Origin of the sequence: Pararhizobium sp. IMCC21322 (genome assembly GCF_030758295.1) — a bacterium.
In the GTDB taxonomy this organism is placed as follows: Bacteria; Pseudomonadota; Alphaproteobacteria; order Rhizobiales.
The window spans coordinates 1,787,820-2,017,693 of sequence record NZ_CP132335.1; the positions used below are offsets into that span (position 1 = coordinate 1,787,820).

Here is a 229,874-nt window from a genome sequence, read left to right on the forward strand (position 1 = left end):
TTCTGCCAACCGTCTTTCATACTCAGCACGCACAAGTTTTTTGGTAATCTTGCCATAGCCGGATTTCGGCAATTCATCCCAGAACACAATGGATTTTGGCATCTTGTAGCTTGCGACTTTTCCAGTCAGCCAATTTCGCAAACCTTCGGCCTCGATTGTCTGGCCCTTGGCAGGCACACAAACTGCAATACCAATTTCTCCCCATTTGGGATCGGGATACCCAAAAATTGCCACCTCGGAAATTGCTGGATGCAGCAGAAATTTCTCTTCGGTCTCGCGTGGGTAAATATTTGAACCACCGGAGATATACATGTCGGATTTCCGGCCCGTCAGATAGAAGAATCCATCTGCATCCATGTGTCCCACATCACCGGTGCAAAACCAGCCATTGCGGAAGGCTTCGGCATTGGCATTCGGGTTGTCCCAATAGCCTGAAAATACGGCAGGTCCGATAATGCAGAACTCTCCCGTTTCGCTAGGTGCGACTTCGTGGCCGTTAGCGTCCTGAATCTGTATCTGCATACCGGTGCGGGCTGTGCCACATGTGCCTTCACGGCGCGCTTCGGTGCTGCCATCTTCATGCAGATCAGGGCGCAACACGGTAATTGCGCCGGTCACTTCACCAAGACCAAAATACTGAACCAGTACGGGGCCCAGTTTTTCCAGAGCCGCAATCTGATCGGTCCGGTACATTGGCGCGCCAGCATAAATGACATGCCGAAGCGAGCTGTGATCAACGCTGTCGACAGCGGGGTGCTCGACAAGCATTTTAACAATGGTCGGAACCGAGAACAGATTGCTGACACGCCAACGCTCGATCAACTGCCAGATTTCTTCTGCGTCAAATCCAATGGATGCGGGCAGGATGGTTGGCACACCGCGTGCCACTTGCATCAGCATATGCACGCCAGCGCCATGGGACATTGGGGCAACCGCAATCGAGGCGTCATTTTCAGTGGTTCCGGGCATCAGATCGCTGAGATGGTTGGTCACCACAAAAGCCATCTGGCCATGGGTCAGAACGGCGGCTTTCGGAAAGCCGGTCGTGCCCGATGTGTAAAACAGCCAACACGGATCATCATACTCGGCATCACATAGCGGCGTCGTGGCGTCCTGGTATTGGTCGACCAGCGCGTCATAGTCGGTCCCGAAACCGGATGCGCCGATTGATATCATGAATTCCAGATCATCAGCGCAATGGCTTGCGTGATCAGCAAACACGGATTGTATGATCATGCCCTTGGCGCCACTGGAGCGTACAATCCAGGACAGATCGTCCGGACTGCCGCGAAAATTGGCCGGCACCCAGATGGCACCAACACGCCAGCAGGCAAAGGCTGATTCAAACACCTGATTGCAATTATGCGACTGAACAACAATGCGGTCGCCCTTTTGCACGCCATGGATTTCCACCAAGGCGCGCGCCATGGCATTGACCCGCGCATTCAGTGCTGACCAGGACCACTCAGCATCGCCCCAAACGAGACCCGGCATGTCTGGAAAGCGCCTTGCAGACTGTTCCAGAAAGTGCGCCAGGTTCATGACCCGATTGGAATTGCGTTGCATAATTTGTGACCTTACTGCACGCGTTCAAGAATGGAGACGTAGTTTGATACCGCTGCACCGCCCATGTTAAAGACAGCACCAAGCTCGGCGTTCGGTATCTGCATGTCGCCAGCTTCACCCATTAACTGCATGGCGGCCATAACATGCATCGAAACGCCGGTTGCCCCAATTGGGTGACCCTTGGATTTCAACCCGCCGGATGGGTTCACCGGCAACTTTCCATCCTTCCGGGTCCAACCCTCACGCGCCGCTTTCCATCCTTCACCGCGTTTGGTCAGGCCCATCGCTTCATATTCAATCATCTCGGCAATTGTAAAACAGTCATGGGTTTCAACAAAGTCCAGTGCATCCAGATCAACACCGGATGATGTTTTGGCCTGTGTCCAGGCCCGATGCGCGCCCTCAAATGCGGTCATGTCACGCCGTGACAGAGGAAACACATCATTGCTGTTGGCCCGCGCGCGAAAGCTGATAGCCCGCGCCAGATCTTTAGCGGTTTCCCGGTCAGCAAGGACAATCGCGGCAGCACCATCCGATACCAGCGAGCAGTCCGTACGTCTGAGGGGAGGCGCCACCAACGGGTTCTTCTCGGACACCGTATTGCAGAAATCAAAGCCAAAATCCCGCTGCATATGGGCAAAGGGATTATGTACACCATTGGCATGGTTTTTGGCCGCAATCATCGCCATTTCGGCGCTTCGATCGCCGTTCTTCTGGAAATAGGATTGTGTTATCTGTGCAAAAATACCAGCGAAACCACCGCTAACCCCCGCCTCTTCTTTGCGATAGGACGCGCTGAGAAGAATATCGCCGACTTTTGCGTTTGAGGTGGCAGACATTTTTTCCGCCCCCACGACCAAGGCAATGCGTCCGCGTCCGCTGGCAATAAAGTCGGCAGCGGTATACAGCGCCGCCGAACCTGTGGCACAGGCGTTTTCTGTGCGAATGGCAGGCGTGTGCTCAAGGCCCGGCACAACAACACCAAGCAGGGCCGCTTCAAAACCCTGATCTGAAAACCCGTTATTGAGAACGCCAATTGAGGCGAAATCAACACTATCGGGCGTAACACCTGCATGGTCCAAAGCCGCCCCGCCAATTTCAGCCATAAGCGCTTCCACATCTGGGGCATCACTTTTGCCGAACCGGCTATGCGCCCATCCAACGATCACGGGATCTGAATTCATTCTATTCCTTTCAAGCCCGGTCCGCCCTAGCCCTGAGGCGTCATGGCTTCCCGCTGGCGGGCGCGTTCAAGCCCCAGTTTGCGTTCCCGATAGATAATGATCAACCCGGCAAGGATCACAAGCGCAACGCCGGCGAGTGTATTGGCAGTCAAAACTTCATCAAATATTGTGTAGCCCACAATGACAGCCAACAGGATCGAGATATATTCAAAAGGCGCAATGACAGATGTCTCAGCAAACCGATAGGACATGGTCAGCAATATTTGTCCAATCCCGCCCAGAATGCCCGCCATGATGAGCAAACCCAACTCGGGAAGTTCCGGGACAACCCAGCCAAAGGGCAGGGATACAAGGGAAAGCAGCGTAGCAGTGATGGAGAAGTAGAACACAATCGCAGCCGTGCTTTCTGTGTTGACCAGTTTGCGAATGAACACTTGAGCCAGAGCCATGAAAACGGCACTGATCAAGGTCAGGAACGCCCCGATGGTCTCCAGCTTGTCGGCAGATTCAACGCTGATGACAGTGAGGCGTGGCATCAGAATGACAACCACTCCTACCAGTCCGAGAACCACCGCTGACAGGCGAAACACCCGGACCTGTTCCCCCAAAAACATTGCCGCAAAAATAACGGTCAAAACAGGCGCAGCGTAGCCAATTGCGGTGACTTCGGGCAGCGGCAACAGCCCAAGCGCAGTGAAGCCCATGGCCATGGAAGCTGTCCCCACCAGTCCGCGCCAGACATGGCCCATCGGGTTGTTGGTTTTGAGGCCCTGTTTCAAATCATGCTGCCAGGCAAGCCAAACGAGAATGACCGGAATGGCAAACAGTGACCTGAAAAAGACGGCCTCGCCAGGTGGAATGTGATCGGCAACGGCTTTGATGCAGCTTGCCATGGCGACAAAGATTGTCACCGACATGAGTTTCAGTAAAATTCCGCGTAGTGGGTTCATGACTGGCCTGAATGGAAGGAGTTGTAAGAGTTCAGATATCTACCGCGAGTCGCATACAGCATGCAATCGGGGGCAGGTCCGCGCCTTACCTTTGTGATGTCTTCCAATCCGGATGCAGCCATGGTTCCGAATTGGATCGGCTCAGAGGATCACGGCCCAGAATATGGTCTGATGCCTTCTCACCCACCATGATGGAAGGGGCATTCAGATTGCCATTGGTAATCCGGGGGAAGATTGAGCTGTCAGCAACCCGCAATCCCTCCACGCCAATCACGCGGCAGGTTGGATCAACAACCGCCATGAGATCGTCCGTGCTGCCCATTTTGGCGGTTCCGCAAGGGTGATAGGCACTCTCGGCATGGTCACGAATAAACCCATCCAACTCATCATCGCTTTGAAGCGCGCTGCCCGGTTGAATTTCGTGTGACGTGTAGGGTTTGAACGCAGGTTGCGCGAAAATCTCGCGGGTCAGCCTGATACAGGTTCTGAAATCCTGCCAGTCACTGTCATCGCTCATATAGTTGAAGTTGATTTTCGGAGCCTCATCGGGATTGTTGGAACGCAGTGTAACCGCACCGCGAGACAAAGAACGCATTGGCCCGACATGGGCCTGGAACCCATGCCCTTCGGCCGCTGTCTGGCCGTCATAGCGTACAGCGATCGGCAGGAAGTGATACTGGATATCGGGGTAATCCACACCGGCTTTTGAGCGAATGAAGGCGGCAGATTCGAACTGGTTGGAAGCGCCCATGCCGGTGCGCGTAAACAACCACTGCGCACCAATCAGTGCCTTGCCCCAAAGGTTCCAGTATTTGTAAAGCGTGATGGGTTGGCTGGCCGCCATCTGGATATAAAGCTCCAGATGATCCTGCAGGTTTTGTCCAACGCCCGGACGATCCGCCACCACTGCGATCCCGTGTTCCGCCAAATGCTCTGCTGGACCGATGCCTGACAACATTAAAAGCTTTGGTGTGTTGATGGAGGAAGCGGCAAGGATGACTTCCCGGTTTGCCCGGACTGTTTCAACCTGATCACCGCGCTTGATTTCCACGCCAATGGCGCGGCCATCTTCAAACACCACGCGTTGCGCCAGGGCGCGGATGATTGAGCAATTGTCCCGCTTTAACGCCGGTTTGAGATAGGCATTGGCCGCCGACCAGCGCCGACCGCGCCACACGGTCTGCTCCATTGGGCCAAAACCCTCTTGCTGCTCGCCATTATAATCGTCGGTGAGCGGATACCCGGCCTGTTGACCGGCATCGACAAAGGCCTGAAACAACGGGTTTTTGCGCGGTCCTCTGGTAACATGCAATGGCCCGCGCGTGCCACGCCAGGAACGATCCCCGCCATGGCCGCCTTCATGCCAGTGCTCCATGCGCTTGTAATAGGGCAGCACGTCGGTATAGGCCCAGCCCTCGGCGCCGCTTTCGGCCCAATAATCAAAGTCCTTTGCATGGCCGCGCACATAGACCATGCCATTGATGGAGGATGACCCGCCAACGACCTTGCCGCGCGGCACGACAAGCTCCCGTCCGCCAAGATAGGGTTCGGGCTCCGATGTGTAGCCCCAATCATAGCGCGCCATATTCATAGGATAGGACAAGGCCGCTGGCATTTGAATAAATGGGCCAGCATCCGTGCCGCCATATTCGATGACAAGGACCGAATGCTTGCCGTTTTCCGACAGGCGGTAAGCCATGGCACAGCCTGCAGAACCGGCACCAACAATGACAAAATCAGCTTGCATCAGTAAGGTGCCTCTACTGGTCCCATGGCCACATAGACGGATTTCAACTGGGTGTAATGCTCAATCGCTGCCTTGGAATTCTCTCGTCCGACACCGGATTGCTTGACGCCGCCAAAGGGGGCTTCCACCGGTGCAAGATTGTAGGTGTTGATCCAGCAAGATCCGGCCTCAAGGTCAGCAATGACCCGATGAGCCCGTGTCAGATCCTTGGTGAAAACGCCGGCCGACAGGCCGAACTCGGTGTCATTGGCACGCGCAACAGCTTCGCTTTCTTCGCTGAAACTCAACACCGACATGACCGGCCCGAAAATCTCCTCACGGGCGATCCGCATATCATCTGTAACATCGGCAAACACGGTGGGTTCGATATAGAATCCGTTTTTGCCCATGGCACGCTTGCCGCCTGTTACCAATCTTGCACCCTCGGATTTGCCGATCTCGATGTAAGCCAGAACTTTGTCCATCTGCGCCTCGGTAACCATCGGCCCCATCTGCGTCTCTTCATCCATCGGATCGCCAAGCCGGATCGCATTGGTACGTGCTGCAAGCCGATCCAGAAATGCTGGAAGAATGCCATCCTGGACAAACACCCGCGTGCCATTGGAACAGACCTGACCGGAGGAGTAAAAATTGCCCAGCATCGCCCCGCCGACCGCATCTTCAATATCGGCATCATCAAACACAAGAAGGGGTGATTTGCCGCCAAGCTCCATGGTTACATGTTTCACACCGGCACCGGCTGCAGCGTAAACCTTTTTGCCTGTGGGGACCGATCCCGTGAGAGAGACTTTATCAACCCGCGGATCAGACACCAGTGCAGACCCGACATCGCCAAGACCCTGAACCACATTGTAAAGCCCGGCTGGCAGGCCTGCCTCCACCAGTATTTCAGCAATCTTTAGGGCGCAGAGCGGTGTGGTTTCAGACGGTTTGAACACCACAGCATTGCCACAGGCAAGCGCGGGCGCGCCCTTCCAGCAGGCAATCTGAGTGGGGTAATTCCAGGCGCCGATGCCAACACAAACACCAAGTGGCTCGCGAATGGTGTAGACAAAATCCTGCCCAAGCGGGATGTGCTCACCCGTAATGGAGGCTGCAAGCCCACCGAAATACTCCAGCGCATCGGCGCCCGATGTGGCATCGGCCACAAGTGTTTCCTGCAATGGCTTGCCGGTGTCCAATGTCTCCAGCGTGCTGAGGTCGCGATTGCGGTCCCGGATCATATCGGCGGCTTTGCGCAATATGCGCCCACGCTCTGTACCACTGGTCCGTGCCCAGGATTTCTGAGCGGTTTTTGCAGCGCTTAGCGCCTGATCAATGATGGAGGGCGTCGCCGAATACACCCGTCCGATCAGCTCTCCACTGGCCGGGTAAATGATATCAATCGGCGTTCCTGCCGTATCTTCCACATAGACACCATTGATGAAATGGCTGGCGGTCGGTTGTGCTTTCATCGCTCAAATCTTTGCGAGGTAAGTGTCAAAATCTGTTGGCTGGTCACTATGAAATCCCAACCGATGTAGTTTTCAAACCGAGTTGCAAGTGCAGATACTCAGCCACTGTTGCGATTGTATCCAGCCGGCTGGGCGCAATATCCTGCAGCGCTTTGCGAATGTAAAATCCGTCAATCATGGCTGCCAGTCCTTGTGCAATATGCTCTGCCCGGCTGGGATCGGTCAGCTGTAAAAGGCTGAATAGCAGGTTGGAATGCAGGCGTCGTGCATAGACCTGCAGCAGGCGCTGCGCGTGCTTTGATTTTTGTGCCTGAACATAAAAGGAAAGCCATGCTGCCACCACCTCGGGTGCAAAATTGCGCGGGTGGAAGCTGGCAGTGATGATGGCTTCCAGTCGATCCAGCGGATCTTTTACCAACGACAATTCATGGCGCACATGCTCGCCGAATATTTTCAGAATATGACGCATGGCAGCCAGCAAAATCTGATCTTTACCGCCGAGATAATGATGTGCCAGGCCACTTGAAACGCCTGCGCGTTTTGCAATGCGGCCAACTGTTACGTCGAGCGAACCGATTTCACCGATTTCCAGAATGGTGGCGTTGATCAGGGCCTGTCGGCGAATGGGCTCCATTCCGACCTTGGGCATTTCGGTCCTCGCTGGTGGCTCTTTTACGCTAAAAAGAGCGGGGGCTTGCTATGTTCAGGGAATATGTTTTTAATTGACTCGTCAATTAATAAAAACCGGAAACGTCATCGGAGCCTGAGCTCAGACCGGACTCTGCTCGTTCACCGGCTGATCATCAATCGAATAATTCTAGTCATAGGGACCGACCATGAGATTTTTCAAAACAACAGCAGCCAGCATTTTGGTGCTTGGCACGCTTTCAACAGCCGTACAGGCAAATTGCGACGCCGTGACCTTCTCCGATGTGGGTTGGACAGATATCACCGCCACAACAGCTGCCACGACCGTCCTGCTGGATGCTCTGGGCTACGAGACAGATGTGAAAGTCCTGTCTGTGCCGGTGACGTATACGTCCATGGCACGCGGCGACATTGATGTCTTCCTCGGCAATTGGATGCCAACCATGGAAGCCGACATTGCTCCTTACCGTGAAGCTAAAACCGTAGATACAGTTCGCGAAAACCTGGAAGGTGCAAAATACACGCTTGCCACCAACGCTGCAGGCGCAAAGCTTGGCATTACAGACTTTGCCAGCATCGCCAAGAATATGGAGGCTCTGGAAGGAAAGATCTACGGCATCGAGCCAGGCAATGACGGCAACCGGCTGATCCTTGAAATGATTGAAGCCGATGCGTTTGGCCTGAAGGACTTTGAAGTGGCTGAATCCTCCGAGCAGGGCATGCTGGCGCAGGTTGGCCGGGCAGACAAGCGTGACGAGCCTGTTGTGTTTCTTGGCTGGGAGCCACACCCGATGAATGCCAATTTCGACCTGACTTATCTGGCCGGCGGCGATGACCATTTTGGTCCGGATTTTGGCGGTGCCACAGTCTACACCAACACCCGCGCGGGCTATGTTGCAGAATGCCCGAATGTGGGCAAATTGCTCACTAATCTGAAATTCACGCTGGCCATGGAAAACGAAATCATGGGCGCAATCCTGAATGACAGCGAAGATCCGGAAGATGCAGCTTCCGCATGGCTGAAAGCCAATGCAGATGTGCTGGCCGGCTGGCTCGACGGCGTTACTACTCAAGATGGCGGCGATGCCATGGCCGCTGTGAAAGCAGAACTCGGCCTCTAAAGGCAACGGTCTGGGGCCTGGACCCCAAACAATATGGCCTCCCGATTCGATCAATGGATAGGGAGGCTTTTTCTGATAATTCTTATTGGCGGGCTTAAAGACCTATGGAATGGCTGACGGCAAACAAGATCCCGGTCGGCAAGACCGCCCGATCCGTATTCGACTGGTTGCAGGCCAATGGTGCCTGGTTCTTTGATGGGCTGGCCGTGGGCCTGGAAACCCTCATCGACGGCATTCTCTGGGTGCTGCAGACACCGCATCCGTTGATCATCATTGCCTTCTTTGTCGGATTGACCTGGTATCTCCAGCGTTCCTGGAAAACCTGTCTGCTCATTTTCCTGGGGTTTCTGTTTATTCTCAATCAGGACTACTGGGAAGAAACCACAGAAAGCCTGACGCTGGTTCTGTCCGCCTGTGTGGTCTGTATGGCTGTTGGCGTGCCAATTGGCATTGCGGCCGCACATAGGCCAAATCTTTATCGCTTCATGCGACCGGTTCTGGATTTGATGCAGACCCTGCCAACCTTTGTTTATCTCATTCCTGCAATTGTCTTTTTTGGCATCGGCATGGTGCCGGGTCTTATGGCCACGGTCATTTTTGTGTTGCCGGCGCCCATTCGCCTGACCCATTTGGGCGTCTCTTCAACCCCGCAACCCTTGCTGGAAGCCGCGGATGCCTTTGGTGCAACCGGCTGGCAGAAATTGGTAAAAGTGGAATTCCCTTATGCGGTGCCGCAAATCATGGCGGGCCTCAACCAGACGATCATGCTGTCGTTATCGATGGTCGTTATTGCAGCGCTTGTGGGCGCTGATGGTCTGGGCGTCCCGGTGGTTCGGGCGCTTAACCAGGTGAATGCTGCGCTCGGCTTCGAAAGTGGATTTGTCATTGTTATTGTCGCAATCATGCTGGACCGCATGCTGCGCGTGGAGCGCCGCAAATGAGCAATGCTGTTGAATTTGATGCGGTTTCCATTGTGTTCGGGTCCAACCCGAAAAGCGCTCTTCCATCCATGGATGAGGGAAAGACCCGAGCCGAAGTGCAGGAGCAGAGCCAGCAGGTTCTGGGCGTGCATGATTGTTCTCTGGACGTGAAAGCCGGTGAGATTCTTGTTTTGATGGGGCTCTCGGGTTCCGGCAAATCAACCTTGCTGCGCGCCGTCAATGGCCTCAATCCGGTGGTGCGCGGATCTGTTCGCGTCAATGATGGTGATCAAATGATCGACATCACCTCTGCCGATAGGAAGACACTGAGACGCATGCGGCTGTCCCATGTTGCCATGGTGTTTCAGCAGTTTGGTCTGCTGCCATGGCGCAGTGTGCGGGAAAATGTCGGGCTGGGCCTGGAACTCGGCGGCCTTGAAGTGGCGGAACGCAACAGCCGGGTAGATACGCAATTGACGTTGGTTGGCCTGTCTGATTGGGCAGAGCGCAAGGTTGGTGAACTGTCCGGAGGCATGCAGCAGCGTGTCGGCCTTGCCCGGGCATTTGTTACAGAAGCACCAATATTGTTGATGGATGAGCCATTCTCAGCGCTCGATCCCTTGATCCGCACACGCCTGCAGGATGAGTTGCTGGATCTGCAAAGCAGTTTGAAGCGCACGATCATCTTTGTCAGCCATGATTTGGATGAAGCCTTCAAGATTGGCGACCGCATTGCCATTATGGAAGGCGGGCGGATTATCCAGTGTGGCACGCCGCAAGAGATTTTTTCAGCACCGGCCAATGATTATGTGGCCGATTTTGTGGCCCATATGAACCCGCTAAACGTGCTGTGTGCAGAACATATTATGCACCCTGTTACAGGCAATGCACCAACGGTGACGGTCATCGGTCAGGAAACGATCCAGAACGTTATGGAACTGTTGAAGACCGGTGGCGATGCTGTCGGGGTGGAGAAAGACGGTGTGATCGTTGGCCAGATCACGCAGGAAAACATCCTGTCGGCGTTGCTGGATCCGCGTGGAGAAGTGGACAGATAGCAGCTTGGGGTCTAACCCGATTTCCCGTAATATTGCTATTCGCGGGATTTGTTTTGCGCAGCTTGCTCATTCATTGCGTCATGCCGCGCCTGCACATCGTCCGGCCAACGTGATTTAATGAAGGACAATACAGCCGTTATTTCGGCGTCGCTCAGAACGTCCCTGTAGATGGGCATAGCGCTTTCATAGCCCTCAAGCCCTGCAAATTCAGCCAGTCCGTATTTGGTAATTCCAAACAACACGTCATCGGTGTGATGCCACGTGTGCCCGGTTTCATCATGTGGTGGCGCGGGCAGAAGGCCGTCTTTGCCCGGACGGCGCCAATTCGGCTGGCCCTCAAGGTTTTCACCATGGCAGGACGCACAATTGGACGCATAGACTTCGCTGCCAAGTTGGACTGCTGCGGTATCTTCTGCGCTGGAAAGGGCGTTTTGGGAGGCAAACATAAATGTTCCGCCCCCCAAAACCAGTATTGAGGACCAACAAATTATATGTCCGGCTTTTGACACCGACATATTTATACCACCAGTATCTCTGCATTGGACCGCACGCGCTTGTACAAATCAATCACATCCTGATTGATCATGCGCACGCAGCCGCTGGAAACCGACTTGCCGATTGTCCAGTATTCCGGCGTGCCATGAACGCGGTACAACGTGTCTTTGTTGCCCTCAAATATATACAGCGCACGCGCACCGAGCGGATTGTTTAGACCTGGTTGCATTCCGCCATTATCTGCGCTGTATTTGCGCAGCTCAGGACGTCTTGCAATCATCTCGTCGGGCGGCGTCCATGTCGGCCATGGCCGCTTCCAGGCGACTCTTGCACGGCCAGACCATGCGAAACCGGCACGGCCAAGGCCAACCCCGTAGCGCATTGCCTTGCCACCTGGCTCGACCAGATAGAGGTAGTGCGAAGACGTATCGACAATGATCGTCCCGGGCTTTTCGTTGGTTCGATAGCTGACACTGCGACGCCTGAATTTGGATGGCACCTTGTCCAGATCAATTCCGGGAATTGGGAATTTCTCACTGGGCAGTGGCCCATACATCGACGCATAATTGCTGAACCTGCCTTCAGTATCGCCTGCGCTATCATCTGTGGCTGTTGTACAGCCCGAAACCGCAAGGCCCAGAATACTGGCGCTTCCCAGCACGAAAGCGCGCCGTGAGGGCGGGCGTGCCGTATTGTCATCAAAATTCATATTACAACTACCTTTGCGCCAATCCTGACGCGTTCATAAAGATCTTCCACGTGCGCATTTATCATGCGCACGCATCCACTGGATACGTTTCGTCCAATGGACCACGGCTCAGTTGTTCCATGTATCCGAAACAGCGTATCACGGCCATTACGGTGGAGATATAAGGCCCTTGCGCCAAGCGGGTTGTTGATACCGCCAGGCAAGCCACCTGCATATTTTTTGTAGCGACGAGGATCACGTCGGATCATATTCGCCGTTGGTGTCCAGCGCGGCCATTTGGCTTTACGACCAATAGTGGCTGAGCCGTTAAAGGCCAGACCCGCCTTACCAAGGCCAACCCCGTAACGTCGCGCACGTCCACGTCCGGTGACGAGATACAGGAAATGTTTGCGCTGGTCGACAACAATCGTGCCGACCGGATATCCTTTGAACCGCACAGTGCGTGGCTTGAATTTGGAGTCCAGTCGGAAGTTTTTCGGTTTGGCAGCCAGAGCGGGCAGCGGTGCTGTCGCAACAAGTGCCGAGATGCCGAGTAGGAGGTTCCGTCTTGTAAGCATGTCATGCCTCATGAATTGTCTAAGGAATAATGCATCTCATGCAGAAGCAAAGATGCGTGTTTAGCCAAGACAATCAGACAATCGGAGGTCGAAAAAGCGCGTGTCGAAAGGCTGCATTGAGACTGGTCGCCGGCTCATAAGAAGGAATGGTTCCGCCGAACAGGAATTCTGGATTAAAAGCCGCATTTGTGAATGAACAGTCAGAACTGCAGGGCGCGTTACTGTGGGATGTTTTAAGAGCATCGTCTTCGTCGCAGCATTTCTGTCTTGCGGTCACAATGGCACCGCTGCCTGCGACAATGGAGACATCCTGATTAGTATCCGCAACAGCATCCTGCGCGTCCTGAAAGGTTAAATTTGCAAATGCTGTCCCGCTGTCAGGCAACCCATGGGTGCCGACAAACAAAAGCAACAGCAGAAAACAAATCAATTTCCTCATGATTCTCTCATACCCAGAACCGGCCAAAAAATCCAGCCCGGTCTGATCACCATGCCGTGAGGTCAGTCGGAAGGGCTACGCGCTAATCTCAAACCACGTGTTCATTCCGGCAGCCGCATGTTCCAGCATGTGACAGTGCAACAGCCATTTGCCGGGATTGTCGGCAACGAAGGCAATTTTGGTGGTCTGTTCTGGTCCAATGAGAAATGTGTCGCGCCATGGCTGCCCTTCATCAACGTCACTTCCGCTGCGCTCCAGAATGCGGAAATGATGTCCGTGGATATGCATGGCATGAAGAAATGCAGTGTTGTTAACCGTGTTCAGAACAATTGTGTCATTTCGCTGAACCGAAAAAAAGGGCGCATCGGCCAGATTGGCGATGCCGTTGAAAGCCCAAACCTGTCCCGTGTCCCTGAAATCCATTCCTTCCAGCTTTTTGCCTTTGTAGGTGATGTCGCCGGTCTGCCCCATGGCACCGCCAGTCATATCCAGCGTGAAAACGCGTGCATTTTCGAGGTCGGGTTCTGGCAACTCGTTCGAGATCAGCGCAGGCATCGCCAGTTCAGACTTCCCCGGTGCAGGATTCGCCGAAGTGCTGTCCGACTTTTCCAAGATCTCGAAACTGGCAATCGAGAATGCCTGTCCACCTGAAACCTCGTCCAGTTGCATCGGAATTCCCGGTTTGGGAACCACCAGTAAATCGACCCGTTGCGCGGAGCCAAGCAGCAATGGCTGATAAGACAATTCTGTTGCAGTCGGCAGGCCTTGACCATCATAGGCAAGAATTTTCGCGCCGAGTTGCTTGGTATCCAGTTCCAGCACACGGGCATTGGATGTGTTGATCAACCGCAACCGGTAAGGCTCATTCGCGTTCAGTGTGTAGTTGGGCTGGCTCTGGCCATTGACGGTCAGCCAGTTGCCAAGACGCCCGCCATGACTCCAGTCCATTAATGAGCCAAGGCTGGCAGTGTCAAATTTGCCGGTCTCATCCAGGCGCCAGTCATCCAGAATTAATGTCCGGTCGTGCTCGGTGTCAAAATCAGTTGTATCGCCTTCGACAATCAGAGCGCCATAGAGGCCACGAGAAACCTGATTCCAGCTTCTGTTATGCGCGTGATACCAATAGGTTCCAGCATCCGGCACAATGAAATCATATTCAAAGGTAGCGCCGGGCTCCACGGCTTTCTGGGTCAGGCCGGAAACACCATCCATGTCATTGGCAATGCGGATGCCATGCCAATGGATCGATGTTGCTTCTTCAAGCTTGTTAACAAGCCGGACTTTGACCCGATCTCCGCGTTTGACCCTGATTTCCGGTCCCGGTGTGGAATCATTGTAGCTCCAAAGATCAGACTGGGGCGCATCCTCTGAATAGAGTTTTTGTTGAGAGGGGCCAGCAATTATTTCAAGGAATCCATCAGATGCCACCGATGCCTTGAAACTTGCTGGGAGCAGGGCGATGCCCAAACTCCCAGCGCTGGATTTGAGAAAAGTTCGTCTGTTGATGGACATGATATTTACTCCTGGTTCATCAGAAAGCTGGCAATTGCATTCAGATCATCCTGTGCAAGAAAGCGTGTTCCGTCCCGCACAACTTCGCCCATTGACCCGCCAAATGTATCTCCATCGGGCAAGACACCGGTACGCAAGGCATAAGCCAGGGACTTTTCTGTCCAGCCATTTTCCATAAGCGCGGTGGTGGTGATGGGTGGTGATTTCCCGCCACCGGGAAGCTTGTCGGCTCCATGTAATCTGAGTTCCGCCTGTCGTGCGCCTAATGTATTTCGCGGCGTGTGGCACGCGCCACAATGGGCAGGCCCTTCAACAATGAACTTCCCCCGGTTCCAGGCTTCACTTTGTTCTTTGATTTTCCGGGTTCCGGATTGGTCTAAAAACAAAGCGCGCCATAATTTCAAACCGTCGCGGAAATTGAACGGAAACACGACATTCTGATCTACCGAAGGCTGTTCCACAGGAGGCACTGTTTGAAACGCCGCCCACAGATCGGCAACATCCTGGTCGCTGAACTTGGCATAAAATGGATAGGGAAAAGCCGGGTAGTAAGGATTTCCCTCGGGGGACACACCCTGCCGCACAGCTTTTGCAAACGTCTCAAGGGTCCAGCCCCCGATGCCGTGTGTCTTGTCCGTCGTCAGATTGGGAGAATAAAATGTGCCAAAATCCGTTTCAAGCGCAACACCGCCTGCCAAAGGGGCACCTCCATTTTCAGAATCTGTATGGCATGCGATGCAACCGGACATGCGGGCGAGATAGGCACCCCGATCAGCGTTGCCGGTCAGACCGGTTAAGTTCCGCGTTTTGCCGATAGGCCAAGCGGTCAAAGCTGTCACCGCCGCCCCGGTTAACACCAGGGCGGTCAATGATAAAACAATCAATTTCCGCATATGTCAGTTCTTTTCGGAACGAAATTGTGTGTGGCAGGAAGCGCAGGTCTGCGCCAGCATATTGAACACACCATCAGTAGGCATTGATGCCAATTCGGCTGCGTCTGGCAGGGTGCCTGATTCAGTCGTCATTGAGCCGGCCATCATGGTGCCAGAAGACGTCATACCGCCAGAAGACGTCATGCTATCTGTGCCCATCATCCCGGAGGCTGGCGCACCTCCAGATGCCATAAGCCCATTGTCAGCTGACGCAGCCAGACCCACGGCCAAAGTCTCAAGCCTCATGGCCAGAACCTCAAATTCCTCCCAGTTCGCCCAGATTGTCGGACGCGCCTCGGAGGGTTTCATCAAACTGTCCTCGGGAAAAAGTTTTGTCATGCTGTTCCCGGCATGCTTTTGGATTTGCGCTGCATTCTTGCGCACCACCTCGGCATCATAGCTGACGTCTCCCCGCATGATTTCAGTCAGGGATTTTGTAGCCTTGCCCAGGGTGCTCATGGCATCCATGCGTTCCTTTACAACGCCTGTTGCGCCGTTATGTGCGTAAGCCGCTGCAGATATAACCAATGCAGCCGCAACCGCAGAAACGATAATCTTTGTTGTCATGTTGTCTTAGTCCTCTTTGTTCCAAAATGCTTGGCCCGGTCAGGCCGTTGTCGTCGTGCTTCTGGAAAAAGGGCGAGGAGGAGGAGGGTCCAGCATGGTCCAGACCCCGTATCTGGAATAGGATTGTCCCACAGGTATGGTTTGCTCAGTGACAAAACAGTGATGGCCAACCCATTCAATCAGCGCAAGTATGTTGGAGCCGCAATGCAGCGTGCTAGTGTCGGCGTCCTGTTGATTTTGAGTTAGTGAAAAATGACTGTGGTCACTGGTTTCATCCGGGGCCGCGCTTTGTGAATGCAAATGCAGGCCATCGGCAAAATCTTGCTCATGCAAAAAGAAACTTCCTGCCAGTATTAATGACAGGCTGCACATGAGCAGCAGAAAACGCTGCATGTCAGTTGATCCCGTTTGCGCGCTGCAGAGCACGCACATAGGTTGTTATTTTTCCAACATCGGTTTCGGTTACACCTTCAACGGGCGGCATATCACCAAAGCGCCAATGATGTGCCCTGACACCCAGCTTTGCTGCCCGCTGAAATGCGATATCTGCATGATGGGAAGGTTCGTACAGCACATGAACCAGCGGTGGGGCCATGCCGTCCCGCCCTGCTGCATCCGCTCCGTGGCATGCGGCGCAATTCCCGTCGAACAACACGCGTCCCGCTGTTTCTGCGCTGTTGAGCTGCGGAACTGTTACCTGTGCCAATGGCGCACCGGAGCCGGTATTGGCAGGCGGGGCGAGAAGCCACCAAGCGCCCAACGCGATTGCAACACTTCCGACCAGAGCAATGATGGTTTGTTTATTCAACTGCTTGTTCTCCCGGCCAGATCATCAATGATCGGGCACGATGGCCTGTCGTCACCATGGCAGTCTGTTGCCAGTGCCGACAATGTTGCTTTCAGCGATTCCAATTCTGCCAGTTTGCGGTCAATTTCACCGATCTTGTCAAGCGCCAAACGTTTGACATCGGAACTGGCACGTTCTTCGTCCTCGTATAGCGAGAGCAGCAATCGGCATTCTTCAATCGAAAAACCAAGGCTTCTGGAGCGCTGCAGAAACCGCAACCGGTGCAAGTCTGTTTCAGAGTAGTTGCGATATCCGTTTTCGGCGCGGATCGGCTTGAGGAGTGCAATTTCCTCATAGTAGCGGATAGTTTTTGCTGGCAATTGCGATGCCTGCGATGCTTCTCCGATATTCATATCAATCCACCTTTCGCCAATTAAGTGCAAACCCCAGGCAATGTCAAAGCTCTAGCCGACGCAAGCGCAGCGCGTTGGAAATCACCGATACCGATGACAGGCTCATCGCAGCTGCCGCCAGCATGGGAGACAGCAGGACGCCGGTCAAAGGATACAGAATGCCAGCGGCCACAGGCACGCCAAGACTGTTATAGGCAAAGGCAAAAAACAGGTTTTGCTTGATGTTGCGAATGGTTGAGACCGCCAAAATCCGGGCTTTGGCAATTCCGGCAAGATCTCCACCCAAAAGCGTGATGCCGGCACTTTCAATGGCAACATCTGTGCCCGTTCCCATGGCGATGCCGACATCCGCAGCCGCCAGGGCCGGGGCATCATTCACGCCATCGCCTGCCATAGCCACAATATGGCCTTTTGCCTGCAGATCCTTGACCAATTGCAGCTTGTCTTGCGGCAGAACGCCAGCCCGAACTTCGTCAATGCCAAGTTCGTTTGCCACCGCTGCTGCGGTGATTTCATTGTCGCCGGTGGCCATGATGATGGTCATGCCTGCCGCATGAAGCGCCTTGATCGCATCCTGCGTGCTCGGCTTTATTGTATCAGAAACCGCGATCAAACCGGCAAGGCGGTTGTCAACGAGCAGATACATGACGGTCTTGCCAGACTTGCGAAGGGCATCCGCCTGTTGCTCACCGAGGGCCGCATCTGCACCTGTTTCCTGAAGCATCGCTTTGTTTCCAAGAGTAACGTTCACGTCGCCTACCTTGCCGACAACACCTTTACCAGTAATTGCCTGAAAGTCCTGTGCCGTCTGTAGCGCGATATCCTTGCTTTTCGCCCCTTCGACAATGGCATCGGCCAAGGGATGTTCGGACCCTTTTTCCAATGACGCGGCGAAAGCCAGCAAAGTCGCTTCATCCCAATCTGCAAGCGGAACGACATCGGTCAGAACGGGTGTTCCATTTGTCAGTGTGCCAGTCTTGTCAACGATCACAGTGTCTACCTTGGCCAACCGCTCCAGAGCAGAGGCCTCCTTGACCAGGACACCGGCCTGGGCCCCACGTCCCGTTGCGGTCATGATCGACATGGGTGTTGCCAATCCCAAAGCGCAGGGACAGGCGATGATCAAAACGGATACGGCAGAAATGATGGCAAATACAAAGGCTGGTTCAGGACCCAGAATGATCCATGCAATAAAGGCCGCAACCGCAATCAGAACGACTGTCGGCACAAAGTAGGAAGACACCCTGTCAGCCAGTCCCTGAATAGGCGCCCGGGAGCGCTGTGCCGAGGAGACCATTTGCACGATCTTGGCCAGCATGGTCTCTTCGCCAACATGGCTGGCTTCAATAATCAGACTGCCATTCTTGTTCAGAGTTCCCCCGGTTACCTTGTCCGAGACATGTTTTTGCACCGGCAGTGGTTCGCCGGAAATCATGCTTTCATCAACTGCAGAAATGCCTTCCAGCACGATTCCATCTACAGGAATGCTGGAGCCAGGTGTTACACGCAGACGGTCACCTTGCAGAATGTTTGCCAGCGGAGCTTCATACTCAGATCCATCTGCATTGATTCGCCTTGCCGTTTTGGGCGCAAGATCCAGCAGGGCCTTTATGGCATCGCCAGTACGATCACGCGCACGCAATTCCAGAACCTGGCCAACAAAAATCAGGGCTATGATGACAACGGCTGCCTCAAAGTAAACCGGTGCATGCCCCGCGTCTGTGATTTCCTGCGGGAACAGGCCGGGCGCAAGGACAGCAACAAGACTGTAGAGATAGGCGGCACCGACCCCGAGCATGATCAGGGTCCACATGTTCAGATTCCAGGTGCGCACAGAGGTCCAGCCGCGCTGGAAAAACGGTTGCGCGGCCCAAAGGACAACCGGTGTTGCCAAGGCCAGTTCAAGCCAAAGGGCTGGTTTCTCGCCAATCCAGTCGCGGATCGGGAACCCCACCATCGGTCCCATGGTCAGGATCAACAACGGAATGGCAGCCGCAATGCTCACCCAGAGGCGACGGGTAAAATCTTCCAGTTCATGGTTCGGACCATCTGATACACCGTCCATGGGCTCCAGAGCCATGCCACAAATCGGGCAGGTGCCAGGTCCTTCCTGGATTATTTCCGGGTCCATTGGGCAGGTAAAGAGCGCGGTCTTTGGAGCCGCTTTCTGCTTCCGTTTGTGGTTGCCTGAAAGATAGAAAACAGGGTCTGCCTCAAACCGGTCTTTGCAGGATTGACTGCAAAAATGGTAGTCTGCGCCTGCATGAGCAAAGCTGGGCTTGCCGCTGTTCAGGGGCACCGTCATGCCGCAAACGGGATCAATTGCCTGATCCTGCGCTGATTCAGAATCATGTGATGCATGCCCGCAAGCTGCGCTGTGCTGATGGTCCATATTGTGTCCTGAAGGTGCTATAAATGCGTGTTATTTGCCTGGCAGCGGCCAGACATCTCTTCTTATATAAATCGATTTAGGGCTTCCAGTTACAGGAAGGTCAAGCGTTACCTGTCATTTGTTCTGAAATGTACCGGGTTATGCAGACCACAGAAATAGATCTTGTTATTTTTGATTGCGATGGTGTTCTCATAGACAGCGAGATCATCAGCTCGAAAATCCTGATCTCTCAACTGGCGGATGCTGGTGTATCGGTAGACTTTGAATATTTCCAGCGCTGGTTTCTCGGGCGCAGCTTTCCCAAAGTGACAGAATCGGTTCGCCAGACTTTTGATGTCGTCTTGCCGGCTGATTTTGAAGCCTCTTACAGACGCAGATTGCTTCAAGCCTTCAGAACCGAGTTGAAGGCGACTGTCGGTGTGGCCGAGATTGTTGACAATCTCTCCAGGCCTACTTGCGTCGCCACAAGCAGCACACCTGAAAGGCTGCGCAGATCATTGGAATTAACCGGATTGGCGCATTACTTCGGCAAGGATGTGTTTACCGCATCTGAGGTGAAAAGTGGCAAGCCGGCTCTGGATTTGTTTTTCATACAGCCGACCAAATGAATGTGGATCCGGAGAAGTGTCTGGTGATCGAAGACAGTCTGCCTGGCATGGAAGCAGGTGTTGCTGCCGGAATGCAAGTATGGCGTTTTACGGGGGCTAGCCATTTGCAGGGGCTTGCGCAGGATGACAATGACATGTTTCCTGAAGTGCCGGTTTTTGACAATTGGTCAAAATTCTTTGAAATGGCGCCAACATTAAAACAACAAAAACACAGTATCGGGGATATCAGTGTCCGCTAAATCCGACAACGAAACCAGCCGCCTTGACGAGGCTGCACGGGCAGGATGGTTGTACTATGTCGCCGGAAACACACAGGACGAGATTGCGCGCAAGCTGGGCGTTTCCAGACAATCTGCGCAGCGGCTGGTTTCACTGGCGGTCAGTGCGCGTCTCATAAAGGTTCGTGTTGATCATCCGATTGCAAAATGCATGGAGTTGGAGGGTGAGCTCACGGAGCGATTCAACCTTCTTGGATGTGAAGTTGTGCCTTCAGACCCTGATGCTCCTGCATCTATGGTTGGCATTGCCCAAGCTGGTGCTGCCGAAATGGAACGGCACTTGAAGTCCAATCATCCAAAAATCATTGCCATCGGAACCGGTCGTGCATTGCGTGCCTGTGTCGAGCAGTTGCCAGCCATGGATTGCCCCCAGCACCGAATCGTCTCGCTGCTTGGCAACATGATGTCTGACGGGTCGGCAACGGCCTATAATGTGATCATCCGCATGGCTGATCGGGTTAACGCCCGACATTTCCCGATGCCATTGCCGGTGTTTGTGAATTCGCATGAAGAAAAAGCTCTATTGCACAGTCAGGAGCCGGTTCACAACATACTGGAGCTTGCCCGTCAGTCTGACGTTACCTTTGTGGGTCTTGGGCAAATGAACGAGAATGCACAGCTTGTTCTGGACGGATTTGTCACCAAGGAGGAGGCCAAGGCGCTCCACCGTGTCGGTGTCGTCGGTGAGATCACAAGTTGGGTCTATGATAAGGATGGCAAACTCATTGATGGCCTTATCAATGACCGGGTGGCAAGTGCTCCACTTCTGCCAGATCAGGACCATCCCGTAATTGGCATTGCAGTCGGTGAAGCCAAGGTTGATGCGATCTGGGGTGCGTTGCGCGGACGGTTGATCAATTCATTGATTACCAATGAAGTTACCGCAGAAATGCTGCTCAACAAATAGCCCCGATCCTTTAGACATGTGGCATTTGTAGATACTGCGCGGCTTAAAAATGGGTGGCAAGCCAGCTTGCATATCTTGGGACGTAGATCCTTATCCCATGCAGCTTGATCAGAAGCAGTTGCTCGATAGGCTGCACATCGACCATTGCGACGAAATTCACGACTTATGAAAGCCTCTAGACCCATTTGCACGCTACCTCACAAATGCGCAACCAGTCGGGCGGTCTTGATCAATGAATACGCCAGAGATATCTACTCCGTCCTATTTGAGTCGATCTAGGTACAATCGTCCAAATGCAGCATCTCCATCAGAAGAAATGATTTTCACTGGCTGCCCAAGCTTTCCGGCCTGGTCGGCAAAGATAGCAGGCGCGCAAGGTGGAATAAGGACCTGTTAGCGGGTGGGCTTCATCAACGCCATCGCCGACAATGTCTGCCATGATCTCAACGGCAATTTCGCCGAGCAAAATGATTTTTTCATTGCCTCGTCCCTCCCTCAGCCTGAACTATTGTCGATTTGCGAGCAACATGCGACTGCACCTCAGCGCCAATCTTGCCTTTCTGATACGAAAAAAGTGGCTTGATCTGGATAGGAATAACTTAACTAATGTTAAAATTAATTTTGCACATGTAAAGTATTTATGCGATGTTGTATGCTAAATGTTATATGCCATAGGGGACGAACTAGGAATCTTTGGGAGGTGACGTGGCCGGCAATGCGATCAAAAACATGGTGGATTTCGCTGAAGCGAGCGGCATCTCAAGGCCCACCGTATCAAAGTACTTTAACGACGCGGAAAGCGTCCGCAAATCAACGCGCGATCGCATCGAAGCTGCCATGGAGCAGTTTGATTATCGTCCCAATTTTTTTGCAATCAATCACAATCGAAAATCAACAAAGACCATCGGGATCGTTGTGCCCTATCTCGCGGATCCGTTCTTTGCAGAGATCGTGCGCCTGTTGGAGCGCCGATGTATGGATGCGGGTTTCTGGCCGATTGTCTTCAGCGCGCACGGCCAAAAAGAACTAGAGAACAACGCGTTGGCTACTCTCCAGTCCTTGCGACCGTCAGGGGCGCTGATCGCTCCTCTTGGCCGTAGTTCTGATTTCAAAAGCGTGCAGCGTTTTTCGGAGGAGGTGCCAACCGTTGTCTTTGATAGTAACGTTAAAGTCGGACAAGCGTTTGTTGGCTCAAACAACATGCAAAGCATAGGATTGGTGGTTGATTATCTTTGTCGCACCGGTGAGCCTCCATGCTTCTTTGAGATGCCTCCTGTTAACCCGAACGCAAACAAGCGACGTGATGCGTATGTGCGATCGATGGAAGGGCTTGGTCTGGAGCCGAAAGTTGTTCAGGTTCTGGGCAGTGGCTGGGATTTCGAGAAAATTGGTCTCGAAGAGGGAAAGCGGTTGATTTCCGAACGCTCGTTACCGTCAGATACCATTCTGTGCAGTAATGACCGGCTGGCATTTGGTCTGATTGCCGCCGCCTATCAAAAAGGTTTGAGGGTAGGCGCCGGTGCCGGGTGCGCGCTTCGAATTGCCGGGGTGGATGACCATCCGCTTTCACAGTTCACTTGCCCGCCGCTAACAACGGTTTCTCAGGATTACGCTGCGATTTCCAATCATAGCGTTAGAATCCTTTTCGACTTGATAAACGGTAATGAGCATACAGGTGAGCGGCCAGAACTTCTACTCGAGGGCACGCTCGTAATGCGGCAGTCTGCTTGATCGGGTTTGCAAAATTTACAAGTGTAAAATTTTTATTGACTTTTGTTATTCGGGTGCCTTATAAAAGTAGTCGATCCACTAACCTTAGGGAGGAACTTTGGATGAAACTTAAAAACACACTATTAGCAGCTTCCGTACTCGCATCTGTTGCGGCGTTCGCCACCACAGCATCAGCAGGCAGCCACACATCAACAATCACAATCGCGACCGTGAATAACGGCGACATGATTACGATGCAGGGTCTGATGGGAGATTTTAACGCAAAGCACCCTGACATCACCGTCGAGTGGGTTACTCTGGAAGAAAACGTTCTTCGTCAGAACCTAACAACCGACATCTCTACTGGCGGCGGCGCTTACGACATTCTGACTATTGGCACCTACGAAGTTCCAATTTGGAGCAACAATGGCTGGCTCGTCTCGTTGAATGATCTGCCAGCGAGTTACAATGTTGACGACCTGATTCCTGCGATTCGTGGCGGTTTGTCAGTTGACGGCAACCTTTTTGCTGCACCGTTCTATGGCGAATCTTCTTTCACCATGTACCGCAAAGACTTGATGGAAAAAGCCGGTCTGGAAATGCCAGCAGAGCCAACATGGGACTTCATTCGTGAGGCGGCCATGAAAATGACCGACCGTGACAACGAAATCAACGGCATCTGCGCACGCGGCAAGGCCGGTTGGGGCGAGAACATGGCGCTTCTGACTGCCATGTCCAATTCTTTCGGCGCACGTTGGTTCGATGAAGAGTGGAATGCACAGTTCGACGGCGAAGCATGGGCCAACACCGTCAACTTCTACCTTGGCATGATGGAAGAATCCGGCCCAGCCGGTGCAGCCAACAACGGTTTTAACGAAAACCTCACGCTGTTCCAACAGGGCAAATGTGGTATCTGGATCGACGCAACTTCCGCTGGTCAGTTTGTTGTGAACGCTGACTCTACTGTTGCTGATCAGGTTGGCTTCACGCTGGCACCGGACACTGGTTTGGGAAAACGTGGCAACTGGCTTTGGGCTTGGTCTTTGGCGATCCCAACATCGTCCCAGAAGCAAGAAGCTGCCAAGACCTTCATCAACTGGGCAACTGGACCTGCATATTCAGCACTTGTAGCTGAAAGCAAAGGTTGGGTCGCTGTTCCTCCTGGCACACGTACATCGCTGTATGAGAACAGCAACTACCTTGATGCTGCGCCTTTCGCTGCTGCCACAATCGAGTCTATGGGCACAGCCGATCCGACCAACCCAACGGTTGATCCGGTTCCATACACAGGTATTCAGTTCGTAGCTATTCCTGAGTTCGCTGGAATCGCAACGCAGGTCGGTCAGGAAATCTCCAACGCTTTGGCTGGTAACCAGACTGGCGCTGAAGCATTGGCTAAAAGCCAGGAACTGACCGTTGAAGAAATGGAAGCGGCAGGCTACTAAGCCCACAACTTCTTCAGGCGGCGCTATCCGCGCCGCCTGTTTCTTACTTTTCCCCGAACTTGACTGCCAGCACTTTCGCGAGTTTTATTAGAATTCTAGCAAGGTTTCGGCCTCGTTTGGACTAATCTCAAGTCAGGAGCTTTTTCATGGCGACAGCACAATCGAAATCTGCAGCACGTTTTATGGTTGCACCAGCGGTCTTTGTCTTGCTGGTATGGATGTTGATCCCGCTTTGTATGACTCTTTACTTCTCGTTTGCGGACTACCGCCCTTTGCGCGGCGTGTTCGATGCGTGGATCGGTTTTGACAATTACGTCAGGTTCTTTAACTCCTCTTCATTTTTGAAAGCAGTTGGAACAACGCTGTGGATGGTCGGGGGCATTTTGCTGATCACCATAACCGGCGGCATCTTGATGGCCTTGCTTCTAGATCAGCCGATATTTGGGCAAGGGATTGTCCGCATCCTAGTCATCGCGCCATTCTTCGTCATGCCAACCGTGTCTGCGTTAGTTTGGAAGAACATGTTCTTCAACGTCGATAACGGGCTTTTTTCTTACGGATTTAAGTTCTTTGGGTTGCAACCTTATGACTTCCTCAGTCAATCGCCTCTTTTCTCGATTGTGATAATCGTAGCCTGGCAGTGGTTACCATTTGCGACGCTGATCTTACTGACAGCCATTCAATCGTTGGATAGCGAACAGTTGGAAGCCGCTGAGATGGACGGTGCACCTGCGCTGTCACGCTTTTGGTATATGATTTTGCCGCACCTCAGTCGTGCAATAACGGTCGTCATCTTGATACAGACAATCTTCCTATTGTCGATTTTTGCAGAAATTTTCGTGACTACCAACGGCGCATTCGGTACCCGCACATTGACCTATTTGGTCTACCAGCGCGTGCTGGAAAGTCAGAACATTGGTTTGGGCTCTGCCGGCGGTATCGTTGCAGTTATCCTTGCTAACATCATTGCGATTTTCCTAATGCGGATCGTCGGCAAGAACCTCGATAAGTGAGGGGAGGAAAATAGTATGGCCCGCGCGGTTACAAACCAGAAAAAGCTCATGTGGACAGCCCTAGCTTGGGCCTTTGGTCTCACGATGTTCTTTCCGATCATGTGGGCGTTCTTAACGTCATTCAAAACGGAAGCGACGGCTATTGCAGATCCGCCTGTTTGGTTCTTCTTTGACTGGACGCTCGAAAACTATGTCGATGTTCAGGCTCGTTCAAACTACCCCAAGGCACTGATGAATTCGATCATCATTGCCGTTGGCTCCACGTTATTGGGTATTTTGATTGCGGTTCCGGCCGCTTGGGCGATGGCATTCGTGCCGGGCAAGCGTACCAAAGACCTATTGCTTTGGATGCTGTCGACGAAAATGCTACCTGCTGTGGGTGTTCTTTACCCACTCGTGTTGCTTGCGAAGTACTTTGGCGTCATGGACAGCCGCGTCTTGTTGGTCGTGGTGCTGATGCTGATCAACCTGCCGATTATAGTCTGGATGCTCTACACATATTTTCGCGAAATTCCCGTAGATATCCTTGAAGCTGCGCGAATGGACGGCGCCAGCCTGAAATCAGAAATCTTGTATGTCCTGACTCCAATGGCGTTGCCTGGCATCGCTTCCACGATCCTCCTGAACATAATTTTGGCTTGGAACGAGGCATTCTGGACCATTATTTTGACCACCGTAAATGCGGCACCGCTGACGGCGTTTATCGCCAGTTTCTCCGCGCCAGAGGGTCTTTTCTACGCCAAACTTTCGGCTGCCTCGATGATGGCCATCGCTCCAATTCTGATCATGGGCTGGTTCAGCCAGAAACAACTCGTACGTGGCCTGACATTTGGCGCGGTTAAATAAGGTGATATCATGGGAAATATAAAGCTAACACAGGTCACCAAAAGCTTTGGCCCGACCCAAGTCATTCCACCTCTGGATTTGGAAATTAACGATGGCGAATTCGTAGTCTTCGTTGGTCCATCCGGTTGTGGTAAGTCGACACTACTTCGTTTGATTGCAGGCCTTGAAGATGTGACCAGCGGTAATATTGCCATCAACGGCAATGACGCGACCCGAATCCCACCAGCCAAACGTGAACTGGCAATGGTGTTTCAGTCATATGCGCTTTATCCGCACATGTCTGTGCGCAAAAATATCGCGTTCCCGCTGAAAATGGCAGGCCTTGATCCAGCAGAAATCGCAAGCAAAGTTGATGGGGCAGCAAAAGTTCTGAACCTTTCCGACTATATAGATCGTCGTCCTGGTCAATTGTCTGGTGGTCAGCGTCAGCGTGTGGCAATTGGCCGTGCGATTGTTCGTGAGCCAAAAGCCTTTTTGTTCGATGAGCCACTGTCCAATCTGGATGCGTCTTTGCGCGTGAACATGCGTCTGGAAATTACGGAACTGCATCAGAGCCTGAAAACCACAATGATCTATGTGACCCACGATCAGGTAGAAGCCATGACCATGGCCGACAAGATTGTGGTGCTTCAGGCTGGCAATATCGAACAAGTCGGTTCGCCTATGGAGCTTTATCATAATCCGGCAAATGTGTTTGTGGCCGGCTTCATCGGATCGCCAAAAATGAACATTATCTCGGGCCCTGAAGCCGAGAAAATGGGCGCGCATACTGTTGGATTCCGACCTGAGCATACCTTGATCTCGAAGGAGCAGGGCACTTGGAAAGGTAAAGTCGGAGTTTCCGAGCACCTTGGATCCGATACCTTCCTGCGTGTGCATGTCGATGGCATGGAAATGTTGACTGTTCGTGCCGAGGGCGATGTTGATTTGCATCATGGTGATGATGTTTATCTGACACCTGATATGGATCGCCTTCACCGCTTCGACAAAGACGGTTTAGCAGTCCGTTGATACGGCCCGGGAGCGGACGGTTTTTGTAACATGCGCAGCGCAGACATCAGCGGTGAATTTGCTGAATGCCGCGTGCAGGAAAAAAGCAAATATTGCGATTGTCGGTGTCGCCTTCAGAAGTATAAACAAAGTGCGGCATAGATTGGGTCTGCTGTGCAAGCCGGGCATCTGAAAGTGACGGCCATCGCTGGTACAGCGCGGATACTCCGTTCGCGAATATGAGAATTTGTCCCTTGGGGAGCAACGAAGACAAGTCGGCGAAAGCGTTCCATATGGGCGCATGGGAACCGCAGAGGACGTGGCAGGAATGGCAGTTTTTCTGGCATCACCTGGCAGTAATCATGCGGTTGCACAGACCCGCAACGCCGATGGTGGAAACTGGATGAGTTGATGAATTCGACAAAATTGAACGAGACTGCTCTGCAAAGCCTGCCAGACAATGTCGCTGTGCCCAATTATGATCGCAGTGCTCTGAAAGCGGGCATCCTTCATATTGGTGTGGGGAATTTCCATCGCGCGCATCAGGCCGTCTATCTGCATGAGCTGTTTTCGCTGGGCGAAGATCACGATTGGGCGTTGGTTGGTGCAGGCATAAAGCCCTACGATACAGCCATGCGCGAGCGATTGCAGCAGCAGGATTGGCTGACAACGGTGGTTGAACTGGATCCGGACGGCTTCACCGCCAAGGTGTCCGGTTCGATGATTGATTTTGTCGAGGTCGATCCTCAGGCTGTCATTGAAAGACTGGCATCTCCAGAGATTCGCATTGTCTCGCTGACAATCACCGAAGGCGGCTATTTTATGGATGACCGCACGGGTGGCTTTGACCACAAGCACCCGGACATTGTTCATGATGTGAAAAACCCTGACGCGCCGGAAACGGTCTTTGGTGTGATCATTGCAGCCATTCAAAAACGCCGCGCAGATGGCGTTGCGCCCTTCACAATTATGTCTTGTGACAATTTGCCGGAAAATGGCATCATTACACGCCAGGCCGTTCTTGGCCTTGCAATGGACATGTCACCGGATCTTGAAAAATGGATTGAGGATAATGTCTCCTTTCCCAACAGCATGGTTGATTGCATAACGCCGGCAACTTCGGATCGTGAGCGCGCCATGGTCGAAGAGCGCTTCGGCATTGTTGATGCAGTTCCTGTCGCCTGCGAACCATTTCGCCAATGGGTTATGGAAGACAAGTTTCCAGGTGGTCGACCTGCGCTGGAAAAAGTCGGCGTGGAATTTGTGTCCGAAGTTGCGCCCTATGAGTTGATGAAACTGCGCATCCTTAATGGCGGTCACGCCGCGATTGCCTATCCTGCAGCGTTGCTGGGCTATCATTTCGTCCATGAGGCAATGGCAGACCCGTTTGTTGACGGGTATCTGGCGAAGCTGGAAACATCGGAAATCATTCCCACTGTGCCATCTGTGCCGGGTGTGGATTTCCAGAAATATCTGAAAAAAGTCCGCGAACGTTTTTCAAATGCAGCTGTTGCAGATACCATTCCAAGGCTTTGCCTCGATGGTTCGAACCGGCAGCCCAAATTCATAATTCCGACAATTATGGACAGGCTGGCGGGCGGAGACAGTATCGGTGGTCTGGCGCTGGAAGTTGCCCTTTGGTGCCGCTATTGTGCTGGTACAGATGATGCTGGCAATGCAATTGAACTGTTCGATGAGAAGGCCGCACGTCTTACTGAACATGCATTGCGTGCAAAAGACAATCCCGCAGCATTCCTGGAAATGACAGATATTTTCGGTCAATTGGGCGAAAACGCAGAATTTGCAGAAGCGTTTTCTGCAGCTTTGACGTCAGTTTGGTCCAAGGGCACAAAAGCAACCCTGCAGGCCTATCTGGCCTGACAGGGGAGTGGCTTCAGGGGAGTAGTAAAAGGCTCGCTTACTTCTAGCTCAAAATGTAGCGCAGCATTTCAACAACCTGCTCGGGACGTTCCGCAACCGCAAGGGCTGCTGCATCGACTTCCTTCAACGCATGTTGATGATCTGATCCATGCAGCACGATCAATGACTTGCCAAGTGCTGCTGCATAGCCCGCATCAAAAGCGGCGTTCCATTGCTTGTATTTCTCGCCAAAACGCACAACAACCACATCTGCATCCTCAATGCCCTTGCGGGTACGCATGGCATTGAGTTTTGCGCCTTTGTGGTCATGCCAGAACTTCTGGTCTTCCGGACCCATGATCGCGACGCCACAATCATCTGAAGCCGCATGATCTGTCACCGGAGATGAAAACGATACATCCAAATCGGCAGCACCTGTCATGATTTCCTGGCGCCAATCTGTATGAATTTCACCGGATAAATAGACTTTAAGCTTCATGAGATCACATTTCCTGACTGAGTTTTTCTGATCGATCACAGTAGATCGCCAAGGATGCAGTTCTTCCCGGCAATCGAAGTTTGGCTGGCACTACCATGTTTGTCCCCTTTTTACAAAATGCCAGAAAGCCCAAGAGAAAGCCCAAGAGAAAGCCCAAGAGAAAGCGCACGAAAAACAACTAGGCAGTACAACTGGCCAGCGTGTTCGAAACGCCATTGAAAACCGCTTGCAACAGACGAAAAATCCGGCTATCAAAATTGTAACTTTATAACATTAACCTTAGGATCATCTATGGCTTCCGCTCGGTCTTTCACTCATGCATGCCTGCTAAGTGGCATTATCAGCTTTGGTTTTGCTCAGTCAGATGGCTATGCACAGGAACAGATTGTGCAGGTTTTGACGTCTATCAAGCCTGTCCATTCCCTTGTCTCAGGGGTCATGTCAGGTGTTGGAGAAGCGGAATTGCTACTGAATGGGGCATCCTCTCCGCACACCTACAGTCTGAAGCCATCACAGGCACGCAGCCTCCAGAGTGCAGACGTCATTTTCTGGATTGGTGAAGAACTGGAGGTATTTCTGGAAAAGCCTTTGGAAACTCTGGGGCAAAAGGCACGCATCGTAACTCTTGAAGACGTGCCCGGCCTGACCAGATTACCTTTTCGCGAAGGCGGCGCATTTGATGCCCATGAAGAGGATGAAGAGCATGAGGAACAGGAAATGCATGAGGCCCAAAGCGAACAGCACGAACATCAAGACGACGAAGAAGAGGCCCATAACTCGGACGAACATGATCACGGAGAACTGGATCCACATATCTGGTTGGACCCGGTGAATGCAGGATTGCTTGTTTCGCACATTGCCAGCGTGCTGTCTGAAATCGATTCCGCCAACGCTGCAGAATATAACGCCAATGCCGCAGCAATGCAGGAGCAATTGACGCAGTTAACCGGTGACGTAGAGGCGCTTCTGGAACCGGTCGCTGATCGTCCTTTTGTGGTGTTCCACGATGGCTATCACTATTTTGAAGACCGCTTTGGGCTCCAGGCAGCAGGCTCTCTCACCATCAATCCAGAAACAATGCCCGGAGCTGCAAGGTTGGCTGAGATCAAACAGAAACTGAATGATCTGGAAGCGGCCTGTATTTTCTCAGAGCCGCAATTTCAGTCCCGCATCATCGATGTCGCCCGTGAAGGCACCAGCGCAAAGGCAGGGCTTTTGGACCCGTTAGGCATGGACCTTCAAAAGGGGCCTGAGCTATATGATCAACTCATCAGGAATATGGCAGCCAGTTTCCACGATTGTCTTTCAGTTGGGTCCTGAGTTTCAGGCCCCCACACGCTCCCGACCATGAGGTTCTGACCAGTCCAGCAAAGGTCCAACCGGCACAATGCCGGTTGAATTCACACGCTTCTGACTTTGATAGTAATGCATTTTCGCGTGATCCAGATTGATGGTGCCCGCAATGCCGGGCCATTGATAAAGATCTCGCGTGTAGGCCCATAAATTTGGATAGTCGACCAGACGCGCCAGATTACATTTGAAATGGCCGACATAAATCGGATCGAACCTTGAAAGGGTCGGAAACAGTCGCCAGTCCGCTTCGCTTGGCGCATTGCCGACCAGAAAGCGGGACTGAGCCAACCGCTCTTCAAGCATGTCGAGGGTCTGAAAAAGCGGAAAAACAGCTTCTTCATAGGCATCTTGATTGGCAGCAAAACCAGCTTTGTAGACCCCGTTATTGATGGTGTCATAGATGATGTCATTGAGCTGATCGATGTCATCGCGTTTATGGTCCGGGTAAAAGTCTCCCGGTTTTGCACCCACTGTATCAAACGCTGAATTGAGCATCCTGATGATCTCGGAAGATTCATTGGACACGATGGTTTCGCGCTTCTTGTCCCACAGAACAGGGATTGTGACGCGGCCGGAAAAGACGGGATCGGCTTTTAGATAAAGTTTGTACAGCAGATCACTGCCATACAGCTTGTCACCAACAATGCCGTCCTCATCCGGCTCGAAAGTCCAACCGTTTTCGCCGTTTATCCAATGGACCATGGATGCATCGACAATATCCTCCAGTCCCTTCAGAGCACGGTAGATCAAGGTTCGGTGAGCCCAGGGGCAGGAATGGGACACATACAGATGATAGCGGCCAGGCTCGGCCTTGAACCCATCGCTCCCGGAAGGTCCCGCAGCGCCATCTGCTGTAATCCAATTGCGGAATTGGGAATCGGTTCGGACAAATTTACCGCCTGATGACTTCGTATCGTGCCATTGATCCCGCCATTCGCCGTCTACGAGGAGGCCCATAAAATTCTCCGAATTCACAATGCTTGTTGAAGCTTGCAGACCTCGCACATTCAGAAAATGAATACAATCTGAACACAATGTTCAGTAATTCTATTAGAATTACAATGTAGAGTGGCTTCATTGAAATCGGCCATTGTCAGGCTTTGCTTGGGCGAAATGGCAAATCAGACTTTTGGGAGAAAACATCATGGCATTAGCATTCTTGAAAAAAGTATCCATTGGGCTGCGCGGTATCAGCGCTGCTTCTGTTCTGGTCGCGGGCTTTGCCGGTGGCGCAGTGCTGCAATTCAGCACCGAGGCGGAAGCCGCTACGCAAACAATCAATTGCCCGGTCGACAAGGCGCGGCGTGAAGTCACGACCGCTTTGCCTGATGGCTGGTGGAGCACACCGTTTGTCACATCACTTCGAACCACAAAGATTGTCGAAATTGGCGGACGCAAAGCCTTGCAGTGCGATTACGGTTCGTCAGGCAAGATTCAGCGCTACGCACCAGATCGCTCAACATGTGAAGCACGTCCAGGCGGTTTCAGGTGCGAAACCCGCGCTGCGGCTGGCCCACGGACATTTTCAACTGGCGAAATCAACATTCCGCAAACCTATCTGGCCGATCTGGATCGTGGCCGTGTGGGAAGCGCCGGTGCGGATATCTGGTTCCAGGCAGAAACGCGTGACCTGCTGTATCTGGCACCGCGAAATGGCGCACAGATTGGTGTTGGAAATCGATCAAACCGTGGCTATCGCGGTTGCTCCAGAGCCCGCTATACCACTGAGCGGGTGTCTTTGAGGGATGTGCCGGTTGGGTCCTATGTCTGCGTCAAAACCAATAAGGGACGTATCAGCCAGTTCCGGGTGAACCGCATTTCAGGTGGATCACCAAAAACGGTTACCATCGGTTACACAACATTTGAATAATCATATTATTGACTGCAGAGACTGATTGAGTAAAAACCGCCAGGTGACCATGTCATCTGGCGGACCATTTTTTGAGGCGCATTCATGACCGATGTTAAAATTGTCGTACCAGCAGCCAATTGGTGTGGTGAAGGACCGCTCTGGTCAGCCAAAGACCAGGCGCTTTACTGGACAGATATCAACCGCTTTTTGCTGCAGCGCTATGATCCAGCTTCGGGCAGCGTTCGCCATTGGGTTTTTGATGAACCGGTCTGCGCCACCGGGTTGACGGATACGCCAGGAGTTCTTGTGCTGGCGCTCGGGTCCAGGTTGATTTTGTGGAATGAAGCGACGGACGAGCGAACAGACTTTGCCACACCAGAGACAAATCTGCCTGCCAGCCGTCTGAATGATGGTCGCCCCAGTCCTTTTGGTGATTTCTGGGTTGGCTCCATGCAGAACAATGTTGATGAAAACGGCCAGGGTCAGCCTGTGTCCGACCCTCATCTTGGAACCCTGTATCGCGTCCGCAGTGATGGCGGTGTAACCGTCCAGGATCGTGAGCTTGGCATTTCAAATACGCTATGCTGGTCGCCAGACGGCACGATTTTCTATTTCGGCGACACGCTGCAGAACACAATTTTTGCCTGGGATTACGATGTAACATCCGGGGAAATTTCCAACAAACGCCCCTTCTTTGTGGGCTTTGAGCGCGGCAGGCCGGATGGCTCGGCCATAGATTCTGAAGGCTATCTCTGGAACGCCCGCTATGATGGGTCCTGTATTGTGCGGGTCGCACCTGATGGCTCGGTCGACCGCGTCATCGACATGCCGGTTAGAAATTTGACCAGCTGTACCTTTGGCGGACCTGATTTGAAAATACTTTATGTCACAAGCGCAGCTCAGCCGGGCGAATTGCGCGCTGGCAGCGTGTTTTCAATCGACGTGGACGTTGCGGGGCAGCCGGAAAACGTGTTTTCCCTGAAAGGCTGACTTCAGCTAAAGCCGATCTCGCAATGCATACCACCCCATGCCAAGAGCAAGCGTTGCTGAGCGCAGCACACGCCCGCCGGGAAAGGGTGGTGTTGGCAAATCGGCATAAAGGTCCAGACGTTCCGATTGGCCCAGCGCTGCTTCAGCCAGTATCTGACCGGCCAATGGTGCAAGGGTCACGCCTTGGCCCGAAAACCCTGCCGCGGCAAAAACATTTTCTTTCAACATCTGCACAAATGGAACGCGGTGAACGGTAACGGCCAGAGTACCGCCCCAGGCGTAATCAATCTCCACATCTTTGAGTTGGGGGTAGATCATCGACAAGGGTTTTCGCACGAAGCCCTCAATGTCACTGGGGAAGTTGGGCGAGTAATTTTCGCCACCGCCAAACAACAGGCGTTTATCGGCGCTCATGCGCCAGTAATTCACAACAAAGCGGCTGTCTGAGGCGCATTCATCGCCGGGCAACGGAATTTCGGCTTCGGTCAATGGCCGCGTGGCCGCAATAAAGTTGTTGATCGGCATCACGCGGGCATCCACTTTTGGCACCAGACCGCCAACATATCCATTGCCGCAAATCAATATTTTGCCAGCGCGCACGGTGCCATCAGGTGTTCTCAGGGCCGGACGATCCCAATCCGTGACTTCCTGTACCGGTGTGTTTTCATAAATATCGGCGCCTTCCAGGAGCGCCGCTTCAGCCAGACCCAAAGCAAACTTCAGTGGATGCAGGTGACCGGCTGTCGGGTCGTAAATAGCACCATGATAAGCGTTCGTGCCGAGCCTGTGAGCGGTCTCTGCCTGATCAAGCCAGCTGACCGGATGGTCATAATGCGTGTTTAAAAGCGCAACCTGATCCCGGAATTCGGCGACAAATCGCTTTTTATGGACGGCGTGGATCAGACCGGGTTTCAGATCACAAGAGATTTTGTAGTGCTCAATCAGGCTGTGAACCAAGTGCTTGGCATCTTCGCCCATCTTGAAAAAACGTTGGGAGATAGCGCGATTATAGCGCTCTTCAAACCACTCAGGCTCTTGCCGCTGCCCTGAATGTATCTGCCCGCCATTGCGCCCGGAGGCCCCCCAGCCCACACGATTGGCTTCCAGAACGGCTACCTTCTTGCCAGCCTTTGCCAGGTGAAGCGCTGCACTGAGCCCGGTATAGCCACCCCCGATAATCGCAACATCAAGCGTGAGATCGCCTTTCAGAGACGGCCTCGTTTCAAGCAGGGGAGCGGTTGCCGTGTAATAGCTGTTCTGCGGATAGGGAGCACCGCCAGCATTGTTCATGCAGACAGATGTCCGGATTTGCGCAGCGAATGCGCTGTATCATCCAGCGTTTTTTCAACGAGTGCTATTAGCATATCAGCTTCGTCTTTGGTGATGGTCAGAGGCGGTGAAATAATCATGGAGTCCCGGACCGCGCGCATGATAAGGCCATTCTTGAAGGAATGATCGCGGCAGATCCCGCCAATTGTACCTTCATTTTCAAAGCGCTTGCGCGAGGGTTTTTCCGGCACAAGTTCCAGCGCGCCGACCAGCCCGACCATCCGGGCTTCGCCAACAAGCGGATGCTCACCAAGCGCCGCCCATTTGGCCTGCATATAGGGCCCGATATCATCGCGCACCCGTTCAACAATTCGTTCTGATTGAAGGATTTCAAGGTTTTTCAGTGCAGCGGCGCAAGCCGCCGGATGACCGGAATAGGTGAACCCGTGATAAAACTCTCCACCACCTGATGTGATGACATCGCCGACACTGTCATTGACCAGCACCCCGCCAATGGGCAGATAGCCTGACGACAGACCCTTTGCGATAGGCATCAGGTCTGGCTCAATGCCAAATGTTTCGCTGCCCCACCAGTTCCCTGTTCGGCCAAATCCACAAATAACTTCATCAGCAACCAGCAGAATATTATGGGCTTTGCAGATGCGGTTTATCTCTGGCCAGTACGTTTCCGGTGGGATAATGACACCACCAGCCCCCTGCATTGGCTCGGCGATGAAAGCGGCAATTTTATCAGCACCCACCAACTCGATTTCGATCTCCAGTGCCTTGGCACAGACAAGGCCAAACGCGTCGGGGCTGAGATCTTCGCCCTCATCGAACCAGTAGGGCTGGCGAATATGCCGAATACCCTCCGCCATACCACCCTGAGCATGCATGCCGCTCATGCCGCCAAGGCTGGCTCCGGCCAGTGTTGATCCGTGATAGCCATTCTTGCGCCCAATGATGATGTGTTTTTGCGGCTGGCCCATTGTGGTCCAGTAATGGCGCACCATGCGCAGCACGGTGTCATTGGCCTCAGACCCGGAGCCTGTGAAGAACACGCGGTTGAAACCATCCGGTGCAAGCTCGGCCAGCTTTTGCGCCAGCGCCACAACTGGCGGATGCGTGGTTTTGAAGAACGTATTGTAATAGGACAGTTGCAGCATCTGCTCATGTACAGCATCTGCAATTTCACGCCGACCATGGCCAATATTCACGCACCACAGGCCAGCCATCCCATCCATGATGCGGTTCCCGTCTGAGTCCCATAAAAACACGCCTTCGCCGCGCACGATGACCCGGCTTTTCTCCCGGTTAAGAGATTCATGATCGCTGAACGGGTGCAAATGATGCGCAGCGTCAGCTTCCTGCAGGTCTGTGGTCGGGAATTGATTTGAAATCCGGTTCATAAAGCTCACACATTCAACAGAAGAAATTCGCGTTCCCACGGGCTGATGACAGCCATGAAGGTCTCATACTCTTCCAGCTTGATGGCACAGAAGGTTGCAACAAAGCGTGCGCCCAAAATCTCGATGAGTTCAGGGCATTTTTCAAACCGGTCAACCGCTTCCAGCAACCCGCGCGGCACACCATAGGGCAGGCCTTCACCAGAGCCGGACAGGGGCGGTGGCGGGTCCATTTTCTTTTGAATGCCAATCAATCCGCAGGCAAGACTTGCGGCAATCGAAAGATACGGATTGGCATCAGAACACGGTATGCGGTTTTCCACCCGGCGGGATTGCGCTTCTGCCATCGGCACCCGCAGCCCGACAGTCCGGTTGTCGTAGTCCCAATTCACATTTACCGCGACTTCCGTATCGCGCGCCAGGCGGCGATAGGAATTCACATAGGGCGCAAGAATGCACATCACATTTGGCAGGAACGCATTCTGGCCGGCAATAAAGTTGTAAAACAGTTCGGTGGGCTCGCCATCCGTGCCGGAAAACGCATTTTGGCCCGACTCCAACCCAATTATGGACTGGTGAATATGCATGGAGGAGGCTGGCTCACCGGCAATTGGTTTGGCCATAAAAGTGGCATACATATTATGACGTAATGCGGCTTCACGAATTGTGCGCTTGAACAAAAACACCTGATCGGCCAGTCCCAGAGGATCGCCATGCCGCAGATTGATTTCCATCTGCCCGGCACCTTCTTCATGCACCAGAGTGTCAATCTCCAGGCCTTGAGCCTCGGAATAATCGTAGATGTCATCGAACAAATCATCGAATTCATTGACGGCAGAGATGGAATAAAGCTGCCGACCACTTTCTGACCTTCCAGACCGCCCAACCGGTGGCTCCAGAGGATCATCGGGGTCTGTATTCGGCTTCACCAGATAGAATTCAAGTTCAGGCGCAATAATGGGGCGCAGGCCTAAATCTGCATAAAGAGCCAAAACTTTCTTCAGCACATTTCTGGGGGAAATATCGACGGGGTCGCCATTTTTGTAGAACGCATCATGGATGATTTGCCCGGTTGGATCATTCGCCCACGGGACGACTGTCAGCGTCGACAAATCCGGTTTCAGCACCAGGTCGCTATCAACAGGGTCGTGCTGAAACGTCTCATTGTCCAAGGCGTAGTCGCCAGTGATTGTCTGGGTCAGAACCGAGCTTGGTATGTTCATGTCAGGCGTGTTGAAAAACTTCTCGGCAGGCATCAGCTTGCCTCTGGCAACGCCGGCCTGATCGCTGGTCATGCACTCAAGGTCTTCAATTTTACGTTCGGCCAGCCATTGTCTGGCGGCCTTCATATCAGGTACGCCCCGCAGCATATCCAATGTGCCGGTAGTGTCGGAGTCCGTCATAAATACCTGTGGGGTGCAGTGTGAGATTGCCAAACCGTATCACGGAGCGTAGTCACACATGAAGTGAATTATCCATAGAAGCCGCGCGCCAGACCCATATGTCAAATCCTTCCAAATCTGAACCAGAAATCTTTTTGGCCAACAATCCTGATATCGCGATCATCGAGTTTCTGATCTCTGATCTCAATGGTGTCCTGCGCGGTAAATGGGCGCCTGTTACGGCGCTGCAAAAGGCGTTTGATACGGGCATCAACTTTCCGCTTTCCGTCTTTGGCCTCGATGTCTGGGGACGGGAAGTTGAGGAAACAGGCCTTCACATCGACACCGGAGATCCCGATGGCTTGTGTTTTGCAGTTCCCGGAACATTGTGCAGAAATGCAGTCGCGCCCCAAAACACTGCCCAGGTCATCATGACAATGCGCGATGAGAATGGGCATCCTTTTGGCGGAGACCCACGACAGATCCTGTCGCAACAGGTCGCGGCATTGGCTGCCGAAGGATTGAGGGCCTGTGCCGCATTTGAGCTGGAATTCTTCCTGTTTGATCCTGAAAAGGTTGGGCCCGATGGCGCTCCGCACCCGGTTGAGCACGGCGTGGGTCCGGATCGTCAGAATATGTATTCTCTCAACTCGTTGGATCAGTATGCGCCAGTGTTCAACGCCATCAACACCATGGCTGCACTTCAGGGTGTTTCAGTAGACACGATTGTCTCTGAAGCCGCGCCCGGACAGTTTGAGGTGAATCTCAAACATTTGAGCGATGTCATGCGGGCCACAGATGAAGCGGTTCTGTTGAAGCGGATTGTTGCCGATTGCGCCAAGGCGCATGGCTTGAAATCCAGTTTTATGGCCAAACCCTTTGCTGATCAGGCTGGCAACGGAATGCACATCCATGTCAGCCTTCTGGATGAAGCTGGCAATAATGTCTTCGCTGGTGGGGCGGGGGAAGCACGTCTGCACCACGCCATCGCGGGCACTTTGGAAACCATGTCCGATTGCACGCTGGTTTTCATCAACACCGTTAATGGTTTTCGCCGCCTGCAACCAGGGTCTTATGCTCCGACAAGAGCTGTATGGGGGCGCAACAACCGCTCCGTCGCTGTTCGGGTGCCCGCGTCACCGCCCGCCGCAATGCGACTTGAACACCGCATCTCAGGGGCCGATGCAAACCCCTATCTTGTCATGACAGCTGTTTTGGCCGCCATGCGCCAGGGAATGAAGCATGGTGTGGAGCCAGCTGATCCGGTCGAGGAAAATGCTTACAACAGCACTGATGACCAATTGCCGGATAATCCGAAATCCGCATTGCAATTGTTTCGGGACAGCAGCTTTGCAAAAGAGGCCTTCACCCCGCTTGGTCACAAGATAATTTGTGCCTTAAAACAGGCGGAAATTGATGCCTTTGCAGCGGAAATCACGCCTCTTGAGCATAGTACTTACGGATAAAATCTGGCATCAGCATCACCATGGTTTTCGAAAAAAATCTTGAGGTAGACCGCATTCCCTCCTATCGTTTTGAATTAAATGTCAGATATCGCTTTGCTTTTAGCGATACTGGCTTCGCATCTGCTTGGGGAATTGTATGCACCGATCTAAATCAGCTTTGAAAATCAGCATATTCGGCCTGAGCCTTGCGCTTTCAACGAGTGCCGCATTTGCTCAGGAACGCAAGGTCAATATCTTCAACTGGTCCGACTACATTGATGAAAGCATCCTGACTGATTTCACGGCTGAAACCGGAATTGAAGTCACCTACGACGTTTTTGATTCAAATGAAGTGCTCGAAACCAAATTATTGGCGGGCGGCAGCGGCTATGATGTTGTCGTGCCAACGGGAACATTTCTGGAACGGCAAATTCAGGCTGGCGTGTTTCAGGAACTGGATCGCGCGAAGCTTCCTAATCTGACAAATATGTGGACTGACATTGAAAACCGTGTGGCCCAATATGATCCGGGCAACGCCTATTCCATCAACTATATGTGGGGCACCACCGGCATTGGCTACAATGTTGAAAAGATTGCCGAGCGTATGCCAGATGCACCACTCGATAGCTGGCGGATGATCTTTGATCCTGAAATCCTCTCAAAATTTCTGGATTGTGGGGTTCACATTCTGGATGCCCCAACCGAACTTGTGCCTGCCGCCCTGAATTATCTGGGGCTGGAACCGGATTCCAAGGATTCAGACCTGCTTGCGCAGGCGGAAGAGCTGTTACAGGGCATCCGTCCCTATGTTCAGAAATTCCACTCCTCGGAGTATATTAACGGCCTTGCCAATGGTGATATTTGTATTGCTGTGGGCTGGTCGGGTGATGTGCTGCAAGCGCGGGACAGAGCTGCAGAAGCCGACAATGGCGTTTCTGTTAAATACGTAATCCCGAAAGAGGGCGCCCAGATGTGGTTTGATCAGATGGCCATTCCGGCTGATGCAAAGAATGTTGAAGAAGCTCATGAGTTTCTCAACTATATGATGCGCCCGGAGGTCATCGCAAAGGCGTCAAACTATGCCTATTATGCCAATGGAAACCATGCATCAAAGCCTTTGCTGCTGGAGGACGTTTTTACCGACCCTGCGATTTATCCAAGCGCTGAGACTATGGCAAAACTGTTTACCGTGACGGCCGCGGCTCCCCGTCAGCAGCGGCTGCTGACACGGACCTGGACCAGGGTAAAGACCGGCCAGTAAAAAGACCTGCTATGCTGCAACGAAATACCCGGTTCCGGACAGCCGGGTATTTGACTCAAACGGATATGTGAAAGCGGCGAACACGATGGCGAAAACTCTGGGGCCTGTCCGATGTGATTTTGCGCCGTGGAATGATCCTGATGCTGTGCCCTATATCTCCTTCCAGAATGTAACAAAGCGCTTTGGTGATTTCACCGCAGTGGACGATCTGTCGCTTGATATCTATGAGCGCGAATTTTTTGCGCTGCTCGGCCCTTCCGGATGTGGGAAAACCACGATGATGCGGATGCTGGCCGGATTTGACGCACCCTCCAGCGGCAACATATCGCTGGATGGGGCGGACCTGACCGGGATTCCGCCCTATAAGCGCCCGGTTAACATGATGTTTCAGTCCTATGCGCTGTTTCCCCATATGAGCGTAGAGAAGAACATTGCGTTCGGTCTGAAGCAGGAGCGTATCGCCAGTTCAGATGTGAAGGTTCGCGTTGAGGAAATGCTGAGCCTCGTCAAACTCGAGGAATTTGCCAAACGCAAACCACATCAATTGTCAGGTGGGCAACGCCAGCGCGTTGCTTTGGCCAGGTCTCTGGCAAAACGCCCGAAAGTGTTGCTGTTGGATGAGCCAATGGGTGCGCTGGATAAGAAACTGCGTGAAGAAACCCAATTTGAATTGATGGATCTGCAGGAACGCCTTGGCATGACGTTTATGATTGTGACCCATGATCAGGAAGAAGCCATGACTGTGGCGGATCGCATTGCCGTCATGGATAAGGGGCGCATCATTCAGATCGCCACGCCCACCGAAATCTATGAACAACCATCCTCGCGTTATGTTGCTGACTTTATTGGCGACATCAACTTGATTGAGGGGCGGTTGACCGAGTTCTCGGAGGCCGGATTTACAGAAAATCTTGCAACCATGCGGTGCCCGGGCATCGGACCAAATACCGAAACGGGTCTTGAAATCCAGGTGCGGTGCGAGACCACGGGTGATCTGGCCGTGGGTGATCATGGTTGGTTTGCGATGCGTCCGGAAAAAATTCGCTTGTCCCATGATGTGCCAGAGGGAATTGATCCAGCCAATCCGGTCAACGCTGTCGAAGGAATCATCTACGACATCGCCTATCTGGGAGATGTGTCCGTATTTCATGTGAAGATCAATGACGACTTCATCATTCGGGCGACGCAGACCAATACCACAAGGTCGGTGGAACGGCCCTTGTCCTGGGAAGACCAAGTGTGGCTTTATTGGGGAGCGGATGCAGGCATCCTGCTGGCTTCATGAACAGTTTGAAGCGTTTTTTCAACGATAGGATCAGTAGCCGTTTTGTGCTCATCGGTGTGCCTTATTTCTGGCTGGTGATCCTGTTTCTAATCCCGTTCCTGATCGTCCTGAAAGTCTCTTTTTCAGAGCCGACAGTCTCTATACCGCCCTACAGCCCGAGGCTGGACATCAGCGGTGGTCTGTCTGCTCTTTGGCAGCAGGTCCAGCAGTTCAGCTTTGAGAACTATGTTTTCCTCATAGAAGAACCGCTGTTCTACCGTTCCTATCTGTCCAGTTTCACAATTGCTGCCATTGCAACTTTCATCACATTGTTGATCGGGTATCCTATGGCTTACGCCATGGCGCGTGCGCCGCGGTCCTGGCGCGCTATTTTGTTGATGTTGGTCATTTTGCCGTTCTGGACGTCTTTCCTGATCCGCGTTTACGCGTGGATCGGAATTCTGAAGAAAGAGGGTCTGCTCAATCAGGCATTGCTGGCCATTGGCGTTATTTCCGAGCCGTTGACGATCCTCAATACCAACGCTGCTGTCTATATCGGGATCGTGTATTCCTATCTGCCATTTCTGGTGTTGCCGCTTTATGCCTCGCTTGAGCGCATGGATGACAGCCTGCTGGAGGCCGCAGCCGATTTGGGCTGCACACCTTTGAAAGCATTCTGGACAATTACACTTCCAATATCGATTCCAGGTGTCATTGCCGGATGCTTTCTCGTCTTCATTCCCGCTATTGGGGAATTTGTCATTCCAGATCTTCTGGGCGGTTCCGAAACTCTGATGATCGGGCGCACCTTATGGGTCGAGTTTTTCAACAATCGCGATTGGCCGGTCGCAAGTGCAGTCGCGGTGATCCTGCTTCTTATTCTCGTGGTTCCAATTGCCCTGTTTCAAAATGCACAGGCGCGCGCTGAGGAGAAAGCCTCGTGAAGCGCTCCAGTTGGTTCAACATCACGTCTCTGGTCCTGGGGTTTTCATTTCTCTATCTGCCAATCCTGCTGCTTGTCATTTTCTCATTCAATGAATCGCGTCTGGTCACTGTCTGGGGAGGGTTTTCAACCAAATGGTATCGTGAGATGTGGCAGAATCAGGGATTGATTGACGCCGCCTGGGTCACACTGCGCGTTGGCCTGCTATCTGCAACTATTGCCACAGTGCTTGGCACAATGGCGGCATTGGCCTTGTCCCGGCATAAGCGTTTTGCAGGCCGGACCCTGTTTTCAGGAATGATTTATGCGCCGCTTGTGATGCCCGAAGTCATTACCGGCCTGTCACTGCTGCTGCTGTTTGTTGCCATAGATTTTGCGCGAGGTTTTTGGGCTGTCACACTGGCCCACATTACCTTTTCCATGTGTTTCGTCGCGGTTGTGGTGCAATCAAGACTGGTGACATTTGATCGCTCACTGGAGGAGGCAGCAAGTGACCTTGGCTGCCCGCCAGCTAAAACCTTTTTTGTCATTACACTGCCGGTTATAGCGCCTGCAATAATCGCCGGGTGGATGCTGGCCTTCACATTGTCTCTGGATGATCTGGTGATCGCAAGCTTTACATCCGGCCCGGGTGCCACAACGCTGCCGATGAAAATCTACAGTCAGGTTCGGCTTGGGGTGACACCGGAGATAAATGCCGTCTGCACAATCCTATTGGGGCTGGTAACCTCAGGGGTTCTGATTGCATCCTACCTGACGCGCAAAGAACAGCAGCGCACCCAGTTTAAATCGGCCACAGCGCAATAGAAGGCGTCTGATTGATAAAGTATCTGGTGAATTAAGGCATTTGGTGAGTTAAGGGAAATGGTACAGCTGGGTGGTCTCGAACCACCGACCTCCGGATCCACAATCCGGCGCTCTAACCAACTGAGCTACAGCTGCACATGCCCGACAACATCACAGTTGCAGGCGAGAAAGTCTTTAGGCCGACGTTAGCGGTATTTCAAGCAAAACTTTGAACGCAATATCCATTTGCTCCCGCAAAAGGGGGAATCCGGTGGATATGTGAAATGCTTTTCAGATTCTGGCCGTATGGTGTCTGGAAATGCAGACAAAGAAAAACCCGGACCTAAATCCGGGTTTCTCAGTGGATGCTTGGGAGTAAGTAAATTAAGCAGCTTTCATCACTTTTTCAGCAGCCTGTTTGGCTGGGCTGAAAGTCTCGGTCACAGCCTTGCCAGTCAACGAAGACAGGTCCTTGGACTGTGCGCTGAACATTTCGAACTGCTGACGGGCAAATGATGTCTGCAATTCAACAGCTTCGGATACTGATTTCACGCTGAACATGTCCTTGAAGAAATCATAGGCCGCATCGGTGTTGGCTTTGGCATTGTCCATGGCTCTGTGCTGAACTTCCAAAGCGGTTTCGCGCACGGTTTCCAGTGTTTCTTCGACAACGTCGATGGATTCTTCTGCAGCAGCCTTGACTTTCGCATAGCCATCTTTGGTCTGGGAAACAGCTTTTTCAGCCATGTCGCGAACCATTGTTGGAACTTCCATGTTGGCGCCGTCGAATTTCGACACATCAAACATGTCTGCGCCTGCAAATGGCATCTCAGGCACCTTGAAAGCTTCGAAGCCTGGCATTCCAGGGATGATAGGTGTTGTCGTTGCTTCAGTTTTCGCATCTACCGCAGGCTTGTTTGCAGCGCGGGTGCGGGTCGTTTTTGTTTTATTCGTGGTCATGTCAATAACTCCAGTTTTTGCCGTGTATCTCGTGGCCTGCAGCGTGAACATGATGTCTCGGCAAGCCGTTGCGTATCAGATATAATACATTTCTTGTGCATTGCAACAATTTTTTTGCAATGCACCATTTTCGTAAAGAATCAGGCTTTGAATTTGCTCTGAATATCTTTCACTGCATTGACAGCTTCTTCACCCATGGATTGAGCCTGTTTTGTCACCGACTCGATTTGGTCCTTGATGTATTTTGTCTGCAGTTCCAGCGCTTCCTGAGGATCTTTCGCTGTGACCAGTTTTTCGGCCTGGCTAAACGCCGCGCTCATGTGGTCTTCAGTCAGAGCCAAGGCTTTTTTGCCAGCTTCAGTAGTTTTGGATTGCAGGTCGCTGCCGGAGTTTTCCATCTTGCTGGCAGTATCCTGCATTGTTTCCATGTAAGTATTAAAAGCCTTGCGGGCTTGTTCCATGCCTTGTTCGGCAAAGGCACGCATCTGTTCACTCATGTCATAGTTCTTGCTCATCGTCACACCTTATGGGTTTGTGTTTGTCTATGTTGCAATGCAATATAATAATAATATTGTGCAGTGCAACATAAAAATTAAAAATTCTGGTTTTTCACTGTTTTTTTTGCGCCTGTGGAACCTGTGGATTGCTCTGAATTTAACCCTGTTCGCAATCAAAATGCCGTAATTGGCACAATAGATGGACCCATCAGTCACTTTGTATTAACAAAACCTTAATGGCGGTTTCACGTTTTGAGGAAGCTGATCAATGAATTTGGGCCGGTTTCCGGCGAGTGCTTAATGCAATAAGCGCCAGAAACATGCCCACGGAAGAATGGATTGCAATTGTCGAAACGTCGTGACAATCGAGCTTTTATGTCTTGGACGGCCTGCGAGCCGCTGAATGCGCTTGCATTGTCCGTGAAGCCAGCTCTGGTTCTGTCTCCCGACGGCGCGCAATTGCTTTGGGCCAATCCAGCTGGCGCAAAGCGTCTGGGCACCCAGGATTTGAAAACGCTGTTGAGCGAAGAGTTTCCGCAAAACTTCCCGCTGCGCAAACAAATCCGGCATTTGTTCAATTGGTTGCACAATGACAAACAGCAGATTCAACGTTTACGGCTTGGTCGCAGCGCATCGACGCCGCTGGAAATGGTCACTGTCAGCAAACTGAGAAATGTGGAAGGCGTCGCTGGTGTTCTGCTGCGCCCGGTTGCGGGGCCGACTGCACAGGACTTTCAACAGCGCGCGGACACGATGGCGGATTGGCTTGGATCTGGTCACCATTATGCGGCTCTGTTTTCCAATACGGGCGATGTAATTGCTTCATCCGGCGCTTTCCATGAATTGCGCCATGCAGCCACAGCATTGCAGTCCCTGCTGGAAGAGGCGGAAGACAGCGTGCTTCCTGTGTCTCAGCAGATAACAATTCAGTCAGGTACACGAAACCTTGTGACCGCGCTGAAACTGCCGATGGATGATGAAGAGGTTTTTCTGCTGCTGGTTGACGCAGATGAGGCGTCTTTTTCATTGTCGGACGACCATGCGCAACATGAGCGAGATACTAACGCGCAGGGTAATGGCGAGCAGGAAACTGACGAGAAAGCAGCTGACGTGAAAGTTGCTGACGAGAAAGCTGCCGGCCCTGCGGAAACAGGTCTGCAGTCCGTCAGGCAAAATCATGCAGGAAGATTGTCAGCCTCGGAAATCAAGGTGCCAAAACCGGCCAATGATACAAGGCCGCAGCAGATAAAAGCACCAGAGAAGACAGAAGTACCCGCGAAAGCTGCTGCATCTGCCGAGCCTGATTTAATGCGCTTCGTCTGGCGAATGGATGATGGTTTCAAGTTCACTTTCGTTTCCCCGGAATTTCAGACCCTTGTCGGGTTGCGCGGCGCCTTTGAAGGACGCACCTGGCAGGATTTGGCGGGCGATTATCAACTCGACCCAGATGGTGAGTTGCAAAGTGCCATCACGTCAAAAGATTCCTGGAGCGGGAAGCACATAATCTGGGCGTTGCCGAAGCGGAAAAAAATTGCCGGGATTGAGCTATCCGCAATGCCCGTCTTTGACGCCGAGAAGCGCTTTCAAGGCTATCGCGGTTTCGGAGCCTGCCAGTTGCAAGACCAGATAATTACGGTCGATGAGCCTCCGGTACAAGATAATTATGCAGCAATGCCTGATGAGTTTTCGTCCGATGGTATGGCTGCTGATGTGTTTGATGATGCTGAACCGGATGTCACCGTACCAAAAGCCTCTGTCGTTGACGCCGGCCGGCAAAATGAGCCGGATGAAGTTCCGGCAATTGTGGATACAAGGCCCTCCAGCACACAGGAATACACAAAAGGTCTGACCCCTGAAGAACGCAAGGCCTTTGAGGAAATCGGGAAATCCCTTGGAAAGCATGCAGTCACACAGCAAGCTCTCGCCAAACAGGATTTAGAAAAACAAACCGCTGAAGTTCCAGAGGCTGAAATTTCAGTCACGGAAACCCCAATTGCAGAAACCCCTGACTTAGAAACCCCTGACTTAGAAACCTCAGACTTGGAAACTGCAGGCGCAGAAGTTGCTAAAGCCGTGGCGTCGGAAGCTGGCACGGCTGATCAGGAGCAGGGTTCAGGAACCGAAAATTCTCTGCGCGCCATGTTGGACCGGATTGATACCGGTGTTCTTGTGGTCCGCGATGATCAGGTTCTGTTTGCAAATCGGTCTCTTGCAGAAATGGCCGGCTACGAGGATGCACAATCCTATTTGGCGGCAAATGTTGCAGCACCCATGGGCGGCTTCTCGCTGGACCGTGTTGGCGACGACGGAACAATGCAACTGACGGGCAAAGACGATGCCACCCATAAGGTTCGCGCCGCGATTGGCAAGATCGACTGGGATGGCCAGTCAGCCAGCCTGTTGACGGTCGACCCCGTCAACTACAATACACCCGTGCCCGCCTTGAGTTCACAAGTTGGAGACCGGGTGTGGAACGCAGATGAGCTTCTGGCCATTTTGAACACCGCCACGGAAGGTGTTCTGATGATTGATGTGGAAGGGAAAATCCTGGCCCTCAATCATGGTGCGGAAGCTCTGTTTGATGAAGATCAGACAAGTCTCATTGGCCGTGATCTCACAACCTTGCTCGCGCTGGAAAGTCATAAACCTGCCCGCGATTATCTGGCCGGAATCAAAGGCGCCGGCGTTGCCTCCATTCTCAATGATGGCCGCGAGGTTATTGGCCAGACCGCGAAGGGCGGTTATATGCCGCTGTTCATGACGATGGGCCAGGTTGGCGAAGAAAGTCCGGACGATGTGGCAGATATGCGTCTTTGCGTGGTGCTGCGGGACATCACCCAATGGAAGCGTGCCGAAGATGATCTGATTGCCGCCCGCCACAATGCTGAAAAAGCCAACACAGCGAAATCAGACTTTCTGGCAAAAATCAGCCATGAAATACGCACGCCGTTAAACGCCATTCTGGGCTTTTCGGAAGTTATGCTGGAAGAGCGTTTCGGCCCGATCGGCAATCCGCGCTACAAGGATTACATCAACGACATTCATACATCCGGTGCTCATGTCATCAATCTGGTGAATGACATGCTGGACATCTCCAAAATCGAGGCCGGGCAGCTGGACCTGACCTTTACGGCGGTTGATCTGGTGGCGGTTCTGAAAGAATGCGTTGCACTGATGCAGCCCCAGGCCAATGAAGGCCGTGTTATCATCCGCACAAGTTTTGCCGATGATCTGCCGCGCGTTGTGGCCGACGCCAAGACAATACGCCAGATCGCACTAAATCTCCTGTCGAATTCCATCAAATTCACGGCAGAAGGCGGGCAGGTGATTGTCTCTGCGGTGGTAGAAAAAGATGGCTCTTTGATTTTGCGCGTACGCGACACCGGTGTCGGTATGAGCGAGGCTGATCTGTCCAAGGCCATGGAGCCTTTTCGTCAGATCGAACAGAACAGCGAAAAAGACGGCATTGCGCGCAAAACCCTGTCCGGTGGCGGCACCGGCCTTGGCCTGCCGCTGACCAAAGCATTGGTCGAAGCCAACCGGGCACAATTCCTGATCGAAAGCACGCCGTCCAAGGGAACGTTGATCCGGGTCGTGTTTCCCAACACGCGGGTTTTGGCAGAGTAACAGGTCATTTGGTGGGGGGTGGCAGACCCTGGCATCTCCGCGCAAAAAAACCGCCCGGCACAAGGTCCGGGCGGCTAGTAAAGCCAGTTCGGGCAGTTATGCAGATGGCCATGGTAGAGATGGCGCATCAGCACATCATGAGGGGGCTCACTGCCCGTTCGGCTTTTACGTCAGGCGATCAACCAGTAGGTGTATCGCGCTGATCTGTGGATCTATAGGGTTCACAATCTGAGGTCATGGAGCGTTGCGCACTTATCTTCCGGCGCTGCCGTATTTCTTTTGCCAATGCCAGTTCCGAGGCCTGCCGTTCCTGCGCCAACGTGCGAAGCCGAGAAGTCGGGTCGTTCGAATAGGGCAGGGTGGCGGCCGCGTTAACATCGCAACGCGTTATACCAATGTCTCTCAGCATATGATCATCCAGCGTTACGAGCTGTGTCATTGTGCTGCGATAAGCCCAGAAATTCCAGACCGATGAGATGCGCTTCCCAACGGAAAGCACAGCCGCTTTCAGCATAGAGGCGCTCGTAGCGGCTGCTGGGCTGATAGACGTATCAAGACTGTTTCTAGGTATCGCAGACATGGCAATCTCCTGTGTTGGGCCATGTGGAAGTGAATCTATTTAAAGATGACTTGGTACACATGATCTTTTTCAATTGATAAGACCAGTGAATGTTTCTAATCTGATATATGAGAGTTATTGATGGATTAGATGAACATGGCCGCTTTGCTGGATTTGGATCAACTCAGGACGTTCGTTGCTATTGCCGAGTCAGGTAGTTTTACCCGTGCAGCAGACACAGTTTTCCGGACTCAGTCTGCCGTATCAATGCAGATGCGGCGTTTGGAGGAGCGTGTCGGCAAGCCGCTTTTTACCCGTGATGGCAGAAACAGCCGCCTGAGCGAAGAGGGTCTGAAACTGCTGGGCTATGCCCGCAAAATGTTGCGCTTGAATGATGAAACGCTGGCGGTGTTCGACGATTCCGCTCTGTCAGGCAATGTTCGTCTTGGAACACCGGACGATTACGCAGACCGGTTTTTGCCGGAAATTCTGGCACGCTTTGCCAGATCAAACCCACAGGTGGAAGTGGCTGTTGAATGCGCACCAACCCCGGTATTGACCAACCAATTGAAGTCAAACGAGTTGGATCTGGCAATCATCACCTATATTCCTGAGCAGCATCCAGCAGAGATGATCCGGCGTGAACCGCTTTATTGGGTCACATCCAGTCGTCACCATCAGCATGAAGAAGAAGTGCTGCCGTTGGCACTTGGCCGTCCAACCTGCGAATGGCGCGGTTCTGCCATTGCAGCTCTGGAACGCGGCGCAAGAGCCCACAGAGTGCTCTATTCCAGTTGGAACTCCACCGCTGTCGGTGCCACGGTTCTGGCCGGTCTTGCGGTATCAGTGCTGCCGGAATCCGCCATTCGGCCCGGCATGCGCATTCTGACCGAGGCAGAGGGATTCCCCGAATTGCCATCCTGCAATATCGGCTTGCTGCGCTCCTGGCACCATTGGACGCCATTGATGGATGCGCTCGCAGCCCACATTATCGAAAGCCTTGGCAACGTCACCGTCAAGGAAACGCTGCAAATCGCCAAACCGCTAACGGCTGCAGAGTAGCTTCAAGCCGGTTTTTTGCGGGCCGATAGCACGAGGCCATTTCCGACCAAAGCCAGGGCAACGCCAACAAGGCCAAGCAGTGTCCACTGATAGTTTTCAAACAAGGTCGACACCAGAAGCGCCACGATCGGGAACATGATTGTGGCGTAACCTGCGCGTGCCGAACCAATACGACCCAGCAGCGTCAAATAGCACCAGAAAGCAAATACGGTGCCGGTCAAAGATAACCACAACAGCGACAGGATGTAGCTTGCTGTTGGTTCGATGATGAACTCAGCGCCGCTGACAAAGGCGATCAAAGCGCTGAACACCGTGCCGTAGACCATGCCCCAGGCATTGCCGGACATGACGGAGATACCACTGCGCTGCATTTGGGCGGAAAACAGGTTTCCGATGCAAAAAGACACGGTCCCACCAAAGCACAGCAGCAGGCCAAAAAGCGTTCCTGGGTCTGCATCAGCCGCCATGATCTGCGGCCAGAACAGGGCCGCAACGCCGGAAACGCCCAAAACGGCTCCGAACACCACTCTGCGGGTCGGGATCTGGCCGTACAAAATCAGCGCAAATCCAATATTCACAATAGATGCCAGGGAAAACACCACTGATAGAAGCCCTGACGCGATCCATTGTGCGCCGTAATAAAACAGCGCGAAATTGGTGGAAAACAAAAAGATGCCGAGCAGCAGAAATCGCAGATGAGTTTTGGCCGAAAATTGCAGCGGCCTCTTCGTGACCATCACCAGTACCATCATGACGGCAGCAGCAATCATAAAACGCCATGTCAGCGACACATGGGGCGCAACGACACCAACCTGCATCTTGAGCGGAAACCAGCTGGTACCCCACAAAAGACAATGCTGGCGTAAAGGCCCAAATTCTGAAAGCCAAAACCCTGCTCGGACGAGATAGGCTGTGTTTTTTGTGCAATGCTCAAACGGATATTCCTGAGGATGAAGGCCGGATCATGCGCCCGCGTCTGCGCCTGGTCCAGTCAGGATTATTGACCGATACATCAATCCCATAAATGAAGAAGTGACCGGTTTCGGCCATTCTCATCCAGGCCTGATCACCCAAATGATAGGCGTTTCGAATCTCGGCAGTTTTTCCCATACAGAGTTGGAACTGCGACCGGTCACCGGCATCGGCAAATGGCCCCCAGACGGTTTCGCATTGTCCGGTCAATATGCGTCCTTTACGCCATAATGCTCAAGGCGTTGCTTGAGCGTTCCTGTATGCAGTTCCAGCAGATGATTATCATTATCGTAAAAATAGATGGATCGGCCTTCACCTTCTACCCGCGGGCGTGGGGGCCGTATCTCAAGGCCAAGCGCATTGATTTCGGCCAGACGATCATCAAAATCAGTGTCTTCAATTTTAAAGGCAATGTGATTGTAGCTGCGATCAGACAATGAATCGCCCTTCATCACGCCAATCCACACATCATCAACCAGAAAAAAACGTTCCTCTGACAAGGAAAATGTATTCTGACCGCTGGCATAGATGCATTTTGCCTTCAAAACCTGTTCCAGAATGATCTGCATACGATCCAAATCTTGGACGATGAAGGTAATGTGGCTGAGTGCTGACATAGGACCTCAATAGGCGAAATCATCAAATACCCGGTCGATATTTCCGCCCCATTCTCCGTGGTATTTCCCGAGCATGATTTCAGCGGGTGTTTTTCCCGAAGCAACGGTTTCGTCAATCGGTGTGAGATACTGGCCTTCATCAAACCCGGCACCATTCAACTGGCTGCGGCGTCTCAGACCCTGATGCGACAGCGTGACGACACGCTTGGCTACATCAAGCACTGTGCCACGCCGGAACGGTGTGTTCAGAGCCGTTTTTGGCACGGTGTCACGCATGGTCTGACGCTCTTCATCTGTCCAGTCAGCCAGATAATCTTCTGTCTCAGCCAGCGTGTCTTCGTCATAAAGCAGACCAACCCAGAAGGCTGGCAACGCGCAAATGCGCCGCCATGGGTTGCCATCAGCGCCGCGCATTTCCAGAAAGCTCTTTAGCCGTACATCAGGAAAGACGGTAGAGAGATGGTTTTTCCAGTCGCCCTGGGTAACAGTTTCCTTTTCTGCGCCAGCCGGGCGCTTGCCGCTCATGTATTCGCGGAATGTGATGCTGGTGGCGTCTATATAGTTCACGCCACGTTTGATGAAATACATAGGTATATCAAGAGCGTAATCGACATACTGTTCAAAGCCGAACCCCTGATCGAATGCAAATGGCATAAGGCCTGATCGGTTATTATCCACATCGCGCCAGATTTCGCCGCGATAGGACAGGAAACCGTTGGGCTTTTTATCCAGAAACGGCGAATTGGCAAACATGGCGGTCGCAACGGCCTGCAAAGATAATCCAACCCGAATTTTGCGAACCATGTCGGCTTCGCTTTCAAAATCCAGATTGACCTGAATGGTGCATGTACGATGCATCATATCAAGACCGTGCGTCCCCACCTTGGGCATGTAATTGCGCATGATGTTGTAGCGCGATTTCGGCATTTGCGGGGTGTCTTCCAAACTCCATTTCGGACTGGCACCCAGGCCCAAAAACCCGATCCCCAATGCATCAGAGATTTCCCGCACATGGGCCAGATGCCCATGAACTTCGCGGCAGGTCTGATGCAGTGTTTCCAGCGGAGCGCCGGAAAGCTCAAATTGCCCACCTGGCTCCAGCGAAATGGCACCGCCACCGACAGGATCGATCAGACCAATAATATGCTCATGGTCATAAATACCTTCCCAGTCGAGATTGGCCTTCATGCCATTCAAAAGGGCTTTTACACCGCGCTCACCCTCATAGGGTACGGGCGAATAATCCTCAGTATAGAAGCCGAATTTCTCGTGCTCCGTGCCAATGCGCCATGCCTCTTTCGGCTTGCAGCCTTCGCTCAGCGCTTCAATCAGCGCAGCGCGGCCCTCAAGGGGCGTATCGTCAGCAGTATCCCGGGCCATATACCGAATTCCTTATTGCCAAAGCGGCGCGACCATACTGCGCGATTGCAGACCATGGCAACCCTTTATCGGTAATCACCGATAAAAGCCTGAATGATAGCCATTGCAGCCACTGCGGCGGTATCGGCCCGCAGAATTCTGGGACCAAGTGAAAGCGCGTGAACAAAGGGTTTGCTAACAAGTAACTGGCGTTCTTCTTCGGTAAATCCTCCTTCAGGTCCAATCAGGATCGCCAGCGGTCGCCCCTCAAGAGATTGCAATGCCTTCAGGCCATCTGATCCTTCAACCAGTTCATCGCAAAAGATAAGCGCGCGATCAGGGTGTTCTGACGCCCAATTTTCCAGCAATGTCTCCAGGGTAACCAGTTCATCAAGCGTTGGAACAGATAAAATGCCGCACTGTTCCGCTGCTTCCACAAGATTGGCTGCCATCCGGTCGCTGTTGAGCTTCTGCACTTGCGTGTAGCGGGTGATAACCGGTTGCAGCTGACCTGCGCCCATTTCAACTGCCTTTTGAACCATGTAATCCAGCCTGGCCTGCTTCAGGGGCGCAAAACACAGCATCAGATCATATGGCTGGGGCTGAGGTCGAAGCTGGTCTCTTGGAACCAGCAGGCACGCCTTACGCCCGGTTGGCTGAATATTGGCCCGCCATTCACCGTCTCTGCCATTGAACAGAAGAACCGGGTCTCCGGCTTTCAGCCGCAAAACATTCAGCAGATAATTCGACTGGGCGCGATCAGCCTCAATCGCCACATCGGCCACAAGGTCCTCAGCCATATGCAGCCGTTTGGTCCGAAAATCGTAACGCTCGCCCATGGGTCTCTTTCTTGACGCGGTGGTAAATTGGGTGACACACACAGACAGGTCAGGTCAACTTTTTCGAATCGCGGTGCCAGACGCAGATGCAGACACATGCAGGGTAATCCATGAGCAAGACAGATAGTTTGCCCGGATCGGGTTCACAGGATAGCAATGTGGCGGAGTTTTCTGTCACGGAAATCTCTGCAGCTCTGAAGCGAACTGTTGAAGACACTTATGGCTATGTGCGTGTGCGCGGTGAGATTTCCGGCTATCGCGGCCCGCATTCTTCCGGCCATGCCTATTTCTCCATGAAAGATGACCGTGCGCGTCTGGAAGCTGTGATCTGGCGTGGCGTGTTCTCAAAACTGAAAATCCGTCCCGAAGAGGGTATGGAGTGCATCGCCACCGGCAAGCTGACCACATATCCTGGCTCGTCCAAATATCAGATTGTCATTGAGCGGATCGAACCGGCAGGCGTGGGCGCGCTGATGGCGCTTCTGGAAGAGCGCCGCAAAAAACTGGCTGCTGAAGGCCTGTTCGACAATGAGCGCAAGCAGCCCATTCCATTCCTGCCAAAAACCATCGGCGTTGTCACATCGCCTACTGGCGCTGTCATTCGCGATATTCTGCATCGGTTGCGGGACAGGTTTCCGACCCATGTTCTGGTCTGGCCTGTGCGTGTACAAGGCGAAACAAGCGGCCGGGAAGTGGCTGCGGCCATCAACGGCTTTAATCAGTTGGACGGGTCTGAAATAGCAAGACCCGATTTGTTGATCGTTGCGCGTGGTGGCGGCAGTCTGGAAGATCTCTGGGGGTTCAACGATGAGGCCGTTGTCAGGGCCGTTGCTGCCTCGACGATTCCGGTCATCTCCGCTGTTGGTCACGAAACCGACTGGACGCTGATTGACCACGTGGCCGATCAGCGCGCGCCAACGCCGACAGGGGCTGCAGAAATGGCGGTGCCAGTTCGGCATGATCTGGAAAACACGGTCGCCACACTGAATTTGCGCAATGTGCAGGCCATGCAACGAAGTTTGGATCAACAACGCAATGCACTGCGCAGTCTTGCGCGTGCCATGCCGGCGCTGGATAGCCTGTTCGGAATGCCACGCCAGAGGTTTGACACCGCCGCCCAACGCCTGACGGCAGCGCTCTCATCCAACACAGTTGCACACCGCACCCGGCTCATTAAGGCAGGCAGTCAGGTCAGCCCCCGTATGCTGGCCATTCATTTTGCCCGTGCCCGGGACCGCAAGACCCAGGCCACATTGCGTTTGGGAACCGTCATGGCTCGTATTGTCGAGCGCCGACGCGACAATTGGCGGCGTGTGGGTGCGCTGAAACCGGATATGCTTTCGCGTCAGATTACGCTCGGCAGAACCGCGCTTGGTGACCGCACCGCCAGAATGGATCGGGCCTTTGTCAGCAGCTTCAGAAGAGTGTCGCAAAAGCTGGATGGTCAGGCACAATTGCTGAAACTGGTTTCCTATCAAAGCGTTTTGCAGCGCGGATTTGCACTTGTACGCGATGGAGAGGGCCAGCCCATCAGGGCCGCGTCCCAGACCAGTATGCTGCAACACATTTCTCTGGAATTTGCAGATGGCCGGGTTGCAGCTGTGGTTCAGGACGGCGCGGCAGCACCACAGACGCCAAAGCCGAAGCCTAAAAAAGCAACGCCGACAAAACCACCCGGAAATCAGGGTAGTTTGTTTTAGGCTCTGTTCTTGTAAGCACAATAAAACGGTGGCCAGAAAGATGATGGATAAGCGGAACAGTTTTGCCTATCCGTAACAGCACTTTGCAACCCAACCGCAAGCTCAATCACACATGGTGTCAGACGTCTATTCCCAACCGTAGTTGAAACTCACACTGATGCGGTCATCATCTGCCATGTTGAGCGGGACTTCATGGCGCAACCAGCTTTCCCAAAGCAGCACATCGCCCACCTTTGGCGCGACGTAAATGAAGCTGCGCAATTCGTTGCGGGCCTTGGGCTTGCGGCCAGGCGCTGCCATCATCATCGGCAGGCGCGGGTCCTCGAATTTAATGGCACTGGCGCCATCAGGCATGGCAACATAGGTCGTGCCGCTGATAACGCTGTGGGGGTGGATATGCGAGGTGTGCACACCGCCCGTCGGCAAAATGTTGATCCACATTGAATCCAGCTTGATCTTCTTGTCGCCAAGGTCGAATTGCAAATCCTTGGCAAAGGCCGCCACATGCTTGTCCAGCGCTTTCACCAAATCCTTGAACGCTGGAAACCGCCATGGCAAATCGGCCAGCGAAGCGTAGCTGGTGTAGCCCGGAAAGTCGTTTTCCTCACACCAGTTTTGGCCTGCCTCATCATCCACGGCTATAGAAAGGCACGAGGCTTCCAGCTCAGCCGTATCCGGCGATTTGCCGAATTCAGACAGGGGCGCACGGTAAAGGCGGGTGACGAAAAGTGAATCAATTTTTGACATTGCTCACCATAACGTCGCACGCAAAGAAGGGCGAGCGACAATTGCCGCTCTCTGGAATTTGCAGATGGCGGCACCGCAAACGCTGAAGCGGAATTTAAAAAAAGTTGCGCCGACAAAATATCCCAAAAATCAGAGTGATTTATCCCTGACGCTCAACCCGTTATTTCCTTGAGAAATTCATGTCTGGTCCCATCAGTCGTTCCCTTGACCCAGTCCAGGCATATGCCAAAAGGCATGGATCAATGTCGCCTGTGGTTATTCTATGCTTGGCGCCAGGCGTGTTGAAGATAAGCGAGCCCGGAGAAAACACAGCAGAATTGTTTTCTGACCAGGATCCCGAGATCGAGATATAGCTTTCTTCGATTTCAGGATGATTGTGCTGGGGGTATGTCGTCGAGGGTGCAAATAGAACAAATCCGATGATCAGATTGTCAGCTTTCACAGGGCCGTTGGGACCAAGGACTTCGCAATAAGCGTATTTTTTGACCAATGACCTTGGAAGCTTCTGGTACCCGTACTCCCACACCAGATCTCCAAGAACCTTTCTGAGTGCGCGCGTAATCCCTTGCATTACGCCGCGTTCACCCAGATCCAGAGCGCGCGGTAAATGGGCTGTAACAGGTAAATTGACGGGAGGTTTCTTGATGATCAAGGGGTTTGACTTCACCTCATTTGATAATCTGTCGCGCACCCGCTTGCGATGACTGCGGATAATTGTACTGCCGCCCGACGAACCCATGCGATAAATCGCATCAAATTCTTGCAGCAAATACACCCAGTCTGGGTGATCTTGGAGGTGCGTAGCGTCTGCGCTGGATTCAATCTCGGCCATGGCATGAGCCCTCAATCAGGTGTTGTGACTATCTATGACCGCAAGATCATTTCGGTCCCCATCTTATTCCAGATGGGTCGGATTACCGATACCTGACAGCTCAGGAATGTCCCATGATAGACGCTGCTCTTCAACGCGCCACTCTTACCAACAGAGTTAAATCAACGCGTTGCCAATATCGGTTGCGCAGACATAACGGGCAGCTGGATCAGGTCGTCCGCGTTGCTCGTACCGTCATCACTCCGGCCACAAACAGGCAACTTGCGCCGATACGATTAAGTATCTTCATTGCCTTTGGTTTCCGGAACTGCTCTCGCATGCTGCTTGCAAAAAATAGCCAGAAGAGGCTGTTGATGGTTGCCACAACAAGAAAAGTTGCAATGAGAATTGCGAATTGCTGAAAGCTTGATCCGGTTGCGCTTACGAATTGAGGAACAAATGCCAGGTAGAAAGCTGGACCTTTGGGATTCAAAACACTGATCAGAAAGGACTGCCAAAATAGCGATTTTAATGGTTTTTGTTCAGCGCTTCCATCTGCAGTGGCTCCCTCGACAGGGGCGGTCCAGAGAGAATATGCCAGCCAGATGAGATACATCGCGCCCGCCAGTTTGAGCAGCGAAAACAGGTAGGCTGATGTCGCCAAAAGCGCCCCTGCACCGGCAAGGGACAAAGACATAGCGATAAATGCTCCGGCCACGACGCCGGGAATGGTTGCCAATCCAGATCGTTTTCCGTCCCGGATCGCGTAGTTAACAGTCAGAACGATGTTGGGACCGGGGATGAGGACGACAATCAAACTGGCTATCGTAAAGGCTATCCAGGTCTCGTAAGTCATTTGTGCACCCTGATCCATTGGCTCGTTGTTCTGAGAAGACCGCAAAAAAAGCAGTTTGAACAGACAGTTTTCAGCGCCTGCCCAATTGGCAGGCTTGGGCTCTAGCAGTCATCCTACGCTTTCGGTCAACAAGTGAGGTGATCTTCGACAAAACCCATTACACCGCCCAGCTACTCGGATTTATCGTCAACATGAGATTGTCTGATGCGGCGCACCACCAGCCACATGCCTGCCACCACAAAGGGCACAGAAATGGCGGTCAGGACAGCGCCGATATGGGGATAGCCAGACAGCGCCTGCAATGGCGCATCAATGCCTTTCAGCAGATAGGCAATCAGGCCGACTACATAATAGCTGATGGCGGCGATAGACAGGCCCTCAACGGTTTGTTGCAGTCGAAATTGTTGCTTGGCGCGTCGGTTCATGGAGGCCAGCAAATCGCGGTTCTGACGCTCCAGCCCAACATCCACCCGTGTCCGCAACAGATTTGCTGCGCGTGACAATTTACGTGACAGGTTCGCCTGTCGTTCTTCCAGAGCTCTGATGGTTTGCATGGCCGGTTGCATCCGGCGGATCAGAAAGGCTTCCAGGGTTGGATGATGCTCATAACTGACTTCTTCAATGGCGTAGAGGCGCAGTTGCACAATTTCATGATAGGCTTTGCTGGCCCCGAACCGAAACAGACATGCAGCGGCATTTGCTTCCAGATCAGCTGACAGTCCTGTGATCTCGTCAAGGAGTTGTTCACTGACACCCTGCATGTTGTCTTTCAGATCACTGGTCATCTGGGCCAGGCTATCTTCAATGCCACTGACAATGGGTCCGGTGCGCTGGGCCAGCGGCAATCCCAGTAAAGCCAGTGTTCGGTATGTTTCAATTTCCAGCAAACGTTGCACAAGCCCGCCGATGGCAATGTCGCTCGCACCCTGATTGAGAATGCTCATCCGTGTTGCGCCGTCATCTCCCTGCCGGAAATCCGTGGCGATGAGCGCCAAGCCCTGATGCACCTCGGAGACACAAAGCGAGCGTTTGTCATAAATGTCTTCAAAATTTACGTCGCTCGTGCTTGCCAGCACATCAATGCGTGTCATGGAGATAATCTGACCGAGGGAGCTTTTGGCCAGCTCAATGACCATCGCCAATCCATCATGCGAATTGCGCGCCGGGGCATCCCAGGTCAGGGACCCGAATTCGGAATGCTGCTCCCAGCGCAATTTGCCGCCAAAGCCATCCAGCACACAATAGCGTGCGTCATGAGCGGGCGGCTCTGCGCCGGCTTTGTTGGCATATTGGCAAATTGCCTCATGCAGCGCAGCGGCTTCCTCCAGTCCGGCCAGTAGCGACACATGGCGGACAGTCCGGGGGGATGCGATGGGCTCAAACGGGCGCGCATGCACCTCGTCCAGGACTCGTGCTCGCTCAGGATGGGTGGATATGATGTTCGACATGCTGGTTGCTCCGATTCGGGCGGCTGACCACATATCAACATCATTGGACGAAAAGGAAAGGTCTGGCTTGCAAAGCAATGTTGCCAAGTGACATGCAGCCTCGTTCCCACGTTTGTGCATGAGTGGGCAATTTTATTGACCACTGGTCAGGTGACGCGGTACAATCGAGACAACAAAACGGAGTCACATCAGTCCGGCATGATATTTACAGAAATCTCACACACCCGAACTGCCGACGAGGTGATTCATCAGATTGAAGAACTGGTGTTGCAAGGTGTGTTGAAGCCGGGAGACCGGATACCGGGCGAACGGGCTTTGTCAAAATCCCTGAATGTGTCACGGCCGGTCTTGCGCGATGCTCTGCAAAAGCTCGAAGCGCGCGGGTTGCTGCTAACGCGGCAGGGGGAGGGCAGCGTTGTGGCAGATGTTGTTGGCACTGTGTTTCAGGACCCCATTGTGGACCTCATTCGAAAACATCCCAAAGCAACCGCTGATTACGTTGAATTCCGCCGGCAGATTGAAGGCATCACAGCCGAAATGGCGGCCATTCGCGCAACTGACGCTGATCGCGAGCTTTTGACGCGGCTGATAAATACAATGGCAGAAACCCATGAGTTGCAGGATTTTTCTGCTGAAGCTGAGGTTGATACCGAATTTCATCAGGCAATCGGCGAATGCGCCCACAATATTGTGTTGCTGCATATGCTTCGCTCCTGCTACCGGTTATTGGAACAGGGTGTGTTCATCAACCGCAGTCGCCTGTACAGCCACAATGGCTCGCGCAACGCGCTGTTGGCGCAGCACAAGGCCATCTACGCCAGCATTATGGCGCGTGATCCGCAAGCTGCCCGCAAGGCAGCGGAAGCGCATATGGATTTTGTAGCTGAGGCGGCCAGAGAAGTGGAAACAATTGGCGAGCGGGAAGCAGTTTCCCGCCTGCGGCTTGAACAACACAGCACCCAGAACAAAGTGGAACGCGCTGCGAAAGCAGCCAAAGCAAAGTAGAATATGAGCGTATCAGACCAGAACTCTGCCCCGGAAACAATTACGATCGAAACGCCCAAAAACGTGGCTCTGTTTGTCACCTGCCTGGTTGATCTGTTTCGACCATCGGTTGGATTTGCCAGCGTCAAATTACTGGAAGACGCTGGTTGTACCATCTCTGTACCACCGGCCCAGACATGTTGCGGCCAACCGGCTTACAATTCGGGCGATAAGGCGGATACGCGCGACATTGCCATGCAGGTGATCAAATCATTTGAATCCTATGACGCTGTGGTTGCCCCGTCCGGTTCCTGCGCGGCCATGATCAAAGTACATTATCTGGAACTCTTTGAAGAAGGCTCCGACTGGCATCAGCGCGCCGGCAGGCTGGCCGATAAAACCTTTGAACTGACCAGCTTTCTGACCGACATTTTGGGCCGCAACCCGGTTACGGCGCATTTCGATGGCACTGTCACCTATCACGACAGTTGCTCAGGTTTGCGGGAATTGGGTGTTGAAAAGCAACCGAGACGGCTGCTGGAATCGGTCGACGGATTGACCGTGAAAGAGATGAAAGACAGCGATGTGTGCTGCGGGTTTGGTGGCACATTCTGCATCAAATATCCTGACATCTCCAACGCGATTGTTGAGAAGAAAACTAAAAATATCGATGATACATCCGCCGGAACCCTGCTGGCAGGCGATCTGGGCTGCCTGATGAATATGGCCGGTAAGCTGAAACGCGAAGGCAGCAATGTGGATGTGCGCCACGTGGCTGAGGTACTGGCGGGAATGACCGACGTGCCGCCCATTGGCAAAAGCAAAAATGATAAAAAGGGATAGAGACGATTATGCAGATCACATCCCCATATTTTAAGGAAAAATCCTCAGCCGCCCTGAAAGATGAGAATCTTCAGAAGGCCATGGGCAATGTCGAACGGGGTTTCATCGGCAAACGCGCCAAGGCGGCTGCCAACCTGCCGGAATTTGAGGCGCTGCGGGATCGCTCAAAAGAGATCAAGGACCACGTGCTGGATCATCTGGATCTTTATCTGGAAACCTATGAAGCAAAGGTTCAGGACACAGGTGGCCGCGTCCATTGGGCGGCCGGTGCTCAGGATGCCCGAAACATCATTCTCGACATCTGCAAACGCGCCAACGCCAAGACCGTGACCAAGGGGAAATCCATGATCGCGGAAGAAATCGCGATCAATGAACATCTGGAACGCAACGGCATAGAGCCAATTGAAACCGACCTTGGCGAATATATCATTCAGTTGCGCGGTGAGGCACCGAGCCACATCATCGCGCCAGCTGTACATGTGAACAAGGAGGAGGTTGAGGCGGATTTCAGGCGCACCCACAGGCACTTGCCGCCGGGGCGTAATCTGGAAGACCCGACAAGCCTTTTGTCCGAAGCGCGTTCCGTTCTGCGCGATAAATTCCTGGCAGCCGATGTGGGCATCACCGGAGCCAACTTTCTGGTTGCCGAAACCGGCACGTCAATCATTGTCACCAATGAAGGCAATGGCGATCTCACGCAGATATTGCCCCGCGTCCATATTGTGATCGCATCCATTGAGAAGATCGTTCCAACGCTGGAAGATGTCAGTCAGATTTTGCGCGTTCTGGCACGCTCTGCCACCGGGCAGGACATATCTGTCTATACGACGTTTTCAACCGGACCGCGCCGTGCAGAAGACCCTGACGGACCCGAAGAATATCATGTGGTGCTGCTTGATAATGGCCGTTCAGATATGCTTGGGACCGAGTTTCAGGACATGCTGCGCTGTATCAGATGCGGTGCCTGCATGAACCATTGTCCGGTCTATCACGCTGTTGGCGGCCATTCCTATGGCTGGGTCTATCCCGGCCCTATGGGAGCCGTTCTGACACCAACGCTGATTGGCGTTGAAATGGGCGGTCATCTGCCCAATGCGTCGACCTTTTGTGGGCGCTGTGAAAGTGTCTGCCCGATGCGCATACCCTTGCCGAAAATGATGCGGCATTGGCGGGAGAAGGAATTTGAGCGACACACGACACCAGATAGAATGCGGCGTGGTCTGAGTGTTTGGGCCTGGATGGCCAAACATCCAAAACTCTATCATGCCGGCTCGCGGCTGGCGATTAATCTGCTCGGCTTGATGGGGCGCCGCAAAGGTGCGTTCAAAAAACTGCCACTGGCTGGCGGTTGGACCGAGCATCGTGATTTACCTGCGCCGGAGGGGCAGACCTTCCAGCAGCAATGGGCTGCGCGGCATAGAAACTCCAAACTTGGACAGACCACCTAATGGATCAGGTAAAATGAACAGGCGTAGTGGAACCAGCAATCGTGCAACGCCCAATGGCCGCAGCATCATTTTGGCGAAGATTCGCAAGAATGTTAAAAACATCGACGATCCTGTTCGTGAGGCCAGGGTTGCAGACCGCCTGTCCAGAAGCCCGGTTGGATTGATACCTGCACGCGCGCGCAAACCGCACGCCAAGCAGGTTGATTTGTTTTGTGAGCAGGCCGTCAAGGTTCAGACCACCATCACCCGCATCAACAAGATTGAGGATTTGCCGACAGCGCTTGCAGAGTATTTGCGGGGCAGAAACCTTCCCAAGAAAGTACGCATGGGCCATGCGCCGCTTCTGGAGCAGGCTGGTTGGGACAAGCTTGCCGACCTTGAGATATCGAAAGGGCCATCAGACGGGGACGACCCGGTTGGCCTGTCTCATGCCTTCGCTGGTGTCGCCGAAACCGGAACCTTGATGCTGGAATCGGGAGCAGACAATCCGACCACACTCAATTTCCTGCCGGAAACCCACTGCGTTGTGGTCCGCGCTGCTGACATTTCAGGCGATTATGAAACGGCTTGGGCTACAATTCGTGAAAAGCACGGCAAGGGCAACATGCCGCGCACCGTAAACATGATCACCGGACCGTCTCGCTCCGGCGACATTGAACAGACTATGTTACTGGGTGCCCATGGTCCGCGCGCTTTGCAGATATTCGTTGTAAACGACTAAGCAGCATCAGCGATAAAAAAAGCCGCGACGACCGTTTTTTCAAGACGGTGCATTCGCGACTTTGAAGCGGTTGTTCAGGACTGTTCCTGTCTTACTCGGTTATATTACCTTCCAGATCGAACTGCGCCAGATAGGCGATCACGTTCTCCAGATCATCATCCTTTTTCAAACCTGCAAACGCCATCTTTGTTCCTTTGACGAACTTTCGCGGATTTGCCAGATAAATTGTCAGCGTTTCCACGTCCCAGGTCAATTCAGAGGCCTTCATGGCTTTGGAGTATTTATAGCCCTCAATTATCGCTACTTCACGTCCCACAATACCGTTGAGAACGGGTCCAACACGGTTTTTGGCGTTTGGACCGACAGCATGACAAGCCTTGCATTTCTTGAAAACTTTTTCGCCAGCGTCAACGTCACCTTCGGCCATTGCGCCAAGTGGCATCAGTGCGCTCATCAGCCCTGCGAGAATTATCTTATTCATATATTTCACCTCACTCACTCCAAATGTCCGGCCAGATAGACCGGAGTTATTCGCGCACCCAACTGATTTCTCGAATGTATTACCCTCCGCGTCAACCCCAATGGGTTTTTCCTCGCACGATACAGCTGAATTGTCGCATATACTTGGCTTTCCCAACTGGTAAAAAAAATTGACCAGTTGTGGATTCTCTGTCAAAATCAGGAAAAGCAAGGGAGAAAACCATGGGCACAATTGCAATACCTGAACCGGATAAGGGTATTCTCGCGCGTCGGCAGGAGATCATTCAAAGCCTTCGAAAACTGGTGCCCGGCGAGGGCGTCATCAGCGACGCCACCGAATTGGTTCCCTATGAAACCGATGCCTTTACCGCCTATCGCCGCGTCCCGCTGGCCGTGGTGCTGCCAGAAACAACTGAACAGGTTTCTGCTGTGCTGAAATATTGCAACAAGGCGGGCTTGCCGGTCATTCCCCGTGGTGCCGGAACATCTTTGGCAGGCGGTGCCATTCCGCAGGAAGATGCTGTTGTGATCGGCATTGCCAAAATGAGCCGCGTTCTTGACGTGAATTATAGCAACCGTTCGGCAAGAGTTCAGGCAGGCATCACAAATCTGAACGTTTCCGACCATGTCGGGCCGGACGGATTCTTCTATGCGCCTGATCCATCATCGCAACTGGCCTGCACGATTGCTGGAAATATCGGCATGAATTCAGGCGGCGCTCATTGTCTGAAATATGGCGTCACGACCAACAATCTGCTCGGCGTCAAGATGGTTATGCTGGACGGAACCGTTCTGGATATTGGCGGCGAACATCTGGATGCGCCCGGTTATGATTTGCTTGGCCTTGTATGCGGCTCGGAAGGTCAGATCGGCATCATCACCGAAGCTGTCGTTCGTATCTTGCCGAAGCCAGAAGGCGCGCAACCGGTTTTGTTCGGCTTTGAAACGGCCGAAAGTGCCGGGGCTTGCGTGGCCAGCATTATTGCTGCCGGTCTGGTGCCTGTTGCGATGGAATTCATGGACAAACTGGCCATCGAAATCTGCGAGGCTTTCGCAAAGGCCGGGTATCCGATGGATGTTGAAGCTCTGCTGATCATCGAGGTCGAAGGGTCTGATGCGGAAATGCGCGAGCAACTTGGCAAGATCATTGAAATAGCCAAACAGCACGGTGTGAAGACCATCAAGGAAAGTCAGTCAGCCATGGAGGCTGCCGCCATCTGGAAAGGCCGTAAATCGGCCTTCGGCGCGACAGGGCGGGTTGCTGATTACATCTGCATGGATGGCACCATTCCAACGGGACAACTGCCACATGTGCTCGCTCGCATGACCGAAATCATCGATCATTATGGCCTGCGTGTCGCGAATGTCTTCCATGCCGGAGATGGAAACCTGCATCCCTTGATCCTGTATGATGTCAATGATCCGGCAGAGCGCCAGAAAGCGGAAGATGCCGGCAATGATATTTTGACATTGTGCGTTGAGGTTGGCGGTTGCCTGACCGGTGAGCATGGCGTGGGCATTGAAAAGCGTGATTTGATGCGCGTTCAGTTCACCGAGGAGGATTTGCGTCAGCAAATGCTGGTGCGGGCGGTGTTTGATCCCGCGTGGCAGCTCAATCCCGCCAAGGTGTTCCCGTTGGATGGCCGTGTTTCAGGGCAGGCTGCATGAGCGATTTGAGACCAAACAATGAGACTGAACTTGTCAGCGTGGTCCAGCAGGCGCTGAGCGAAGCAACACCATTGCTTGTTCAGGGTAATGGAAGCAGATCAGGCTTGGGCCGAACGGTGCAGAGCGCCAAGACACTCAGTACATCCAATCTGTCAGGAATTACCTTGCTGGAGCCCGCCGAAATGGTGTTTTCGGCAAAGGCGGGAACACCGGTTTCTGTCGTGGAAGCGGCCCTTGCAGAACATGGTCAGGCCATGACCTTTGAACCCATGGATCATCGGCGGCTTTATGGCACGGACAGTGAGCCAACCATCGGCGCTGTTGCGGCAGGCAACATATCCGGCCCGCGCCGCATTATGGCCGGTGCTGCCAGAGACAGTCTGATCGGTGTGCGTTTGGTGAATGGCAAAGGTGAGTTGATCAAGAATGGCGGCCGGGTCATGAAGAATGTGACCGGACTTGATCTGGTCAAGCTTCTATCCGGTTCCTGGGGCACTTTGGGTGTTCTGAGCGAGGTCACCTTCAAGGTTCTGCCCAAACCCGCGAGCAGCGCCACACTGCAGTTCTCAAATCTTGCTGATGACAAAGCGCTTGCCGCTTTATGCGCGGCCATGAAATCTCAATTTGAGGCCACGGGTACAGCGCATCTGCCAGCTGGAATTGATGGTGAAAAGGCCAAAACGCTGATCCGGCTGGAAGGCTTTGAATCGCAATTGCGCTATCGTCTGGAACAGATGGCGAAACATCTGTCGGAGTTTGGCAAGGCCGAAGAAATCGCCGAAGCCGAAAGCGAAGTCTTGTGGAACAGCATTCGCGATTGCGGTCCGCTGGCAGAGCCATTCGGCCACGCGATCTGGAAAATTTCCGTAGCACCCACAAAGGGTGCCGCCTTTACGGCCCGTTTCACCAGCAAGCATGATGCAAAACACTATTTCGACTGGAGTGGTGGGCTGATCTGGTTGGCAATCGACCCCGAACAATATGCCGATGCCGGAGCGGCTGCATTGCGTGAATTGCTCGCTGAATATGGCGGCCATGCAACCTTGATGCGCGGGCCACCGGAATTGCGCAGTCGTATCGACGTATTTCATCCGCAGCCGGCTCCTGTCATGCGGATCACCGCTGAAATCAAAAACACGTTTGATCCGAAAAACATCTTCAATCCCGGCTTCATGTATTCCGGAGTATAGAGCAAGTATTATGATTGTTGAACCATTTGATGCTCCCTATCGGCCCACCGGCGTGGCAGGCGACGCAGCGCGATGCGGTGCATCGGGCAAGTTGGCTAACTCTGTCCGGTGGGCTGATAGGGAGCACCGAAGGCCGGGTTTGCGCGCCCGCCGGACATCGTTAAACCCCACTTATGGTCATAAAGACCACGGCGTGGAGTGTGCCTTGCCGACATACGCGCAAACCCGGTCAAATGATTTAACAATCACAATACTTGCTCTAAGGCTTAATCATGCAGACAAATTTCACTGAGGCACAGCTTCAGGATCCGCAAGTCGCTTCGTCGGAAAAGATTCTCCGCACTTGCGTGCATTGCGGTTTCTGCACAGCCACATGTCCGACCTATCAATTGCTGGGCGATGAGTTGGACAGTCCACGCGGGCGAATTTATCTGATCAAGGATATGCTGGAAAACGATCGTCCGGCAGATGACAAGGTGGTCAAGCACATTGATCGGTGCCTGTCTTGCCTGTCCTGTATGACGACCTGTCCCTCGGGCGTGAATTACATGCATCTGGTGGATCACGCCCGCTCTCACATTGAAAAGACCTATACGCGTTCCTGGCATCAGCGGCTGATGCGCACGGTACTTGCCAGTATTCTGCCATATCCCGGAAGGTTCCGGATGGCACTGGCCGGGGCCTTCTACGCCAAACCATTTGCCGGATTGTTGAAGAAAGCTGGCGGCCCCTTCAAGCAGATCGGTGCCATGCTTGAACTTGCGCCATCCCGCATTGAAGCGCGCAGCCAACTATCCGCTGGCGATGTGTTTACGCCTGCCAACAAACCGGCCAGACGCGTTGCTTTGCTGACCGGCTGCGCTCAGCCGGTCCTGAACCCTGGTATCAATGAAGCCACTGTCAGCCTGCTTAATCGCGCAGGCGTGGAAATCGTCTTGCCAAAGGGAGAGGGCTGCTGCGGGGCTTTGGTGCATCACATGGGCAAGGATGAGGCAAGCCATCATCAGGCAAAGGCCAATATCGACGCCTGGTGGCGCGAGCTTGAGGGCGACGGCCTGGATGCTATCATCATAACGGCATCAGGCTGCGGCACCACAATAAAAGACTATGGTCATATGCTGCGCGAAGACGCTGATTATGCTGATAAGGCTGCCAGAATTTCAGCATTGGCGAAGGATGTCACCGAGTATCTGTCGGAGATCGAGCTTGGCACGCCCCAGCGCGGGTTTGATCTGACAATCGCCTATCATTCTGCCTGTTCCATGCAACACGGGCAGCAAATCAAGACGCAACCCAAGAAGCTTCTGGAAAGTGCCGGTTTCAAGGTGATGGAAGTTCCTGAGGGGCATCTGTGTTGCGGGTCAGCTGGTGTTTACAACATTTTGCAGCCCGACATCGCGCGGCAATTGCGTGATCGGAAAATCGCCAATATCGAGCGCACCCGGCCTGATATCATTGCCACGGGCAATATTGGCTGCATGACACAGATCGGCAGTGGCACGGATCTGCCAATTTTGCATACTGCTGTTTTGTTGAATTGGGCCTATGGCGGAGAAATGCCGGAAAAACTGCATGAATTGGGCTTTGAAAACACGGCAATCGGGACGGCGAAAAGCCGGGTAAAGGTGCCTTTATTCGAGGCGACAGAATAAAGGCTCGAAACTTTTCAAACACTCTGCTAAACCCGCCAGCAATTGGAAAATAAACAGGAAGCAGCTGAGAGCTTTGTTATGATCGAAGGCAATCAACTAGAAAAAGTCATCAATGTCGGCGCAAGCGACGACGGTAATTTGTCCTACGTGACGCTGCAGGTCGCCGGTGCTGGAAATGTCCGCCTGGTGGTTCCCAAAGAACAGGCCTCCACTTTGCTGTCTGCCGTAATGACGGCCAAGTCGGCTGCGGAAAACAACCGCGCCATCGCATCAGGTGAGAAATCAGGTCAGCGGGCCTTCTCTCCAGCAGGTGCTTTGCCCGTCAAGACGTTTGCCGTGGGTGCAGCTACCAGGTCTGATGGTGAGCGGAGTCTTTTCATCCGCATTGAAATCCCGAATGGCGGTTATGTCGATTTTGGTTTTGATGAGGAACAGGCCCAACATCTGGCCCGCGGTGTGCGCCAGACGCTTGAGCGCCGATAAAGCTTACAGTTTATGTTATAAAAAAACCGGCAGTGCTGAAATGAAAGCACTGCCGGTTTTTGATTTAAGGGTCGGAATTCAGCCCTTAAAGATCACTTTCGCACCAAGTTTGACCCGGTTGTAAGGTCTTCCATATCCTTGTTCAGCATGCGAATGCAGCCCGACGATACAGTGTGACCAGGGGACCAGGGCTCATTGGTGCCACGAATTCGGTAAAGCGTGTCTTTGTTGCCCTGGAAAAGATACGGCGCACGTGCCCCCAGCAGGTTTTTTCGCTCCGCCCTTCATGACAGCCGGCAGGCGACGACCGTTTTTGCGTTCACGCGCAATCATGTCAGCAGGGCGACGCCATGTTGGCCATTCTGCCTTGCGCTTAATATTGACAATACCTGACAATCTGAAACCTTCACGTGCCACTCCAATACCGTACCGAATGGAGCGGCGGTTATATTTGCGCGCTGGTTTGGCTTGACGGGCCGGAAACACGTCGACCTTCATATAAGTCCGCCTTGAAGGATATAAGATTTCCGCGCATGCATGTGAATTGCGCTCTGTTGCATTTGCAGCGCAGAATTTATCACTGAAGAGCCTGATCCCACGCTAAACAAATGCGTTGGCTTGTTTGCGTTGAACCCTTGTCTTAACGCAGTGCATCTGGATTAAGTCCAAACCGGTATTGAAAGGACGCATGCATGACCCAAACTGTTCCCACAACTTTACCCGATGGTTTAATCGAAGGACCGGATGGCCAAATCCGGTGTTGGTGGCATGATAATAAGGAAGATTATCAACTCTATCACGATACGGAGTGGGGCTGGCCGGTTGATGAGGACAGACGCCTGTTTGAAAAAATCTGTCTGGAAGGGTTCCAGTCAGGACTGTCCTGGCTAACAATTTTGCGAAAACGCGAGAATTTCCGGGCAGGCTTCGCCAATTTTCAAATGGAAGAGGTCGCAAAATTTGGTGAGAAGGATGTCGCCCGGCTACTGCAGGATGTCGGCATTGTCCGCCATCAGGGCAAAATCCGCTCCACCATCAACAATGCCGCTCGCGCATTGGAACTGACGTCTGAATTTGGCTCATTGGCAGCTTATTTCTGGGGCTATGAACCAACACCGGATCAGCGCCCCAAAACGCTTGATCATGCCACCGCTCTCACCCTTGGCAAAACCGATATCTCAACCACCATTTCAAAAGATTTGAAAAAGCGGGGTTGGTCATTCGTCGGACCAACCACAGTTTATGCCTTTATGCAGGCCATGGGGCTGGTCAATGATCATCTGGAAGGCTGCGTTTGTCGGGCCACGGTGGAAACGGCGCGCGACGCTTTCAAACGACCAACTGGAAAGTAATCTGCATTTTATCACGGTGCATCCATACTTGCCGCAGTCCGGCCAATGGGTTACGACAACGCTCAAATTTCAAGCGAACCGATTGCGCATCCCATGAGCACGAAACAGAACCGGAAGGCCGTTAAGGTCAAGGCCCGTAAACCACGTGGTTTTGGAGATCGTGAGGTCCAGGAAATCCGTGCGGCCAATGCCATGATGGAGACTATTCGTGGCGTTTATGAACTCTACGGATTTGATCCGGTTGAAACGCCATTGTTCGAGTTTACCGATGCACTTGGCAAGTTTCTGCCCGACACGGATCGTCCCAACGCCGGCGTGTTTTCACTGCAGGATGATGATGAGCAATGGATGAGCCTGCGTTATGATCTGACAGCGCCACTGGCCCGTTTCGTCGCCGAAAACTATCAGGACCTGCCCAAACCCTATCGCAGCTACCGTGCCGGATGGGTGTTCCGTAACGAAAAGCCGGGTCCGGGTCGCTTCCGCCAATTCATGCAATTTGATGCTGATACAGTGGGAACTGCCTCTGTCGCTGCGGATGCTGAAATCTGCATGATGGCGGCGGACACACTAGCCAAACTCGGGCTTAAACAAGGTGGCGCAGAGCGTGACTTTGTCATCTATGTCAACAATCGCAAACTGCTTGATGGCGTCATGGAAAGCGCTGGTCTCACGGGTCCTGAACAGGCCGGAACGCGCTTGTCCGTATTGCGTGCTATCGACAAGCTCGACAAATTCCCCGCAGATGAAGTCAAGAAGCTTCTGGGAAAGGGGCGGATGGACGAAAGCGGCGACTTTACCAACGGCGCCGGTCTTGATGAGGGGCAGATTGATACCATCATGGGCTTTGTTGATTTTCGTACCCTGGAAAGCAGCGAAGCAGAGGCAAACACTGCGACACTGGAAGCCCTTAAAGCATCTGCATTCATGAGCAATGACAGTTTTGCCGCTGGCGTGGATGAACTGGAAACCATAGCAGCGCTGACGCAGGCTGCAGGCTATGACAGCAGCGCCATTGCCATAGCGCCCTACATCGTTCGGGGCCTGGAATACTATACAGGTCCGGTCTATGAGGCGTCGCTCACCTTTGAAGTTGAGAACGAGAAGGGCCAACCCGTACAGTTTGGATCGGTTGCCGGTGGTGGCCGCTATGATGGTCTGGTGGGACGCTTTCGCGGTGAAGCGGTGCCAGCCACAGGCTTTTCAATTGGCGTATCCCGATTGCTGACCGCCCTGCGGCAGAAGAAGCTTCTGTCACAGGGTGAGCAACTCGGACCGGTTGTGGTTCTGGTCATGGATCGCGATCAAATGGTGTCCTATCAGGCCATGACGCGCGAATTGCGCGATGCGGGCATTCGCGCTGAAATGTTTTTGGGCAATCCCAAGAATTTTGGCAAACAATTATCTTATGCGGACAAGCGCAATTCACCCGTCGCCATTATCGAAGGGTCCGATGAGCGCGCAGCTGGCGAGTTGCAGATCAAGGATCTGTTTCTTGGCAAGAAGCTGTCCGCAGACATTACAGACAATGAGCAGTGGCGGTCAGAAAACCCTGGCCAAACAACTGCCAAGCGAGCCGATCTTGTCGCAGCTGTCGCTGCGATCGTGGCAAAGTATCAGCAGGATTAAAGGCGCGTCTCATGTTGCGTGATGAAACAACCAATTCTGCAACCGGTCTGACATTGCAGGCCTTCGATGCGCTTTTTGAGCGCTATCAGTGCGAGCAGATTGAAACTGCTATCCTCCAGAATGCCGATCCCTTTCTGGAAACAGCGGGAGAAGATTTGCGCCGTCGCATGTTTACGACCGTCGGTGGGGCAGGGGAAGAACTGTGCCTGCGACCTGATTTTACCATCCCTGTCTGCTTGCATCATCTGCAATTCAGTACTGGTTTGCCGCGTCGTTATGGCTATCTGGGCCCCGTTTTCCGGCAACGCGAGCAAGGTCTCCATGAGTTTCTGCAGGCCGGTGTCGAGCATTTAGGACGCACGGAAACGCCATATGTGGCGGATGCGGATCTCATGGCGATTGCTGTTGACGCAGCATTGATGCCCGACCCGCAGGCCGTGCTGACACTCAAGCTGGGCGATCCGTCCCTGTTCCATCAATTGCTGATGTCGTTGGAAGTCCCCACAGGTTTGCGCAATCGGTTGATCCGGGCATTTGGCAGAGGCCTTGATGAAGCATCACTCAAGAAAATTCTGTCGCCCACTGAGGCCGAAGATATGGCCTTGCCAGCCGATTTGAAAAAACTGCTGCACGATCCCGAAGCGCTGGAGCAGGCCGTTGCGGATATGATGCTGGCGCAAGGGCTGTCTCTTCATGCAGGCCGCAATGCGCACGATATCGCGGAACGCTATCTGGAAATCTATGGACCTCAGGACATCGGATTGACTGAATCAGACAAGGCGCGGCTGATGAACGTATTGGTGGATTATCTACGTCTGAACGGCCCTGCGCTTGAAATGCCGTCCAGGCTGACTGATTTTGAAGGCCGACATGACGTCGCCTTTGGTGCAAATCTGGTGCAGTTTACCGACCGCCTGTCAGAGTTTTCTGCCAAGGCAGGTGCTTCCATTCCAGCAGATTTTACCTTTGCCTCAGACTTCGCCAGGCCCCTGGATTACTATACGGGCTTTGTATTTGAGCTGTTTGTGAATGGTGCATCCCGTCCAGTTGCAGCTGGGGGGCGGTATGATCGGCTGATGGAAATTCTGGGATCTGAAGACCCGGTTCCCGCTGTTGGTTTTTCATTATGGCTTGATCGCTTGCCGAATTGGGGTGCCAAAAATGGCTGATCTCACAATTGCAATTCCATCAAAGGGCAGGCTGAAGGAGCAATCCGAAGCGGTGTTCAAAAATGCCGGGTTTTCCATTAAAGCGCTTGGCTCTTCCCGTAGCTATTTTGGGCAGCTTGATGGGTTTTCTGATGGGCGCAGTGCGGATATTTCATTTCTGTCGGCAGGCGAGATTGCCCGCGAAACCATGCGCGGTGCCATTCATCTGGGTGTAACGGGTGAAGATCTGGTGCGCGAAACCCTGCGCAATGTGGATGACAAAATTGCGCTTCTGAAGCCGCTTGGTTTCGGACATGCCGACGTTGTCGTTGCCGTTCCCGAAAGCTGGATTGACGTCAATACGATGGAAGATCTGGATGATGTGGCGGCTGGGTACAGACGGAACTATGGCCGTCGTCTAAGGGTGGCAACCAAGTACTGGATGCTGACCCAAAGCTATTTCGCGAGCCATGGTCTGGGTGTTTACCGGATTGTCGAAAGTCTGGGTGCCACTGAGGGAGCGCCTGCTGCTGGTACCGCCGACATTGTTGTCGATATTACCAGCACGGGGTCAACGCTTGTGGCCAATCATCTTAAAATTTTGGCCGATGGCGTGGTTCTGAAATCGCAAGCCAACTTGATTGGATCAAGAACTGCGGCATGGACATCTGCAAGTCTGGAACTTGCGACAGATATTGTGCAGCGTATTGGGGGCGACCCGAAGGTGCTTGCGTCTGCGGTATCTCTCTAAAAGTCTTTTTTCTGAAGAGCATTTCTATATCTCCTGGCAGGACGGCTAGTCCGTCTCTGGGGTTCTGGAAACACCCAACCATTGGCCATTTTGTTATTGTTTTTGGCGGCCTTGTGGTCGGTGGTGTTTGTGAGCCGTTAAGCTCAGATCCCGTCGCCCTGCTTAGGGGGCGCGTTTAGGCGACGAGATCCTTGCCGCAACAAAGCGTATCTGTTGCGCTCTTCCAGCTATTATTTGCCGGAAAGATCTTTGGCCAGACCAGTGTAACCTGGGGTCATTGCATCGGGTGAGCTGTCATTGGCTGGGTTGTATACATTTGCAGAAGCTGCAGATGCGCCCAGTGCAATGGAGCCGAGGATCAGGATTGGTGCTGCGATTTTACGAAATGTCATTTTATTATTCCTTGTTCTTGCTTGACGTTTGTCAGGTGTTCCGGTTGCCGGTCATCTCATCTGTCAGGGAGGAGAACAGAGAGACAATCGACGTCCGGTAGAAGTATGTCTGGCTTATTTGCCGGACAGGTCTTTAGCCAGACCAGTGTAACCTGGGGTCATGGCATCGGGTGAGCTGTCATTGGCTGGGTTGTAAACATTTGCAGAAGCTGCAGATGCGCCCAGTGCAATGGAGCCGAGGATCAGGATTGGTGCTGCGATTTTACGAAAAGTCATGTTGTTTTTCCTTATTATTGATTTTCGGTTGTCGTCTTGTTTTGTTTGTTGCGAGTGGTGTTGGCCTCTCGATGAGTTGGATTTAAGGAAGAAGTTCAGAGATTTAAACAGCGACAATTTGTTCGCGAAACATGAACATTCACAGACGCGTGAGACCGGCAGAGCCAAACCGCAGAACTCTGCGGATCGCCAAAATCGACCTCACAGAAATACAGAAACACCTCACAACCCTGTGTATCGATGTGACAAAGCTGTGTTTGAAAAATTGGGGGAATTCAGCCTGGAAGGGCAAAGAACAGGCCGCGTTATGATGAAAATTGCTGTTTTTCGTCGGTTCAAACGAATGAGAATCGATCTAACTCAGCTGAAAGCCTTGCCAGATAGCCGATCCGCATTTTCATCCATGATCGCAAGCAGGTGATCTGCGACAATCCTGACCCTGTGAGAACCAGTCAAATCAGAATGCATGGCAAACCAGATCGGCTGATTGATACCCAGCTCTGCTTTCACAACGACAAGACCTGCTTCCAAGGCAAGGAAGTGTGGCAGAACCGCCAGGCCGAGACCTGATACTGCGGCGCTGAGTTGGGCCGACAATGTTGTCGTTGATATAGCGGCCATATCCCCCTTCAGAGTTTGGGCTACCCATTGTGCCGCTGAGATATGTGCCTGCTTCTCACTCCATCCAATGTAACGGTTTGATCGTGTGTCGCCTTTGGCAACATATGGGCGTTCTTCCAGATAGCCAGCAGATGCATATAATCCCATGCCCAATGTTCCGACACGTTTTATGGTGACATTGCCCCTGTCGGGCCGAACCATTCGGATTGCGATATCGGCCTCGCGCCGGTCCAGATTAACGGTGGCAACATCGGTGATCACATCAACCGACAAAGCAGGGTGACGGCGCAGCAACTCGCACAGTGCAGGGATGATGATCGGATTGGCCAGATTCTCCGCCGTCGCAACACGGACCTGTCCCACAGCGCCTGTGCTGTCCTGTGCTTCGACCAGAAGGCCGCGCATTGTGTCTTCCAAAGCCACTGCCTTTGGCAGCAGCATCTCGCCTTCATGAGTTAGCCGATAGCCGGTCTGATGGCGTGAGAACAGCGGCAGATCAAGAGCCGCTTCAAGACGTGCAATCCGGCGTGAGACTGTGGCGACGCCAAGGCCAAGCTCACGCGCCGCGATGGAAACCGCACCCGTGCGGGCTATAGCCAGAAATATGCGCGTATCGTCCCAATTGGGAGTGCTCATCGGGGCTTTCCGTTTTTGGAATAAACTCTTCCGATTTCTGCCATTTATTTTCCAAATACGGAAGCCTAACTTTTGTGTGGAACGTCACAGGAGACATTATGAAACACAGACAATTATTGTCAGGCCTCACGGTTTCCCCTCTCGGGCTTGGATGTATGGGGATGAGTGAGTTTTACGGCCCACACGAAGACGCTGAATCTCTCCGGGTTCTGCACCGTGCTAATGATTTGGGTCTCAATTTTTTAGATACCGCTGACACCTATGGCAGCGGCCATAATGAGGAACTTGTGGGGCGATTTTTGCACGAAAGTCAGGCGTCGATGGTGATCGCTTCCAAATTTGGCATCGTGAGGGAGCCCGGCAGCTATGAACGCCGGATCGACAACAGCGATGCCTATATAAAGCAAGCCTGCGAAGCATCACTCTCCCGGCTGGGTGTCGAATGCATTGATCTTTATTATGCGCATCGGTTGAATCCGGATCGCCCTGTTGAAGACACCATGGAAAGCCTGTCGCGTCTGGTAACTGAAGGGAAGGTGGGCCACATTGGTCTGTGTGAAGTAAGTGCAGATACTCTTAGACGCGCTCACGCCATACACCCCGTAGCGGCAATTCAGACGGAATATTCACTTTGGACCCGCCATGTGGAGGAAGAGATTTTGCCAACATGCCGCGAGCTTGGTGTAGGCTTTGTGCCGTATTCGCCATTGGGGCGCGGTTACCTGACCGGAACCTTGGCGGCAGACACAGATTTTGCGGAAGGTGATTTCCGGGTGAACCTGCCGCGCTTTCAGACAGAGAATATGAAGGCCAACCGCCCGATCATTGACACGCTTCATTCCATTGCAAAACAAAAAGACGCGACAGCTGCCCAGATCGCATTGGCGTGGTTGCTTGCCAAGGGCGAAGACATTGTCCCGATTCCAGGCACCAAGCGTATGAAGTACCTTGAGGAAAACACGGCTGCAGCCCAGATTGTTTTGACCCTGGATGACATTCAGGATCTCGATGCGGCTGGTGCGCCAGAGTTGGTTGTCGGTGAGCGATACACAGAAGAGGGCATGAAAGGTGTTGAGGTCTAGGCCTTCAACGCCATTGTTTGGGGTCTGGGGTCTGGGGTCTGGGATCTGGGATCTGGGATCTGGGATCTGGACTCAATTCAATCTCTCAATTGGGTTCAGATTCTGAAAGCGACTGGTAGATAGCAAAAGGGCGCAAGGTGTTGCCACCATGCGCCCCATTTTTTTACAAAGTTGTCGAATACAGGCGACCGTTTGTTAGTTTGAGTTAGCTGTACCCGTTTTGCCTGGCGTCTGTGCATCTGGAGCAGTTTCATTTGCAGCGTTGAATACGCCACTGGATTCTTTGCCGCCAGACGTATCGGTCTCTGCAGTTCCATTGTTCTCAACTGCCGAGCCGGTACAGCCTGGCGTCATTGCATCTGGAGCTGAATCGTTTGCGGAGTTGAACACACCAGAGCTTTCACAATTGCGCATCGTGTCACCAGTTTCGGCTGTGGCATTATTGGTGTCAGCTGTTCCGGTTTTTCCAGGCGTTTGCGCATCTGGAGAGCCATCATTGCTTGCGTTGAACGTACCTTCTGATTCAGTTTCAGTGTGGCTCGCAGAAAAAGCAACTGATCCACTCAGTGCCAGTACACCTGAAATGATTGCGGGCGCGATAAATTTTGAGATCGTCATTGTATTTTCCTTTTATAATAATACGGTAATTTTCGTTTGCTGTATGTTTCAGCATTTGAATTCACGGGAGAAAAATACAAAAGTTTCAAAAAATAAAATTTATTTAATTTAATAATTTTGGAAAATAAAAACTTAAAAATTTATTTAGAGGAATTATATATTTCGGCTATAATTATTTTTACTAAAACATTGTGGTGAGGTGGTCCGCGCATTATCGGCTTGGGGGAGGCAGTATCGGTCGCCTCTCCTGGGTCAGCCGTCGTGCGCCGGGGCTGGTGTCCAGCCGCTCCGCGTGCAGCAGGACAAAGCCTCCGGTCAACCTCTTTGGCAGCGTGAAAAATGCATGACAATTTTCGTTTTCATTCTGCTGTCGGGGAAACGGGCAGGCTTGGAAAAAGTTCCGGATTTTAGATGACAATCTGAACATGGTGTTCAATTGTGTTCTGTGCTGTGCGAAAGCGGGCAGACAATGATCGCTGCATCGTGTCGCAGCACCAAATAAATTCAACCTTGGCTGGCTGGATCCACTTGCGTAGCGCAAGCGACAAATATAGAATAGGTGGAAGCGTGCCGCTACGCTTGCCTTCTCGCAAATTGCCGCGCGGTTCAAACGTGACGACATAAAAGCGTGAAGACATATATGAGGAAATATCAAATGCGTAATATTTGCCTGGCATTACTGGCGACATTTGCGGTGTCTACTGCCCATGCAGACGAAAAACGCACCTGTCAGGAATTTGACATCGGCAGCACTGGCGAATTTCGTGAACAGCATCTGGTTGATGCTGACATGAGCGGGGCCAAGAGCGCGGGCGACAGGTTGGTTGGTCAGCGCGATCTTGTTGATGCAAGTGGAAACAAGATTGGTGTCCGCCACTATGTTGGCCTCATCAAAGAAGTCACAGCGGACGGCAAAGAATGGCGACGCACGACTGAACTGATAAATGTATTGCAGGACGGCGCCATCCACGGGACAAAAGAACTGATCAATGGCAAGTTCAAGACGACTGAGATCATTGGTGGGACCGGGGCCTATGTCGGCGTTACTGGCTCGGAAAAATCGTCTGTCAAAGACGGTTTGACGACCTATCATTTTAAGTTGAATTGTAACGAGCCAGATCCATCTTAAGAATCTGAAAAGACGAAATTGTGCAGTTAATCGACAACATCTCCAGGGACATACAAACATGAAATCCAGAAAGCTGGTCTTGCTGTCAGGTGCGGCCTCCATGGCGGCCATGTTTACCCAGTCGACAGCTCAGGCTGAGCAACCTTTTTATGTGTCTCTTGGTGCCGGGGTTAATATCCTGTCCGACATCGACCTGAATTCTGACGATTTTGATATTCCGCAGAACACCAGGCAGCTTGAATTTGATACTGGCGTTGCCGTCCTTGGGGCGGTTGGCTACAGGTTCTCGTCGTATTTCCGCGCAGAAGGGGAAGTCTCTTACAGGCGCAACGGATATGATGACGCAACGGTTCAGAACGAAGGTCCGGCAGGTATCAACGGCGATATCACAGCCTTCGGTGTAATGCTGAATGGCTGGGTGGATATTCCGACCGGGACTGTGATCACGCCTTACTTCGGCGGTGGCATCGGGGGTGCACATGTATCTCTGGACGCCGACTACGGCCCGTTAGATAGCGGATTTTTCAGCGAACAATACGATTTCAACGATTCCGATTTCGTATTCGCCTACCAATTTGGCGGCGGTGTTGCTATCGGCAACCCGGATGGCATCCAGATAACGCTGGACTACCGCTATTTCAACGCTGATGGCATGAATGTTGATTTTAGTGGCGTATCATCAGGTACCGCGCAATCAAGTGATTACGAGTCCCATAGCGGCACAATCGGTGTGCGGATTCCGTTTGGTTATAGCAGCCCGTAAGAATGCCGATCAGGCAAATTTGCAGATAAATTCTTCAAATTTCCCACTGGCGCCGCGCTCCAGCTTGTCACGATAGGAAAACCGGATACCGATTTTTTCCGGAAGGCGTGTCAGGATAATATTGCGAACTGTCTCTTCCTCCACAGCGGTCAAACTGCGTTCACAGACACATATGGCCTCCAGATCATTCGTGGAATGCTGAATGAATTGGGCCTGTTTGATGGGCGTAACCCGGCTGGCGCTTTTCAGACCAAAGGACGGCCAGAATTTAGCGCCATCTGAGGTCACCATCATGTTCCGGTGCCGTCCCATGATTCTGTCCAGAACCGGTGAACCACGGCCACAACGGCAAGAACTTCCCACAGTCGCCATATCGCCGATCTCATAGCGGATGAGTGGTTTTGCGTAATTGTGCAACGCGGTGATGACCACGCGGCCCGTTTCGCCGGGCGCGCAATGCTCATCCTGTTCATTGAGCACTTCGACATACAGCGCTTCAGATTGAATATGATGATGGTCGTAATCAGGGCATTGAATTGCGATCTCACCGACTTCGGCCGCTGAATACGTGTCAAACAGCTTCGCGCCAAAAGTTCTGCGCACGGTGGCGCGAATGTCCTCCGGCAGTGCTTCGCCTAATGTGAGCACATGTTTGATCGACGGTAATTTGATGCCGTTGTCTCGTATATGCTGGCACAGCGCGTCCAGATTACTGGGAAACGTCAGCAGGATTCTTGGTTTTTGCACCTGTAACCAACTGATCTGTTGATCGATGGGGGTGGCCACACTCAAACCGGCAACGGGCCCGCTTATGGTGGGAATGGTCAAATCATCCGCCCAGCAATCGCCTGAAAAACCGTTTGGATAGTTCGCATTACCTGAGGCATACCGACGAATGGCTGCAAGTTTACGGTCCAGCCGGTTTTGCGCCCATAGTCGAGACCGCAATGTCAATGCGCGGTGCCAGTTGGTGCTGAGACCTGTATGCAGGATTGAAATAGGCTGGGCGGTCGAGCCCGACGAGCTGGATTGGCTGACAGCGCCGTGCTCTTCGGGAAAGCTGGAAGCTGTCAGTCCATCTCCTGCATCCTGCAGCATGGACCGGGTCAAAACCGGAAGTGTCTTGAATCGTTCTGGTGTCAGAGGGTGCGCCAAGTCGAATCCAGAGAGGCTTTGCGCATAGAACGGCACTTTGTTGGCGGCGTGTTGCAGCAATGGCGTGATTTGCTGAAATTGAATGTTGTGGTGTTGTTCAGCGGTTCTCCATTGGCTTTGTTCCAGTTTCTCCTGAAATTGCCACGCCATTTGCGCGCCGTGAGATGGCAAAACGTTTCGTTTTGCCCACTTAAATCCCGGGGATGTATATCGCTTCAATGCAGGCATGGGCGGGTGTGTTCCGGATTTTAAATCTATATGCCTGTGTAACAAAAAAGGCGGCCAATTGGCCGCCTTTTTCAAATCTGTCTGGGTACTGGACTTTAGAAGTCCATTCCGCCCATGCCGCCCATGCCACCTGGCATGCCGCCTGGAGCGCCACCAGCGCCGTCTTTTGAAGGCTTGTCAGCGACCATGGCTTCTGTTGTGACCAGCAGGCCTGCAATAGACGCTGCGTCCTGAAGGGCAGTACGAACCACTTTAGTTGGATCGATGATGCCAGCCGCAATCAGATCAACATATTCTTCGGTCTGAGCATCGAAACCAAATGGATCTTTGCCTTCCAGAACTTTGTTGACGACAACTGAACCTTCAACACCGGAGTTTTCAGCAATCTGGCGGATCGGAGCCTGCAATGCGCGCAGAACGATCTTGATACCAGCCTGAATGTCAGGATTGTCGGAGGACAGTTCACCAACGGCAACAGTTGCACGCAGCAGCGCAGCGCCACCACCTGGCACGATGCCTTCTTCAACAGCAGCACGAGTTGCGTTCAGAGCATCGTCGACACGATCTTTGCGCTCTTTCACTTCAACTTCAGTTGCACCGCCAACGCGGATAACGGCAACGCCGCCAGCCAGTTTAGCAAGACGCTCCTGCAGTTTTTCGCGATCATAGTCAGAAGTTGTATCTTCGATCTGAGCTTTGATCTGTGCAACGCGTGCTTCAATGCCTTCTTTTTCACCGGCACCATCAACAACAGTTGTGTTCTCTTTGGTGATGGAAACGCGCTTTGCTGTGCCGAGCATTTCCATTTCGATGTTTTCCAGCTTGATGCCGAGATCTTCGGAGATCACTTCACCACCGGTCAGAATGGCAATATCTTCCAGCATGGCTTTACGACGGTCGCCAAAGCCAGGTGCCTTAACAGCCGCAACTTTCAAGCCACCGCGCAGCTTGTTGACCACGAGGGTCGCCAAGGCTTCGCCTTCAACGTCTTCAGCAATGATCAACAAAGGACGACCGGACTGAACAACTTTCTCCAGAATTGGGAGCATCGCCTGCAGGTTGGAGAGTTTTTTCTCATGCAGAAGAATGTACGGGTCTTCCAGCTCAGTGATCATCTTTTCGGAGTTGGTCACGAAGTAAGGAGACAGGTAACCGCGGTCAAACTGCATGCCTTCAACGGTTTCCAGCTCGAACTCAAGAGCTTTGGACTCTTCAACCGTGATGACGCCTTCATTGCCAACAGTCTGCATGGCTTCGGCAATTTTTTCGCCGACAATCTTGTCGCCATTGGCGGAGATCGTGCCGACCTGAGCAACTTCTTCAGAAGTGCTGATGGTCTTTGAACGGGCTTCAAGATCAGCAACGGCAGCAATAACCGCCATTTCGATTCCGCGCTTCAGATCCATCGGGTTCATGCCGGCGGCAACGTATTTGGCGCCTTCCTTGACGATGGCATGAGCCAGAACAGTTGCAGTTGTCGTGCCGTCGCCTGCAACATCGTTGGTTTTGGAGGCAACTTCACGCACCATCTGTGCGCCCATGTTTTCGAACTTGTCTTCCAGTTCGATTTCCTTGGCAACGGATACACCATCTTTGGTGATGCGCGGTGCGCCGAAAGATTTGTCGAGAATAACGTTCCGGCCTTTAGGGCCGAGTGTTACTCTTACAGCATTGGCAAGAACGTCGACGCCGCGCAGCATTTTATCGCGCGCGTCGCTGCCGAATTTTACTTCTTTAGCAGCCATGATTTTGAGATCCTTCTCTCAAGTCGTGAAAATCTAGAATGTGATTAAGGGCAGAGATGGCTTAGCCAACTACGCCCATAACGTCGGATTCTTTCATGATCAGCAGGTCTTCACCGTCAAGCTTGACTTCGGTGCCGGACCATTTGCCGAAAAGAACACGGTCGCCAGCTTTGACGTCCAAAGGTTGAACCTTGCCGGTTTCGTCACGTGCGCCTGCGCCCACTGCAACGATTTCGCCTTCTTGTGGCTTTTCTTTAGCGGTATCTGGAATAATGATACCACCGGCGGTCTTTTCCTCGGACTCTACGCGGCGAACTACCACACGGTCGTGGAGAGGACGGAATTTCATCGTCTTCTTTTCCTTCTGCTAGGCATCCGAAATGGATGCGAAACGTTGATCTAAAACTATGTTAGCACTCCTTTCAAGAGAGTGCTAACCGACTGCGGGGAGATAATGATTACAACGGCCTGTGTCAACAGCAGATCGCGAATTGTGTGCTGAATATCCGCCGAAATCATTCGGTTGTTTTAAAAACTGCGAAGATGGAAGATACGCGTCTAAGTGGGATGCGGCAGTTTCTTTCGTCCGGCGACAAGGCAAGCCAGGACAACAAGCGCGGCTCCGAACAATGTGCGACTTTCCGGGACTTCTCCAAAAAACAGATATCCGAACACAACCGCCCAGATCAGAGCGGTATATTCTATCGGCCCCAATCGCGAGGCCGTCTCACGCTTCAACGCCCATACGATCATCAAATGACCGGCTGTTCCCAAAAACCCGATTGCCATGAAGAGTACAAACAGACGCCCGTCAACCGCGACCCAACCGGTTTGGGGCAGAGGCAACAGACCAAATGGCAGGGCCAACAGAAGGGCAAAGCCGGATTGCAGCATAACCATTTCTTCCGGCGCGGTATGTGCGGTGTGCTTGCGTGACAGCACAATTGTCAGCGCATAGAACAGGCTTGCCAGTAAGGCACTGACCATGGGGATCAAAGCACCGCCCAACGGTTCCAGAAATGCATCGCCAAAAATAACCAGCACGCCACTGAACCCGAGCGCGATTGCAACCAGGGCGGAAGCGGCAATGGGTTCACTCAGGATCACTCTGGACAGCAAAACCATAAACAAGGGCGCTGTGAAGACAATCGTTACCGCGCGTGCCAGAGGAAGCTCGGACAGGGCGAAAAAGAAGCAGCTGGCAGTGAGAACAACAAACACCGCTCGTATAAAGCTGGTGGACAGCAACCGCCAGGAAGCAAGCCCTGCCAAACGTGTAGAAAGGGATGCTCTCGGCGTGCTGTAAACAAAGAAGATAAATGCAAAGACGACCCCGACACCGTAGCGCATGACCACGATTTGCCAGGTTTGCAGATCAAATGACGCTGTCTTGATACCAGCATCCAGCAGGGACAGGGCAAACAATGCGACCGTCATCGCTGCCAGCGGAGCCAGATCGTGTTTGCTGAGTGCAGTTTCGGACAAAGCGGGCCTATGATGGAGCGATTGGTGCGTTGCAGACAAACAGGTATTCCCAAGTCTGCCCGGCATCCCCCAGATACCGCACAACCGGCTGCTTGGCGAATCCCTGTTTTTCGTAAAATCTGTGGCCGCTCGCAAAACGCGTATCAGTCCAAAGTCGCAGGGATTTCAGATCGTGTGCGCCTGCCCATTTTAAAGCTTCAGCATACAGCTCTTGTGCTAGCCCTGTGCCGCGCGCGCTTTTCGCAACATACATTTTAAACAATTCAAATACGCCTGGTTTCAGAGCAGGAACAATCGCCAGACAGCCAATTAACGCAGTGCTGTTGCCTGGTGAGTCTGCCGCTCTGGCAACCCAGATTTCCCCGCCCAAATTTCGGAAATATGTGGACACGGCATCAAGCTCTCTAAATTCGTCCGCTACAAAGGGGCAATTCTCATATTCGCCATAGACCGTTGCAATGAGCATTGCCAGTCCGCTGCCAGATCCATCATCAGCTGTATCGATTACAAAATCCGTCATGCTGGACCCTAATTGCCTTGTTGCGGCATTGTCCCAAGAATGCCCTTGATGCTGAAGCCCTGCACAAATTGCGCAGCTTGTCCTGATGCCAGATCGCGCAGGGTAAAGGCGGCTTCATAATCTCCATCCAGCAGGGCAGGTGTTGTCAGGTTCATTTCAATGGAAAACTCGGCAACCCGGCCTGAAACTGTTTGGGAAACAGAGGCGAAGTCCTGCATGCTGGCCAACACGCGGCCATTGGCATGACGAATGTCCACATCAACAGCAAACGAAACGGACAGATTGTCGTCGCTTCCCTCATAGCTGAACCCAGCCAATAAAGCGCTGATTGTGAGGGCCTCGCCGGATCGCAGAATTGCGGTCTGCTGCGGCTCGCCATCGATTAATAATGTGGTCTCGACAATCTTGAACTGTTGCAGGCCCCACAACGCGTCTGCCGCCTCTTGCATACGCTCCATGGCCTCGGTCATGTTGCCCTGACGCGCAAGGGCTTCGGCTTCCCGCGCCAATTCAGACGGGCTTGCCGCCATCGCGGTTGAAGCAGACCCTATCGAGATCACCAGTAAGGCAATTCGCAAAACTTCTGAAAACGGCGCGTAAAAATTGCGGCAATACATGATCAGGACCCATTACAAAGCGCCAAAAGTGTCTCACAATCCGGCGGGCCTTATTATCGCATGCGGGCCTTATTATCGCATGAAAGATGATCTGCGACAAAATGATCAAATAAAAAATATTAAAGGCTTTGGCTCAACCAGGATTGGCGTTTTCGATAGATGGTAGACGGGCTTATTTCCAACGCCGCAGCCGCGCGGGAAATGTTGCCATCATAACGCGTGACAGCCGCTTCGATAATGGATTGTTCCTGTTGCCAGAATGGCAGACAATCATGTGCTTTGGAACGCCCTTCAAACGGATCTCTCACGCGTGCTTCCGCAATTGTGGTCTTGATACCTGCATCCAGAACTTCTGCCGCAACAGAGCTGGATCGCATGGAATTGGGCAACATATGCGCCTCAATAGCCTGACCGTCATTCATGACAATCGTGTGGCGAACCACATTCTGCAGTTCCCGCACATTTCCTGGCCAATGATAGTGCTTCAGACAGGCTTCAGATTGAGAAGAGAAATGTGTGAAGGCTCTTCCTTCTTCCCTGACGTAGGAATGTAGAAACCGATTGGCCAATACAAGAACATCTTCCTTGCGTACGCGCAAAGGTGGAACAAAAATTGGCAGAACATGCAGGCGGTAAAACAGATCTTCCCGGAACCGTCTGTCAGCGACAGCTTTGTAAGGATCACGATGGGTTGCGCAGATAATGCGGACATTCACCGACCGCATTTGAACATCGCCAATACGGCGCACGGTTCCGGTTTGCAGGAAGCGCAGCAGTTTTGCCTGTAGCGCCATATCCATATCGCCGATTTCATCGAGGAACAGCGTTCCCCCGTCAGCCTGTTCTGCGGCACCTGGATGATCGGCAACAGCGCCTGTAAAAGCGCCCTTGCAATGGCCGAACAACTCGCTCTCCATCAGGTCTTTTGGAATGGCGCTGCAATTCAGCGCCACAAAGGGTCTATCCCCGCGGCCGGACCGTGCATGAAGTGCCTCGGCACATACATCCTTCCCGGTTCCGCTTTCGCCTGTGATGAAGACAGGTGCTGCAGATGGAGCGACGCGATCAATTTGTTGATAGAGTTCCAGCATGGCGGCAGACCGCCCGCAAAAACCTTCAAAGGCCAGTTCATCGGTCTCGAGGGTCTTCGCCTTTGTTTCGATAGAGGAAACCGGCTTGGTGCTTTCCAACAAGGCGGCTTTTTTCTGTCTGGTTTTCAAACGTCGCTTGATATCTTTCTGATAGGAGGCAAGCGCCTCACCAATGCGTTTTTGCAGCGTTGATATGCCTACGGGTTTGATGAGAAAATCCCAGGCGCCTGCCCGCATCGCATCAATGGCCGATGAGAGGGCACCAAGGCCGGAAAGGCTGATCAGCTTTGCATGTGGCGCCGCCGTCGTGAGGGCTTCAACCCCCTGAATACCGCAAACGCTTTCCATATCAGCCAGAATGATCGCTGGACCATTTGCTGCAATCTGTTGATGGGCTTCCTCAAGATTACGCACAACTTCCAGGCTGGTGGTTTGATCCGCCGAGCTTTTAGCTGAACTGGATTGTCTGGAAATGAAATCATTAATCAGCGCGCCAATGGCGCGTTGCTGGGCCTCATCTCCTTCAATGAGAAGGATCGAGTAGGATAATTCGTGCTCGGCATGCTGCATCAAATATGTTCCAGGCCTACGCTGAACCGATGGTCGCTGTCCGCTGTACTGGGGCAAGACACCAGAGACGCGTGCAGTCCATCACTGCTGAAAGGTCGAGCTCCAATTTTCGTCTAACAGGGTAAATAAACCGTTTCCGAGCGACAATTGGATTGGATTTTTCCCTGAATGTTCTCCAAACGTTAGTTTTCCCGTCTGATCACCATGAAAATCTGACACGCTCCACTTGGAAAAAATGCCTTTGTCATTATTGTCGCTATATGGATCGAATCATCGCCACGCTGATATTCTGTTTTATGCTCGCAACCGCGATGGCTATTGCGGTGGGGGCGCGAACTATATTTGATTTGCCGTTGCTCGCCAGCATTCTGATCGCCGGATTTCTACTGTTGATATTCACATTGACGCAAGGGTTGGCAGTTCAGCGCAAGCACCATATGCGGCTGGAAACAGAAATAGATAATCTTGCTGAAGAAGTTACGACGGCCCGCAAAGGCTGGTCAGCCTGGAATTCACGTCTGAAAGTATGTGAGGAACGCGTTGATCTTCTGGCCGAGGATCTGGGAAAAGCGGAAGATTATGAAGCTCGTGCAGATATTGCCGAGTTGAGTGCCCTGATTAAAGACATTGTTGAGGCCATGGGCGATGTGGATATTCGCCTGCAAAATCATGGCCGGCTCCTGACATCTTTGCCAAGCCAACGACCTGCGGAGCCGCAAGTGATGAAGCCTGCAGCAGATCCTGACCAGTCTGCAGCCGATGCCATTGAGGATCGCAACGTCGATGCGACAAAGCTGTCAGCGCTGCGCCGTGCTTTGAATAGCAATGCTGTCACCTTCGACTATGAGCCTGTTGTTCGCATGCCACGGCGGCAAATCTGGTCTGGCTTTGCCAAGGTCAATGTTCAGGTTCCCGGAGAACGCGATCAGGCCGTATTGCGAAAAATTGCTGCCGAAAACGGTTTGCTGCCGTGTATTGATCTCTTGACCCTGTCTCAGGCAAGCAAGGGCTCCAGCATCAAGCTGGCTGATGGTCAGGCGGCGCCAGTCATCTGTCAGTTGAACCTGGAAAGCCTGCTTCCCAATCCATTCTCCGATGCTTTTGAAGAGGCACTGGAAACACAGCGAGACAACGCACACAATATCATCCTTGAGTTTCCAGACAGGGCGATAACAAGTCAATTGGCCGCCAATGCGCGAGACAGTGAAAGCACAGCCTTACGCGCCAGACTGCGCCGGTATGCGCGCTGGGGTTACAGCTACGCTTTGCACAAAAACGCCAGAGTTGGTCTGGCTGCGGATTATGGCATGCTTGCTGAACTGGGTTTTCGCTATGTCCGCATCTCGGCAAAGCCACTCATTACAGCATTGACTGCCATCGAGAATGGCGAAAAAACACCGTTTGATCTTCACCCTGCAGATTTGGCTGGGTTGACCGGTCGCTACGGCATGGAATTGATTGTCGGCGATCTGGAAAATGAAGCCATGGTGCTCGAAGCTTTGGAGCTCAACGCAGCTTTCGCAATGGGCTATGCTTTTGAAGTCAGCCCCGCCAGACGTGCATCCTGACAATTTTTTGAGTGAGAGATTATGCAGCTGTGGACCCTCGGAACAAGTCCGAGGGTCCACGAAGTCGGCAATCATAAAAGCCAATCAGCCCTTAATCTCTTCAGAGGCCTGAGCGACAGGCGGCTGCCCAACAACGACGGTCAGCAGTGGGCTTGAGAAGATACGTTTGGCAACGCGCATGGCATCTTCCAGTGAGACGGATTCAATCAACTCATTACGCTGATTGATGTAATCCGCGCCGCGGCCCTGGATTTGGAGGCCCACCAACTGACTGGCAATCTTGTCAGATGTGTCGAAGCGCAGTGCATAAGCACCTTTCAGATAATCTTTCGCAGCGCGCATTTCGGTCATTGTCGGTCCAGATTCTGCCATCCGTTTCAACTCGGCAACAATCACTTCGCGCGCCTCTTCCGCCCGGTCACTTCGCGATCCGACGCCAACAAAGAAAAAGCCGCGCTCGTCAAAGCTGGAAAGATAGCTGAAGACCGAATAGGCAAGGCCACGCTTTTCCCGCACTTCTTCATAGAGTCGGGATGTGAAGCTGCCGCCCCCCAGAATGTGATTCACAACATAGGCCGTGATGAAGTCAGGATCTTCGACCAAAATGCTGTTGCCACCCATCCGGATGGTGGTTTGCGGCTTGTCCAGCGGCACCACGATTGTTTCTTCCATAATCGGGGCAGGAGCCACGATTTCCGGCAGTGCTTCACCTTCAGGCAGAGCACCAAAGGTTGCGTCGATATAGGCGCTGGCACTTTGCGCATCAATATCGCCGACAACGGCCAGCTTCAGTCCATTTTGTTTGAAAATCTGACCGTGAAGCGCACGCAAATCATCCGGTGTAATACGGCCAACGGATTCAATTGTGCCGGAGCGTGGCGCGCCGTAGGGATGCGCAGGGAAGGCCGTTGCAAACCATGTTTCAGAGGCAATGCTGCCAGGATCCGTCAGATCACCGCGCAAACGCGCCTGAATACGGGAGACCATCCGCTCCACTGGTTCCTTGTCAAATCTGGGTTGTGACATGGCCTTTCCCAGAAGCTCGAAGGCAATGTCCTTGTTGGAAGACAGCGTACGCATGACGCCCGAGAACCGTTCGGCGCGAGAACTGAACGATAAGCGAACCGCAGCTTCTTCCAGTGTCGCCTGAAAGGTCTGGCTATCCATATCCGCAGCCCCTTCATCCAGCGTCGCTGACAGGAGTTCTGCCAGCCCTTCCTTGCTGGAAGGGTCCAGTACTGATCCACCTGTCAACGAGAAACTGACGGTAATCAGCGGGACTGTGTTGTCAGAAACCAGCCAGTAGTCCAGGCCGTTCGGGGTTGTGATTTCCTGAACCTCCACTGCCATTGTGGGCCTGACAAGAAAACTGGCCGCCAGAAGTGTGAAGGCGCCGATCAGAAGTGTTTTAACGACGAAAGGTCTTTTGAACATGGTCAAATCCAATTATCCAGAAATCAGGAAGGGTTTTCGTCATCTGCAGACAGCAGATAACCGGTGATGGAGCGGCCAGCATCGAGATATTGTTTTGCAGCGTTTTGAACATCATCTGTCGTTACCGACTGGAGCAATGCTGGCCAGTTCTGAATTTCTTCCAGTGTCTGGCCTGTGGTCAGACCAACGCCGATAATCCGGGCCAGGGACGCCTGATTGTCCTGCGCATAAACCGTGTCGGAAATCATGCGATTGCGCGCTTTGTCCAATTCATCCTGCTCAACACCACCGGTTTTGATGTTTTCGACAATGTCCTGAACTTTTTCGATCAGTTCCTCAAGCTTCTCTGAACCATTTGGCACTGCATAGACAGAGACACGGCCGCTATCGAGTTGCTGCCCCTGATACCAGCTGCCCGCCGCTGTTGCAGGTCCGCCATTGAGAACCAGTTCCCTGTAAAGGCGGCTGGTTGACCCTCCACCCAGAATCTCGGTCAGCAACGACAAAGCAGCTGCCTCCGGGCCCTCGGCGGTGCTGTAGGAAGGCGTCAGAAATGAGCGGCGCACAGAAGGCTGCTTTACCTGCTCATTCGCCAGCGTAACGGTGCGGGCTGTCTCCATAGGGGGTTCAACAGGGCGCAGCCGAGGCAACGCATCACCGTTGCGCGAAATTGTACCGTAAGTTGCCTTTGCAAGGTCAAACACGTCTTGTGGCACCACATCACCTGCTACAATCAGAATTGCATTCTCCGGCGTGTAGTGTTTTTCGTAAAATGCAAAGGCATCCTTGCGGTTCAACTGCTTTATCTCGTGTTCCCAGCCGATCACCGGGAAGCGATAGGGATGGTTCTTGTAGAATGAGGCATCAATGGCTTCACCCAGCCGCGAGGATGGATTGTTGCCAATGCGAGAACTTCTTTCTTCAAGAACCACCTCCCGCTCAGGAAGAACAACTTCATCAGTCAAAACAAGATTGCGCATTCGGTCTGCTTCCAACGCCATCATCTCAGCCAGATGTGTTGGGGCTACACGTTGGAAATAACCGGTATAGTCACTGGATGTGAACGCATTTTCCTGCCCTCCGATTTCCGCAATACGTTTGGAAAATGCCCCGTCAGGGTTTGCTTTCGTGCCCTTGAACAACAGATGCTCCAGAAAGTGGGCTATGCCGCTTTTGCCGGGCGTCTCATCTGCGGACCCAACCTTGTACCACAGCATATGCGTTACGACCGGTGCGCGATTGTCAGGAATGACGACAATCTGCAAGCCGTTCTTCAGCATGCTGGATTCAGCATTGGGAGCAATTTTAAACGTTTCAGCGAAGGAATTTGAAACAAAAGATGCAGCAAAGATTGCTACAACAAAGTATCGGGAAATCGGCCAAAGTTTCATGAAAATCACTCTTGTCAGAATTCAGTGTCCAGGTGCGGTCGATATACGGGCGTCAGATAGGGATGTCTGGCCCGACTACACAATTACATAGAGGAGGGCATGTCACTCGGCCACTTAACTTTATGTAAGTCGCACTCAGTTCCTGCACTTAACGCTGTGCAAAACCTTCGGTCCGAATCGTTGGTTTCATGGAAAAATCCTGTCCGAGCACATGCTCAATCTTGCCTCTCAATGTCTGAGCATTGAATGGTTTGAGGATGTAATCGTTAACGCCAGCCCTCTTGGCGGCAATAACACGCTCGGTTTTAGCTTCAGCGGTGATCATAATGAAGGGCGTTTGGGAGATACGGGGATGTTCGCGAACCTTTGTCAGCAACTCGTAGCCAGTCATCGGCACCATATTCCAATCGGAAATAACCAGGCCATATTGGCGATCTTCCATCAGTTTATACGCATCGTCACCATTGGCAGCGTCGTTGATGTCACCAAAACCAAGTTGCTTTAGAAGATTCCGGATAATTCTGACCATGGTCGCGTAATCATCGACGATGAGTACAGGCATAGTGAGGTCAAGCGCCATTTTCCATCTCTTCAGTTGGCAGGATATCTGAAAACGAAGATAGTTGGGTTTCTTGAAAGTTTGGTTAAAATGACTTTTCTTCTTGCCCGCTATAGGCCCGACGAAATTGTACAGCCAACAGGGGCAGATGCCATCTTGACCTTGAGCAGCCCGCACGGCAGTGTGCGCCAGCTTACAATATGCAACACGTTGTATGACCAAAGTAACGCCAGAAGAATCGTTATCGCCGGACCTCCCTTATGCCGCTGCCTGACATTGAGACTGATTTCGTTCTGCTGGATGGCGACGCTGAACTTCCTGCCCAATTGCGTGGCGCGATTGTGGTCATCGGGAATTTCGACGGACTACATGCAGGTCATCGTGTCATTTTACAGCATGCGCTGGATCTTGCTGCCGGCACGGTGCCGGTGCTTGCACTTACATTTGAGCCTCATCCAAGAAGCGTCTTTAAACCATCTGAGCCTGTGTTTCGCCTCAGCCCGATGCGGGAAAAAGCGTCCTTGTTGCAGGCTTGCGGGCTAAAGGGTGTTGTGAACTGGTCGTTCACCAAAGAATTCGCAAACCTCAGTGCCCAGACCTTTGTAGATGACGTTCTGATCAAATATCTGTCCGCTTCTCATGTGGTGGTTGGGTATGATTTTCATTTCGGCAAGGGGCGTGAAGGCAGTCCAGCTTTCCTGTTTGCCGCCGGCCAGGACGCTGGTTTTGGTGTTACAGTTGTGCCACAGGTGACATTGCCGGACGGTCTGGCTGTGTCTTCCAGCGCAATCAGAACCCATTTGGAAAATGCTGATGTGCGGTCTGCCAACAATGAGTTGGGATATCGCTGGTTTGTTCAGTCCAAAGTCATTCATGGCGAGAAACGCGGGCGGGATTTAGGCTATCCAACCGCCAATATGGTTTTGCCATCCTCTTGCAAATTGGCGCTTGGCATTTATGCAGTCAGTGTGCGCAGACAGGATGGAACGCTCTATCACAGCGTCGCCAGCTATGGCCGCCGACCGCAATTCGATAATGGAGCGCCGCTTCTGGAAGCATTTCTGTTTGATTTTTCAGGCGATCTTTATGGTGAAATGCTGATGGTCACATTTCACGAGTTTTTGCGTGGAGAGGCCAAGTTTGATGGTGTCGATGCATTAGTAGCGCAGATGGATAAGGACAGCGCCCAGGCCCGCGCGATCCTCAAAGACGCAACGCCGCTTTCTGCGTTGGATGCAAGGCTGTCTTTTTAGGTTTTGCGGGGGCAAGCCAACGTCTGCTGGTCTGTCGCGCCAGCTTTTGTGATGGCGGGCAATTCTCAGACATAGGGAACAGCTCAGAGAGGACGGAGTTTTGGTCGCAATACATTTCCTGAGGCTCCCCGAAAACTCGAAATTGTCCCTACGCAATCAGATTTGCGAAATGTTGAGCGACGCAATCTCCAAAAACAACATTGTGCACAACGAGCCTTTGCCATCATGTCGTGCACTTTCAAAACAGCTTGGTGTCTCCAGAAACACTGTCTTTGCCGCTTATGTCCGTCTGATCGATTCAGGCCTTATCCTGTCCAGAAACCGCAGCGGTTACTTCGTTAATCCCGAAACCGTAACGCGTGTGCGACAATCGGAAGGCGACAAAACGAAGGTTCACACACCTCTCAAGCTCGATCTGAAACTTGATGGCGCAGATATTTTGCCTTCCGAGTTGCGCAAGGTCGAGCATCCGGATGATTGGAATACCTACCCCTATCCTTTTATATACAATCAGATGGACCCTCGGCTGTTTCCGCTTCAGGAGTGGCGCGAATGCATGCGCCTTGCGCTGAATTCCAAAGGCCTTGCGGATTGGAGCGGCGATTCTGGCGGAGCAGACAGTGCAAACCTCGTCAAACAGGTTCAGCAAAGGCTGCTGACGTATCGTGGGCTGGACGCCGGAGAAGATGAAATCCTGATCACATCGGGCGCGCAAAACGCTATTTTCTGTCTTGCTACACTATTCGGGCGAAAAAACCGTGTGGTTGCCCTGGAAGACCCTTGCTATCCCGAGGCGCGCAATGCGTTCACCTTGGCCGGTTGCAAAATCGTCAATGTTCCGGTGGATGAATTCGGCATGAGGATTGAAGACATGCCCGATGATTGCGGGCTGGTCTACACAACGCCCAGCCACCAATTCCCGACAACGGTGACCATGTCGGAAGAGCGCCGCCTTCAATTGAGCCAGATGGCGGCTGAGAAAGGATTTGTCATTTGCGAAGATGACTATGAGGCCGAGATGAACTTCGTCACTGAGCGGGCGCTGCCCATTCGCTCATTGGACCGCTCCGGCAATGTTGTCTACATCGGCAGCCTTTCAAAATCGCTGGCTCCAGGATTGCGTCTTGGCTACATGGTGGCGCACCCGGATATCGTTAAGGAAGCAAAGGCTGTCCGCCGCGCCATGATGCGGCACCCGCCGACACTGCTGCAGGAAGCGATGGCTCTGTTTCTGGGGTTGGGCTATCAGGATGTGCATCTGCGCCGTTTGCATCGACGTTATAAAATTCGCTGGGAAGAGATGCGCCGCGCATTGCAGGCTCATCTGCCGGATTTGCATATTCAGGCATCGCAGGGCGGCACATGTTTCTGGATTGTCGGTCCGCCAACTCTGGATGTGAATCGTCTTGCTGAGCAACTCGAAAAGAAAGGCGTTCTGATTGACGTCGGCTCGGTGTTTTTTTCAGATCCGGAAAAGGGACGAGGCATGTTCCGGCTGGGTTTTGCAGCCATTCCCAAAAAAGCCATAGCGCCCGGTGTGCAGATCATATCCGAAGAGATCACTCAAATCCTGTCATAAGCTGCGTGGCAACCGGCACAGGGTGGATCTGTCTGTCCTTTTTTTTGAGATTAACTGTCCCTGTTTTCTCATTCCATTCAAACCTAGCGTGATGTCACCCAAGACAGGAATTCGCCAAACATCTGTGGCGAACGGGTTGGAGAGACGCCAAATGACAATACCGAAATGCCCCGTCGATTGGTCTACGCAGAAGATTATTGACAAGCGGAACCAATATTACGCTGCCTCTCAGCGCGCCTTTGTTCCGTATCAGAAGCCGCTGATCCTGAAACATGGCAAAGGCCAATATATTTGGGATGAACTGGGCAATAAACTGACTGATCTTCTGGGCATGAATCTGTGCATCAGTGTTGGCCATGCCCACCCGATGGTTGTTGATGCTGTTAAGGAACAGGTCGAAGAGCTCACCCATTGCACCACAATGTTCTATCATCCGGTGCCAGCGCATCTGGCAGAGGAAATTGCGGCGACCATGCCGGATGGGCATGACTGGGTCGTCCACTTCACAAATTCCGGAGCAGAAGCGATTGATCTGGCGTTGATGATGGCGAGAGCCAGCACCGGCAATCAGGATTTGATTGCCCTGCGCAATTCCTATCATGGCGCCACCTATGGCGCGCAGGGCGTGACCGGTGTGCAGAACTTCCGTCACAACATCGCGCAATTGCCCAATGTCAGCTTCGCTGCAGAACCCTGCCAGTATCGCGGCATTTTCGGCAAAGGCGTCCAACCTTATCTGGATGATCTTGACCGTACGATTTCCTTTGCCACCAGTGGCCAATTGGCCGGCATGGTGATCGAACCGGTGCAGGGCTATGGCGGCATTATTCCCATGCCACCTGGCTATATGAAGGGCGCTTTTGAACGCATACGTGCAGCCGGTGGAGTGTGTATTGCAGACGAGGTGCAGTCCGGATTTGGCAAGACAGGCGATGCCATGTGGGGTTTTGAATCCCATGACACAATTCCCGATATCGTTGTTATGGCAAAAGGCATGGGCAACGGCATTCCCATTGGAGCCGTGGTGGCGAAACGGGAGATTGCCGATGCCATGGGCGGTAAATTCCTGTTTCATACATACGGCGCGAACCCGGTGGCTTGTGCTGCCGCTCGTGCTGTGCTCAGAATTATCAAACAAGAAAACCTGATTGAGAACGCGAAAACCGTCGGCGCAAAACTTAATGAAGGTCTTCTTCAACTTAAAGAAGAGTTTGAAATCATTGGGGATGTGCGCGGACTCGGTTTTATGCAGGCCATCGAGCTGGTCCGGGACAGAACGACCAAAGAACCGGCTGTGGAAGAGACTGCATGGGTCTTTGAGAAAACGCGTGAACATGGTTTGATCGTATCAAAGTCCGGCAACTTCAAGAATGTTCTGAGGATGGTGCCGCCGCTTTGCCTGTCGATGAGCGACGTAGAGCCGGTGATTACGGCTCTGAGGCGATGCTTCAGCGAGTTTGAGCGGGACTATTCGTGAATTGAATTTGGGTCCGGAATGAAGACTGAGAGAATTGACAGAGGCAACCTGCCAATAACCGACCAAAGGTCGAAAACGAACTGAAACACGAAAGAGGGAATGTTATGATAAGACATCTTAAATCCGTAGTAGCAATGGTCTCCATTGCCATTACGACAATGCTTTTTGCAGCAAGTGGCGCTCAAGCGCAGTCGACAATGGACGCGGTAAAGGACCGGGGCACATTGCGTGTTGGTGTGATGCAGGCACCACCCTGGTTCTACAAAGACCCTGCCGGTGATGAATGGACTGGCGTTGGCGCATCCGTTGGCAAGGCCATGGCTGAAACACTCGGCGTTGAGTTTGAGCCGGTAGAAGTGACTTGGGCCACATCAATTGCCGCTCTTCAGGCTGGCAAGATTGATATTCAGTTTGTGCTTGACGCCACGCCAAAACGGGCTTTGGCGGTCGATTTCCCATCCCAGCCGCTGCTTTATTACGCGCTGGCAGTGTTGGCAGATGAAGACCTCACAATTTCCGCTTGGGAGGATCTCAACAAGGACGGCATGAAGCTTTCTGTGTCCAAGGGCACAACAATGGAAGTCTACATCAAGAAACATCTGCCTAATGCAGAAATCCTGAGCTTTCCTGGCAATGCTGAGGCACTTGCTGCCTTCCAGTCAGGCCGCGTGAACGCGGTCGTCCTGTTCCATCCACCGCTGATCACCATGCGGAAAAACGTTGGCCGCGGCCAGATTGTCATTCCAACCCCGATCCGTGCATCCGCATCTTCCGCTGGCGTACGCAGGGAAGATGACAAGACCTTCCGTGACTGGGTGAACACCACCATCAGCTACATGTACAACACTGGTGAAACACAACGCCTGTATGAGGATTTTCTTGTCTCCTTCGACGTTGACCCTTCTACAGTTCCAGCTATTCGCCAGGAAGACTGGTAATCCGTTGATATAAAACCTTGATCCGGGCGGGATATTGAGCCCCGCCCGGGCCTCTCATCTGATGCTGGGATAATCCGAAATGGGATATGAGTGGGACTTCGCGATTGTTTTTCGCGACTTTGATCTGCTGCTGCTTGGTCTGGTCAACACCTTGAAAGTCACAGGTTTTGCGCTGCTCTTCGGGGTGCCGCTCGGGCTGGTTCTGGCTCTTGCCCGGCTTTATGGCGTTGCGATCATTCGAGTTCCGGTTGGCTTTGTGATTGAGTTTTTGCGTTCCACACCGCCCATTGCTCAGCTGTTCTGGTTCTTTTTTGCCATGCCGCTGCTTTTGGACATAGAGATTGATCCATTCGAAGCGGCAGTCATTACATTTTCACTTCAGTCGTCGGCGTTCTTTGCGGAAGTCTTTCGCGGAGGAATTGCCTCGATTGACAGCGGCCAATGGGAAGCCTCCAAGGCACTTGGCATGGAACGCAATGCACAATTGCGCCGCATCATTCTGCCTCAGGCCATCAAACGCATGGTGCCGGCTTTCATGGAACGCGCCATCGAGGTCATGAAAACCACAACTCTTGTCGGCACAATTTCCTATGCAGACCTTCTGTATGAGGCCAACTCAATTGCCGAGGAGACCTATCGGTACCTCGAAGTTTTCACCGTTGCGGCAGGCATGTATTTCGTCGTGATTTTCATCTGCTCCATGGGCGTACGTCACCTTGAGCATTACCTTGGCCGCACCGGCGAAATTACAACAGGATAGGAGGGGCTGATGGAATATAGTTGGGATTTTGGCGCAGTCTGGACCTACCGGGCCCTGTTGTGGACTGGCTTGCAGAACACAATCATTCTGGCTGTGCTGTGTCTCGTGTTAGGGTTGTTTTTTGGCCTGTTCGTAGGCGCGGCACGTTACTCAACCAGACCCATCCTGAACTATCCGGCCACCGCTTTTGTCGAACTGTTCCGTAACACGCCCGTGCTCATTCAGATCATGTGGTTCTTCTTTGCTTTTCCCATCATTTCACCTTTTCAGGTCGATGCGTTTACGGCCGCCACGCTTGGCCTTGTTCTGAACACCACAGCTTTTTCATCGGAGATTTTTCGCGCCGGCATTCAGTCCATTGCGAAAGGGCAGTGGGAGGCCGCCAAGGCCCTAGGCATGACTTACATGCAGCAGATGAAACGTATCATTCTGCCACAGGCCATTCGGCGGATGGTGCCGGCTTTCATGAACCGCGCCGTCGAACTGGTGAAAATGACCTCTCTGGCGTCCGTGATCGCCTATGGCGAACTCATGCATCAGGCCAAATCAATCGCAGCGATCTCATTCAATCCCATCGAGATGTATACCGCCGTCGCGATTTTCTATTTCCTTCTCATTTTTCCATTCGCGATTTTAGTGCGCCGATTGGAAATCAAATTCCAGCCGGGGAACTGATGACTTGACCAACGTTCTTGAAATCAAAAAACTGTCCAAGTCTTTTGGCGATCTGAAGGTGCTGGATGATATTGATCTGACAGTATCAAAAGGCAGCACTGTGGTCATCATTGGTGCGTCCGGATCTGGCAAATCCACTTTGCTGCGCTGTGTCAATTTCATGGAAATTCCAAGTGCGGGCCAAATTGTGCTGCAGGGTGATCTGGTCGGCAGCGGAACCGGCGAAACCATGAGCTACAGCGATTCCGAACTGGCCAAAATGCGTGCGCGCGTTGGTATGGTGTTTCAGCATTTCAATCTGTTTCCTCATATGAATGTGAAGCAGAATGTCATGGAAGGGCCACGCACGGTGCTGAAATGTAATGCAGCGGAATGCGAGCGCCGCGCTGACAGATATCTGGAGAAAGTCGGTCTTGGCTGGAAGGCGGATGCTTATCCTTCTCATCTCTCCGGTGGCCAGCAGCAGCGTGTAGCCATCGCACGCGCACTGGCCATGGAACCGGAAGTCATGCTGTTCGATGAGGCGACCTCGGCGCTCGACCCGGAACTGGTGGGTGAGGTTTTGCAAACCATGAAAGAATTGGCGGATGATGGTATGACCATGCTGATTGTCACCCATGAGCTTGGGTTCGCCTACACGGTGGCCGACCGGGTTCTGTTTCTGTCCGAAGGAAAAATCCTGGAGCAGGGTGATCCCGAGGCCGTGCTGATCAACCCCAAAGAAGAAGCAACCAAGAATTTCCTGCGAGGTCACGGCTCGTTCCGACTACCTGAACCCAACCTTGATTGAACAATAGCATGAAGCCCGTAATCGTCATTGGTGGAGGCATCGTTGGCATATCAACGGCCATCTGGCTGCAACGCACCGGCAAAAGCGTTACGCTGATTGACCGTGGTAACGCCGAAGCCCAGGCCAGCTATGGCAATGCTGGCGTGCTTGCTTCTTCGTCCGTCATTCCGGTCACAACACCCGGCATTGCGCGCAAAATTCCGAAAATGCTTCTCGACCCGAAAGAGCCGCTTTTCGTTAAATTGTCCTATCTGCCAAGGCTGGCTCCCTGGGCGCTTCGCTATTTGTCGCACAGCAAGGCCAGCGAAGTGCGCCGCATTGCAACAGCCCTCCGACACATCATTGGCGACAGTCTTGAGGACCATTTGGCGCTGGCTGGCGGCACTATTGCCGAGACGCGTATTATCCCGACTGATTTTACCTTCATGTATGAAAATCAGAAGGCCTTTGAGAAGGACGGGTTCGGCTGGTCTGTCAAAAAGGAACTCGGCTTTGAATGGGACAGTCTGAATGAAGCCGAACGCCAGGCCTATGATCCTGTTTTTGCGGCGGACCTCACCTTTGCTGCCCGCCTTGGCAATCATGGCCGTATCAATGACCCGAGCGCCTATGTGGCTGATCTGACATCCCATTTCTCGGCGCAGGGCGGCACAGTGCTGAAGGGCGAAGTCGAGGATTTTATCCTGGAAAACGGTCAGGTCACCGGCGTGCGGGTTGGTGGAGCCCCGTTAGAAGCATCAGCGGTTGCAGTTACAGCCGGTGCCTGGTCGACCCGATTGACCAGCAAGCTTGGCATCAAAATTCCTATGGAAGCGGAAAGCGGATACCATCTGGAGTTTTGGGAGCCGAACAAAATGCCGCGCGCGCCAACGCTCATCCCAAGTGGCAAATTCATTGCAACGCCAATGGAGGGACGACTACGCGTTGCCGGAATGGTGGAGTTTGGCGGTCTTGAAAATCAGGCATCCAAAGCGCCGCTTGATCTGCTGCGCGAGAATGCAATACGCGCCATTCCAGGACTGACCTGGAAGGAAGAAACGCAATGGATGGGCCACAGACCCGCACCGACGGATTCGGTGCCGATTATCGATCAGGTTCCCGGCGCGCCGGGCGTTTTTCTGGGGTTCGGACATCAGCATGTCGGTCTGACCGGTGGCGCAAGAACCGGACAGCTTCTGTCTCAATTGATGTCAAATCAAAAACCCAATATCGACATGGCTCCCTACGCCTGTGACCGGTTCGCTTAAGGTTCCGAATTGCGATTGTCTCCGGCATAGCCGTGCGTCAGAAGAGACGCGTCTGACGATCCACACATTTTCCAGGGCCTGAACCCAATTGGATAACGCAGTCTTAGGGTGTTCGCGTCGCATTGCTGTTCCCGGTTAGCATGTGATTCACTTCATTTTGGTAGCCTGCGGTCCGAGAATTCTGATGACCCAGGACAATCCAGTATGCTGAGTTTATTGAGTTACATTGTTTATGAGCACAATCTGGTATTTTTGATACTGGCTGTGATGACCCTTGGTTTGGGGTCTGTCGTGACGATGAAATTATTTGCGCGGATGCGGCGTACCGAAAAGGATGTCAGGCAATTATGGCTGATCCTGGCAGGTCTTATTGGTGGCGGCACAATCTGGAGCACTCATTTCGTTGCCATGCTGGCTTATGAGAGCAATCTCATTTTAGGGTATGATCCGGTTCTTTCCATAATATCACTGCTTCTCGTCGTCGCCACGACAACACTCGGCTTTTATGTCGCCTCTCTAACTCAGCGGACATACCTTATTGAAATCGGCGGTTTGATTCTGGGGCTCGGTGTCGGCCTTATGCATTACTCCGGAATGGCAGCGATCCACTTGTCCGGTGTTTATCACTGGGACACGACAGTCGTTGTGTTCTCTATCCTGTTCGGCGGCGGGTTTGGTGTTGTCGCACTCAATCGAATTTCGCGTCCGGTGACCCGTTTTTGTCAGCAGGGCGGCACAGTGGCGTTTTGCCTCGCAGTGGCCCTGATGCATTTTACCGGAATGTCCGGGTTCACGCTCACACCTTTAAACATTGATCTGGAAGTCACCGAGCTGATTTCGGAAGAGATTCTGGGCACTGGTATTGTGATTGTGATGGCCTTGTTGTTTTTGACGACATTCATCACCAGCACGATCGATCTTAAAAACGCCGAAGCGACATCGGAACATTATAAGCATTTGGCTTTGCACGATCCGCTGACAGGCGTTGCCAACCGTCTTGGTTGTGAGCAGTATTTGACCAAGGTGCTCTCCAGAACGGGTGATTCAACAACCAATGTCGCGGTTCTTTCCGTAGATCTCGACCGCTTCAAGAACGTGAATGATGTTCACGGCCATGCTGCGGGCGATCATCTGCTGCGCACAATATGCCAGCGTGTCACCGACATATTGGGAGATGGCGAGGTGTTTGGCAGATTTGGAGGCGACGAATTCATTGCCGTGAAAAGTAAAGTCTTTACGGAACGTGATGCGTTGGAGTTTGGCCACAGGATACTGGATTCAATTCGCAAACCGGTTGTCTGGCAGGAGGCGATCTTTGAAATGACCGCCAGTATCGGATTCTCGTTGTTTCCGCGCGATGGCATTAAGCCCGTTGAACTGATGGAGAAAGCTGACCTGGCCATGTACAGGGCAAAGACGCGGGGCAGAAACTGTGCCGTTGGCTATGACGAGAAAATGGATACAGCTGTTAAAGAGCGGACTGCCTTGGCGATGGATCTTTCCAGTGCCATCGAAAACGACCAGTTGGAAGTCTATTATCAGCTTCAGAATAATGCGAGCACGCGCAATATCAGCGGCGTTGAAGCTCTGCTGCGCTGGCATCATCCACAACGAGGCATGGTGCCACCGGACATATTCATTCCGATAGCAGAAGAAACAGGTTTGATCACGGCTCTGGGCAACTGGGTTCTGCATCGGGCTTGTAAAGAGGCGTGTGAATGGTCGCTTCCTGTCAATGTTGCTGTGAACGTGGCACCGAAACAGATTTGTGATCCCGAATTCCCCGCAACAGTTCATGAAACGCTGCTAAAGACCGGCTTGTCGCCCGCACGGCTGGAACTGGAAATCACCGAGAGCGGAATTATCTCAGATACCGCACAAACGCTTCATATTATTCGCCAGTTGAAGAACCTCGGTGTGAAGATTGCCATGGATGACTATGGAACCGGCTATTCATCGCTGTCGACACTGCAAAACTTCCCTTTTGATAAAATCAAGATTGATCGGGAATTTGTGAAAGAAATTCACACCAACAAGCACTCCTCGGCAATCATTAGATCGACGGTTATTCTGGGAAACAGCCTGGATATCCCTGTCCTTGCTGAAGGCGTGGAGACAGAAGCTCACCTTAAATTCCTGCACGAACAGGGTTGTCAGCAGGTCCAGGGCTTTTTGTTCGGAAAGCCGATGCCGCATACAGACCTTCAAGCCATACTGGATTTGCAGAATGGACTGGAAAACGTGAGCGAGTTTCCAAAAGTCGAAGAAAAACGTGCGCTCAGAGCATCCTAGCCAGCCCCCAGCCGCGGATATGTGAGACATATGACCTTGTAGCAGAGCGTTCCGATTTAACTTTTATTCCAGGATGCTGACCCGCGCTTGATCGTATCGTACTGATTTAAAAGCATAACCCTCTTAGAATGCACCCCAACAGCATTAACGATGTCTGTACAAAATCCACAAAAATTGTTCTCAAATGTGTAAACGGATTTGAAGGGATATGCATGCATATTAGCATCCTAATAAGGGAACCTTGAGAAATGCGCGATAAAATCAAGAACCACAATCAGCTGGATTGGCGGGATCTCCGCAATCCAAACAATGTTCTACCCCATCGGGAAACGGACAAAGGCACTGTTGTTGTACCGCTTGTTCCCGCTGACAATACTGAAGGTGCCAATACGAGGCCGGCATCGTCCGAAATGCGCGGCGGGCCTGGCTTTCGTGTAAACACGCAGTTTGAAAGTGTTTCGGTCGCGCAGATCAAACAATTGCGGGAATTTGAAACGCCCGAGATTTCAGATGCGCTCAACCGCATGTTCACGATGGATCCGGCCATTCGTAATGTGGTGAATGAAGAAGCGCTCTACGGCCCGGCAATCACCGTGAAAGTCTTCCCCGGTGACAATCTGATGGTTCACAAGGCTTTGGACATTGTAAACCCTGGTGATGTTATCGTTGTGGATACAAGCGGTCTGCCCCGCAATGCCTGCGTTGGTGACATGATTGGCAACAAGGCCAAACATCTGGGTGTGGCCGGATTTGTGATTGACGGGCTGGTGCGAGACTTGTCCGGGCTACGCGAGATCGGCCTTCCGGTCTATGCAACCGGCATTACGGCCTTTGGCCCTCTGCATCGGGGACCTGGCGAATTGTGCCATTCCATTTCCTGCGGCGGCATTGTCGTGAATGCGGGCGATGCGATTTGCGCCGACTCCAGTGGCATTGTCGTGGTCAACAAGAACTTTGTGACAGACACGATCAGCCATCTGGAAGATCAGCGCAAGAGCCTTGAGGATTACACGGCCAATGTCAAAAAGGGTAAATTCTCCAACGAGTGGGTCGACAAGCAACTTAGCTTTGACGGCTGCCTGTTTGAATAATCCGGACGGGACTCGGTGTCAGATATCAAGCTTCAAAACGCAAAGGCAAATCCCATCGCGGCCAAAATCTGGTCGTGCTGGTATCGCTTGCGATTCTTCATGGATGTCCCATCCATATTGAGGCTTCTGCGTTACCGTAAACTGCGTCAGACATACTATGATGCGCTTTGGAGTGAAGCTGCAAAGAACATCGAAGCGGACATCGTTCTGAATTCCTTTGGAATGACCCGGATCAGCAAGGCTGGCTGGAGCACCTTTGTCCGGCAGCATGAAATGATGTTCGACAGTCCGCTGATGCTGAACCTGATGGGCAACAAGGCGTTGACCTATCAATTGCTAAGTGATTTGGGGGCACCGATTGTGCCACATCTCATCGTGTCCATGGCGCAGTTGGACAAGGCCAGAGGGTTTTTGGCCTCTCACAGCACGATCGTTGTAAAACCCGCCAGCGGCACCGGTGGCGGCCGAGGCGTGACAACGGGCGTTAAGACGGAAGGCCAACTGATGGCCGCCGCAAAGCTCGCCGCCCGATCTGACCGCAATCTGATTGTCGAAAAACAGGTTGAAGGGCAGTCATACCGGCTGTTGTTCCTTGATGGCCAGTTCATCGACGCCATTCGTCGCGATCTACCGGTCCTGATCGGTGACGGGCAATCGAACCTGCGCCAATTGATCAGGCAGGAAAACAAACGCCGTGAACATCAATTGCCCATGCGCGCACTAAGTCCGTTGGCAATCGATAAGGATATGAAAAACTGGATGATGGCCAATGATATGCGCCTCTCCGATGTGTCGCCGAATGGTGAAGCCATACAAATCAAGCGCGCGACCAATGAAAACGACAGCAGCGGCAATGTGAATGTTACCCAATTGGTCAATGAAGATATTGTTTTGCGTTGCGCAGAGCTGGTGCAGAATCTGGGCGTAAAATTCGCAGGCGTTGATCTGATATGCCAGGATATCGCTGGGTCATTCTCGTCAGAAAACTGCTATGTCGGAGAGGTCAACACCACTCCCGGTCTTCATCATCATTATCTCATCGCCAATCCAATTGACGGAAATCCTGTTGCAGAAATCGCGCTGGATTATCTGTATTCCCAAAAAATGGGCATCATGACTTCAGACAATCCGACCCACTCAGGTCTTTCCCCCGTGATCTCTGAAACGCAAAGCAAAACCCCGATCAGTGCAGAACAGGCAAATCAACGACCATCTGTTGCAAAGAGGGTTCTTGCTGATGAGCTCCACTGATCTGCAGGCGTCGTTCGAAAACTGGGATGTGTCTGCGCTGGACAAATCCACACCTGTGCTCATTCTGGGTGGCAGGGAAAATTCACTATCCCTTGTCAGACGATACGGCGCTGTCGGAATAAAAACACGCGTGTCTGGACCATCTGATTGCTGGGGCATGAATTCGCGTCACTGTCACCAGAAATTGCCCATTCCGAGGGGTGTTTCTGACGCTGAATACTGGCACGACCTTCTTCTATCAGGCGCCAACACAAATCTGCATGGCAGCCTGTTGATCGGTTGCAGCGATTTCGCTCTCGAGTTTCTGGCCAATAACAGAACAGCTCTGGAACAGAATTATGTGCTGGATCACGCCAATTCTGAAATACAATTGGCGCTTTTGGACAAGCGCGAAACGTTGAAACTGGCTCGATCTGCCGGAGTTGCCACTCCGCAGTTCTGGGATGTCGAAACCGAAGCAGATCTTGAAATCGTTCGCCAATCCGTCTCGTTTCCAGTCATGGTCAAGCCGGTTCTATCGCACGAATTCATCAAAGTGTTTGGCCGCAAACTGTTCATCATCGAAATGGAATTTGATGAACTGGCTGAGAAAGTCAGACTGTCCTGGGCCAAAAAGCTGGATGTCATGGTGATCGAGATGATCCCCGGGCCGGATTCACTGCTGAGCAGCTATTACACCTATATGGCTGACGATCATCAGCCATCTTTCGATTACACAAAATGCATCATCCGCAGATTTCCGCTCAATCGCGGACTGGCCTGTTACCACCAAAGCAAGTGGATGCCTGAAACGGCAGCAGTCGGTAAACAGTTATTCGAAGGGATTGGGTTTACCGGCTTCGGCAATGTCGAGTTTAAGCGCGACCCGCGCGACAACGTATTGAAGATCATTGAATGCAATGCACGCTTTACCTCCGCACAGGAGTTGATCGTGCGTGCCGGAGCGCCGATTGACTTCATCTATTATTGCAAGGCCACCGGGCAGCCAGCACCGACATTCAAGGACTACAATCAGAAGCTGACTTTCTGGTATGCGCTGCGGGATTTTCTGGCCTTTCTTGAAATGCAAAAGGCCGGGAAAATCACGGCAGGACAATGGATCAAAAGCCTGTTCCCTTTGAACCATATTTCACCGCTTCATAGCCTGTCCGATCCATATCCCAGTTTTGCAGCGCTCATTACGCGGGTTGAACAAACGATAAAGAGACTGCTGTGACCCGTGATCGTGTCACCGCCACTGATCTGGAAGCCTATGTTTTGCGCCTGTTTGCAGCCCTGTCCGTTGAGGAAAAGCAGGCCCGATCCGTAGCGGCCAACATGATCTGGAGCGAACTGGTGGGACGTGAGAATTTCGGTGTTCTGCGCATCCCTATCCATGTGAAGCGTTTGCGCGCTGGGGTGCTGAACCCGCAAAGCAACCCTCACTTCGAGCGCACCGGAACAAGTGCAGGCGTTTTGAATGCGGAAAATGGATTTGGCTATTATGCCGGAGACCTTGCAACACAACACGCCGTGGATCTGGCGCGGGAGACCGGCATTGGCATTGTCGGCGTAAAGCACAGCAATTTTTTTGGAACAGGTGCCTACTTCGCCGCTCAGGCCGCAGACAAGGGCATGCTCTCGCTGGTCATGAGCAACTCATTTCCCAAAGTGGTGGCTCATGGCGGCCTATCTGCCGTTCTTGGCACCAACCCTTTCGCCTTTGGAGCGCCACGCGAAAATGGCGATCATCTGCTCGTCGATTTTGCCACATCATCCTTGGCAGGCTCCACAGTGCGGGAGTATCTGTCCAAAGGTGAAGCTCTGCCGCAAGGACTCGCAATCAGGCCGGATGGTCAACCCGAAACGGATCCGGCAAAAATCGGTGAGGCGGCGCTGCTACCCTTTGGCGGTGCAAAGGGATACGGGCTGTCTTTGATGGTGGAAATCCTGTCCGGTATTCTGAGCGGCGCAGGGTTTTCCGACGGGGTTAAATCGACCTATAGCAACTTTGCAGACAACAGCGATAACGGCCACTGCGTGATTGTGATCGACGTGGAAAAATTCATGCCGCTGGCCGATTTCTTTGCGCGATTTGAAGCCTTTAGAGCGCTTCTGAAAGCGTCAAGTTCCGAAGCAGAAGTCCTGCTTCCTGGAGAAATTCGCTGGGCGAACTTCAAAGCCAATAGCGAAAACGGGTTGGATATTCCGCAAAAAATCCAAGCTGAACTGGCTGCCCTGTCCGCAGAATTCAACATACCGACACCCTGGTAGGCACGCGATGATGCCGAAACTTGCCAGTTTGCTTTCCACCCTGTTCGGCACGTCATTCTTCCTGACGGTGGCGCGGCTTGGTGGCGCGGGTACAGGCATCATTCTACAGATATTGATCGCAAGGTTTTATGGTGCTGATGTGCTGGGCACCTATTATGTGGCGTTGAGCCTTGGCGGTATCCTGTCAGTCTTTATCTCGATGGGATATCCGTGGATTGTCGCACCCATCCTTGCCGATCATGAAGCAGACAGTCATTCGACCAGCCTTAAGGCATTCCTTCAATTGGTTCGCAAGGATGCTTTGCTTCTGACAGGCCTGTTCAGCATCCCGATTGCGTTGCTGATATGGCTGTATCCGGAAATGGCCACTGACAAACGTTACGCATTGCTGATTGGTCTGGCCACGGCTCCCGTCTATCTGGTGATGCGGCTATGCGGCGGCATTGCAAACGCCATGAAGTTCTTTCAATTGGCCAATCTGCCGGAGCTGTTGTTCAGGCCGGTGCTGACGCTCTGTTTTGTGGCGGCAGCTTTGGCCTTTTCAGTGCCGATTGGCTCCGTTTCAATAGTCACGCTCAATTTTCTGATTGTCGTCGCCCTGACAGTCTGGATGGCATTGGCGTTACGCCAAAAGACCCGTTCTGAATTTGTCGGTGCTGCAGGCGATGCTCCTCTGTCCGGCCAGGAGACGTCAAAACTCAGACGGCTCGCTGTTCCGATGATCTTCTCCACCTTGTTCGTCAATATGTTCGCGGACATGGATATCTTGATGATCGGGCTGATCCTGCCGGTTGACGAAGCGGGTATCTTTGGCGTTGCCATGAAAATAGCGGCCTTGCTGGTCTTTGCTGTTCAGGTCACCCACCAGATCCTGTTGCGCGATGCCGCCAACGCACATCTGGCGGCAGATAGCCAGAAAATGCATCGGATCATTGGAAAGGCCAATGTCTTTGCAATTGTCTCCAGCATCGCATCACTGATTGGCCTGCTGCTCTTCGGGAAGTTTGTTCTGGGTCTCTTCGGCCCGGAGTTTCAGGCAGCCTATGTCTGCCTTCTCGGATTGATCATAGCCCAGATCATTCGAGCCTCAGCAGGCCCTGCAATTCAGATATTGATGATCACCAAAAACCAGCGCGCCGGTATACCGGTCTATATCTGCAGCACAGTCCTGCTCTTTGTCAGCAATCTGGTGCTGGTCCCGCTCTTCAAATATGAAGGCGCGGCAGCAGCGGTCATCATTACAACCCTCTTCTGGTCTGTCTGGCTGAACCATCTGGCAAAACAGAAAACCGGGTATCAGGTGTCCATTTTCGGCAAATCCAGACGGGTACACTAAATCCCGTCATCCACGCTGATGATAACATTTCCCTTTTTGCGACCGGTATCCACATAGGCATGCGCCTTTTGAATCTGGTCAAGCGGATAGCATCGGTCAATGACGGGGCTGAACTGGCCAGCCTCCACAAGCTCTGCGATAAACTTCAATTCTTCGGCCTTCTCCGGGGCATAACCCCCGATGCCTTTTTTGCCATCGGTTTTCGTTGCAAAAATCATCGACAAAAGCTGCGGTAAATCACCGGAAACCATCAGAAAGCGCCCACCTGTGCGCAAAGCTTTTTGCGCTGATTTATAGGTGAGGGTGCCAGTTGTATCGAGAATGATGTCGTAGGCATTTTCTTGCCAGGAAAAGTCTTCCTGTGTGTAATCAATGACGCTGTCGGCTCCTATGGATCGAACAAGATCCATATTACCGGCGCTGCAGACACCGCTGACATGTGCGCCAAAATACTTGGCGATTTGGACCGCAGCGGTTCCAACCCCGCCTGAGGCACCATTTATGAGCACTTTGTCACCACTTTGGATCCCGGCCTTATCCCGCAAAAAATTCAGAGCAGTGGCACCGCCAAAGGACAGACCGGCTGCTTCCTTGTAGCTTGAAGAAGCAGGCATCAAAGCAATGGCTGCACCCTCGGCAATGGTTGCATATTCCGCATAACCGCCGAATTTAGCGCCGGGATAGGCAAAAACATCATCGCCAATCTTAAACCGCGTGACGCTTTGTCCAACAGCAACAATTCGACCAGCATATTCAGTTCCAAGGATTTTGCGTCTTGGTGCGAAAGTCCCAAACACCAGACGACCGATCAGCCCGTATCCCCTTGGCAAGTCCAGGCTGCGTGCCTTCTGGTCGCCGGTGGTCACGCTTGTTGCGTATATCTTGATGAGCACCTCATTGTCTTTCGGCGTAGGTTTGGTCACCTGACTGAGCTTGAGCACGTCGGGTGCGCCATATTGTTTATAGATCACAGCTTTCATCGTTCAGCTCCAGATGAATAAGTTGATGTTAGAGCGCATGTATAAATATGCATGCGTGGAAGGTAAATTGACTAATTACGCCTAAATTATATGCATTTATGCATGGAATGGAATGGCATTAAATTCGACTGGAACCACGCAAAAGCGTTTCTCATCACGGCCGAAGAGGGCTCACTGTCAGCTGCAGCACGCGTGTTAGGGGCAGCTCAGCCAACCCTTGGCCGACAGGTCAACGCGCTTGAGGCTGAACTTGGCATCGTGCTTTTCCAAAGGGTGGGGCGAGGGCTGAACCTAACGGAGGCAGGATTGGAACTGCTGGATCATGTGCGGGCCATGGGCGAAGCAGCCAACCGGGTTTCTTTGACGGCCATTGGTCAATCGCAATCCATAGAAGGAATAGTCCGCATATCTGCAAGCGAGGTCTATGCGGCCTATTTGCTGCCACCCATCATTGCACGGTTGCGGCATGAGCAGCCGGGCATCGAGTTCGAGATTGTCGCTTCTCATTCCACCAGCGATCTGAGACGACGTGAAGCTGACATCGCAATCCGAAATTTCCGGCCGACCGAACCCGATCTGATTGCCAGGAAAATCAGGGATGTACCCGCGCGACTTTATGCAGCGCCTGACTATCTGGATCGGATCGGCAATCCAAAACTGCCATACGACCTTCGGAATGCCGAGTTCATCAACATCACCAGTGGTGATGTAATGATGCACGGCCTCAACAGAATGGGTCTTGACCTTACAAAGGCAAACTTTCCCATCATGACCGAGAATTATCTGGTGATGTGGGAATACGTAAAGCGGGGCTTGGGTATCGGCGTTCTGGACGCTCACATTGGCGATGCGGAACCAGCCGTGATGCGTGTGCTCCCGGACCTTGACCCCCTCACGTTTCCCATTTGGCTCGTCGCCCATCGGGAAATAAGTACCAGCCTCAGGATCAGAACAGTGTTTGATCTTCTGGCGTGCGAATTGGCGTTGCCATAAAATAAAGGATGGGACCGAAGCCCCATCCTTTTTCTGATCAGCTCACTGTTTAGCGTTCCAGAGCACCGATGCCGGAGAAGCGGAAAGCTTCTTTTTCCAGAGCGTCGATTTCTTCAACGCTCATTTGATCATGGGCAATCGTGATGCGCCCAAGAAAGACAAGTGGAAGCTCTGCCTCTCGACCTTCCAGATGGGCTTTGATGGCTTCCGCTGTCGCAGCACCTACATCATCGCCCATGCGCATGGGTGTTGCGTCCAGTTCACCACGGCGAATGGCATCCAGTTCCAAGCCGGTGCCACCCCAACCAGTTGAAAAGATTTCCTTTTCCTTGCCGATTGCCAATTGTGCTTCAACCGACCCCATGGACATGGCTGTATTCGCGTTGTGAATGACTTTTGCTTCCGGATAGGCCTGAAGGATCAATTGGGTACCTTCAAAACCGCCTTCGCGCTGATACTCGCCATAATGCTCATAAACCACATTCCAGTTGGCTTTTTCCTTAACACAATCCTTGAAATCACCGGACCGCTGATTGTCCGTAATGCCCGGAATACCGCGGTTCATGGCATAGGTCACATCTTTGCCAAGCCGATCAACCATGTAGTCACAGATCTTGAGTGCACCATAGGCTGATGAAAAATCGAACCAGGCAGCTGGTTGTTGTTTCAGATATTTCAGCGGCGTGTGGAAAGCCCAGACAAAGGTAGTCAGATCCGGGTTTTGCGCCAGCTTGTCGATGTTATCGGCCTGTGTGGCCAGTTCAGAAGGGCCGAAAATCACGAAATCATAGAGATCTGCATCCTGGTCCACTTGTGCAGCATAAGTTGCCTGAAGCGAATGCTCGACCTGCCGCGAAGCAAATTCGCGTGTTTCATACTCTATGCCCAACTGATCCAGCCGTTTTGTGAGTGCCAGATAGTTGCGTGCCCAGAAATCCGAAACATCTGCTGATGGATAGATCAGGGCGATCTGCAGGGGCTTGTCCTGAGTGCCGGTATATTTGGTGGCTTCCAGTCCCGTCGCATTTTGCAGGGCTTCCAGTGCGCCATCCTGATTGACTTCACCTGGCAGATAATGCTCCCGGTCTGCAAAGCCTTCCATTTCCTTCAATGGCAGTTCTGCTGCCATTGCCGTTGAGGTCAGCAAAGCTGCCGCAAGACCCATTTTTAGTCCCAGTTTCCAGTTTTTCATTTTTTTCCCTCCCGGAATTTGCAGTCATTTTAAAATTTTGACTGCGATGAACTTGTTGTTTTTAGCCGCTTGGGTTTGGTGACCCGCCAAGCATAAGGCTGACAATGCTCAGGATGATCGCTGCGCCAACGATGTAGCCCGTCAGCCTGAGAAGTTTTCGATTGTCGGGATTGCCCATTGCGGCCCTGATGCCACCAGACCCGTCGCGGTCTTTCTTTTGCAGCCATGTGTAAAGGGCCACCGAGAAAATGATCACCACACCTGAGGCGACAGATTGCCAGAAGAACTCGATGCGCAGTGTCACAAGTGCATTGATCATCATCGACAACAGCAGCACACCCGCCAGTGAACCGACGATGGAGGCGCGACCGCCAAACAGCGATGTTCCACCCACAACGACCGCCGCAATGACATGCAGATTGAAATAGGGCGCGGAGGTTGCCTGAATGGCGTTCAGCTTGCCCGTCAGCATAATGCCGGCAAGGGCGGCCATGGTTCCCATCAGCACATAGGCGTAGACCCGGTGCCGGTCGACAGCGATGCCGGTCATATCGGATGCTTCCGGATTTGAGCCAATGGCAATCGTGTAGCGCCCGAAATGGGTAGATTTCAGCAGTACATAACCGGCAATGAAAGTCAGCACACCAATCACGACGGGCGTGGGCAGAAATATCAAAGACTGACCCCGACCAATTTCGGTGATCATGTCCGGAAAGCGTGCAAGCACAAGCCCTTTGGCAATGACCAGGGCAAAGCCGCGATAGACAAGGTCCATCGCCAGAGTGCCGATCAAATCCGGCACTTTGAACTTGGTGATGACGAGGCCGTTGATCAGCCCCATCATGGCGCCAAGGCACAAGGCAATGAGAGCCGCTGACCAGGCCGGAAAACCATATTGTTTGATCAGAAATGCCATGATGATCGACGACAGGGCAGCAACTGAGCCGATAGACAAATCAATGCCGCGCTGGGTGATGACAAATGTCATCGCCATAGCCATTGGCATATAGAGCGCTGCATCGAGCAGAATTTGATTGAGGTTGGAAAGCCGGAAGTAACGCGCAGGCTCCACAACGCCCATGAACACAATGATCATCAGAATCATCGCCATCGGGCCAAGAAAGCTGACATAAGGGGCCAGACGTTCTGACAGGGTTTGCGGGCCGCTTTCGGCGGATGAATCAGATTGTTTCATGGGTCTCTAAGCCGCCGTTCTTGTGCCGACGATCAGGCCAAGCACTTCTTCATTTGTTGTGTCCGCAGTCTTCACGACACCGGCACACTGGCCACGACGCTGCACATGAATGCGGTCCGAAATTTCGAACACATCATCAAGTGAATGGGAGATGACGATAATGGCCAGGCCCTGCTGCTTCAGCACTTTGATCAACTCAAGGGTCCGGGCCGTCTCCTGAGGCCCCAGCGCTGCTGTCGGTTCGTCCATGACCAAAACGCGCAGATCATCGTGACGGACAGCACGGGCAATTGCGACAGCCTGTCGTTGACCGCCGGACAGGCTCTCCGTCGCAACATCCATGCTTTTCAACTGAACACCCAGCCGGTCTTTCAGGACGCGGGTGGCTTCAGATTTCATCAGTTTGTTGTCGAGGGCTTCGAACCCGAGAACTTTTTTCGTCAACTCGGCACCGAGAAACAGATTTTCCGCTGGTGTCAGATGATCGGCAATTGCCAGGTTCTGATAGACCGCATCAATGCCATTCTCGATGGCATCGGAATGGCTGGCCATTGAAAAGGGCTTGCCATCAAGTTCAATCGACCCTTCAGTCGGCTGATACACACCTGTCAGGATTTTGATGAGCGTCGATTTGCCGGCGCCATTGTCACCGACGATTGCCAGCACTTCGCCTGCATAGGCCGTAAGATCGACATGGCTTAAAGCGACGACGCCGCCAAACCGTTTGCTGATGCCGCGCATGGCAACGATAGGCTGATTCTCAACCATTCTTATCCTCCCAAAAGGCAAAGGGTATCCGTGTCCGAAAGCGACGAGCGCTTGCAGATTTCAGCTTTTTGCTGGCTTTAAAGAATCCCTGTTCAAGCACAATTGACTGGCAATCGGACCTGATACCTCCACCTCAGAGTCCTATACGTTACCGGTAACTTGCGTCAAGTGTTATCGATAACTTTTTCTGGATGCTCTGATGGCCCCAGGCTGGTTAAACCTGAATCAGAACAGCAGGAAAGCCTCGTAAACACCTGATTTGAATCTTCTAATCAGCCTTCTGGAAAGACATTGTTTTCCGTTTCGATTGTCTTGAAGCCAGCGCGCTCGCGGCCACTGCTCGGGCGCATGATACGCTGCATCCTGCCCAATCGAAGGTGGCTAAACATGGCCTGGTGAACTCAGATCAAAGGAGCTTTAAGGTTTGACATGCGCAAAAGTGACGTGTTTGGCAGCAAAAGCTTTATTCTGCAGCGAAGCGCTGTTAAAAGCCCCCACAGATAGACAACCGGCATTGGTATCGATGATACATTTATCAAGACGAACCATACGAATTACTGGCCCGGCCTCCCTTTGAGGCGCGGGCAGGTTTGCGCGCGGGGAGCCGGGTTCCACACACAACTGCAGCGTAGAGCAACAAGTGGTCACTGGCCCTTTTACGCTCTGACACTTTCTCCTGACTTTAGAGTTGATAATGGCTGAAAATACCAATGCGCCAGCGCGCGACTATTCCAAAACACTGTTTTTGCCGAAGACCGATTTTCCAATGCGGGCGGGTTTGCCCAAGAAGGAACCTGAAATCCTGTCCTTCTGGGACCGGACGTCTTTGCAGAAACAAATCCTGAGCAACACCATGCTGAACGGTGCCAGCGCTCAAGAGCGCCCCAAATTCGTGCTTCATGATGGCCCGCCTTATGCGAATGGCAATCTGCATATCGGACATGCGTTGAATAAGGTTCTGAAGGACATCATTTGCCGGTCCAAGCAGATGCAGGGCTTCCACGCGCCTTATGTGCCGGGTTGGGATTGCCACGGCCTACCGATTGAATGGAAGATCGAGGAACAATATCGCGCCAAGGGCAAAAACAAGGACGATGTTCCCATCAACGAATTCCGTAAGGAATGTCGCGAATTTGCCGAGCATTGGATTGGTGAGCAATCGAAGGAATTTCTGCGGCTGGGCGTGCAGGGGGACTTTGACGATCCTTACAAAACCATGGCTTTTCACGCTGAGGCGCGGATTGCCGGTGAGTTGATGAAATTCGCCAACACGGGTCAATTGTACCGCGGCTCCAAACCCATCATGTGGTCGGTGGTCGAGCGGACGGCTCTGGCCGAAGCCGAAGTCGAATACCATACTTACGAAAGTGATACGATCTGGGTAAAATTCCCGGTCATCAAAGGGCCCGATGCATTGCAGGGGGCCAGCGTGGTGATCTGGACAACCACACCCTGGACGATCCCGGGTAGTCGCAGTGTGTGTTTCTCGGGAACTGTGTCCTACGGCCTTTATGAAGTTTCCGCTGCAGAGAATGATTTTGGTCCGCAGCCCGGAGACAAGCTGATCTTTGCCGATGCTTTGGCAGAAGAATGCGGATCAAAAGCAAAAGTTCAGCTGTCGCGGATTTCTAACGTGTCGGCAGATGATCTGACCGGCATGGTCCTGCATCATCCACTGCAAGGTATGGGCGTTGAGGGCTATCAGTTTCAGATCCCGATGCTGGAAGGCGATCATGTAACCGCTGAAACCGGTACAGGCTTCGTACACACAGCACCTGGCCATGGCCGTGATGACTTTGAAATCTGGGTTGCCAAACGCCGCGACATAGCTGCGCTCGGCATTGATACCTCCATCCCCTTCACGGTGGATGATGCCGGGTTCTTCACTGAAGATGCGCCCGGCTTTGGCCCGGCTGCAGAAGGTGGTGCTGCCCGTGTTATTGACGACAAGGGCAAGAAGGGCGACGCCAACCAGCGTGTCATCACAGCGCTTATCGGCCAGAGCAAGCTGTTTGCGCGCGGCCGCCTGAAGCATGATTACCCGCATTCCTGGCGCTCCAAGAAACCGGTTATCTTCCGTAACACCCCGCAATGGTTCGTCTATATGGACGAAGATATTGAAGGGCAGGCGGACGATACGCTGCGTCGCCGTGCCTTGAACGCCATTGATGCCACACGTTTCTATCCCGATGCCGGACAGAAACGATTGCGCTCGATGATCGAAAACCGCCCCGATTGGGTGCTGTCCCGCCAGCGTGCCTGGGGTGTCCCGATTGCAGTCTTTGCAGATGAGGACGGCAATTTGCTCGTCGATGACGCGGTTAATCAGCGCATTCTGGATGCATTTGAGACCGAAGGCGCAGATGCCTGGTTTGAAGCAGGTGCCAAGGAACGTTTCCTCGGCAATGATCATGATCCCGACAAGTGGGAACCCGTGACAGACATTCTGGATGTCTGGTTCGACAGTGGATCGACGCATTCCTATGTTCTGGAAGATCGGCCTGAATTGAAATGGCCGGCAGATCTGTATCTGGAAGGCTCTGACCAACATCGTGGCTGGTTCCATTCATCGCTTCTGGAAAGCTGCGGCACACGAGGGCGCGCGCCTTATGAAGCTGTGCTGACCCATGGCTTTACGATGGATCAGGATGGCCGGAAAATGTCGAAATCTCTCGGTAATACCGTCGCGCCCCAGGATATCATCAAACAATATGGTGCCGATATTCTGCGTCTTTGGGTGGCATCGGTTGATTATTCCGAGGATCAGCGTCTGGGACCGGAAATCATCAAGACGAATGTCGAATCCTATCGCAAACTGCGCAATTCAATCCGCTGGATGCTGGGTGCCTTGACCCACTTCAATGCGGAAACGGATCGGGTGTCCTATTCTGAATTGCCAGAGCTGGAGCGCTATATGCTGCATCAGCTCTCCACTTTGGAAGACACCGTCAATGAGGGCTATGACGCCTATGATTTCAAAAAGGTGTTCAGTGCGCTGTCGCGTTTCATGAACCTTGATTTGTCGGCGTTCTATTTTGATGTGCGTAAAGACACATTGTATTGCGATCCCATCTCCAGCCTTACCCGCAAGGCCGCGCTGACGGTGATTGACCAGATCTTCGACAATCTGGTGCGCTGGCTTGCCCCGATCATTCCGTTTACCAGCGAAGAAACCTGGTTGTCGCGCCATGACAGGCTGGATGTATTGGGTGCAGAAGAGGGCCAGACAGGTTCGGACAGTGCAACACCATCTATCCATCTTCAGGATTTCAACAAACTTCCCGAAGAATGGCTGAATGATGATTTGTCTCACAAATGGGGCAAGATTCGCGCTGTGCGGATGGTTGTCACCGGTGCCTTGGAAATCGAGCGACGTGAAAAACGCATTGGCTCGTCTCTGGAAGCAGCGCCACATGTCTATCTCGAAGGCGACGCGTATAGTGGTGTGGAAGAACAGGCTGATTTCGCGGATATCTGCATCACCAGTGGCATTGATGTCAAAACCGGTGAGGCCCCGTCGGACGCGTTTCGTCTGGACGAAGTGCCGGGTGTTGCCGTGGTCTTTGCCGCAGCTGATGGGCAGAAATGCGCACGCTCCTGGAAGTTTTCCACTGAAATTGGGCAGGACCCGGATTATCCGGAGGTCACGCTGCGCGATGCGCAGGCACTGCGCGAACTGGCCGCTGCCGGTCTTTTGGAGGCATAGCTTGTGAAGACTGGTCCCCAGTGGCCCCAAAGTCTGGCCTTGTGGAGCCCCAGCGCAGCTTTTGTTTTGCGCTGGGCCGCCATTCTTTTGATTCTGGATCAGGCATCAAAATACGGAATTCTGTATGGGCTTGGGCTTCGGCAAGGGCAGAAGATTGTTCTGAACCCGTATATGGACCTGTTGATGGTGTGGAATCGGGGGATCAGTTACGGCCTGTTTCAACAGAACAGTGACATTGGACGGTGGCTCCTGGTCGGTGTGGGTCTGGCCGCATGTGTGGCCATCTGGATCTGGGCGAACCGTGTCCAGACAAAATGGTTCCGCATAGGCGCAGCGCTCGTGATCGGCGGTGGGCTTGGAAACACCGTTGACCGGGTGATCTATGGCGCGGTCGCGGATTTTGTTTCGCTGCACGCGTTTGATTTTTATTGGTATGTCTTCAACGTCGCTGATGTTGCAATCGTTGCAGGATTCGTGCTGCTCCTGTATGACATGATCTGGTCGGGATCGGCCCCTGAGAAGCCGGACGGGTCTTAATTGCGCCATTTTGGTTGCACAAAAGCGTCCGGTAGTGAAAGTTTGTTTAAGGTTTTCTGTCAAAAGCGCATTTGCAGAATGGCCATATGAGTGAGAACGGGTGTTGCATTGACCGTCACGAAGTCCTTAAAACGTGCCCTTAAGGCAACGGCAGCTTTTGGCATCTTGGCCGCGCTTCTGGCGTTGGCTGGGTGCAATACACCGACTTATGGCACCGGTAAATCGCCTGAAATGTCCATGATTCAGGAATTGACCGGAAATCTTGGTGCCGGGCCGAAGAAAAAAGAGCCGATTGAATATCAGGCCCGTTCAGAACTGGTGATTCCGCCATCTTCGCAATTGCCGGCTCCAGAAGAAAAGACGGCTTTGTCACAGTCAGCTGCATGGCCGAATGATCCCGACCGAAACAAGCCGGCTGCAAATACTTCGGGTGAAATTCCAGAGGAGTTTCGTCGCGGACGTCTGGCCCGAGGCTCAACCCATGCTGCGGACCCGAATGTCAGCCCTATCGATGTAACCGAAATGAACACGGCACAGCGTCTGGAAGCCCAGCGTAAGTTCCGTGAGCAGCGCGCGTCGATGAACAGCTTGAACCCGACAGAGCGTAAATATCTGACTGATCCACCGGTCGAGTATCGCGTGCCATCAGCCAATGCACCTCAGCCGGATGATTTTGAAGAAAGTACCGAAGCCAGAACCCTGTTCGGGTCTCTCTGGAAACGCTGGCGCGACTGACCTGCATAAAATCTATAATGTGACGACCGAATCACCGGGGTGAAGATACCTCGGCATTTGTGCTGGGAGTTCATGCAATGATCATCCGACAATTGACGGAAGGCACCATAAACCGCATTGCCGCTGGCGAAGTGGTGGAGCGGCCTGCCAGTGTGGTCAAGGAACTGGTCGAAAACGCGATTGACGCTGAAGCGACCCGAATTGACATCGTCACCGCAAGCGGCGGCAAGACCATGCTCAGGGTTACCGATAATGGCGTTGGCATGAACGCGGATGACCTTGCACTGGCGGTTGAACGCCACTGCACCAGCAAGCTCAATGAAAATGATCTGTTCGATATTCAAAGCCTCGGCTTTCGTGGTGAGGCATTGCCGTCAATCGGCTCGGTCGCAGAATTATCCATCAAGACCAGACAGCAAGGTGCAGACACTGGCTGGGCATTGACAATCGATGGTGGGCAGAAATCGGCTGTCAGCCCGACGGCACTGAATACGGGCACCCAGATTGAAGCGCGGAACCTGTTTTTCACCACGCCAGCGCGCCTCAAGTTTCTGAAGAGCGATCGCGCTGAAACTTCAGCCATTACCGACGTGGTAAAGCGCCTGGCGCTGGCGCATCCCAACATCCGGTTTTCCCTGGCAGGACCAGACCGCACAGCACTCGATTATGGCGCAGCCAGTGGAGATGAGGCGCTCCTGTCGCGCATTACCCAGGTTATGGGAAAAGAGTTTCGTGACAATGCGGTTGCCATTGATGCGGTGCGCGAAGGTGTTCGACTTACCGGCTTTGCAGCCCTGCCAACCTTTAATCGCGCCAACACGCTTCAGCAGTTCTTCTTCGTCAACGGACGCCCTGTCCGGGACCGGCAATTGCTGGGTGCCTTGCGCGCAGCCTATTCCGATTTCCAGTCAAAACACCGCCATCCCGTGGCGGTTCTGTTTGTCGACATCGACCCACATCAGGTGGATGTCAATGTGCAACCCACCAAAGCCGATGTCCGCTTTCGGGATGCAGCGCTGGTGCGCGGCCTGATCATTGGCGCAATCCGCGAAGCGATGGCGGCAACCGGCCACCGCTCGGCCACCACAGGCGGCGCAGAGGCGCTGGCGCTGCTTCAGCGGCGTCACATTCCATCAACACGACCATCAGACTGGCAACAATCGGCTTTCAGGCCCGACTTTCAGGCTGCACCAGACGCGCGAGACGCCATGCAGGGCGACAGGTTTGCTGAGCCCTCACAGGCTGCTTACGAGGCGTTTGGTGCCAATGCCGGCTTCGAGGGCTTTCAAAACCCGTCAGCCGACACCAGGCCTATGCAGGCGGCGCAGTATGAACCAGAGGCGGCTCATCTGCCGCTGGGCGCAGCACGAGCGCAACTCCATGAAAATTATATTGTCGCCCAGACCGAAGATGGTCTGGTTATCGTTGATCAGCATGCGGCCCATGAAAGGCTGGTCTATGAACGGCTGAAGGCCGCACTGGCAAAGAAAGAAGTCGCGACCCAGATGCTGTTGATACCTGATATCATTGATCTGCCGGAAGATGATGTGGATCGTCTGGAAGCACGTGCTGAAGAACTCAACCATCTGGGCCTGCATCTGGAACGTTTCGGGCCAGGGGCCATCTGCGTGCGTGAAACACCCGCTCTGCTGGGCGACACGGATGTGGGCGGTCTGGTGCGCGATATTGCCGATGATCTAGCCGAACTGGACGCGTCCACACGGCTTGAGGAACGGCTGCATTTTGTGGCTGCAACCATGGCCTGCCATGGCTCTGTGCGCTCTGGCCGACGATTGAGAGCGGAAGAAATGAACGCTCTTTTGCGCGACATGGAGGCAACGCCAAACTCGGGGCAATGCAACCATGGGCGTCCGACCTATGTGGAGCTGAAACTGGCTGACATAGAAAAACTGTTTGGGCGTCGCTGATTGTAGTTTGGCCGGCTTGCCACGCGGCACTCCCTTCCGCTAAACCGCTTCACATAAGGGAGATATTTCATGACACAGAAAACAGCACTTGTAACAGGCGGCAGCTCAGGCATTGGCCGGGCCACCGCATTAAAGCTTGCAGGCGCAGGATACACAGTTGCTGTCTGTGGGCGGCGGATGGACGCACTGGAAGAGACAATTGCGCAAGGCAAAGACTTGCCGGGAACCATTATCGCCTCTGCCGCAGACGTGTCCGATGCGGCCTCGGTGGAAGCCCTGTTTACTGATTTGAAGGAACGCCTGCCACGGCTGGATGTCCTGTTCAACAATGCCGGGGTTTCCAGTCCCTCCACAAATTTTGGCGACGTCACATTCGACGATTGGCGCCGGGTTATGGGCATTAATCTCGATGGTATGTTTCTGGTTGCCAACAATGCTTATCGCTGGATGCGCGATCAGGAACCGCAAGGCGGACGGATCGTCAATAATGGCTCCATTTCAGCCTATGTCCCGCGTCCGGGCTCGGTCTGTTATACCGCTTCCAAACATGCTGTTACCGGCCTGACGCGCACCATTTCGCTGGACGGCCGCATCCATAATATTGCTTGTGGACAAATTGATATCGGCAATGCAGCGTCCGATATGACAGCTCATTTTGACAAGGGTCTTCCCCAGGCCGATGGCTCGGTAAAGCCAGAGCCGACCATGGATGTGGACCATGTGGCCAATGCGGTGCTGCAGATGGCAGAACTGCCCTTGAACGCCAATGTTCAATTCATGAATATCATGGCCCGCGACATGCCATTCATCGGTCGCGGATAGATAAAACCTAAAACAGGGTTTCCAGCACCAGGCCTGCGAACAACAGCAGGCCTGCATTGCGGTTGGAGCGGAACTGCATCAGGCAGCGCTCGGAATTATCCGGCTGAAGGGTGGCAATCTGCCAGCCCAGATGCACGCTGAAACCTGTCAGGCCCAGGGCTGCATAAGTGCCGCCACCGGAAGCGAAGATTGCGATGGCAGCAAACAAAATGGCGCTACCAAAGAAAATTCCGATGATCATTTGAGAATTGTCACCAAAGGTGCGGGCCGTTGAGCGCACACCGATCAAAGCGTCATCTTCCTGATCTTGATGCGCATAAATTGTGTCATAGCCGATGGTCCACATAATGGCTGCGACATAAAGGCTATAAGGTGCCAGTTGGTTCAACTCACCATAGCGTGCGGCAAAGCCCATCAGCGCGCCCCAGGAAAACGCCAAGCCCAGAACGATCTGGGGCCAGTTGGTAATGCGTTTCATAAACGGATAGATGGCGATGATCGGCAGCGACGCGAGCCCAAGATAAATCGCAAACTGGTTGAATTGCAGCAACACCAGAAAACCGGCAAGCGCCTGCAAAACCAGAAAAATAACGGCCTGCTTGACCGTCACTTGCCCTGATGGCAAGGGCCGGGAACGGGTGCGGGCCACCTTCGCATCGATATTGCGGTCCACCAGATCATTAAACGTGCACCCGGCACCACGCATGGCAATTGCGCCAATGAAAAACAGCACAAGATGCCACACATTTAAATGCGTATTGGCGGCATTGGCGGCCAGCGCAACGGACCACCAGCAGGGCAGCAGCAGCAGCCACCAGCCAATAGGGCGGTCCCATCGGGCCAGGCGCGCATAGGGGCGCAGCCACTCTGGAGCAGTGGTATCAACCCAATGGCCGCTAACCGCGTCAGCAACGCTTTCCTGCAGATGATCTGTTGTCTCATTCATGGGGCGGACAAATGGCTTGCAATCGCCAATCCGTCAAGCATTTAACGTGGTTCATCCTGGCTTTACCCATAGGTATCGGCGTGTTAACCGCACACATGAAGCCGGATTCGAGACCGGAGAGTGCAGGCGAAAGATTGCTATTATGAATGTTTTTCTCATCGGACATGGTGGACGCGAGCATGCTCTGGGCTGGAAACTGGCTCAATCCCCCTCGTTGACGCAGCTCTGGTCCACCGGCGCAAATCCCGGCCTTTTGGCGCTGAGCCAGCCAAGCCATGTTGATATGGCGGATCATGATGCAATTGTCGCCTTCTGCAAGGCCAATAGTATTGATCTTGTGGTTGTTGGCCCGGAAGTTCCGCTGGTGGCAGGCCTTGTAGATGATCTGGCCGCTGCCGGTATTGCAGCTTTTGGTCCGGGGCGGGAAGCCGCGCAGTTGGAAGGCTCCAAACATTTTACCAAAGCCTTGTGTGACGAAGCCAATATTCCAACGGCTGGCTTTGGGCATTTTTCCAATCTGGAAGACGCCAGAGCCTATGTCGCAGAGCAGGGCGCACCGATTGTCATAAAAGCCGATGGTCTGGCTGCCGGAAAGGGCGTGACCGTTGCCATGACGGACGACGAGGCAGACGTTGCCCTTCGGGACTGTTTCGATGGACAGTTTGGTGACGCAGGTGCAAGCGTGGTGATTGAGGAGTTCCTGGAAGGCGAAGAAGCCAGCATCTTCATTCTGTGCGATGGGGAAAATATGGTGCCGATGGCCAGTGCGCAGGACCACAAACGTGTTGGCGAGGGTGACACCGGCCCAAATACAGGTGGGATGGGCGCTTATTCACCGGCTCCAGTCGTAAGCGACGCCGTTCTGGAACAGACTTTGCAAACGATTATTGCGCCAACATTGAAAACACTGGCTGCCCGTGGCACGCCCTACCGAGGCGTGTTGTATGCAGGGCTGATGATCAACGAGAATGGTCCGAAACTGATTGAATATAATTGCCGGTTCGGCGATCCTGAATGTCAGGTACTGATGATGCGTATGCAAAGCGATCTGTTGCCATTGTTGAGCGCCAGCGCAACTGGCAGTCTCAAAGATGCCGCCATTGACTGGCATGATGATCCGGCAATGACGGTCGTCATGGCATCCAACGGCTATCCCGGTTCCTACGGCAAGGGCAGCATCATCTCAGGCCTTGAGGCTTTGACGGATCAGGAAAATGTGGTGGTGTTTCATGCCGGGACCAAAGAAGTGAATGACCAGATCCTGGCTGATGGCGGCCGTGTTCTGACCGTAACCGCCCGTGCGGACACGATCAAAGCGGCACAGCAACGAGCCTATGAGGCCGTTGACAGGATTGACTGGCCGGAAGGGTTCTGCCGCCGTGATATTGGCTGGCGTGCCGTGTGATGGCAATTGTGAGGCTTTAGAGACATGCGTCAGACAGTCCCTGTTTCACTTGCTCTTGGCGGTGGTGGCGCTCGTGGATTGGCGCACATTGTCGTTCTGGAAGCCCTGGATGATCTGGGCATCCAGCCAAGAGAGATTTCCGGGGCATCAATCGGGGCCATTGTGGGTGCCGGATATGCCAGCGGTCTGAGCGGAAAAGATATTCGCGAAGCTGTGCTGGCCCTGTTCTCAAACCGTGGAAAAACCATTCAGCTGTTGTGGCAAATGCGCGGCAAACGCGTTTTGCCCAAAATGTCTTTGACTGATGTTGATCCATTGCTGGTTCTGAATACCTTTGTCGGCAATCTGATCCCACAAGATTTTGACCAGCTGAAAATTCCGTTGACCGTCGTCGCCACGGATTTTTATGGCTGGAGCGAAAAGGTATTTAAAACCGGCGATTTGCGGCAGGCTGTTGCTGCTTCCATTGCCATTCCGGTGCTGTTTTCCCCGGTCAGGATTGACGGCCGTATTCTTGTTGATGGCGGATTCGTCAATCCTTTGCCGTTTGATCATCTGCCCCCGGAGGATCTGTGTATCGCCGTGGACGTCGTCGGGGGCCCAAAAGCACCATCCGTTAAAGATGCCGGGCAACAGCCCCCAATGCCGGCAATGAAAGAAATGATTTTCGGCAGCACCCAGCTTCTGATGCAATCCATCGTTTCGGAAAAACTGAAAAGCCGACGTCCGGCCATTCTGTTTCACCCGCAGATCGAGGAATTCGGTGTACTTGATTTTCTGGATGCCAACAAAATCCTGGAGGCAGCAGAGCGCGATCGTGACACTATCAAACGCACCATTGTGGAAAAGCTGGAAAGTTATCTCTAACGTTTTTGGCTGAAAAAAACCTTCAACAGATCAGCAGCTTTGGCCGCGCCAATGCCACCATAAATTTCAGGTACATGGTGGCAGGTCGGATGTGAAAAATAGCGAATGCCGCTTTCCGCTCCGCCGGATTTTTCATCCTGAGCGCCGTAATAAAGCCGCCCGATGCGGGCAAATGAAATGGCCGCAGCGCACATGGGGCAGGGCTCCAGCGTGACATAGAGATCGCACCCGGTCAGTCTTTGGCTGCCAAGTTCCGCCCCTCCGGCGCGAATGGTCAGCAATTCTGCGTGGGCGGTCGGGTCATTCAGTTCCAATGTTCGGTTTCCAGCGCGGGCGATAATCTGATTATCCTTGACAAGAACCGCGCCGACCGGCACTTCCCCGCGATCAGCAGCGCTCTGTGCTTCCTCGAAAGCCAAATCCATGTAACTGTTGAACATCTTCGTTCTCATCATTTAACACCGGACACTTATGACATCTGATCAGGAAAAAGGCGACCGCATTGCAAAGGTCATGGCCCGTGCAGGATTATGCTCCCGCCGTGATGCCGAGCGCTGGATTGCCGATGGACGGGTGTCGGTAAATGGCACCAAGCTGACCAGCCCTGCTGTGGTGGTCGGGCCAAAGGATACCATTCTCGTCGATGATACTCCGCTGCCGCTGAAAGACCGCACTCGGCTTTGGCTTTATCACAAGCCGAAGGGTCTGGTCAGTTCAAACAAGGATTCAGAAGGCCGTCCCACAGTTTTTGCGAATTTGCCCAAGGGAATGCCAAGGGTCATCAGCATCGGACGCCTTGATATCAATACCGAAGGCCTGCTGCTACTGACCAATGATGGTGCATTGGCGCGGCATCTGGAATTGCCCAGCACCGGGTGGCTGCGACGCTATCGCGTGCGCGCCTTCGGCAGAATTACCCAGGCTGAATTGGACAAGCTGGCAGACGGTATTGCCATTGAAGGCATTCTCTATGGGGGCATTGAAGCCCAGTTGGAGCGGGAGCAGGGGTCGAATATATGGCTGACCCTGGGGCTGCGCGAGGGTAAGAACCGGGAAGTCAAAAAAATCCTCGAGCATCTTGGCCTTGTCGTGAACCGCCTTATCAGGATTTCATATGGTCCCTTTCAATTGGGTGATCTGGAAACTGGTCTGACGCGGGAGATTAAAAGCCGCATGTTGCGTGATCAGTTAAGTGAGGGATTGGTTGCCGAATTGGGATTGAGCTTTCACGGCCCGGACAATGTGGAAGAAGAAGCAAGTTCTGCTCCCAAACGCCTGAAACCAAACGCGGCAAAACCTGATCAGAGATCCGGTGCCAATGCCCGCACCGAGCAGAAAAGAAAACCCAAGAAGCGCGATCGGAAAGCCGAGGCTCTGGAGCATATGAGCACCTCGAAGCCACCCATATCCAGCGGAAAAAAGTCAGGTTCCGGACAACCTTCGCAAAATAGGCCTTCGCAAAACCGGCCATCGCAAGACAAACCATCCCAGAACAGGCGCCCCGGTGGCAAACCTGCAGGAGGGCCGCGTGCGGATCGTCGCCGGTAAGTTCAAGGGACGGCGGCTGACTGAGCCAAAATCCGATGCCATTCGCCCAACCAGCGATCGGGCGCGGGAGACCATGTTCAACATTCTCCAGCATGGCTGCAATGTGACGTTTGACGGGGCTCGTATTCTGGATCTGTTTGCAGGAACCGGCGCGCTTGGCCTTGAAGCCCTGTCACGCGGCGCGGCATTCTGCCTGTTCGTTGAAGAGGCGGCTGAAGCGCGGGCGCTCATCCGCACCAATGTCGAGACGTTCGGGCAAATGGGCCACACCAAGATATACCGGCGCGATGCCACCAGTCTTGGGGCCTCCGAGGGGCTTGGGAAATTTGATCTGGCGTTGCTTGACCCGCCCTATGACAAGGGATTGGGTGAAGCTGCCTTGCAAGCCCTGGCACAAGGGGGCTGGCTCCGCGCCGATGCAATTGTTGTTCTTGAGGAGCGCCGGGGCAATACGATAGCTACCCCGGCGGAATTTGAAACACTTGATCAGCGCGAGCTTGCTGACACGCAAATGCTGTTTTTGCAGTATACCGGATCTGCCGCTGCGTAGCCTTTAATGCCTGGCGATGATTTCCGAAGCTGGCGAGAACATCACGACATTAGATCCTTGTATGCCGATTTGACGCTTGGTATGAAACCGCGTGCGGCGTTTTGCTAGCGAATTCCCGAAGCGGCGCGGCAAGGGTTCGGATTTTGAAACATCCAAAGCGCCCGGTGGAACGACAATGTTTCCTTCAAGGTCGATCAACCTCAATGGCAGGTTCAGCATCTGGCTCCATGCCGCCCAGTCGACCGCAAGGTGTTCCGGACACTCAGCCTCTGCCAGCACAATGTTCAAATCTGCATCATTATGAACCAGTTCCAGCCGCGCAAATATGCGGTGGTCGCCCTCATAGGAGGACAGAATTCTGACAGCCACCATTTCGTAATTTTTGATGTTGGCTTTTACGTTAAGTTCCAGGCCGCAACTCAGGCGGTGACGAATAACAACCCGCTCTGCATCCAGATGAACCAGGCCCAGCGCATCAGTCGGGCCGCTATAGGGAACATTCCTTGGATCAATCCGGTTACGCAAGGTATAGAGCGGCTTTTGTTTGGGGCAGTCCGGCTCCTGATGACCTTCACAAATGTTGTCATTTGCGTAAGCCTTGTCCGCTGCAACGATGCCAATGAAATTTCTTACGTTCACAGTTGACCCTCAAATGAGTTTGTGATGATTTTTGTGAGGGGAGAATTGCGCCAAATCCGTTCAGGTGTTCCTAAGTTTTCTGGTTAAAAAATTGTTGTTTTACAGTAGGTTACTTGATGGTGTATGGAGCTTGTAAAAATGTATGTGTTTTGGTTCCATGTCCTAAACGCTGGGCGGCATCAGGACGCGGTCTTGCGGACGCTGAACTGAGTCCCTAAACACATTCTATTGAGTCCCTGATGACAAGCTGGGACACACGCCCTTTTAGCCAACACAGCCAGAGAACTGCTTTTTGCACATGAGCGAAACCGAACCGGTCGAACCGGACCTTCAGCAACTGACCGATGATGCAAATATGCTTATCACCAAGGCGTTGGCAGCAGGTGCGGATGCTGCAGATATTGTAATTTCCAAATCCGGATCGCTGAGCGTTTCCGCGCGTCTCGGCAAAGTGGAAAACACGGATCAGTCAGAAAATGATGGCCTGTCTCTACGGGTTTTTCGTGGAAAACGTGTTGCCTCTGTGGCAGCCAAGGCCGGTCTTATCCGACAGGAAGGCGATGCCCTGATTGAGCGCGCGCTTGCCATGGCTGGCTCGTCCCCCGAAGACCCCCATGCGCAACTGATGGATGCAGATCAAATTGCAACTTCCTGGCTGGATCTGGACATGTACGATCATGAGATCGTGTCGGCCGACGAACTGGCCGAGGCGGCTCTTGCATTGGAGCAGATTGCCCTTGATGTGGATGGCATTGCCAATTCCATTGGCGCATCAGCCGCCTGCGGCGTTGGTGGCATGGTGCTGGCAACCTCAAATGGTTTTTCTGGTGCCTATCTGGGAACACGGCATTCACGTTCAGTCTCTGTTGTGGCGGGATACGGCACAGCCATGGAGCGCGATTATGATTATGACAGCCGCACCCATTTGGCGGATATGCGCACGCTGGAAGATATCGGTCAGACCGCAGCGAAGCACACTCTGGAACGGCTGAATCCTCGGAAAGTCGAAACCCAGACTGTTCCAGTTCTGTTTGACAAACGCGTTTCCGCGAGCTTTTTGGGGCATCTCTCGGGTGCCATCAACGGAGCCGGGATTGCACGTGGCTCCAGCTTTCTGAAAGACCGGCTTGGTGAGCAGATATTTCGCTCTGAAGTGACCATTCGTGACAATCCGCTTTTATCCCGGCGGGCCGGATCAAGGCCCTTTGACGCTGACGGCCTTTCGCAAGGTCCGTTGGATCTGGTGGAAGACGGCGTGTTGAAAACCTGGCTTCTGGATGGCTATAGCGCGCGGGAACTGGATCTTTCATCCAATGGACGTGCGTCCTTTGCCGGTAGCGGCACGCGGCCATCAGCGACAAATCTGTGGATGGAACCCGGTCAAGATGCACCGGAAGACATGATCAAAGCCATGGAAAAAGGGCTGATTGTGACGGATTTCATCGGCCATGGCGCAAATCTCGTCACAGGTGATTACAGCCGTGGCGTGTCCGGTTTTTGGGTGGAAAATGGAGAAATTGCATTTCCGGTCAGCGAATTGACCTTGGCAGGTTCTCTGCCATCAATCTTTGCAGAACTGGTGCCTGCTGATGATCTGGAAATCCGCGGCGCAACAAATGCGCCATCCCTTTATGTAGAAGGTTTGACCCTTGCCGGACGCTAAGCACCAAACGCAAATTCGGCTGGATCGGGATTTACTGGAAGCGACAGCCAGAACGGCTGGCGCGGTCGCCATGCAGTACTTTGGCAAAGATCCACAGGTCTGGATGAAAGAAGGGGATTCTCCGGTCACCGAAGCTGATCTGGCTGTGAACACACACCTTCTTGACGTGCTCACAAGCGCCCGCCCGGACTATGGCTGGCTTTCTGAAGAAAGCGAGGACAATGAAGGGCGTTTGGCCACTGACCGCCTGTTTGTCGTTGATCCCATCGACGGCACGAGAGGGTTTATGAACGGGTCCGAAGACTGGACCATCAGCGTGGCTGTTGTCGAGCGCCAGAGCGGGGCAAGTGCCGAAACTGCTGGTCAATCACAGTGGCGACCAACCAGTGCCGCGCTTTACAATCCCTGTCGGGACGAGATGTATATTGCAGAGCAGGGCAGCGGCGCTTTTCTGAATGGCAAAAAAATGACGGCATCGAACGAAAGTGGACTTGCCGGGTCGCAGATATCGGTATCGAAACCGATCTATCGCGCGCTTGATCTTGAAACATTGGGCGCGGCAAAGACCCGATATATCCCCTCATTGGCCTATCGACTGGCGCTTGTCGCTTCGGGTGCGATTTCCGCAACGATCGCCAGACCAAATGCCCATGACTGGGACCTTGCCGCTGCCGACCTTCTGGTGCATGAAGCAGGCGGACTGCTTTGGGGCGAAACAGGCGGCCCAATCAGCTATAATTCACAGATACCCAGACATGGGGTTCTGTTCGCGTCTGGTGAGTTGCTTGGCAAGCCATTATTGGATCTGGTTCGCAACTGGCGATAACCGCACAAAACAGAGTATACGCCTGAAGTACAAGCCGTAATATGGGCAGTGCTAAAAGCCGGAAGGGATTGAGAGAACATGAGTGACCAGGACGAACAATTACTGCACCTCGTTTTCGGTGGTGAACTGGAAGATATCAGTGATATTGAGTTCAAGGATCTGGAAAAACTGGATGTCGTCGGCATCTTTCCGAGCTACGCGACGGCCTATAACGCCTGGAAGACCAAGGCCCAAATGACCGTAGACAATGCACAGATGCGCTATTTTATTGTACACTTGCATCGTCTGATGGATCCGGATGCCGCTTAAGGGCTAGCCGGTTCCAGGACTGAAAACAGGTGTAGATTTGGCAAAATCAAAAAGTAAAAAGGCAAAAACCAAAGCAGAGGCCCAGGTTGATTTGCTGGCGCCTGCCCGATTTTCTCGTGGTGCGGACGCGCTTGATGCTGTCGAATTCACCATAAAAGAGCTGATACACCGCATTGCCAAAGTGTATCTGAAGCCGCTCTGGAAATATCTCGCAGTTGCATTGATCGCCATGGTGTTCATGGCCGCAACCACTGGCGCGCTGCCATTCATGATGCAACAGGTCATCGACAAGGTGTTTGTCGCAAAAGATGAGGGACTCCTGTTCGTTCTGCCGATTGTGGTGATGGGCATAATGATCCTGCGCGCTGGCGGTGAATATGTCAGCCGCATTTCAATGGCAAAGATTTCAAATGAGGTGGTAGGCGCTCTGCGCATGGATATGTTCCAGAGCCTCACCCGTGCGGATATCGGCTATCTGGAGGCCATGCATAGCGGCCGTTTCGTCTCCGCATTCATGACAGATGTTGGCATGGTCAATCAAGCTGCGGCTGGTACCCTGACATCATTGGTCAAGAATGGATTGACTGCCCTGTTTCTGGTTGGCGCAATGTTCGTTATGGACTGGTTCCTGGCACTTCTGGTGCTGGTCGGGGCGCCCTTTGCGATTTATTTCATGGGACGGCAGCGCAAAAAAATCCGCAAGTCTACGCGCGGAATGCTGCGTGAGACCGGCGATTTGTCGTCCATCATCGGGCAGATGTTGCGGGGGGTTCGGATCATCAAGGCCTATGGTCAGGAAGATCTGGAGGAAGCCCGTTTTTCTCACTCCATTCGCCGCATCATCACCCACCTGATGCACAAGGCGCGGGCGCAATCTGCCATGGGCCCCGTGACTGAAGCACTGACCGGCGTCGGTTTTGCCGCTGCAATCCTGTATGGCGGTTGGCAGGGTATCAATGGCAATTTGAGCCTCGGCAGCTTTTCCGGGTTTATGACGGCCGCCATGTTGGCCTATCAACCCCTGAAAGCATTGGCGGCGCTGCAGGGCCAGTTGACGCAGGGAACTGAAGCCGCCAAGCGGATTTTCACGCTGATCGATCACGCGCCGAAAATCAATGATGACAAAAGTGCCGGTCCTTTGACAATCAACAAAGGTGAGATCACCTTTGAGGATGTCAGCTATGCGTATGACGACGAAAATCTTGTTCTTCAGGATTTCTCCCTGATTATTCCTGCCGGAAAGAAGGTTGCTCTTGTTGGTCCCAGCGGATCCGGCAAAACCACTTTGATGAACCTGACAATGCGCTTCTTTGATCCCACCAAGGGCCGGGTTCTGGTCGATGGACAGGATATTGCGACGAAAAGCATTTCAAGCGTTCGGGCAGCAACCGCGCTTTTGACCCAGGACCCGATCCTGTTCGATGATACGGTTCGGGCAAACATCGAATATGGCATGTCAGATGTTACGCAAGAGCAGCTTCATAGTGCAGCGAAAGCGGCTGCAGCTCACGATTTTATCGAAGAACTGCCTGAAGGCTACGATACAAATGTCGGAGAGGCAGGCTCGCTGCTATCTGGCGGCCAGCGTCAGCGGATTGCCATTGCCAGAGCTTTGTTGAAATCAGCCCCGATTTTGCTGTTGGATGAGCCAACCAGTGCTCTTGATCCGGCCAGTGAGGTGAAAATTCAAAAGGCATTGGAATCCCTTTTTGTTGGCCGGACCGTGTTGATGATCGCACACAGATTGACCACTGTCCGGGATGCCGACCTGATTTGTGTCCTGGATAAGGGGCGCCTGGTTGAAAGCGGCACTCATGATGAACTGATTGACAGGGACGGGCTTTATTCTGCGTTTTGCAAAAGTCAATTTGATGACGGCTCGTCCGAATCATCCGCTGACCAAGTGTCGCCAAAGACTGCATTGGATAAGTCTGATCCGGCGGAATCCGTCGGTAAAAAAGAACAGATTGTCTCCTGAGCAATGCGCAAACGCATAAAGCGACTGATGAGTTCAAAGATCGTCCAGATTTTGCTGGGACGCTGTGCGGGAACGTATCTGTTGTTCGTTGGCTGGACAAACCGCATCAGGTCCAAACCTGAAAATATCTATGCCCTGATTGATCATGATATGCCGGTTATTGTGACCATGTGGCACGGTGAACATTTCATGCTGCCATTTGCCCGGCGCAAGGATCACCGGGTTCAGGTTCTGATCTCCAATGCCCGCGATGGAGAAATTAATTCCATTGCCGCAAAAATGCTCGGAATGGAGGTTATCCGCGGCTCAGGTGGGAGACAACGGGACCGCAGAACCGGCGGCAAAGGTGGCGCAAAAGGGCTCCTTGCAATGGTTCGGTCCCTAAGCGAAGGCATCAGCGTCAGCATGACGGCGGATATTCCAAGGGGAACATCACGAGAGGCAAGCCCAGGTATCATCACGCTTGCGCGTCTGTCTGGGCGACCCATTCTGCCTGTGGCATTTGCATCGACACGCTTCAAGCGGCTGGATACCTGGGACAAATCCGTCATTACACTTCCGTTCGGTCGTGGCATGTTTGTCGCTGGAGATCTGGTGCGGGTTGCAGCAGATGCGGATGAGGAAAGGCAGGAAACAGCGAGATTGGAATTGGAAACCTCGCTCAATCAGGCCTATGCTGAGGCGTACCAGATTGTAGGAAGAAATCCTTGATGCGAATGCTTGGTGACCTGGCGCTTCAGACCTATTGGCTTGCAACTCAGGCTGCGCGGCCATTTCTGCCGTTTTTCATAGCCAGGCGCAAGCGCGCGGGCAAAGAAGAAGGCCAACGGCATCAGGAACGGCTCGCACACATAGATTGTCCAAGGCCTGACGGCCCGCTTGCCTGGGTCCATGCGGCCAGTGTTGGCGAGACGAATGCGGTTTTGCCACTTTGTGTCGCACTTACCGAACGTGGATTTACGGTGCTCCTCACGACGGTGACAACGACAGCCGCGCAAACACTGGCCGAAAGAGCATCAGAAAATCCACGCATTCTACATCAATATGCACCGTTTGATGTGCCCTCAATCATTCAAAAATTTCTGGATCACTGGCAACCCAGCATGGCCATATTTGCCGAATCTGAAATCTGGCCGATGACCATCAAAGCTCTTTCAGTTCGTGAAATTCCGTCGGCCATCGTTAACGGGCGCATGTCAGACAGGTCCTTTCGGCGCTGGCGAAAGTTCAAATCCGCCACACCGTCCCTATTTGGGAAAATTGATCAGGTTCTGGTGCGTGGCGAGGAAGACATGCTGCGGTTCCAGGAACTGGGCTCTGAAAGGGTCACCATCACGGGTAATCTGAAATATGATTCACCGGTGCCCAACATTGATCCTGCTGAGCGCGCAAGATTGCAGCACGACATCGCAGGACGTCCGGTCTTTCTGGCGACCAGCACCCACAATGGCGAAGATGAGATTGTTCTCAAGGCGCATCAAATTCTAAGGCAATCTTTCCCTGAATTGCTGACCTGTATAGTCCCGCGCCATCCAAGGCGTGGCAAAACGATTGTCGAGCTTGCGGGCACATTGGGCATCAAGGCTGAATTGCGGACGGCATCCGGGAATCCCTCTGCAGCCTGTGAAGCCTATGTGGCAGATACAATGGGCGAGCTTGCTCTGTTCTATTCAGCTGCGCCCGCAGCTTTGGTTGGTGGATCGCTGGAGCCGATTGGCGGTCACAATCCCATCGAGGCAGTCCAACAGGGTTGCGCTGTTCTCAGCGGGCCGCATGTATCCAACTTTCGCGAAGTGTTTGGCGTGCTGGAAGGCGCAGAGGCCTGTCTTACGGTGCGCAATCCTGAAGAGATTGCCACCGCTGTGGCGCGTTGCCTGTCTGATCCGCTTTACACCAAGGCGCTTGCAGCCAATGCCACCCAGTCGCTTGAAAATGTCGGAGGTGCCGTCGCACGCAGTCTGACCGCGTTGGAGCCAACGCTCTTGCGAGCGGTCAGGCAAAGTGCTGACCTGATCAAACATCCCCGCAATACGGCTGCATGATGTTCGGTGTGGACCTGACGGCACCAGAGTTCTGGTGGCAGAGAACACCGACACGATCGGCCAGAGTGTTATCTCCCGCTGGAGCAATTTACGGCTGGCTGACAGCGCGCCGCATGTCTCGGGCGCCAAGGGGAAAAGCCGATATCCCGGTTTTGTGTGTTGGCAATCTTGTCGTGGGTGGGGCCGGTAAAACACCCACCACCCTTTCGTTGGTGAGCGACCTTATAAAGCTGGGGCATAAGCCCGGAATCCTGCTTCGCGGATATGGCGGAACGGAAAAGGGGCCGCTTTTGGTCAAAAGCGCTCACAATGCGGGACAGGTTGGCGACGAAGCATTGCTCTACGCCAATGTGGTTCCCACAGTCGTTTGTGCAGACAGAGTTGCCGGGGCAAGGCTGCTGGGCAAGACCGATGTCGACGTCATTTTGATGGATGACGGGTTTCAGAACCCGTCGCTGCACAAAGATGTATCACTCATTGTGGTGGATACACAGACGGCCTGGGGCAATGGGTTATCTTGCCCCGCAGGACCGTTACGCGCGCCCGTAAACAGCCAGTTGAAAACAGCCTCCGCGATCATTGCCCTTGGGGATGGCGCGCGAAGGGGAGAAATTGAGGACGCCGCAAATCGTCACGACCTGCCGATTTATCGTGGTGAGATTGTTCCTGTCCATATTTCAGAAGATATGGTCGGCCGACGGTTCATCGCTTACTCCGGTATTGGCCGACCGGACAAATTCTTTGAGTCTCTGACAAACGCCAATCTGGAAGCGGTGGAGCGTTTTTCCTTTCCTGATCACCATGCGTTTACGGAACAGGATGCAGAAAAAATTCTGTCCAGATGTCGCTCTCTGGATGCCATGCCGATCACAACCGAGAAGGATTTCGTCAGGTTGTTGTCAGCGCCGGAGCACACATTTGCTGCTGAATTACGTCAGGTGACAAAGGTTCTGAAAATTCAAATCGAATGGCAGAACCCGGACAGCATTGTTGAGATGCTCGGTGGTCTGATGGCCGGTTCAAATGGGATGGGCTCGTAATTCAAGCCTGCGTCTATCTCTGCCGGTGGTGCCGACTGGCAAGCTCAGCTTTAAGTGATGCTTCAATTGTTGCATAGGCCTCCTGCCGAGCCACGCTCCAGTATTTCAGCTCTTCAAGCTCTATCAGCGCGGCAGTTATGGCGCATTTTACGTGGCTACCCGGGCGGACGACCTGAAAATCATTGTCCAGATAACGCAGCTCCGCGAGTGAGCCACCCATAGGGGTCAACTGATCAAGCATACAAAAAACTCCTTAAATCCCATTCCTAAATAGTACCTCACGGCTCAATTGTGAAGAGTAGCGCTCTTGGCGCTGGAGAAGGCGGAGGCACCGCTGCGCCACAAGGGTGGCTTGCGCTCGTCCGGGTCCCGTGTATCCAGTGTCCGCAACACCCGGAAACAGACAATTATCGATGCAAGGCCAAACAATAGCGCGCCCACAGCCTGACCCAAAAGCACGCCTGTTGCCCCCATCCATGCAGATCCTGCCCAAACAAACGGAATGGTACCGATGGTTGCCTTGCCCCAATTGAACAGGGTCGACAGCGTTGGAAATCCAAGATTATTGAAAGCCGCATTAGCCACAAACAAGCCGCCATTGAACAGAAAGCCGAAAGCGGCCACAGTGCAGAAAAAGCTGATCAATTCTGCTGCATGTTCAGTTGCATCGAATATGGAGATCACAAATCCTTGCAGCAGGAACAGGATGGCCCAGACGACAAGGCAGTAGCCGATCATCAAAATCAGCGCGTCGCGCATGGCTTGGCGGACGCGGTCAAATTTCCGGGCTCCGAAATTCTGACCAAGGATTGGGCCAATAGCGCCTGACAGGGCAAATATGGCCCCGAACGCGACGGGAATAATGCGGCCAATCACTGCCCAGCCGGCAACAGCATCATCGCCATAGGGCGCGATTGCGCCTGTGATGTAGGCATTGCCAACAGGGGTTGCGATATTGGTCAACACGGCGGGCAGGGCGATGCCTGCCAGTGCGCTGGCGTCTGCCGTCATGCCACTGAGAGAGGGCATCCCGACCAGATCATGTATTTTCACGGCGCCATAAAGGCCAATCATGACCATCACGACCCGAGAGCAAACCGTCGCAATGGCAGCACCGGTAACGCCCAGATCAAACCCGAAAATAAACAACGGGTCGAGCAAAGCTGCGGCAAAGCCTGCACCCAGTGTCACATACATCGCGCGTTTTGCGTCGCCCTGAGCACGCAGCAGGCCACTCAGGCACATGCCAAAACCCATAATCGGCATGGACGGCAGGACAATCATCAAAAAGCCCTTCGCAATCGCTTTGGTTTCGCCGGTAGCCCCCAGCAGAGACAGCGACGAATCGGCAAATGCAATCATCAGCGCGGCCACGACAATGGTCACCAGCACGATAAAGGCGAGTGCTGAGCCTGCCATGTGGCGGGCGCGGTCACGCTCTCCCTGCCCGATATAGCGTGAGACCAAGGCGGTCGCAGCAATGGTGATGCCGATACAAATGGACACATTAAAAAACAGAATGGTTCCGGCATAGCCAATGGCCGCAGCCAGATTTTGTTGGCCCAGTTGCGCGATGTAAAACAGATTTGCGAAATCAACGAGAAACACCGCCATCAGCCCAACAGATCCGGTCGAGGTCATCACGAACACATGGCGCATGGTCGAGCCTTCGACAAAGCGCGCCTTGGGAGGCATGTTTACAGTCGCTTCCGCAATGGTCCCGGTTCCAGGCCCTGCTGATTCAGGCACTTCTGATTCAGGCTTGTCTTTGGCAGTCATTCACAATCCAGTCTTCGGGGTATTCGCACAACTAAACATGAGGCTTTGTATCCGAAAGCTCGTCGGATTGAGCGCCTTCCTTCTCGTCCACCAGTTCCCCGGTTTCCTTGGTAAGAGGTGTTGCCGAACGGACGGGTGCCAGAAGGGGTTCCGGTTTGACCGTATTGATATGCAAGGTATGCCGTGCAGCATCCGGGTCGCCATCGGCCTGCATCTGAAGGCGCAACTCATCGCGTTTTCTAACATCATCAGTAATTTCTTCAATGCGCTCCGGTGGCACACCCAGGCCTTTCAGGGCTTCGTTTCCCATGCGCATGGCCGATTCAACGGATTCTCGAATTTCGTAATCCACATCCGCCTGCCGCAGAGCAATGGAATGCGACCGGTCATTGCTGCGTGCATAGACCTTTGCCTGCGGTGCATTTTTTTGCACCATGCGAACGACCTGCGATGTCTGGGCTGCACCATCGGTACAAACAATCACCATTCTGGCGCGTTCCAGCCCGGCGGCGCGCAACACATCCAGTCGTCGTCCGTCACCATAATATATCTTGAAGCCGAATTTGGCGGCGCTGCGGATACGTTCCGCATTGTTGTCGATAATGGTCACATCAATACGCTCCGCCAGCAGAAGCTGGGATACCACCTGTCCAAACCGCCCGAAACTGATAAGGATTACATTGCCGGTAACCTCGGAAAAATCCTCTTCAATTTCTTCGCCTGGAACTGCTGGAATGAGCTTCGGTGCAAGGCTCATGGCCAGCGGCGACAGGGCCATTGTGATGGTCGCAACGGCAGTTAGTATGGAGGCATTCGTTGTGTTCATCAGGCCGGCTGCGACCGCTGCCGTGAACAGCACAAAGGCAAATTCACCATGTTGCGGCAGCAGCAGGGCTGTGCGAACCGCAACCGCATGCCCCAATCGAAACAGCCGTCCCAGACCATATAGAATGGCGGCTTTCAGGCTAATGAACAACAGGGCCGTAATGGCGATTAATGCCCAGTTCTCGGAGATGATGGCAAGATCAAGCGTCATGCCCACCGCCATGAAGAACAGGCCCATCAACAACCCTCTGAAGGGTTCGATATTGGCTTCCAACTCATGTCTGAATGACGAATCCGCCAGCATGACACCTGCCAGAAAGGCCCCCATGGCGCTGGACATGCCGGCAAATTCAAGCAGGGCAGCGGCCCCGAACACCACCAAAAGTGCTGCGACTGTCATGATTTCATGGGCTTTGGAATTCGCCAGAATGCGGAACATGGGGTTCAGCAGATAGCGGCCAATCACCACCAGCAACACAACACTGCCTGCAATCAGGCCGAGTTCCAGAAAGGCGGTTGATAAGCCGACGGGTTCACTGTCACCTCCCGTGCGCGGAGCAAGCGCTGCCACCATTGCCAGCAGCGGCACGATGGCCAGATCCTGAAGCAACAGGATTGAAAAACTCTTTTGTCCATAGGGCGTTGATAACTCGCCGCGTTCATTGAGGGTCTGTATGCCGATGGCGGTGGAAGACAGGGCCATCCCCATTCCCACAACCACCGAGACCTGCCAGCTGAGGCCAAACAGATAGACAATGGCGGTAAGCGCCGCGCCTGTCACAAGAAGCTGCGCGCTGCCCAGCCCGAAAATGTCTCGCCGCATGCTCCAAAGTCTGGATGGCTTCAATTCAAGCCCAATGACAAACAGCAGCAGAACCACGCCCAGCTCTGCCACTTTCAGAATGGATTCGCTTTCCGTGATCAGTCGTAGAAGCGGACCAATCACCACCCCGGCGGCCAGATAGCCCAGAATTGAACCAAATCCCAACCGCTTGCATATGGGCACTGCCAGCGCAGCTGCGCCCAACAGGATCAGCGGTTCGGTAAAAAGGGATTCGCTTCCCGGAAGTGAAGCCATCAGCATTCTCCAGATCAGCGCCCAAACCGGTGCAATTTAGACGAATCGGCATGTTCAGTCTTATGTTAAAACAGTTCCGGGCGCACCACTTCTACATCCGACAGGGTGACAATACCAATCTGCCTTGAGACGATCGCATAGGCTGCGCTCAGCACTTCATCTACGCGGCTTTCATCCAGAATGCACACCAGTACGACCATATGACCTGCCCGTGATAACGCATTCTCGCGATGCCATTGCCCGTCGGACCCGTAGCCGCCAAGGGCGGGCAGAATAGTGTAGCCGGTTACTTTTTCTTTGATCAACGCATCGGTAAGCCGGCTCAAAATGGGTTCTTCAACGATGATTTCCAGCCGTTTTTTGCGAAATGTCTGTGTCATGTTGTCATCCCGCAATCCATGTGCCGATAAGATTATAGACCGGTATACCAATTACCAGATTAAATGGAAATGTAACGCCCAGCGACAGGGTCAGGTAAATGCTCGGCCGCGCTTCCGGCAAGGCAACGCGCATGGCTGCGGGCACCGCAATGTAAGACGCAGATGCAGCCAGTGTGCACAACAGTGCCACACCACCTGCAGACAGGCCAATCAACCAGCCGAAAGGCGCAGCTATCAAAGCGCCGATCAGCGGCATGGTCATGGCAAAAAACACCACCGGCAAGGTCAGGACCTTGCGGCTTTGACGCAGCCCGCGCCCGGCAATGATCCCCATATCCAGCAAAAACAGACACAGCACACCCTGAAACGGGCTGACGATAAAACTTTCAATCTTGCTGAGGCCGTCTTCGCCGGTAATCCAGCCAATCACAAAAGCCCCGATCAGCATCACAATGGAGCCGTTCAGTAGAATTTCCCGGAACGGCACTGCTTGAGCCGGGCCGCTGTTTTTATCGGTGCTATCAATGGTCTTCTTGGCCAGAAACAGGCCCACCAGAATGGCCGGTGCTTCCATGGCTGCAGCAACCGCAACCATATAGCCTTCCGAACTCATCTGCAGTGTTTTCAGTGCTTCGGTTGCAGCCACGAATGTGACAATGGAAATGGAGCCGTAATGCGCCGCAACCGCCGCTGCATCCACACGCGGCAGGCGGCTGATGGCTGACAGATACACAAAGGCCACAACAGGAATGAGTGCGGACAGCACAATGCCTGAAATCAGCGCCCCGACCAGCCGCGCATCCATACCGTGCGCTGCCATGCCCGCGCCGCCTTTGAAGCCGATGGCGAACATCAGATAAAGCGCAATGGTCTTGGCGACTTGCTCCGGAATGGCCAGATCAGATTTCGCCAGAGCCGCAGCAAGGCCCAGCACAAAAAACAGCACAACTGGAGACAGCAGGTTCTGCCCTGCCAGTGCAAACATATCGGCCATGTGGAGTAACACCAGAGATTTGGGAGTGGTGTCTTTCTATAGCAGTTTTTGCGCGATACCAAAGCGATATGCGGCTGCGGCGGCGCAGGTTTTCGGCGTGGCTCCTCTATCCACACGACATGCTGACAACATGCTGTCAGCATGGGTGACAAAGTTGCGCCAAAAGTAATCTGAGACCTTCACATCAGACCGCAGGCGCGCCATATTCCGAACATGACCAATGACTCCAAAAAGACCAGCGGATTTGAAGAGGCTCCCCAGAAGGAACTGACCGGCGCACCTTTGTCCGGTTCTGTATCGGACTGGGCTGATGAGATCAGCCGCGAAGCGGATACGCCATCCAAAACGGTGCCGGCCAAACCGGCTCCAGCTAAAACCAAACCGCCTAAAACCGCATCTGCCAAACCGGCACCGGCAAAAGCCAAAAAGAAGCCTGCCAAAAAAGCCGGTCTTAAAACAGCGCGTGGCACGTCTATGGGCGGCCCTGCCTCGGCGAAGGATCGCGCCGCAGGTGGCCTCAATCCGGTTGCCGGGTTGGATATCTCGCTGGAAGATGCAGACAAGGTCGACAATTCCGGCGTCACCGCCACCGTCGCTGCGCTCTCTCGTCTCATTGAGACGGGCCGCAAGGAAATGGATGATGTCTGGGTGCCCCACCGCCCGGAACGTCCTTCCAAATCCGAGGGCGGTATTTCCTTTGATCTTGAGTCGGAATTTGAGCCGAAGGGCGATCAGCCCACAGCCATTACCGAACTGGTATCTGGCCTGGTCGATGGAGAGCGTGATCAGGTGCTGCTGGGTGTCACCGGCTCCGGAAAAACCTATACCGTTGCCAACATCATTGCCGAAACCAACCGGCCTGCATTGATCCTGGCGCCGAATAAAACACTCGCCGCCCAGCTTTATGGAGAGTTCAAAAGCTTCTTTCCGAACAATTCGGTCGAGTATTTCGTTTCCTATTACGATTACTATCAGCCGGAAGCCTATGTGCCGCGCTCCGACACCTATATCGAGAAAGAATCGTCGGTTAACGAGCAGATCGACCGCATGCGCCACTCCGCCACCCGCGCCTTGCTGGAGCGGGATGATGTGATCATCGTCGCCTCCGTATCCTGTATTTATGGTATCGGATCCGTGGAAACCTATACGGCCATGACTTTTGAAATGAAGGTCGGTCAGAACATCGATCAGCGCCAGATCATGGCTGATCTCGTGGCCCTGCAATACAAGCGCAACGATCAGGCCTTTCAGCGCGGCACATTCCGTGTGCGCGGTGACACGCTGGAAATCTTCCCGGCCCACTATGAAGACCGCGCCTGGCGTCTGTCCATGTTTGGCGATGAGATTGAATCCATTACCGAATTTGATCCACTGACTGGCCAGAAAAGCCAGGATCTGAACTCGATCAAAGTCTACGCCAACTCGCATTACGTAACGCCCAAACCAACCCTGCAGCAGGCCGTCAAAAGCATTCGCGCAGAGCTGGTCCTGCGGCTGGCAGAGCTGAACCAGGCCGGGCGTCTTCTGGAAGCGCAGCGCCTGGAGCAGCGCACAAATTTCGACATTGAAATGATTGAGGCGACTGGTGCATGCGCCGGTATTGAAAACTATTCGCGCTATCTGACAGGCCGTGCACCCGGCGAACCGCCGCCCACATTGTTTGAATATTTGCCCGACAATGCACTGGTTTTCGTCGATGAAAGCCACGTTACCGTGCCTCAAATCGGGGCCATGTATCGCGGCGATTTCCGCCGCAAGGCAACGCTGGCCGAATATGGCTTCCGCTTGCCATCCTGCATGGACAACCGTCCGCTGCGCTTTGAGGAATGGGACGCCATGCGCCCGCCTTCCGTCTATGTCTCGGCCACACCCGGCGGCTGGGAGCTGGAGCAGACCGGCGGTGTCTTCTCAGAGCAGGTCATCCGGCCTACGGGCCTGATTGATCCACCTGTTGAAATCCGCCCGGCCACCTCACAGGTCGATGATTTGCTGGGTGCCATCCGTGAAACCACAGCGCAGGGTTACCGCACGCTGGTGACGACACTCACAAAACGCATGTCGGAAGATCTGACCGAATATCTCCACGAAAACGGTGTCAGAGTGCGCTACATGCACTCCGATATTGAAACGCTGGAACGCATCGAAATCCTGCGCGATTTGCGTTTGGGAGCCTTTGACGTGCTGGTCGGCATCAATTTGCTGCGCGAGGGACTGGACATTCCCGAATGCGCCCTGGTGGCCATTCTGGATGCGGACAAGGAAGGTTTTTTGCGCTCCGAAACCAGCCTGGTGCAGACCATTGGCCGCGCGGCGCGAAATGTCGATGGCAAGGTCATCCTCTATGCCGACCGCATTACCGGCTCCATGGAACGCGCCATGGCCGAAACAGAACGCCGCCGCGAAAAACAGACGGCCTATAATGTCGAAAACAACATCACTCCTGCATCAATCAAGAAGAACATCGGAGACATTCTCTCCAGCGTCTATGAGGGTGATCACGTCACCGTCGATGCCGGCATGGCCGAAACACCACTGGTGGGGCACAACCTCAAAGCCCACATTCAGGATATGGAAAAACGCATGCGCGATGCCGCAGCCGACCTCGACTTTGAGGAAGCGGCGCGTCTGCGCGATGAAATCAAACGTCTTCAGGAAACCGAACTTGCCATCGGCGACGACCCGCTCGCCCGCCAGCAAGCCATCGATGATCGCACTGGCGGCTACAAGGGACCGCGCGGAGCCACGGCGGACATTACCCCAAGAGGGCGCGGCGCTGGCGGACGATCATCCGGCGGCAGACCTGGGCAACGCGGCGGGGTCCGGGCGAACAAAGGAAAGCGCTGAGAGGTCGCTTCTTTATGTTGAGTGATGAACGTCAGGGACGTTCGTTCCAAACGAATTTGTCACATCGGAATTCTTCAAACCAGACATCTAGGCTCTTGATGAGCCCAAAGTCCCTCGAAGTCGCTAATGCGGACGAAACCGTCAATTATGATCAGTCCCGAAATCGGCATCACACTGAACCCTTACATCCTCCAACCACGATTTCCGGATTTCAGATGAACTTCCTGCCACGGGTCTAAAAATCAGTCGTTTGTAATCTTCGACACCGCAGTAAGGCAGAACGCATCGCCCCCAAATCAACTCAAGCGATCACCAAGGTCTTTCGCCTCACGTTCGGCATCTGTGTCCGAAGTGTTTATTATCAAAGCCGTTTTCATCGACAACAGGCCTTCAGGTAGACCATCGGAGGTCGCGAGACGATAAGCAACGCCAGGAACTAAAATACGGTCCATCCACCCTGCTAGGATAGCTGGCGGCTTTCCCCACCAGTTGGGATGCACTACGAGAAGTCCTTGAGCATTTCCAACATCTTCACGATGTTGTTGCAACACAGGATCGACGGCACGAGCTAATGTTCCCTCAAAAGTGTCGCCGACCGTGTAAGCCTCATCAGCAGTGAGGAGTGGATCGAAATTTTCTTCATATAGGTCATGATGTTCGATTGTATGGCCCACCGCTGCCAATGAAGATCGGGCGGTTTCTGAGATTGCATGACAAAAGCTGTTTGGCCGTGGATGTGCAACAATGGAAAAAATGTGCATAGAGGCCTCTTTAGTAGCACGGTTAGGCCGCGAACAAGTGAAAAGCACTTTCGGTTGCACGTTGAAACTATTGTGTTTCGAGCCCAGCAACGACCGCTTGGATTGGCAATTCGCATCAGGTTGGACACCCTCACTTTTAAAAATTGCCTTGCGTTGACTGTATGCCAGTATTAACGATAATACGCAGAAGTCAGGATGAGACTAAGAGACGAGGGGCAACGCAACATGCGGCCAAATAATTTTCGCAGGCTCAATGAACGCCAGGTGAGTGAACTCGTGGTCGCCAGTCGTGACGGCTCGGACATCTCAGCGGTTTTTCAAACCGGCGAGCTGATTGAAGCACCCAATTGGACGCCTGATGGAAAATGGCTGATCTACAATGCAGACGGTCGTCTGTTTCGAATTTCGCCCGATGGCTCAGACGGCCCCCACCGCATCAACACAGCGCCGGTTGAAAATCTGAACAATGATCACGTCATCGCCCCCGATGGCAAAAGCATTTACGTCTCTTCAAACGACAGTCATCTGTATCGATGCCCTATTGAAGGCGGAGTGCCGGTCAAAGTCTCCAACGACCAGGACCCCGCGCGCCTCTTTACTTATTATCTGCACGGCATCTCGCCCGATGGCGAAACGCTGGCCTATGTGGGTTACGAACGCGGTGGTGGCAAAACGGTCACCCGTATTTGCACAATCCCCTCATCAGGTGGCGCAGACATTGAGCTGTCGGATGGAAGCTGTGCAGTAGACGGTCCTGAATATTCCGCTGACGGAAAATGGATCTATTTCAACTCCGAAGCTGCAGCGACCGAGCCAGGCCATGCGCAGATTTTTCGGATGCTGAATGATGGTTCCGGCGTCGAGCAATTGACCCATGACGAACGCGTTAACTGGTTTCCCCATGCGGCACCAGATGGCACAATTTTTGTCTATATCTCTTTCCCAGCCGGGACACTGGGTCACCCGGCTGACAAGGAAGTCATCATCCGGACCATGAATCCTGATGGGTCGAACAAGCGCGATATTGACAGTTTCAATGGAGGGCAGGGCACCATCAACGTGACATCCTGGTCACCCGATAGCAGACGTTTTGCCTATGTTCGCTACCCCATGCTGGACTTAGGCTCAGGACTCATTGATTAATCCAGAAGAAGACGATTACAGCGATTGCGATGGCTGACATGAAGGCGTGGGCGCAACGGTCGTATCGCGTGTGGATGCGTTGCCAGTCTTTGATTTTCCCAAACATGTTCTCGATCTTGTGCCGGTTTTTATAGAGCGTCTTGTCGAACGGTTTTCGGTTTTTCGATTAGATTTCGGCGGAATGCAGGGCTCTATTCCGCGTGCCTTAAGCGCATGGCGAAACCAATCTGCATCGTAGCCCTTGTCTCCGAGCAGTGCTTTTGCGCCCGAAATGGCGTCAAACATCAGCGCCGCGCCCTTGAAATCCATCATTTGTCCCTCCGAGAGCAATAGAACTAGCGGACGTCCCACACCATCGCAAACCGCATGCAGCTTGGAATTCAAGCCGCCTTTGGTGCATCCGATAGGTCGGGGAACAGGCCCTTTTCTAAAAGGCTCGCAGCAGTGCGATGGGCTTTGAGATGGGTTGCGTCAATCATCACCTGATCGGACGTCCCCGCCATGCCGACAAGCTCGGCGAGTATCCTGTTGAACACGCCAAGTCGGCTCCAGCGGATGAACCGGTTGTAGATCGTCTTATGAGGGCCGTAGTCCGATGGCGCATCGCGCCAGCGCAATCCGTTACGGATCACAAAGATGATGCCACTGAGAACCCGCCGGTCATCAACCCGCGGAATCCCATGAGAAAGCGGGAAATACGGTTCAATCCGCTTCATCTGCCTGTCAGTAAGCCAAATTAAATCACTCATGCCAGTATCCTCCTGGCGCCAGTGAATCAGTCCGCAATCCGTCCCGCAAGCAATTTAACGGGTCCTGAGCCTAAGCAAGCATCCAACACATCGAGCGTCGCCTAAGGGCGACTCTCTTAGTTTGGGATGGCAGTCTACCTTTTGCTGCTAACCTAAGGGGTCATCAATTTGATCGTCGATAGACATTGTCACTTGATCGGCTACGCCTTTGACGGTCTGGTGATCGCCATTTGTGAATACAATCCTTGTCGCATCATCCGGGTGTTCAGGACAGCGCAGAATCATTCTCACGTTGTCGGGATTGACGAAGATGTATTCTTCGGTTTTCCAATCGAGGACTCCGCAAAATTTGGTCACTTGCACTCCATTCTTAAATTTAAGGAACTCAGATGTCAGGTGTTGATTCAATTGACGTTGATCTTATTCAGATATCCAAACAAATGAGGCAATGTAACGATTATCCTGACTACAGTTCTTTTGTCGTCTGCAAGGGCGCACTATTAGAACCCCTCAAAGACGAGATAGCCGGTGACACTGTTGGCTGTGTGATCGCTTCTTTGGCGAAGTTACAATATCGGAGCCAGGGAGAACCTCTTACAAACCTCCCTGTTGAACAGAATTTCAATTAAGTACACTAGGACCATTTCGGCTTGAGCGCCCACGCCGTCTGCCTCTGCTTTGGCCGCCGCCACTCTGTAGAACGGAATGGCCGCTTTGGGAGCTTTGGGTTGATTTAACATAACGCAGAAAAAAGCATGGTCAGTGCCCTTTTCAAACGCTTCAATTCTCGGGTTGGATGAAGCCAGTCTTAGATACTCTTGGCTCACTCCCGAAAGTGAGTGAGAAAGCGTATTTAACGCGGCGTCAAGGACGTAACCTTTATCGGATCGGGATAGTTTAATGCCAGCGGTTTCAGTCGTATGAAAGCTGATTAAAAACCCGATAAAACCAAGTACGTAGGGATCATGCCAGAAGCCCGGTGGAGTCCCGTAATAATTCTGAAATTGCGCAACGATGGGTTGCGAGGTTTTGATTGCGAATTCTGTTGCCTTACGTCGCTTGATCCCAAACATTTTGCACTCCCATAGACTGAATAACAAAGGTAGTGAAACTATCGGTCAGCGCAAGAGGGTTGAGGTGCCAGTTGCAGTACAGCGGACAGGAAAGCAAAAGACCGCCTAGGCCACCGGCTCATTAAATCTCAACCAAATACGAATTGAAGCGAGTTTGACGCCAGCAAGGTAGTTTTCGGGATCTTTGTCGTATCGGGTTGCGACGGCGCGGAAGTGTTTGAGTTTGTTGAAGAAACGCTCGCCAAGATTACGCTTCTTATAGAGTTTCTTTGAAAAGACTGGTTAGAAGCGCCGCTGAAGCATGGGTGGAATGTTGGCCCAAGCATTTTGTTCGGCGATGAGCTTTCGGATCGCGTCAGCATCATATGCTCGGTCAGCCAACACCATGGCCTTGGGTGGCAGGTCATTCAAAAGCGATTTCGCGTAATGACCATCATATGCCTGCCCTTCGCTCAGGGCCAGTTTAATGGGTAATCCACACGCATCGACAACGGCATGGATCTTGGTTGTCAGGCCGCCCCGCGAGCGACCCAGGTCTTACCCGGCAAGCGATTGCTGGCAATCGCTGAGAGGGCAACCGGATCGCCCCCTTTTTTACCGTTCGCACCATGCTGGTGAACGCGAATGGATGAGGAGTCGATCATTTGGATGCCGCCATCATAAGCCTCTGAAACAGCTTGTAGTATCCTGTCCCAAACACCTTTCTTGCGCCATCGTACAAAGCGGTTATAGCAGGTCATGTGCGACCCATAGCGTGCGGGAATATCGGCCCAAGGCGCTCCGGTCCGCAAACGCCAAAGGATGCCATTGATGACACGACGGTCGTCAACACGGGCAACACCGCGAACCTTGGTGGGCAAGAGCGGCTCGATAACCGCCCATTCAAAATCGGAAAGATCAAAACGTGCCATCGCAAACTCCTTTTGGAGTTTGAATCACAATTTAAATTCAAAAGGAATCCCGTTTATGAGAACGTGACCTAGAGTAATTTGCAGGTTTGCGTATTGGTGCCAATCATAGCGTGCTTTCACGGATCATCAGGTCTGGCTCGACTTGCGTGATCTGGGGCGGGGGCAAGAGGCCTTTCGCGTTAATCAGGCTGATGACCCGCTCGATGGCCATTTTGGAAATCGATTCGATATCGTAATCCACAGAGGAGAGTGAGATGACCGCGTGTTCGGCAAACTCGATGTTGTCGAATCCAAAAATCGCCATGTCATCAGGCACTTTGATTCCACTCTTGATACAATAGCGCAGCGCTCCAAGCGCCAGGGAATCCGTCGCTGCAAGCAGGGCGGTCGCGCCAGTGTTGTTTTGTACAAGGGTTTCCATCGCGAGATAGCCGCCGGCGACATCGCTGCCTTCCGGGGTGATAATCAGGGTCGGATCAACGCTCAGCCCGACAGCCGCCATGGCCGAGGTGTAGCCTTCGCTTTTTTCGTAGTTGCCCTTGTCAGACGCGCTGTCCAGGAAAGCGATCCGTCGGTGACCATTGTCGAGCAAATGTGCAACAGCCTTATGCGCGCCGGCACGCTCGTCCATGCACACTGCATCAACGCCTGCGTCCGCGTCTCCAACCAGCAAAACAACGGGAAAATTACGCGCGCGCAGATCGCGAATATGTTCCAGTTCCCCGTGTTGGCACGGGAAGATCAGCATCCCGTCCACGCGCCTGGCCCAAAACGTTTCGATCAAACTGCGCTCCAGATCAAGCTTGTTGTTTGATGTTGCAAACAGGGTCGTATAACCCCGGTTGGTCAGTTCAAGTTCAACCGCCTGTGCCATCGCAGTCAGCACCGGGTTCGTCAAATCCGTAAGGATCAACCCTATGGACCGGGTCTCCCTCATAACAAGCGATTTAGCGACCTGGTTGGGCAGATAATTGAGCTTGGCTGCTGCCTCGGCAATCTGGCGGCGGGTCTCGTCAGGGATGCGGGGACTGTTGCGCAAAGCCAGTGAAACGGTGTTCACCGAGAAGCCGGTCTGTTTAGCAATATCCTTTAGGCGCGACGCCGACCCTGCCATTTTATGTGCCTTTAGTTCCCGACTTTGAGGGCCCTGATCGCCTTATATTGCAGGCAGTCGGGATTCATTTCCATGAGTTCTATCCGATTTCCATCAGGATCTTCAATCCAGGCGCCGCGATTGCCGTCTTCTCCCAGTTTAATCTGCGAGGTCAGCTTGATCCCGTTTGTGGTAAGGCGGGCCGCTTCCACATCCAGATCATCGATTGCAAAGCAAAAATGTGTGGTGCCGGTGGCTCCATCGGCGGGCGCGGGATCGGGGCTGTCGCTGATCATCAATTCAAGAAACTGAGTGTCGGTGATGCGCAGGTAGATCAACCAGGTGTTGCCATTGTCGTGCTTGAGGCGGTCCATCTCGGCAAACCCCACCTGATCGCGATAGAATTTGGCAGAGGCCTCCAGATCGCGGACCTTGAGAGCAAGGTGCCCCAATGCATTGATTCCATTCATGTCGAATCTCCTATGAGAATTAGTCGGAAAATTGATGTGATTAGTCGTCCCAGGCGGGGCCCCAGTCTGGATCGATTGAGCGAGGGGCTTGTTGGATGGCGCCAATGGTTTCCATCTCAGCGTCGGTGAGTTGGAGCGTCAACGCGTCAAAATTTGAGCGAGTTCTTGCTTCCTTTGATGACGTTGGAATCGCCGAATAACCCTTTGCCAACTCCCAGGCGAGTGCGACTTGTGAGGGTGTCGCATCATGATGTGTGGCGATTGCCTGCATGTCGGGGTTCGACCCTAAACGCCCTTGAGCTATCGGCTGATAGCAGGTGACGAGAATTCCCGACGCCTGGCAGAAATCCGCAAGGGTCTTATTCTGAAAGCCCGGATTAAGTTCAAACTGGTTTGTCAGGATTTCTCCTTTCCCCAGAATATTTTCTGCCTGTTTCAGCATTGCAATCGGAAAATTGGAAACGCCAATGTTGCGGGTCAGCCCCTGGGATTTCGCGTCGTGTATCTGTTCAAGATAGACTTCCAGCGCGATTTCATTGTTGGGTGACGGCCAGTGAATCAGGGCAAGGTCAACGGGTCCACCGAGCTTTTCAAGGCTGATTTCAAGTGATGGGATCAGCCTGCCGATTCCAAAGTTCGCCATATCGACCTTGGTCGTGACCCAAATATCCTCACGGTCAATCGTGCTTTGAGCGAGCGCCGCACCAACCTCTTTTTCATTGTTGTAGGACTGTGCGGTGTCAAGATGCCGATAACCGGTTTCGAGCGCAAAACCAATGGCTTCCACGCCATTTTGGTTGGTGCGTCCGTAAGTGCCAAACCCCAGTCGTGGTATGTGATCCATTTTAAAAACCGTCCCTGATTGTGCACCGCAGAACAAAACACGACACCGAAAATTTCTTGACAGCCTGTTTGTTCGTCGTAGTATTAACGATAATACAGATCGACGAAAAAGTGCAATAGCTGTTGCGAAAAGGGCAAGCCCTGCTCTGACAAAGAGGGGCGTCCTGTTACCAAAAAAGGGAAGAACATGAGACTGAGATGGAGCCGACTATCGCCCCAGCTTGCCATGCTTCCGGCAGTCAGCATTACGCTGATCGCATTCCTGGGATCGATTGGCTGGACCATCCTGATGTCCTTCACGCGGTCCCGCCGCCTTCCAGAATATGCGGTTGATTGGGACCGGCCATTTCGCCAATATAATCGCCTGTTTGCTGATGCAGGTTGGCAAATTTCGCTGACGAACCTGATTGTGCTGGCCCTTGGCAGCGCTATGGCAATCGTCTTTGGGTTCATCCTCGCGGCGTTGATCGAACGAGAGCGCCGCGGCGAAGATTTCTTTCGCACCGTGTTCCTTTACCCGCTTGCGGTCTCGCTGATCGTGACCGGCGTCGCGTGGCGATGGATTTTCAACCCGCAATACGGCATCCAGCATGTCCTGCAATCAATGGGTTGGGAAACTGCGGCTTTCAACTGGCTCAATGATCCGACCACAGCGATGTATGCCATCATCATAGCCTCGGTCTGGCAAAGTTCGGGCTTTTACATGGCACTGATGCTTGCAGGTCTTAAGGGCATCAACACTGAAATCTGGAGTGCGGCGCGCCTTGATGGTGTTGGCCTGTTTCGCGTCTACTTCGAGATCATCATTCCAATGATGAAATTCACGTTTTTAACCTGCGCCATCCTGTTGTCATTGGGCGTGATCAAGGCCTTTGACATCATCCTTGCCATGACAAATGGCGGGCCCGGTCAATCAACCTGGGTGCCTGCTTATTTCACCATCAACGCGATGGCGAACAAAGGCAATTTGGGCTACGCGTCCGCCGCTGCGACCATGATGCTGGCGATCACGCTTGTGATCTTCCTGCCCCTTGTCTTGCTAACGGTCTGGCAGCAGCGCGCCGCGAAAAAAGGGGCGAATTGATGAGTGATGCAGGTGTCATGTTCCCGCGCAAACCCCGTCGTATCAGGGGGCGGTCCATTGCAGTCATCGTTTTCCTTGCCATGGCCGCGATGTTCTTTTGTGTCCCTCTCTATGTATTGATTGTGACGTCTTTCAAAGACATGGACCAGATCCGCGAAGGCGCCATTTTCTCGCTGCCGATCCGGTGGACGTGGGAAGCGTGGCGGTTTGCATGGTTCGACGCCTGCTCGGGTCTGTCCTGTGAGGGATTGCAGCAGGGTTTCTGGAATTCAGTTGTCATACTGGTGCCATCACTCATTGCGTCCATCGCCGTCTCGATGATTACGGGTTATGCGCTTGCAATATGGGACATCAAGTGGGCCGGACCGTTCCTTTTTCTTCTGTTTCTCACCGCTTTCGTGCCGTTCCAAATCATCATGTATCCGCTGATCCGGCTAACGGTCATGATGGGGATTTACGGTTCAACCACGGCGATTGCATTTGTGCATACGGTTCTGGCAATGCCTGTGCTGACGTTGATATTCCGGAATTTTTACAAAGATATTCCCTCCGATATCATAAAAGCGGCCATCATGGACTCAGGTTCATTTTGGCGGATATTTGTCGAAATCATCCTGCCGCTTTCCGGCAACATCCTCATCGTTGTGTTGATCCTGCAGATCACATCGATCTGGAATGACTATCTGGTTGGCGTCACATTTGGCGGGTTGGGCACCAAGCCGATGACCGTGCACCTTGCCAATATGGTCACCGTTTCAACCGGAACCGTTTCCTACAATGTCAACATGGCCGCGGCCTTGCTGACCGCAATTCCCCCACTGGTGATCTACTTCGTTCTGGGCAAGTTTTTTGTCCAGGGCATCGCCGCTGGCGCAATCAAAGGGTAAGTTCTTATGCCGCGTGTTTCATTTGAACACATCGTCAAGCGCTATGGTGCGGTTACTGTCCTTGATGGGTTGAACCTTGATGTGGAAGATGGCGACTTCCTTGTTCTGCTGGGACCTTCTGGCTGCGGCAAATCCACTTTATTGAACTTGATAGCAGGTCTGCAGGATGTCTCCTCTGGCCGCATCACGATCGGCGAGAGGGACGTAACAGAGCTGGATCCAAAGGACAGGGGCCTGTCGATGGTGTTCCAGTCCTATGCGCTTTATCCCACCAAAAGCGTCGAGGGAAATCTGCGGTTCGGGCTCGCCGCCCGAAAATTGCCCAAACAAGAAGCCGACAAACGAATCCAGTGGGCGGCCGATCTGTTGCAGCTTCAACCTTTGATGCGGCGTAAACCTTCAGAGCTTTCAGGCGGCCAACGCCAACGCGTTGCCATTGGGCGGGCCTTGGTAAAGCACGCCGATGTCCTGTTGTTTGATGAGCCATTGTCCAATCTTGATGCGAAACTGCGCACTGAGATGCGCCTTGAGATCAAGAAGCTGCACGACACACTGAACCCAACCATCATCTATGTAACTCACGATCAGATCGAAGCCATGACGATGGCCACCAAAATCGCGATCATGCAGGATGGCGAGATACAACAATTTGGCACGCCCGATGACGTTTACGAGAACCCCGCGAACCTTTTCGTAGCAAGTTTCATCGGGTCACCGGCAATGAACCTTTCGCCAGCAAGACTGGAATTGAGGGCCGATAACGCAACTGCGATCTTTAGCGATGGCACCCGGCTTTCACTTGTCGGCGCAACCTTTGATCATGAAGTGCAGGCGGGGCGAGACATCATGGTTGGCATGCGCCCCGAGCACTTCATAATGGACGCCACTGAAGCCGCTGACGGCCACTCAATGCTGAAGCTGCCCGTTATCATGGTTGAACGCACGGGATCTGATGCGCTGATCTCACTTGATTTCGTTGGCGAACATCTGTTCGTCCGCGCCGAGCCCGACAGGGCCGCAAGAACGAAGACCGGTGAAACGGTCTCTGTCCACTACCCAACAGCCAAACTGAACTTGTTCGATGCCCAAACCGGGCTGAGACTTTGAACAGACATCTGGGAAGGAATATCATGAAACATGTAACAAATTATCTAAGTGCCGCGCTCATACTCGGCGTGTCAACAATGGCCGTGGAGGCTGAGGATCTCGTCGTCTTTCAGCAGTGGTCATCACCAGCTGAAGTTGCAGCGCTGAAAGTTCTGCACGAAGCAGTGTCTGCCAAGGGCATCAACTGGATTGATATTACGATCCCGCATGACACAGGTTCCAGCGTTAGTTTGCTGAACCTTGTCATTGGCGGCCAGCCACCAAACATCTTTTCGGAAAATAACACCGGCGTGTACCGCGATTTGACCGGAATGGGGCTTGGGCGCGATCTGAGAGAAGCATTTGTCGAGTCTGGTGCGCTTGAGCATTTTTCAGAAGCGGTAACGAAAGCAATCACCATTGATGGTGAGATCCGTAAAATGCCGCTTGGCGTGCATATTGACGGGATGCTTTATTATAATGTGGAAGTCGCTGCTGCTGCTGACATTGATCCCAAGAGTTGGTCGTCGCTTGACGAGATGTACGCAGATTTCGACAAAATCCGTGTAGCCGGTTACACGCCTCTGGCAGTTGGCGCGCAGCAATGGCAGATCGGTTATCTGATGCATGCCATGATGGCGACCCTCGCAGGGCCGGAAATCTATAATAAAGTCTACGGCAGAGAGCCCGATCCTGCAGCACTATCAAGCGCGGAAGTTCGCAACGTTTTTGAATGGCTGCGTAAATTTCAACAAGCCGCAGATGAAGGATCGGTGAACCGCGATTGGAACCAGACAACCAACGAGGTCATCACTGGCAAGGCTCTCATGCAAATACATGGTGACTGGATGAAAGGGGAGTGGCGCGCTGCCGGAAAAGAAGCAGGCACCGACTTTGGGTGTATCCCAATTCCCGGATATAAGGCTGTTGCTGTGACCGTTGATGGATGGGGCGCTTTGGGTGGGCAATCACCTGAAAAAGACGCCGCCCAAATCCTGTTTGCTCAAACGGTCACCGATGCAGATGTCAATGCCGCTTTCGCCAATGTCAAAGGCGCAACGCCTGTGCGAAATGATGTGCCGGTTGAAGGGCTTGATGCCTGCGCGAAGCGGGTTATCGCTTTGCTCGACGACAATGACCGTCAGGTCAACAACCCATCCGTTACCGTGGACTCCGATTGGTCCAATGCGATCTGGGAAGTTGCTTTCAACTATTGGTCCGATCCAGCGATGTCAGTTGATGATGCGGTCGCTGCATTGGAGGCACAATACGACGTGATCCTAGACTAATCTTCTCCCCCAAGATGCTGGTCCGCCCTTTTTAAGGGGCGGGCCAGACCCCACAAAATTCTGAAAAGGCAGTTGATATGGATTCCCGGCTTCTGGACGAAGACGCAGTGATGCAAATCTGTTTTGTCACACATGATGCACTTGCCTCGGCCAGGTGGTTCTCGGACCTGACAGGAAAACCGATCCCCTCCGAAGGCGGTGCCGCTGATCCCAAGGAAGCAAAGGCAATATACAACGGCAAACCGGCCGCTGTTGGCTGCAAAATCCGTATGTTCGCTTTTGGCAATATCGATGTTGAATTCCTTGAACCAGGTCCGGAAAAAAGCGCATGGCGCGACCTGTTGGAAGAAAAAGGCCCCGGTTGTCACCACATTGCTTTCCGGACCCGCAACCTTACCAAACGCAACGACTATCTCGAAGGCAAGGGCCACGCATTGTTGCAACGTGGAGAGTTTGACGGTGGACATGGCCGGTATGCTTATTATGACACGGTCAAAGAGCTTGGTGTCATGGTTGAGCTTTTGGAATTCAATAAAAATATGGAGGTGCAGCCATGACCGGCGCGCGGTACCCGATTGCCTATCAGCTTTACTCGTCACGCAATTTTCCACCACTTGAAGCGCAACTGCCACATCTCAAAGCGATGGGATATGATGCCATCGAACCGTGGTTGCCTGCCTATGAAGAAAACCCGGCCCGTTTCCGAAAGGCATTGGATGACAATGGTTTGGATTGTTATGGCTTCCACATGCCATTGACCGGCCTGACAGATGAAACACAAAAATATATCGACATCGCGCTAACGCTTGGTGCGCGTTATCTCATCCCGCCCTTTGTGGCAAAGGAAGACCGCGTCAACACGCCGGATTTCTGGAAATCAATTGGAGAAAAATTGGCGGCGGGTGCCGAAATCGTGGCAGAGCAGAGGCTAAAGGTCCTTTGGCACAATCATGATTTTGAGTATGCCGCCTTGCCAGACGGGACGCGCCCGATCGACCATATCCTGTCGGCTCCAAACGTATATTTCGAAATCGACTGTGGCTGGATTGTGCGCGCTGGCGCTGATCCGAGTGCCGAGTTAACGCGGTTCAAAGACCGCATTCTGGCAATCCAGACCAAAGATACAGCCCCCATCGGGACAGATTTCGACGACGGTTGGACGGCCACAGGAGACGGGATTATTGACTGGGCCAAATTGGCCCCACTCTTCAGAGAAACGAAGGCCGATCATCTCGTCGCCGAGCACGACAATCCTTCGGATTGGAAGAAATTCGCAAAAAACACGATCGAGCATTTGCGCAGTCTAGGCCTCTAGCTCAAAACGGTACGCGTTGCTGAGCGCAGCGCGCAGCATTGGATTGAGCTGTGACCCGAAGAAACCGAGCGCTCGACAATCCCTGCCAACCCCAAAAATTTGAGCCGTGAATACATCCCAGGTCGCCTAATCAGGCATGGGCAACCCCGGCGCGCGTCCAACCCGCTCGGCCAACCGGGTCACGGTCAGCCCCTGCACAATGATCGAAAAAATCACGACAATATAAGTTGCAGTCAGGATCACAGGCTTCCATTCGCCGTCCGGCAATGAAAGCGCCAACGCCACAGAAATGCCCCCCTTCAGGCCCCCCCATGTCATGATCGGAATTACGCCATCGCTGAACTCCCGAAACGGTTTTAGCATCAGAACCGGCACTGAAACGGCGATCAGCCGTGCCAGCAACGATAGGAAAATGGCCATGAAGCCCGCAATCAGAAAATCAGTTTCGAATGCGACCGCAAAAACTTCGAAGCCAATCATCAAAAACAGCACTGCATTCAGGATTTCATCAATCATCTTCCAGAAAGCGTCGACGTATTGGCGGGTTTCCTCGGACATGCCATGTTTCGTCCCGATATCGCCGATCAAAAGCCCGGCGCAAACCGCCATGATGGGCGCTGAAACATGTAGCCACACAGCCAACTCATAGCCCCCGAAGGCGAGGCCAAGGGTGATCAGCACTTCTAGTGAATAGTCGTCGATCAGACGCATTACCCTGAAGGTGAGCCAGCCAAGGACAAGTCCTAATACCGCCCCGCCCAGTGCTTCTTGCACAAACAACTTGGCTGCATCTGCAAGCCCCGAACCCTGGCTGTCGCCCGTGGGAAAAGCGAGCCCGATAAGGACAAGGAAAACCACGTAGCCGACACCGTCATTAAAGAGGCTTTCGCCGGCAATTTTGGTTTCCAGAGATTTCGGCAACTCCGCCTCACGCAACACGCCCAACACCGCAACCGGGTCGGTGGGCGAAATCAAAGCGCCGAAGACCAATGCGATCATCAGTGGCATGCCGGTGAACCAGCTGAAGCCAAAGCCCACGATGGCGGTCGAAAGGCCGATGCCGACAGTCGCCATCAGTGAAATCACCGGCCAGGCCTTACGCAGGTCCGAAAGCTTGACATGCAAGGCTCCGGCAAACAGCAACAGGCCCAGCATGCCTTCCAGCAACGCATCGGAGAAATCCACTTCCAGCACCTGCGCACGGATTTGTTCTTCGACCGTCAGCGCAGGAAACAGCGCATCTGAGGCAATCACTGCGAGCGAGGCAAAAAGCGCTACAACAAGAATGCCAATGGTCGATGGTAGCTTCAGAAACAGATAGTTTATGGCCCCAAAGGCCCCGGCCAGCACAATCAAAAGCGATGCAATTTGAAGAAGTGACATGTTCGTCCTTTTTGCTCAGTTTAACAGGACAAGCCTATAAGTCGAAATGTCCAACGAAAAGACAAACTCCGTGCACAGGATCACAGCGGAAGTTGACAGGAGTGACAGTGCGTTAAAGGTCTTAGAAGAGGTCATTGCCGACCTTCATGCGCCGCCATATTCTACGAGACAATCAGAATTGCCTGATCACTCTCGGCCCGTAAAGAACTACTTAGGCGGAAGTATTTTCGAAGTTTTAGAAGACCTGTGCGGGCTTGATGCCGAAGGCATCCCTGACCCCATCATAGACATCCAAATAGACATCCAAAAACGGCTTGGTTAGTGTTAAAACATGAAGCCACCAATTGCTGTACTTGCAGAATTTGCCGTCCATTCTCCTCAACACATCACCGATACGCCAATTGCTTCTGTTTGGCGTGTCAGGCGAGGTGATGGGACTTTTGCGGCTCTCAAAATCTATAAAGACGACAATTTTCAGGATGAAGCCCCCGGGTTCGATTTGCTGGCGGCGCAAGAGGGGCGGGGTGCAGCCTACCTTTATGCGCGCGCGCGATCTGCCGTGTTGATGGAGTGGCTCGATGGCCCGTTGCTGGGCGATTTGACGCGGTCCGGTGATGATGCATCAGCTACTCTGGTGCTTATGGAGACGGGAAACCGCCTGCACCAAATGCCGGTTAAAACAATAGAGAGCCTGGATCCGCTGGATAACCGGTTTCGCGCATTGTTTGATGCGACCTTTTCCGATGATTGCCCATCCGGGGCCGAGGCAACAATTCGAAAGGCCTGCGGCCTTGCGAAAGTTTTGCTGGCAAACCAGACGAACATCCGCCCCCTTCATGGTGATTTTCATCATGACAATGTGAAAGGAAGCGAGCGTGGTTATCTCGCATTCGATGCCAAAGGCGTTTTGGGTGAGCGTACCTTTGAATTTGCCAATGCTTTTCGCAATCCTTTGGGGGTTGAAGAATTCAGCGGTCGCCCTGAGATAATTCTGAAACGCGCGGAGATATGGTCGGCAGGACTTGATGTTTCCCAGGATCACCTCTTGTCCTGGGCTGCGGCCTACAGCGCATTGTCGCTGTCCTGGACGCACAAAAGTTCGTTTGACGCCGGGATATCGAAAGACGTTGAACTCATCGATACATTTCTATCGTTGATGGGCTGAGCCACGATCCTTCAGTTCTCGTCCTGTAAAGGCCAAGCCTGTCTGTTTGGTATCAATCGCCGAATCCTCCGTCTCACTTCGAGACCCGAATTCGCGCCTCCATAAACGTCACAGCATGGCCGGAGATCAAAACCCGATCTCCCGCCAAGTCGCAAACCAGCAATCCACCGCGCACCGACGCCTGAAAGGCGCGGAGCTGTGTCTTGCCAAGCTTTTCCGCCCAATATGGCACCAGAGTTGCGTGGGTGGAGCCGGTGACCGGATCTTCCGGGATTCCTGCGCCCGGTACGAAATAGCGCGAGACGAAATCATGTTCAGCGCCATCTTCAGCGCCGGGGGCGGTGATCACAAGGCCGGTTATGCCCAGTTGGGTGATGGCGTGGAGGTCGGGGATGAAATTTCTGACAGCATGTTCACTCGGTAGTTCGGCGAAAATGTTTTCAAAGTTTTTGAATGGTCTTGCGGGCGTTGCACCGAAGATTTCTGAGATTTCGGCGGGAAAAGAATCCAGCTGTTCCGGCTGGAAGGCGGGGACGTCGAGTTGATAGCCATCTGCGCTTTGTCTCACATGCAATGTTCCGACACGTGTTTCAAACAGCATATCGGATTGTATGCCGTGCTCGGTTGCCAGAATATGGGCGGTGGCCAGAGTGGCGTGGCCGCAAAAGTTGACTTCGTGGGTTGGGGTGAACCAGCGCAAATCCCAACTGGAATTTTTACCCGGTTCACTGGCGGATGGGTTGGGGCAGGCGAAAGCCGTTTCTGCCAGATTGTTCTCGCTGGCGATGGATTGCATCAGTTGGTCCGGCAGCCAGTCATCGAGGATCAGCACGGCGGCGGGATTTCCGGCAAACAGCCGGTCCGTGAAGGCATCCACTTGAAACATCTGCATGGTTGTTGTCCTGTTCTGTCCTCTGAATTCTGAGTGCTTTTGCCAGCTCTACTGAATAGGTCTGCATCCGACAAACCAATTTTTCTCATGGGTCTGAAAACATGGCATTGAAATCGAGATCGGACAATTTATGTTAGATAATGAATATTCATTACTGAATTGAAGAAATTGATGCCAAGACCAACAGCAGATCAAATCCGGGCGAAAATCCGGGCGGCCCTTGTGCAAGAGGTGGCAGAAAAGGGGATCGGGTCCGTCGCCATGGGGTCGGTTGCCAAACGTGCGGGCGTTTCGCCCGGTACGATCTATCTCCATTTTGAAAACAAGGATGATCTGCTTCAAAAAATCTATCTGAAGCTGAAGGCCGAATTCCACGCCACGATCGTGGCACCGAAAGATGAAACGGATTCAGCTGTGATGATCCGTCAAATGTGGAACAACATGTTTGATTTTGTCGCCAAAGACCCGTTCGGGTTTTTGTTTTTGGAAGCTGGCAGCCTCTCTCAAATCCTGACCGAGGAACAGTCCCGCCAGATCGCTCACATGCCGCTTGAGATAGCAGCTCTGCTGCAGCGCGTCATTGATGACGGGACACTGGCAGACCTTCCAGTATCAACTGTCATCGTGATGTTGGTGGCCCCGGCCATGCATCTGGCACGTCACCGGCTTTTGCAGGGAAACACCATCACGCAGGACGAACTTGATCGCACCTTTGAACGTGTCTGGTTGTCCATTACCGCCTGAATGAAAAATCCTGAAAGGATAAACCCCATGTCAAAAGTTATTCTCATCACCGGCACCTCCACTGGCCTTGGCATCAGCATTGCGGTGCAGGCAGCAGAGGCCGGACACAAGGTCTATGCAACCATGCGCAATCTGAGCAAACGCGATGCGCTGGACGCAGCCGCCGCGAAAGCGGGCGTGACGCTTGAGGTTCTGCCGCTGGACGTGCAGAAAACCGCAACCATTAACGCCGCCGTTGAGACAATCATCAGGAATGAGGGCCGCATTGATGTGCTGATCAACAATGCCGGTGTTGGCTATGTCCGTTCGACCGAGCAGGCCAGCGAAGAAGATAGTGAATGGGTCATGGATGTGAACTTTCTGGGCGTGGTTCGCTGCACCAAAGCCGTCATGCCTCATATGCGCAAACAACGCAGCGGCCATGTATTGACCGTCTCATCTGTTGGCGGCCTGGTTGGACAGCCCTTTAACGAGATTTACTGCGCGGCAAAATTTGCGGTGGAAGGCTTTACCGAGTCGCTGGCCACATATGTCACACCGAATTTCGGTATTCATTTCACAGCGGTGGAACCCGGTGGCATCGCATCGGAATTTGCGACAAATGTGCTGAAACAGGTCGGCGAAACCGGCGGCATGCTGGATGATGAATATCTGCCAATCCTGCAGAAATACATTGGCGGTGCAGAAGACCGTCAGGGCGGGTCTGATATCTACCAGACCGCTGATGAAGTTGCCGCGATCATCATGGAATGCGTTGCTGCCGAAGTGCCGCCAATCCGCCGCCGCACCTCAAAATGGGCCGAAGAGTTCACAAGCCTGAAGACAGGCCTTGATCCGGACGGCACAAAACAGCGCGACCGCGTGTTTGAGCAGTTTCTCAGCTAAGCCGGAAACGTCCTAGAATTCGACATTGTTGATCACCTTGCCATCGACGGCCCGGTACATTTCCTTATGTTCCGCATAATATCCGCTTACGGTCAATTCGATCTGGATCGGGCCTTCTTCCAAATTCATGAAGTACCAGCCGTGATAACCGGGGAAGGGCGCAATGAATGATCCACTCTGACCAGTGCCTTCGCCTTTGCTGTAGGCCTGCTCAAAACCTTCAGGGTAATTGGGTGCGTCTGCGCTGGACGGGTGGCCATGGAATTCGTAATAGACGCCGTCGCCCTTGGCATTCAGGATTTTCCAGGAATAGAGCAGCGCCGTGTCTTGCGGCAGAATGAATTTATGCTCCATTTCACCCAGATCCTCCAACTCCAGAACAATGGTTTCGGACTTGAAGGGGGCGTCTTCCAGATGCAGCAATCCGCGAATGGAGCGGTTGATGTGTTCAGCCGTCAGGTCATATTCTTCCACATTGAAGTTTAATGACTGACCAAAATCTTTGGAGGTCGCGGGCACAGGCGTATCCTGAGCCAGAGCGGAAACACCGGTCAGCTTGCCGATACCCGTCGGGTCGATGCCGTATTCGGCTGGCAATATGAATGCAACCAGAAGCGCCACCGCGACAAATGCAGAGATCAGGAGCCGAATGCCGATGGAACGTGCAGTGTGTGATGTGTCAGTCATAACTCACCTCAAATAATGATGAAGCCAACAATTTGCAGGCCGAAAAGCAGCAGACCTGCGCCGAAGAGAACGATGTTTGCGTTGCGGGCCACCAGCGGAAAATTATGCAGGCTGCGCAGCCATGAGAATAAAACCAGCAGAAAAGTCAGGGCAATGATCTGGCCAATTTCAACACCGATGTTGAAATAGATCATATTGGCGACCAGCCCATCCTGTGACAAAGACAGGTCCTGCAATTTGGTCGACAGGCCGAAGCCGTGAACGAGACCAAACCCGAATACGGCAATGCGGGGATCGAGAAAGCGGATTGTCCCGAGATTTTCCAGCGCCTTGTAGCACACGGACAAACCGATAATGGCATCCACCAGATAGGCATTGATTTGAATGCCGGACAGCACCCCAAACAAAAGCGTGATGGAATGGCCGACGGCAAACAGGCTGACGAATTTCACAACATCTTTCAGCTCGCGCAAGAAAAAGATGACGCCGGCCAGATACAGCAGATGATCATATCCGGTGACCATGTGCTTGGCGCCCAGATACAGGAAGGGAAACGGGTGAACGCCCTCAATATTCATGAGGTAAGTTTGGTCGCCTCTGGCAACGCCATGGCCAAACGCCTGAGAGCTGACAAGGATCAGGGCGCAGGCAAGCCAGGTAAGCCAAAGCGCCTGGCCTGTAGAATTACGTTGGGCGGACCGCGATACCACGTCTACAAATCTTCGACGTAAGGGATAATCCGGCCCAGAACGATAATGCTTGTCCACAAGCATAGCGAAAATCCCGCCACAAACTTTGCATCGGCAGACAGTGTGGATGAATCGGCCCCTGCCTGTATCTGCGGCCTGATCCGGACCGTGAAATACAGGGCGTTCAGCCCGGCAATCACAATCAGTACCATTTTCAGCCTGAACGCGATGTTGACGAAGTAGCGCCCGGGATCGCCCACAACAAACAAAGCGCCTGTCAGTGCGTTGAGGCCAAAGCCGATCAGCGTGACAATGATAAATGTGTCGACCAGTTTCAGCGGCACTTTACGCGCCACGCCGATGACACGAAGATCGACAAACAAAAGCGAGCCGAACAACAGGCAGAGCCCAAGGAAATGTGCCATTTCCATGGATGGCCAGACCCAGCTATTGCCGGTGATAAAAGCGTGGAGGTCAGTGGCTCTGAGCCAGATTATTGCATCATTCATCTGCTGATCTCCCTAAAACACATAGCCGATGAGACGGCCCACAATCAGTGCACCAACCCAGATCAGAACCGCGATAGCGGCCAGTGTGCGGTGTCCGGAGGTCACCAGCCCATCGCCCTTGATGCAGGTTTTGACGAGATGTCGGGTCAGCAGCAGGCCGATAATGACCATGACAATCTTGATACGAAACGGCCAGTTGAAGGCCAGCGACGATGCGCTGCCAAAGAACAGGGCGGTGCCGGACAGCAGGTTGACCACAAAGCCAGCCTGAGCGATGTGCCAATAGGATGCGAGCGAGGTGACGGGTATTCCCGACGCAAACCCGAGAGTGCGAAAACTCAACATCAGCGAAATGCCAACCAGCGTTGCCATGCCCAGCGCATGAAGTGACAGCACGATCGGGTACCCCCAGATGGAGCTTGAGACCATGGTCCCAAGCGCCGAATCCTCGAGCATGAACAGAAAATCCATTGATACCTCTTGTCTTTTCTAGCGGATGCAGACGACCTGATGCAGGCGACCTGTCTCAGACACGATCTTTTTGGACTGTGCCGACCAGGAGTGTTCGTTTCATCCTGATCGGCATTTTTACAGCGTCTGTTCAGCGCAAATCAGTTGTTGCTGAACGCTTCTTCAACAGTCAAATCATCACAGTTGAAGGGTTCAAATGCATCGTCTGTCTTAACGGACTTTTGAAGATGCGAATGCGGCTCGGCCAGATATACCGGGTCGGTGATTGTGTACTCATGCACCAGTTCACCGGCATCATCGACATAGAAGGTTTCAGCGATTTCCATCTGGTCGCTGTGAGGAATCGAGCGCGTGGACCGCCCACCAATGGCTTCAAGAAAGCCCGGTGCAAAGCCCTTCGTCATGACTTCCAGCTTGTTGCCATCCCATTTTCCAACAGAATAGCCGGTTACACTTGGCTCGATGGTGCCGGGAAACGCGCCGTCAATATGGATGGTGCGCTCGACATCCATGAAGCCATAAGTCAGCTTCACTTCGCTTGCAGATTGCTCGATCTTGTTGATCATCTGGTCAAAGCGATAGTCAAGAATGATGTTGGTTGGCTTGCAGCTGAAGCGCGGATTGTCTTCTGCAACCCAATTATTGGCAGCATCCATGGCAGCCTGCGTCAGGACATAGGCCGGAGCGCGTCCGGCATAGGGCAGAGGGGGGCCATTTGCGATCGGCTCTGACCAGTTGCCTGACAGGTCCGGCGTATCACTTGCAGGTTCCTGACCGGCAGCGTTCTGGGCAGCGTCGGTGCCCTTTTCTGGGTTGATGAAATTTCCATCATCATCAATTTCGCCATAACGGATCAGCGATCTGCCGTCGGCAAAAGTGATGGTTTCCGTGTAACAGGTGGTCGGCTCTGTGCGTGCAGGTGATCCGGAAATTGTGATTTCCGAACCAATTGCGAACATGTCGGTGGTCCAGCCTTTGCGTTTCAAAAGGCTGCCGGAGCGCAGCTCACAGCGCCACTGTTCCACCGCGCCAGCGTTATTTGTGACATCGAAATAAACATAGGAATGCGGGTTCACAAAGCGCACCCGGGTGACGATGCCCGTTTTGTCCAATGTCTTGGACAGGTCAAACTGCCCGTTGACGCCGTGATGCGCGACGCTGGCCGTGGTGATAAATGCACCGCTGCAAAGCGCGACCATGCAGCCAATAAGAATTTTTTTACGCATTGATAGTTCCTCCAAATTTCGCCGGAGATCCGGCAGATGTTCAGCCCCTTGATTGAAAATCAGCATTGCGTTCAAGCTGGCAGAAAATTCAATCTCAAATTGTTTATGCGTTTCCCATCCTCAGGAGCGTATTCAGTTTTTTGCAGTTAGATCTCGATATAAAACGATTTTTTTGATAATATAAATTAATTATCGGTAGAAATTCATTAATATAGGACTAAAGTAAGGGAGTAGGCGACAACCGGAGGGTGCGCCTTAATGTTAGTATGCTAACTTAAAAAACAGACTTAAGATACCATGTTTTTGAAAAAAATTATGAAGACGGCGCGTATCATCCACCGCTGGGTAGGCGCGTCTCTGGCAGTATTGCTCATTCTTGTCAGCGCAACGGGAACGTTGCTGATCTGGAAAAATACATATCTGGGCTTTGTGTTTCCTCAAAGTGCATTGGCGTTCGAACGCAGCATTGAGCCCATGGCAACAATCGCCTTATCGGCTGATGCGGCCTTTGGGGAAGCAGCCATAAGTCGGATCGAGTTTGGTGATCAAAGCTTTGGCCTCAGCAAAGTCTATCTGGTGGATAAACGCTCTGCCTTTATCGCACCTGATGGACAAATTCTTGCCGTTTGGGAGCCTAATGGGCGGTTTGAAGATTGGTTGCTCGACCTGCATCATCGCTTGCTGACGGGAACCATTGGGCTTTACATCATCGGCTTTACAGGCATTGCTGCACTTGTGTTGATAGGTGCAGGTTTGATCGCCTATTGGCCGGCCCGGCGCACCTGGAGATCGGGTCTGGCGCTACGTAGTCTCAAGCGTGCTGAGCTCTTGCGCCTGCACCGCAACACCGGGATATTGCTGGCGCTGCCGATTGCTGCTGTGATCCTTGCAGGTGTCGTTCTGACGTTCCCCGAAACATCACGCGCGGCATTCTTCTGGCCCTATGAAAATGATGACAGCTATGGTCAGAATTTTGGCGATGGTGTTGACGCTGTAAGCGGCAGCAGCGAAACCTCATGGCCAAAAGTTCTGGCGCGGGCCGCATCCGTTTTCCCCGGTGCCGAGATCACCGGTCTCGCCTGGCCCCAAGGAACCGGTGTGAAGCGCGTCTTAATCCGTGAGAGCGGCGAGTGGGCCGAGCACGGCAACAGCTCCGTCCACATCACGGATTATGACGGCTATATGGATTTACGCATTGATGCGCGCACCTTGCCGATTGGCGAAAAATCATACAATTTTTTGGGGGATCTGCACCGCTCTCACTTGGGAGGTTGGGTATATAATATCATCCAAACACTCATCGGTCTGGGCCTGATCTGTCTCGGTGTTATTGGTCTGATATCATTTATAGGCGCGCGTTTTTCATTTTCTTCGCCGCAGCGATCTACATACAAAAAAGCGCGGTAGCCGAGGCTCCGCGCTTTTCCGTTATTTAAGTGATTGAAGAATTATTTCCACTCACGAATGTCAACAAAATGCCCGGCAATCGCGGCCGCTGCGGCCATCGTCGGGGACACGAGATGCGTGCGGCCCTTGAAGCCCTGACGGCCTTCAAAATTGCGGTTTGACGTTGACGCGCAGCGCTCTTCCGGCTTCAGTTTGTCGGCATTCATGGCCAGACACATGGAGCAGCCAGGCTCGCGCCAGTCAAATCCAGCATCCTTGAATATCTTGTCGAGGCCTTCCGCTTCCGCCTGTTCCTTCACGAGGCCGGAACCCGGTACGATCATGGCATCGACGGTGGCTGCAACCTTGCGACCACCAATAACGGAGGCGGCGGCGCGCAGATCTTCAATGCGGCCATTGGTGCAGGAGCCAATGAACACCCGATCCAAGGTGATATCCGTCATTTTGGTACCCGGTGTCAGACCCATATAGGCCAGTGCCCGTTCCTTGGAGGAACGTTTGTTGTCGTCTTCGATCTCTGCCGGGTTCGGCACAATGCCGGTAATGGAAACAACATCTTCAGGGGAAGAGCCCCAGGACACGATCGGTGGCAGCTTGGCAGCATCCAGTTTGATGATTTTGTCGAAATGTGCGCCTTCGTCGGTTATGAGTGTGTTCCAATAAGCAACAGCTGCATCCCATTCCGCGTCTTTTGGCGCGCGTGGACGACCTTTCAGATATTTGTAGGTTTTCTCATCTGGTGCGATGAGCCCAGCGCGGGCACCACCTTCAATGGTCATGTTGCAGACCGTCATACGGCCTTCCATGGACAATGCGCGAATGGCTTCGCCAGCGAATTCAATCACGTGTCCAGTGCCACCAGCGGTGCCGATTTCACCGATGATTGCCAGAATGATATCTTTTGCTGTTACCCCTTCGGGCAGTTCGCCATCCACCTGAACCAGCATGTTCTTGGCTTTTTTCTGGATCAGTGTCTGTGTTGCCAGCACATGCTCAACTTCGGAGGTACCGATGCCGTGGGCCAAAGCGCCAAAAGCACCATGTGTGGAGGTGTGGCTATCTCCGCACACAATGGTCGTGCCGGGCAGGGTAAAACCCTGCTCAGGTCCAATGATGTGGACAATGCCCTGACGGATATCGCGTTCGGAGTAATAATCGATCTCGAACTCGGCTGCGTTTTGGGCCAGCGTGTCCACCTGCAACTTGCTTTCCGGATCGTCAATGCCTTTGGACCGGTCAGTGGTTGGTACATTGTGATCAACCACGGCCAGTGTTTTCTGCGGCGCGCGGACCTTGCGGTTGGTCATGCGCAGGCCTTCAAAAGCCTGAGGACTTGTCACTTCATGCACAAGGTGGCGGTCAATATACAAAAGGCAGGTACCGTCATCCTGCTCATGCACCAGATGGTCATTCCAGATCTTGTCGTAAAGTGTTGTAGGCGCGCTCATATCGTGTGTCTCCGAATGCGGAATTTCATATCTATATGTGGTTTGGACCCAGTGCCCGTCAAGTTGTTCCCATCGGTCCTTGTGAACAAATTGCCGAACAAAAAAGGCGGCTTGTAAGCCGCCTTCGTCTGTCTGTCAGCAGCCAGCCATATCGGCGAGCAATCCAACAGGCCTATTCTGCGGCGGCTTCCGTTGCAGCAGCCTCGGATGCGGCAGCTTCCTTGGCAGCAGCTTTTTCAGCTGCAACAACGGCCTTGGCAGCTGAAACAACATTGCGCTGTTCCTCATTGAGGTTTTTGGCGCGGGCATTGCTGGCCTCAACGATACGGGCAGATTTACCGCGACGATCACGCAGATAGTAAAGCTTTGCACGGCGCACCTTACCACGGCGGATGACCTCAACACCCTCAACGAGTGGAGAATAAACCGGGAATACACGTTCCACACCTTCACCGTAGGAAATCTTACGCACAGTGAACGTTTCGTTGACGCCACCACCCTTGCGAGCAATACAAACGCCTTCATAGGCTTGTACACGGGTCCGTGTACCTTCGGTCACACGTACATTCACTTTGACAGTGTCACCGGGGGAAAATGTTGGCAACTTGCGCTGCGCTTCAATAGCATCAGCCTGCTCTTTTTCGAGCTGTTCAATAATATTCACGAGAGCACCTTCTTGATTGCATCTTGTTTTGGTTTGTCTCTTGTCCACACCCAGAGCGCCCGGCTGATCCCAAAACCTTCACGGTTCAGGCCAGCTCACTTGCAATGATTTTGTAAAATCCACAAGCTTGTCGGGCGAATACGCCACGAACTGGTTTCTTTGCATTGATCAAAGATGCGCGCGATGTACACCAGCTCTGCGGTTTTGTCGAGCCTAAACGGGTGGATTTCACCGCTGATTGTGCCGAAGAGATATTGTCCGCTTTGCAATGCGGGATCAAATAAAGTCTGAAAATGCCTTTAAAGCTGTCTGCGGGCTTTCCAACTGTGGCAAATGCCCGACCCGGCTCATGGTTTCAAACCGATTTTGGCCAATCAGTCTATGAAGCTCTTTGCCGCGTTCAATTGGAATCCAGGGGTCGTCTTCACCCCAAACGATTTTGACCGGGCATCGAATATCGCCAAACAGCGGTTCGACCTCCGCTGTGTATTTCTCATCGGCCAGAGCGAACTGTCGGTAAAAACTGCTGGCACCTTCATTTGTTAGCCATGGTGCGGCAAGATTTTCAAAGTCAATTCGCGGAATCTCGTTGACAAGCGCACCCTGAATATAGGCTTCGACAATTGCTTTATGAATGTGAGATGGCAAACCTTCAAACGCATCAACATGTTTGCCAACGTGATCAAAGAATTCCGAGCCCCAGGGGCGCATGGCAACGACGTTCATAAGGACATAGCGTTCAAAATCGCATCCATGAAGAAGATGCGCCCGTAGGGTTGTCGCGCCTCCAAAATCATGGGCAATCACCGTTGGACGATTTATGCCCCAATGCGCAAGCATCTCGACAAATATTTCACCCTGAACGTCCAGAGAGGTGCGTTGGTCGCTCTTTTTTTCTGATTGCCCGTAACCCGGCATATCATACCAATGCACCTTGTAAGTCTTGGCGAGTTGCGGAATGAGGCGATGCCAGGAATAGGATGACCAGGGCCATCCATGAGCCAGAATTAAATCAGGCCCCTCTCCACAACGACCGGCAGAGACCCGACCAGCAGATGTTTGATATTCCTCTGTCAATTTCCATTCCAACATATTCAATCCTCTGGCCAGGCGGTCCGATCTTAAGCTACGTGATCAATTGACTTTGTGGTAGCCGAGAATTCTGCAACTCTGAAGGCCACGACCTGGCTTTCAAAGCTGAGCAGTATTACGGTCAGGCGGTCAGCAATCGCACGCACACATCGCCCAGATATTTATTGATATCTATTGAGATCTTTTGAGACTTTTTGAGACCTGGAGGGTCCGATCATGAAAGCCGTTGCACTGAAACACTATCTTCCCATTGATGATCCCAATGCGTTTCTGGATGTGGAATTGCCCACGCCTGAAGCCACCGGTCGTGACCTTCTGGTTTCCATCAAGGCCGTGTCCATCAATCCGGTTGATACAAAAGTCCGCAAGCCGAAGGATGGTGTGGAAGACCCGCCCCGAATTCTTGGCTGGGATGCCAGCGGTATTGTCGAAGCTGTCGGGGATGGTGTGACGTTATTTAAGCCGGGCGATGAGGTTTATTATGCCGGGGATATCACCCGGTCCGGCTCCAACGCCGAGTATCAATTGGTTGATGAGCGTATCGTTGGCAAGAAACCAAAAAGTCTCAATTTTGCGGAAGCTGCAGCGTTGCCGCTGACAACGATTACCGCTTACGAATCGTTTTTTGACCGTCTTGGTATTGATCGCGATGGCGCGGATAAAGGGCAGTCGGTTCTGATTATCGGCGCCGGTGGCGGTGTTGGTTCAATCGGTATCCAACTCGCCAAGGCTGCAGGACTTATTGTTATCGCCACAGCCTCTCGCCAAGAGACGTCAAATTGGGTGAAAGAGCTTGGCGCGGACCATGTGGTCAATCACCGCGAGCCAATGGTTGAACAAGTCCGCGCGCTCGGGTTCCAGCATGTTGATCACATCGCAATTTTCAACGATATGCGCCATTGGGAGACCGCAGTGGAACTGATCCGCCCGCAAGGTGGCATTGTGACAATCGATGATACTGATCTACCCATGCCAATGGCCGGAATGAAGTTGAAAGCTGCCAGCCTGCATTGGGAACTCATGTTCTCGCGCGCTATGTTTGAAACACCGGATATGATCGAGCAGCATAATCTGCTGAATTATGTGGCTGATGAAATTGACGCCGGGCGCATTCGCACAACGCTGAACGAAGTTTTGACACCTATGAATGCTGAAAACATCCGCACAGCTCATGCGCTGATTGAGACCGGCCAAGCCAAAGGCAAGATCGTCGTTCAGGCGTCATAACCGCAAAGCGGTCAACGATCAGGCATCGCTAAAAAATACGCTAAGAGAGAGTTTTCTCAAAATAGACACGGTTGAAACCGGCCTCCTTGCGACGGCCGGTTTCAACATAACCAAGATGTTGATAGATGGAGAGATTATCCGCCATTTTCTCATTTGTATAAAGTTCAACAGCTCCAAGCCCCAAGCGGCGCGCTGTCTGCTCACACAGGCTGATCAAGGCGCTGCCAATCCCTTTGCCTGCGGCACCAGGATGAACGGCTACATTTTCCAAAAACATATTGTTCTGGCGCTGGTAAAACACGATGAAACCTTCGACCACCCCGGTTTCGTTGTCTGCAACATGAACCCAGCCATTTGAAATCTGTGATCGAAAATCAGCGAACATTGGCGCTGGGGCTTTGCCGATCAGGGCGACGTATTGTCGGTAGGCTGCCTCGGCACAAAGCCGAATTGCTGTCTCATCCGTGGCAATAGCCTTGCGCAGCATGTGGGCCTCAGGGGCCTTTGTCAGGCGCGTCATCATCCGACAACAAATCGGGTCGTCTTTCACGGGTTAGCTGGATCGCCTGATCACGCCGCCAACGCGCAACAGCGCCGTGATCACCGGATGTCAATACATCGGGAATGGATGCGCCTTCCCAGTCGGCTGGCCGCGTGTAATGCGGATATTCCAGCAAGCCATGTTCAAAGCTCTCATCCTCCCCGGAAGCCTTAGCGCCCATCACACCCGGTATGAGACGGATACAGGCATCCAGCAGGGCAATGGCTGCCACTTCACCGCCGGACAAAATGTAATCGCCGATGGAGATCTCTTCCAGATTACGTCCATCGATGACCCGTTGATCAACACCCTCAAATCGGCCACAGACAATAACAACGCCAAGACCTGAAACAAGGTCGCGAACCCGGCGCTGCGTCAGTGGTTTGCCGCGCGGGCTCATCATCAGGCGCGGTCGGGTATCTTCGGCGTCAGCGGTGGAATCAATCGCCTTGCCCAGAACATCGGCTCGCAAAACCATACCGGCACCACCGCCGGCAGGTGTGTCATCAACGGTGCGGTGCTTGTCGGTTGCAAAATCTCGTATGTTGACGGTCTCGCAGTCCCACAGACCCTTTTCAAGAGCGCGGCCCGAGAGGCTGGCCCCTAATGGGCCTGGAAACATGTCCGGGTAGAGTGTCAGGATTGAAGCGCGCCAGCCGGCCACAGCTAAATATCCTTTTTCGCGGCTGGATCGTCCTCTGACGGATCCTCGTCCAAAAGACCTGGCAGGTCCGCCAATTTTACGAATCCACCGGCGATATCGACAATTGGAACAGCAGCCAGACTGAAGGGGATCATGAGTGTTTCTCCCTCAGAAGGCGCAATTTCAAGTATGTCCCCGGCACCGAAATCATGGACTGCCGAAACAGTCCCAAACACAGTTCCATCGGCTTGCTGAACATCAAGTCCTTCAAGGTCAATGTGGTAGAACTCGTCAGCATCAGGCTCGGGAAGTTTGTCGCGGCTGATATAGAGCCGTGTATTTTTCAGCGCTTCTGCCGCGCTACGGTCATGCACACCATCAAGGGTGCAGACGAAAACCGTTTTGGCCGGTCGCGACTTACTGATTGTGTAGGAATGTCCGGCAGCACTCTGCAACGCGCCATAGGCGGTCAGGGCTGCCGGATCATCAGAATGCAGCTTGATGCGCACTTCGCCTTTAACGCCGCTGGCGGCCCCGATCTCGGCGATCAGGACCATACCATCTGGCGTTTTTGGCTGAATGCGCATTTTGCGTTATTCAGCAGCGGCTTCTTCAGCCGCTGGCTCTTCGGCAGGTGCTTCTTCAGCAGGCGCAGCAGCAGCAGCGGCAGCTTCTTCAGCAGCGGCAGCTTTTTCAGACGCACGCTCTTCAGCTTTTTTGCCAGGCTTGGCTTTATTCGGGTTGTTACGCGCTTCGCGTTTGGCGATACCCGCTGCGTCCAGAAAGCGCAGAACGCGATCTGTTGGCTGGGCACCATGATCAAGCCAATGCTTGGCGCGGTCAGCGTCCAAAACGATGCGGTTTTCATCGTCCTTGGCCAGAAGCGGGTTGAACGTGCCGATTTTTTCAATGAAACGGCCATCGCGCGGCGCACGAATGTCGGCAATTACGATTGAATAAAAAGGACGTTTCTTAGAGCCAGCACGGGCCAGACGAATTTTAACAGACATTTTAGTTTCCTTAGGTGTTTTGGGTGTGTTTTAAATTATGAGTTCAGAGTTCTTCTGAAATCTTTTGGAGATCGGAGCCGATAAATATCGGCGGTGAAAATCAACCGTTCTGTCTCAAGGCGAGGGATCGTCTGCATCACAGTCACGTCCTCAACGCCATATGGTTCTGGATGACTTCGCGAATGATGAAGTTCAAAAATTTCTCGGCAAATTCGGCATCAAGGTCTGCATCCAGCGCCAGCTTGCGCAACCGCTCAATCTGTCGCTGTTCCCGGTCAACATCGGACGGTGGCAAATCATTTTTCGCTTTCAAAATACCGACCCGCTTTGTGCATTTAAAGCGCTCGGCCAGCATGTTGATCACCGCTGCATCAATATTGTCTATGGAACCGCGAATGGAATTCAGCTCTTCAAGAGCTGCAGCATTTTCAGCCTCAAGGGTCGGATCGGATGCCTGGGTCATCATTTCTTCCCTTTGCCAAGTCCCGGCAAGCCGGGAAGACCGCCTGGTCCGCCAAGCCTTGGAAGGCCACCCGGAAGACCATTGGAACCGCCAGCGCCCATTTGCTTGGCCATCTGCTCAAGTTGTTTGGGATCCATATCCGGCATTCCGCCAGCACCAGGTGGCATACCGCCGGGCATTCCGCCGCCGCCCATCATGCCGCCAAGAGCGCCCATCATGCCGCCCTTCTTCTTGCCCATGGCTTTCATCATATCCGCCATCTGGCGGTGCATTTTGAGCAATTTGTTGATGTCTTGAACGCTGGTGCCGGACCCGGACGCGACACGTTTCTTGCGATTGGCATTGAGCAGTTTCGGATTGGTGCGTTCTTTACGCGTCATGGAAGAGATAATGGCCTGCTGACGCTTGAAAATGCTGTCGTCGACTCCGGATGCCGCGATCTGCTTTTTCATTTTGCCGATACCGGGCATCATGCTCATCAGGCCGCCCATGCCGCCCATTTTCTGCATCTGGCCAAGCTGGTCTGACAAATCCTGCAGATCAAACTGGCCTTTGCGCATTTTCTCGGCTGCGCGTGCAGCCTGTTCTGCATCAATGTTCTCGGCAGCTTTTTCAACCAGGCTGACAATGTCGCCCATGCCCAGAATGCGGTCTGCGATGCGCTTGGGATGGAAATCCTCCAGCGCATCCATTTTCTCGCCAACACCAATCAGCTTGATCGGTTTGCCGGTAACAGCGCGCATCGAAAGGGCAGCGCCACCACGACCGTCACCATCAACACGGGTCAGAACAAGGCCGGTAATGCCAACACGGTCATTAAAGGACGTCGCCAGATTGACGGCATCCTGGCCGGTCAGACTGTCAGCAACCAGCAGCACTTCATGCGGATTGGCTGTCCGCTTGATGTCTGCCATCTCCATCATCAATGGTTCATCAATATGGGTGCGACCAGCGGTATCGAGAATGACCACATCATAACCACCAAGACGGGCGGCATTCATGGTGCGCGTGGCAATATCGACAGGCATCTGGCCTGCGACAATTGGCAGAGTATCAACGCCAATCTGCTCACCAAGGATTTTCAGTTGTTCCTGAGCTGCAGGGCGCCGCACATCCAGCGAGGCCATCAGAACCTTGCGCTTGTCTCTGTCAAAAAGCCGCTTTGCAATTTTGGCAGATGTTGTTGTCTTACCCGAGCCCTGCAGGCCGACCATCATAATGGCAACCGGTGCAGCAGCATTCAGATCAATCGTCTGCGCCTCGGAGCCCAGCATGCCCACAAGTTCATCATGGACAATCTTGATGACCATCTGACCCGGTGTCACGGATTTGACGACGTCCGCACCAACCGCGCGTTCTTTGACCCGGGCGGTAAAGTCCCGCACCACATCCAGCGCAACATCGGCCTCCAGAAGCGCGCGTCGCACTTCACGCATGGCCGCAGATACGTCGCTGTCACTCAGCGCGCCGCGCTTGGTCAGCTTGTCCAATATGCCGTTAAGGCGATCTGACAGTGTGTCGAACATGGCTCTTTAATTCACACGGATTTTCGCCCGCGCCCAAATCTGTTTCGGATGCATCCAACATAGGATGCAAACAGCCAAACGCAAAACACACCCGAGAGCGCAACGCGCTGGCGGGTGTTGACCTCCGGTATCATCAGGCAACCGGTCGGCGGCTCGAATTTGGCAAATCCGATTAATGCGCGGGTTCTAGGAGAATTGCGCCGATGCGTCAAGCTGCAACGCAAGGCCAGCCGCGATTACTAGCTCCAGGGAGCTGAAGAGATTACGATATAGGAACCGAGCAAGAGCAGGGCGATGAAGAAGACACGGCGGAAATTGGATTCTGAGAGCGACTTCCGTATCCGCCGACCTATGACCATTCCAGCAAAAGCTGGCACACATGCCGCAACTGACAAAAATGCCAGCTCGCCGGTTAGAATACCATTGCCACCTAACACCACTGCCAATGCGAGGAGGGAAAGTGTGAACAAGATACCCATGGCCTGGATCAGTGCATCACGCTCCAGCCCGACGGCCTGCAGATAGATGACACCGGGAACGGCAGTTGTCCCGGTCATACCGGTCACCAATCCGTTTATGCCGCCAATCAAAGGACCAAGCCAGCGATCCTGCACGGGCGTTATGGTAACGCGCAGCCCCATCATATTGCTCAGTGCATAAATGATCAGAATGCATCCAAGAAAAGCTGACAAAAGCGGCAATTCAACCCGCGTCAGGCTGAGCGCACCCAACCAGACAGTCATTGTTGCCATCGTCAGATAAGGCCATATGCGCAGAACAGTGGATTTCAGATGGCCACCTACTGCGCCCTGCCAGGTATTCACGAAAAGCGCCGGCACGAGCAAAACCGCCATCGCATTTGGCAGCCCTATCAGAACGGTCAACAGCGCAACGCTGACAATCGGCAAAGCAAAGCCGATGATGCCCTTGACCACGCCGGCCAAAAGAAATGCGGCACCAATGGCTGCCAGTGTTGCAACGTCAAACATGAAGGCAGACAGGTTTCAATGCTGCCTCCTCTGGCATGGGTGGTTGAAAAGATTTGGATTCTTCGGCTCGCCGCTTATAAGCAGTTTTGATGTAAGATATTAATCCATGCAAGCCTGACACACGGTTCTGGCAGTATTGCACCAATCGGAAAATCGAAAGACAGTTCGCTATGGCCATCTCCCGCCAAAAAATCATTATTGATACAGATCCCGGCGTTGATGACGCCTTGGCGATCCACATGGCATTTGCTGACCCCCGATTGGATGTGGTGGGATTAACAACTGTTTTCGGAAATGTTCATACCTATCAGGCCACACGAAACGCACGCCATCTTGTAGAAATGGCAGGCCTTGCCGTACCGGTGGCCCATGGCGCGGAAAGGCCCTATCAACAGGCACAGCGTGATCCGGCACACTTCATTCATGGTGCTGAAGGCTTTGGTGATCTGCCCGCCCCAAACCCGCAAAGACCTGCTGATCCACGCAGCGCCGCGCAATTTATCTGCGATATGGCTGACGAGCACGGGGAAGATTTGATCCTGTGCCCGATTGGTCCGCTGACAAATCTGGCTCACGCTCTGGACCTAGATGCAAACCTGCAAAACAAAATCGGCGGAGTGGTTCTTATGGGCGGAGCCGTCAAGGTGCCCGGCAACGTCAACGCCTTTGCAGAGGCCAATATTCACAATGATCCCCATGCGGCTGAAAAGGTTTTCGCCGCAGGTTGGGATGTCAGGATTATTGGGCTGGACGTGACAGAACAGATTCTGTGCACTTCACAGCATCTGGAAGACATCGCACTTGGCGCTCCCGGAATTGGCGGCTTTTTGCGGGATGTATCGGCATTTTATGTCCGCTTCTATCTGGACAGCCGTTCTTTTGATGGTTGCTGCCTGCACGACCCGGCAGCTGTGATTGCCATAACGGACCCGGACTGGTTTTCCTATGAAACCGCCCCTGTCAAAGTGGTTCTGGATGGTGAAGGGCTGGGTGATACGCAAATTGTGGATGATGCAAGCCGCCCCAAAGTCCGTTTTGCAGTCGCTTGCAAGCAGGAAGAAATTCGCGATCACTTCATCGCAACCTTGAAAAGCACCGATCTGCGCCTTGCAGAACGCTGATCGGTCGCTGCCAATTCTCTAGCGTTTACAATCTGGCTGGCACGATAACAGTCGGTCTCTGCGGAAGGTTATTCACCGACAGGATGATGGTGTTTCCGGGCAGACGAATATTGTCAAAACTGTCGCCCAGCATGGCGATCAAGGTAGCGGGCGTTGCAAAGCCGCGTGCATGCATTGGCAGCACAACACTGGATCGCAGCCGTTTCACAATCTCGGCCATGCCAACAAGGCTTTGTGTCATGGCACCGTCAATTGGCACCATCACCACGTCCAACCGGCCAATATTGGCAAAATGGGAATCGGTCAATGCGTGATGCAGATGGCCCAGATGCCCGATGCACAGGCCAGCAACCTCAAAAATAAAGATCGAATTGGCGTCAGCCTCGCGAAAACCGCCTCGCACAATATCGGTCGTGACATTGCGCACCAGCATATCCTCGACCTGAATGAGGTGCTTTGCGGGCTCGGTGTCACCCCAGCCGGGCAGGGCATAGGCGATACGGCTATCCGGGTTTGCCGTATAGTGGCTCGAATGCGCCTTGTTCATGGTCACAATGGTCGGGATCAGATTCTGACCCTTATATTGGGCATAGCCAAAGTAATCAGTGGCGGCAGTTACCCCTTGCGAGCTTTCAATGATGTAGGTCGAGTGATCGAAAAACGTGATCCGCGCCTCAAAAAGAGTGAGGTCGCGATCAATATCTGTATCAATTTCAGAATTTGCGTTCCGGATCAAAGGCCCATGGCCCAAAGGCTGATCCAGATTGGTATAGTTTGCGCGCGTCACAGTCGGCATCCGATCCAGATTTTGCGCAATTGCAAGACAGGTACTGACGGGGGCTCTTTCAGACTGGACCAATTGAAGGCGTGGGGATGCGTAGCTTGGCAGCGTAAAAAGAGCAGAGGAGATGAAAAATGCTAGGAACACACGATATGCAAACATGCTGAATCCTCCATGATCTTTAAATATCTTAGGGTTTGCGCTGCACAATGCAACAATGATCGATCATTTTCTGGCTGTATAGTCGTGCTGTACAACCTTACAAATGAGCTGAGGCCTAGTATTTTAACACCCAGTCCGCCATATAGGCGGCAGTATTTGGACGTATGAAACGAAGACAAGCATGACCGATATCAGCTATTTCAAAATGAACGGCGCAGGCAACGAGATTGTCATGCTCGACCTGAGGGATCACCACGTGTTGGTGACGCCTGAGGCCGCACGCGCTATTGCAGCCAGAGAAGGTTCTTTTTTTGATCAGCTGATGGTTCTGTTGCCACCAAAATCCGATGGCACGGTGGCCTATGTCGAAATCTGGAACAATGACGGGTCTCGTTCCGGCGCCTGCGGCAACGGGACGCGCTGTATTGCTGGTATGGAGTTTGACCGTCTGGGTGTGAACGAAACGGTTTTTGAAACGGAAGCCGGATTGCTGCAGACAATTCGCAAGGGCGCTGAAATCAGCGTGGATATGGGTCAGCCGAAATTCGGTTGGGCGGACATTCCCTTGTCAACGCAAACAGAAGACACGACCGCCATTGAGCTGGTTTACGAGGGCCATGGTGTCCGGCTGAAAAATCCGTCTGTTGCGAATATGGGCAATCCCCATGCAATCTTCTGGGTGGATAATGTAGACGATTATGATCTGTCTCAGATCGGGCCAGAGCTGGAGCATCACAGCATGTTCCCCGAGAAAGCCAATATCTCTTTTGCGCAAGTGATTTCGCGTGACGAAATCCGTCTTCGGGTTTGGGAGCGTGGCGCAGGTGAAACCAAAGCCTGCGGGTCTGCAGCCTGTGCTGTTGCGGTCAGCGCTGCGCGCACCGGCAGGACCGGACGCATTGTCCGCATTGCTCTGCCAGGCGGAGTTTTGAGTCTTTCATGGCGCTCAGATGATCATGTGATCATGACTGGCCCGTGGGAACTGGAACATTCCGGTGTCCTGCCATCAACCATGTTTGCCGCAGCAATGCCGGCCAGTGATGTGGCGTAGCTGGATATGAGCAAAGCGCCAAACATAGATGTGCTGACCTTTGGCTGCCGGTTGAATACGGTTGAAAGTCAGGTCATGAAGCGTCAGGCCATCGCGGCAGGTCTGAATGATGCAATTCTGATCAATACCTGCGCGGTGACATCCGAAGCGGTCCGTCAGGCACGGCAGGCGATACGGCGCGCAAAGCGGGACAATCCGGACAAGACTGTGATCGTATCAGGCTGCGCGGCGCAAACGGACCCGGACATGTTTGCCAATATGGACGAGGTTTCACTGGTTCTTGGCAATGAAGAAAAGCTGGTGGCGGCAAGCTACCGGATGCTGCCGCAATTCGGCGTCAATGACACCGAGAAGACCCGCGTCAACGACATCATGTCGGTGCGCGAGACAGCGGCTCATCTGATTGAAGGGATTGAGGGAAGAACCCGCGCCTTTGTTCAGGTTCAGACCGGCTGCGACCACCGCTGTACGTTCTGTATTATTCCCTATGGTCGTGGCAATTCACGCTCCGTGCCAATGGGCGCAGTTGTCGATCAGGTGCGGCGTTTAACGGAAAATGGCTACCGCGAAGTGGTCATTACTGGCGTTGACATTACCTCCTATGGGGCCGATTTGCCGGGCGCGCCAAAGCTGGGTGCCTTGGTGCAGGCCGTTTTGAAACATGTGCCCGAACTGGAACGGCTGCGGCTCTCTTCCATCGATTCCATTGAGGTTGACCCTGAACTGATGACAGCAATTGCTGAAGAAGAACGCCTGATGCCGCATCTGCATTTGTCGCTTCAATCCGGCGACGACATGATTTTGAAGCGCATGAAGCGTCGGCATTTGCGTCAGGATACGATTGATTTTTGCCAGCAGGTGCGTGCGTTGCGCCCTGACATTGCCTTTGGCGCTGATATCATTGCCGGGTTCCCGACAGAAACCGAAGAGATGTTTGAAAACTCTCTCTCAATTGTGGATGCGTGTGATTTGACCCATCTGCATATCTTTCCGTTTTCGCCGCGACCAGGCACGCCAGCCGAACGCATGCCTCAGCTTGATCGCAGCTTGATCAAGCAGCGGGCAGGGCGTTTGCGGGAAAAGGGTGATGAAGCGCTGCAAAAGCATCTGAAAAGTGAAGTCGGCTCAACGCATCAGGTGTTGATTGAAAAGCCCGGTCTCGGGCGAACAGAGCAGTTTACGCAAGTGGAACTGGAAGGTGGAACCGCAGGTGACATCGTTCCTGTGCACATCAAGGATTGCTCCCATCGTCATCTCTTCGGCGAGGTGGTCTAGTGGCCGAGGGCGAGAAGAAGGGTTTTTTCCGCAGGCTTTTCGGGTCAAACGAACAGCAACCTGAAGAACCGCAGGTCGAATTGCCTGAAGCTGAAGACAAGCAGCCTGAGGACAATGCGCCTGAAGAAAACAGTCAAGAAGAAAACACTCCGACAGAGGCCAGTGAGCAGGCCCCGCCCGTTGAACAGACTGCACCCGTTGAGCAGACTGCGCCCGTTGAGCAAATTTTAGAAACAAACGCCCTTGCCATCGAGCAATATCCAATCGATTTCGTTCCAGAGCCAGAGCCAGAGCCAGAGCCAGAGCCAGAGCCAGAGCCAGAGCCAGAGCCAGAGCCAGAGCCAGAGCCAGAGCCAGAGCCAGAGCCAGAGCCAGAGCCAGAGCCAGAGCCAGAGCCAGAAGCCACACCTGAACCCAAAAAAAGCTGGTTTCAGCGGCTGACAACCGGCCTGTCTCGGTCTTCAACTTCGCTGACAACCGGCATCACCTCAATCTTCACCAAGCGCAAGCTTGATGACGATACGATTGAGGAGCTGGAAGATATTCTGATTCAGGCCGATCTCGGCATCGAAACCGCTATGGCAATTACGGAAAGCCTTGCCAAAGGTCGTTATGACAAGATGATCGAAGCGGAAGAGGTTAAGTCCATTCTGTCTGCGGAAGTCGAAAAGGTGCTGGACCCTGTTGCCCTGCCTTTGGTTTTGTCGGCATCCCACAAGCCGCAAGTCATTCTCATGGTCGGGGTCAACGGATCGGGCAAAACCACAACGATTGGCAAGCTGGCTGCAAAACTGCGTGCTGAAGGTAAAACTGTCATGCTGGCTGCGGGCGATACATTCCGGGCGGCTGCCATTGAGCAATTGAAAATCTGGGCCGAGCGCACCGGTGCATCAATTGTGACAAGGCCACAAGGGTCGGACGCTGCCGGTCTGGCTTTTGATGCCATGCAGGAAGCGAAAGAAGCAGGCACAGATGTGTTGATGATTGACACAGCGGGCCGACTGCAGAACCGTGTGGAATTGATGGCGGAACTTGAAAAAGTCATTCGCGTCATCAAAAAGCACGATGAAACGGCGCCCCATCACGTGCTGTTGACGCTGGATGCAACAACCGGCCAGAACGCTATGAACCAAGTTGAAGTGTTCGGAAAAACCGCAGGTGTGACCGGTCTTGTCATGACCAAGCTGGATGGCACAGCCCGTGGTGGCATATTGGTGGCCATTTCTGCCAGACACAAGATGCCTGTACACTTTATCGGTGTCGGTGAGGGCGTCGACGATCTTGAAAGCTTTGCGGCAAGCGACTTTGCCCGCGCAATTGCCGGAGTAACCTTATGACGAACCTGATTGAACGCGAACCAAATGATCCCAAACGCGCTGAAATTAATCCTCTGCTAAAACTGGCACTGGAACTGGGACCGCTGGCCATATTTTTCTTCGCCAATAGCCGGTTTGGAATTTTCACGGCAACGGCTGTTTTCATGGTAGCCATCACCATAGCGCTGGCGGCATCGTGGGCGTTAACACGCAAACTTGCCATCATGCCCCTCATCACAGGCATTGTTGTCTTGGTTTTCGGCGGATTGACGATTTATCTGCACAATGATCTGTTCATCAAGCTGAAGCCAACCATCGTGAATTGCCTGTTTGGCACCATTTTGTTGGGTGGCTTGTACTTTGGCAAATCGTTGCTCGGCTATGTGTTTGACAGTGTTTTCAAACTGACGGACGAAGGCTGGCGCCTGCTGACTTTCCGCTGGGGTGTCTTCTTTTTCGTCCTGGCTATAATCAATGAAATTGTCTGGCGCAATTTTTCCACCGACTTCTGGGTGTCCTTCAAACTCTTCGGCTTCATGCCAATCACGCTGGCATTCACCCTGTTTCAGATGCCGTTGATTACAAAACACAGCATTCCCGAGGAAGAAGACAGGGGCAGTTAATTTGAGGAGGGGGTGCGAGTGCGAACCGTACCAGACTAATGAGGCTCGTCAGCCCTATTTCGAAACCACCTTCAGCGGCTTTTCAAGAACCTTCAGGACCTGCTGCAATTCATGGCCGCGTTTCATAATGTGGCCGCTGGCAGCAACCACCTTGTACATGCCCTGCTTGCGGGTAAGTGCCGGGTCCTTTTCCACATAGAACATCGGCATTTCGCTCGACCGGCGGAAAATGGAAAACACGGCGCGGTCTTTCAGATGATCAATCGCATAGTCCCGCCATTCACCGCTGGCAACTTTAAAGCCGTAAATTCGTAAAATGGCATCCAACTCGGTCCGGTTGAACGTAACCTGTTTGTGATTTGCTTTGGCAGCGGATGCGGACTTGCCTGTTGGAAAGGAATGAATCTGAGCACTGGAAGCTGAATTTGCATATCTGCGATTCGTAGCGCTGGAGTTATCATTCATATCCGTCATAAAAATCCGCCCGAACTTTTTTGAATTTTGTCACAATAGGATGACGTGAAGTCTGAACCAATGCAAGCTTGGATTCCAGTGTGTTTCCCGCAGTTTAGCGCGTTTTTCACCAGAAAAACCACCTAAGATTGCACAATTTTTCATCACGCAATATTGCAAATAATCACAATTTTGCCCCCTTTCAGCCCTTCGTCAGCCATCTTGGATGATCATATTGGCTTTGTTGCCTCAGACAGCCCGGTTTGAAACAACCCCATTCTTTCAGCCCCCCAACCTGAGGGGTTACTTTCAAACCGGGCAATCTCAGACACATTGTTCAAGAAACTTCGGCTCCTTACGGAGCCTTTTTTGTGCCCGCAAATGAGCTCACCAAAGCTATTGCAGCGGCATGTTTATGAAGTTTGGCAATGCTTCGATCCGCGTTAACCAAACCGCTATTTGCGGATGATTCTCCAAAGAGAAGCCACCTTTGTCACAATCATGGGTATAAGCGTAAAGCGCGATATCCGCGATTGTCGGACTGTTGCCGGCAAGGAAGGCGGTTTTCTGCAGTTGGGCTTCCATCACATCAAGAGCAGCATAGCCCTTTTCAAGCAAAGCCTGTTTTGTGGCCTGGGTAACGCCATTTGCCCGTTCCGGATAGACCGCCATTGAACGTCTGGCAGCCAAAGAGGGTTCATGGCTGTATTGTTCGAAAAACATCCAGCTCAGCGTCTGGGCCCGTGTGAAGCGATCGTCCGGCAGAAAATCACTGCCGTCTGCGAGATAGACCAGTATGGCACCTGATTCCGGCAGGAACCGTCCATCTGCCAACTCCAGCAGCGGCAGCTTTCCAATCGGATTTTTCTTCAAATAGGTCCCGGAGCGTGTCGAGCCATCCAGCGCCGACATTTTGATTTGCTCCATCTCAATTTCCAGGAGAGCAGCAAGCAACTGTATTTTATACGAGTTCCCTGATCCCGGCATGGCGTATAATCGCAGCATTGCAGCACCTTTTTTCTCAAGACACGGTGTTTTGGGAGGATATTGCCTTTCTTGCCACCGTCACACCATCGCATTGTATTGATGATGCAATGAACAAAGCTGATGGCTTGATCGCTGACAACGTGATCTTATCTGTGTCAGAGTGACGCAATCAGGATCTCCAGATTCCCAGGAAAGGAACACAAAACATGTCTCTTGCAATTAACGATATCGCCCCGGATTTTGAGGCGGAAACGACAGAGGGCAAGATAAGCTTTCACAAGTGGATTGGTGATGGCTGGGCAGTGCTGTTTTCTCATCCCAAGGACTTTACGCCAGTCTGCACCACTGAATTGGGAACAATGGCACAATTGAAGCCCGAATTTGACAAGCGCGGAACCAAAATCATTGGTCTGAGTGTGGATCCTGTCGAGAACCATCATGAGTGGGCCAAGGACATTGCGGAAGTCATGGGCTCTGCGCCGAATTATCCAATGATCGGCGATACTGATCTGGCTGTTGCAAAACTGTACAGCATGTTGCCCGCAGAGACGGAAGGCGGGTCCGACGGCCGCACGGCTGCAACAAATGCAACGGTCCGCTCTGTCTTCATCATTGGGCCAGACAAGCGCATCAAACTGATGCTGACCTATCCGATGAGCACAGGCCGTAATTTCAATGAAATTCTGCGGGTCCTGGACAGCATGCAGCTCACGGCGAAAGAAAAACTGGCCACACCTGCAAACTGGACGCCCGGCGATGATGCCATCATTTTGCCGGCTGTTTCCAATGAGGATGCCAAAACCCTGTTCCCGCAAGGCTGGAAAGAGGCAAAGCCCTATCTGCGCTATGTGAACGTCGACAAAAGCTGATAGGCAGCAATGCAAAGGCCGGCGTAAAGTCGGCCTTTGCTTTATTGGGCCAGCACCTAGCTCGCCTGTGCAAAGGTCTGCTTGAATTTATCCCCCAGCAACACGTCAATCTCTCGCATTGCGGCCTCCGGGAGCGCTCCGAACTGCAAGGCGCCTGCGCTGTCTTCTACCTGCTTGGCTGAGCGAAAACCGGGAAGCGGAATTGTACGGTCACTGCGGCCCCAGATCCATCCAATGGCACCCTGTGTCAGACTGCGTCCGTCAATTGTCAGACAATCGCGCACTGAGTTGAACGTCTCCAGAAATTCAGGCACCACGGCACCATCTTTGAAGTAGGCCATCCAGTCCAGATTATTGCTGCGCACATCATTATCAGCCAAACGGGTTGTAGACGAAAACTTGCCGGTCAGCAGACCCATGGCAAGCGGGGAGCGAATAAGCGATATCAGCTCGTTATCAGCCACCACATCAAGCATGGCTTCTGCATCGCGAAACAGGTTCATGGCGTGTTGGACACAGCTGAAACCGTCCCGCAAACTTGGCGCCTTTTGTAATAGCTCGGTCACTGCTTTGGAGAAATCTGTACTCCAGCCGAATGACCGTATTTTCCCTCTCTGGCGACAGGATTGCAAAGTCTCAAAAATATCCGCTGCCAGTGAGATATTCGCATCATTGAGATGGAGTTGCACCAGATCAAGCCGGTCTCGCTGCAGTCGCGTCAGAGAAGCATCAATTGCGGGCTCAACTTCCGAAGCATCTGTGATTTCACCAAGCACTTGTTGACTGCTTTCGTCGAACAACACGCCGAGCTTTGTGGCGATCAGAACATCCGGTCTGTCCTTCAGCGCTTGACCCAAAATCCGCTCTGAATGTCCTGCGCCATACACATTGGCTGTGTCAAACAGACGTATACCATGGTCCAGACCTGCATGAATGGCGCGCATGGATTCAGCATCATCAACTCTGCCATATCCAAGCGGAGTATCCGCTTGCCCTGCCTCACCAGGCACATGAAAGGGGCCGCCAATAGCCCAACAGCCAAGGCCAAGGGCAGGTACATCGCCCAAACCGGCAATAGTGCGGTTGGTTAGTGTGCGGGTTTGTTTATCTGAATAGCTCATGTGATCTCCTCTTCCATCCAATAAAGATCACACATTGCAGGCTTTCAAAAGTGCACGTCGTTGCAATGCCCTTTTCATGAATGAAATGGGTGCAGTCCGCCCCTCTCATGCCGTTGAACCATAATCGCGCTGATGCGGCTGCGGAACGTGCTGAAAGCTGTACTCAAATACAAAAACGGAGCCCGTCTGAATGATCAGATCAGGCTCCGCCATATTGTTGTTTTCGGTTGATCAAGATAGGCGGATTATCCGCCTATCTTGATTGTTCCGACTAGTTGCTTGAGAGCAATGGTGTAATCCGGCGCACACTGACGCGACGGTTCTCCTGCTCTGCCAAGGGGGTCGGAATGCGCAAGTAACGCTCTCCATACCCAATCGCCACCAGACTCTCGGCTGGAATGTTGAAGTAATCCAGCAGAGCTTCCTTCACCGCCAAAGCACGTTCTTCTGACAAGCCATAATTGTAGGCATCGGAGCCGACAGCATCAGTATGTCCTTCAATCAGAAACACCTCACCCGGTTGCGAGTAGACGACTTCTTCAATGATCTCACCAATGGCATCAAGATTGGAAATCTCTTCTGCACGGATGAAAGCTTCGTTTGTGCCAAACCGGATTGTATCCAGTTCTATGCCCGGCATGATGTCACGCAGTTCCGGCCGTTGGCGGAATTCATTCAGCGAATATTGCTGTCTGATTTCCCGGCGTGGCGGTGCCAGAAGTTGCTGCTGGATGGTTTCATTGTCTTCCTCTGCAGCAACGATATCCAGATTGAAGCGAATACCGGACTGGCCCAACTCGATTGTGAAATCACGTGGCTGGCGGGCCTCGCGGCGCAAGTTACGACGACGGTCTTCGCGTGCCTGTAGCAGGCGTTCACGTTTCTCGGCGCGGTCACTCCGCAGCATCAGTTCAAGGTTGGCTCTTACAGCAGGACGGAGCCGTCCGTTCTCCAACAGGGAACCGGTCTGTTCAATGCGGCGATCCAACTGGCTATCATCCAGCCGACTGGACGGCCGCTGATCGGACAGCAACTCATTGCGTGCTTCCCGGTTTTCCAGAACTTGCTCGCGGACCTGGCGGTCTCTGGAACGGCCTTTTCGTTCTGCGACGCGGTTGCGCAAAGCATCCCGGTCCTCAGACAGACGTGCCAAAAGCCGCTGATTCAGGTTATCGCCCATGTTTTCAGCCTGCAAGGCATCACGGGTTCTTTGCACCCGGTCACGCAGCTCTGGCAGACCAAGTTGCGAAGCAGGACGTTGATCTTCCAGCAACTGACGGGCCACTTGATTGTCGGCCCGGCGATCTTGCCTGTTTTCCTGACGTTCATCTTGACGCGCTGCCCGACGCTCCGCCTGACGTTCTTCCCGACGCTCGGCTCTGCGTTCCTGACGGTTTTCGGTGCGTTCGGCCTGTCTGTCGTCGCGCCGCTCTTGTCGGTTTGCAAGTTTGCTTTCCAAAGCCGCACGATCTGCCTTAACACGATCATTCAGCGAACGCTTAAGGGCGCGCCGAATGTCATCGTTTTTCAGAATTTCTTCTGTATCGGCGATGCGATCGCGCAATTCAGCAACATTCAGATCCGCAGAGGCTCGGTCATCCTGAAGAGACTGGCGTGCATTGCGGTTTGGACGTGGTCGCTGATCAGATTGTTGTTGTTCGGCGGCACGCTTTGCTTCAGCTTCAGCAGCTGCCTGTTCCGCTGCTGCGCGGTCTGCAGCAGCCTTGTCAGAAGCTGCCTGTGCGGCTGCAGCTTTGTCAGCGGCAGCTCTTGCAGCAGCTGCTTCCTGTTGTTTGCGTTCCTCTTCTGCGGCAGCGTCCTGTGCTGCTTGGTCCTGAGCTGCTTGTTCTCTCGCAGCACGGCGTTCAGCGCGTCTGCGTTGACGGTCGTTTTGCTGCTCTGCTGCTGGCTCTTCTTCAGCGGCTTGAGGCTCTTCGGCCGGGGTTTCTGCGGCAGCTTCCTGTTGTGTGTCTTCCGCTTTGCCACGCTTGCGCATTTCCTGACGGTCAGCACGCAGCAGGTTCCGAAGCTTGATGCCGCCAACTTCAGAAACATTGTCATTCAGCAAACGTCTGTTCAACTGAATCCGTAAGGCAAGGTCTGAATCACTCAACTTACCCGGCGGTACTGAGACAAGCTGCTCCAGGGTTTCCCGGGCCAACCCTTCTTGTTGGGCAAATGAGGGGGTTCCAAACAGGCTTGCGCCAAGCACAAATGCTATGCCAGCATTTTTGAATATTTTGGTCGTTGATCTGGAACGTTCCATAGGGCGTCTCCTTTATTTACGCACGCTTGATGGGTCTCGGCTGAGACTCATATTGCGTGATATATGCAATGTCTTGTCTGAACTGAGTCTGAACGCAAAGAGAGATGGGATTGTGGCGCTGTATTAATAACAAAATAAAAAGCCGCCCGGTCTGCCATGAATGGGAAGAACGGACGGCTTAATTGTCAGGCATGAACCGGATGTATGTTAGCTTGCAGATGCCATACGCGATGCTTTTTTACGCTCGTGAGCCAAAAGCAGCCGTTTGCGCAAGCGAATGGATTTGGGCGTAACTTCCACCAGCTCGTCATCCTGAATATAGGACAGCGCCTTTTCCAGTGTCATCTTGGTTGGTGGTGTCAGCCGTACCGCATCATCCTTGCCGGATGAGCGCATATTGGTCAGCTGCTTGCCTTTCAGCACATTGACTTCAAGGTCATTGCCCTTGGTGTGTTCACCCACAATCATGCCTTCATAGACCCGATTGCCTGGCTCAATGATCATGGGACCACGGTCTTCCAGGTTCCACAAAGCAAACGCCACAGCCTCACCCTGACCATTGGAAATCAGCGCACCGGTGCGACGGCCGGGTATGCTGCCCTTGAATGGCGCATATTCATGGAACAGACGGTTCATAATACCGGTGCCGCGGGTATCAGACAGCAATTCTGGCTGATAACCAATCAGACCACGCGTTGGTGCATGCAGCACAATTCGCGTGCGGCCACCCGTTGAAGGACGCATTTCCACAAGCTCGGCACGCCGTTCAGACAATTTCTGTACAACGGTGCCCGAATGTTCGTCATCAACATCAATGATGACCTCTTCGATAGGCTCCAGCCGGTTGCCGTTTTCATCTTCCTGGAAAACCACGCGGGGCTTGCCTATGGAAAGTTCAAACCCTTCACGGCGCATGGTTTCAATCAGAACCGCCAATTGCAATTCGCCGCGGCCCGCCACTTCAAAACTGTCGCCATCAGTGCCAGGTGTTACCTGCAGCGCAACATTGCCTTCGGCTTCTTTCAAAAGACGATCGCGGATCACACGGCTTTGTACCTTGTCACCTTCAGTGCCGGCAATCGGCGCATCATTGATGCGGAATGTCATCGACAATGTTGGCGGATCAATTGGTTGAGCCTCAATCGGCTGATCCACGCTTGGGTCGACCAGCGTGTCTGCAACAGATGCGATTGTCAGTCCCGAAAGGGCCACGATATCGCCCGCAAAGGCTTCTTCAACCGGAATGCGCTCAAGACCGCGGAAGCCAAGCACACGAGTCACGCGCCCGGTCTCGACGACTGATCCATCACGAGCTAGCGCTTTAATGTTCTGATTGGGTTTAATGGACCCTGCACGAATACGGCCGGTCAGAATGCGCCCCAGATAAGGGTTGGCTTCAATGGTTGTTGCCAGCAGTTGGAAAGCACCTTCTTCGACAACAGGTTCAGGAACCTTTTCCATCACCAATTCAAGCAGTGGGTCGATGCTGTCTTTGGGGCCGTCGGCATCAGCGGCCATCCAGCCCTGTTTGGCAGAGCCGTAAAGGACCGAGAAGTCCAGCTGATCTTCATCGGCATCCAGACTTGCAAACAGGTCAAATACTTCATCCAGAACTTCATCCGGACGGGCGTCATGCTTGTCGATCTTGTTGATGACCACAATCGGCCGCAGGCCGATCTTCAGCGCTTTCGACAGTACAAATTTAGTCTGTGGCATTGGGCCTTCAGCTGCATCAACCAGCAAGATGGCACCGTCGACCATGTTCAGAATACGCTCAACTTCACCGCCGAAATCGGCGTGGCCTGGTGTATCAACAATGTTGATACGCGAGTCCTTCCAGTCCAGCGATGTGACCTTGGCAAGAATGGTAATGCCACGCTCGCGTTCCAGATCATTGGAATCCATCGCGCGCTCATCAACCTGCTGGTTATCGCGAAACGCGCCAGAGGCTTTGAGCAACACATCAATAAGGGTGGTCTTACCATGATCAACGTGCGCGATGATGGCGATATTTCGCAGGGACATTAGGAGGCTTTCAAACTTTGGAAAAATCAGACGCCACGTGTTGTCACGGTGCGCTGTTGCAGTGCGGGATATATCCCGCATAGTGCCCTTGTGCAATCCCTGTCTTGTCAGGGATTGCTTTCTTGGTGTCTTTTGCTGCTTCGCAACAGCGCAAAAATTGCTCTTAGCCGCGTTTTTTGCGGTTGGCCAGCGTTCTCAAACGCAATGCATTGAGGCGAATAAAGCCTGCAGCATCATTGTGATCATAAGCAACGGCGCCTTCTTCAAATGTCACCAGATCCTCATCATACAGCGAATAAGGCGATGCACGAGCAATGACATCCACATTGCCCTTATAGAGCTTCAACGTCACAGTTCCGGTGACATGCTCCTGACTTTTGTCAATCAGAGCCTGAATCATGTCGCGCTCAGGTGAGAACCAGAAGCCATTATAAATCAGTTCGGCGTATTTCGGCATCAACTCATCTTTGAGATGCGCCGCGCCCCGGTCCAGCGTGATGGATTCAATGCCCCGATGCGCTGTCAGCAATACTGTGCCGCCTGGCGTTTCGTAAATGCCGCGTGACTTCATGCCGATAAAGCGGTTTTCGACCAGATCAAGCCGGCCAATGCCATTGGAACCGCCCAGTTCATTGAGTTTGGTCAGTATGGTGGCCGGAGACATGTTTTCGCCATTGATGGAGACCGCGTCGCCTTTTTCAAATCCAACCTCGATGATGGTGGCTTTGTCCGGAGCATCCTCAGGCGATACAGTGCGCGAGTAAACATATTCCGGGGCGACTTCTGCGGGGTCTTCAAGAACCTTGCCTTCAGATGATGTGTGCAGCAGGTTTGCATCCACAGAAAACGGCGCTTCGCCGCGCTTGTCTTTCGCAATTGGGATCTGATTGGTTTCAGCAAATTCAATCAAACGTGTCCGCGAGGTCAAATCCCATTCCCGCCAGGGCGCAATCACTTTGATATCCGGGTTCAGGGCATAGGCTGCCAACTCGAACCGCACCTGATCATTTCCTTTTCCCGTGGCACCATGGGAGATCGCATCGGCACCGGTTTCTGCCGCAATCTCAATAAGTCGTTTGGAAATCAAGGGGCGCGCAATGGAGGTTCCGAGCAGATAGACTCCCTCATAAAGGGCATTGGCACGAAACATGGGGAAGACAAAATCCCGCACAAATTCTTCGCGCAGATCTTCGATGTAAATCTCTTTGATGCCCAGCATTTCCGCTTTTTTGCGCGCTGGCTCCAGCTCTTCGCCCTGGCCAAGATCAGCGGTAAACGTCACGACCTCGCACTGATAATTGGTCTGCAGCCATTTGAGGATGATGGATGTATCCAATCCACCGGAATAGGCCAGCACAACTTTTTTGATGTCGCCTGTCTGGGACATGCAGAACTCCTGAATTTCTGTGAACGCTATCGCGTTTGTGAATAACACCTATGGCCGTGATAGAAGCGGCCTGATCTTTGTCGCGCACTATAGAAATAAGAAGCGTGGGCGCAAGGAATTCTTCTTACACTGCGCCAAGAAACGCGTTAGCGTCGCGCGGATGTTTGAATGAGAGAACTCGGCAATGGTATTTTTACCGGACCTGTCAGTATTGGTCACATTTTCTGTTGCTGCCATTGCGCTGTCGCTGACACCGGGACCGGACATGACGCTGTTTCTAAGCAAGACCATCGTCCAGGGCCGCCTGGCTGGTTTTGCAGCCTTTTTTGGGGCCATAACCGGATTGCTGCTTCACACGCTGGCGGTTGCGCTGGGGCTGTCAGCGCTTTTGGTCGCGTCTGCAACAGCTTTCACAGTCCTGAAAGTCGTTGGATGTCTCTATTTGCTATGGCTTGCCTGGGACGCGCTGCGTAATGGCTCCTCTTTTGCGGTGGATCAGACAGCGCGGAAGAAAGAGACAATCAAATCAGTTTATCTCAAAGGATTGTGGATCAACCTTTTCAATCCAAAAATCATCGTGTTCTTTGTAACTTTCCTACCGCAATTCGTTAGTGTGAGTGATCCGTATGCGGTCTATAAACTGATCTCTCTTGGGGTGATTTTTGTGCTGATCGCCACGCCCATATGTGCAGCCTTGATCCTGTTCGCAGATCGAATCGCCGCACTTTTAAAACGCTCGCCCAAAGCAACGCGCCTTGTTGACTGGCTGTTTGCAGCCGTTCTTGGTGGTTTTGCCATCAAGCTTCTGCTGGCGCGTTCTACCTAATTCGCGATTCTTCGAGACCCGAATTCCGTCCAACCAGCAACCAATAGACCAGCCCGAAAGCACTGCCGCCTGCCAGATAGGCTGTGGTGCTTGCCTCAAAACCCTGCAAAGCGGGTAATTCAAACATGCCCTGATAAGAAAACACCGTTGGAAATTCCGGGAGTGTCCAGGACAGAATGTACCCGTTCAGGAGCCCTAAAACGACAAACCAGACAAAGGATCGGATTGTGAAAGCCTCAGCGATGATAATGCCAATCAGGCTGACAGGAAAGGAAACCGCGCCAAACGCCATCGCCACAAATACACTGCCCAAAATCAACTCAAACTGGGCTTCCTCCAGCACAAAACCGGTGTGTTGCCAGGCTGCGTAAATGGTCAACCCCGCAGCTGCGCAGCTGAAAATATAGGCGAAGGGCACGATAAAAATCAGGCGAAAAAGAGCCGACATGGGGTCTAGCCGTTGACGCTTTGCGCAGTTTCCAATGCTTCACGATCAGCCTTTTTCATCCGTTCGCTTTCCGACTTCAACTGACCGCAGGCGGCAAAGATGTCGCGTCCACGCGGTGTGCGGATAGGGGACGCATAGCCTGCGCGATTGACGATCTCGGCAAAGGTTTCAATCTGCTCCCAGTCTGAACATTCATAGGGCGAATTCGGCCATGGGTTGAATGGAATGAGGTTGAGCTTTGCCGGAATGCCCTTCAGCAGTTTAACCAGCTTGACGGCATCTTCCAGGCTGTCATTGATGCCTTTCAGCATGACATATTCAAAGGTGATACGTCTGGAATTGGACGCTCCGGGGTAGTTGCGACAGGCATCCAGCAGAGCTTCGAGATTCCATTTTTTATTGATGGGTACCAATTCGTCGCGCAGATCATCTCGCACAGCATGAAGAGAAATGGCAAGGCTCACGCCAATTTCGTCGCCGGTGCGCTGAATATTTGGCACATGCCCGGATGTGGACAATGTAATCCGCCGCTTGGACAGAGCAAGGCCCTCACCATCGGAGACAATCAGCAATGCCTGTTTGACATTCTCAAAATTATAAAGCGGTTCGCCCATCCCCATCATCACCACATTTGTCACAAGCCGCCCCTCGCTCGGGACGTAGGTGCCAGGTGGTGTTTCCTTGTCGGGAAAATCACCGAGACGTTCGCGGGCAACCAGCAGCTGCATCACAATTTCTTCGGGTGTCAGATTTCGCACCAGCCTTTGTGTGCCTGTGTGGCAGAAAGTGCAGGTTAAGGTACAGCCAACCTGTGACGATACGCATAAGGTGCCACGACCTTCTTCGGGAATATAAACTGTTTCAATATCCACCGGCGCGCCCGCACCGCGTGGTGGGAAGCGAAACAGCCATTTGCGGGTGCCATCGACAGAAATCTGCTCTTCAATAATTTCTGGTCGATCCAGCGAAAAGCGCTCGGCAAGATCACCGCGCAGTGCTTTCGACAGATTGGTCATATCGCTGAATTCAGACACGCCCCGCACATAGATCCAATACCAGATCTGCTGAACGCGCATCTTGGCCTGCCTCTCGGGAACGCCCGCTTCGATCAGTGCAGGGATCATCTCATCACGAGACAGGCCAACCAGATTTGGCTTTTCCGCAATCAGTTTTGGGAGTTCAGCAACCACAACAGCAGGCGCGTTGGTGTTTTTCGCTGCAATATCCAGAGAAACAGTCATTTTATGGGCCTCTTAAATGAGAGGCATTCCTTATCAGGTGTGCTCCGAAAGAAAAAGGGGCAAAGAAAAAGCGCCCAAGAAAAAGCAGCAAGGAAAAAAGACCAAAGAAAAAGGCGGGGACTGGCCCCGCCTTATTATCTCAAACGTCAGGTGGGGTGGATTAGCCGCCGCACACTTTGATAAGCTCATTGAGCGCGGCTGTAACGCCGAGCAATGAATATGTGTCTGTGGTCAGTGTACCTCTTGCAGAGGTTCCCTTGACGATCATGTTCGAACCGCTTCGCATGGATGCCACAAGGCGATCCTGTTCGGCCTGGTCGCGTATCCATGCGCCGTCATCCTGCGTGAACAGATTAAATGAGTCGGTGCCGATCTCAACTGTTGTCATCGAGCCTTCTTTATAAGGATAGCCGGTGATAACGCTGATCTCATTCCGCACGCCTTCGCCAGGGCGTTGGCTGACAAAGAAATAAATTTCATCTCTGTTGACGCCTGCTGGCTGAGTTTCCTTCGGCTGTGTGATTGCGTAGCAGACACGGCCATTGCTGGAATTGTAAGTATAAGCCGCCCAATCCCTGAATTGTCCAATTGGGGAAGGTGACTGTGCGAATGCGGTCGGAACCGCCATCAACGCTACCAGACCCGCTACAATCAGGGCTTTGAAATGTCTTTTAAATCCGGATGTCAATGTCATGGCTGCCATCATGATGAACTGTCGTGTCCTAAATTAAGTTTGTGTGTCTTTACGAAGCTTCTACGTCTATTTCACATCAAACGATCCGTTTCAGATTTTATCTAAATTAGACCTGATTCTTTGTTGTTTGCTCTTTTATCGCGATCTGTGGCTAATTGAAAGTGCAACGCCAATTGCGCGCTAACCAGCACAACGCTTCTAAACTGCCAGAATTATCCTTACCAAACCGTGAATATACCGCTAAAAATACATTCCGCAGCCACAATTCTGGGGGATGTGAACCACAGAAACGAACCTTGATCAGTCTTAAACCGCAATTTGTGACGAGAATATGTGTAAAGAGGGATACAGGCACAACAATTTGGCTGCGCTACATTAACACTTCCTAACCTATGCTTCGCTTGCAATAATGGCGCGAACATCGCATGCTTTTTCGGTCAGCCGATACAAAACCAGACCGTGTCTCGTGATGTGCGTGGCACATGTCAGGTGTCTGCAGTAATTGGGCACCATGAGTAAGAAGCAAGCGTCAACGATAAAAGACTGCGACAGAGTAGGGAATGGGCGGTTATGTCGGCTGAGACGGGCAGGAATCGTGTAGTGCAAAACGATGTGTGGCTTTTCTGCCGGGGCAATTTGACGCCCCTTGCCACAATGCCAATACTTGTAAGCGCGATGCCTGTAAGCGTGACGCCAATCTGTTTACGTCAAGCGGACATGCTCCAACAGGCAATGCTGATATGACGGACACCGATCAGCCAGACAAGTCTACCATCCCTGCCGCGCATGTAAGCGTTACCAGCCCGGATGCTGCCAGTCGTGCAAAAGCTTTTTCCCGCCTTGCCCGGCGCGTCGCTGAAACTCAGGACAAAGCTGCTTTTGAGGAAATATTTGACTATTTTGCGCCAAGATTGAAAGCCTATCTCTTGCGTCTTGGCGCGCAGGGCGGTCAGGCGGAAGAGTTGGTGCAAGAGGTCATGATCACCCTTTGGCAGAAGGCTCATCTGTTCGATTCATCCAAATCATCCCTCTCGACATGGTTGTTTCGGGTTGCAAGAAACCGGCACATTGATTCCCTGCGCCGCGAAAAACGTGGTGAACTGGATGAAGATGATCCGTATCTTCAGCCACAGGGAGAAGTGGATGCCGGAGAACAGATGGATGCGGACCGGCGCGATCAGCGTGTGCGCGAATGCCTTAAGGGATTGCCGGAGGAGCAACTTTCTCTGGTTCGCCTTGCGTTTTTCAAGGGTCTGAGCCACAGCCAGATCGCGGAAGAAGCCAATCTTCCGCTTGGCACTGTAAAGTCCCGCATTCGACTGGCGTTTTCAAGGTTACGCCGCAGCCTGGAAACTGAGCCGGGCATTGACCTTGAGTGACGCGCGCCGAAAAGACAACAAGTCTAAAGTCAGCCTGCGTCAGGTCTCATCATGATCCAGCAATGCTGTTCTGGCCTGTTCCCTATGCGTATCTTTGATGTGCGGGCCAACCAGCGCAAAAACGGCCAACAGCACTGACGCATCATCGGCAAATCCGACAAATGTCAGAACATCGGGAATGGCATCTATCGGCATCACGAAATAAGCAAGGGCACCAATAAGGGCCGCACGCACACGAAACGGTGTGGCTGAATCCATAGCGCAGTAATAGGCGGCAACAACATCTTCCATGAACGGTATGTGCCGCAGCGCTTTGCGCACTGTCGGCCAGAAGCGCTTTTTGACGCGGTTCTGCTGTCCTTCAAAACTGCCTTTGACATGCTCCCGCACTTTCTCAGGAAGGATGATCTCTCCGTCAAGGACGTCTTTGGATTCAGTGTCCGGATTGTCTCTCGACATGGCTATCCCCTCTATGACGCTGGTCAGCAACATTCACGCGTCAGCGATCTTATCCATGGCTTTGGCCAGTTTTATGTCAAGTTCGCTCAAGCCATCGCAATCATGCGTCGTCAGCGTCACATCGACAGTCTTATAGACATTCGACCACTCAGGGTGATGGTTCAGTTTTTCCGCAATCAGGGCGGACTGGCTTATGAAACCGAAAGCCTGAACAAAATCCTTGAAGACAAATTGTCTTGAAATCGCGTCCCGATCATCATCCAGGCTCCAATTGCCAAGTTCTGTCAATGCTGCGGCCCGGGCCGCATCCGTCAATTTTTCTGCCATTTGTTCTCTCTTAATTACCATCCATTGGTCTTCTATATAGGTGTCTGTAATGCAGGTTGAAGGTTTGAATGGCTTTGGCATATGGTAAAAGCAGATTGCTTTGAGCTGCGCATCTTGCCCGTAGCGGGATTCCTATCTATCACAAGCCCTGCAATGCAACCCACGCAGAACGGCCCCGATTTTGCTTCCCGAATTCATCTATTCACCGCCGCTGGATACCGGATTACAGGTGGTGCATCAAGATGATGATCTGCTGATTGTCGATAAGCCCTCAGGGCTGTTAAGCGTGCCGGGCAAGGCAAAACATCACGCAGATTGTCTTGAGGCGCGTGTGAAAACGGCATTCTCCAAAGCCCTGTTGATTCACCGGCTCGACCTGGACACATCGGGAATAATGGTCTTCGCCATGAACCGGGCGGCACAGCGACATCTCGGCTTGCAATTCGAGCGACGTCACATTGAAAAGCGTTATGTTGCGCGTGTTGCTGGCAGGCCGGTAACAGACATTGGCCAGATTGACCTGCCACTGATCTGTGACTGGCCAAACCGGCCGCTGCAAAAGGTGGATTGGGACGTTGGCAAGGCCGCGCAGACGCGGTTCGAAGTCCTGGCGCATGAAGAAAATGCCACGCGGCTGGCGCTTCATCCAAAGACTGGCCGCTCCCACCAACTCAGAGTCCATTGTCTGGCTATCGGACACCCAATTCTGGGCGATCCGTTTTATGCGCCGACGCATGTTTTGGCACAGGCTGATCGCCTGCAACTGCATGCCGAAAGCCTGTCATTGTTTCATCCCAGCGGCGGTGCGCGCCTCAGTTTTTCGGCTTCCGTGCCGTTTTGACGCCTAGCTTCAATGTTTTCCAGGCTTTAATGTTTTCCAGACTTCAATGTTTTAAAGCACGTTAATAAAAAATCATGCATTTGCCTCAATTTCTCCGTGCTGCAGCCGATTTTTCAATTCATCTTGGCTTCAAGTTGGAAAACCTTGAAGGGACCTGTCATGTCATCATCGCTACTCGCCATCGGCACGAGATTTGGTTTGAGTGAGGCTGGGTTTTTGTCATTGCTTCTGACAATTGCCTTTTGTTGCATGGCATTCGCTGTTGCTGCGCTGCTGCGACAAAGTTTCAAGGATCAGGAGCCGGAAGTTCTGCGTGTTCGGCGTAAACTTCGTGCCAAATTCAACGACTAGAACAAATTAAGCTCCGGACCTTGGCGATCTCCTATACACGCCCCATTTGAAGCTCATCTCATTTGTTTTACGGAGCTGATCATGGAACGTTACGGGAAATTGGCATTGGGTCTCATCTGTCTCTCTGTAGTGGGGGGGGCTTTTAAATCCGGCTGGACAGGCGAAGCGGCCGCAGCGACGACAGTCTTTGAAAAACAGGACCTTGCTCAATGGTCTGGAACGTTTTCGGCGGAAGATGCAGTCTTGGACGTCACCGCAATTGCTCTGGGCCTGGAAAATCCCTGGGGCATGAGTTTTTTGCCCAACGGAGCTGTTCTGGTAACTGAGCGCCCCGGTCGCTTGCGACTGGCTCAAGACGGCCAACTAGGCCCCGCTATCGATGGACTACCTGAACTTTATGATGGCGGGCAGGGTGGTTTGCTGGATGTCGCGCTTGATCCCAATTTTGCAGATAATCAACTGATTTACCTGTCGTTCTCAGAACCGGGTGAAGGTGGCGCCGGTACGGCCATTCTGCGCGCGCGCCTGAACAGGGATGGCCTTGAGGGCAGTCTTGATCAGCAAGAGGTGATATTCCGCCAGAATATCAAGTCCGGCGGCGGGCGTCATTTTGGCTCACGGCTGACATTCGCACCTGACGGCACCTTGTTTGCGACGATTGGAGAACGTGGCGACCCGGAAAGGGCGCAGGACCCGCAGGATCATGCCGGATCCGTCATCCGGATCAATTCTGATGGCTCCATCCCTGATGACAACCCATTTATCGGGGTAGCGAACACCCTTCCTGAATTGTGGTCGATTGGCCATCGCAACCCACAGGGTGCCGCCATTCATCCCGAAACAGATCAATACTGGACTGTCGAACATGGCGCACGTGGTGGTGACGAATTGAATCTTCCGATTGCTGGCAAAAACTATGGTTGGCCGGAAATCTCTTTCGGCCGTCACTATTCCGGTCTCAAAATCGGTCAGGGCAATGAGGGGGAAGGCTTTGAACAGCCCGTTCATTATTGGGACCCGTCAATCGCCCCGTCCGGACTTGTATTTTACGGATCGAACGGAGTGGAAAGCTGGAATGGCAATGCTTTTGTTGGCGCATTGAAGGATCAACTGATTGCACGGCTCAACGTCGATATCAGCGGTGCTTCGCCGCAAGTTGTTCATGAAGAGCAATGGGATATGTCAAAATGGGGCCGCATTCGCGACGTTGATGTTGATGCGGCGGGCAATATCTGGTTTCTGACGGATGAATTTGAGGGCGGTGTCTTTAAAATCACGCCGCAAGGTCAATAAGTTCCAGTCATCCATAAAAAGTCAGGCCTTGTCGGTGAAAATACTCCTTATGCTGTTGCTGCTGCTTGGCGTTGCCATGCTGGCATTCATGAATCTGGGCCCGGAAAAGTTATGGAATCGATTGCATCAGATTGAGCCTCTTGAGCTGTCAACCTGGCCCGGACGCGAAACCCCGAATTGGGCTTTGGCCTGCCCGGATACGCCCGATGGCAGCAGCTTTTGCAAGGGCGCTGAACGAACGCACACGAGCGCCACAGTCAAAGCAAGCACCACCGATTTATTGGACTGGTTCGTTACATATGTTGCTGGAGACGGCAAATCTGCGGCCAGCGTCGTGACCCGTGATGACGAACGGAAAAAGGCCCGTTTTCAAATTTTATCATCCGGCTTAAAATTTCCGGATATCGTTGATCTGGAAATTATAGATTTGGGAAATGGCACGGCAAGCGCGGCAATCTTGTCGCAAAGCCTGTTGGGCATCGAAGATTTTGGCGTCAACAGCGAGAGGGTAGATGCATGGCTGAAGGCTTATTCGGCTGAATTTCCTTCCAAATAAAGTGGTTATCAATTCAGTCCTTCGCTGGCATAATCCAGCGAATCAACAGGAGCCTTAAATCATGAAACTCAGCAGCCCCTCATTTGGCGTCTTCATAATATCAGTTGTTCTGTTCGCACTGGTCATTGTTGTCAGATATCTCGGCATTGCCATACCGGTTATCTCTGGGAACACGTTTGAAATACTGCTTGTCGCCTATGTGGCGATGCTGGTTGGGGTTCTTTTCACCAGAATCTGACGTGATCTAGCCGGTTTGTGTTCCGCCAACCGTAATCGCGTCAATGCGTAAAGTGGGTTGACCAACGCCAACCGGTACCCATTGACCGGCCTTGCCACACGTTCCCATACCCCGGTCCAACTGCAGATCATTGCCAATCATGGACACGCGCCGCATGGCATCGGGACCATTGCCAATCAGCATGGCACCCTTCACCGGAGTGCCGATTTTGCCGTTTTTGACGCGGTAGGCCTCGGTGCAGGAAAAAACGAATTTGCCGGAAGTGATATCCACCTGTCCGCCACCAAAAGAGACGGCATAAATCCCGTCTTTCAATGATCCGACGATGTCTTCCGGTGCATCATTGCCGCCCAGCATGTAGGTATTTGTCATGCGGGGCATGGGCACGTGAGCATAGGACTGACGACGTCCATTGCCTGTGGCTGCAACACCCATCAGCCGGGCATTCTGACGATCCTGCATGTAGCCAACCAGCTTGCCATCCTCGATCAGAACTGTGTTCGAGGTCGGCGTGCCTTCATCATCCACGGTCAACGATCCACGCCTTGCGGCAATCGTTCCATCGTCGACAATGGTCACGCCTTTGGATGCAACTTGTTCACCCATCAGGCTTGCAAAAGCGGATGTGCCCTTGCGGTTGAAATCGCCTTCCAGGCCATGCCCGACAGCTTCATGCAACAAAATTCCAGGCCAGCCCGGGCCTAGTACAACATCCATCTCGCCCGCTGGCGCAGCTTCCGCGCCCAGATTGACGCGCGCCTGCCGTATAGCTTCATCAACACCGGCTTTCCACGCTGTCTCTGTGACGAACGCGTCAAATCCATCGCGCCCGCCAAACCCGTAGGAGCCGGTTTCCTGCCGTGCTCCGTCCTTGGCAATGACAGATACGTTGAACCGCAGCATAGGGCGAATGTCTTCAACCAGATGACCATCAGCACGTAGAATTCTTACGATCTGCCAGCTGGCCGCCAGGCTTGCCGAGACCTGCGCAATGTCGGCGCCGATATCTCTGGCATAGGCGTCAACGGCTTCCAGCAATGCAATTTTCTGGCTGTATTCAGGTGATGTCAGAGGATTTTCGTCGCTGTAGAGTTTGGCATTTGTGCCCATCGGCGCATCAGAATAGGTGCCCGAATAGCCTTTACCAACGGCACTGACGGCGTTGACAGCCCGACTCAATGCGGCGTCAGACAATTCACTGGAATGGGAATACCCCACAGCCTCGCCACAGACACTGCGCAGCCCAAACCCCTGGTCCACATCAAAGGTGGCGCTTTTCAACCGACCATTATCGAAGCTGAGGCTTTCCTGCTGGCGGTACTCGGCGAACAACTCGCCATCATCAGAATTTACCAGAGCATCGGCAACGCGTTGTTTGGTGTTGGCGGATGAAAGGTCCAGCCCTTCAAAAAAATCATCGGGTTTGGAACTTGTCATTACGGCAGGGAATCATAGCCGGCGCTGAAGCCGGACAGGGAAATAGGAATGCCGATGCCGGCTTCCGGTGTTTCAAACACGATGAAAGTGGCCTGTTGCCCGCGCCGTAATTTGTTCAGCAACACATCTTCCATAATAACTTCTGCAAGGCAGCCCTCGGCAACGCAACGCACAAAACCAGCTCGACCAACATCTTCATTATCGATTTTCAGGCCAAGGCCGGATGGCAGCAGGACACCGAGCGGCGTAATGACGCGCAGCAATTTTGCTTTGCCGTCAGCGGTTTTCAAAACAATGACGCTGAGTCCGACATTGGGGCGATCTTCCGCAGCGACATATTGCATCAATGCGCATTGTTGCCCTTGAGCCCCGGGAGGCGTTTCACACCGCATGGTCCAGTCAACAAAAGGTGTTTGTGACTGCTGCGCGTTTGCAGGAAGTGACGCAAACGACAAGGCGCTTAAAAACACAAAAGCGGAAAACGCTCGGAAAGAAATCTGCATGGGAACCCGATCTCGATTAACCAAAGTTGTAACGTCCCTAGCAGAGCATGGCACGCTGTCAAGCAATGCAGCGGTGAAGCTTGTTGTTCACTCCCGATTTCAGCGCAAATCCAACGTTTCTTACACGAATTTAATGCGCTGGAAGGGCAATCAGCGCCGGAAGCTGCTGCCCTGTGTGGATGTCTCCGAAATCGGGCGATAATCTGTCACAGGTACAATTTAATGGATTGCCCTATTATTTAAGAGGCAGCAGTGAACGGGGCTGGCTTGATCCGACGCCGCAAAAATAATATTCATGTTTTTGAATGTTTGTGTGTGTGGTGGCGAAAAGTAGCAACGTTTGGACGTAAGTTCCTCTCGACACAGCTTGGTAAGCCTCGTATATGATGGCGGAAATATGGAACAGATTTTGTGCTTTTTGTGCCCCTGAGGATGGATCATCGCCGGACACTGGGGTACTTAGTTGAAACGGAGTCGCTTTTGCAGTGGCACCATACACAAATTCAAACTGGCAAAAGGTTGTCATTATGATGAAGTTGAAGCGCAGTGCGTCCGCGCTTTCGGAATTTTCAAAGCGGCCCGCAACTGTCCTTTTTGGTGGCGCAGCCGCCTCACTCGGGCTCGGTAGTGTCGCTTTTGCTGCCCAACCGACCCCTTGGCAGATAAGCTTTCAGGAAGCCGCCGCTCCGGTGATGGAGCAGATTAACTCATTCAACACATTCACTTTGTGGATCGTCACTCCGATTGTGTTGTTTGTGTTGGGGCTTCTGATCATTTGCGCGGTTCGGTTTAATTCAAAAGCCAATCCGACCCCGTCGAAGACGACTCACAACTCCATGATCGAGATTGTCTGGACCGTAGCACCGGTATTGATTCTGGTCGTGATGGCTGTTCCGTCCTTCCGTCTGCTCTACAATCAGCTTGAAATTCCAGAAGCCCATATGACGATCAAGGCGACCGGATATCAGTGGTATTGGGGTTATGAATATCCCGACAATGATGACATCTCCTTTGATTCCTACATGCTGCAGGAAGACGAACTTGGTCCGGATGATCCAAGGCTTCTGGCTGTCGACAACGAGATCGTCGTGCCCGTTGGCAAGGTAGTTCGTGTTCAGGTGACAGCAGCGGATGTTTTGCATTCGTTTGCCATGCCTTCCATGGGCCTGAAGATGGATGCAGTTCCCGGTCGGTTGAACGAAACTTGGTTTGAAGCCGAACGTGAGGGCATTTATTACGGTCAGTGCTCTGAGCTTTGCGGCGTTCTTCATGCCTTCATGCCAATCGCGATCCGCGTTGTCAGCGATGAACAATTCGCGCAATGGGCCCAGATGGCTGTTGAAGATGTGGAAGGTGCCAATGAAATGCTGGCAGGCCTTCTGGATGAGCAACGCAAACTGGCTCAGCGCTAGGTCTTAAAGGCGCTGGCAGCCAGCGCCGATGAAATTGAAATGGGCCCGATAGGGCAGCCGGGATATAGAATTTTGAACCCTGAGTTCAGAACCGGTAGATGCAGATAGGAGATTTGGACAAATGGCAGGCACCGCAGCACATGCAGACGCCCACGGCCACCCGACAGGTTGGCGCCGCTACGTCTATTCAACAAACCACAAAGATATCGGTACTCTGTATCTGATCTTTGCTATTTTCTCGGGCATTTTCGGCGGTGCACTCTCCGTAGCGATGCGCATGGAATTGCAAGAGCCGGGCATGCAGATCTTTGGTGATCCACATATGTATAATGTGTTCACCACCGGCCACGGACTGATCATGATTTTCTTCATGGTGATGCCCGCATTGATCGGCGGATTTGCCAACTGGTTTGTGCCGATCATGATTGGTGCGCCCGATATGGCCTTCCCAAGAATGAACAATATTTCATTCTGGCTGCTGCCACCGGCGCTGATCCTGCTGATCATTTCAATGTTTGTTGAGGGGCCTCCAGGCTCCAACGGTGTTGGCGGTGGTTGGACGATTTATCCGCCATTGTCGACCTCGGGACAGCCAGGTCCTGCCATGGACCTTGCAATCCTGTCGCTGCACCTTGCCGGTGCATCATCCATCCTGGGTGCAATCAACTTCATCACAACGATCTTCAATATGCGTGCCCCTGGCATGACATTGCACAAGATGCCGCTGTTTGCCTGGTCTGTATTGATCACTGCATTCCTGCTGTTGCTGTCTCTGCCAGTGCTGGCCGGTGCCATCACCATGCTGCTGACAGACCGAAATTTCGGGACATCCTTCTTTGCGCCTGAAGGCGGTGGTGATCCGATCCTTTTCCAGCATCTTTTCTGGTTTTTCGGACATCCTGAAGTTTATATCCTGATCTTGCCGGGTTTTGGGATTGTCAGCCACGTTATCTCGACCTTCTCCAAAAAGCCGATCTTCGGATATCTTGGAATGGCTTACGCGATGGTTGCCATTGGTGTTGTCGGATTTATCGTGTGGGCACACCACATGTTTACAGTCGGCATGGACGTGGACACCCAAGCGTATTTCGTGTTTGCAACAATGGTGATCGCGGTGCCGACAGGCGTCAAGATTTTCTCGTGGATTGCAACCATGTGGGGCGGATCCATCGAATTCCGGACACCAATGCTGTGGGCAGTCGGGTTTATCTTCCTGTTCACTGTTGGTGGCGTTACCGGCGTCCAGCTTGCCAATGCAGGCCTCGACCGGTCAATGCATGACACTTATTTTGTGGTCGCTCATTTCCACTATGTGCTGTCGCTGGGTGCGGTGTTTGCAATCTTTGCCGCCTGGTATTACTGGTTCCCGAAAATGTCGGGTCTGATGTACAACGAAGCCATTGGTAAACTGCATTTCTACGTCACGTTCATTTCGGTGAATCTGATTTTCTTCCCGCAACATTTCCTCGGAATGGCAGGCATGCCGCGCCGCTATGTTGATTATCCCGACGCGATGGCTGGCTGGAACTATGTATCCTCCATCGGGTCCTATATTTCGGCGTTTGCGGTGTTGATTTTCATCTATGGCATCTATGAAGCCTTCTCGAAAAAGCGGGTCGCGGCTGCCAATCCATGGGGTGAAGGTGCAACGACGCTGGAATGGCAATTGCCGTCTCCACCGCCTTTCCATCAGTGGGAAAAACTGCCGCGCATCAAATAGAAGCGCCGGGCCATTGAATGAAACTGCGCTGCCGGCCTTTCGTGAGAACAGGCTGGCAGTTTGCTTAGAAGACCAACGTAACAAACCAACCAACTGAACCGGGCAAACATGTCGACAGCGGAAATCGAGGCACGAACAGAATTGCAGGCACTCGCTGGTGCTACTGCTGAGCACCGCATTTCTCAGGCGGAGCCGCGAGATTTTTTTGCGCTGATGAAGCCCGGCGTGATGCGTCTTGTGGTCTTCACAGCTCTTGTTGGGCTTGTCAGCGCAGCGGCAACATCGGGTACCATGCTTTTGGGGCCGGCCACGGGCGCCATTGCTCTGTTTTGTATCGCGATTGGTGGCGGCGCATCCGGCGCGCTGAATATGTGGTATGAAGCTGATCTTGACCGGATGATGAAGCGGACAGCCAACCGTCCGATTCCCGCAGGTCGCGTATCCGCTGATGAAGCACTGGCCTTTGGCCTTATCATGGCAGTGTTGTCAGTGATGGTACTGGGGCTGGTGTCGAACTGGTTCGCTGCCGGGCTGCTGGCTTTCACAATTTTCTTCTATGCGGTCGTTTACACCATCTGGCTGAAACGCTCTACGCAGCAGAACATCGTCATTGGCGGTGCTGCAGGCGCATTGCCGCCGGTTGTGGCATGGGCCGCAATGACCGGTTCTGTGGGCATTGAGGCTTTTGTACTGTTTCTCATTATCTTCATGTGGACACCACCACATTTCTGGGCACTGGCGCTGTTTGCCAGCAAGGACTACGCTCGGGCAGGCATTCCCATGATGCCCGTCGTGTCAGGTGATGCCTATACCCGCAAACAGATCCTGATCTACGCGGTGCTGTTGGTACCGGTCGCCATGGCACCATGGTTTCTTGGCTTTGGCGGACTGGTCTATGGCGCAACCACTGCAGCGCTAAGCCTGGGTTTTGTCTTCTATGCCATTGGCGTGTACCGCGACAAAAATACCGACAACAGCAACCGTGCAGCCAAGCGGCTGTTTGCCTATTCCATCCTGTATCTGTTTGCATTGTTTGGCGTGCTTCTTCTGGAAGCCGTCATCAAACTTGCACTGTGAGGCCAACCATGGACGAACCAAATACGATAGATGACGGCCTAGAACTGTCTCCCGAAGACAAGAAACGGCGCAACAGACGATCCGTCGCAATTGCCCTTGGACTTATTTTTCTGGTAGCTCTGTTCTACGTAATGACAATTTTCAAATTTGGCCCAGAGCTGATGAATAAACCACTTTAACAAGGTTCCTGATTGATGCAGAGCATGCAAGCAGAGCAAGCGGAAGAAAAACGTCAGAAACGGCAACGCCTTACAGCTGCTGCCTGTGTCGTCTTTTTATCAGCCATGATCGGCATGTCCTACGCAGCTGTTCCGCTTTACGAATTGTTCTGCAAGGTCACGGGTTACGGTGGCACCACACAGGTGGCTGAAGCTGAATCCGATCGCGTAATTGATCGACAGATCACCATCCGCTTTGATGCAAATATTGCTGCAGGCCTTCCCTGGAAGTTCAAGCCAACCGAGCGCCAGATGGTGTTGCAGGTTGGTGAAACGGGACATGCTGCCTACGGATTTTCCAATCTGGCAGAAACCCGGACCATTGGCACCTCCACATTCAATGTGACGCCGCAATCTGCCGGAGCCTATTTCAACAAGCTGGAGTGTTTCTGCTTTACCGAACAAGTGCTCGCTGCTGGTGAAAGCGTTGAAATGCCGGTTGTCTTCTTCATTGATCCGGCAATTGCAGATGATCCGGAGTTGGATTCGGTTAGAACAATAACTCTATCCTACACCTTTTTCCCGGTTGAAGGCGGCGTCGAACCTGTCGCAAATCTGGATAAAGATACCAAAGACGAAATCCCTGAAAAGCTTTAGGGCAGAAATCAAAAAGCTCTATGAGCGAACGAAAAATCGCGCTATTGAAGCGCTAGCAAAAGACGAGAAAGACCGGGGAACAACATGGCTGACACACACGCCAACAATCATGACTACCACCTTGTAGACCCAAGCCCATGGCCATTTGTTGGCTCAGCATCCGCTTTGGCACTGGCTTTGGGAGCCGTTGGCTATTTTCATGATGCTTCGGCTTTGTGGATGTTGCCAGGATTTTTGGGCGTGATCTACACGATGATCGCCTGGTGGCGCGATGTCATCAAGGAGAGTCACGAAGGTCACCATACCAAAGTGGTTCAGTTACATTTGCGCTATGGCATGATTTTGTTCATCGCCTCTGAAGTGATGTTCTTCGTGGCCTGGTTCTGGGCGTTCTTCGATGCAAGCTTGTTTGCTGGCGAAGTGCAGCAGGTTGCTCGTGTCGAGCACACTGGTGGAATCTGGCCGCCAGTTGGCATTGAAGTGTTCGATCCCTGGCATCTGCCGTTGCTGAACACTTTGATCCTGTTGACATCCGGTACAACTGTTACCTGGGCGCACCATGCGCTGCTGCACAATGATCGCAATGGTCTCAAGTGGGGCTTGATCCTCACCGTGATTCTGGGCGCGCTGTTTTCTGTGGTTCAGGTCTATGAGTACGCACACGCGGCCTTCGCTTTCTCCGACAGCATTTATGGTTCAACCTTCTACATGACAACCGGCTTCCATGGCTTCCATGTGTTGATTGGCACCATCTTCCTCATTGTCTGTCTGGTGCGAGCGCTGCAGGGCGATTTTACACCTGAGAAACATTTCGGCTTTGAGGCTGCTGCCTGGTACTGGCACTTTGTGGATGTGGTGTGGCTGTTCCTGTTTGCTGCAATCTACATCTGGGGATCAGTCGGCGCGACGATTCACTAAAACATGAAATGGTTTGGAACATTGGCGCGCCCGGTAAGCCGGGTGCGCCTTTTTTGTGTCTTCCTCTTACGGAGCGTTTTGCATTGACCGATATGGATGACCTGATGCGCTATCCTGTCCTGACTGTTGGTCAGACAGGCCTGAAGGGGAAATGTCCCAGATGTGGTCAGGGCCGCCTCTTTTCCGGCTTTTTAACAACTGCCGATCAATGCGAACGCTGTGATCTGGATTTTGCATTCATCGATAGCGGCGACGGTCCTGCAGTCTTCGTCATATTCATTGTCGGGTTTCTGGCTGTTGTCGGTGTGCTGATGACAGAAGTGATGTTCACGCCACCTATCTGGCTCAACATGATGATCTGGATGCCACTCACCCTGTTTCTCTGTTTGATATTCCTGCGCCCGTTGAAGGGCCTGCTGATTGCACAACAATACAAACGCAAGGCTGCTGAAGGCACCCTGCAGGATGGCGACAGGTCCCAAAATGTCGAGTGAAGCAACCGTATTAGCGCCTCTCTGGCGCAGCCTGTTATGGCCGGGAATTGTGTCGGCTATTGCGCTGATCGTTCTGCTGTCACTTGGCACCTGGCAAGTGCAACGCATGCACTGGAAAGAAGATCTTATTTCCAGTGTGACCGCCAGACTGGCATCAGAACCGGCTGTTTTGCCTCCGCCCGCTGAGTGGTCAGCGCTTGATCCTGACAGCTATCAGTATCGGCGTATTGCAGTGACCGGGCGTTATCTGCATGCTCATGAGCAGCGCGCTTACATGGTCGTCAGCAGTCCCAAAGGCGGGCCATTGGGCGGGCAGGGCCACTGGGTCATGACGCCCCTTGAGCTGGCTGACGGCGCGGTGGTCTGGATAAATCGTGGCTTTGTTCCGCTCCATCTTGCTGATCAGGACATCACGACAGGTCAGACAGAAATTGTCACTCTGAAGGGTCTGATGCGGCCACCTGAGAAAGCTGGCTTTGCAACACCCGGCAATGAATCCGGATTTGACGGCAAGCTTTGGTTCGTGCGTGATCCGGCGGCGATGACACTGCAAACGTCACTCGAGAGCGGCGCTGTTGTAGCCCCCTTCTTTGTCGACCTGGAAGCTGGCAACGGACCTGCTCTGCCGCAGGCAGGTGAAACCACAATTGCCTTCAGCAACCGACATTTGGGCTATGTGCTTACGTGGTACGGAATTGCTCTGACACTTATTGGCGTATTTGTAGCCTTTGCGGCTCGGGAATACCGAAAGGGTCAGACCCCGAACTGAATTGAACCCTCGGAACACGTCCGAGGGCGATGGACTACATGAAAATTCAAAGGGCCATGGTTACGAAAATCAACCCGGCACGTCATCCTCGGATTTGTTTCAAGGATCCATATATGCCGTCGCATTCTATCAGGACGCACACTTGAAACTGGTGCCTTAACAATTTTTGGGTAACGCCGGTGGCGCTAACTCAGAGTTGCCCCATAATAGCAGCAGCACCAGAAAGAATTGCCTGACCGCCAACTTCTTCCAAATTGAATTGGGTTACCACACCGTTTTCGACAATCATCGAATAGCGCTGTGATCGTGTTCCCATGCCAACAACGGCAACATCCATATCCAACCCGATTGCCCGTGTGAAATCGGCATTGCCATCGGAAAGGAACAGGATTTTTCCTTTGCCCCCGGTTGCTTTTGCCCACGCGTCCATGACGTGCGGATCATTGACAGAGATCACCGCCACTTCATCAACGCCTTTGGATTTGATTGTATCCAGATGCTCCAGATAGCCCGGCAGATGATCAGCATGGCAGGTCGGCGTAAAGGCGCCCGGCACACCGAACAGAACAACCTTGCGATTGGAAAAGATGTCGTCAGTCGAAAGTCTGTCTATTTCACTACCGGCTTTTACAAAAAAATGGGCAAAAGGAAGTGTATCGCCAACGGAAATTGTCATATGCGTATCTTTCATGGAAGGATATGGGAGGGCACTTGGAAACTATCTAGGGCGCAAACAGCCCACCTGCAATCCGGCGTGCTGTTATTCCGGCTCTATAAGGGTAAATTCCTGCTCAAAAGATCCGTCGGTACCGACCATGGTCAGCCGCATTGCAGCGCCCCAAGGTTCTTTCCCGATCGGTGTGCCATCAAGTGGAAGTTGCCAAATATCAAGCTGCTCTGTGTCATTTGCGGGCAGCTTCTCCGGCAGGGAAAGGAACCATGTGTCGGGTCCTTCTATGAAAACATCCTTGATGAGCAATTTTGATGGCACCGAGATGGTCACAATCGGAGTCGTGCCCGCACGTTCAGTGATTTTGATTTCCGATTGTTGCGCCTCAACAGCTTTCATTGGAACAGTATCCGTTGCAGCGGTGAGAATGGTTTTTGCTGCCTCAGTCGCCACAAAAATTGGTGGCAGCTTCAGTGAAAAATGTTCCGTCACAGGAATGCAGACTTCCCTGCATATGCCCAGAACAATATCCAGTTGCAGGTTGGTGGGTTGTCCAGCACCTTCCAATTCGATCTCAATGGGGAACACAACCCGGTGCTTGTAACCGACCGATTGCCCATACTCATCTGTAAAACGCTGCGGGGCCGGAAACAGCAATTGCGTACTGGCAACATTTTGAGCGTCTGACCAGTCAAAGCTAGGTGGAATCCCTGAATCTCCTGGAAAACGCCAATAGGTTTTCCAATCCTCATCCAGCTCGATTTCCAGCCCCGCCAAGATGCTTCCAGTCATTGGGTCTCCGGTTGCCAGGAGACGCGCTTTCGCATTCGGTAACTCTACCCATTGCCCTTCAAACGCGTGAGAGGGAAGGGTCAGGCTCAAGCTACCCGTCAGGACAGCCACGAAATACAAGGCAAAGTTTTTAGCTTTTTTGATCATAGCTGTTTTTAACCTCTATTTATCGCCTCGGGAATGCTTGTCTGCGCCTCCGGCGATCATATCTACGTGATGTGAACAGCTTGCCCTGTATAGTAAGGGCAGGTCGCTATGTGCCATACTGTTGTTGAAACATGCGTACAGGAAGTCAGATCGTGCCCAAAAAATTGGATTCAAGTGCACAGCCGGGAATTGCTGGCACCAGTCAGGGCTGGTTGATTGGCTCCTGTCTTATTGCAATGCCTGCAATGACAGATCCCCGTTTCAATAGAACCATCATTTTCCTGTGCAGCCATGATGAAGAGGGTGCCATGGGATTGGTCGTGAACAGACCACACCAGAATATCGATTTTCAGACTCTGTGTGAGAAACTTAAATTGTCCGTTCCGGAAGAATCACTTGATCCTGATTTGAATGAAATTCCTGTTCTGGCAGGTGGTCCGGTGGAGATCGGACGTGGCTTCGTGTTGCACCGGATTACAGACGGGTATTCCGGATCACTTCAAATAGCTGATGATCTGGCACTGTGTGCGACCATGGAAGCGATACAGGGTATGGCCGCAGGCGTTGGCCCGCTGGATGCGCGCATCGCGCTTGGCTACGCAGGCTGGGGTGCAGGCCAGTTGGAAGAAGAGATCAGAGAAAACTCCTGGCTTGTCTGCGACGCCGATGTTCAGATGATATTGAAAACCCCTCCGGAAGATATCTATCCATTGGCGCTGAAAAGGCTTGGCGTTGATCTGGGAGCGCTTGTCAGTACAACCGGCCGCGCCTGACTTTCAATTAAATCTGATCCAACAAACGGCTAACAGGGTTTAGCTTGTTGTATAAGAGGTGCTGCGGAACAGCATTTCTTCGGCTTCGCTGGCTTTCATCGGTTGACCGAACAGGAAGCCCTGCGCGTATTCGCATTCCTGATCAGTCAGTTCGACCACATCGCTTTCATTCTCTGCGCCTTCTGCAATCACATCCATATCAAGGTCATGGGCGAGCGCAATAATGGAACGCAGAATCACCAATTGGCTTTCCTGTCCATTTTGACGCACGAAGGATTTGTCGATTTTCAGCGTGTCGAACGGGAATCGTTGCAAATAGGAGAGGGATGAATATCCCGTGCCGAAATCATCCAGAGCAAGACCTGTCCCCAGATCACGAAGGCGCTCCAGAACCTGGGCCGCATATTCCGGGTTTTCCATAACCAGAGATTCTGTGATTTCCAGCTTCAGACTGCCCGGATGAACTGGCGAACGCAGGAACACCGATTTCACATCATTGATCAAGTCCTGCCGGAAAATCTGGCGGCTGGAAACGTTGACATTCATGAATAATGGCGTGCGGATGCGCGGCGATTGCTGCCATTCGGCCAATTGCTGGGTTGCTTCTTCAAGGGCAAACAGGCCGATATCGGCAATCAGATTGCTTTCCTCGGCGATCGGTATGAACTCTGCTGGTGCCAGCATACCAAGTTCTGGATGCTCCCAACGCATTAAGGCTTCAAACCCGGCAATCGAGCGATCTTCTAACTTGATGATCGGCTGATAGTAGAGGACGAGTTCCTCACGCTCCAGTGCCTGACGCAATCTGGAGGCGATTTCCAGTCGACTGCCAGCCGCATCGCCGCTGACTTCGGAAAAGACGCTTATTTCATTGCCGCCCTTGCGCTTGGCATCATACAGCGCTGTTTCCGATTGGCGCAGCAGATCTTCTGCACTGATCTGCTCTTCTTCGAAATGGGCGATGCCGATCGACGCAGACAGGAAAACCTCCTCATCACCAATCGGTATGGCAGACTTTAATGTGCGCAGGATTGCTGTGGCAATATTTTCGACCTTTGCCGTGTCTTCTTCGGAAATCAGCATCATGGCGAACTGATCACCGCCAATGCGTGCCACCGTGTCCTGAGGCCGCGTCATACGGGACAGACGTCTTGAGACCGCCAGCAGAACAGAATCGCCGATGGCCAGGCCGAAATTGTCATTGATGTCACTGAACTGATCGATGTCGATAATGATCACCGATGGGTAGCCTGCATCATCCACTTCTGAACGGGTGAGAGCCGTTTGCAGCCGGTCAATAAACAGTTCCCGGTTCGGCAATCCTGTCAGATTATCATGCACGGCGTCATGCATGAGCCGTTCCTGCGCAATCTTTTGCTCAGTGATGTCTGTCAACGTGCCGACGCATCGAACAACCTCACCGTCTGAGCCGATGACAGGGCGCGCCCGCAGGGAGAACCAGTGAAAATCATCATTTTTGGAGCGCAGGCGGAAATCCTGCACAATGCGCCCGCGCCGTTGCACCAGAACAGTATCCAGCATCAAGCGGAAACGGTCGCGATCTGATTCGTGAATAAACTCCAGCCAATCGCGCGCATGGCTTTCCAAAGTGCCGCGGCGCAGGCCAAGCTTCTGCTCCACTTCGGGGCTGACAATCATGCGATCCCGCATAACATCCCAGTCCCAGATCATATCGCCCGATCCGGTCAGCGCCAGCGCGCGCCGCTGCTGGTCGCCAAGATCACCCGTGATCACGGTTCCGCCTGAGAAGGCGTGTTGCATGAGGGTAAAGCCGATCAGCAGCACAATAAGCACCATGCCGCCCGCCAAGGCAGGTTGAACGATGTCGTTGTCCAGCACACCCAACACGCAGAGGGTGGCCGCGGTGAGCCAGAACAGCAGCAATATCCAGGTGGGGATGATCATCACGGCGCGGTCGTAGCCCATCCAGCTCATCCACCCGATCAGCCCCATGCCGCCAATGACTGTGAGGCCAAATACAATCCTGGCAACGCCAGCACCGAAGCTCGGCTCGATCATGGCTATGGCGACAACCACCGCCATAATAAGCAACACGCTCATCACCGCTATGCGGTAGGTCGTATTCCAGCGATCAAGGTTGAGATACGTGTAGATGAACACCACCAGGCTGGCTGACAGGAATATCTCGGATGCCGCTCGATGAATTTGATTCTGACTCGCAGTCAGATCAAAAAATTCATTCCAGAACCCAAAATCAATACAAACATAGATCAGCACCCCCCAGGCCAGACCGGCAGCAGCCGGGAACATGGCGGTTCCCTTGACGACAAAAATGATCGTCAGGAATACGGCCAGAAGGCCTGCAATCCCAATCACCAGACCCCTGTAGAGGGTGTAATTATTCACACTGTCGCGGTAGGTATCTGCTTCCCATAGCTCAAGCTTGGGAAGTCGCTCATCCTGAAGTTCGACGATGAAAGTGACAACGGCCCCTGGGTCCAATGTGATGAGAAATACATCAGACTCCTTGCTGGGCACCCGTTCAGGCGCAAAGCCTTCACTGGGGGTAATATTGGTAATCCGCGTTCTTCCAAGATCGGGTGTGAACAGGCCCGATCCGGGCAGCCAGTAATGTGGCGCTACAAGCAGGCGGTCAATTTGCTGGTTTCCCGTATTGGCGAGCGCAAATACGGCCCAGTTGGAGGCTATATCCGGATCACGTGCCTGCACTTCAATGCGTCGGATGATGCCGTCAGGACCGGGTGCTGTCGAAACCTGTAGCCGTGCTCCTGCATCTGTGTACATTTCCAGCGCTGCACGCAAATCCAGGGTGCGCCCATCCAGCGGAACGCTGACAGCTTCAACAGCGTAAGCAGGTGCACCGAAGGAAAGCACCAACAGCACAGTCACCCAAAAGGCGACCAGACCCGGTATGATGTCACGGATGGAACGCAACTCGTGTTTCTCCAAAGCAGTTGGATACTCAATACTAAACCAGTCAAGCTTTGGAACATGCTGAACGCAACGTCCGCCCCGAAATCGGGCCAGCCAGGCTTGATGCCTTCTTAGTATTGAGTTCGAACCCCGGACACAAGGTGTCAGAAGTCCGTTTTGTCTAGTTAGGAGGCAATTATGGTCCATTTTTAATCAAATGAAACAGGCGGAAATCAAAAAACCGTGCGCAGCGGTCAGGCCGCGTTATCAATGTCTTTCTTCAAAACAGCAAAAAGCACGTGGTCCTGCCAGCGACCGTCTATGCATAAATACTCTCTCGCATAGCCTTCGCGTTGAAAGCCAAGGCTCTGCAGAAGCAGAATCGAGCGCTGATTATCCGGAATGCAGGCCGCTTCCACCCGGTGTAAACCCAATGAATTAAACGCAAATGGTAAAGTGGACCGGACTGCGGCTGACATATAGCCCTGGCCAGCAAATGCCTCTCCCATCCAGTAACCCAGGCTCGCGGCCTGAGTAACCCCGCGCCGGATGTTTGACAGGTTCAACCCTCCGACCAGCTGCTCGTCCTGCTTACGGAAAATAAAAAGGGCATGGGCCAAACCATCGCGATTTTCCTGTTGATAGCGGCGAATGCGGCGGCGAAAGGCATTGCGGGTTAAATCATCAGACGCCCAACTTGGCTCCCACGGTTTGAGAAAATCGCGGCTGGCCGATCGAAGTTCTGCCCACATGGCATAATCGGCAACCTGCGGCGGACGAAGAAATATATCCTCGCCGGCCTTGGTGCCACCGCGTGCTGTCTCCTGTGTCTGGACACGTGTGGTGTTGTGCAAAAAGGCAAATGTCATGCCGAGCCGCCGATTGAGAACTATTTCCGTCTAAGATGCCCGGAAATGCGTTCCGTTGAAAGCACTGTTTCCACCCCGTCAATCGGACCGATCGAGGCCAGGGTGGGCACTGTGTCTGTGAAAATGGACTGACCAAGATCCCGAAGGTCTGTTGGTGTTATGGCATCAACCTTGGCAACCAGCTCGTTCAGATCAATGACCCTGCCAAAGACAAGCATCTGGCGTGCAATCTGCGCAGCCCGGGCTGACGGGCTTTCAAGGCTCATCAACAGGCTGGACCGGACCTGAGCGCGGGCGCGTTTCACTTCATTTTCGGAAATTTCGTCACAAGCCCGCAGCAGCTCATCCAGCACCACTGGCACAAGTTCAGGAATATCTTCCCGTCCTGTCGCAGCGTGAATGCCAAACAGGCCTGTATCGGAAAAGCCCCAGTGAAACGCATAGATAGAATAACAAAGCCCTCTGGACTCGCGCACCTCCTGAAACAGGCGTGAAGCCATGCCTCCGCCAAGCACACTTGCCAGAAGCTGGGTGCCGTAGAACTGATCATCCTGGTATGAATGGCCCTCAAAGCCCATCAGAAGCTGCGCCTCCATAAGGTCCTTTGACTGAATGAACTGGCCGCCCGTATAGCTGGCTTGTTGATGATCATTGACAGAAACATCCGGTTTGACGAGGACCCCGAATGCGTCTTCCGTCTGACGTACAAATTTATCATGATCCACTGCGCCAGCTGCAGAAATGACCATATCAGCCGGCTGATACTGGCAATGAAGGAACTGCTTCAAATCCCCGGTCGAAAATCCCTCAACCGTTTTTGCCGTTCCCAGAATCGTGCGTCCGATGGACTGGCCTTGAAAGGCTATGTCCTGAAAGGCGTCGAACACCAGATCTTCCGGATTGTCGAGCGTTGCCCCGATTTCCTGCAAAATGACATGCTGTTCTCGCCGTAACTCGTCATCGTCAAATCGGGCATTGAGGAGAATGTCACTGAGAATATCCAGAGCCAGCGGCACATCTTCCTTCAGTACCCTGGCATAATAGGAGGTGTTTTCCACGCTGGTCGCAGCATTGAGGTCTCCGCCAACGGCTTCAATTTCTTCCGCAATGGCGCGCGCAGTCCGTTTTTTGGTGCCCTTGAAAGCCATATGTTCAAGCAAATGGGAAATGCCATGCTGCTGGCTTGTCTCATTGCGGGATCCAGATCGGACCCACACCCCAAGGGATGCACTTTCCAGATGTGGCATGGCGTGGGTCACCACAGTCATCCCGTTACTCAAGATCGTATGCTCAACGCTCATCGATCACCTGACTTAAAACTCACGGCACCCCTCCCAAGGCTTACTATTTGTCGGAAGCCCTTGCATGGGCAGAAATGAAGTTTTCCACGCTCTGTAAGTCATTAGCAAGAGCTTGTTGGCGTTCTGGACGAGACATGAGATCACCTTGCCATGCTGGCAGGGCAGGGCGCAGCCCACAGGCGGCCTCAACAGCATCCGGAAATTTTGCCGGATGTGCAGTACCCAAGGTAACCATCGGCGTGTTGGTTTTGTGTCTTTGTTGGGCCGCAAACAGGCCAATGGCCGTATGCGGATCAAGCAGATAGCTGCTTCCTTCCAGAAAATCATGGATGGTTTGCGCAGTTTCCGCCTGTGTGGTGCGGGCCGCGTCAAAGTCTGTCGCAATGAAATCCCTGGCTTCCTGTGCAAGTGTGAATGATCCGGATTGACCAAGGCCAGCCATTAACCGGCCAACGGTCGCTCCGTCCTGACCGTTGGCTTCAAACAGCAGACGTTCGAAATTTGAGGACACCTGAATGTCCATCGAAGGAGCTGTGGTCTCTGTAACACCCGTCACTTCATAGCGCCCGGTTTCCAGAGTGCGGACCAGAATGTCATTCACATTGGTGGCAATCAGAAGCCGCTCAATGGGAAGGCCCATTTTCTTGGCAACAAACCCGGCAAGAATGTCACCGAAATTCCCCGTTGGCACGGAAAAGGAAATACCACGATCCGGCCCACCCAGCGACAGGGCTGACGTGAAATAATACACCACCTGCGCCAGAATCCGACCCCAATTGATGGAGTTAACGCCTGACAAACCAAGCTCATCCCTAAACTTCAAATCATTGAACATGGCTTTGACCAGTGCCTGGCAATCGTCAAAATTACCTTCAATGGCCAATGCATGAACATTCGCATCTGCGACCGTAGTCATCTGGCGTCGCTGCACGTCAGAGACGCGACCATAGGGGAACAGAATGAAGATGTCAGTATTATCCCGGCCGCGAAACGCTTCGATGGCAGCGCCGCCCGTATCGCCCGAAGTTGCGCCAATAATCGTGGCCCGTTGTCCACGCTTAGCCAAAGCATAATCCATGACACGGGCAAGCCATTGCATGGCCACATCCTTGAAGGCCAGGGTCGGTCCATGAAACAGCTCAAGCACAAAATCATTCGGACCAACCTGCACCAGTGGCGCAACAGCCGGATGGCGGAAGGACGCATAGGCGTCGCTTATGATTTTCTTTAAAATCGCGTCAGGAATTTCTCCATCCACAAAAGGTGACATAATGGCGAATGCCACATCTTCATAAGACTTGCCGCGAAGCGCCTTGATTTCGGCTGTCGAAAGTTTGGGCCAACTGGCGGGCATGTAAAGTCCGCCATCGCGGGCAAGACCCGTTAGAATGGCGTCCAGAAAACCAAGTTCAGGTGCTTCACCCCTGGTACTTACATATCGCACGAAATTCCGTCCTGTCGTGTTTTAAGTCTTGCCGTGGGCGGCTGCAATTGTCTTTCCTTATTGCGCCGCGGGCGAGCTTTATCAAGTTTCCGTTTAAGCGCCGACGCCGGACCAGCTTTTAAGCGCTTCAACCGTGGCTGGCACATCGCTCAGATTGTGGACGGTTGTTTCGGCTCCCGCATCCATCAGCTTTTCGGCGTGACCGGCATAAGAGTGCGAGGCGCCGACAAAGCCAATGACGCGCATACCTGCGGCAACGGCACCTTCGACACCATGACTGCTGTCTTCAATCACAATCGTCTGAGCAGGGGTGGATCCCAGAGTTTCTGCGGCATGTAAGAAGACATCGGGTGAGGGTTTGGGCAGCTTCTGCCGAACTTCCAGAGCGGAATAGATGTGTGGGCGAAAGCGATCAAGCAGATTGGTCAGTTTCAGGTTTTGCTCAAGTCTTGCAGTTGTGGAATTGGAACAAATGCAGCGGGCATCATCCATCGCATCCAACATGTCGTGCACGCCTGCGACCGCTTGCAGGGATTGTTGCAAAGCTGCGTCCAGCATTTCGTCTGATCGTTGCGCAAGATCATCGGGAAGTGGCTTTGCCAGTTCCTCTGCCACCTGCGCGAAAATAAGTTCAGCCGTCAGGCCACTGTAGCGCTGGGACAATTCGTCCAGCGTTATGTCCATTCCAAGGTCTTTTACGAGTTCAAGATTAACTTCGGAAGCGATGATTTCGGAATCCACAAGGACGCCGTCACAGTCAAAGATTATGAGCATGTATTGGTCTTTTAAATAAGGGGGTGGTGTCAGGCATCATCCTTACGGTCAAAGCCCACATAAATGATATAGTCGCGTTCATCGCCCGGATCCGGCACGGCAACATTCACGACGGTTACGAAATCAGGTGTTCTGTCAAAGTCAGAAATCTGCACTGAAATTGGCTGGATTTCTGAATAGAGCACCGATTCCTGGAATTTTACGACGGCAACACGAACAGGAACGGTGAGGGTATTTGAACTTGGGCTGCGCGGGCCAGCCAGAACGCGCCCGCTGATGCCGACGCGAATTTGCAACTGGCCATTTGCAATGCTGCATTCACGGGCAGTCTCGTCAATACGCGCCTGATGAATGAGTTTTTTGGGGTCGCCAGTGGCATCACCTTCAAAGACATTGAAACTTTCAGTGCCCTGCCGCAATTCAATCTTGGGGCAATAGACGGGGCCCGATTTGGAAAATTCACGCAGATCGACGACCGGCTTTTTGCTGATCGGATTAAGGCTGCTGACCGCATTGCAGCCGGAAAGAACCAGAAGCGCAAGGACAGGTAAAATCAGTTTTTGATACACAACAATGGCCGCATGAACTTAACAATTGAACGGAATTGCCATTCTATAACAGGTGAATTGTGGCTTGGCGAGGACGCAGGCAAAGATATCAGCCAAAGAAGTTGACCAAAGGATCGGGCAAAAATGCGACTTGTCATATCATCTCGCAGTGACTGCACAAAACTGCCATCAACCGTTTGTTAACCATAAAGCCTAACTCGGTCTTTACCCTGTTCAGCGCAGACTCTGCTTGCGTCATTGGAGTTTTGCGTTTTGACCCTTTCATCTGTTCTTGCCCGGGAGATCACCCCGGATTCGTCATCATCTGATCCAAAAGCCCAGCCGGAATGGCTGAACACCATCATCGCTGGTGATTGTGTGGCTGCCATGGAAAAGCTTCCAGCGGCATCGATCGATGTGATCTTTGCCGATCCTCCCTATAATCTGCAGTTGGAAGGCGATCTGCACCGACCCGATCAAAGCAAGGTCGATGCCGTTGATGATGCCTGGGACCAGTTTTCCTCATTTGAGGCCTATGACGCCTTTACCCGCGCTTGGTTGCTTGCAGCAAGGCGCGTGCTGAAACCCAATGGCACAATCTGGGTTATCGGCTCGTATCACAATATTTTTCGTGTGGGCGCATTGATGCAGGATCTGCGCTTCTGGATGCTCAATGATGTCATCTGGCGCAAGGCAAACCCGATGCCGAATTTCAGAGGCCGCCGTTTTACCAATGCTCATGAGACAATGATCTGGGCATCGCGGGATCAGGATGCCAAAAGTTACACGTTCAATTATGACGCCATGAAAATGCTGAATGACGGAACGCAGATGCGATCCGATTGGCACATCCCGATTTGCAATGGCTCAGAACGTCTGAAGAATGAAGATGGCCAAAAAGTTCATCCAACCCAGAAACCGGCAGCGCTTCTCCAGCGCGTTTTGCTGACCAGCACCAAGCCGGGTGACGTGGTTCTGGATCCGTTCTTTGGCACAGGCACCACTGGAGCCGTCGCGAAATCGCTGGGTCGTAATTTTGTTGGAATTGAACGTGATGCCAGCTATCGCAAAGCCGCTTTGGCCCGCATTGCAGCTGTCGTGCCAATCAGCGAAGAAGCTCTGGTTGTCAGCGAAGGAAAACGGGCCGCGCCGCGCATTCCATTTGGTCGCCTTCTTGAAGGCGGATTGTTATCAGCTGGTGAGCAAATGACCGATGCCAAGGGGCGTCATGCCGCTACAATACGAGTGGATGGTTCCCTGACCTGTGGCAGTCATGCAGGTTCCATTCACAAGGTTGGAGCGCTGGTTCAGGGCTTTGAAGCCTGCAATGGCTGGACCTATTGGTATGTGGAGCGGGACGGAAAACGTGTCTGTATTGATGAATTCCGCGAAGAAATTCGTGCAATGGCGGCCTGAAGCAAGGAGGGAAAATCCTTGGTTTATCTGGCGTTTGAAACATTTTCCTGAATCTGAATCAGAACATTAAGTCGGCAATTTAGGCGTTACCTGCCCGAATTGCCGATAGGCTTGTTCCGATATTCGCCTTGACCTTGCCGGTTTCATCGACCACATGAGCATAACCAGTTGGTCGGATGGCCGCTCTGTACACCGCGAAAGCTCTGCAGAGAGGAAAGTCCGGGCTCCACAGAAACACGGTGCCGGATAACGTCCGGCGAGAGAAATCTTAGGGAAAGTGCCACAGAAAACGAACCGCCTGCAGCTCTGTCAATTTATTTGATGTGGACTGAAGGTAAGGGTGAAAAGGTGAGGTAAGAGCTCACCGCAGGCTCTGGTAACAGACCTGGCATGGTAAACCCCACCGGGAGCAAAACCGAATAGGAATGGCGCGGGTCAAAGGGCAACTTTTGAACCAGGTTTGTTTCCGAACCAGTCATTCGGGTAGGTTGCATGAGGCCCCTGGCAACAGGTGTCCCAGATGAATGGTCATCACGCAGTGTGCTTGTCTTGCGGTATCACACCCTTGAACAGCGCAATGTGATACAGAACCCGGCTTATAGACCAACTGGTTTTTTCCCCAAGTGAAACAACAAAACCCGGTATCAATCTGTGGGAAACAAACAGATTATTAACGTTACCTGACTATTTATCGAGCACTGAAAACCCGTTTCCATGCGCGTTGATGGACAGGGAGTGCGAATGCGTCATTTCCACAGACCGGCCAGAGCGCGTCATGACAAACTGAACCTGGATCAAGACCGGCAATCCGATGAGCGCGCCAGACCTACCACAAGGTGATTCAAAAAACGGCTCCAAAGCTGGAGCTGTGGGCTCACAGCCACATCTGCCAGTGATGTTGGCCGAAGTGTTGACGGCGCTACAGCCCGTGGCGGACGGAATTTTTGTCGACGGCACATTTGGGGCAGGTGGTTATACAACCGCTTTGCTGGAAGCAGGCGCAGCCCATGTCTACGCATTTGATCGCGATCCAACTGCGATTGCATCAGGTCAGGCATTGCTTGCCAGGTTTCCTGATCGGCTGACGCTGATTGAAGGCCAGTTCTCAAATCTGGCTGACCATTTGCAGGCGATCCACGCTCCGGCTCCAGATGGGGTCGTGCTCGATATCGGCGTGTCTTCCATGCAGATTGACAATGCTGAGCGGGGTTTTTCCTTTCAAAAAGATGGCCCGCTGGATATGCGCATGAGCAATTCTGGGCCAACTGCAGCTGACATTGTTAATCAGATGTCCCATGGCGAGTTGGCCCATGTCCTGAAATTTCTGGGTGAAGAGCGACAGGCCGGACGCATTGCCAGCGCGATCTTGAAGCGCCGGGCCAAACAGCCTTTGGAAACAACGGGCGATCTGGCGGAAACGGTCACCACGATAATTCCACGCAAGGCGAAAGACCGCATCCACCCGGCCACGCGCACGTTTCAGGCTCTGCGGATTTTCGTCAATCGGGAACTTGAAGAATTGGCCATGGGCCTGTCAGGTGCCGAAGATCAACTCAAAGTCGGTGGCCGTCTGGTTATTGTCACATTCCATTCCCTGGAAGATCGCATCGCCAAGACATTCTTCAACACCAGAAGTGAAACCCGGCTTGGAGGATCGCGCCACGCGCCGGAACTGGCTGCAATTGCGCCACCAAGTTTTCAATTGAAATCCCGCAAGGCACTGGCCGCAAGTGATGCGGAATGCCAGGAGAACCCGCGCGCCCGCTCAGCAAAACTGCGTGTCGGCGAGCGTACGGAACACACTGCATTCGCGCTGGATATGGCCGCGCTTGGTGTGCCGTCCTTGCCCGGATTTCAGGGACTAGACCAATGAGGAGCAGATAATGTTGCGCCATACCTGGACCTTGTTTCTCTGCCTTATGATGGTTGCCGCAGCCGCGGTCACCTATCAGATAAAGTATCAGGCCGAACTGGCAACCGAGGAGGCCAGAGACATGGTGTCCGAAATCAACGGACTGGAAGAGGATATCTCCCGCCTGAAGGCGCAGTGGAGCCTGTTGAACCAGCCCTCCAGACTGCAGGCCCTGGTGGAAAACAATGCCGAAGTGTTGCCGCTGACGCCATTGGCGCCTCATCAAATTGCCTTGCTGGATAACATTCCGGAAAGATCGCCAATGTCACTCATAGTGCCGCGCCGCAAACCATTTTCCCTCGCTTATGAGAGCAATACGCTGGCAAAACTGATCAATCAGACCAGTGAGCCAAGTCTGGCTGACCTGATTGGTTCGGAGGCACGCTGATATGGCTATTTCTGATACATTTGACGCTGCAAAGGCAAAAGTCTCGCTTCAGACTTCTGTGCAACGGCATGTCAGCTTCAAGGACACAGCAGCGGTTCAAAAAGATGATTCCCGCATGCGGCTTCTAATGGCCGTTGGGCTATTTGCTGTCATCTACGCCGTCATCGGCCTGCGCCTTGCGGGAATTGCCATGTTCGGTGAGTTGGATGCAGGAAACCCTTACGGCTCAAGCGGTGTCTCAGCTGCAAGGCCTGATCTTCTGGACCGCAATGGCGAAGTTCTGGCAACAGACGTTAAAACCTTTTCCATGTTCGCCGAACCAAGGCGTGTGCTGGACGCTGATGAGGTTGTGGACGGGCTTGCGACGATATTCCCGGATCTGGATTCAGATGCCGTCCGCAAACGCATGGCCAGCGATCGCGGGTTCATGTGGTTGAAGCGCGAGATCACACAAGAACAACAGCGCGCTATCCATCGGATGGGCCTGGCAGGCGTTGACTTCCTGAACGAAAATCGCCGGTTCTACCCCGGCCGAGAAACAGCTTCTCATATTCTGGGTCATGTGAACATCGACAATGAAGGCATTGCCGGCATCGAAAAACACATTGACGGTCAAGGACTTTCTGATCTGCAGGAAGCCGGGCTGCAGATGGAACGCAATCTGGAACCGATGCGGCTTTCAACTGATCTGCGCGTGCAGCATGTGGTGCGGGATGAACTGACAAAGGCCATGGAGCGCTACAAGGCCATTGCCGCCATTGGAATCGTGCTGGATGTTAACACGGGCGAGGTTATCGCCATGTCATCACAGCCCGATTATGATCCGAATATTCCTGCGCAGGCCCTGGAAAAAGAGCGAATGAACCGGGCCACAGCCGGCGTCTTCGAGATGGGATCTATCTTCAAGACCTTTACCACGGCCATGGCACTGGACAGCGGCAAGGTTGCCATCAACGATAACTTTGATGCGCGCCGACCGATTCGTGTGTCGCGCTACACCATCAATGATTTTCATGGCAAAAACCGGGTTTTGTCGGTTCCGGAAGTCTATATTTATTCGTCCAATATCGGCACCGCAAAAATGGCGCTGGAAGTGGGCATTGATGGTCACAAGGAATTCCTGTCGCGCCTTGGTCTGATGGACCGCCTGCGCACGGAACTTCCCGAATCAGCAGATCCGCAGTACCCAAGCAAATGGAGCCAGATCAGCGCCATGACCATTTCGTTTGGTCACGGGATCTCTGTGTCACCGATGCAGACGGCGGTTGCAGCGGCTGCCCTGGTGAATGGCGGCAAGCTCATTCCGCCGACCTTCTTCCCACGCAGCAAGGCAGAAGCTGATCAACTCGCAAAACGTGTGGTATCGCAGGAAACCAGCGATAAAATGCGTTATCTGATGCGCCTCAATGTTCTGAAAGGGTCCGGTCGGCGTGCCGAAGTTCAGGGCTACCGTCTGGGTGGTAAAACTGGAACCGCAGAAAAAGTAATCGATGGAAAATATTCATCTACCGTTCGTTTCAACTCCTTTTTGGCCGCATTTCCCATGGATGACCCGAAATATCTGGTCTTGGTCGTGATAGATGAGCCAAAACCGGAAAAGGAAGGAATCGGAGCGACGGCGGGACGCAATGCGGCGCCAACTCTGGCAGCAATCGTGAAGCGCGCAGCGCCCATGTTGGGTGTAATGCCGCGCATGGAAAACGATGCTGCTCTCGGCATACCGCAATACGACGTCCCAAGCCCCGCCCGCTAACAGGAATTTACCCCTTATGATGCGCCTTGGAGATTTGCTGAAACTGGATGCACAGGACCGTGATGCGTTAATTCGTGCCAGTCTGTCTCCGGAAATGGAAACTCAACGGATTACCGGCCTCAGCGCCGATAGTCGCAAAGTTCAGCGTGGCAATCTGTTTGTTGCCATGGCCGGCGAGCACACAAACGGCGCTGCCTTCATTGCTGATGCCATTCAGGCAGGGGCCGTGGCTGTCCTGACTGATGAAACGGTTGATATTGATCCGGCCACCATGCCGGTTCCCCATATTCATTCCAGTAACCCGCGTCGGGCTTTGGCCCTTCTGGCAGCCCGCTTCTTTCCGCGGCAGCCCAGCACAATTGTTGCCATTACGGGTACAGCTGGAAAAACATCCGTCGCAAACTTCGCGGCGCAGATATTCCAGAGCGCGGGATTGCGTTCGGCCAGTATCGGCACATTGGGCGTGATCGTGGACGGGCAGGTCAATTATGGCGGCCTGACGACACCCGATCCCGTTTCCCTGCATAAGACACTCGACCGTCTGGCACGTGAAGGCGTCAACCATCTGGCTCTGGAGGCTTCCAGCCATGGGCTCGACCAGCATCGGCTGGATGGGGTGCGGCTGACCGCCGGTGCATTTACCAATCTTGGCCGGGATCACATGGATTATCATGCGACCGAAGAAGATTATTTTGCTGCCAAGGCCCGTCTCACAACTGAACTTTTGCCCAAAGGCGCGCCCTTCGTTGTGAATATCAATGCGCCTTGGGGTAACAGGGCTGCCGAACTGGCGGACAGCGCACAATTGCGCGTCATGCGGTTGGGCCAGGACATCACTTTGACAAATCGCACGGTTCAGGATGGAAAATCAGGTCCCGAGCAGAGCCTCACGGTTGGTTTTTTCGGGCAGGAGCGACAAGTGACCCTGCCACTGCCCGGCGCCTTTCAGGTGGACAACGCTCTGATGGCTGCGGGCCTTGCGATCTCCTGTAAACTGGACCCGGATGCCGTGTTGAGTTCGCTTGGAAAACTGAAGGGCGTATCGGGCCGGTTGGAACCTGTGAACATGCAGGGCATACCGGGGCAGATTTTTGTCGATTATGCCCATAAGCCGGACGCATTGCGCTCGACCCTGGAAGCCTTGCGGCCCTATCCGAAGCGTCTTTTGATGGTCATTGTTGGGGCTGGCGGTGATAGGGATCAAGGAAAACGCCCGCTTATGGGTGCAGCTGCCCATGAGGTTGCAGATCTGGTTATCGTGACCGACGACAATCCTCGAAGCGAGAATCCCGCGCAAATCCGCAGTGAAGTTCTGGCAACTGCGCCAAGAGCCATTGAAATTGCAGACCGTCGCGAGGCCATTCAAAGAGCCGTTTCCATTATGACAGCCGACGATGTTTTGGTTGTTGCTGGCAAAGGGCATGAACAAGGTCAGATCATCGGCGATGAGGTCATGCCATTTTCCGATCATCAGGAAATTGCTCAGGCACTTGCTGATCGTAAAGCCAGCCAAAGCAAAGTGACTTATAAACAGCAGGCGCCGCAGGGCGCACCGCTTTGGACCTTTGCAGAACTGGAAGCAACCATGGGCGGTCGTTTGTTCGGCTCCCAGCCCAAAGCGGTCTATGGCGTCTCCATCGACAGTCGCACCACGCAGCCGGGGGATCTGTTCTTTGCAATCAAGGGCGACAATTTTGATGGCCATGAATTTGTAACAAAATCATTCCGGCAAGGCGCGTCGCTGGCGATTGTCAGTGAAGACAAGCTTCCTGCTCTTGGCCGCACCGCAGGTCCGTTTCTGGTGGTCGCAGATGTGTTGGCAGCACTCCAGAAGCTTGGCATGGCTGCGCGTGCACGTTCAGAAGCCCGCATCGTGGCCGTGACCGGTAGCGTTGGTAAAACAAGTACCAAGGAATTGCTGGCAACCGGTCTGTCTGCCGAGGGAGGGGTTCACGCTTCCATCAAAAGCTTCAACAATCATTGGGGCGTGCCATTGTCATTGGCAAGGATGCCGCTGGATGCGGAATTTGGTGTCTTTGAAATCGGCATGAACCATGCCGGTGAAATTGAACCCCTGGTCAAAATGGTGCGCCCGCATGTGGCCATAGTCACCACCATTGCGCCCGTCCATCTGGAGTTCTTCGACAGTGTGGACGGTATTGCAGCTGCCAAAGCTGAAATCTTCGCAGGGCTGGAATCTGGCGGAACCGCCATTTTGAACAGCGACAATTCCTATTTCGATTTCCTGAAGGGCGAAGCCGAGACAGCCTGGGCAGGGCGTGTCATCAGTTTTGGCTCCGGCAGCGCTGCTGAAGCAAGACTGGTCGATTTTGCGCTTTCAGACGCCGGGTCCCTTGTTGTTGCAAGTATTGCCGGTCAGGAACTGACTTTTGCACTGCCCACAAGCGGACGGTATCTGGCTGAAAACACCATGGCCGTTCTGGCCACTGCAGATGCTTTGGGCGTCAATATTGAGCGGGTGGCAGATGCACTGTCCGGTTTCAGACTGATGGACGGACGCGGTGCCAGAGAGATGCTGCCTCTGCAATCAGGCGGCTACACATTGATTGACGAGAGCTACAACGCAAATCCCGCCAGCATGTCCGCATCCATCGGAATGTTGGGTGATTTGAAAACCAACGGCCGCAAGATCGTGGTTATGGGTGACATGCTGGAACTGGGAAGCGATGCTCCGCAACTCCATGCCGAATTGAACGCTGCAATTGCAGCCACCGATATTGACCGCGTTCTTCTGTGTGGTCCGCAGATGAAAACATTGTGGGATTTGTTACCGGAGCCGCGAAAAGCCATTTATGCAGCGACGTCACGTGATCTCATGGCACCGCTTCTGGCAGAGATTGCCAGTGGCGATGTTGTCATGGTGAAGGGGTCGCTGGGCATGGTCATGAGTACATTGGTAGAAACACTCAAGCGCATTCACGCGCCACTACAGTCAGCAGAACCTGATGTCGCTCAAGATCAAGCGACGCATTCTGACACATATGAGGGCGCGTAAAGACTTATGCTATATTTTCTGAGCCAGACTGCAGACGTACTTCCGGTCTTCAACCTGTTCCGCTACATCACCGTTCGCACAGGCGGCGCCATGATGACGGCGATGCTGCTGGTGTTTCTGTTTGGTCCTTTGATCATCAATTGGTTGCGCAGCCGTCAGGGCAAGGGGCAACCTATCCGCTCTGATGGTCCCGTTACTCACATGGTGAAACAGGGCACCCCAACCATGGGTGGACTTATTATTCTGCTGGCTTTGATCAGCAGCACGCTTCTTTGGGCCAATCTGACAAGTCCATATGTCTGGATCGTCCTTCTGGTTACGATCGCCTTTGGAGCCATTGGATTTTACGATGATTACCTGAAAGTCACACAGGCCTCCCACAAGGGGTTTTCGGGCAAGGCACGTTTGACACTGGAAGCGGTGATTGCCGCGCTGGCGGGCTATGCAGTGATGACGATTGGCGAACAGCCGTTCTCCAGTTCCCTGACCTTTCCGTTTTTCAAGGATCTGATTTGGAATCTTGGCTGGTTTTTCATCCCGTTTTCAATCTGCGTCATTGTTGGCGCTGGCAACGCGGTGAACTTGACCGATGGGCTGGATGGTCTGGCCATTGTCCCCGTTATGATTGCGTCCGGCAGTTTTGGCATTATTGCCTATCTGTCAGGTAACGCCCTGTTTGCGGACTATCTGCAAATCCACCATGTTTTGGGATCAGGCGAGTTGGCGGTTTTGTGTGGTGCATTGATAGGGGCCGGGCTCGGCTTTTTGTGGTTCAACGCGCCGCCCGCCGCCATTTTCATGGGCGATACCGGATCATTGGCCATGGGCGGTATGATCGGTGCCATTGCTGTTTCCACCAAGCACGAGATTGTTCTGGCCATCATCGGCGGTTTGTTCGTTCTGGAAGCAATGTCGGTGATCATCCAGGTCGCTTCCTTCAAATTGACCGGGAAACGCGTTTTCCGCATGGCGCCCATCCACCATCATTTTGAACAAATGGGATGGACTGAGCCGCAAGTTGTGATTCGCTTCTGGATCATCGCTGTGGTTCTGGCGTTGATCGGCCTCTCCACCTTGAAGTTGAGATAGCTGTATGATTCCAATCACCACACTAGCTGGCAAGCGGGTTGCCGTTTTCGGTTTGGGCGGCTCAGGCCTCTCGACTGCAAGCGCACTTGCGGCTGGAAGTGCTGATGTTCTGGTTTGGGATGATAATGACGGCCGGGTAAAGGCTGCCGAAGATGCCGGCCTCAAAGCCCAGAATCTGCGCCATGTTGATTTTTCAACGCTGGATGCATTGGTACTGGCTCCAGGTGTTCCGCTCACGCATCCGCAACCACATTGGACAGTCGACCTGGCGAATGCCGCCGGGGTCGAGATTATTGGCGATATAGAATTGTTCTGCCGGGAGCGGGCCGCCCTTGCCCCGGGCTGTCCTTTTGTCGCGATTACCGGAACCAACGGTAAATCCACGACCACGGCCCTCATTGCCCATATCCTGAAACAGGCTGACCGGTCGGTCGAAATGGGCGGGAATATCGGAACGGCTATTCTGTCGCTGAAATCAGCGGCTCCTGGCCGCATTCATGTCGTCGAATGTTCAAGCTACCAGATTGATCTTGCACCAAGCCTTGCACCTTCTGTGGGGATTTTGCTGAATATCAGCCCGGATCATCTTGACCGCCACGGCACAATTGAAAATTACGCTGCGATCAAAGCCCGGCTGATCACCAACTCAGATGCGGCTATTGTAGGCACGGATGATCGTTTCAGCGCGAAAGTTGCAGATAATGTGGAAGCGTCTTCCCGCGAACTGACCCGCATTGGAATTCGCAATCCTGTTTCCCGCGGCCTCATGTTGCGGGCTGGCTGGCTGTTGGAAACGGTCGATGGCACCGAACAAAAGCTGTTTGCGCTAAACAAAGCACCCAATTTGCGCGGTGCGCATAATGCACAAAATGCTGCCGCTGCCTTTGCCGCTTGCCGCTACTGCGGCTTGAAAGATGCAGAAATAGTGTCGGGGCTGGAATCATTCCCTGGCCTGGTTCACCGTATGGAGACAATTGCCCAGGAAGGCAGAGTTCGCCTGGTCAATGACACAAAGGCAACCAATGCCGACGCGGCGGAACGCGCCTTGCTGAGCTTCGATCATATTTACTGGATTGCAGGCGGCGTTCCCAAATCCGGCGGCATTGCCGGTCTG

The 229,874-nt window shown here is 53.0% G+C and carries 220 protein-coding genes, 1 tRNA gene, 1 other RNA gene and 3 pseudogenes (2 of these 225 cut by a window edge); 115 read left to right on the forward strand and 110 right to left on the reverse strand.

The window, feature by feature from the left end; all coding sequences use genetic code 11:
- The 6 genes from RAL91_RS08645 to betI all read right to left on the reverse strand — a co-directional run.
- A protein-coding gene (locus tag RAL91_RS08645; RefSeq protein WP_306261429.1) for an acyl-CoA synthetase crosses the window boundary here: on the reverse strand, window positions 1-1,566 show its 5' portion. Its footprint begins 15 nt before the window's first position; 1,566 of the gene's 1,581 nt are visible here — the first part of the coding sequence; its start codon is at window positions 1,564-1,566; its stop codon lies off the left edge, out of view.
- A gap of 11 nt (window positions 1,567-1,577) precedes the next feature.
- Window positions 1,578-2,750 carry an acetyl-CoA acetyltransferase gene (locus RAL91_RS08650; RefSeq protein WP_306261430.1) on the reverse strand — a complete coding sequence of 391 codons (1,173 nt, stop codon included), beginning with the start codon at window positions 2,748-2,750 and terminating at the stop codon, window positions 1,578-1,580.
- Between the two features lie 26 nt (window positions 2,751-2,776).
- Window positions 2,777-3,700 (reverse strand): DMT family transporter, encoded by a 924-nt coding sequence (locus tag RAL91_RS08655; protein WP_306261433.1) that lies wholly within the window; start codon window positions 3,698-3,700, stop codon window positions 2,777-2,779.
- A gap of 85 nt (window positions 3,701-3,785) precedes the next feature.
- Entirely contained in the window at window positions 3,786-5,447 is a 1,662-nt protein-coding gene (gene betA / locus RAL91_RS08660; RefSeq protein ID WP_306261436.1) for a choline dehydrogenase, read from the reverse strand.
- On the reverse strand, window positions 5,447-6,901 hold the full coding sequence (gene betB, locus RAL91_RS08665) for a betaine-aldehyde dehydrogenase (RefSeq protein WP_306261438.1): 1,455 nt from the start codon (window positions 6,899-6,901) through the stop codon (window positions 5,447-5,449). Before betB ends, betA begins: the two co-directional genes overlap by 1 nt.
- Window positions 6,902-6,947: 46 nt before the next feature.
- Window positions 6,948-7,550 (reverse strand): transcriptional regulator BetI, encoded by a 603-nt coding sequence (betI, locus tag RAL91_RS08670; protein ID WP_306261441.1) that lies wholly within the window; start codon window positions 7,548-7,550, stop codon window positions 6,948-6,950.
- Window positions 7,551-7,737: 187 nt separating this feature from the next.
- Between betI and choX the strand changes: the two genes are divergently transcribed.
- From choX to choV, 3 genes are all read left to right on the forward strand, one after another.
- Window positions 7,738-8,670, forward strand: a complete 933-nt coding sequence (gene choX / locus RAL91_RS08675; protein ID WP_306261442.1) for a choline ABC transporter substrate-binding protein — start codon at window positions 7,738-7,740, stop codon at window positions 8,668-8,670.
- Window positions 8,671-8,774: 104 nt separating this feature from the next.
- Window positions 8,775-9,611: a choline ABC transporter permease subunit gene (gene choW, locus RAL91_RS08680; protein ID WP_306261444.1), complete on the forward strand. Its 837-nt coding sequence runs from the start codon at window positions 8,775-8,777 to the stop codon at window positions 9,609-9,611.
- On the forward strand, window positions 9,608-10,648 hold the full coding sequence (gene choV, locus RAL91_RS08685) for a choline ABC transporter ATP-binding protein (RefSeq protein ID WP_306261446.1): 1,041 nt from the start codon (window positions 9,608-9,610) through the stop codon (window positions 10,646-10,648). Before choW ends, choV begins: the two co-directional genes overlap by 4 nt.
- A gap of 35 nt (window positions 10,649-10,683) precedes the next feature.
- On the opposite strand, the gene RAL91_RS08690 is transcribed toward choV, so the two are convergent.
- From RAL91_RS08690 to RAL91_RS08735, 10 genes are all read right to left on the reverse strand, one after another.
- Window positions 10,684-11,094, reverse strand: coding sequence for a cytochrome c (locus RAL91_RS08690; RefSeq protein WP_306261448.1), 411 nt, complete (start codon window positions 11,092-11,094; stop codon window positions 10,684-10,686).
- A gap of 71 nt (window positions 11,095-11,165) precedes the next feature.
- Window positions 11,166-11,852: a L,D-transpeptidase gene (locus RAL91_RS08695; RefSeq protein WP_306261451.1), complete on the reverse strand. Its 687-nt coding sequence runs from the start codon at window positions 11,850-11,852 to the stop codon at window positions 11,166-11,168.
- Complete coding sequence (locus RAL91_RS08700; RefSeq protein ID WP_306261453.1) at window positions 11,849-12,409, reverse strand: L,D-transpeptidase; 561 nt, start codon at window positions 12,407-12,409, stop codon at window positions 11,849-11,851. The genes RAL91_RS08695 and RAL91_RS08700 overlap by 4 nt, the downstream gene beginning before the upstream one ends.
- 73 nt (window positions 12,410-12,482) lie before the next feature.
- Complete coding sequence (locus RAL91_RS08705; RefSeq protein WP_306261455.1) at window positions 12,483-12,848, reverse strand: hypothetical protein; 366 nt, start codon at window positions 12,846-12,848, stop codon at window positions 12,483-12,485.
- A gap of 75 nt (window positions 12,849-12,923) precedes the next feature.
- A complete protein-coding gene (locus tag RAL91_RS08710; RefSeq protein WP_306261456.1) occupies window positions 12,924-14,360 on the reverse strand; it encodes a multicopper oxidase family protein in 1,437 nt (478 codons plus the stop codon).
- A gap of 5 nt (window positions 14,361-14,365) precedes the next feature.
- Entirely contained in the window at window positions 14,366-15,253 is an 888-nt protein-coding gene (locus RAL91_RS08715; protein WP_306261457.1) for a cytochrome c, read from the reverse strand.
- A 3-nt stretch (window positions 15,254-15,256) separates the two neighbouring features.
- Window positions 15,257-15,859 carry a cytochrome c gene (locus RAL91_RS08720; protein ID WP_306261459.1) on the reverse strand — a complete coding sequence of 201 codons (603 nt, stop codon included), beginning with the start codon at window positions 15,857-15,859 and terminating at the stop codon, window positions 15,257-15,259.
- Window positions 15,860-16,253: 394 nt separating this feature from the next.
- Window positions 16,254-16,667, reverse strand: a complete 414-nt coding sequence (locus tag RAL91_RS08725; protein WP_306261461.1) for a cytochrome c — start codon at window positions 16,665-16,667, stop codon at window positions 16,254-16,256.
- A complete protein-coding gene (gene cueR, locus RAL91_RS08730) occupies window positions 16,664-17,059 on the reverse strand; it encodes a Cu(I)-responsive transcriptional regulator (protein WP_306261463.1) in 396 nt (131 codons plus the stop codon). Before cueR ends, RAL91_RS08725 begins: the two co-directional genes overlap by 4 nt.
- A gap of 43 nt (window positions 17,060-17,102) precedes the next feature.
- Window positions 17,103-19,451, reverse strand: a complete 2,349-nt coding sequence (locus tag RAL91_RS08735) for a heavy metal translocating P-type ATPase (RefSeq protein ID WP_306261465.1) — start codon at window positions 19,449-19,451, stop codon at window positions 17,103-17,105.
- 140 nt (window positions 19,452-19,591) lie between these two features.
- Between RAL91_RS08735 and RAL91_RS08740 the strand changes: the two genes are divergently transcribed.
- The 11 genes and pseudogenes from RAL91_RS08740 (at window position 19,592) to RAL91_RS08790 (ending at window position 29,129) form a co-directional block, all read left to right on the forward strand.
- Window positions 19,592-20,059, forward strand: coding sequence for an HAD family hydrolase (locus RAL91_RS08740; protein ID WP_306261467.1), 468 nt, complete (start codon window positions 19,592-19,594; stop codon window positions 20,057-20,059).
- 23 nt (window positions 20,060-20,082) lie between these two features.
- A complete protein-coding gene (locus tag RAL91_RS08745) occupies window positions 20,083-20,298 on the forward strand; it encodes a hypothetical protein (RefSeq protein ID WP_306261469.1) in 216 nt (71 codons plus the stop codon).
- Window positions 20,288-21,244: a sugar-binding transcriptional regulator gene (locus tag RAL91_RS08750; protein ID WP_306261471.1), complete on the forward strand. Its 957-nt coding sequence runs from the start codon at window positions 20,288-20,290 to the stop codon at window positions 21,242-21,244. Before RAL91_RS08745 ends, RAL91_RS08750 begins: the two co-directional genes overlap by 11 nt.
- Before the next feature lie 400 nt (window positions 21,245-21,644).
- Window positions 21,645-21,827, forward strand: a complete 183-nt coding sequence (locus RAL91_RS08755) for a hypothetical protein (protein ID WP_306261473.1) — start codon at window positions 21,645-21,647, stop codon at window positions 21,825-21,827.
- 122 nt (window positions 21,828-21,949) lie between these two features.
- Window positions 21,950-22,975 (forward strand): LacI family DNA-binding transcriptional regulator, encoded by a 1,026-nt coding sequence (locus tag RAL91_RS08760; protein WP_306261475.1) that lies wholly within the window; start codon window positions 21,950-21,952, stop codon window positions 22,973-22,975.
- A gap of 101 nt (window positions 22,976-23,076) precedes the next feature.
- Entirely contained in the window at window positions 23,077-24,399 is a 1,323-nt protein-coding gene (locus RAL91_RS08765; protein ID WP_306262860.1) for a sugar ABC transporter substrate-binding protein, read from the forward strand.
- Window positions 24,400-24,545: 146 nt separating this feature from the next.
- Window positions 24,546-25,412: a carbohydrate ABC transporter permease gene (locus tag RAL91_RS08770; protein WP_306261477.1), complete on the forward strand. Its 867-nt coding sequence runs from the start codon at window positions 24,546-24,548 to the stop codon at window positions 25,410-25,412.
- A 15-nt stretch (window positions 25,413-25,427) separates the two neighbouring features.
- Window positions 25,428-26,258 carry a carbohydrate ABC transporter permease gene (locus RAL91_RS08775; RefSeq protein WP_306261479.1) on the forward strand — a complete coding sequence of 277 codons (831 nt, stop codon included), beginning with the start codon at window positions 25,428-25,430 and terminating at the stop codon, window positions 26,256-26,258.
- A gap of 9 nt (window positions 26,259-26,267) precedes the next feature.
- Window positions 26,268-27,269 carry an ABC transporter ATP-binding protein gene (locus tag RAL91_RS08780; RefSeq protein ID WP_306261481.1) on the forward strand — a complete coding sequence of 334 codons (1,002 nt, stop codon included), beginning with the start codon at window positions 26,268-26,270 and terminating at the stop codon, window positions 27,267-27,269.
- 176 nt (window positions 27,270-27,445) lie between these two features.
- Window positions 27,446-27,660, forward strand: a pseudogene (locus RAL91_RS25060) (SDR family oxidoreductase); the annotation flags it as partial.
- The gene (locus tag RAL91_RS08790; RefSeq protein WP_306261484.1) at window positions 27,660-29,129 is read left to right on the forward strand and encodes a mannitol dehydrogenase family protein; all 1,470 of its coding nucleotides are present in this window, start codon (window positions 27,660-27,662) and stop codon (window positions 29,127-29,129) included. The pseudogene RAL91_RS25060 and the gene RAL91_RS08790, both read left to right, overlap by 1 nt.
- 43 nt (window positions 29,130-29,172) lie before the next feature.
- Here RAL91_RS08790 and RAL91_RS08795 read toward each other — a convergent pair whose 3' ends face one another.
- Window positions 29,173-29,607, reverse strand: coding sequence for a YtoQ family protein (locus tag RAL91_RS08795; protein WP_306261486.1), 435 nt, complete (start codon window positions 29,605-29,607; stop codon window positions 29,173-29,175).
- A gap of 291 nt (window positions 29,608-29,898) precedes the next feature.
- On the opposite strand from RAL91_RS08795, the gene RAL91_RS08800 reads away from it, so the two are divergent.
- Entirely contained in the window at window positions 29,899-30,927 is a 1,029-nt protein-coding gene (locus RAL91_RS08800) for a zinc ABC transporter substrate-binding protein (RefSeq protein ID WP_306261488.1), read from the forward strand.
- A 3-nt stretch (window positions 30,928-30,930) separates the two neighbouring features.
- Here RAL91_RS08800 and RAL91_RS08805 read toward each other — a convergent pair whose 3' ends face one another.
- A complete protein-coding gene (locus RAL91_RS08805) occupies window positions 30,931-31,917 on the reverse strand; it encodes a glutathione S-transferase family protein (protein ID WP_306261490.1) in 987 nt (328 codons plus the stop codon).
- A 187-nt stretch (window positions 31,918-32,104) separates the two neighbouring features.
- Here RAL91_RS08805 and RAL91_RS08810 point away from each other — a divergent pair, with 187 nt between their 5' ends.
- Together RAL91_RS08810 and RAL91_RS08815 are read left to right on the forward strand one after the other, a co-directional pair.
- A complete protein-coding gene (locus RAL91_RS08810) occupies window positions 32,105-32,830 on the forward strand; it encodes a hypothetical protein (RefSeq protein WP_306261492.1) in 726 nt (241 codons plus the stop codon).
- 84 nt (window positions 32,831-32,914) lie between these two features.
- The gene (locus RAL91_RS08815) at window positions 32,915-33,802 is read left to right on the forward strand and encodes an SMP-30/gluconolactonase/LRE family protein (protein ID WP_306261494.1); all 888 of its coding nucleotides are present in this window, start codon (window positions 32,915-32,917) and stop codon (window positions 33,800-33,802) included.
- A gap of 6 nt (window positions 33,803-33,808) precedes the next feature.
- Here the strand turns inward: RAL91_RS08815 and RAL91_RS08820 are convergent, their stop codons facing one another.
- Genes RAL91_RS08820 through RAL91_RS08830 form a run of 3 tightly spaced genes read right to left on the reverse strand, consistent with a single transcriptional unit; the run spans window position 33,809 to window position 37,880 of the window.
- The gene (locus tag RAL91_RS08820; RefSeq protein ID WP_306261496.1) at window positions 33,809-35,092 is read right to left on the reverse strand and encodes an FAD-binding oxidoreductase; all 1,284 of its coding nucleotides are present in this window, start codon (window positions 35,090-35,092) and stop codon (window positions 33,809-33,811) included.
- Window positions 35,089-36,480, reverse strand: coding sequence for an aspartate aminotransferase family protein (locus tag RAL91_RS08825; RefSeq protein WP_306261498.1), 1,392 nt, complete (start codon window positions 36,478-36,480; stop codon window positions 35,089-35,091). Before RAL91_RS08825 ends, RAL91_RS08820 begins: the two co-directional genes overlap by 4 nt.
- A gap of 5 nt (window positions 36,481-36,485) precedes the next feature.
- Window positions 36,486-37,880, reverse strand: a complete 1,395-nt coding sequence (locus RAL91_RS08830; RefSeq protein WP_306261500.1) for a glutamine synthetase family protein — start codon at window positions 37,878-37,880, stop codon at window positions 36,486-36,488.
- Window positions 37,881-38,014: 134 nt separating this feature from the next.
- Here RAL91_RS08830 and RAL91_RS08835 point away from each other — a divergent pair, with 134 nt between their 5' ends.
- The 5 genes from RAL91_RS08835 (at window position 38,015) to RAL91_RS08855 (ending at window position 43,579) form a co-directional block, all read left to right on the forward strand.
- Window positions 38,015-39,325 (forward strand): glutamine synthetase family protein, encoded by a 1,311-nt coding sequence (locus RAL91_RS08835; RefSeq protein WP_306261502.1) that lies wholly within the window; start codon window positions 38,015-38,017, stop codon window positions 39,323-39,325.
- A 136-nt stretch (window positions 39,326-39,461) separates the two neighbouring features.
- Window positions 39,462-40,565: a polyamine ABC transporter substrate-binding protein gene (locus RAL91_RS08840; protein ID WP_306261504.1), complete on the forward strand. Its 1,104-nt coding sequence runs from the start codon at window positions 39,462-39,464 to the stop codon at window positions 40,563-40,565.
- Window positions 40,566-40,650: 85 nt separating this feature from the next.
- The gene (locus tag RAL91_RS08845; RefSeq protein WP_306261506.1) at window positions 40,651-41,850 is read left to right on the forward strand and encodes an ABC transporter ATP-binding protein; all 1,200 of its coding nucleotides are present in this window, start codon (window positions 40,651-40,653) and stop codon (window positions 41,848-41,850) included.
- The gene (locus tag RAL91_RS08850; RefSeq protein WP_306261508.1) at window positions 41,847-42,773 is read left to right on the forward strand and encodes an ABC transporter permease subunit; all 927 of its coding nucleotides are present in this window, start codon (window positions 41,847-41,849) and stop codon (window positions 42,771-42,773) included. Before RAL91_RS08845 ends, RAL91_RS08850 begins: the two co-directional genes overlap by 4 nt.
- Entirely contained in the window at window positions 42,770-43,579 is an 810-nt protein-coding gene (locus RAL91_RS08855) for an ABC transporter permease (protein ID WP_306261510.1), read from the forward strand. Before RAL91_RS08850 ends, RAL91_RS08855 begins: the two co-directional genes overlap by 4 nt.
- A 58-nt stretch (window positions 43,580-43,637) precedes the next feature.
- On the opposite strand, the gene RAL91_RS08860 is transcribed toward RAL91_RS08855, so the two are convergent.
- The 3 genes from RAL91_RS08860 to RAL91_RS08870 form a co-directional block, all read right to left on the reverse strand.
- A tRNA-His gene (locus tag RAL91_RS08860) sits at window positions 43,638-43,714 on the reverse strand.
- A 228-nt stretch (window positions 43,715-43,942) separates the two neighbouring features.
- Entirely contained in the window at window positions 43,943-44,518 is a 576-nt protein-coding gene (locus RAL91_RS08865; protein WP_306261512.1) for a phasin, read from the reverse strand.
- Window positions 44,519-44,658: 140 nt separating this feature from the next.
- The gene (locus tag RAL91_RS08870; protein ID WP_306261514.1) at window positions 44,659-45,015 is read right to left on the reverse strand and encodes a phasin family protein; all 357 of its coding nucleotides are present in this window, start codon (window positions 45,013-45,015) and stop codon (window positions 44,659-44,661) included.
- A gap of 375 nt (window positions 45,016-45,390) precedes the next feature.
- On the opposite strand from RAL91_RS08870, the gene RAL91_RS08875 reads away from it, so the two are divergent.
- Entirely contained in the window at window positions 45,391-48,642 is a 3,252-nt protein-coding gene (locus RAL91_RS08875; RefSeq protein WP_306261516.1) for a PAS domain-containing sensor histidine kinase, read from the forward strand.
- A gap of 178 nt (window positions 48,643-48,820) precedes the next feature.
- On the opposite strand, the gene RAL91_RS08880 is transcribed toward RAL91_RS08875, so the two are convergent.
- Window positions 48,821-49,222: a DUF1127 domain-containing protein gene (locus tag RAL91_RS08880; RefSeq protein ID WP_306261518.1), complete on the reverse strand. Its 402-nt coding sequence runs from the start codon at window positions 49,220-49,222 to the stop codon at window positions 48,821-48,823.
- 135 nt (window positions 49,223-49,357) lie between these two features.
- Here RAL91_RS08880 and RAL91_RS08885 point away from each other — a divergent pair, with 135 nt between their 5' ends.
- The gene (locus RAL91_RS08885) at window positions 49,358-50,263 is read left to right on the forward strand and encodes a LysR substrate-binding domain-containing protein (RefSeq protein ID WP_306262862.1); all 906 of its coding nucleotides are present in this window, start codon (window positions 49,358-49,360) and stop codon (window positions 50,261-50,263) included.
- Between the two features lie 2 nt (window positions 50,264-50,265).
- Here the strand turns inward: RAL91_RS08885 and RAL91_RS08890 are convergent, their stop codons facing one another.
- From RAL91_RS08890 to RAL91_RS08910, 5 genes are all read right to left on the reverse strand, one after another.
- The gene (locus tag RAL91_RS08890) at window positions 50,266-51,081 is read right to left on the reverse strand and encodes a DMT family transporter (RefSeq protein ID WP_306261520.1); all 816 of its coding nucleotides are present in this window, start codon (window positions 51,079-51,081) and stop codon (window positions 50,266-50,268) included.
- 112 nt (window positions 51,082-51,193) lie between these two features.
- Window positions 51,194-51,445 carry a hypothetical protein gene (locus RAL91_RS08895; RefSeq protein WP_306261522.1) on the reverse strand — a complete coding sequence of 84 codons (252 nt, stop codon included), beginning with the start codon at window positions 51,443-51,445 and terminating at the stop codon, window positions 51,194-51,196.
- Window positions 51,442-51,852 carry a FosX/FosE/FosI family fosfomycin resistance hydrolase gene (gene fosX / locus RAL91_RS08900; protein WP_306261524.1) on the reverse strand — a complete coding sequence of 137 codons (411 nt, stop codon included), beginning with the start codon at window positions 51,850-51,852 and terminating at the stop codon, window positions 51,442-51,444. The genes RAL91_RS08895 and fosX overlap by 4 nt, the downstream gene beginning before the upstream one ends.
- Window positions 51,853-51,858: 6 nt before the next feature.
- A complete protein-coding gene (locus RAL91_RS08905) occupies window positions 51,859-53,232 on the reverse strand; it encodes a glutamate--cysteine ligase (RefSeq protein WP_306261525.1) in 1,374 nt (457 codons plus the stop codon).
- Window positions 53,233-53,297: 65 nt separating this feature from the next.
- On the reverse strand, window positions 53,298-54,050 hold the full coding sequence (locus RAL91_RS08910; protein ID WP_306261526.1) for a 16S rRNA (uracil(1498)-N(3))-methyltransferase: 753 nt from the start codon (window positions 54,048-54,050) through the stop codon (window positions 53,298-53,300).
- A gap of 110 nt (window positions 54,051-54,160) precedes the next feature.
- Between RAL91_RS08910 and xseA the strand changes: the two genes are divergently transcribed.
- Window positions 54,161-55,750 (forward strand): exodeoxyribonuclease VII large subunit, encoded by a 1,590-nt coding sequence (gene xseA / locus RAL91_RS08915; protein ID WP_306261527.1) that lies wholly within the window; start codon window positions 54,161-54,163, stop codon window positions 55,748-55,750.
- 126 nt (window positions 55,751-55,876) lie between these two features.
- Here xseA and RAL91_RS08920 read toward each other — a convergent pair whose 3' ends face one another.
- The 4 genes from RAL91_RS08920 to RAL91_RS08935 all read right to left on the reverse strand — a co-directional run bounded on the left by RAL91_RS08920 (window position 55,877) and on the right by RAL91_RS08935 (window position 59,612).
- Window positions 55,877-56,497, reverse strand: a complete 621-nt coding sequence (locus tag RAL91_RS08920; RefSeq protein ID WP_306261528.1) for a TIGR02466 family protein — start codon at window positions 56,495-56,497, stop codon at window positions 55,877-55,879.
- Window positions 56,498-56,657: 160 nt separating this feature from the next.
- Window positions 56,658-57,329, reverse strand: a complete 672-nt coding sequence (locus tag RAL91_RS08925) for a dimethylsulfonioproprionate lyase family protein (protein WP_306261529.1) — start codon at window positions 57,327-57,329, stop codon at window positions 56,658-56,660.
- A 208-nt stretch (window positions 57,330-57,537) separates the two neighbouring features.
- The gene (locus RAL91_RS08930) at window positions 57,538-58,164 is read right to left on the reverse strand and encodes a LysE family translocator (protein WP_306261531.1); all 627 of its coding nucleotides are present in this window, start codon (window positions 58,162-58,164) and stop codon (window positions 57,538-57,540) included.
- A 170-nt stretch (window positions 58,165-58,334) separates the two neighbouring features.
- A complete protein-coding gene (locus RAL91_RS08935; RefSeq protein WP_306261533.1) occupies window positions 58,335-59,612 on the reverse strand; it encodes a DUF3422 family protein in 1,278 nt (425 codons plus the stop codon).
- A 198-nt stretch (window positions 59,613-59,810) separates the two neighbouring features.
- Here RAL91_RS08935 and RAL91_RS08940 point away from each other — a divergent pair, with 198 nt between their 5' ends.
- From RAL91_RS08940 to RAL91_RS08955, 4 genes are read left to right on the forward strand one after another with little or no spacing between them, the layout of a single operon-like run.
- Complete coding sequence (locus RAL91_RS08940) at window positions 59,811-60,617, forward strand: FadR/GntR family transcriptional regulator (RefSeq protein ID WP_306261535.1); 807 nt, start codon at window positions 59,811-59,813, stop codon at window positions 60,615-60,617.
- 3 nt (window positions 60,618-60,620) lie between these two features.
- Complete coding sequence (locus tag RAL91_RS08945; protein WP_306261537.1) at window positions 60,621-61,439, forward strand: (Fe-S)-binding protein; 819 nt, start codon at window positions 60,621-60,623, stop codon at window positions 61,437-61,439.
- A gap of 8 nt (window positions 61,440-61,447) precedes the next feature.
- Window positions 61,448-62,887 (forward strand): LutB/LldF family L-lactate oxidation iron-sulfur protein, encoded by a 1,440-nt coding sequence (locus tag RAL91_RS08950; RefSeq protein WP_306261539.1) that lies wholly within the window; start codon window positions 61,448-61,450, stop codon window positions 62,885-62,887.
- 13 nt (window positions 62,888-62,900) lie between these two features.
- The gene (locus RAL91_RS08955) at window positions 62,901-63,608 is read left to right on the forward strand and encodes an LUD domain-containing protein (protein ID WP_306261541.1); all 708 of its coding nucleotides are present in this window, start codon (window positions 62,901-62,903) and stop codon (window positions 63,606-63,608) included.
- A gap of 91 nt (window positions 63,609-63,699) precedes the next feature.
- Here RAL91_RS08955 and RAL91_RS08960 read toward each other — a convergent pair whose 3' ends face one another.
- Window positions 63,700-64,089 carry a cytochrome c family protein gene (locus RAL91_RS08960; protein WP_306261543.1) on the reverse strand — a complete coding sequence of 130 codons (390 nt, stop codon included), beginning with the start codon at window positions 64,087-64,089 and terminating at the stop codon, window positions 63,700-63,702.
- 221 nt (window positions 64,090-64,310) lie between these two features.
- Between RAL91_RS08960 and RAL91_RS08965 the strand changes: the two genes are divergently transcribed.
- From RAL91_RS08965 to RAL91_RS08980, 4 genes are all read left to right on the forward strand, one after another.
- Window positions 64,311-65,756, forward strand: coding sequence for an FAD-linked oxidase C-terminal domain-containing protein (locus RAL91_RS08965; protein ID WP_306261545.1), 1,446 nt, complete (start codon window positions 64,311-64,313; stop codon window positions 65,754-65,756).
- Window positions 65,753-66,946: an FAD-binding protein gene (locus tag RAL91_RS08970; protein WP_306261547.1), complete on the forward strand. Its 1,194-nt coding sequence runs from the start codon at window positions 65,753-65,755 to the stop codon at window positions 66,944-66,946. Before RAL91_RS08965 ends, RAL91_RS08970 begins: the two co-directional genes overlap by 4 nt.
- A 272-nt stretch (window positions 66,947-67,218) precedes the next feature.
- A complete protein-coding gene (glcF, locus tag RAL91_RS08975) occupies window positions 67,219-68,598 on the forward strand; it encodes a glycolate oxidase subunit GlcF (protein ID WP_306261549.1) in 1,380 nt (459 codons plus the stop codon).
- A 78-nt stretch (window positions 68,599-68,676) separates the two neighbouring features.
- Window positions 68,677-69,081, forward strand: a complete 405-nt coding sequence (locus tag RAL91_RS08980; RefSeq protein ID WP_306261550.1) for a hypothetical protein — start codon at window positions 68,677-68,679, stop codon at window positions 69,079-69,081.
- 92 nt (window positions 69,082-69,173) lie between these two features.
- Here RAL91_RS08980 and RAL91_RS25065 read toward each other — a convergent pair whose 3' ends face one another.
- Entirely contained in the window at window positions 69,174-69,347 is a 174-nt protein-coding gene (locus RAL91_RS25065; RefSeq protein ID WP_371932534.1) for a L,D-transpeptidase, read from the reverse strand.
- A 426-nt stretch (window positions 69,348-69,773) separates the two neighbouring features.
- Here RAL91_RS25065 and RAL91_RS08985 point away from each other — a divergent pair, with 426 nt between their 5' ends.
- The 4 genes from RAL91_RS08985 (at window position 69,774) to hisG (ending at window position 73,961) form a co-directional block, all read left to right on the forward strand.
- A complete protein-coding gene (locus RAL91_RS08985; RefSeq protein ID WP_306261551.1) occupies window positions 69,774-70,433 on the forward strand; it encodes a DNA-3-methyladenine glycosylase I in 660 nt (219 codons plus the stop codon).
- Window positions 70,434-70,526: 93 nt separating this feature from the next.
- Window positions 70,527-72,062: a histidine--tRNA ligase gene (gene hisS / locus RAL91_RS08990; RefSeq protein ID WP_306261553.1), complete on the forward strand. Its 1,536-nt coding sequence runs from the start codon at window positions 70,527-70,529 to the stop codon at window positions 72,060-72,062.
- Window positions 72,063-72,073: 11 nt separating this feature from the next.
- Complete coding sequence (locus tag RAL91_RS08995; RefSeq protein WP_306261555.1) at window positions 72,074-73,231, forward strand: ATP phosphoribosyltransferase regulatory subunit; 1,158 nt, start codon at window positions 72,074-72,076, stop codon at window positions 73,229-73,231.
- Window positions 73,224-73,961 (forward strand): ATP phosphoribosyltransferase, encoded by a 738-nt coding sequence (gene hisG, locus RAL91_RS09000; protein ID WP_306261557.1) that lies wholly within the window; start codon window positions 73,224-73,226, stop codon window positions 73,959-73,961. The genes RAL91_RS08995 and hisG overlap by 8 nt, the downstream gene beginning before the upstream one ends.
- Window positions 73,962-74,191: 230 nt before the next feature.
- Here hisG and RAL91_RS09005 read toward each other — a convergent pair whose 3' ends face one another.
- The 3 genes from RAL91_RS09005 to RAL91_RS09015 form a co-directional block, all read right to left on the reverse strand.
- On the reverse strand, window positions 74,192-74,353 hold the full coding sequence (locus RAL91_RS09005) for a hypothetical protein (protein ID WP_306257934.1): 162 nt from the start codon (window positions 74,351-74,353) through the stop codon (window positions 74,192-74,194).
- A gap of 114 nt (window positions 74,354-74,467) precedes the next feature.
- On the reverse strand, window positions 74,468-74,629 hold the full coding sequence (locus RAL91_RS09010; protein WP_306257934.1) for a hypothetical protein: 162 nt from the start codon (window positions 74,627-74,629) through the stop codon (window positions 74,468-74,470).
- A 360-nt stretch (window positions 74,630-74,989) separates the two neighbouring features.
- Complete coding sequence (locus RAL91_RS09015; RefSeq protein ID WP_306261559.1) at window positions 74,990-75,886, reverse strand: LysR family transcriptional regulator; 897 nt, start codon at window positions 75,884-75,886, stop codon at window positions 74,990-74,992.
- Between the two features lie 98 nt (window positions 75,887-75,984).
- On the opposite strand from RAL91_RS09015, the gene RAL91_RS09020 reads away from it, so the two are divergent.
- Window positions 75,985-76,968 (forward strand): aldo/keto reductase, encoded by a 984-nt coding sequence (locus RAL91_RS09020; protein WP_306261561.1) that lies wholly within the window; start codon window positions 75,985-75,987, stop codon window positions 76,966-76,968.
- Window positions 76,969-77,163: 195 nt separating this feature from the next.
- On the opposite strand, the gene RAL91_RS09025 is transcribed toward RAL91_RS09020, so the two are convergent.
- Window positions 77,164-77,586 carry a hypothetical protein gene (locus RAL91_RS09025; protein ID WP_306261563.1) on the reverse strand — a complete coding sequence of 141 codons (423 nt, stop codon included), beginning with the start codon at window positions 77,584-77,586 and terminating at the stop codon, window positions 77,164-77,166.
- Window positions 77,587-78,241: 655 nt separating this feature from the next.
- Between RAL91_RS09025 and RAL91_RS09030 the strand changes: the two genes are divergently transcribed.
- Together RAL91_RS09030 and RAL91_RS09035 are read left to right on the forward strand one after the other, a co-directional pair.
- Window positions 78,242-78,715 (forward strand): hypothetical protein, encoded by a 474-nt coding sequence (locus RAL91_RS09030; protein ID WP_306261565.1) that lies wholly within the window; start codon window positions 78,242-78,244, stop codon window positions 78,713-78,715.
- A gap of 58 nt (window positions 78,716-78,773) precedes the next feature.
- Window positions 78,774-79,478: an outer membrane protein gene (locus RAL91_RS09035; protein WP_306261567.1), complete on the forward strand. Its 705-nt coding sequence runs from the start codon at window positions 78,774-78,776 to the stop codon at window positions 79,476-79,478.
- 9 nt (window positions 79,479-79,487) lie between these two features.
- Here the strand turns inward: RAL91_RS09035 and RAL91_RS09040 are convergent, their stop codons facing one another.
- The 7 genes from RAL91_RS09040 to RAL91_RS09070 form a co-directional block, all read right to left on the reverse strand.
- Complete coding sequence (locus tag RAL91_RS09040; protein ID WP_306261569.1) at window positions 79,488-80,783, reverse strand: phenylacetate--CoA ligase family protein; 1,296 nt, start codon at window positions 80,781-80,783, stop codon at window positions 79,488-79,490.
- Window positions 80,784-80,956: 173 nt separating this feature from the next.
- Window positions 80,957-82,606, reverse strand: coding sequence for a chaperonin GroEL (groL, locus tag RAL91_RS09045; RefSeq protein ID WP_306261571.1), 1,650 nt, complete (start codon window positions 82,604-82,606; stop codon window positions 80,957-80,959).
- A 61-nt stretch (window positions 82,607-82,667) separates the two neighbouring features.
- Complete coding sequence (gene groES, locus RAL91_RS09050; RefSeq protein ID WP_306261573.1) at window positions 82,668-82,955, reverse strand: co-chaperone GroES; 288 nt, start codon at window positions 82,953-82,955, stop codon at window positions 82,668-82,670.
- Between the two features lie 209 nt (window positions 82,956-83,164).
- Complete coding sequence (locus tag RAL91_RS09055) at window positions 83,165-84,091, reverse strand: DMT family transporter (protein WP_306261575.1); 927 nt, start codon at window positions 84,089-84,091, stop codon at window positions 83,165-83,167.
- A 7-nt stretch (window positions 84,092-84,098) separates the two neighbouring features.
- Window positions 84,099-84,611 carry a GNAT family N-acetyltransferase gene (locus RAL91_RS09060; protein WP_306261579.1) on the reverse strand — a complete coding sequence of 171 codons (513 nt, stop codon included), beginning with the start codon at window positions 84,609-84,611 and terminating at the stop codon, window positions 84,099-84,101.
- Window positions 84,612-84,619: 8 nt separating this feature from the next.
- Window positions 84,620-85,228, reverse strand: coding sequence for a hypothetical protein (locus RAL91_RS09065; RefSeq protein ID WP_306261580.1), 609 nt, complete (start codon window positions 85,226-85,228; stop codon window positions 84,620-84,622).
- 119 nt (window positions 85,229-85,347) lie between these two features.
- On the reverse strand, window positions 85,348-86,889 hold the full coding sequence (locus RAL91_RS09070) for a sigma-54 dependent transcriptional regulator (protein ID WP_306261581.1): 1,542 nt from the start codon (window positions 86,887-86,889) through the stop codon (window positions 85,348-85,350).
- A 296-nt stretch (window positions 86,890-87,185) separates the two neighbouring features.
- On the opposite strand from RAL91_RS09070, the gene RAL91_RS09075 reads away from it, so the two are divergent.
- On the forward strand, window positions 87,186-88,457 hold the full coding sequence (locus RAL91_RS09075; RefSeq protein ID WP_306261582.1) for an EAL domain-containing protein: 1,272 nt from the start codon (window positions 87,186-87,188) through the stop codon (window positions 88,455-88,457).
- A gap of 84 nt (window positions 88,458-88,541) precedes the next feature.
- Here RAL91_RS09075 and RAL91_RS09080 read toward each other — a convergent pair whose 3' ends face one another.
- From RAL91_RS09080 to RAL91_RS09090, 3 genes are all read right to left on the reverse strand, one after another.
- Window positions 88,542-89,891, reverse strand: a complete 1,350-nt coding sequence (locus RAL91_RS09080; protein ID WP_306261583.1) for a pitrilysin family protein — start codon at window positions 89,889-89,891, stop codon at window positions 88,542-88,544.
- 23 nt (window positions 89,892-89,914) lie between these two features.
- Entirely contained in the window at window positions 89,915-91,282 is a 1,368-nt protein-coding gene (locus RAL91_RS09085) for a pitrilysin family protein (protein ID WP_306261584.1), read from the reverse strand.
- 148 nt (window positions 91,283-91,430) lie between these two features.
- On the reverse strand, window positions 91,431-91,862 hold the full coding sequence (locus RAL91_RS09090) for a response regulator (protein WP_306261587.1): 432 nt from the start codon (window positions 91,860-91,862) through the stop codon (window positions 91,431-91,433).
- 239 nt (window positions 91,863-92,101) lie between these two features.
- On the opposite strand from RAL91_RS09090, the gene RAL91_RS09095 reads away from it, so the two are divergent.
- The 14 genes from RAL91_RS09095 (at window position 92,102) to RAL91_RS09160 (ending at window position 108,783) form a co-directional block, all read left to right on the forward strand.
- On the forward strand, window positions 92,102-93,094 hold the full coding sequence (locus RAL91_RS09095) for a bifunctional riboflavin kinase/FAD synthetase (RefSeq protein WP_306261589.1): 993 nt from the start codon (window positions 92,102-92,104) through the stop codon (window positions 93,092-93,094).
- A 142-nt stretch (window positions 93,095-93,236) separates the two neighbouring features.
- A complete protein-coding gene (locus RAL91_RS09100) occupies window positions 93,237-94,673 on the forward strand; it encodes a PLP-dependent aminotransferase family protein (RefSeq protein ID WP_306261591.1) in 1,437 nt (478 codons plus the stop codon).
- A gap of 151 nt (window positions 94,674-94,824) precedes the next feature.
- Window positions 94,825-96,150, forward strand: a complete 1,326-nt coding sequence (locus RAL91_RS09105; protein WP_306261593.1) for an aspartate aminotransferase family protein — start codon at window positions 94,825-94,827, stop codon at window positions 96,148-96,150.
- Window positions 96,151-96,254: 104 nt separating this feature from the next.
- Window positions 96,255-97,088, forward strand: a complete 834-nt coding sequence (locus RAL91_RS09110; RefSeq protein ID WP_306261595.1) for a transporter substrate-binding domain-containing protein — start codon at window positions 96,255-96,257, stop codon at window positions 97,086-97,088.
- Between the two features lie 79 nt (window positions 97,089-97,167).
- Complete coding sequence (locus tag RAL91_RS09115; protein ID WP_306261597.1) at window positions 97,168-97,848, forward strand: amino acid ABC transporter permease; 681 nt, start codon at window positions 97,168-97,170, stop codon at window positions 97,846-97,848.
- Window positions 97,849-97,857: 9 nt separating this feature from the next.
- Window positions 97,858-98,523 carry an amino acid ABC transporter permease gene (locus RAL91_RS09120; protein WP_306261599.1) on the forward strand — a complete coding sequence of 222 codons (666 nt, stop codon included), beginning with the start codon at window positions 97,858-97,860 and terminating at the stop codon, window positions 98,521-98,523.
- A 4-nt stretch (window positions 98,524-98,527) separates the two neighbouring features.
- Complete coding sequence (locus RAL91_RS09125) at window positions 98,528-99,313, forward strand: amino acid ABC transporter ATP-binding protein (protein WP_306261602.1); 786 nt, start codon at window positions 98,528-98,530, stop codon at window positions 99,311-99,313.
- A gap of 8 nt (window positions 99,314-99,321) precedes the next feature.
- Window positions 99,322-100,560: an FAD-binding oxidoreductase gene (locus tag RAL91_RS09130; protein ID WP_306261604.1), complete on the forward strand. Its 1,239-nt coding sequence runs from the start codon at window positions 99,322-99,324 to the stop codon at window positions 100,558-100,560.
- A 204-nt stretch (window positions 100,561-100,764) separates the two neighbouring features.
- Window positions 100,765-102,852: a bifunctional diguanylate cyclase/phosphodiesterase gene (locus RAL91_RS09135; RefSeq protein ID WP_306261606.1), complete on the forward strand. Its 2,088-nt coding sequence runs from the start codon at window positions 100,765-100,767 to the stop codon at window positions 102,850-102,852.
- Between the two features lie 248 nt (window positions 102,853-103,100).
- The gene (locus RAL91_RS09140) at window positions 103,101-103,943 is read left to right on the forward strand and encodes a hypothetical protein (RefSeq protein WP_306261608.1); all 843 of its coding nucleotides are present in this window, start codon (window positions 103,101-103,103) and stop codon (window positions 103,941-103,943) included.
- A gap of 15 nt (window positions 103,944-103,958) precedes the next feature.
- Window positions 103,959-105,194, forward strand: coding sequence for a hypothetical protein (locus RAL91_RS09145; RefSeq protein ID WP_306261609.1), 1,236 nt, complete (start codon window positions 103,959-103,961; stop codon window positions 105,192-105,194).
- A complete protein-coding gene (locus RAL91_RS09150; protein WP_306261610.1) occupies window positions 105,181-106,410 on the forward strand; it encodes a hypothetical protein in 1,230 nt (409 codons plus the stop codon). The genes RAL91_RS09145 and RAL91_RS09150 overlap by 14 nt, the downstream gene beginning before the upstream one ends.
- Window positions 106,407-107,447: an Ldh family oxidoreductase gene (locus RAL91_RS09155; protein ID WP_306261611.1), complete on the forward strand. Its 1,041-nt coding sequence runs from the start codon at window positions 106,407-106,409 to the stop codon at window positions 107,445-107,447. Before RAL91_RS09150 ends, RAL91_RS09155 begins: the two co-directional genes overlap by 4 nt.
- A gap of 7 nt (window positions 107,448-107,454) precedes the next feature.
- Window positions 107,455-108,783 carry an oligosaccharide flippase family protein gene (locus RAL91_RS09160; protein WP_306261612.1) on the forward strand — a complete coding sequence of 443 codons (1,329 nt, stop codon included), beginning with the start codon at window positions 107,455-107,457 and terminating at the stop codon, window positions 108,781-108,783.
- Here the strand turns inward: RAL91_RS09160 and RAL91_RS09165 are convergent.
- Window positions 108,780-109,763: an NAD(P)-dependent alcohol dehydrogenase gene (locus RAL91_RS09165; RefSeq protein ID WP_306261613.1), complete on the reverse strand. Its 984-nt coding sequence runs from the start codon at window positions 109,761-109,763 to the stop codon at window positions 108,780-108,782. The genes RAL91_RS09160 and RAL91_RS09165 overlap by 4 nt on opposite strands.
- Before the next feature lie 102 nt (window positions 109,764-109,865).
- Here RAL91_RS09165 and RAL91_RS09170 point away from each other — a divergent pair, with 102 nt between their 5' ends.
- Entirely contained in the window at window positions 109,866-110,756 is an 891-nt protein-coding gene (locus RAL91_RS09170) for a LysR family transcriptional regulator (RefSeq protein ID WP_306261614.1), read from the forward strand.
- Between the two features lie 49 nt (window positions 110,757-110,805).
- Here the strand turns inward: RAL91_RS09170 and RAL91_RS09175 are convergent, their stop codons facing one another.
- From RAL91_RS09175 to RAL91_RS09185, 3 genes are all read right to left on the reverse strand, one after another.
- Window positions 110,806-111,948, reverse strand: a complete 1,143-nt coding sequence (locus RAL91_RS09175; protein ID WP_306261615.1) for a substrate-binding domain-containing protein — start codon at window positions 111,946-111,948, stop codon at window positions 110,806-110,808.
- Between the two features lie 61 nt (window positions 111,949-112,009).
- A complete protein-coding gene (locus RAL91_RS09180; RefSeq protein WP_306261616.1) occupies window positions 112,010-113,143 on the reverse strand; it encodes an ABC transporter permease in 1,134 nt (377 codons plus the stop codon).
- A gap of 6 nt (window positions 113,144-113,149) precedes the next feature.
- Window positions 113,150-113,911, reverse strand: coding sequence for an ATP-binding cassette domain-containing protein (locus RAL91_RS09185; protein ID WP_306261617.1), 762 nt, complete (start codon window positions 113,909-113,911; stop codon window positions 113,150-113,152).
- A gap of 694 nt (window positions 113,912-114,605) precedes the next feature.
- Between RAL91_RS09185 and ileS the strand changes: the two genes are divergently transcribed.
- The 5 genes from ileS to RAL91_RS09210 all read left to right on the forward strand — a co-directional run bounded on the left by ileS (window position 114,606) and on the right by RAL91_RS09210 (window position 121,639).
- Window positions 114,606-117,617 (forward strand): isoleucine--tRNA ligase, encoded by a 3,012-nt coding sequence (ileS, locus tag RAL91_RS09190; RefSeq protein WP_306261618.1) that lies wholly within the window; start codon window positions 114,606-114,608, stop codon window positions 117,615-117,617.
- A gap of 66 nt (window positions 117,618-117,683) precedes the next feature.
- Window positions 117,684-118,154: a signal peptidase II gene (gene lspA, locus RAL91_RS09195; protein ID WP_371932536.1), complete on the forward strand. Its 471-nt coding sequence runs from the start codon at window positions 117,684-117,686 to the stop codon at window positions 118,152-118,154.
- A 90-nt stretch (window positions 118,155-118,244) separates the two neighbouring features.
- The gene (locus RAL91_RS09200) at window positions 118,245-118,889 is read left to right on the forward strand and encodes a hypothetical protein (RefSeq protein WP_306261620.1); all 645 of its coding nucleotides are present in this window, start codon (window positions 118,245-118,247) and stop codon (window positions 118,887-118,889) included.
- 77 nt (window positions 118,890-118,966) lie between these two features.
- Window positions 118,967-120,817, forward strand: coding sequence for a DNA mismatch repair endonuclease MutL (gene mutL / locus RAL91_RS09205; RefSeq protein ID WP_306261621.1), 1,851 nt, complete (start codon window positions 118,967-118,969; stop codon window positions 120,815-120,817).
- Between the two features lie 69 nt (window positions 120,818-120,886).
- The gene (locus RAL91_RS09210) at window positions 120,887-121,639 is read left to right on the forward strand and encodes an SDR family oxidoreductase (RefSeq protein WP_306261623.1); all 753 of its coding nucleotides are present in this window, start codon (window positions 120,887-120,889) and stop codon (window positions 121,637-121,639) included.
- A gap of 7 nt (window positions 121,640-121,646) precedes the next feature.
- Here the strand turns inward: RAL91_RS09210 and ubiA are convergent, their stop codons facing one another.
- Window positions 121,647-122,585, reverse strand: coding sequence for a 4-hydroxybenzoate octaprenyltransferase (gene ubiA, locus RAL91_RS09215; protein ID WP_306261625.1), 939 nt, complete (start codon window positions 122,583-122,585; stop codon window positions 121,647-121,649).
- 142 nt (window positions 122,586-122,727) lie between these two features.
- Between ubiA and purD the strand changes: the two genes are divergently transcribed.
- Both purD and RAL91_RS09225 read left to right on the forward strand, forming a co-directional pair.
- Complete coding sequence (gene purD / locus RAL91_RS09220; RefSeq protein WP_306261627.1) at window positions 122,728-123,990, forward strand: phosphoribosylamine--glycine ligase; 1,263 nt, start codon at window positions 122,728-122,730, stop codon at window positions 123,988-123,990.
- Between the two features lie 24 nt (window positions 123,991-124,014).
- Window positions 124,015-124,857: a patatin-like phospholipase family protein gene (locus RAL91_RS09225; RefSeq protein WP_306261629.1), complete on the forward strand. Its 843-nt coding sequence runs from the start codon at window positions 124,015-124,017 to the stop codon at window positions 124,855-124,857.
- Here the strand turns inward: RAL91_RS09225 and RAL91_RS09230 are convergent.
- The gene (locus RAL91_RS09230) at window positions 124,854-125,297 is read right to left on the reverse strand and encodes a nucleoside deaminase (protein WP_306261631.1); all 444 of its coding nucleotides are present in this window, start codon (window positions 125,295-125,297) and stop codon (window positions 124,854-124,856) included. The genes RAL91_RS09225 and RAL91_RS09230 overlap by 4 nt on opposite strands.
- A 31-nt stretch (window positions 125,298-125,328) precedes the next feature.
- Between RAL91_RS09230 and RAL91_RS09235 the strand changes: the two genes are divergently transcribed.
- A complete protein-coding gene (locus tag RAL91_RS09235; RefSeq protein WP_306261633.1) occupies window positions 125,329-126,405 on the forward strand; it encodes a pseudouridine synthase in 1,077 nt (358 codons plus the stop codon).
- Window positions 126,386-126,955: a 16S rRNA (guanine(966)-N(2))-methyltransferase RsmD gene (gene rsmD, locus RAL91_RS09240; RefSeq protein ID WP_306261635.1), complete on the forward strand. Its 570-nt coding sequence runs from the start codon at window positions 126,386-126,388 to the stop codon at window positions 126,953-126,955. Before RAL91_RS09235 ends, rsmD begins: the two co-directional genes overlap by 20 nt.
- A 3-nt stretch (window positions 126,956-126,958) precedes the next feature.
- Here rsmD and RAL91_RS09245 read toward each other — a convergent pair whose 3' ends face one another.
- Window positions 126,959-127,594 carry a DUF6101 family protein gene (locus tag RAL91_RS09245; protein ID WP_306261637.1) on the reverse strand — a complete coding sequence of 212 codons (636 nt, stop codon included), beginning with the start codon at window positions 127,592-127,594 and terminating at the stop codon, window positions 126,959-126,961.
- Window positions 127,595-127,892: 298 nt separating this feature from the next.
- Here RAL91_RS09245 and RAL91_RS09250 point away from each other — a divergent pair, with 298 nt between their 5' ends.
- The 7 genes from RAL91_RS09250 to lpxK all read left to right on the forward strand — a co-directional run bounded on the left by RAL91_RS09250 (window position 127,893) and on the right by lpxK (window position 135,452).
- Complete coding sequence (locus RAL91_RS09250; protein ID WP_306261639.1) at window positions 127,893-129,257, forward strand: TldD/PmbA family protein; 1,365 nt, start codon at window positions 127,893-127,895, stop codon at window positions 129,255-129,257.
- Window positions 129,244-130,083 carry a 3'(2'),5'-bisphosphate nucleotidase CysQ gene (locus RAL91_RS09255; RefSeq protein ID WP_306261641.1) on the forward strand — a complete coding sequence of 280 codons (840 nt, stop codon included), beginning with the start codon at window positions 129,244-129,246 and terminating at the stop codon, window positions 130,081-130,083. Before RAL91_RS09250 ends, RAL91_RS09255 begins: the two co-directional genes overlap by 14 nt.
- Window positions 130,084-130,161: 78 nt before the next feature.
- Window positions 130,162-130,392: a DUF4170 domain-containing protein gene (locus RAL91_RS09260; protein WP_306261643.1), complete on the forward strand. Its 231-nt coding sequence runs from the start codon at window positions 130,162-130,164 to the stop codon at window positions 130,390-130,392.
- 37 nt (window positions 130,393-130,429) lie between these two features.
- Window positions 130,430-132,370, forward strand: coding sequence for an ABC transporter ATP-binding protein (locus tag RAL91_RS09265; protein WP_306261645.1), 1,941 nt, complete (start codon window positions 130,430-130,432; stop codon window positions 132,368-132,370).
- 27 nt (window positions 132,371-132,397) lie between these two features.
- Window positions 132,398-133,081: a lysophospholipid acyltransferase family protein gene (locus RAL91_RS09270; protein ID WP_306261647.1), complete on the forward strand. Its 684-nt coding sequence runs from the start codon at window positions 132,398-132,400 to the stop codon at window positions 133,079-133,081.
- Window positions 133,081-134,412: a 3-deoxy-D-manno-octulosonic acid transferase gene (locus RAL91_RS09275; protein ID WP_306261649.1), complete on the forward strand. Its 1,332-nt coding sequence runs from the start codon at window positions 133,081-133,083 to the stop codon at window positions 134,410-134,412. The genes RAL91_RS09270 and RAL91_RS09275 overlap by 1 nt, the downstream gene beginning before the upstream one ends.
- Before the next feature lie 8 nt (window positions 134,413-134,420).
- The gene (lpxK, locus tag RAL91_RS09280; protein WP_306261651.1) at window positions 134,421-135,452 is read left to right on the forward strand and encodes a tetraacyldisaccharide 4'-kinase; all 1,032 of its coding nucleotides are present in this window, start codon (window positions 134,421-134,423) and stop codon (window positions 135,450-135,452) included.
- Window positions 135,453-135,465: 13 nt separating this feature from the next.
- Here lpxK and RAL91_RS09285 read toward each other — a convergent pair whose 3' ends face one another.
- The 5 genes from RAL91_RS09285 to RAL91_RS09305 form a co-directional block, all read right to left on the reverse strand.
- On the reverse strand, window positions 135,466-135,693 hold the full coding sequence (locus RAL91_RS09285; RefSeq protein ID WP_306261653.1) for a DUF2093 domain-containing protein: 228 nt from the start codon (window positions 135,691-135,693) through the stop codon (window positions 135,466-135,468).
- A 44-nt stretch (window positions 135,694-135,737) separates the two neighbouring features.
- Window positions 135,738-137,231: an MATE family efflux transporter gene (locus RAL91_RS09290; protein WP_306261655.1), complete on the reverse strand. Its 1,494-nt coding sequence runs from the start codon at window positions 137,229-137,231 to the stop codon at window positions 135,738-135,740.
- Window positions 137,232-137,262: 31 nt separating this feature from the next.
- Window positions 137,263-139,134, reverse strand: coding sequence for a monovalent cation:proton antiporter-2 (CPA2) family protein (locus tag RAL91_RS09295; RefSeq protein WP_306261657.1), 1,872 nt, complete (start codon window positions 139,132-139,134; stop codon window positions 137,263-137,265).
- 65 nt (window positions 139,135-139,199) lie between these two features.
- Window positions 139,200-139,514 (reverse strand): DUF190 domain-containing protein, encoded by a 315-nt coding sequence (locus RAL91_RS09300; RefSeq protein ID WP_306261659.1) that lies wholly within the window; start codon window positions 139,512-139,514, stop codon window positions 139,200-139,202.
- Between the two features lie 4 nt (window positions 139,515-139,518).
- A complete protein-coding gene (locus RAL91_RS09305) occupies window positions 139,519-140,508 on the reverse strand; it encodes a sodium-dependent bicarbonate transport family permease (RefSeq protein WP_306261661.1) in 990 nt (329 codons plus the stop codon).
- A 213-nt stretch (window positions 140,509-140,721) separates the two neighbouring features.
- Between RAL91_RS09305 and uvrB the strand changes: the two genes are divergently transcribed.
- A complete protein-coding gene (gene uvrB / locus RAL91_RS09310; RefSeq protein WP_306261663.1) occupies window positions 140,722-143,352 on the forward strand; it encodes an excinuclease ABC subunit UvrB in 2,631 nt (876 codons plus the stop codon).
- A 296-nt stretch (window positions 143,353-143,648) separates the two neighbouring features.
- Here uvrB and RAL91_RS09315 read toward each other — a convergent pair whose 3' ends face one another.
- Window positions 143,649-144,113: an NAD(P)H-dependent oxidoreductase gene (locus RAL91_RS09315; protein ID WP_306261665.1), complete on the reverse strand. Its 465-nt coding sequence runs from the start codon at window positions 144,111-144,113 to the stop codon at window positions 143,649-143,651.
- A 195-nt stretch (window positions 144,114-144,308) separates the two neighbouring features.
- Here RAL91_RS09315 and RAL91_RS09320 point away from each other — a divergent pair, with 195 nt between their 5' ends.
- A complete protein-coding gene (locus RAL91_RS09320) occupies window positions 144,309-145,256 on the forward strand; it encodes a biopolymer transporter Tol (RefSeq protein WP_306261667.1) in 948 nt (315 codons plus the stop codon).
- On the opposite strand, the pseudogene RAL91_RS25070 reads toward RAL91_RS09320, so the two are convergent.
- The 8 genes and pseudogenes from RAL91_RS25070 to RAL91_RS09355 all read right to left on the reverse strand — a co-directional run bounded on the left by RAL91_RS25070 (window position 145,246) and on the right by RAL91_RS09355 (window position 150,396).
- Window positions 145,246-145,607, reverse strand: a pseudogene (locus tag RAL91_RS25070) (transposase). The gene RAL91_RS09320 and the pseudogene RAL91_RS25070 overlap by 11 nt on opposite strands.
- A gap of 29 nt (window positions 145,608-145,636) precedes the next feature.
- Complete coding sequence (locus RAL91_RS25075; RefSeq protein WP_371932499.1) at window positions 145,637-146,005, reverse strand: transposase; 369 nt, start codon at window positions 146,003-146,005, stop codon at window positions 145,637-145,639.
- 147 nt (window positions 146,006-146,152) lie between these two features.
- Window positions 146,153-146,362 carry a hypothetical protein gene (locus RAL91_RS09330; protein ID WP_306261669.1) on the reverse strand — a complete coding sequence of 70 codons (210 nt, stop codon included), beginning with the start codon at window positions 146,360-146,362 and terminating at the stop codon, window positions 146,153-146,155.
- 209 nt (window positions 146,363-146,571) lie between these two features.
- Entirely contained in the window at window positions 146,572-147,078 is a 507-nt protein-coding gene (locus RAL91_RS09335; RefSeq protein ID WP_306261670.1) for a hypothetical protein, read from the reverse strand.
- 105 nt (window positions 147,079-147,183) lie between these two features.
- Window positions 147,184-147,989 (reverse strand): annotated as a pseudogene (locus RAL91_RS09340) (IS5 family transposase).
- A gap of 103 nt (window positions 147,990-148,092) precedes the next feature.
- Complete coding sequence (locus tag RAL91_RS09345; RefSeq protein WP_306261671.1) at window positions 148,093-149,103, reverse strand: LacI family DNA-binding transcriptional regulator; 1,011 nt, start codon at window positions 149,101-149,103, stop codon at window positions 148,093-148,095.
- Between the two features lie 11 nt (window positions 149,104-149,114).
- Window positions 149,115-149,552, reverse strand: a complete 438-nt coding sequence (locus RAL91_RS09350; RefSeq protein WP_306261672.1) for a VOC family protein — start codon at window positions 149,550-149,552, stop codon at window positions 149,115-149,117.
- Between the two features lie 40 nt (window positions 149,553-149,592).
- Entirely contained in the window at window positions 149,593-150,396 is an 804-nt protein-coding gene (locus RAL91_RS09355; protein ID WP_306261673.1) for an aldo/keto reductase, read from the reverse strand.
- Between the two features lie 186 nt (window positions 150,397-150,582).
- On the opposite strand from RAL91_RS09355, the gene RAL91_RS09360 reads away from it, so the two are divergent.
- From RAL91_RS09360 to RAL91_RS09385, 6 genes are all read left to right on the forward strand, one after another.
- Window positions 150,583-151,479, forward strand: coding sequence for a carbohydrate ABC transporter permease (locus RAL91_RS09360; RefSeq protein WP_306261674.1), 897 nt, complete (start codon window positions 150,583-150,585; stop codon window positions 151,477-151,479).
- Window positions 151,479-152,366 carry a carbohydrate ABC transporter permease gene (locus tag RAL91_RS09365; protein ID WP_306261675.1) on the forward strand — a complete coding sequence of 296 codons (888 nt, stop codon included), beginning with the start codon at window positions 151,479-151,481 and terminating at the stop codon, window positions 152,364-152,366. Before RAL91_RS09360 ends, RAL91_RS09365 begins: the two co-directional genes overlap by 1 nt.
- A gap of 6 nt (window positions 152,367-152,372) precedes the next feature.
- Complete coding sequence (locus RAL91_RS09370) at window positions 152,373-153,473, forward strand: ABC transporter ATP-binding protein (protein WP_306261676.1); 1,101 nt, start codon at window positions 152,373-152,375, stop codon at window positions 153,471-153,473.
- A gap of 23 nt (window positions 153,474-153,496) precedes the next feature.
- Entirely contained in the window at window positions 153,497-154,741 is a 1,245-nt protein-coding gene (locus RAL91_RS09375; protein ID WP_306261677.1) for an ABC transporter substrate-binding protein, read from the forward strand.
- A gap of 77 nt (window positions 154,742-154,818) precedes the next feature.
- Window positions 154,819-155,298, forward strand: coding sequence for a VOC family protein (locus RAL91_RS09380; RefSeq protein WP_306261678.1), 480 nt, complete (start codon window positions 154,819-154,821; stop codon window positions 155,296-155,298).
- Window positions 155,295-156,056 carry a sugar phosphate isomerase/epimerase gene (locus tag RAL91_RS09385; protein ID WP_306261679.1) on the forward strand — a complete coding sequence of 254 codons (762 nt, stop codon included), beginning with the start codon at window positions 155,295-155,297 and terminating at the stop codon, window positions 156,054-156,056. Before RAL91_RS09380 ends, RAL91_RS09385 begins: the two co-directional genes overlap by 4 nt.
- A 126-nt stretch (window positions 156,057-156,182) precedes the next feature.
- On the opposite strand, the gene RAL91_RS09390 is transcribed toward RAL91_RS09385, so the two are convergent.
- Window positions 156,183-157,439, reverse strand: coding sequence for a sodium:proton antiporter (locus RAL91_RS09390; protein WP_306261680.1), 1,257 nt, complete (start codon window positions 157,437-157,439; stop codon window positions 156,183-156,185).
- Between the two features lie 331 nt (window positions 157,440-157,770).
- On the opposite strand from RAL91_RS09390, the gene RAL91_RS09395 reads away from it, so the two are divergent.
- Entirely contained in the window at window positions 157,771-158,604 is an 834-nt protein-coding gene (locus RAL91_RS09395; protein WP_306261681.1) for an aminoglycoside phosphotransferase family protein, read from the forward strand.
- A gap of 73 nt (window positions 158,605-158,677) precedes the next feature.
- On the opposite strand, the gene RAL91_RS09400 is transcribed toward RAL91_RS09395, so the two are convergent.
- Window positions 158,678-159,496 carry a PhzF family phenazine biosynthesis protein gene (locus tag RAL91_RS09400; RefSeq protein WP_306261682.1) on the reverse strand — a complete coding sequence of 273 codons (819 nt, stop codon included), beginning with the start codon at window positions 159,494-159,496 and terminating at the stop codon, window positions 158,678-158,680.
- Between the two features lie 171 nt (window positions 159,497-159,667).
- On the opposite strand from RAL91_RS09400, the gene RAL91_RS09405 reads away from it, so the two are divergent.
- Window positions 159,668-160,240, forward strand: a complete 573-nt coding sequence (locus RAL91_RS09405) for a TetR/AcrR family transcriptional regulator (protein ID WP_306261683.1) — start codon at window positions 159,668-159,670, stop codon at window positions 160,238-160,240.
- Window positions 160,241-160,267: 27 nt separating this feature from the next.
- Window positions 160,268-161,125, forward strand: coding sequence for an SDR family oxidoreductase (locus RAL91_RS09410; protein WP_306261684.1), 858 nt, complete (start codon window positions 160,268-160,270; stop codon window positions 161,123-161,125).
- Between the two features lie 12 nt (window positions 161,126-161,137).
- Here RAL91_RS09410 and RAL91_RS09415 read toward each other — a convergent pair whose 3' ends face one another.
- The 5 genes from RAL91_RS09415 to RAL91_RS09435 all read right to left on the reverse strand — a co-directional run bounded on the left by RAL91_RS09415 (window position 161,138) and on the right by RAL91_RS09435 (window position 164,707).
- The gene (locus tag RAL91_RS09415; protein ID WP_306261685.1) at window positions 161,138-161,812 is read right to left on the reverse strand and encodes a hypothetical protein; all 675 of its coding nucleotides are present in this window, start codon (window positions 161,810-161,812) and stop codon (window positions 161,138-161,140) included.
- A gap of 8 nt (window positions 161,813-161,820) precedes the next feature.
- Entirely contained in the window at window positions 161,821-162,522 is a 702-nt protein-coding gene (locus tag RAL91_RS09420; RefSeq protein WP_306261686.1) for a HupE/UreJ family protein, read from the reverse strand.
- A gap of 2 nt (window positions 162,523-162,524) precedes the next feature.
- Entirely contained in the window at window positions 162,525-163,010 is a 486-nt protein-coding gene (locus tag RAL91_RS09425; RefSeq protein ID WP_306261687.1) for a hypothetical protein, read from the reverse strand.
- A 12-nt stretch (window positions 163,011-163,022) separates the two neighbouring features.
- Complete coding sequence (locus RAL91_RS09430) at window positions 163,023-163,481, reverse strand: hypothetical protein (protein ID WP_306261688.1); 459 nt, start codon at window positions 163,479-163,481, stop codon at window positions 163,023-163,025.
- A gap of 140 nt (window positions 163,482-163,621) precedes the next feature.
- Window positions 163,622-164,707, reverse strand: coding sequence for a DUF6152 family protein (locus RAL91_RS09435; RefSeq protein ID WP_306261689.1), 1,086 nt, complete (start codon window positions 164,705-164,707; stop codon window positions 163,622-163,624).
- 315 nt (window positions 164,708-165,022) lie between these two features.
- Between RAL91_RS09435 and RAL91_RS09440 the strand changes: the two genes are divergently transcribed.
- On the forward strand, window positions 165,023-166,114 hold the full coding sequence (locus RAL91_RS09440; protein ID WP_306261690.1) for a PepSY domain-containing protein: 1,092 nt from the start codon (window positions 165,023-165,025) through the stop codon (window positions 166,112-166,114).
- Window positions 166,115-166,155: 41 nt separating this feature from the next.
- Here RAL91_RS09440 and leuC read toward each other — a convergent pair whose 3' ends face one another.
- From leuC to RAL91_RS09455, 3 genes are all read right to left on the reverse strand, one after another.
- Entirely contained in the window at window positions 166,156-167,562 is a 1,407-nt protein-coding gene (gene leuC, locus RAL91_RS09445) for a 3-isopropylmalate dehydratase large subunit (protein ID WP_306261691.1), read from the reverse strand.
- A 172-nt stretch (window positions 167,563-167,734) separates the two neighbouring features.
- Window positions 167,735-168,226, reverse strand: coding sequence for a 50S ribosomal protein L19 (gene rplS / locus RAL91_RS09450; RefSeq protein ID WP_306261692.1), 492 nt, complete (start codon window positions 168,224-168,226; stop codon window positions 167,735-167,737).
- Between the two features lie 276 nt (window positions 168,227-168,502).
- Window positions 168,503-169,318 carry an alpha/beta fold hydrolase gene (locus tag RAL91_RS09455; protein WP_306261693.1) on the reverse strand — a complete coding sequence of 272 codons (816 nt, stop codon included), beginning with the start codon at window positions 169,316-169,318 and terminating at the stop codon, window positions 168,503-168,505.
- A 216-nt stretch (window positions 169,319-169,534) separates the two neighbouring features.
- Here RAL91_RS09455 and RAL91_RS09460 point away from each other — a divergent pair, with 216 nt between their 5' ends.
- Complete coding sequence (locus RAL91_RS09460) at window positions 169,535-170,545, forward strand: zinc-binding alcohol dehydrogenase family protein (protein WP_306261694.1); 1,011 nt, start codon at window positions 169,535-169,537, stop codon at window positions 170,543-170,545.
- 40 nt (window positions 170,546-170,585) lie between these two features.
- On the opposite strand, the gene RAL91_RS09465 is transcribed toward RAL91_RS09460, so the two are convergent.
- From RAL91_RS09465 to RAL91_RS09495, 7 genes are all read right to left on the reverse strand, one after another.
- Window positions 170,586-171,032 (reverse strand): GNAT family N-acetyltransferase, encoded by a 447-nt coding sequence (locus tag RAL91_RS09465; protein WP_306261695.1) that lies wholly within the window; start codon window positions 171,030-171,032, stop codon window positions 170,586-170,588.
- A gap of 7 nt (window positions 171,033-171,039) precedes the next feature.
- Window positions 171,040-171,750: a tRNA (guanosine(37)-N1)-methyltransferase TrmD gene (trmD, locus tag RAL91_RS09470; RefSeq protein ID WP_306261696.1), complete on the reverse strand. Its 711-nt coding sequence runs from the start codon at window positions 171,748-171,750 to the stop codon at window positions 171,040-171,042.
- A gap of 2 nt (window positions 171,751-171,752) precedes the next feature.
- Window positions 171,753-172,316 carry a ribosome maturation factor RimM gene (rimM, locus tag RAL91_RS09475; RefSeq protein WP_306261697.1) on the reverse strand — a complete coding sequence of 188 codons (564 nt, stop codon included), beginning with the start codon at window positions 172,314-172,316 and terminating at the stop codon, window positions 171,753-171,755.
- A 6-nt stretch (window positions 172,317-172,322) separates the two neighbouring features.
- Complete coding sequence (rpsP, locus tag RAL91_RS09480) at window positions 172,323-172,739, reverse strand: 30S ribosomal protein S16 (RefSeq protein ID WP_306261698.1); 417 nt, start codon at window positions 172,737-172,739, stop codon at window positions 172,323-172,325.
- Between the two features lie 142 nt (window positions 172,740-172,881).
- The gene (locus RAL91_RS09485; protein ID WP_306261699.1) at window positions 172,882-173,202 is read right to left on the reverse strand and encodes a chorismate mutase; all 321 of its coding nucleotides are present in this window, start codon (window positions 173,200-173,202) and stop codon (window positions 172,882-172,884) included.
- The gene (gene ffh / locus RAL91_RS09490; protein ID WP_306261700.1) at window positions 173,202-174,728 is read right to left on the reverse strand and encodes a signal recognition particle protein; all 1,527 of its coding nucleotides are present in this window, start codon (window positions 174,726-174,728) and stop codon (window positions 173,202-173,204) included. Before ffh ends, RAL91_RS09485 begins: the two co-directional genes overlap by 1 nt.
- A 239-nt stretch (window positions 174,729-174,967) precedes the next feature.
- A complete protein-coding gene (locus RAL91_RS09495) occupies window positions 174,968-175,717 on the reverse strand; it encodes a sulfite exporter TauE/SafE family protein (protein ID WP_306261701.1) in 750 nt (249 codons plus the stop codon).
- A 170-nt stretch (window positions 175,718-175,887) separates the two neighbouring features.
- Between RAL91_RS09495 and RAL91_RS09500 the strand changes: the two genes are divergently transcribed.
- Entirely contained in the window at window positions 175,888-176,838 is a 951-nt protein-coding gene (locus RAL91_RS09500; RefSeq protein WP_306261702.1) for a nucleoside hydrolase, read from the forward strand.
- A gap of 25 nt (window positions 176,839-176,863) precedes the next feature.
- Here RAL91_RS09500 and RAL91_RS09505 read toward each other — a convergent pair whose 3' ends face one another.
- Complete coding sequence (locus RAL91_RS09505; RefSeq protein WP_306261703.1) at window positions 176,864-177,781, reverse strand: MBL fold metallo-hydrolase; 918 nt, start codon at window positions 177,779-177,781, stop codon at window positions 176,864-176,866.
- Between the two features lie 181 nt (window positions 177,782-177,962).
- Here RAL91_RS09505 and dapF point away from each other — a divergent pair, with 181 nt between their 5' ends.
- Genes dapF through RAL91_RS09525 form a run of 4 tightly spaced genes read left to right on the forward strand, consistent with a single transcriptional unit; the run spans window position 177,963 to window position 182,046 of the window.
- A complete protein-coding gene (gene dapF, locus RAL91_RS09510; protein WP_306261704.1) occupies window positions 177,963-178,832 on the forward strand; it encodes a diaminopimelate epimerase in 870 nt (289 codons plus the stop codon).
- A gap of 6 nt (window positions 178,833-178,838) precedes the next feature.
- Complete coding sequence (gene mtaB / locus RAL91_RS09515) at window positions 178,839-180,107, forward strand: tRNA (N(6)-L-threonylcarbamoyladenosine(37)-C(2))-methylthiotransferase MtaB (protein WP_306261705.1); 1,269 nt, start codon at window positions 178,839-178,841, stop codon at window positions 180,105-180,107.
- The gene (ftsY, locus tag RAL91_RS09520) at window positions 180,107-181,444 is read left to right on the forward strand and encodes a signal recognition particle-docking protein FtsY (RefSeq protein ID WP_306261706.1); all 1,338 of its coding nucleotides are present in this window, start codon (window positions 180,107-180,109) and stop codon (window positions 181,442-181,444) included. Before mtaB ends, ftsY begins: the two co-directional genes overlap by 1 nt.
- Entirely contained in the window at window positions 181,441-182,046 is a 606-nt protein-coding gene (locus tag RAL91_RS09525) for a septation protein A (RefSeq protein WP_306261707.1), read from the forward strand. Before ftsY ends, RAL91_RS09525 begins: the two co-directional genes overlap by 4 nt.
- Window positions 182,047-182,100: 54 nt before the next feature.
- On the opposite strand, the gene RAL91_RS09530 is transcribed toward RAL91_RS09525, so the two are convergent.
- Entirely contained in the window at window positions 182,101-182,520 is a 420-nt protein-coding gene (locus RAL91_RS09530) for a DUF2794 domain-containing protein (protein ID WP_306261708.1), read from the reverse strand.
- A 375-nt stretch (window positions 182,521-182,895) separates the two neighbouring features.
- A complete protein-coding gene (locus RAL91_RS09535) occupies window positions 182,896-183,504 on the reverse strand; it encodes a glutathione S-transferase family protein (RefSeq protein WP_306261709.1) in 609 nt (202 codons plus the stop codon).
- Window positions 183,505-183,692: 188 nt separating this feature from the next.
- Between RAL91_RS09535 and RAL91_RS09540 the strand changes: the two genes are divergently transcribed.
- Window positions 183,693-184,355, forward strand: coding sequence for a peroxiredoxin (locus tag RAL91_RS09540; protein WP_306261710.1), 663 nt, complete (start codon window positions 183,693-183,695; stop codon window positions 184,353-184,355).
- Between the two features lie 56 nt (window positions 184,356-184,411).
- Here the strand turns inward: RAL91_RS09540 and RAL91_RS09545 are convergent, their stop codons facing one another.
- The 4 genes from RAL91_RS09545 to RAL91_RS09560 all read right to left on the reverse strand — a co-directional run bounded on the left by RAL91_RS09545 (window position 184,412) and on the right by RAL91_RS09560 (window position 191,154).
- Entirely contained in the window at window positions 184,412-185,476 is a 1,065-nt protein-coding gene (locus RAL91_RS09545) for an aldo/keto reductase (RefSeq protein WP_306261711.1), read from the reverse strand.
- A 271-nt stretch (window positions 185,477-185,747) separates the two neighbouring features.
- Window positions 185,748-187,742 (reverse strand): OmpA family protein, encoded by a 1,995-nt coding sequence (locus RAL91_RS09550; RefSeq protein WP_306261712.1) that lies wholly within the window; start codon window positions 187,740-187,742, stop codon window positions 185,748-185,750.
- Between the two features lie 207 nt (window positions 187,743-187,949).
- Window positions 187,950-189,767 carry a translational GTPase TypA gene (typA, locus tag RAL91_RS09555; protein ID WP_306261713.1) on the reverse strand — a complete coding sequence of 606 codons (1,818 nt, stop codon included), beginning with the start codon at window positions 189,765-189,767 and terminating at the stop codon, window positions 187,950-187,952.
- Between the two features lie 163 nt (window positions 189,768-189,930).
- Entirely contained in the window at window positions 189,931-191,154 is a 1,224-nt protein-coding gene (locus tag RAL91_RS09560; RefSeq protein WP_306261714.1) for an argininosuccinate synthase, read from the reverse strand.
- A gap of 184 nt (window positions 191,155-191,338) precedes the next feature.
- On the opposite strand from RAL91_RS09560, the gene RAL91_RS09565 reads away from it, so the two are divergent.
- Window positions 191,339-191,980 (forward strand): LysE family translocator, encoded by a 642-nt coding sequence (locus RAL91_RS09565; protein ID WP_306261715.1) that lies wholly within the window; start codon window positions 191,339-191,341, stop codon window positions 191,978-191,980.
- On the opposite strand, the gene RAL91_RS09570 is transcribed toward RAL91_RS09565, so the two are convergent.
- The 3 genes from RAL91_RS09570 to RAL91_RS09580 form a co-directional block, all read right to left on the reverse strand.
- Window positions 191,973-192,428 (reverse strand): hypothetical protein, encoded by a 456-nt coding sequence (locus tag RAL91_RS09570; RefSeq protein ID WP_306261716.1) that lies wholly within the window; start codon window positions 192,426-192,428, stop codon window positions 191,973-191,975. The genes RAL91_RS09565 and RAL91_RS09570 overlap by 8 nt on opposite strands.
- A gap of 5 nt (window positions 192,429-192,433) precedes the next feature.
- A complete protein-coding gene (gene rlmN / locus RAL91_RS09575) occupies window positions 192,434-193,669 on the reverse strand; it encodes a 23S rRNA (adenine(2503)-C(2))-methyltransferase RlmN (protein ID WP_306261717.1) in 1,236 nt (411 codons plus the stop codon).
- A 160-nt stretch (window positions 193,670-193,829) separates the two neighbouring features.
- Window positions 193,830-194,363 carry an invasion associated locus B family protein gene (locus RAL91_RS09580; protein WP_306261718.1) on the reverse strand — a complete coding sequence of 178 codons (534 nt, stop codon included), beginning with the start codon at window positions 194,361-194,363 and terminating at the stop codon, window positions 193,830-193,832.
- A 740-nt stretch (window positions 194,364-195,103) separates the two neighbouring features.
- On the opposite strand from RAL91_RS09580, the gene RAL91_RS09585 reads away from it, so the two are divergent.
- Window positions 195,104-195,742, forward strand: a complete 639-nt coding sequence (locus RAL91_RS09585; protein ID WP_306261719.1) for a sigma-70 family RNA polymerase sigma factor — start codon at window positions 195,104-195,106, stop codon at window positions 195,740-195,742.
- A 39-nt stretch (window positions 195,743-195,781) separates the two neighbouring features.
- Here RAL91_RS09585 and RAL91_RS09590 read toward each other — a convergent pair whose 3' ends face one another.
- Both RAL91_RS09590 and RAL91_RS09595 read right to left on the reverse strand, forming a co-directional pair.
- A complete protein-coding gene (locus RAL91_RS09590) occupies window positions 195,782-196,201 on the reverse strand; it encodes a YkvA family protein (RefSeq protein ID WP_306261720.1) in 420 nt (139 codons plus the stop codon).
- A gap of 33 nt (window positions 196,202-196,234) precedes the next feature.
- Window positions 196,235-196,528 (reverse strand): 4a-hydroxytetrahydrobiopterin dehydratase, encoded by a 294-nt coding sequence (locus RAL91_RS09595; protein WP_306261721.1) that lies wholly within the window; start codon window positions 196,526-196,528, stop codon window positions 196,235-196,237.
- A 181-nt stretch (window positions 196,529-196,709) separates the two neighbouring features.
- Between RAL91_RS09595 and RAL91_RS09600 the strand changes: the two genes are divergently transcribed.
- The 5 genes from RAL91_RS09600 to RAL91_RS09620 all read left to right on the forward strand — a co-directional run bounded on the left by RAL91_RS09600 (window position 196,710) and on the right by RAL91_RS09620 (window position 199,807).
- On the forward strand, window positions 196,710-197,369 hold the full coding sequence (locus tag RAL91_RS09600) for an RluA family pseudouridine synthase (RefSeq protein ID WP_306261722.1): 660 nt from the start codon (window positions 196,710-196,712) through the stop codon (window positions 197,367-197,369).
- A gap of 159 nt (window positions 197,370-197,528) precedes the next feature.
- On the forward strand, window positions 197,529-197,720 hold the full coding sequence (locus tag RAL91_RS09605; RefSeq protein WP_306261724.1) for a hypothetical protein: 192 nt from the start codon (window positions 197,529-197,531) through the stop codon (window positions 197,718-197,720).
- A gap of 81 nt (window positions 197,721-197,801) precedes the next feature.
- A complete protein-coding gene (locus RAL91_RS09610) occupies window positions 197,802-199,013 on the forward strand; it encodes a PQQ-dependent sugar dehydrogenase (protein WP_306261726.1) in 1,212 nt (403 codons plus the stop codon).
- 34 nt (window positions 199,014-199,047) lie between these two features.
- Window positions 199,048-199,569 (forward strand): hypothetical protein, encoded by a 522-nt coding sequence (locus tag RAL91_RS09615; protein ID WP_306261728.1) that lies wholly within the window; start codon window positions 199,048-199,050, stop codon window positions 199,567-199,569.
- Between the two features lie 61 nt (window positions 199,570-199,630).
- Window positions 199,631-199,807 carry a hypothetical protein gene (locus RAL91_RS09620; protein ID WP_306261730.1) on the forward strand — a complete coding sequence of 59 codons (177 nt, stop codon included), beginning with the start codon at window positions 199,631-199,633 and terminating at the stop codon, window positions 199,805-199,807.
- 6 nt (window positions 199,808-199,813) lie between these two features.
- Here RAL91_RS09620 and tldD read toward each other — a convergent pair whose 3' ends face one another.
- A complete protein-coding gene (gene tldD / locus RAL91_RS09625; RefSeq protein ID WP_306261732.1) occupies window positions 199,814-201,244 on the reverse strand; it encodes a metalloprotease TldD in 1,431 nt (476 codons plus the stop codon).
- Complete coding sequence (locus RAL91_RS09630) at window positions 201,244-201,747, reverse strand: invasion associated locus B family protein (RefSeq protein WP_306261734.1); 504 nt, start codon at window positions 201,745-201,747, stop codon at window positions 201,244-201,246. The genes tldD and RAL91_RS09630 overlap by 1 nt, the downstream gene beginning before the upstream one ends.
- A gap of 527 nt (window positions 201,748-202,274) precedes the next feature.
- On the opposite strand from RAL91_RS09630, the gene coxB reads away from it, so the two are divergent.
- The 8 genes from coxB (at window position 202,275) to RAL91_RS09670 (ending at window position 208,952) form a co-directional block, all read left to right on the forward strand.
- A complete protein-coding gene (gene coxB / locus RAL91_RS09635) occupies window positions 202,275-203,159 on the forward strand; it encodes a cytochrome c oxidase subunit II (protein WP_306261736.1) in 885 nt (294 codons plus the stop codon).
- 121 nt (window positions 203,160-203,280) lie between these two features.
- Window positions 203,281-204,879: a cytochrome c oxidase subunit I gene (gene ctaD, locus RAL91_RS09640; protein ID WP_306261738.1), complete on the forward strand. Its 1,599-nt coding sequence runs from the start codon at window positions 203,281-203,283 to the stop codon at window positions 204,877-204,879.
- Between the two features lie 108 nt (window positions 204,880-204,987).
- The gene (locus RAL91_RS09645) at window positions 204,988-205,956 is read left to right on the forward strand and encodes a heme o synthase (protein ID WP_306261740.1); all 969 of its coding nucleotides are present in this window, start codon (window positions 204,988-204,990) and stop codon (window positions 205,954-205,956) included.
- An 8-nt stretch (window positions 205,957-205,964) separates the two neighbouring features.
- Window positions 205,965-206,135, forward strand: coding sequence for a hypothetical protein (locus tag RAL91_RS09650; RefSeq protein WP_306261742.1), 171 nt, complete (start codon window positions 205,965-205,967; stop codon window positions 206,133-206,135).
- Window positions 206,136-206,150: 15 nt separating this feature from the next.
- On the forward strand, window positions 206,151-206,771 hold the full coding sequence (locus RAL91_RS09655; RefSeq protein ID WP_306261744.1) for a cytochrome c oxidase assembly protein: 621 nt from the start codon (window positions 206,151-206,153) through the stop codon (window positions 206,769-206,771).
- A gap of 84 nt (window positions 206,772-206,855) precedes the next feature.
- Window positions 206,856-207,689 (forward strand): cytochrome c oxidase subunit 3, encoded by an 834-nt coding sequence (locus RAL91_RS09660; protein WP_306261745.1) that lies wholly within the window; start codon window positions 206,856-206,858, stop codon window positions 207,687-207,689.
- A 92-nt stretch (window positions 207,690-207,781) separates the two neighbouring features.
- On the forward strand, window positions 207,782-208,183 hold the full coding sequence (locus tag RAL91_RS09665; protein WP_306262864.1) for a DUF983 domain-containing protein: 402 nt from the start codon (window positions 207,782-207,784) through the stop codon (window positions 208,181-208,183).
- A complete protein-coding gene (locus tag RAL91_RS09670) occupies window positions 208,173-208,952 on the forward strand; it encodes an SURF1 family protein (protein WP_306261747.1) in 780 nt (259 codons plus the stop codon). The genes RAL91_RS09665 and RAL91_RS09670 overlap by 11 nt, the downstream gene beginning before the upstream one ends.
- 190 nt (window positions 208,953-209,142) lie before the next feature.
- Here RAL91_RS09670 and RAL91_RS09675 read toward each other — a convergent pair whose 3' ends face one another.
- Together RAL91_RS09675 and RAL91_RS09680 are read right to left on the reverse strand one after the other, a co-directional pair.
- The gene (locus tag RAL91_RS09675; RefSeq protein WP_306261748.1) at window positions 209,143-209,628 is read right to left on the reverse strand and encodes a peroxiredoxin; all 486 of its coding nucleotides are present in this window, start codon (window positions 209,626-209,628) and stop codon (window positions 209,143-209,145) included.
- Window positions 209,629-209,712: 84 nt separating this feature from the next.
- Complete coding sequence (locus RAL91_RS09680) at window positions 209,713-210,561, reverse strand: protein-disulfide reductase DsbD domain-containing protein (RefSeq protein WP_306261749.1); 849 nt, start codon at window positions 210,559-210,561, stop codon at window positions 209,713-209,715.
- A gap of 152 nt (window positions 210,562-210,713) precedes the next feature.
- On the opposite strand from RAL91_RS09680, the gene RAL91_RS09685 reads away from it, so the two are divergent.
- Window positions 210,714-211,334, forward strand: a complete 621-nt coding sequence (locus tag RAL91_RS09685; RefSeq protein WP_306261750.1) for a YqgE/AlgH family protein — start codon at window positions 210,714-210,716, stop codon at window positions 211,332-211,334.
- Between the two features lie 39 nt (window positions 211,335-211,373).
- Here the strand turns inward: RAL91_RS09685 and RAL91_RS09690 are convergent, their stop codons facing one another.
- The 6 genes from RAL91_RS09690 to RAL91_RS09715 form a co-directional block, all read right to left on the reverse strand.
- A complete protein-coding gene (locus tag RAL91_RS09690; protein ID WP_306261751.1) occupies window positions 211,374-214,271 on the reverse strand; it encodes an EAL domain-containing protein in 2,898 nt (965 codons plus the stop codon).
- A gap of 233 nt (window positions 214,272-214,504) precedes the next feature.
- Window positions 214,505-215,119 (reverse strand): GNAT family N-acetyltransferase, encoded by a 615-nt coding sequence (locus tag RAL91_RS09695; RefSeq protein ID WP_306261752.1) that lies wholly within the window; start codon window positions 215,117-215,119, stop codon window positions 214,505-214,507.
- A gap of 20 nt (window positions 215,120-215,139) precedes the next feature.
- Window positions 215,140-216,420, reverse strand: coding sequence for a pitrilysin family protein (locus RAL91_RS09700; protein WP_306261753.1), 1,281 nt, complete (start codon window positions 216,418-216,420; stop codon window positions 215,140-215,142).
- Window positions 216,421-216,463: 43 nt separating this feature from the next.
- A complete protein-coding gene (gene thrC / locus RAL91_RS09705; RefSeq protein ID WP_306261754.1) occupies window positions 216,464-217,864 on the reverse strand; it encodes a threonine synthase in 1,401 nt (466 codons plus the stop codon).
- A gap of 93 nt (window positions 217,865-217,957) precedes the next feature.
- Complete coding sequence (locus RAL91_RS09710; RefSeq protein ID WP_306261755.1) at window positions 217,958-218,638, reverse strand: HAD family phosphatase; 681 nt, start codon at window positions 218,636-218,638, stop codon at window positions 217,958-217,960.
- Between the two features lie 29 nt (window positions 218,639-218,667).
- Complete coding sequence (locus tag RAL91_RS09715) at window positions 218,668-219,207, reverse strand: hypothetical protein (protein ID WP_306261757.1); 540 nt, start codon at window positions 219,205-219,207, stop codon at window positions 218,668-218,670.
- Between the two features lie 282 nt (window positions 219,208-219,489).
- On the opposite strand from RAL91_RS09715, the gene RAL91_RS09720 reads away from it, so the two are divergent.
- From RAL91_RS09720 to murD, 8 genes are all read left to right on the forward strand, one after another.
- The gene (locus RAL91_RS09720) at window positions 219,490-220,602 is read left to right on the forward strand and encodes a site-specific DNA-methyltransferase (RefSeq protein WP_306262866.1); all 1,113 of its coding nucleotides are present in this window, start codon (window positions 219,490-219,492) and stop codon (window positions 220,600-220,602) included.
- Between the two features lie 164 nt (window positions 220,603-220,766).
- Window positions 220,767-221,217: RNase P RNA component class A (rnpB, locus tag RAL91_RS09725), an RNA gene on the forward strand.
- Window positions 221,218-221,413: 196 nt separating this feature from the next.
- Window positions 221,414-222,475, forward strand: a complete 1,062-nt coding sequence (gene rsmH, locus RAL91_RS09730) for a 16S rRNA (cytosine(1402)-N(4))-methyltransferase RsmH (RefSeq protein ID WP_306261759.1) — start codon at window positions 221,414-221,416, stop codon at window positions 222,473-222,475.
- Window positions 222,476-222,485: 10 nt separating this feature from the next.
- Entirely contained in the window at window positions 222,486-222,902 is a 417-nt protein-coding gene (locus RAL91_RS09735; RefSeq protein ID WP_306261761.1) for a hypothetical protein, read from the forward strand.
- A gap of 1 nt (window position 222,903) precedes the next feature.
- Window positions 222,904-224,655, forward strand: coding sequence for a penicillin-binding protein 2 (locus RAL91_RS09740; RefSeq protein ID WP_306261763.1), 1,752 nt, complete (start codon window positions 222,904-222,906; stop codon window positions 224,653-224,655).
- Window positions 224,656-224,671: 16 nt separating this feature from the next.
- Window positions 224,672-227,671: a UDP-N-acetylmuramoyl-L-alanyl-D-glutamate--2,6-diaminopimelate ligase gene (locus RAL91_RS09745; protein ID WP_306261765.1), complete on the forward strand. Its 3,000-nt coding sequence runs from the start codon at window positions 224,672-224,674 to the stop codon at window positions 227,669-227,671.
- Between the two features lie 6 nt (window positions 227,672-227,677).
- Entirely contained in the window at window positions 227,678-228,760 is a 1,083-nt protein-coding gene (gene mraY, locus RAL91_RS09750; protein ID WP_306261767.1) for a phospho-N-acetylmuramoyl-pentapeptide-transferase, read from the forward strand.
- A 4-nt stretch (window positions 228,761-228,764) separates the two neighbouring features.
- Window positions 228,765-229,874 carry the 5' portion of a UDP-N-acetylmuramoyl-L-alanine--D-glutamate ligase gene (gene murD, locus RAL91_RS09755; RefSeq protein ID WP_306261768.1) on the forward strand. Its footprint extends 294 nt past the window's final position, so only the first 1,110 of its 1,404 coding nucleotides appear in the window; it begins with the start codon at window positions 228,765-228,767; the stop codon falls past the right edge of the window.

What these genes read in the sequence shown, in the direction of transcription:
- RAL91_RS08865 (WP_306261512.1), bottom strand. Translation starts at nt 44,518, where the DNA reads ATGACCACGAATAAAACAAAAACGACCCGCACCCGCGCTGCAAACAAG.
- RAL91_RS08985 (WP_306261551.1), top strand. Translation starts at nt 69,774, where the DNA reads ATGACCCAAACTGTTCCCACAACTTTACCCGATGGTTTAATCGAAGGA.
- RAL91_RS09035 (WP_306261567.1), top strand. Translation starts at nt 78,774, where the DNA reads ATGAAATCCAGAAAGCTGGTCTTGCTGTCAGGTGCGGCCTCCATGGCG.
- RAL91_RS09115 (WP_306261597.1), top strand. Translation starts at nt 97,168, where the DNA reads ATGGGATATGAGTGGGACTTCGCGATTGTTTTTCGCGACTTTGATCTG.
- RAL91_RS09565 (WP_306261715.1), top strand. Translation starts at nt 191,339, where the DNA reads ATGGTATTTTTACCGGACCTGTCAGTATTGGTCACATTTTCTGTTGCT.
- RAL91_RS08950 (WP_306261539.1), top strand. Translation starts at nt 61,448, where the DNA reads ATGCAGATCACATCCCCATATTTTAAGGAAAAATCCTCAGCCGCCCTG.
- RAL91_RS09675 (WP_306261748.1), bottom strand. Translation starts at nt 209,628, where the DNA reads ATGACAATTTCCGTTGGCGATACACTTCCTTTTGCCCATTTTTTTGTA.
- RAL91_RS09545 (WP_306261711.1), bottom strand. Translation starts at nt 185,476, where the DNA reads ATGAGCTATTCAGATAAACAAACCCGCACACTAACCAACCGCACTATT.
- RAL91_RS08935 (WP_306261533.1), bottom strand. Translation starts at nt 59,612, where the DNA reads ATGTCGAACATCATATCCACCCATCCTGAGCGAGCACGAGTCCTGGAC.
- RAL91_RS08795 (WP_306261486.1), bottom strand. Translation starts at nt 29,607, where the DNA reads ATGAAGCTTAAAGTCTATTTATCCGGTGAAATTCATACAGATTGGCGC.
- RAL91_RS09365 (WP_306261675.1), top strand. Translation starts at nt 151,479, where the DNA reads ATGAGTGATGCAGGTGTCATGTTCCCGCGCAAACCCCGTCGTATCAGG.
- RAL91_RS09595 (WP_306261721.1), bottom strand. Translation starts at nt 196,528, where the DNA reads ATGGCAGAAAAATTGACGGATGCGGCCCGGGCCGCAGCATTGACAGAA.
- RAL91_RS09465 (WP_306261695.1), bottom strand. Translation starts at nt 171,032, where the DNA reads ATGCTGCGCAAGGCTATTGCCACGGATGAGACAGCAATTCGGCTTTGT.
- RAL91_RS09550 (WP_306261712.1), bottom strand. Translation starts at nt 187,742, where the DNA reads ATGGAACGTTCCAGATCAACGACCAAAATATTCAAAAATGCTGGCATA.
- choX (WP_306261442.1), top strand. Translation starts at nt 7,738, where the DNA reads ATGAGATTTTTCAAAACAACAGCAGCCAGCATTTTGGTGCTTGGCACG.
- RAL91_RS09345 (WP_306261671.1), bottom strand. Translation starts at nt 149,103, where the DNA reads ATGGCAGGGTCGGCGTCGCGCCTAAAGGATATTGCTAAACAGACCGGC.
- RAL91_RS09135 (WP_306261606.1), top strand. Translation starts at nt 100,765, where the DNA reads ATGCTGAGTTTATTGAGTTACATTGTTTATGAGCACAATCTGGTATTT.
- RAL91_RS09105 (WP_306261593.1), top strand. Translation starts at nt 94,825, where the DNA reads ATGACAATACCGAAATGCCCCGTCGATTGGTCTACGCAGAAGATTATT.
- RAL91_RS09375 (WP_306261677.1), top strand. Translation starts at nt 153,497, where the DNA reads ATGAAACATGTAACAAATTATCTAAGTGCCGCGCTCATACTCGGCGTG.
- RAL91_RS08705 (WP_306261455.1), bottom strand. Translation starts at nt 12,848, where the DNA reads ATGAGGAAATTGATTTGTTTTCTGCTGTTGCTTTTGTTTGTCGGCACC.
- RAL91_RS09025 (WP_306261563.1), bottom strand. Translation starts at nt 77,586, where the DNA reads ATGACGATCTCAAAATTTATCGCGCCCGCAATCATTTCAGGTGTACTG.
- mraY (WP_306261767.1), top strand. Translation starts at nt 227,678, where the DNA reads ATGCTATATTTTCTGAGCCAGACTGCAGACGTACTTCCGGTCTTCAAC.
- RAL91_RS09700 (WP_306261753.1), bottom strand. Translation starts at nt 216,420, where the DNA reads ATGAGCGTTGAGCATACGATCTTGAGTAACGGGATGACTGTGGTGACC.
- RAL91_RS09435 (WP_306261689.1), bottom strand. Translation starts at nt 164,707, where the DNA reads ATGCGTAAAAAAATTCTTATTGGCTGCATGGTCGCGCTTTGCAGCGGT.
- RAL91_RS08940 (WP_306261535.1), top strand. Translation starts at nt 59,811, where the DNA reads ATGATATTTACAGAAATCTCACACACCCGAACTGCCGACGAGGTGATT.
- RAL91_RS08925 (WP_306261529.1), bottom strand. Translation starts at nt 57,329, where the DNA reads ATGGCCGAGATTGAATCCAGCGCAGACGCTACGCACCTCCAAGATCAC.
- RAL91_RS09260 (WP_306261643.1), top strand. Translation starts at nt 130,162, where the DNA reads ATGAGTGACCAGGACGAACAATTACTGCACCTCGTTTTCGGTGGTGAA.
- RAL91_RS09250 (WP_306261639.1), top strand. Translation starts at nt 127,893, where the DNA reads ATGAGCGAAACCGAACCGGTCGAACCGGACCTTCAGCAACTGACCGAT.
- RAL91_RS08770 (WP_306261477.1), top strand. Translation starts at nt 24,546, where the DNA reads ATGGCGACAGCACAATCGAAATCTGCAGCACGTTTTATGGTTGCACCA.
- RAL91_RS09570 (WP_306261716.1), bottom strand. Translation starts at nt 192,428, where the DNA reads ATGTCGGCTCTTTTTCGCCTGATTTTTATCGTGCCCTTCGCCTATATT.
- RAL91_RS08930 (WP_306261531.1), bottom strand. Translation starts at nt 58,164, where the DNA reads ATGACTTACGAGACCTGGATAGCCTTTACGATAGCCAGTTTGATTGTC.
- RAL91_RS09440 (WP_306261690.1), top strand. Translation starts at nt 165,023, where the DNA reads ATGAAGACGGCGCGTATCATCCACCGCTGGGTAGGCGCGTCTCTGGCA.
- RAL91_RS09230 (WP_306261631.1), bottom strand. Translation starts at nt 125,297, where the DNA reads ATGTTCAACAGTTACATGGATTTGGCTTTCGAGGAAGCACAGAGCGCT.
- RAL91_RS09590 (WP_306261720.1), bottom strand. Translation starts at nt 196,201, where the DNA reads ATGTCGAGAGACAATCCGGACACTGAATCCAAAGACGTCCTTGACGGA.
- RAL91_RS09130 (WP_306261604.1), top strand. Translation starts at nt 99,322, where the DNA reads ATGAAGCCCGTAATCGTCATTGGTGGAGGCATCGTTGGCATATCAACG.
- RAL91_RS09385 (WP_306261679.1), top strand. Translation starts at nt 155,295, where the DNA reads ATGACCGGCGCGCGGTACCCGATTGCCTATCAGCTTTACTCGTCACGC.
- RAL91_RS09610 (WP_306261726.1), top strand. Translation starts at nt 197,802, where the DNA reads ATGGAACGTTACGGGAAATTGGCATTGGGTCTCATCTGTCTCTCTGTA.
- rsmH (WP_306261759.1), top strand. Translation starts at nt 221,414, where the DNA reads ATGAGCGCGCCAGACCTACCACAAGGTGATTCAAAAAACGGCTCCAAA.
- RAL91_RS09390 (WP_306261680.1), bottom strand. Translation starts at nt 157,439, where the DNA reads ATGTCACTTCTTCAAATTGCATCGCTTTTGATTGTGCTGGCCGGGGCC.
- RAL91_RS09380 (WP_306261678.1), top strand. Translation starts at nt 154,819, where the DNA reads ATGGATTCCCGGCTTCTGGACGAAGACGCAGTGATGCAAATCTGTTTT.
- RAL91_RS09015 (WP_306261559.1), bottom strand. Translation starts at nt 75,886, where the DNA reads ATGAGCACTCCCAATTGGGACGATACGCGCATATTTCTGGCTATAGCC.
- RAL91_RS08650 (WP_306261430.1), bottom strand. Translation starts at nt 2,750, where the DNA reads ATGAATTCAGATCCCGTGATCGTTGGATGGGCGCATAGCCGGTTCGGC.
- RAL91_RS09530 (WP_306261708.1), bottom strand. Translation starts at nt 182,520, where the DNA reads ATGACGGATATGAATGATAACTCCAGCGCTACGAATCGCAGATATGCA.
- groL (WP_306261571.1), bottom strand. Translation starts at nt 82,606, where the DNA reads ATGGCTGCTAAAGAAGTAAAATTCGGCAGCGACGCGCGCGATAAAATG.
- RAL91_RS09180 (WP_306261616.1), bottom strand. Translation starts at nt 113,143, where the DNA reads ATGAAACAATCTGATTCATCCGCCGAAAGCGGCCCGCAAACCCTGTCA.
- RAL91_RS09410 (WP_306261684.1), top strand. Translation starts at nt 160,268, where the DNA reads ATGTCAAAAGTTATTCTCATCACCGGCACCTCCACTGGCCTTGGCATC.
- RAL91_RS08715 (WP_306261457.1), bottom strand. Translation starts at nt 15,253, where the DNA reads ATGCGGAAATTGATTGTTTTATCATTGACCGCCCTGGTGTTAACCGGG.
- RAL91_RS08710 (WP_306261456.1), bottom strand. Translation starts at nt 14,360, where the DNA reads ATGTCCATCAACAGACGAACTTTTCTCAAATCCAGCGCTGGGAGTTTG.
- coxB (WP_306261736.1), top strand. Translation starts at nt 202,275, where the DNA reads ATGATGAAGTTGAAGCGCAGTGCGTCCGCGCTTTCGGAATTTTCAAAG.
- purD (WP_306261627.1), top strand. Translation starts at nt 122,728, where the DNA reads ATGAATGTTTTTCTCATCGGACATGGTGGACGCGAGCATGCTCTGGGC.
- RAL91_RS09040 (WP_306261569.1), bottom strand. Translation starts at nt 80,783, where the DNA reads ATGGCGTGGCAATTTCAGGAGAAACTGGAACAAAGCCAATGGAGAACC.
- RAL91_RS09065 (WP_306261580.1), bottom strand. Translation starts at nt 85,228, where the DNA reads ATGTATTGCCGCAATTTTTACGCGCCGTTTTCAGAAGTTTTGCGAATT.
- RAL91_RS09085 (WP_306261584.1), bottom strand. Translation starts at nt 91,282, where the DNA reads ATGAAACTTTGGCCGATTTCCCGATACTTTGTTGTAGCAATCTTTGCT.
- RAL91_RS09680 (WP_306261749.1), bottom strand. Translation starts at nt 210,561, where the DNA reads ATGATCAAAAAAGCTAAAAACTTTGCCTTGTATTTCGTGGCTGTCCTG.
- RAL91_RS08695 (WP_306261451.1), bottom strand. Translation starts at nt 11,852, where the DNA reads ATGAATTTTGATGACAATACGGCACGCCCGCCCTCACGGCGCGCTTTC.
- RAL91_RS09425 (WP_306261687.1), bottom strand. Translation starts at nt 163,010, where the DNA reads ATGAATGATGCAATAATCTGGCTCAGAGCCACTGACCTCCACGCTTTT.
- hisS (WP_306261553.1), top strand. Translation starts at nt 70,527, where the DNA reads ATGAGCACGAAACAGAACCGGAAGGCCGTTAAGGTCAAGGCCCGTAAA.
- RAL91_RS08815 (WP_306261494.1), top strand. Translation starts at nt 32,915, where the DNA reads ATGACCGATGTTAAAATTGTCGTACCAGCAGCCAATTGGTGTGGTGAA.
- choW (WP_306261444.1), top strand. Translation starts at nt 8,775, where the DNA reads ATGGAATGGCTGACGGCAAACAAGATCCCGGTCGGCAAGACCGCCCGA.
- RAL91_RS09485 (WP_306261699.1), bottom strand. Translation starts at nt 173,202, where the DNA reads ATGACCCAGGCATCCGATCCGACCCTTGAGGCTGAAAATGCTGCAGCT.
- tldD (WP_306261732.1), bottom strand. Translation starts at nt 201,244, where the DNA reads ATGACAAGTTCCAAACCCGATGATTTTTTTGAAGGGCTGGACCTTTCA.
- RAL91_RS09275 (WP_306261649.1), top strand. Translation starts at nt 133,081, where the DNA reads ATGCGAATGCTTGGTGACCTGGCGCTTCAGACCTATTGGCTTGCAACT.
- RAL91_RS09395 (WP_306261681.1), top strand. Translation starts at nt 157,771, where the DNA reads ATGAAGCCACCAATTGCTGTACTTGCAGAATTTGCCGTCCATTCTCCT.
- glcF (WP_306261549.1), top strand. Translation starts at nt 67,219, where the DNA reads ATGCAGACAAATTTCACTGAGGCACAGCTTCAGGATCCGCAAGTCGCT.
- RAL91_RS25075 (WP_371932499.1), bottom strand. Translation starts at nt 146,005, where the DNA reads ATGAGTGATTTAATTTGGCTTACTGACAGGCAGATGAAGCGGATTGAA.
- RAL91_RS09710 (WP_306261755.1), bottom strand. Translation starts at nt 218,638, where the DNA reads ATGCTCATAATCTTTGACTGTGACGGCGTCCTTGTGGATTCCGAAATC.
- RAL91_RS09060 (WP_306261579.1), bottom strand. Translation starts at nt 84,611, where the DNA reads ATGACGGATTTTGTAATCGATACAGCTGATGATGGATCTGGCAGCGGA.
- RAL91_RS09430 (WP_306261688.1), bottom strand. Translation starts at nt 163,481, where the DNA reads ATGGATTTTCTGTTCATGCTCGAGGATTCGGCGCTTGGGACCATGGTC.
- RAL91_RS09080 (WP_306261583.1), bottom strand. Translation starts at nt 89,891, where the DNA reads ATGTTCAAAAGACCTTTCGTCGTTAAAACACTTCTGATCGGCGCCTTC.
- choV (WP_306261446.1), top strand. Translation starts at nt 9,608, where the DNA reads ATGAGCAATGCTGTTGAATTTGATGCGGTTTCCATTGTGTTCGGGTCC.
- RAL91_RS09650 (WP_306261742.1), top strand. Translation starts at nt 205,965, where the DNA reads ATGGACGAACCAAATACGATAGATGACGGCCTAGAACTGTCTCCCGAA.
- RAL91_RS09735 (WP_306261761.1), top strand. Translation starts at nt 222,486, where the DNA reads ATGTTGCGCCATACCTGGACCTTGTTTCTCTGCCTTATGATGGTTGCC.
- RAL91_RS09030 (WP_306261565.1), top strand. Translation starts at nt 78,242, where the DNA reads ATGCGTAATATTTGCCTGGCATTACTGGCGACATTTGCGGTGTCTACT.
- groES (WP_306261573.1), bottom strand. Translation starts at nt 82,955, where the DNA reads ATGAAATTCCGTCCTCTCCACGACCGTGTGGTAGTTCGCCGCGTAGAG.
- RAL91_RS09210 (WP_306261623.1), top strand. Translation starts at nt 120,887, where the DNA reads ATGACACAGAAAACAGCACTTGTAACAGGCGGCAGCTCAGGCATTGGC.
- RAL91_RS09660 (WP_306261745.1), top strand. Translation starts at nt 206,856, where the DNA reads ATGGCTGACACACACGCCAACAATCATGACTACCACCTTGTAGACCCA.
- cueR (WP_306261463.1), bottom strand. Translation starts at nt 17,059, where the DNA reads ATGAATATCGGAGAAGCATCGCAGGCATCGCAATTGCCAGCAAAAACT.
- RAL91_RS08910 (WP_306261526.1), bottom strand. Translation starts at nt 54,050, where the DNA reads ATGGGCGAGCGTTACGATTTTCGGACCAAACGGCTGCATATGGCTGAG.
- RAL91_RS08810 (WP_306261492.1), top strand. Translation starts at nt 32,105, where the DNA reads ATGGCATTAGCATTCTTGAAAAAAGTATCCATTGGGCTGCGCGGTATC.
- RAL91_RS08965 (WP_306261545.1), top strand. Translation starts at nt 64,311, where the DNA reads ATGGGCACAATTGCAATACCTGAACCGGATAAGGGTATTCTCGCGCGT.
- RAL91_RS08845 (WP_306261506.1), top strand. Translation starts at nt 40,651, where the DNA reads ATGGCGAAAACTCTGGGGCCTGTCCGATGTGATTTTGCGCCGTGGAAT.
- RAL91_RS09350 (WP_306261672.1), bottom strand. Translation starts at nt 149,552, where the DNA reads ATGAATGGAATCAATGCATTGGGGCACCTTGCTCTCAAGGTCCGCGAT.
- RAL91_RS09580 (WP_306261718.1), bottom strand. Translation starts at nt 194,363, where the DNA reads ATGACATTGACATCCGGATTTAAAAGACATTTCAAAGCCCTGATTGTA.
- RAL91_RS09090 (WP_306261587.1), bottom strand. Translation starts at nt 91,862, where the DNA reads ATGGCGCTTGACCTCACTATGCCTGTACTCATCGTCGATGATTACGCG.
- RAL91_RS08995 (WP_306261555.1), top strand. Translation starts at nt 72,074, where the DNA reads ATGTTGCGTGATGAAACAACCAATTCTGCAACCGGTCTGACATTGCAG.
- RAL91_RS08840 (WP_306261504.1), top strand. Translation starts at nt 39,462, where the DNA reads ATGCACCGATCTAAATCAGCTTTGAAAATCAGCATATTCGGCCTGAGC.
- xseA (WP_306261527.1), top strand. Translation starts at nt 54,161, where the DNA reads ATGAGCAAGACAGATAGTTTGCCCGGATCGGGTTCACAGGATAGCAAT.
- ubiA (WP_306261625.1), bottom strand. Translation starts at nt 122,585, where the DNA reads ATGAATGAGACAACAGATCATCTGCAGGAAAGCGTTGCTGACGCGGTT.
- RAL91_RS09270 (WP_306261647.1), top strand. Translation starts at nt 132,398, where the DNA reads ATGAGTTCAAAGATCGTCCAGATTTTGCTGGGACGCTGTGCGGGAACG.
- RAL91_RS09400 (WP_306261682.1), bottom strand. Translation starts at nt 159,496, where the DNA reads ATGCAGATGTTTCAAGTGGATGCCTTCACGGACCGGCTGTTTGCCGGA.
- RAL91_RS09745 (WP_306261765.1), top strand. Translation starts at nt 224,672, where the DNA reads ATGATGCGCCTTGGAGATTTGCTGAAACTGGATGCACAGGACCGTGAT.
- RAL91_RS09665 (WP_306262864.1), top strand. Translation starts at nt 207,782, where the DNA reads ATGGATGACCTGATGCGCTATCCTGTCCTGACTGTTGGTCAGACAGGC.
- RAL91_RS09070 (WP_306261581.1), bottom strand. Translation starts at nt 86,889, where the DNA reads ATGCAGCATGCCGAGCACGAATTATCCTACTCGATCCTTCTCATTGAA.
- ctaD (WP_306261738.1), top strand. Translation starts at nt 203,281, where the DNA reads ATGGCAGGCACCGCAGCACATGCAGACGCCCACGGCCACCCGACAGGT.
- RAL91_RS09285 (WP_306261653.1), bottom strand. Translation starts at nt 135,693, where the DNA reads ATGCTTGATCAGTTGACCCCTATGGGTGGCTCACTCGCGGAGCTGCGT.
- RAL91_RS08740 (WP_306261467.1), top strand. Translation starts at nt 19,592, where the DNA reads ATGCAGACCACAGAAATAGATCTTGTTATTTTTGATTGCGATGGTGTT.
- RAL91_RS08960 (WP_306261543.1), bottom strand. Translation starts at nt 64,089, where the DNA reads ATGAATAAGATAATTCTCGCAGGGCTGATGAGCGCACTGATGCCACTT.
- RAL91_RS09315 (WP_306261665.1), bottom strand. Translation starts at nt 144,113, where the DNA reads ATGCACATTTTTTCCATTGTTGCACATCCACGGCCAAACAGCTTTTGT.
- RAL91_RS09335 (WP_306261670.1), bottom strand. Translation starts at nt 147,078, where the DNA reads ATGTTTGGGATCAAGCGACGTAAGGCAACAGAATTCGCAATCAAAACC.
- RAL91_RS09370 (WP_306261676.1), top strand. Translation starts at nt 152,373, where the DNA reads ATGCCGCGTGTTTCATTTGAACACATCGTCAAGCGCTATGGTGCGGTT.
- RAL91_RS09300 (WP_306261659.1), bottom strand. Translation starts at nt 139,514, where the DNA reads ATGACACAGACATTTCGCAAAAAACGGCTGGAAATCATCGTTGAAGAA.
- RAL91_RS09460 (WP_306261694.1), top strand. Translation starts at nt 169,535, where the DNA reads ATGAAAGCCGTTGCACTGAAACACTATCTTCCCATTGATGATCCCAAT.
- RAL91_RS08790 (WP_306261484.1), top strand. Translation starts at nt 27,660, where the DNA reads ATGAATTCGACAAAATTGAACGAGACTGCTCTGCAAAGCCTGCCAGAC.
- RAL91_RS08735 (WP_306261465.1), bottom strand. Translation starts at nt 19,451, where the DNA reads ATGGACCATCAGCACAGCGCAGCTTGCGGGCATGCATCACATGATTCT.
- RAL91_RS08945 (WP_306261537.1), top strand. Translation starts at nt 60,621, where the DNA reads ATGAGCGTATCAGACCAGAACTCTGCCCCGGAAACAATTACGATCGAA.
- RAL91_RS09185 (WP_306261617.1), bottom strand. Translation starts at nt 113,911, where the DNA reads ATGGTTGAGAATCAGCCTATCGTTGCCATGCGCGGCATCAGCAAACGG.
- RAL91_RS09020 (WP_306261561.1), top strand. Translation starts at nt 75,985, where the DNA reads ATGAAACACAGACAATTATTGTCAGGCCTCACGGTTTCCCCTCTCGGG.
- RAL91_RS09670 (WP_306261747.1), top strand. Translation starts at nt 208,173, where the DNA reads ATGTCGAGTGAAGCAACCGTATTAGCGCCTCTCTGGCGCAGCCTGTTA.
- RAL91_RS08955 (WP_306261541.1), top strand. Translation starts at nt 62,901, where the DNA reads ATGAACAGGCGTAGTGGAACCAGCAATCGTGCAACGCCCAATGGCCGC.
- RAL91_RS09585 (WP_306261719.1), top strand. Translation starts at nt 195,104, where the DNA reads ATGACGGACACCGATCAGCCAGACAAGTCTACCATCCCTGCCGCGCAT.
- ileS (WP_306261618.1), top strand. Translation starts at nt 114,606, where the DNA reads ATGGCTGAAAATACCAATGCGCCAGCGCGCGACTATTCCAAAACACTG.
- RAL91_RS09455 (WP_306261693.1), bottom strand. Translation starts at nt 169,318, where the DNA reads ATGTTGGAATGGAAATTGACAGAGGAATATCAAACATCTGCTGGTCGG.
- RAL91_RS09160 (WP_306261612.1), top strand. Translation starts at nt 107,455, where the DNA reads ATGATGCCGAAACTTGCCAGTTTGCTTTCCACCCTGTTCGGCACGTCA.
- RAL91_RS09075 (WP_306261582.1), top strand. Translation starts at nt 87,186, where the DNA reads ATGCTCGCAACCGCGATGGCTATTGCGGTGGGGGCGCGAACTATATTT.
- RAL91_RS08690 (WP_306261448.1), bottom strand. Translation starts at nt 11,094, where the DNA reads ATGTTTGCCTCCCAAAACGCCCTTTCCAGCGCAGAAGATACCGCAGCA.
- RAL91_RS08775 (WP_306261479.1), top strand. Translation starts at nt 25,428, where the DNA reads ATGGCCCGCGCGGTTACAAACCAGAAAAAGCTCATGTGGACAGCCCTA.
- RAL91_RS08970 (WP_306261547.1), top strand. Translation starts at nt 65,753, where the DNA reads ATGAGCGATTTGAGACCAAACAATGAGACTGAACTTGTCAGCGTGGTC.
- RAL91_RS09005 (WP_306257934.1), bottom strand. Translation starts at nt 74,353, where the DNA reads ATGACATTTCGTAAAATCGCAGCACCAATCCTGATCCTCGGCTCCATT.
- RAL91_RS09175 (WP_306261615.1), bottom strand. Translation starts at nt 111,948, where the DNA reads ATGAAAAACTGGAAACTGGGACTAAAAATGGGTCTTGCGGCAGCTTTG.
- RAL91_RS09360 (WP_306261674.1), top strand. Translation starts at nt 150,583, where the DNA reads ATGAGACTGAGATGGAGCCGACTATCGCCCCAGCTTGCCATGCTTCCG.
- RAL91_RS09110 (WP_306261595.1), top strand. Translation starts at nt 96,255, where the DNA reads ATGATAAGACATCTTAAATCCGTAGTAGCAATGGTCTCCATTGCCATT.
- RAL91_RS09170 (WP_306261614.1), top strand. Translation starts at nt 109,866, where the DNA reads ATGGAATGGAATGGCATTAAATTCGACTGGAACCACGCAAAAGCGTTT.
- RAL91_RS09620 (WP_306261730.1), top strand. Translation starts at nt 199,631, where the DNA reads ATGAAACTCAGCAGCCCCTCATTTGGCGTCTTCATAATATCAGTTGTT.
- uvrB (WP_306261663.1), top strand. Translation starts at nt 140,722, where the DNA reads ATGACCAATGACTCCAAAAAGACCAGCGGATTTGAAGAGGCTCCCCAG.
- RAL91_RS09235 (WP_306261633.1), top strand. Translation starts at nt 125,329, where the DNA reads ATGACATCTGATCAGGAAAAAGGCGACCGCATTGCAAAGGTCATGGCC.
- RAL91_RS09295 (WP_306261657.1), bottom strand. Translation starts at nt 139,134, where the DNA reads ATGGCTTCACTTCCGGGAAGCGAATCCCTTTTTACCGAACCGCTGATC.
- RAL91_RS09630 (WP_306261734.1), bottom strand. Translation starts at nt 201,747, where the DNA reads ATGCAGATTTCTTTCCGAGCGTTTTCCGCTTTTGTGTTTTTAAGCGCC.
- RAL91_RS09355 (WP_306261673.1), bottom strand. Translation starts at nt 150,396, where the DNA reads ATGGATCACATACCACGACTGGGGTTTGGCACTTACGGACGCACCAAC.
- RAL91_RS08820 (WP_306261496.1), bottom strand. Translation starts at nt 35,092, where the DNA reads ATGAACAATGCTGGCGGTGCTCCCTATCCGCAGAACAGCTATTACACG.
- RAL91_RS08890 (WP_306261520.1), bottom strand. Translation starts at nt 51,081, where the DNA reads ATGCAGGTTGGTGTCGTTGCGCCCCATGTGTCGCTGACATGGCGTTTT.
- typA (WP_306261713.1), bottom strand. Translation starts at nt 189,767, where the DNA reads ATGTCCCTGCGAAATATCGCCATCATCGCGCACGTTGATCATGGTAAG.
- RAL91_RS08830 (WP_306261500.1), bottom strand. Translation starts at nt 37,880, where the DNA reads ATGACGGACTCCGACACTACCGGCACATTGGATATGCTGCGGGGCGTA.
- RAL91_RS08780 (WP_306261481.1), top strand. Translation starts at nt 26,268, where the DNA reads ATGGGAAATATAAAGCTAACACAGGTCACCAAAAGCTTTGGCCCGACC.
- RAL91_RS08700 (WP_306261453.1), bottom strand. Translation starts at nt 12,409, where the DNA reads ATGCTTACAAGACGGAACCTCCTACTCGGCATCTCGGCACTTGTTGCG.
- RAL91_RS08905 (WP_306261525.1), bottom strand. Translation starts at nt 53,232, where the DNA reads ATGGCCCGGGATACTGCTGACGATACGCCCCTTGAGGGCCGCGCTGCG.
- RAL91_RS09505 (WP_306261703.1), bottom strand. Translation starts at nt 177,781, where the DNA reads ATGTTTGCATATCGTGTGTTCCTAGCATTTTTCATCTCCTCTGCTCTT.
- rimM (WP_306261697.1), bottom strand. Translation starts at nt 172,316, where the DNA reads ATGCGCATTCAGCCAAAAACGCCAGATGGTATGGTCCTGATCGCCGAG.
- RAL91_RS08850 (WP_306261508.1), top strand. Translation starts at nt 41,847, where the DNA reads ATGAACAGTTTGAAGCGTTTTTTCAACGATAGGATCAGTAGCCGTTTT.
- RAL91_RS08825 (WP_306261498.1), bottom strand. Translation starts at nt 36,480, where the DNA reads ATGAACCGGATTTCAAATCAATTCCCGACCACAGACCTGCAGGAAGCT.
- RAL91_RS08920 (WP_306261528.1), bottom strand. Translation starts at nt 56,497, where the DNA reads ATGTCAAAAATTGATTCACTTTTCGTCACCCGCCTTTACCGTGCGCCC.
- mutL (WP_306261621.1), top strand. Translation starts at nt 118,967, where the DNA reads ATGATCATCCGACAATTGACGGAAGGCACCATAAACCGCATTGCCGCT.
- rpsP (WP_306261698.1), bottom strand. Translation starts at nt 172,739, where the DNA reads ATGTCTGTTAAAATTCGTCTGGCCCGTGCTGGCTCTAAGAAACGTCCT.
- RAL91_RS09225 (WP_306261629.1), top strand. Translation starts at nt 124,015, where the DNA reads ATGCGTCAGACAGTCCCTGTTTCACTTGCTCTTGGCGGTGGTGGCGCT.
- betB (WP_306261438.1), bottom strand. Translation starts at nt 6,901, where the DNA reads ATGAAAGCACAACCGACCGCCAGCCATTTCATCAATGGTGTCTATGTG.
- RAL91_RS09495 (WP_306261701.1), bottom strand. Translation starts at nt 175,717, where the DNA reads ATGTTTGACGTTGCAACACTGGCAGCCATTGGTGCCGCATTTCTTTTG.
- RAL91_RS09655 (WP_306261744.1), top strand. Translation starts at nt 206,151, where the DNA reads ATGCAGAGCATGCAAGCAGAGCAAGCGGAAGAAAAACGTCAGAAACGG.
- RAL91_RS09140 (WP_306261608.1), top strand. Translation starts at nt 103,101, where the DNA reads ATGCGCGATAAAATCAAGAACCACAATCAGCTGGATTGGCGGGATCTC.
- RAL91_RS09645 (WP_306261740.1), top strand. Translation starts at nt 204,988, where the DNA reads ATGTCGACAGCGGAAATCGAGGCACGAACAGAATTGCAGGCACTCGCT.
- RAL91_RS08870 (WP_306261514.1), bottom strand. Translation starts at nt 45,015, where the DNA reads ATGAGTGAACAGATGCGTGCCTTTGCCGAACAAGGCATGGAACAAGCC.
- betI (WP_306261441.1), bottom strand. Translation starts at nt 7,550, where the DNA reads ATGCCCAAGGTCGGAATGGAGCCCATTCGCCGACAGGCCCTGATCAAC.
- RAL91_RS08655 (WP_306261433.1), bottom strand. Translation starts at nt 3,700, where the DNA reads ATGAACCCACTACGCGGAATTTTACTGAAACTCATGTCGGTGACAATC.
- RAL91_RS09320 (WP_306261667.1), top strand. Translation starts at nt 144,309, where the DNA reads ATGAGACTAAGAGACGAGGGGCAACGCAACATGCGGCCAAATAATTTT.
- RAL91_RS09695 (WP_306261752.1), bottom strand. Translation starts at nt 215,119, where the DNA reads ATGACATTTGCCTTTTTGCACAACACCACACGTGTCCAGACACAGGAG.
- RAL91_RS09405 (WP_306261683.1), top strand. Translation starts at nt 159,668, where the DNA reads ATGCCAAGACCAACAGCAGATCAAATCCGGGCGAAAATCCGGGCGGCC.
- RAL91_RS08805 (WP_306261490.1), bottom strand. Translation starts at nt 31,917, where the DNA reads ATGGGCCTCCTCGTAGACGGCGAATGGCGGGATCAATGGCACGATACG.
- RAL91_RS09500 (WP_306261702.1), top strand. Translation starts at nt 175,888, where the DNA reads ATGGCCATCTCCCGCCAAAAAATCATTATTGATACAGATCCCGGCGTT.
- mtaB (WP_306261705.1), top strand. Translation starts at nt 178,839, where the DNA reads ATGAGCAAAGCGCCAAACATAGATGTGCTGACCTTTGGCTGCCGGTTG.
- RAL91_RS09305 (WP_306261661.1), bottom strand. Translation starts at nt 140,508, where the DNA reads ATGGCCGATATGTTTGCACTGGCAGGGCAGAACCTGCTGTCTCCAGTT.
- RAL91_RS09525 (WP_306261707.1), top strand. Translation starts at nt 181,441, where the DNA reads ATGACGAACCTGATTGAACGCGAACCAAATGATCCCAAACGCGCTGAA.
- RAL91_RS09290 (WP_306261655.1), bottom strand. Translation starts at nt 137,231, where the DNA reads ATGACTGCCAAAGACAAGCCTGAATCAGAAGTGCCTGAATCAGCAGGG.
- RAL91_RS09540 (WP_306261710.1), top strand. Translation starts at nt 183,693, where the DNA reads ATGTCTCTTGCAATTAACGATATCGCCCCGGATTTTGAGGCGGAAACG.
- RAL91_RS09165 (WP_306261613.1), bottom strand. Translation starts at nt 109,763, where the DNA reads ATGAAAGCTGTGATCTATAAACAATATGGCGCACCCGACGTGCTCAAG.
- RAL91_RS08765 (WP_306262860.1), top strand. Translation starts at nt 23,077, where the DNA reads ATGAAACTTAAAAACACACTATTAGCAGCTTCCGTACTCGCATCTGTT.
- RAL91_RS09535 (WP_306261709.1), bottom strand. Translation starts at nt 183,504, where the DNA reads ATGCTGCGATTATACGCCATGCCGGGATCAGGGAACTCGTATAAAATA.
- RAL91_RS09605 (WP_306261724.1), top strand. Translation starts at nt 197,529, where the DNA reads ATGTCATCATCGCTACTCGCCATCGGCACGAGATTTGGTTTGAGTGAG.
- hisG (WP_306261557.1), top strand. Translation starts at nt 73,224, where the DNA reads ATGGCTGATCTCACAATTGCAATTCCATCAAAGGGCAGGCTGAAGGAG.
- RAL91_RS08980 (WP_306261550.1), top strand. Translation starts at nt 68,677, where the DNA reads ATGATCGAAGGCAATCAACTAGAAAAAGTCATCAATGTCGGCGCAAGC.
- RAL91_RS08875 (WP_306261516.1), top strand. Translation starts at nt 45,391, where the DNA reads ATGTCTTGGACGGCCTGCGAGCCGCTGAATGCGCTTGCATTGTCCGTG.
- RAL91_RS09150 (WP_306261610.1), top strand. Translation starts at nt 105,181, where the DNA reads ATGAGCTCCACTGATCTGCAGGCGTCGTTCGAAAACTGGGATGTGTCT.
- RAL91_RS09095 (WP_306261589.1), top strand. Translation starts at nt 92,102, where the DNA reads ATGCCGCTGCCTGACATTGAGACTGATTTCGTTCTGCTGGATGGCGAC.
- leuC (WP_306261691.1), bottom strand. Translation starts at nt 167,562, where the DNA reads ATGAGCGCGCCTACAACACTTTACGACAAGATCTGGAATGACCATCTG.
- RAL91_RS08800 (WP_306261488.1), top strand. Translation starts at nt 29,899, where the DNA reads ATGGCTTCCGCTCGGTCTTTCACTCATGCATGCCTGCTAAGTGGCATT.
- fosX (WP_306261524.1), bottom strand. Translation starts at nt 51,852, where the DNA reads ATGTCAGCACTCAGCCACATTACCTTCATCGTCCAAGATTTGGATCGT.
- RAL91_RS09740 (WP_306261763.1), top strand. Translation starts at nt 222,904, where the DNA reads ATGGCTATTTCTGATACATTTGACGCTGCAAAGGCAAAAGTCTCGCTT.
- RAL91_RS09010 (WP_306257934.1), bottom strand. Translation starts at nt 74,629, where the DNA reads ATGACTTTTCGTAAAATCGCAGCACCAATCCTGATCCTCGGCTCCATT.
- RAL91_RS09560 (WP_306261714.1), bottom strand. Translation starts at nt 191,154, where the DNA reads ATGTCCCAGACAGGCGACATCAAAAAAGTTGTGCTGGCCTATTCCGGT.
- RAL91_RS08885 (WP_306262862.1), top strand. Translation starts at nt 49,358, where the DNA reads ATGGCCGCTTTGCTGGATTTGGATCAACTCAGGACGTTCGTTGCTATT.
- RAL91_RS09120 (WP_306261599.1), top strand. Translation starts at nt 97,858, where the DNA reads ATGGAATATAGTTGGGATTTTGGCGCAGTCTGGACCTACCGGGCCCTG.
- RAL91_RS09415 (WP_306261685.1), bottom strand. Translation starts at nt 161,812, where the DNA reads ATGACTGACACATCACACACTGCACGTTCCATCGGCATTCGGCTCCTG.
- dapF (WP_306261704.1), top strand. Translation starts at nt 177,963, where the DNA reads ATGACCGATATCAGCTATTTCAAAATGAACGGCGCAGGCAACGAGATT.
- RAL91_RS08720 (WP_306261459.1), bottom strand. Translation starts at nt 15,859, where the DNA reads ATGACAACAAAGATTATCGTTTCTGCGGTTGCGGCTGCATTGGTTATA.
- ffh (WP_306261700.1), bottom strand. Translation starts at nt 174,728, where the DNA reads ATGTTCGACACACTGTCAGATCGCCTTAACGGCATATTGGACAAGCTG.
- betA (WP_306261436.1), bottom strand. Translation starts at nt 5,447, where the DNA reads ATGCAAGCTGATTTTGTCATTGTTGGTGCCGGTTCTGCAGGCTGTGCC.
- rlmN (WP_306261717.1), bottom strand. Translation starts at nt 193,669, where the DNA reads ATGACTGTTTCTCTGGATATTGCAGCGAAAAACACCAACGCGCCTGCT.
- RAL91_RS08880 (WP_306261518.1), bottom strand. Translation starts at nt 49,222, where the DNA reads ATGTCTGCGATACCTAGAAACAGTCTTGATACGTCTATCAGCCCAGCA.